General features: G+C 65.8%; 184 protein-coding genes, 2 tRNA genes and 1 riboswitch (1 of these 187 cut by a window edge). Of the genes, 75 read left to right on the top strand and 111 right to left on the bottom strand.

Translation table 11 applies throughout. The features are described from left to right. Both EKM57_RS07235 and EKM57_RS07230 read right to left on the bottom strand, forming a co-directional pair. Positions 1 to 4,093: S-layer family protein (locus EKM57_RS07235; protein ID WP_206185332.1), on the bottom strand; the 4,093-nt coding region annotated here is incomplete at its 3' end. Between the two features lie 168 nt (positions 4,094 to 4,261). Next, positions 4,262 to 4,831, bottom strand: a complete 570-nt coding sequence (locus EKM57_RS07230) for a hypothetical protein (protein WP_129791792.1) — start codon at positions 4,829 to 4,831, stop codon at positions 4,262 to 4,264. A gap of 12 nt (positions 4,832 to 4,843) precedes the next feature. Further along, a riboswitch (cyclic di-GMP riboswitch) is annotated at positions 4,844 to 4,921 on the bottom strand. A gap of 743 nt (positions 4,922 to 5,664) precedes the next feature. Here EKM57_RS07230 and EKM57_RS07225 point away from each other — a divergent pair. After that, a complete protein-coding gene (locus EKM57_RS07225) occupies positions 5,665 to 6,060 on the top strand; it encodes a hypothetical protein (protein WP_129791791.1) in 396 nt (131 codons plus the stop codon). 50 nt (positions 6,061 to 6,110) lie between these two features. On the opposite strand, the gene EKM57_RS21800 is transcribed toward EKM57_RS07225, so the two are convergent. After that, positions 6,111 to 6,287, bottom strand: a complete 177-nt coding sequence (locus EKM57_RS21800) for a hypothetical protein (RefSeq protein WP_165357240.1) — start codon at positions 6,285 to 6,287, stop codon at positions 6,111 to 6,113. A gap of 138 nt (positions 6,288 to 6,425) precedes the next feature. Continuing rightward, entirely contained in the window at positions 6,426 to 7,025 is a 600-nt protein-coding gene (locus EKM57_RS07220) for an ATP-dependent Clp protease proteolytic subunit (protein WP_129791790.1), read from the bottom strand. Positions 7,026 to 7,331: 306 nt separating this feature from the next. On the opposite strand from EKM57_RS07220, the gene EKM57_RS07215 reads away from it, so the two are divergent. Beyond that, positions 7,332 to 7,775 (top strand): response regulator, encoded by a 444-nt coding sequence (locus EKM57_RS07215; RefSeq protein ID WP_165357238.1) that lies wholly within the window; start codon positions 7,332 to 7,334, stop codon positions 7,773 to 7,775. Between the two features lie 74 nt (positions 7,776 to 7,849). On the opposite strand, the gene EKM57_RS07210 is transcribed toward EKM57_RS07215, so the two are convergent. Beyond that, positions 7,850 to 8,731, bottom strand: coding sequence for a LysR family transcriptional regulator (locus tag EKM57_RS07210; protein WP_129791788.1), 882 nt, complete (start codon positions 8,729 to 8,731; stop codon positions 7,850 to 7,852). A gap of 92 nt (positions 8,732 to 8,823) precedes the next feature. Between EKM57_RS07210 and EKM57_RS07205 the strand changes: the two genes are divergently transcribed. The 4 genes from EKM57_RS07205 to EKM57_RS07190 all read left to right on the top strand — a co-directional run bounded on the left by EKM57_RS07205 (position 8,824) and on the right by EKM57_RS07190 (position 14,044). Further along, positions 8,824 to 9,843, top strand: a complete 1,020-nt coding sequence (locus EKM57_RS07205; RefSeq protein ID WP_129791787.1) for an arginase family protein — start codon at positions 8,824 to 8,826, stop codon at positions 9,841 to 9,843. Continuing rightward, a complete protein-coding gene (locus EKM57_RS07200; protein WP_129791786.1) occupies positions 9,840 to 10,772 on the top strand; it encodes a PD40 domain-containing protein in 933 nt (310 codons plus the stop codon). The genes EKM57_RS07205 and EKM57_RS07200 overlap by 4 nt, the downstream gene beginning before the upstream one ends. Before the next feature lie 280 nt (positions 10,773 to 11,052). Further along, positions 11,053 to 12,261: an amidohydrolase family protein gene (locus tag EKM57_RS07195; protein ID WP_206185331.1), complete on the top strand. Its 1,209-nt coding sequence runs from the start codon at positions 11,053 to 11,055 to the stop codon at positions 12,259 to 12,261. A gap of 163 nt (positions 12,262 to 12,424) precedes the next feature. Beyond that, positions 12,425 to 14,044, top strand: a complete 1,620-nt coding sequence (locus tag EKM57_RS07190; RefSeq protein WP_129791784.1) for an ABC-F family ATP-binding cassette domain-containing protein — start codon at positions 12,425 to 12,427, stop codon at positions 14,042 to 14,044. 85 nt (positions 14,045 to 14,129) lie between these two features. On the opposite strand, the gene EKM57_RS07185 is transcribed toward EKM57_RS07190, so the two are convergent. Then, positions 14,130 to 14,600, bottom strand: coding sequence for an OsmC family protein (locus EKM57_RS07185; RefSeq protein ID WP_129791783.1), 471 nt, complete (start codon positions 14,598 to 14,600; stop codon positions 14,130 to 14,132). Between the two features lie 66 nt (positions 14,601 to 14,666). On the opposite strand from EKM57_RS07185, the gene EKM57_RS07180 reads away from it, so the two are divergent. Beyond that, positions 14,667 to 15,317: a GntR family transcriptional regulator gene (locus EKM57_RS07180; RefSeq protein WP_165357234.1), complete on the top strand. Its 651-nt coding sequence runs from the start codon at positions 14,667 to 14,669 to the stop codon at positions 15,315 to 15,317. Here the strand turns inward: EKM57_RS07180 and EKM57_RS07175 are convergent, their stop codons facing one another. The 6 genes from EKM57_RS07175 to EKM57_RS07150 form a co-directional block, all read right to left on the bottom strand. Then, entirely contained in the window at positions 15,318 to 15,767 is a 450-nt protein-coding gene (locus EKM57_RS07175; RefSeq protein ID WP_129791781.1) for a RidA family protein, read from the bottom strand. 12 nt (positions 15,768 to 15,779) lie between these two features. Next, entirely contained in the window at positions 15,780 to 16,274 is a 495-nt protein-coding gene (locus EKM57_RS07170) for a VOC family protein (protein WP_129791780.1), read from the bottom strand. 139 nt (positions 16,275 to 16,413) lie between these two features. Further along, positions 16,414 to 17,802, bottom strand: coding sequence for an NAD(P)/FAD-dependent oxidoreductase (locus tag EKM57_RS07165; protein ID WP_129791779.1), 1,389 nt, complete (start codon positions 17,800 to 17,802; stop codon positions 16,414 to 16,416). Continuing rightward, complete coding sequence (locus tag EKM57_RS07160; protein ID WP_129791778.1) at positions 17,795 to 18,091, bottom strand: 2Fe-2S iron-sulfur cluster-binding protein; 297 nt, start codon at positions 18,089 to 18,091, stop codon at positions 17,795 to 17,797. Before EKM57_RS07160 ends, EKM57_RS07165 begins: the two co-directional genes overlap by 8 nt. A 1-nt stretch (position 18,092) precedes the next feature. Continuing rightward, the gene (locus tag EKM57_RS07155) at positions 18,093 to 19,280 is read right to left on the bottom strand and encodes an FAD-binding oxidoreductase (RefSeq protein ID WP_129791777.1); all 1,188 of its coding nucleotides are present in this window, start codon (positions 19,278 to 19,280) and stop codon (positions 18,093 to 18,095) included. Between the two features lie 3 nt (positions 19,281 to 19,283). Further along, the gene (locus EKM57_RS07150; RefSeq protein ID WP_129791776.1) at positions 19,284 to 20,207 is read right to left on the bottom strand and encodes a dihydrodipicolinate synthase family protein; all 924 of its coding nucleotides are present in this window, start codon (positions 20,205 to 20,207) and stop codon (positions 19,284 to 19,286) included. A 150-nt stretch (positions 20,208 to 20,357) separates the two neighbouring features. On the opposite strand from EKM57_RS07150, the gene EKM57_RS07145 reads away from it, so the two are divergent. Next, positions 20,358 to 21,290 (top strand): LysR family transcriptional regulator, encoded by a 933-nt coding sequence (locus EKM57_RS07145; protein WP_129791775.1) that lies wholly within the window; start codon positions 20,358 to 20,360, stop codon positions 21,288 to 21,290. 5 nt (positions 21,291 to 21,295) lie between these two features. On the opposite strand, the gene EKM57_RS07140 is transcribed toward EKM57_RS07145, so the two are convergent. The 6 genes from EKM57_RS07140 to EKM57_RS07115 all read right to left on the bottom strand — a co-directional run bounded on the left by EKM57_RS07140 (position 21,296) and on the right by EKM57_RS07115 (position 29,373). Beyond that, a complete protein-coding gene (locus EKM57_RS07140; protein WP_129791774.1) occupies positions 21,296 to 22,771 on the bottom strand; it encodes a sodium:solute symporter in 1,476 nt (491 codons plus the stop codon). Next, positions 22,768 to 23,028: a DUF3311 domain-containing protein gene (locus EKM57_RS07135; protein WP_129791773.1), complete on the bottom strand. Its 261-nt coding sequence runs from the start codon at positions 23,026 to 23,028 to the stop codon at positions 22,768 to 22,770. The genes EKM57_RS07140 and EKM57_RS07135 overlap by 4 nt, the downstream gene beginning before the upstream one ends. Positions 23,029 to 23,128: 100 nt before the next feature. After that, positions 23,129 to 24,934, bottom strand: coding sequence for a DUF885 family protein (locus EKM57_RS07130; RefSeq protein ID WP_129791772.1), 1,806 nt, complete (start codon positions 24,932 to 24,934; stop codon positions 23,129 to 23,131). Between the two features lie 59 nt (positions 24,935 to 24,993). Further along, positions 24,994 to 27,279, bottom strand: coding sequence for a TonB-dependent receptor (locus EKM57_RS07125; RefSeq protein WP_129791771.1), 2,286 nt, complete (start codon positions 27,277 to 27,279; stop codon positions 24,994 to 24,996). A 79-nt stretch (positions 27,280 to 27,358) separates the two neighbouring features. Further along, positions 27,359 to 27,883, bottom strand: coding sequence for a hypothetical protein (locus EKM57_RS07120; protein ID WP_243450926.1), 525 nt, complete (start codon positions 27,881 to 27,883; stop codon positions 27,359 to 27,361). A 191-nt stretch (positions 27,884 to 28,074) separates the two neighbouring features. Further along, positions 28,075 to 29,373 (bottom strand): amidohydrolase family protein, encoded by a 1,299-nt coding sequence (locus EKM57_RS07115; RefSeq protein WP_129791770.1) that lies wholly within the window; start codon positions 29,371 to 29,373, stop codon positions 28,075 to 28,077. 482 nt (positions 29,374 to 29,855) lie between these two features. Here EKM57_RS07115 and EKM57_RS07110 point away from each other — a divergent pair, with 482 nt between their 5' ends. Next, positions 29,856 to 31,523, top strand: a complete 1,668-nt coding sequence (locus EKM57_RS07110; RefSeq protein ID WP_243450925.1) for a DUF885 family protein — start codon at positions 29,856 to 29,858, stop codon at positions 31,521 to 31,523. Between the two features lie 44 nt (positions 31,524 to 31,567). Here EKM57_RS07110 and EKM57_RS07105 read toward each other — a convergent pair whose 3' ends face one another. From EKM57_RS07105 to EKM57_RS07085, 5 genes are all read right to left on the bottom strand, one after another. Further along, positions 31,568 to 32,038, bottom strand: a complete 471-nt coding sequence (locus tag EKM57_RS07105) for a nuclear transport factor 2 family protein (protein ID WP_243450924.1) — start codon at positions 32,036 to 32,038, stop codon at positions 31,568 to 31,570. Next, positions 32,035 to 32,517 (bottom strand): heme-binding protein, encoded by a 483-nt coding sequence (locus EKM57_RS07100; protein ID WP_129791768.1) that lies wholly within the window; start codon positions 32,515 to 32,517, stop codon positions 32,035 to 32,037. Before EKM57_RS07100 ends, EKM57_RS07105 begins: the two co-directional genes overlap by 4 nt. Positions 32,518 to 32,530: 13 nt before the next feature. Beyond that, positions 32,531 to 33,397, bottom strand: a complete 867-nt coding sequence (locus EKM57_RS07095) for an SDR family oxidoreductase (RefSeq protein ID WP_206185330.1) — start codon at positions 33,395 to 33,397, stop codon at positions 32,531 to 32,533. 105 nt (positions 33,398 to 33,502) lie between these two features. Continuing rightward, complete coding sequence (locus EKM57_RS07090; RefSeq protein WP_129791767.1) at positions 33,503 to 34,408, bottom strand: AraC family transcriptional regulator; 906 nt, start codon at positions 34,406 to 34,408, stop codon at positions 33,503 to 33,505. 255 nt (positions 34,409 to 34,663) lie between these two features. Beyond that, on the bottom strand, positions 34,664 to 35,179 hold the full coding sequence (locus EKM57_RS07085) for a hypothetical protein (protein WP_129791766.1): 516 nt from the start codon (positions 35,177 to 35,179) through the stop codon (positions 34,664 to 34,666). A 392-nt stretch (positions 35,180 to 35,571) separates the two neighbouring features. Here EKM57_RS07085 and EKM57_RS07080 point away from each other — a divergent pair, with 392 nt between their 5' ends. Then, entirely contained in the window at positions 35,572 to 36,867 is a 1,296-nt protein-coding gene (locus tag EKM57_RS07080) for a site-specific integrase (RefSeq protein WP_243450923.1), read from the top strand. A gap of 641 nt (positions 36,868 to 37,508) precedes the next feature. Beyond that, entirely contained in the window at positions 37,509 to 38,291 is a 783-nt protein-coding gene (locus EKM57_RS07075; protein WP_129791765.1) for a hypothetical protein, read from the top strand. A 1,072-nt stretch (positions 38,292 to 39,363) separates the two neighbouring features. Here the strand turns inward: EKM57_RS07075 and EKM57_RS07070 are convergent. Further along, positions 39,364 to 39,876, bottom strand: a complete 513-nt coding sequence (locus EKM57_RS07070; RefSeq protein WP_129791764.1) for a hypothetical protein — start codon at positions 39,874 to 39,876, stop codon at positions 39,364 to 39,366. A 1,144-nt stretch (positions 39,877 to 41,020) separates the two neighbouring features. On the opposite strand from EKM57_RS07070, the gene EKM57_RS07065 reads away from it, so the two are divergent. After that, positions 41,021 to 41,836: a hypothetical protein gene (locus EKM57_RS07065; RefSeq protein ID WP_129791763.1), complete on the top strand. Its 816-nt coding sequence runs from the start codon at positions 41,021 to 41,023 to the stop codon at positions 41,834 to 41,836. A 252-nt stretch (positions 41,837 to 42,088) separates the two neighbouring features. Here the strand turns inward: EKM57_RS07065 and EKM57_RS07060 are convergent, their stop codons facing one another. Further along, positions 42,089 to 44,182 carry a hypothetical protein gene (locus EKM57_RS07060; RefSeq protein ID WP_129791762.1) on the bottom strand — a complete coding sequence of 698 codons (2,094 nt, stop codon included), beginning with the start codon at positions 44,180 to 44,182 and terminating at the stop codon, positions 42,089 to 42,091. 595 nt (positions 44,183 to 44,777) lie between these two features. Further along, the gene (locus EKM57_RS07055; RefSeq protein WP_206185329.1) at positions 44,778 to 45,458 is read right to left on the bottom strand and encodes a class I SAM-dependent DNA methyltransferase; all 681 of its coding nucleotides are present in this window, start codon (positions 45,456 to 45,458) and stop codon (positions 44,778 to 44,780) included. A 769-nt stretch (positions 45,459 to 46,227) separates the two neighbouring features. On the opposite strand from EKM57_RS07055, the gene EKM57_RS07050 reads away from it, so the two are divergent. Further along, positions 46,228 to 46,599 carry a hypothetical protein gene (locus tag EKM57_RS07050; RefSeq protein WP_129791761.1) on the top strand — a complete coding sequence of 124 codons (372 nt, stop codon included), beginning with the start codon at positions 46,228 to 46,230 and terminating at the stop codon, positions 46,597 to 46,599. Between the two features lie 43 nt (positions 46,600 to 46,642). Here the strand turns inward: EKM57_RS07050 and EKM57_RS22765 are convergent, their stop codons facing one another. The 3 genes from EKM57_RS22765 to EKM57_RS07040 form a co-directional block, all read right to left on the bottom strand. Further along, positions 46,643 to 46,945 (bottom strand): CAP domain-containing protein, encoded by a 303-nt coding sequence (locus EKM57_RS22765; protein WP_371414125.1) that lies wholly within the window; start codon positions 46,943 to 46,945, stop codon positions 46,643 to 46,645. Between the two features lie 428 nt (positions 46,946 to 47,373). Then, a complete protein-coding gene (locus EKM57_RS21795; protein WP_165357232.1) occupies positions 47,374 to 47,544 on the bottom strand; it encodes a hypothetical protein in 171 nt (56 codons plus the stop codon). Positions 47,545 to 47,869: 325 nt separating this feature from the next. Then, a complete protein-coding gene (locus EKM57_RS07040) occupies positions 47,870 to 49,171 on the bottom strand; it encodes a deoxyguanosinetriphosphate triphosphohydrolase family protein (protein ID WP_129791760.1) in 1,302 nt (433 codons plus the stop codon). Positions 49,172 to 49,751: 580 nt separating this feature from the next. Here EKM57_RS07040 and EKM57_RS07035 point away from each other — a divergent pair. Continuing rightward, positions 49,752 to 50,243: a plasmid partitioning protein RepB C-terminal domain-containing protein gene (locus EKM57_RS07035; protein WP_129791759.1), complete on the top strand. Its 492-nt coding sequence runs from the start codon at positions 49,752 to 49,754 to the stop codon at positions 50,241 to 50,243. A gap of 93 nt (positions 50,244 to 50,336) precedes the next feature. Here the strand turns inward: EKM57_RS07035 and EKM57_RS07030 are convergent, their stop codons facing one another. Next, positions 50,337 to 50,939: a hypothetical protein gene (locus EKM57_RS07030; protein WP_129791758.1), complete on the bottom strand. Its 603-nt coding sequence runs from the start codon at positions 50,937 to 50,939 to the stop codon at positions 50,337 to 50,339. Positions 50,940 to 50,946: 7 nt separating this feature from the next. After that, a complete protein-coding gene (gene traA / locus EKM57_RS07025; RefSeq protein WP_129791757.1) occupies positions 50,947 to 53,769 on the bottom strand; it encodes a Ti-type conjugative transfer relaxase TraA in 2,823 nt (940 codons plus the stop codon). A gap of 172 nt (positions 53,770 to 53,941) precedes the next feature. Here traA and EKM57_RS07020 point away from each other — a divergent pair, with 172 nt between their 5' ends. From EKM57_RS07020 to EKM57_RS07010, 3 genes are all read left to right on the top strand, one after another. After that, the gene (locus EKM57_RS07020) at positions 53,942 to 54,265 is read left to right on the top strand and encodes a conjugal transfer protein TraD (RefSeq protein ID WP_129791756.1); all 324 of its coding nucleotides are present in this window, start codon (positions 53,942 to 53,944) and stop codon (positions 54,263 to 54,265) included. 19 nt (positions 54,266 to 54,284) lie between these two features. Beyond that, positions 54,285 to 54,524: a conjugal transfer protein TraD gene (locus tag EKM57_RS07015; protein WP_243450920.1), complete on the top strand. Its 240-nt coding sequence runs from the start codon at positions 54,285 to 54,287 to the stop codon at positions 54,522 to 54,524. A 79-nt stretch (positions 54,525 to 54,603) separates the two neighbouring features. Beyond that, complete coding sequence (locus EKM57_RS07010; protein ID WP_129791755.1) at positions 54,604 to 55,125, top strand: MucR family transcriptional regulator; 522 nt, start codon at positions 54,604 to 54,606, stop codon at positions 55,123 to 55,125. Positions 55,126 to 55,170: 45 nt separating this feature from the next. Here the strand turns inward: EKM57_RS07010 and EKM57_RS07005 are convergent, their stop codons facing one another. From EKM57_RS07005 to EKM57_RS06995, 3 genes are all read right to left on the bottom strand, one after another. Beyond that, on the bottom strand, positions 55,171 to 56,094 hold the full coding sequence (locus tag EKM57_RS07005; protein ID WP_129791754.1) for a HEPN domain-containing protein: 924 nt from the start codon (positions 56,092 to 56,094) through the stop codon (positions 55,171 to 55,173). Between the two features lie 74 nt (positions 56,095 to 56,168). After that, positions 56,169 to 56,402 carry a sigma-70 family RNA polymerase sigma factor gene (locus EKM57_RS07000; RefSeq protein ID WP_129791753.1) on the bottom strand — a complete coding sequence of 78 codons (234 nt, stop codon included), beginning with the start codon at positions 56,400 to 56,402 and terminating at the stop codon, positions 56,169 to 56,171. Then, a complete protein-coding gene (locus EKM57_RS06995) occupies positions 56,399 to 57,295 on the bottom strand; it encodes an ArdC family protein (RefSeq protein WP_129791752.1) in 897 nt (298 codons plus the stop codon). Before EKM57_RS06995 ends, EKM57_RS07000 begins: the two co-directional genes overlap by 4 nt. A gap of 500 nt (positions 57,296 to 57,795) precedes the next feature. On the opposite strand from EKM57_RS06995, the gene EKM57_RS06990 reads away from it, so the two are divergent. After that, positions 57,796 to 58,011, top strand: coding sequence for an AlpA family transcriptional regulator (locus EKM57_RS06990; RefSeq protein WP_129791751.1), 216 nt, complete (start codon positions 57,796 to 57,798; stop codon positions 58,009 to 58,011). Between the two features lie 107 nt (positions 58,012 to 58,118). On the opposite strand, the gene EKM57_RS06985 is transcribed toward EKM57_RS06990, so the two are convergent. The 6 genes from EKM57_RS06985 to EKM57_RS06960 form a co-directional block, all read right to left on the bottom strand. Beyond that, positions 58,119 to 58,658: a toxin-activating lysine-acyltransferase gene (locus EKM57_RS06985; RefSeq protein ID WP_206185328.1), complete on the bottom strand. Its 540-nt coding sequence runs from the start codon at positions 58,656 to 58,658 to the stop codon at positions 58,119 to 58,121. Between the two features lie 14 nt (positions 58,659 to 58,672). After that, positions 58,673 to 71,503: a cadherin domain-containing protein gene (locus EKM57_RS22425; protein WP_165357230.1), complete on the bottom strand. Its 12,831-nt coding sequence runs from the start codon at positions 71,501 to 71,503 to the stop codon at positions 58,673 to 58,675. A gap of 1,099 nt (positions 71,504 to 72,602) precedes the next feature. Further along, positions 72,603 to 74,213 (bottom strand): SEL1-like repeat protein, encoded by a 1,611-nt coding sequence (locus tag EKM57_RS06975; protein ID WP_129791748.1) that lies wholly within the window; start codon positions 74,211 to 74,213, stop codon positions 72,603 to 72,605. A gap of 247 nt (positions 74,214 to 74,460) precedes the next feature. Further along, a complete protein-coding gene (locus tag EKM57_RS06970) occupies positions 74,461 to 75,876 on the bottom strand; it encodes an HlyD family type I secretion periplasmic adaptor subunit (RefSeq protein WP_129791747.1) in 1,416 nt (471 codons plus the stop codon). After that, complete coding sequence (locus tag EKM57_RS06965; protein ID WP_129791746.1) at positions 75,873 to 78,020, bottom strand: type I secretion system permease/ATPase; 2,148 nt, start codon at positions 78,018 to 78,020, stop codon at positions 75,873 to 75,875. Before EKM57_RS06965 ends, EKM57_RS06970 begins: the two co-directional genes overlap by 4 nt. A 612-nt stretch (positions 78,021 to 78,632) precedes the next feature. After that, positions 78,633 to 78,722: transfer RNA gene (locus EKM57_RS06960), tRNA-Ser, on the bottom strand. Positions 78,723 to 78,863: 141 nt separating this feature from the next. Here EKM57_RS06960 and hspQ point away from each other — a divergent pair. From hspQ to EKM57_RS06940, 4 genes are all read left to right on the top strand, one after another. Beyond that, positions 78,864 to 79,247 carry a heat shock protein HspQ gene (gene hspQ, locus EKM57_RS06955; RefSeq protein WP_129791745.1) on the top strand — a complete coding sequence of 128 codons (384 nt, stop codon included), beginning with the start codon at positions 78,864 to 78,866 and terminating at the stop codon, positions 79,245 to 79,247. A gap of 165 nt (positions 79,248 to 79,412) precedes the next feature. Further along, entirely contained in the window at positions 79,413 to 80,012 is a 600-nt protein-coding gene (gene rplU / locus EKM57_RS06950; RefSeq protein ID WP_129791744.1) for a 50S ribosomal protein L21, read from the top strand. A gap of 24 nt (positions 80,013 to 80,036) precedes the next feature. Then, entirely contained in the window at positions 80,037 to 80,309 is a 273-nt protein-coding gene (gene rpmA / locus EKM57_RS06945; protein WP_129791743.1) for a 50S ribosomal protein L27, read from the top strand. Between the two features lie 159 nt (positions 80,310 to 80,468). Continuing rightward, complete coding sequence (locus EKM57_RS06940; RefSeq protein ID WP_129791742.1) at positions 80,469 to 81,050, top strand: GNAT family N-acetyltransferase; 582 nt, start codon at positions 80,469 to 80,471, stop codon at positions 81,048 to 81,050. 140 nt (positions 81,051 to 81,190) lie between these two features. On the opposite strand, the gene EKM57_RS06935 is transcribed toward EKM57_RS06940, so the two are convergent. After that, positions 81,191 to 82,033, bottom strand: coding sequence for a metal-dependent hydrolase (locus tag EKM57_RS06935; protein ID WP_129791741.1), 843 nt, complete (start codon positions 82,031 to 82,033; stop codon positions 81,191 to 81,193). A 46-nt stretch (positions 82,034 to 82,079) separates the two neighbouring features. On the opposite strand from EKM57_RS06935, the gene EKM57_RS06930 reads away from it, so the two are divergent. The 4 genes from EKM57_RS06930 (at position 82,080) to EKM57_RS06915 (ending at position 85,267) form a co-directional block, all read left to right on the top strand. Then, positions 82,080 to 82,676: a TetR/AcrR family transcriptional regulator gene (locus EKM57_RS06930; RefSeq protein WP_129791740.1), complete on the top strand. Its 597-nt coding sequence runs from the start codon at positions 82,080 to 82,082 to the stop codon at positions 82,674 to 82,676. Between the two features lie 55 nt (positions 82,677 to 82,731). Continuing rightward, the gene (locus tag EKM57_RS06925) at positions 82,732 to 83,085 is read left to right on the top strand and encodes a nuclear transport factor 2 family protein (RefSeq protein ID WP_129791739.1); all 354 of its coding nucleotides are present in this window, start codon (positions 82,732 to 82,734) and stop codon (positions 83,083 to 83,085) included. Between the two features lie 206 nt (positions 83,086 to 83,291). Continuing rightward, the gene (gene obgE / locus EKM57_RS06920) at positions 83,292 to 84,323 is read left to right on the top strand and encodes a GTPase ObgE (protein WP_129791738.1); all 1,032 of its coding nucleotides are present in this window, start codon (positions 83,292 to 83,294) and stop codon (positions 84,321 to 84,323) included. Next, positions 84,320 to 85,267, top strand: a complete 948-nt coding sequence (locus tag EKM57_RS06915) for an NAD(P)-dependent oxidoreductase (protein ID WP_129791737.1) — start codon at positions 84,320 to 84,322, stop codon at positions 85,265 to 85,267. The genes obgE and EKM57_RS06915 overlap by 4 nt, the downstream gene beginning before the upstream one ends. Positions 85,268 to 85,341: 74 nt before the next feature. Here the strand turns inward: EKM57_RS06915 and EKM57_RS06910 are convergent, their stop codons facing one another. Next, positions 85,342 to 85,863 carry a Pycsar system effector family protein gene (locus EKM57_RS06910; RefSeq protein ID WP_243450918.1) on the bottom strand — a complete coding sequence of 174 codons (522 nt, stop codon included), beginning with the start codon at positions 85,861 to 85,863 and terminating at the stop codon, positions 85,342 to 85,344. A gap of 123 nt (positions 85,864 to 85,986) precedes the next feature. Here EKM57_RS06910 and EKM57_RS06905 point away from each other — a divergent pair, with 123 nt between their 5' ends. The 3 genes from EKM57_RS06905 (at position 85,987) to EKM57_RS06895 (ending at position 89,852) form a co-directional block, all read left to right on the top strand. After that, entirely contained in the window at positions 85,987 to 86,235 is a 249-nt protein-coding gene (locus EKM57_RS06905; protein ID WP_129791736.1) for an acyl carrier protein, read from the top strand. A gap of 147 nt (positions 86,236 to 86,382) precedes the next feature. Beyond that, positions 86,383 to 87,624, top strand: a complete 1,242-nt coding sequence (locus tag EKM57_RS06900) for an aminotransferase class I/II-fold pyridoxal phosphate-dependent enzyme (RefSeq protein ID WP_129791829.1) — start codon at positions 86,383 to 86,385, stop codon at positions 87,622 to 87,624. A gap of 212 nt (positions 87,625 to 87,836) precedes the next feature. Next, entirely contained in the window at positions 87,837 to 89,852 is a 2,016-nt protein-coding gene (locus EKM57_RS06895) for an ATP-binding protein (protein ID WP_129791735.1), read from the top strand. On the opposite strand, the gene EKM57_RS06890 is transcribed toward EKM57_RS06895, so the two are convergent. The 4 genes from EKM57_RS06890 to EKM57_RS21790 form a co-directional block, all read right to left on the bottom strand. After that, positions 89,809 to 90,696 carry a hypothetical protein gene (locus tag EKM57_RS06890; protein ID WP_129791734.1) on the bottom strand — a complete coding sequence of 296 codons (888 nt, stop codon included), beginning with the start codon at positions 90,694 to 90,696 and terminating at the stop codon, positions 89,809 to 89,811. The genes EKM57_RS06895 and EKM57_RS06890 overlap by 44 nt on opposite strands. A gap of 10 nt (positions 90,697 to 90,706) precedes the next feature. Next, on the bottom strand, positions 90,707 to 91,486 hold the full coding sequence (gene xth, locus EKM57_RS06885) for an exodeoxyribonuclease III (protein ID WP_129791733.1): 780 nt from the start codon (positions 91,484 to 91,486) through the stop codon (positions 90,707 to 90,709). 118 nt (positions 91,487 to 91,604) lie between these two features. Further along, complete coding sequence (erpA, locus tag EKM57_RS06880; RefSeq protein WP_129791732.1) at positions 91,605 to 91,940, bottom strand: iron-sulfur cluster insertion protein ErpA; 336 nt, start codon at positions 91,938 to 91,940, stop codon at positions 91,605 to 91,607. Positions 91,941 to 91,987: 47 nt separating this feature from the next. Next, the gene (locus EKM57_RS21790) at positions 91,988 to 92,137 is read right to left on the bottom strand and encodes a hypothetical protein (protein ID WP_165357228.1); all 150 of its coding nucleotides are present in this window, start codon (positions 92,135 to 92,137) and stop codon (positions 91,988 to 91,990) included. 152 nt (positions 92,138 to 92,289) lie between these two features. Between EKM57_RS21790 and purS the strand changes: the two genes are divergently transcribed. The 5 genes from purS (at position 92,290) to EKM57_RS06855 (ending at position 94,813) form a co-directional block, all read left to right on the top strand. Further along, positions 92,290 to 92,532: a phosphoribosylformylglycinamidine synthase subunit PurS gene (purS, locus tag EKM57_RS06875; RefSeq protein ID WP_129791731.1), complete on the top strand. Its 243-nt coding sequence runs from the start codon at positions 92,290 to 92,292 to the stop codon at positions 92,530 to 92,532. Then, positions 92,529 to 93,203, top strand: coding sequence for a phosphoribosylformylglycinamidine synthase subunit PurQ (purQ, locus tag EKM57_RS06870; RefSeq protein ID WP_129791730.1), 675 nt, complete (start codon positions 92,529 to 92,531; stop codon positions 93,201 to 93,203). The genes purS and purQ overlap by 4 nt, the downstream gene beginning before the upstream one ends. Positions 93,204 to 93,234: 31 nt before the next feature. After that, a complete protein-coding gene (ybaK, locus tag EKM57_RS06865) occupies positions 93,235 to 93,708 on the top strand; it encodes a Cys-tRNA(Pro) deacylase (RefSeq protein WP_129791729.1) in 474 nt (157 codons plus the stop codon). Between the two features lie 135 nt (positions 93,709 to 93,843). Further along, positions 93,844 to 94,236, top strand: coding sequence for an RcnB family protein (locus tag EKM57_RS06860; protein WP_129791728.1), 393 nt, complete (start codon positions 93,844 to 93,846; stop codon positions 94,234 to 94,236). A 220-nt stretch (positions 94,237 to 94,456) separates the two neighbouring features. Next, positions 94,457 to 94,813, top strand: a complete 357-nt coding sequence (locus EKM57_RS06855; protein ID WP_129791727.1) for an iron chaperone — start codon at positions 94,457 to 94,459, stop codon at positions 94,811 to 94,813. A 177-nt stretch (positions 94,814 to 94,990) separates the two neighbouring features. Here EKM57_RS06855 and EKM57_RS06850 read toward each other — a convergent pair whose 3' ends face one another. Both EKM57_RS06850 and EKM57_RS06845 read right to left on the bottom strand, forming a co-directional pair. Beyond that, positions 94,991 to 95,686: a pirin family protein gene (locus EKM57_RS06850; protein ID WP_129791726.1), complete on the bottom strand. Its 696-nt coding sequence runs from the start codon at positions 95,684 to 95,686 to the stop codon at positions 94,991 to 94,993. Between the two features lie 41 nt (positions 95,687 to 95,727). Further along, positions 95,728 to 96,945, bottom strand: coding sequence for a polyhydroxyalkanoate depolymerase (locus EKM57_RS06845; protein WP_129791725.1), 1,218 nt, complete (start codon positions 96,943 to 96,945; stop codon positions 95,728 to 95,730). 146 nt (positions 96,946 to 97,091) lie between these two features. Here EKM57_RS06845 and EKM57_RS06840 point away from each other — a divergent pair, with 146 nt between their 5' ends. The 4 genes from EKM57_RS06840 to EKM57_RS06825 all read left to right on the top strand — a co-directional run bounded on the left by EKM57_RS06840 (position 97,092) and on the right by EKM57_RS06825 (position 100,274). Continuing rightward, a complete protein-coding gene (locus tag EKM57_RS06840) occupies positions 97,092 to 98,867 on the top strand; it encodes an ABC transporter transmembrane domain-containing protein (protein ID WP_129791724.1) in 1,776 nt (591 codons plus the stop codon). 237 nt (positions 98,868 to 99,104) lie between these two features. Further along, positions 99,105 to 99,509: a hypothetical protein gene (locus EKM57_RS06835; RefSeq protein ID WP_129791723.1), complete on the top strand. Its 405-nt coding sequence runs from the start codon at positions 99,105 to 99,107 to the stop codon at positions 99,507 to 99,509. Then, complete coding sequence (locus EKM57_RS06830; RefSeq protein WP_129791722.1) at positions 99,506 to 99,697, top strand: hypothetical protein; 192 nt, start codon at positions 99,506 to 99,508, stop codon at positions 99,695 to 99,697. Before EKM57_RS06835 ends, EKM57_RS06830 begins: the two co-directional genes overlap by 4 nt. Positions 99,698 to 99,788: 91 nt before the next feature. Next, a complete protein-coding gene (locus EKM57_RS06825) occupies positions 99,789 to 100,274 on the top strand; it encodes an acetyltransferase (protein WP_129791721.1) in 486 nt (161 codons plus the stop codon). A gap of 77 nt (positions 100,275 to 100,351) precedes the next feature. On the opposite strand, the gene EKM57_RS06820 is transcribed toward EKM57_RS06825, so the two are convergent. The 10 genes from EKM57_RS06820 to EKM57_RS06775 all read right to left on the bottom strand — a co-directional run bounded on the left by EKM57_RS06820 (position 100,352) and on the right by EKM57_RS06775 (position 110,544). Then, positions 100,352 to 100,741, bottom strand: coding sequence for a GFA family protein (locus EKM57_RS06820; protein WP_129791720.1), 390 nt, complete (start codon positions 100,739 to 100,741; stop codon positions 100,352 to 100,354). Next, complete coding sequence (locus EKM57_RS06815) at positions 100,738 to 101,931, bottom strand: LL-diaminopimelate aminotransferase (protein ID WP_129791719.1); 1,194 nt, start codon at positions 101,929 to 101,931, stop codon at positions 100,738 to 100,740. Before EKM57_RS06815 ends, EKM57_RS06820 begins: the two co-directional genes overlap by 4 nt. Positions 101,932 to 102,030: 99 nt before the next feature. Beyond that, the gene (locus EKM57_RS06810) at positions 102,031 to 103,257 is read right to left on the bottom strand and encodes an NAD(P)/FAD-dependent oxidoreductase (protein ID WP_129791828.1); all 1,227 of its coding nucleotides are present in this window, start codon (positions 103,255 to 103,257) and stop codon (positions 102,031 to 102,033) included. Between the two features lie 84 nt (positions 103,258 to 103,341). After that, a complete protein-coding gene (locus EKM57_RS06805) occupies positions 103,342 to 104,448 on the bottom strand; it encodes an NAD(P)/FAD-dependent oxidoreductase (protein ID WP_129791718.1) in 1,107 nt (368 codons plus the stop codon). A gap of 131 nt (positions 104,449 to 104,579) precedes the next feature. Next, positions 104,580 to 106,130 (bottom strand): DHA2 family efflux MFS transporter permease subunit, encoded by a 1,551-nt coding sequence (locus EKM57_RS06800; RefSeq protein ID WP_129791717.1) that lies wholly within the window; start codon positions 106,128 to 106,130, stop codon positions 104,580 to 104,582. 3 nt (positions 106,131 to 106,133) lie between these two features. Then, positions 106,134 to 107,303 (bottom strand): HlyD family secretion protein, encoded by a 1,170-nt coding sequence (locus EKM57_RS06795; protein WP_129791716.1) that lies wholly within the window; start codon positions 107,301 to 107,303, stop codon positions 106,134 to 106,136. Next, positions 107,300 to 107,740, bottom strand: a complete 441-nt coding sequence (locus EKM57_RS06790) for a MarR family winged helix-turn-helix transcriptional regulator (protein ID WP_206185324.1) — start codon at positions 107,738 to 107,740, stop codon at positions 107,300 to 107,302. Before EKM57_RS06790 ends, EKM57_RS06795 begins: the two co-directional genes overlap by 4 nt. A gap of 298 nt (positions 107,741 to 108,038) precedes the next feature. Then, positions 108,039 to 108,524, bottom strand: a complete 486-nt coding sequence (locus EKM57_RS06785) for a DUF1772 domain-containing protein (RefSeq protein ID WP_129791714.1) — start codon at positions 108,522 to 108,524, stop codon at positions 108,039 to 108,041. Then, complete coding sequence (locus EKM57_RS06780) at positions 108,521 to 109,456, bottom strand: PD40 domain-containing protein (RefSeq protein WP_129791713.1); 936 nt, start codon at positions 109,454 to 109,456, stop codon at positions 108,521 to 108,523. Before EKM57_RS06780 ends, EKM57_RS06785 begins: the two co-directional genes overlap by 4 nt. 5 nt (positions 109,457 to 109,461) lie before the next feature. Beyond that, positions 109,462 to 110,544, bottom strand: coding sequence for a hypothetical protein (locus EKM57_RS06775; RefSeq protein ID WP_206185323.1), 1,083 nt, complete (start codon positions 110,542 to 110,544; stop codon positions 109,462 to 109,464). 128 nt (positions 110,545 to 110,672) lie between these two features. Here EKM57_RS06775 and EKM57_RS06770 point away from each other — a divergent pair, with 128 nt between their 5' ends. Continuing rightward, positions 110,673 to 111,611, top strand: a complete 939-nt coding sequence (locus tag EKM57_RS06770; protein ID WP_129791712.1) for a LysR substrate-binding domain-containing protein — start codon at positions 110,673 to 110,675, stop codon at positions 111,609 to 111,611. 12 nt (positions 111,612 to 111,623) lie between these two features. Here EKM57_RS06770 and EKM57_RS06765 read toward each other — a convergent pair whose 3' ends face one another. Then, on the bottom strand, positions 111,624 to 114,149 hold the full coding sequence (locus EKM57_RS06765) for an ABC transporter permease (protein ID WP_129791711.1): 2,526 nt from the start codon (positions 114,147 to 114,149) through the stop codon (positions 111,624 to 111,626). Further along, positions 114,146 to 114,844, bottom strand: coding sequence for an ABC transporter ATP-binding protein (locus EKM57_RS06760; protein WP_129791710.1), 699 nt, complete (start codon positions 114,842 to 114,844; stop codon positions 114,146 to 114,148). The genes EKM57_RS06765 and EKM57_RS06760 overlap by 4 nt, the downstream gene beginning before the upstream one ends. Before the next feature lie 53 nt (positions 114,845 to 114,897). Here EKM57_RS06760 and EKM57_RS06755 point away from each other — a divergent pair, with 53 nt between their 5' ends. Continuing rightward, on the top strand, positions 114,898 to 115,593 hold the full coding sequence (locus EKM57_RS06755; RefSeq protein ID WP_243450917.1) for an arylesterase: 696 nt from the start codon (positions 114,898 to 114,900) through the stop codon (positions 115,591 to 115,593). Between the two features lie 102 nt (positions 115,594 to 115,695). Continuing rightward, positions 115,696 to 116,739: a YdiY family protein gene (locus EKM57_RS06750; protein ID WP_129791708.1), complete on the top strand. Its 1,044-nt coding sequence runs from the start codon at positions 115,696 to 115,698 to the stop codon at positions 116,737 to 116,739. Positions 116,740 to 116,798: 59 nt separating this feature from the next. Here the strand turns inward: EKM57_RS06750 and EKM57_RS06745 are convergent, their stop codons facing one another. The 6 genes from EKM57_RS06745 to cpdR all read right to left on the bottom strand — a co-directional run bounded on the left by EKM57_RS06745 (position 116,799) and on the right by cpdR (position 123,929). Further along, entirely contained in the window at positions 116,799 to 118,934 is a 2,136-nt protein-coding gene (locus tag EKM57_RS06745) for a prolyl oligopeptidase family serine peptidase (RefSeq protein ID WP_129791707.1), read from the bottom strand. Positions 118,935 to 118,940: 6 nt separating this feature from the next. Continuing rightward, positions 118,941 to 121,589 (bottom strand): TonB-dependent siderophore receptor, encoded by a 2,649-nt coding sequence (locus tag EKM57_RS06740; protein ID WP_129791706.1) that lies wholly within the window; start codon positions 121,587 to 121,589, stop codon positions 118,941 to 118,943. Positions 121,590 to 121,666: 77 nt separating this feature from the next. Then, the gene (locus EKM57_RS06735) at positions 121,667 to 122,641 is read right to left on the bottom strand and encodes a FecR domain-containing protein (protein ID WP_129791705.1); all 975 of its coding nucleotides are present in this window, start codon (positions 122,639 to 122,641) and stop codon (positions 121,667 to 121,669) included. Further along, complete coding sequence (locus tag EKM57_RS06730; protein WP_129791704.1) at positions 122,638 to 123,210, bottom strand: RNA polymerase sigma factor; 573 nt, start codon at positions 123,208 to 123,210, stop codon at positions 122,638 to 122,640. The genes EKM57_RS06735 and EKM57_RS06730 overlap by 4 nt, the downstream gene beginning before the upstream one ends. A gap of 215 nt (positions 123,211 to 123,425) precedes the next feature. Further along, positions 123,426 to 123,500 (bottom strand) — tRNA-Val (locus EKM57_RS06725). 51 nt (positions 123,501 to 123,551) lie between these two features. Beyond that, a complete protein-coding gene (gene cpdR / locus EKM57_RS06720; protein WP_129791703.1) occupies positions 123,552 to 123,929 on the bottom strand; it encodes a cell cycle two-component system response regulator CpdR in 378 nt (125 codons plus the stop codon). Positions 123,930 to 124,059: 130 nt separating this feature from the next. Between cpdR and EKM57_RS06715 the strand changes: the two genes are divergently transcribed. After that, the gene (locus tag EKM57_RS06715; protein ID WP_165357226.1) at positions 124,060 to 124,920 is read left to right on the top strand and encodes an N-formylglutamate amidohydrolase; all 861 of its coding nucleotides are present in this window, start codon (positions 124,060 to 124,062) and stop codon (positions 124,918 to 124,920) included. 251 nt (positions 124,921 to 125,171) lie between these two features. On the opposite strand, the gene EKM57_RS06710 is transcribed toward EKM57_RS06715, so the two are convergent. Both EKM57_RS06710 and EKM57_RS06705 read right to left on the bottom strand, forming a co-directional pair. Then, complete coding sequence (locus EKM57_RS06710; protein WP_129791701.1) at positions 125,172 to 125,957, bottom strand: SapC family protein; 786 nt, start codon at positions 125,955 to 125,957, stop codon at positions 125,172 to 125,174. A gap of 67 nt (positions 125,958 to 126,024) precedes the next feature. Continuing rightward, positions 126,025 to 127,494 carry an FAD-binding oxidoreductase gene (locus EKM57_RS06705; RefSeq protein WP_129791700.1) on the bottom strand — a complete coding sequence of 490 codons (1,470 nt, stop codon included), beginning with the start codon at positions 127,492 to 127,494 and terminating at the stop codon, positions 126,025 to 126,027. A 91-nt stretch (positions 127,495 to 127,585) separates the two neighbouring features. Here EKM57_RS06705 and EKM57_RS06700 point away from each other — a divergent pair, with 91 nt between their 5' ends. The 3 genes from EKM57_RS06700 to EKM57_RS06690 all read left to right on the top strand — a co-directional run bounded on the left by EKM57_RS06700 (position 127,586) and on the right by EKM57_RS06690 (position 130,209). Next, positions 127,586 to 128,029 (top strand): hypothetical protein, encoded by a 444-nt coding sequence (locus tag EKM57_RS06700; protein ID WP_129791699.1) that lies wholly within the window; start codon positions 127,586 to 127,588, stop codon positions 128,027 to 128,029. A gap of 121 nt (positions 128,030 to 128,150) precedes the next feature. After that, the gene (locus EKM57_RS06695) at positions 128,151 to 129,605 is read left to right on the top strand and encodes a DEAD/DEAH box helicase (protein ID WP_129791698.1); all 1,455 of its coding nucleotides are present in this window, start codon (positions 128,151 to 128,153) and stop codon (positions 129,603 to 129,605) included. A gap of 31 nt (positions 129,606 to 129,636) precedes the next feature. Then, positions 129,637 to 130,209: a cysteine hydrolase family protein gene (locus tag EKM57_RS06690; RefSeq protein ID WP_129791697.1), complete on the top strand. Its 573-nt coding sequence runs from the start codon at positions 129,637 to 129,639 to the stop codon at positions 130,207 to 130,209. Between the two features lie 58 nt (positions 130,210 to 130,267). Here EKM57_RS06690 and tgt read toward each other — a convergent pair whose 3' ends face one another. Both tgt and EKM57_RS06680 read right to left on the bottom strand, forming a co-directional pair. Beyond that, complete coding sequence (gene tgt, locus EKM57_RS06685) at positions 130,268 to 131,401, bottom strand: tRNA guanosine(34) transglycosylase Tgt (RefSeq protein ID WP_129791696.1); 1,134 nt, start codon at positions 131,399 to 131,401, stop codon at positions 130,268 to 130,270. A 17-nt stretch (positions 131,402 to 131,418) separates the two neighbouring features. Next, positions 131,419 to 132,324, bottom strand: coding sequence for a helix-turn-helix domain-containing GNAT family N-acetyltransferase (locus EKM57_RS06680; RefSeq protein ID WP_129791695.1), 906 nt, complete (start codon positions 132,322 to 132,324; stop codon positions 131,419 to 131,421). Between the two features lie 150 nt (positions 132,325 to 132,474). Here EKM57_RS06680 and EKM57_RS06675 point away from each other — a divergent pair, with 150 nt between their 5' ends. Then, the gene (locus tag EKM57_RS06675; RefSeq protein WP_129791694.1) at positions 132,475 to 132,756 is read left to right on the top strand and encodes a DUF427 domain-containing protein; all 282 of its coding nucleotides are present in this window, start codon (positions 132,475 to 132,477) and stop codon (positions 132,754 to 132,756) included. Positions 132,757 to 132,760: 4 nt separating this feature from the next. Here EKM57_RS06675 and queA read toward each other — a convergent pair whose 3' ends face one another. From queA to EKM57_RS06640, 7 genes are all read right to left on the bottom strand, one after another. Then, positions 132,761 to 133,798 (bottom strand): tRNA preQ1(34) S-adenosylmethionine ribosyltransferase-isomerase QueA, encoded by a 1,038-nt coding sequence (queA, locus tag EKM57_RS06670; RefSeq protein WP_129791693.1) that lies wholly within the window; start codon positions 133,796 to 133,798, stop codon positions 132,761 to 132,763. Between the two features lie 10 nt (positions 133,799 to 133,808). Continuing rightward, the gene (locus EKM57_RS06665; protein ID WP_371414124.1) at positions 133,809 to 134,567 is read right to left on the bottom strand and encodes a peptidylprolyl isomerase; all 759 of its coding nucleotides are present in this window, start codon (positions 134,565 to 134,567) and stop codon (positions 133,809 to 133,811) included. Positions 134,568 to 134,657: 90 nt separating this feature from the next. After that, complete coding sequence (coaD, locus tag EKM57_RS06660; protein ID WP_129791692.1) at positions 134,658 to 135,173, bottom strand: pantetheine-phosphate adenylyltransferase; 516 nt, start codon at positions 135,171 to 135,173, stop codon at positions 134,658 to 134,660. Positions 135,174 to 135,249: 76 nt separating this feature from the next. After that, positions 135,250 to 136,149 (bottom strand): polyprenyl synthetase family protein, encoded by a 900-nt coding sequence (locus EKM57_RS06655; RefSeq protein ID WP_129791691.1) that lies wholly within the window; start codon positions 136,147 to 136,149, stop codon positions 135,250 to 135,252. Positions 136,150 to 136,153: 4 nt separating this feature from the next. Then, complete coding sequence (locus EKM57_RS06650; RefSeq protein WP_371414123.1) at positions 136,154 to 136,438, bottom strand: exodeoxyribonuclease VII small subunit; 285 nt, start codon at positions 136,436 to 136,438, stop codon at positions 136,154 to 136,156. 18 nt (positions 136,439 to 136,456) lie between these two features. Next, on the bottom strand, positions 136,457 to 137,554 hold the full coding sequence (locus EKM57_RS06645; RefSeq protein WP_243450916.1) for an MBL fold metallo-hydrolase: 1,098 nt from the start codon (positions 137,552 to 137,554) through the stop codon (positions 136,457 to 136,459). Continuing rightward, positions 137,532 to 138,218 carry a DUF1013 domain-containing protein gene (locus tag EKM57_RS06640; RefSeq protein WP_129791824.1) on the bottom strand — a complete coding sequence of 229 codons (687 nt, stop codon included), beginning with the start codon at positions 138,216 to 138,218 and terminating at the stop codon, positions 137,532 to 137,534. The genes EKM57_RS06645 and EKM57_RS06640 overlap by 23 nt, the downstream gene beginning before the upstream one ends. Before the next feature lie 263 nt (positions 138,219 to 138,481). Between EKM57_RS06640 and EKM57_RS06635 the strand changes: the two genes are divergently transcribed. From EKM57_RS06635 to EKM57_RS06625, 3 genes are all read left to right on the top strand, one after another. After that, entirely contained in the window at positions 138,482 to 138,958 is a 477-nt protein-coding gene (locus EKM57_RS06635; protein WP_129791689.1) for a hypothetical protein, read from the top strand. Positions 138,959 to 139,085: 127 nt separating this feature from the next. Then, the gene (locus EKM57_RS06630; RefSeq protein ID WP_129791823.1) at positions 139,086 to 140,231 is read left to right on the top strand and encodes a TIGR03032 family protein; all 1,146 of its coding nucleotides are present in this window, start codon (positions 139,086 to 139,088) and stop codon (positions 140,229 to 140,231) included. A gap of 746 nt (positions 140,232 to 140,977) precedes the next feature. Further along, on the top strand, positions 140,978 to 141,502 hold the full coding sequence (locus EKM57_RS06625; protein ID WP_129791688.1) for a GFA family protein: 525 nt from the start codon (positions 140,978 to 140,980) through the stop codon (positions 141,500 to 141,502). A gap of 40 nt (positions 141,503 to 141,542) precedes the next feature. Here the strand turns inward: EKM57_RS06625 and EKM57_RS06620 are convergent, their stop codons facing one another. The 5 genes from EKM57_RS06620 to EKM57_RS06600 all read right to left on the bottom strand — a co-directional run bounded on the left by EKM57_RS06620 (position 141,543) and on the right by EKM57_RS06600 (position 147,428). Further along, positions 141,543 to 142,676 (bottom strand): M23 family metallopeptidase, encoded by a 1,134-nt coding sequence (locus EKM57_RS06620; protein WP_129791687.1) that lies wholly within the window; start codon positions 142,674 to 142,676, stop codon positions 141,543 to 141,545. 128 nt (positions 142,677 to 142,804) lie between these two features. Next, positions 142,805 to 143,608, bottom strand: a complete 804-nt coding sequence (locus EKM57_RS06615) for a ferritin-like domain-containing protein (protein ID WP_129791686.1) — start codon at positions 143,606 to 143,608, stop codon at positions 142,805 to 142,807. 38 nt (positions 143,609 to 143,646) lie between these two features. Next, on the bottom strand, positions 143,647 to 144,207 hold the full coding sequence (locus EKM57_RS06610; protein WP_129791685.1) for a hypothetical protein: 561 nt from the start codon (positions 144,205 to 144,207) through the stop codon (positions 143,647 to 143,649). A 55-nt stretch (positions 144,208 to 144,262) separates the two neighbouring features. Next, a complete protein-coding gene (locus EKM57_RS06605; protein WP_129791684.1) occupies positions 144,263 to 144,727 on the bottom strand; it encodes a peroxiredoxin in 465 nt (154 codons plus the stop codon). Between the two features lies 1 nt (position 144,728). Continuing rightward, positions 144,729 to 147,428 carry a bifunctional [glutamine synthetase] adenylyltransferase/[glutamine synthetase]-adenylyl-L-tyrosine phosphorylase gene (locus EKM57_RS06600; RefSeq protein WP_129791683.1) on the bottom strand — a complete coding sequence of 900 codons (2,700 nt, stop codon included), beginning with the start codon at positions 147,426 to 147,428 and terminating at the stop codon, positions 144,729 to 144,731. 75 nt (positions 147,429 to 147,503) lie between these two features. Between EKM57_RS06600 and EKM57_RS06595 the strand changes: the two genes are divergently transcribed. Further along, entirely contained in the window at positions 147,504 to 147,683 is a 180-nt protein-coding gene (locus tag EKM57_RS06595; protein WP_129791682.1) for a hypothetical protein, read from the top strand. A 3-nt stretch (positions 147,684 to 147,686) separates the two neighbouring features. On the opposite strand, the gene EKM57_RS06590 is transcribed toward EKM57_RS06595, so the two are convergent. The 3 genes from EKM57_RS06590 to EKM57_RS06585 form a co-directional block, all read right to left on the bottom strand. Then, positions 147,687 to 148,349 carry a sigma-70 family RNA polymerase sigma factor gene (locus EKM57_RS06590; RefSeq protein ID WP_129791681.1) on the bottom strand — a complete coding sequence of 221 codons (663 nt, stop codon included), beginning with the start codon at positions 148,347 to 148,349 and terminating at the stop codon, positions 147,687 to 147,689. Positions 148,350 to 148,431: 82 nt separating this feature from the next. After that, entirely contained in the window at positions 148,432 to 148,569 is a 138-nt protein-coding gene (locus EKM57_RS22150) for a hypothetical protein (protein ID WP_206185322.1), read from the bottom strand. 73 nt (positions 148,570 to 148,642) lie between these two features. Beyond that, complete coding sequence (locus tag EKM57_RS06585; protein ID WP_129791680.1) at positions 148,643 to 149,437, bottom strand: response regulator; 795 nt, start codon at positions 149,435 to 149,437, stop codon at positions 148,643 to 148,645. Positions 149,438 to 149,726: 289 nt separating this feature from the next. Here EKM57_RS06585 and EKM57_RS06580 point away from each other — a divergent pair, with 289 nt between their 5' ends. After that, on the top strand, positions 149,727 to 149,927 hold the full coding sequence (locus EKM57_RS06580) for a NepR family anti-sigma factor (RefSeq protein ID WP_129791679.1): 201 nt from the start codon (positions 149,727 to 149,729) through the stop codon (positions 149,925 to 149,927). Positions 149,928 to 149,965: 38 nt separating this feature from the next. After that, positions 149,966 to 151,540: a sensor histidine kinase gene (locus EKM57_RS06575; RefSeq protein ID WP_129791678.1), complete on the top strand. Its 1,575-nt coding sequence runs from the start codon at positions 149,966 to 149,968 to the stop codon at positions 151,538 to 151,540. Positions 151,541 to 151,543: 3 nt separating this feature from the next. Here the strand turns inward: EKM57_RS06575 and EKM57_RS06570 are convergent, their stop codons facing one another. Next, a complete protein-coding gene (locus EKM57_RS06570) occupies positions 151,544 to 151,732 on the bottom strand; it encodes a hypothetical protein (RefSeq protein WP_129791677.1) in 189 nt (62 codons plus the stop codon). Between the two features lie 358 nt (positions 151,733 to 152,090). Here EKM57_RS06570 and EKM57_RS06565 point away from each other — a divergent pair, with 358 nt between their 5' ends. Then, complete coding sequence (locus EKM57_RS06565; RefSeq protein WP_129791676.1) at positions 152,091 to 152,216, top strand: entericidin A/B family lipoprotein; 126 nt, start codon at positions 152,091 to 152,093, stop codon at positions 152,214 to 152,216. Between the two features lie 86 nt (positions 152,217 to 152,302). On the opposite strand, the gene tatC is transcribed toward EKM57_RS06565, so the two are convergent. From tatC to EKM57_RS06540, 5 genes are all read right to left on the bottom strand, one after another. Further along, positions 152,303 to 153,091: a twin-arginine translocase subunit TatC gene (gene tatC / locus EKM57_RS06560; protein WP_129791675.1), complete on the bottom strand. Its 789-nt coding sequence runs from the start codon at positions 153,089 to 153,091 to the stop codon at positions 152,303 to 152,305. After that, positions 153,088 to 153,495, bottom strand: coding sequence for a Sec-independent protein translocase protein TatB (tatB, locus tag EKM57_RS06555; RefSeq protein WP_129791674.1), 408 nt, complete (start codon positions 153,493 to 153,495; stop codon positions 153,088 to 153,090). The genes tatC and tatB overlap by 4 nt, the downstream gene beginning before the upstream one ends. A gap of 34 nt (positions 153,496 to 153,529) precedes the next feature. Next, positions 153,530 to 153,784 (bottom strand): twin-arginine translocase TatA/TatE family subunit, encoded by a 255-nt coding sequence (locus tag EKM57_RS06550; protein WP_129791673.1) that lies wholly within the window; start codon positions 153,782 to 153,784, stop codon positions 153,530 to 153,532. A 201-nt stretch (positions 153,785 to 153,985) separates the two neighbouring features. Next, positions 153,986 to 154,591 (bottom strand): SMC-Scp complex subunit ScpB, encoded by a 606-nt coding sequence (gene scpB, locus EKM57_RS06545; RefSeq protein ID WP_129791672.1) that lies wholly within the window; start codon positions 154,589 to 154,591, stop codon positions 153,986 to 153,988. Further along, a complete protein-coding gene (locus EKM57_RS06540) occupies positions 154,588 to 155,364 on the bottom strand; it encodes a ScpA family protein (protein WP_129791671.1) in 777 nt (258 codons plus the stop codon). Before EKM57_RS06540 ends, scpB begins: the two co-directional genes overlap by 4 nt. Positions 155,365 to 155,753: 389 nt before the next feature. On the opposite strand from EKM57_RS06540, the gene EKM57_RS06535 reads away from it, so the two are divergent. Beyond that, complete coding sequence (locus EKM57_RS06535) at positions 155,754 to 156,089, top strand: glycine zipper 2TM domain-containing protein (protein ID WP_129791670.1); 336 nt, start codon at positions 155,754 to 155,756, stop codon at positions 156,087 to 156,089. A gap of 118 nt (positions 156,090 to 156,207) precedes the next feature. Next, positions 156,208 to 156,546, top strand: a complete 339-nt coding sequence (locus tag EKM57_RS06530) for a hypothetical protein (RefSeq protein WP_206185320.1) — start codon at positions 156,208 to 156,210, stop codon at positions 156,544 to 156,546. A 49-nt stretch (positions 156,547 to 156,595) separates the two neighbouring features. Here EKM57_RS06530 and EKM57_RS06525 read toward each other — a convergent pair whose 3' ends face one another. The 4 genes from EKM57_RS06525 to EKM57_RS06510 form a co-directional block, all read right to left on the bottom strand. After that, positions 156,596 to 157,027 carry a biopolymer transporter ExbD gene (locus tag EKM57_RS06525; RefSeq protein WP_243450915.1) on the bottom strand — a complete coding sequence of 144 codons (432 nt, stop codon included), beginning with the start codon at positions 157,025 to 157,027 and terminating at the stop codon, positions 156,596 to 156,598. Between the two features lie 74 nt (positions 157,028 to 157,101). Beyond that, the gene (locus EKM57_RS06520) at positions 157,102 to 157,362 is read right to left on the bottom strand and encodes a DUF5985 family protein (protein ID WP_165357223.1); all 261 of its coding nucleotides are present in this window, start codon (positions 157,360 to 157,362) and stop codon (positions 157,102 to 157,104) included. Further along, the gene (locus EKM57_RS06515) at positions 157,359 to 157,631 is read right to left on the bottom strand and encodes a DUF5985 family protein (RefSeq protein ID WP_129791669.1); all 273 of its coding nucleotides are present in this window, start codon (positions 157,629 to 157,631) and stop codon (positions 157,359 to 157,361) included. The genes EKM57_RS06520 and EKM57_RS06515 overlap by 4 nt, the downstream gene beginning before the upstream one ends. A 4-nt stretch (positions 157,632 to 157,635) precedes the next feature. Beyond that, positions 157,636 to 158,007, bottom strand: coding sequence for a hypothetical protein (locus tag EKM57_RS06510; RefSeq protein WP_129791820.1), 372 nt, complete (start codon positions 158,005 to 158,007; stop codon positions 157,636 to 157,638). Positions 158,008 to 158,233: 226 nt separating this feature from the next. Here EKM57_RS06510 and EKM57_RS06505 point away from each other — a divergent pair, with 226 nt between their 5' ends. The 8 genes from EKM57_RS06505 to EKM57_RS06470 all read left to right on the top strand — a co-directional run bounded on the left by EKM57_RS06505 (position 158,234) and on the right by EKM57_RS06470 (position 169,131). Continuing rightward, positions 158,234 to 163,621 carry a HAMP domain-containing protein gene (locus EKM57_RS06505; RefSeq protein WP_129791668.1) on the top strand — a complete coding sequence of 1,796 codons (5,388 nt, stop codon included), beginning with the start codon at positions 158,234 to 158,236 and terminating at the stop codon, positions 163,619 to 163,621. 39 nt (positions 163,622 to 163,660) lie between these two features. After that, positions 163,661 to 165,751 (top strand): response regulator, encoded by a 2,091-nt coding sequence (locus EKM57_RS06500; protein ID WP_206185319.1) that lies wholly within the window; start codon positions 163,661 to 163,663, stop codon positions 165,749 to 165,751. Positions 165,752 to 165,795: 44 nt separating this feature from the next. Beyond that, on the top strand, positions 165,796 to 166,149 hold the full coding sequence (locus tag EKM57_RS06495) for a YbaN family protein (RefSeq protein WP_129791666.1): 354 nt from the start codon (positions 165,796 to 165,798) through the stop codon (positions 166,147 to 166,149). Between the two features lie 65 nt (positions 166,150 to 166,214). After that, positions 166,215 to 166,460 carry a MoaD/ThiS family protein gene (locus EKM57_RS06490; RefSeq protein ID WP_129791665.1) on the top strand — a complete coding sequence of 82 codons (246 nt, stop codon included), beginning with the start codon at positions 166,215 to 166,217 and terminating at the stop codon, positions 166,458 to 166,460. A 1-nt stretch (position 166,461) separates the two neighbouring features. Continuing rightward, positions 166,462 to 166,941 (top strand): molybdenum cofactor biosynthesis protein MoaE, encoded by a 480-nt coding sequence (locus EKM57_RS06485; RefSeq protein WP_129791664.1) that lies wholly within the window; start codon positions 166,462 to 166,464, stop codon positions 166,939 to 166,941. Next, entirely contained in the window at positions 166,929 to 167,465 is a 537-nt protein-coding gene (gene moaB, locus EKM57_RS06480; protein ID WP_129791663.1) for a molybdenum cofactor biosynthesis protein B, read from the top strand. The genes EKM57_RS06485 and moaB overlap by 13 nt, the downstream gene beginning before the upstream one ends. Then, positions 167,462 to 167,947 (top strand): cyclic pyranopterin monophosphate synthase MoaC, encoded by a 486-nt coding sequence (gene moaC, locus EKM57_RS06475; RefSeq protein WP_129791662.1) that lies wholly within the window; start codon positions 167,462 to 167,464, stop codon positions 167,945 to 167,947. The genes moaB and moaC overlap by 4 nt, the downstream gene beginning before the upstream one ends. Next, the gene (locus EKM57_RS06470; RefSeq protein WP_129791661.1) at positions 167,944 to 169,131 is read left to right on the top strand and encodes a molybdopterin molybdotransferase MoeA; all 1,188 of its coding nucleotides are present in this window, start codon (positions 167,944 to 167,946) and stop codon (positions 169,129 to 169,131) included. Before moaC ends, EKM57_RS06470 begins: the two co-directional genes overlap by 4 nt. Here the strand turns inward: EKM57_RS06470 and EKM57_RS06465 are convergent. Beyond that, positions 169,128 to 169,715, bottom strand: a complete 588-nt coding sequence (locus EKM57_RS06465; RefSeq protein WP_129791660.1) for a molybdenum cofactor guanylyltransferase — start codon at positions 169,713 to 169,715, stop codon at positions 169,128 to 169,130. The two genes, EKM57_RS06470 and EKM57_RS06465, sit on opposite strands and share 4 nt — an antisense overlap. 182 nt (positions 169,716 to 169,897) lie before the next feature. Here EKM57_RS06465 and EKM57_RS21785 point away from each other — a divergent pair, with 182 nt between their 5' ends. Beyond that, positions 169,898 to 170,395, top strand: coding sequence for an NUDIX domain-containing protein (locus EKM57_RS21785; RefSeq protein ID WP_206185318.1), 498 nt, complete (start codon positions 169,898 to 169,900; stop codon positions 170,393 to 170,395). Here EKM57_RS21785 and moaA read toward each other — a convergent pair. Continuing rightward, positions 170,382 to 171,395: a GTP 3',8-cyclase MoaA gene (gene moaA / locus EKM57_RS06455; protein ID WP_129791659.1), complete on the bottom strand. Its 1,014-nt coding sequence runs from the start codon at positions 171,393 to 171,395 to the stop codon at positions 170,382 to 170,384. The two genes, EKM57_RS21785 and moaA, sit on opposite strands and share 14 nt — an antisense overlap. Positions 171,396 to 171,583: 188 nt before the next feature. Between moaA and EKM57_RS06450 the strand changes: the two genes are divergently transcribed. After that, complete coding sequence (locus EKM57_RS06450; protein ID WP_129791658.1) at positions 171,584 to 172,189, top strand: hypothetical protein; 606 nt, start codon at positions 171,584 to 171,586, stop codon at positions 172,187 to 172,189. A gap of 645 nt (positions 172,190 to 172,834) precedes the next feature. Further along, entirely contained in the window at positions 172,835 to 173,482 is a 648-nt protein-coding gene (locus EKM57_RS06445) for a response regulator transcription factor (RefSeq protein ID WP_129791657.1), read from the top strand. On the opposite strand, the gene EKM57_RS06440 is transcribed toward EKM57_RS06445, so the two are convergent. Together EKM57_RS06440 and EKM57_RS06435 are read right to left on the bottom strand one after the other, a co-directional pair. Beyond that, positions 173,479 to 174,678: a sensor histidine kinase gene (locus EKM57_RS06440; protein ID WP_129791656.1), complete on the bottom strand. Its 1,200-nt coding sequence runs from the start codon at positions 174,676 to 174,678 to the stop codon at positions 173,479 to 173,481. The genes EKM57_RS06445 and EKM57_RS06440 overlap by 4 nt on opposite strands. Positions 174,679 to 174,926: 248 nt before the next feature. Continuing rightward, entirely contained in the window at positions 174,927 to 176,045 is a 1,119-nt protein-coding gene (locus tag EKM57_RS06435) for an alpha/beta fold hydrolase (RefSeq protein ID WP_129791655.1), read from the bottom strand. A gap of 212 nt (positions 176,046 to 176,257) precedes the next feature. On the opposite strand from EKM57_RS06435, the gene EKM57_RS06430 reads away from it, so the two are divergent. Continuing rightward, the gene (locus EKM57_RS06430; RefSeq protein ID WP_129791654.1) at positions 176,258 to 178,024 is read left to right on the top strand and encodes a DUF885 family protein; all 1,767 of its coding nucleotides are present in this window, start codon (positions 176,258 to 176,260) and stop codon (positions 178,022 to 178,024) included. A 211-nt stretch (positions 178,025 to 178,235) separates the two neighbouring features. Here the strand turns inward: EKM57_RS06430 and EKM57_RS06425 are convergent, their stop codons facing one another. Next, on the bottom strand, positions 178,236 to 178,427 hold the full coding sequence (locus tag EKM57_RS06425; RefSeq protein WP_129791653.1) for a hypothetical protein: 192 nt from the start codon (positions 178,425 to 178,427) through the stop codon (positions 178,236 to 178,238). Between the two features lie 345 nt (positions 178,428 to 178,772). Further along, on the bottom strand, positions 178,773 to 179,312 hold the full coding sequence (gene ppa / locus EKM57_RS06420; RefSeq protein WP_129791652.1) for an inorganic diphosphatase: 540 nt from the start codon (positions 179,310 to 179,312) through the stop codon (positions 178,773 to 178,775). A 315-nt stretch (positions 179,313 to 179,627) separates the two neighbouring features. Here ppa and EKM57_RS06415 point away from each other — a divergent pair, with 315 nt between their 5' ends. Further along, positions 179,628 to 179,900 carry a hypothetical protein gene (locus tag EKM57_RS06415; RefSeq protein WP_129791651.1) on the top strand — a complete coding sequence of 91 codons (273 nt, stop codon included), beginning with the start codon at positions 179,628 to 179,630 and terminating at the stop codon, positions 179,898 to 179,900. Here the strand turns inward: EKM57_RS06415 and EKM57_RS06410 are convergent. Further along, positions 179,867 to 180,655: a ParA family protein gene (locus tag EKM57_RS06410; RefSeq protein WP_129791650.1), complete on the bottom strand. Its 789-nt coding sequence runs from the start codon at positions 180,653 to 180,655 to the stop codon at positions 179,867 to 179,869. The two genes, EKM57_RS06415 and EKM57_RS06410, sit on opposite strands and share 34 nt — an antisense overlap. Before the next feature lie 156 nt (positions 180,656 to 180,811). Next, positions 180,812 to 182,398: a lysine--tRNA ligase gene (locus EKM57_RS06405; protein WP_129791818.1), complete on the bottom strand. Its 1,587-nt coding sequence runs from the start codon at positions 182,396 to 182,398 to the stop codon at positions 180,812 to 180,814. Positions 182,399 to 182,540: 142 nt separating this feature from the next. Between EKM57_RS06405 and EKM57_RS06400 the strand changes: the two genes are divergently transcribed. Both EKM57_RS06400 and EKM57_RS06395 read left to right on the top strand, forming a co-directional pair. Further along, complete coding sequence (locus EKM57_RS06400) at positions 182,541 to 185,249, top strand: ATP-dependent DNA helicase (protein ID WP_129791817.1); 2,709 nt, start codon at positions 182,541 to 182,543, stop codon at positions 185,247 to 185,249. After that, the gene (locus EKM57_RS06395) at positions 185,246 to 185,785 is read left to right on the top strand and encodes a histidine phosphatase family protein (protein WP_129791649.1); all 540 of its coding nucleotides are present in this window, start codon (positions 185,246 to 185,248) and stop codon (positions 185,783 to 185,785) included. Before EKM57_RS06400 ends, EKM57_RS06395 begins: the two co-directional genes overlap by 4 nt. Before the next feature lie 30 nt (positions 185,786 to 185,815). Here the strand turns inward: EKM57_RS06395 and EKM57_RS06390 are convergent, their stop codons facing one another. From EKM57_RS06390 to rpmF, 5 genes are all read right to left on the bottom strand, one after another. Continuing rightward, on the bottom strand, positions 185,816 to 186,226 hold the full coding sequence (locus tag EKM57_RS06390) for a MerR family transcriptional regulator (protein ID WP_129791648.1): 411 nt from the start codon (positions 186,224 to 186,226) through the stop codon (positions 185,816 to 185,818). An 8-nt stretch (positions 186,227 to 186,234) separates the two neighbouring features. Continuing rightward, on the bottom strand, positions 186,235 to 186,558 hold the full coding sequence (locus tag EKM57_RS06385; protein WP_129791647.1) for an integration host factor subunit alpha: 324 nt from the start codon (positions 186,556 to 186,558) through the stop codon (positions 186,235 to 186,237). Between the two features lie 188 nt (positions 186,559 to 186,746). Then, positions 186,747 to 187,709 (bottom strand): beta-ketoacyl-ACP synthase III, encoded by a 963-nt coding sequence (locus tag EKM57_RS06380; protein ID WP_129791646.1) that lies wholly within the window; start codon positions 187,707 to 187,709, stop codon positions 186,747 to 186,749. After that, entirely contained in the window at positions 187,706 to 188,719 is a 1,014-nt protein-coding gene (gene plsX / locus EKM57_RS06375; RefSeq protein WP_129791645.1) for a phosphate acyltransferase PlsX, read from the bottom strand. Before plsX ends, EKM57_RS06380 begins: the two co-directional genes overlap by 4 nt. A gap of 77 nt (positions 188,720 to 188,796) precedes the next feature. Continuing rightward, positions 188,797 to 188,976 carry a 50S ribosomal protein L32 gene (gene rpmF / locus EKM57_RS06370; protein WP_129791644.1) on the bottom strand — a complete coding sequence of 60 codons (180 nt, stop codon included), beginning with the start codon at positions 188,974 to 188,976 and terminating at the stop codon, positions 188,797 to 188,799. Between the two features lie 198 nt (positions 188,977 to 189,174). On the opposite strand from rpmF, the gene EKM57_RS06365 reads away from it, so the two are divergent. Beyond that, a complete protein-coding gene (locus EKM57_RS06365; protein WP_129791643.1) occupies positions 189,175 to 189,621 on the top strand; it encodes an MAPEG family protein in 447 nt (148 codons plus the stop codon). Positions 189,622 to 189,667: 46 nt separating this feature from the next. Here the strand turns inward: EKM57_RS06365 and EKM57_RS06360 are convergent, their stop codons facing one another. After that, complete coding sequence (locus EKM57_RS06360; protein ID WP_129791642.1) at positions 189,668 to 190,333, bottom strand: MBL fold metallo-hydrolase; 666 nt, start codon at positions 190,331 to 190,333, stop codon at positions 189,668 to 189,670. A 172-nt stretch (positions 190,334 to 190,505) separates the two neighbouring features. Between EKM57_RS06360 and EKM57_RS06355 the strand changes: the two genes are divergently transcribed. Continuing rightward, the gene (locus EKM57_RS06355) at positions 190,506 to 191,330 is read left to right on the top strand and encodes a class I SAM-dependent methyltransferase (RefSeq protein ID WP_129791641.1); all 825 of its coding nucleotides are present in this window, start codon (positions 190,506 to 190,508) and stop codon (positions 191,328 to 191,330) included. Positions 191,331 to 191,346: 16 nt separating this feature from the next. On the opposite strand, the gene EKM57_RS06350 is transcribed toward EKM57_RS06355, so the two are convergent. Further along, complete coding sequence (locus tag EKM57_RS06350) at positions 191,347 to 193,302, bottom strand: prolyl oligopeptidase family serine peptidase (RefSeq protein WP_129791640.1); 1,956 nt, start codon at positions 193,300 to 193,302, stop codon at positions 191,347 to 191,349. Positions 193,303 to 193,409: 107 nt separating this feature from the next. On the opposite strand from EKM57_RS06350, the gene EKM57_RS06345 reads away from it, so the two are divergent. Together EKM57_RS06345 and EKM57_RS06340 are read left to right on the top strand one after the other, a co-directional pair. Next, a complete protein-coding gene (locus tag EKM57_RS06345; RefSeq protein WP_371414122.1) occupies positions 193,410 to 194,522 on the top strand; it encodes a DUF47 family protein in 1,113 nt (370 codons plus the stop codon). Then, entirely contained in the window at positions 194,522 to 195,523 is a 1,002-nt protein-coding gene (locus EKM57_RS06340) for an inorganic phosphate transporter (protein WP_129791639.1), read from the top strand. Before EKM57_RS06345 ends, EKM57_RS06340 begins: the two co-directional genes overlap by 1 nt. A 4-nt stretch (positions 195,524 to 195,527) precedes the next feature. Here EKM57_RS06340 and EKM57_RS06335 read toward each other — a convergent pair whose 3' ends face one another. Beyond that, positions 195,528 to 196,904: an L-serine ammonia-lyase gene (locus EKM57_RS06335; RefSeq protein WP_129791638.1), complete on the bottom strand. Its 1,377-nt coding sequence runs from the start codon at positions 196,902 to 196,904 to the stop codon at positions 195,528 to 195,530. Positions 196,905 to 196,958: 54 nt separating this feature from the next. On the opposite strand from EKM57_RS06335, the gene pabB reads away from it, so the two are divergent. Continuing rightward, positions 196,959 to 197,811, top strand: the 5' portion of a protein-coding gene (pabB, locus tag EKM57_RS06330) for an aminodeoxychorismate synthase component I (RefSeq protein WP_129791637.1). It continues 863 nt past the right edge of the window; the window shows 853 of its 1,716 coding nt (coding positions 1-853); it begins with the start codon at positions 196,959 to 196,961; its stop codon lies off the right edge, out of view.

Genomic DNA, 197,811 nt, shown 5'->3' with positions numbered 1-197,811 from the left:
GGGAGCCGTTGATCGCATCGGTCGACGTGGCGGCGATCCGGCCGGCCGCGACGTTCTGGATCTGCCGCTCGGCGCCCGCGGCCCCGACCGAGACGACGCTGGTCGGCGCGTCGCCGGCGAAGGTGTAGGCCGTGCCTCCGAGCGTGGTGCCCGAAGTCGGCGTCGGCGCCGTCGTCACCGAGCCCGAACCCAGGGCGACATCCCCGGCATTGTTCGCTACGGCCGTGTCACCGAAGGCGAGCGCACCGGCGGCCAGCGCACTGCTGTCGTTGCCGAGCGCGACCGAGCCCTGGCCGACCGCCACGTTGCTGTTGCCGATGGCGACCGCGCCGGCCGCCTGGTTCGCCGCAGTGGCGGTGGCCGTGCCGTCGGCATTGGCGATGTTGTCCGCGCCGCCGGTGAAGGCGCCGGTGCCGCTGGCATAGCTCGGATCGCCAATCGCGACTGCGCCGTCGCCATAAGCGGTGTTGCCCGAGCCGATCGAAACCGCCTTGCCGCCGGTGGCGACCGCGTTGGTGCCGAGTGCCACGGCATCGTCGGCGTCGGCCATCGCATTGAGACCGATTGAGGTCGTCCGGCTGGCGGCGACGCCGATGCCAGCGTTCGTGCCGAGCGCGATATTGTCGCTGCCGGACACATTGTTGCCGGCGGAGGCCGCCTGGGTGCCGTCGTAGGTGACGGTGCCGTCGCCGCTGCCCAGCGCGATGTTCCGCGTGCCCGTCACGCCGGCGCCCGCGCCCTTCTGGGTGTTGGTGAGCCCGCCGCCGATGGCGACGTTCTGGGCGCCGCTGACGAATTGGCCCGCTCCGGTGCCCATGGCGACGGAGCTGACATTGGCGATCGTCGAGCCGGAGCCCGAGCCGTTGCCGACCGCCACTGCGCCTTCGGCGGTGGCATTCGCAAATGCGCCCACAGCAGTGGCGCTCTGGCTCACGGCCGATGAGTCGACGCCCATGGCCGTCGCCCATTGCGCGGTCGCCTCGGCAGACGAGCCGATTGCGACGGCGCTGCTACCGGACACGCTCGCCCTGTCGCCCAGGGCGATACCGGAGGCGGCGTCCTGTGCGGTCGCAGCGAGCCCGAAGGCGATGGCGTTGGGAGCATTTGCGACAGTCGTATTGGCCCCGATGGCGATACCACCGGCGGAAGCGGCATCGACCATATCGCCGATAACACTGGAACCGATGGCGATGCTGGCGTCTGCCAGCGCGTGCACCTGATTGCCCAGCGCGGTGGCGTTGACGCCTGCTGCAATGGCATCATAGCCAATGGCCGTGCCTTCGAGGCCGCTCGCATCGGCCATATAGCCAATCGCAACGCTCTGGCGGTGGCTCGCATTGGCGTCCCGCCCTATGGCGATTGCGTTTATTTGCGTCGCCGTGCTCAGGCGCCCAACACTGATGGCGTCGACGGCCGAGGCCGTCACATCGGTGCCGATCGCGATCGCGCTTTCGCCGGTAGCACCCGCTGTCGGAAGTGTACGCGCACCGAGGACGATGGAGTTGATCGCGGTCGCCTCCGCATCGAAGCCGATCGCAATGGCGTTCTGCTGGGCTCCGTTTGCGCTGGTTCCCAGGGCGAGGCCGTCCGTCCCGGCCGACCCTGCGTTGATGCCGACCGCGATCGCCCTGCCGCCCGTCGCGCCGTCGTTGTTGTAGTTGCCGCTTGGGAAGCCCCCGTCGTTGACGCTGAAGTAGTGCGGCGTCGCCCCCGCGATGCTGGTCGCGAGCGTGTCGATCGCCTGGTTCGTCGCGTAGAGCTGCGAGCCGTTGATCGCGTCGGTCGAGGTGCTGCTGATCCGCCCCGCCGCGACATTCTGGACCTGCCGCTCCGATCCCACGTCCCCCACCGACACCACGCTCGTCGGCGCGGCGCCCGCGAAATTGTACGTACTGCCCCGGATGACGGTGCTGGCGGTAGGCGTCGGCGCCGTCGTCACCGAGCCCGAGCCCAGCGCCACGTCGCCGGCATTGTTCGCTACCGACTGTCGACCTAACGCAACAGAGTCCTGAGCGGCCGAAGTGGCACTGCCACCCACTGCAATTGCGCCATCCGCCTGAGATGTGGATGCCAATCCGATGGCGATTGCGGCCCGATCCAATGCCTGGGCGGCGGAACCGAGCGCCACGGAGTCACGGCCGGAGGCCTGTGCACCGCCTCCGAATGCGTCACCAATGGCGATAGCTCCCGCATTTGTCGCTTGGCCGCCGCCGATGGCGATCGCCATCGTATCCAATGTTCCACCGCCGGTGGCCTGCGCACCCGACCCCAACGCCACGTCGCCGCTGCTATTGGCAACCGCCGTATCGCCCAACGCAATCGAGCCCGCACCAAGTGCCTGGCTGGTGCTGCCAAGGGCGACGCTGCCCTGGCCGACGACGATATTCTGGTAGCCAATGCCGACCGCACCCTGAGCGGGCGTGCCGGCGACAGTTACCGCCTGTCCCCCGCCGCCGACCATGTTGGTGTTGCCCATCGCCACCGAACCGTTGCCCGTAGCGGTATTGTCCAGGCCTTGGGCGATAGCGCCGTCGCCGGTCGCGGTATTGGGATCGCCGATCGCCACGGCGCCATTGCCGCTTGCCAGGTTGCCCGCGCCGACGGCCACAGCCCTGCCGCCGGTAGCGGTCGAGCCGGTGCCAATGGCCACGGCGTCTTCGGAGTCGGCCAGTGCGCCCGTACCCGCGGCAATCGCGTTGACAGCGGATGCGGCGGCGTTCCTGCCGAGCGCAACGGCGTTCAAATCGCTCGCCGCGGCGCTGCGGCCAAGCGCCGTCGCGGCGATTCCGGAAGCGTTGGCCGAGATCCCGAGCGCGACTGCGCTGGCCGCAGAGACGTTGGCCGAATTGCCGATCGCGATGGAATTGATGTCGGAAACGGCGCTGTTGTAGCCGATCGCCAGCGACGCATCCCCCGTAACAGTCGCCCCTAGACCGATGGCCACTGAGTTCGCGGCCCCTGCGGTAGCGTCGAAACCGATCGCCGTGGCAGCCTGAAACGAAGCCTCCGAGCTTGTGCCGACAGCCAAGGCGTTGTTGGCGAGGGCCTGAGCACCCACACCATGTGCGAGTGCGTTCTGCCCGTTGGCAACACTCGTGCGCCCGATAGCCATCGAGCTGAACTGCGCGGCCGTCGCGTTCAAGCCGAGGGCCATGCTGCCGTTGGAACCGGTCGCGGTGGCGTTCGTGCCCAAAGCGACATCGTCGGTGCCGCTCGCGATCGCGTTGTAACCGATCGAAGTCGTCGCGTTACTCGTTACGCCAATGCCCGCATTGGTGCCGATCGCGATGTTGTCACTGCCCGATACAAGGGAGCCTGCGGCGGCCTGGAAGCCGTCGCCAAGCGCGACGGCGCCATCGCCAGCCCCCATTGCGACATTCCGCGATCCCGATACGCGAGACCCTGCACCTCTCATGACGTTGGGAATGCCGCCACCGATGGCGGTATTCTGGGCACCGCTTACGTACGATCCGGTCGCGACGCCCAACGCAACGGAACCGGAACTGGCAATCGTCGAACCCACGCCTGCGCCGTGCCCGACCACAACGGTGCTTGCACCGAAGGCGCGCGTGTCATGACCAAGTGCAACGGACGCAATGCCCAATGCCTGGCTGTTGAATCCTATCGCCACTGCCTCGTTGGCATTGGCGACCGCGCTGGAGCCGAGCGCAGTTGCCCCCTCTCCCGTGGCCGAGGCCTGATAGCCCATGCACGATGCGGTGGTGGCGTACCTGTTGTAAGGTGCTGCAGTGCAGTCCACGGTCTGTGCCTGCGCCGGCGACGCGAACGGGATCGACAAGGCGAGCAGCGCGACGCCCGCGTGCAGGCCGACCGTCCGGGCGGTGGGGAGCCAGTCGCGGCCTTCCTCGGCTACGCCGGCACCTGCCACGGCCGCGGCAGCGGCGGATCCGCCGAAGCCCAGCGCGCCAACACCCAGCTCCTCGCGATCGACCCCGAGCTCGCGATGGGCCCGGCGCAGAACCGACATCAGGCGGCGGCGCTCCGACCAGCTCGCCCCTTGCACACCGACGACCCAGTTATCGGCGAAACCCTCGCGGCGAAGCTGCTGCGAAGCGGACCGGACTTCGAACATGACCTATTCCCCTTTTGACCCGCCGCGGCGCCTTCACCCGTCGGCGAACGAACACAGACAAACCCCCGCCGCACGTCGGCGCGCGAGCGCACTCCACCACCAAGACCCGAAATTTGAAGATGGAGGGCCGGGACGACGAGCTTGCGCCCGTCCCCGGCCCTCACCGGCTCACCGGCCGTCCCTGCCTTGAGCCACCGTTACGGCGACGCAGGTTTCGCCCGCGGCGACAAGCAGGGCCTGGCCCCGATTGCCGCCGAGCTCGTAGAGCGGGACGCCGGACAGCATGCCGGCTTGGCTACTGCCGGCCGGCAGCAGAGGGACGACGTCCCGGCACGAACGCTGGAAAGGCGCCACGCGAACCAGCTGCCCCTCGCAGCCCTGGCCGATCGGCGCGGCAAGGACGATGCCCGCCGCCTGACCCCTATGCTCCGGCGTGCTGTAGGTCATCCCGACGAGGCCCTGAATGCCATGCTCGTCGGGCGACGTGCGTTCTGCCCGGGCCTGGACGCCATGCTCCGCACCGAGAGCCACGGTGTTGCCCATCGCCGAGAAGAGTTCGACGCAGCGGCGCGCACCAATCCGTTCGGCCTGGTCCCGAAAAGCGTCGGCGACCGGCGCCGGCGCCTCTGCAGGCTGGGCCGACTGAGCGCCGGCCTGCGTGCTGCCCGCGACGAGCGCAGCGCCCATCGCAACCTTCATGAAACGCGAGAGGCGCGTCCCACCAATGATTGTACCCACCCTAGTTCCCCGTTTGGCAGCCCCGCTATCTTGTCTCCAAGACCGGAAGCTTTGCGCCCTGCCGTCACCGACAGTTTGCCGTTTCACCCCAGGTCGCTTCTTCGGCATTGCACAAGATCGTCATTCCAACCTTGCTGGTCGACTGAGACGAACTTACGCCGCCCTAATCGACCTGCCACGCAACCACCCTCAAGAACAGATCGAGCGACAACCCGATTCTGTTCTAATGAGCCTAGATCAATCAGATATCGGCGCAATATCGGATGAATACGGTAGGTTTGTTCAGTCCGCAGTTACTTATCGAGAGACAGCAATCGATTGCAGCCGACTGGGGTCTGTCCACGACAACTGGCCGTCATCGGATTACCGAGACGGAAATTGTGGGCTTATTTTGCAATCCTGCAGTTTGATCATATACGAGTGGAAATTCGTTAAGAAAGTGTTAACTTCACAAGGGCTTCACATGATTTTACATTTTTCAGAACGGCGGTCGGCCCCAGCGGCCGACCTGGAGCCCGCGTGGAAGATGTTTCAGGCGACAATGTCGAACATGGCTCCCGGCCGAGGCAAGGTTCATCGCCTTCGGAACGGCAGCGGCAACTGCGAGCTTCGGGACCGGCGCGCACGGCAGCTCTCCCCGGCGGGGCAAGCTCCTCGCAGAATGGATTATTACCGTGCGCGGAGCTGCGGAACCCGTTGACAGCATCGGTCGACGTGGACTTCTTCGCGAGGATCTGCACGATTTTTGCGATGCCAAGCGGACATTCCTCAGCCGCAGGCGGCAATGACGAAAAGCAGGCGACGAGCGGCGTTCGCTTAGCTAGGGTGCGGCGATGGTCAGATCCGCAACCGACGTGATGCACGATATCCTGGTTTCCGCCGTCATCGAGTCCATCATGGCTCTCAAGACCGCGTCCAAGGGATTACCGAACACTTTGCTGCGCGACCTCAACGCCATCCATGCGAACACGACTTTCGCGGACCTGCCGAAGGAGTTGCAGACGACGATCGCGGACGCGGTCCGCTCGGCCTTCACGCAGCTGCACAAGGAAGGCTATTCGGTGTCGGGGGTCCGGGCCGAAGCCCCCCGCTCGCCGCCCCCCAGGCATGAGGGCCGACCCCCGCCCCGCGGGCCACGACCGGGCGCGGGGCCGCGCAAGCCGGACCGGAGCGGGACGAAGAAGCCGGGACGGGATGGCCGGGGGCCGAACAAGCCGAGAGGGCGCTAGAGTCCGATTCCGACGGCAGGGGTCGTGAAATCCAACGGCCCCAGGACGCATCATTCCGTCGATGGCAGCGGCAATTCCGGATCGGAGCCGCGCTCCAGACGAAGCGCTTCCTTCTCATAATCTTCGGCGAGGATCAGGAGATTAGCCGCGGTCTGCTGGTCGGTGCTCCCCTCAGCCAGCTGGCGGCACTTCGCGGCCTGCGCCCGGCAATAAGCGGCGTCGGACATGCGGATTCTCCGGTAAACCCCTGAGCGTCGCCTTAACCTCGATCAATGCCAAAGTCATCCCGCCATCGGCGGAGTGAGCGGCGTGCAGGTTCGGGCGAGGGTCCTTGCGGCCGCACGCGAGCCATTCCCGCAGAAGCGTCAGGCGAGGCCGGCCACGAGCCGCCGGTCGACGGCCTCCTGGGCCGTCATGTACCAATTGTGGATCGCGCGCCCGCACAGCTCGTCCACGCCGATGTCGCTCCCTTCGGCGAGGCGGCGGAAATTCTCGTCCTCCAGGGCGAGACCGGTCCTGATCTGTGCGGCCAAGGCCTCGACCTCGGCAAGGCTGGCGCGCATCGGGCCGGAAACCTCGACCGTCTTGTCGAGTTGCCGGCAGTGGATCAGCAGGATGGCGTCCGGGGTCAGCCAGCGCTCGGCGCTGGAAAAGGCGGACATGATCGTGACTCCGGCGGAATAGACGACCGTCTTGCCGACGAAGGACAAGCGCCGACTCCCCATCTGCGAGCGGGCGCGGTCGAGATCGAGCACGATCCGCCGCGCCATTTCCGCATCGCCACCCAAGGTGGTGACTTCCATGGCGACATCGCCGCCGCCGTCGGCAGCCTTCCGGATCTGTTCGATGACAGATCTCGCGGATTGATCGTTCAACTGGCCGACCAGCGAGATGATCGGCGACGCCAGGCACGGAGGCGCTCGCTCGTCGCTGCCACCTGATAATCCGAATTCGCCCTGGGCCATGCCTTCCCCATCGTCGCGGCTTTACCCGGATGAAGAGGCAACCTGTCAGGTGCGGCGGGGCTTCCGTTTCGGCTTTCGGCGAGGCCTATGCCGGAAGGTCTACGACCACGGCTAAGCTGCCCGTCCGATTGATCTGGGCCCGGAATGCTGGAATATCCGGTCTCGACTCGGCCAGTGATACAAGCTTGCTGACCGTATTCGGCCGCGGGTGGGCGCTGCATGTCGTCGAACGCCCTCGCTGATGTGGAGCCGGCAGGCTGCCGGCTACACATATTGGACGTCCCGTCTCACGTGCGGAGGGTGGGAATGCTGAACGTGCTCGTCGTCGAGGACGATCCGAACGTCGCTTCGATTCTCAAGGAGCTGGTGAATCTCCATGACGGCTTCCACGTCGTCGGCCTGGCCGATAATCTTCAATCGGCGTTGACCATCGCCAAGGACGCGAACGTCCAGGTCGCCCTCATCGACATTCACCTCGCCCGCCTCGACTCGGGCTATCAGGTCGCGGCGGAGCTCAAGCCCCGAGGAATAAGCTGCGTCTTCGTCTCCGGATTCGAGCCATCCTTTCCGATCCCCGAACTCGCTGCGGCGCATATCTCCAAACCGTGCACGCCCGAAGCGGTCGGCGCAGCCCTCGCCCTGGCTTCGGCCGATCTGTACCAGCGCGGCGAGCAACCCGGGGCCGGAGCGAGCCTGGCTCAGCCAGTCCTCGCCGGACCCGGAGATCGGGCGGCGCAGGCATCGGAATAGATCCCGATCGGCCCGCCAGTCATGGGTGCGGCCCGGCGCGCTGACGGCCACCGCACCAGCAGGACTGCCCGCCGTCACGCCCGCGATGCCGCACCTCCGCCGTCCCGAACCGCGCCGCAGCGCACCAGCTCGGTCACCACCCAGTCGCAAAATTCCCGAACGGCGGCGGGCGGATCCTCGGCGACGAGGAGATGATGGGCGCCGGGACCCCGGACGACCTGCTCGAACGGCATTGCCAGCCTGCCCTGCGAGACGAGCGGGCCGAACAGCGCCGGCGAAAGCAAAGCGACGCCGGCTCCGTCCAGGGCCGCCGCCGCCGCCAGTTCCTGCGTCGGATATTGCACCGACGCATAACGGGCGGATGCGTGGTCCACGCCCGCGCAAGCAAACCAATCGGGCCACCGCTCGTCCGGAAGCAGCGGAAGGCGGAGCAAGTCCTCCGGGGCTTGGAGGCGTTCGCCGGCCGCAAGCCCGGCGCTCAACATCGGCGCGCCCTCCACGGGCACGCTGGCGAGCGAACGCAGTCCGGGCCAGGGGCCGGCGCCGCTGCGGATAGCGACATCGAACGCGCCATTCTCCTCCAGCTCCGTCGCGACGCTGAGCCGGACCTGCGAACCGCCCGCAGGCCGAAAGGAAGCGAGCCGCGGCGCCAGCCAGCGGGCGGCAAAGGTGGGCGCTGCGGTGACCCTGATGACCGGTTGGTCGCGCACGTCCTCCACCGCCGCGCGAAGCGCCTCGAGCGCGCGCCCGATGCGACCGGCGAACGCCGCTCCGGCCTCGGTGAGCGCGACGCGCGGGCCGTTCCTGCGGAACAGGCGGCAGCCGAGATCCCCCTCCAGGTCGCGGATTCGCAGGCTTACCGCCGTCGGCGTGACCCCCAGTTCAGACGCCGCCTTCGTAAAATTGCCATGGCGTGCGCACGCCTCGAACACGCGCAGAGACTCGAGCGGGGGCATGCGGCGATTCATGGACCATATGAAGCACAGCTTCATGTGGACGTTAAGTTTCCTCGTTTTGGCTTCGCGGCGGGTCCGGGCACCGTCGGGTCATGTCCAACGGCAACCTTCTTCCGCCGCTCGGGCGACGCACCGTTCTCGCGGGGCTTGCCACGCTTTGCGCCGCCAACGGGCGCGGCCACGCCGATCCGCCACGGCTCAGCCTCATCGAGGCCCCCTGCAACCTCGGGCTGCGCCCGCCGCGTCCGCGCCACGAACCCGGAACGTGGCGGGCGCCGGAGACGCTGCGCGAGCAGGGCCTTCACGCCGCGCTGATGCCCGCCAGCACCGTTCGCCTGCCGCGGCCGACCTACCGTTTCGAGGCGCAAGACGGCACGCGCATTCGCAACGGCAACGAGCTGCGGCGCTTCAGCGAGCGGCTCGGGGCGTCGGTACGCGACGCCCTTGACGGAGGCACCTTTCCGCTCGTGATCGGCGGTGATTGCAGCATCCTCCTGGGCTGCCTCCTCGGCGCGCGTGCGGCCGGCACGGTCGGGCTCCTCCACATCGACGGCCACAGCGACTTCTTCCATCCGGAAAACTATGACACGCAGGCGCGCCTCGGCACCGCGGCCGGAATGGATCTCGCGCTGGCGACCGGCCGCGGCGAGCCCCTTCTCGCCTCCTGGGACGGCAGGCCGCTCGTCGAGGACCGGAACGTGGTCCAACTCGGAGAACGGGACGAGCTCGACCCGGATTATGCCTATCGGGACATAGAGGAGACCAAGATTCGCCGAATGCCGATCCGGGAGATGCTTCGCTCCGGAATCGGGACGAGCGTGGAACGGGCGCTCTCGTCCTGCGGGGATCCGGGGCGGCCCCTCTGGCTTCACCTCGATCTCGACGTCCTCGACGCGCGAGTAATGCCGGCGGTGGATTCTCCCGGATCCCCCGGCCTCGACTTCCACCAGCTCGCAACGCTCCTCGCCGGCCTGCTCGCCTCGAAGCGGGTGATCGGGATGAACGTCGGCATCTACGATCCGGACCTCGATCCCGATCGGCGGCATGCGCGGGCGATCGTCGCGTCGCTGACGCAGGGCCTCGCGCCGCTGAGGCAAAGGACGGGAGCATGAAGGCGGCGAACATGGAAAAGCGGCTGGCGGGCATCGCCGCCGCGGCTGCAATGCTGGCGGCGACCGAAGCCGGCGCCGCGGGACGAGCCCCCGAGGCCTGGACCCCGGATGCAATCTCGACTGAAGGGTATGAATCCTCCCCTGCGTTCATGCCAGACGGCCGCGAAATCTATTATGTCGCGGCCGACGCGAACTTCCGCGGCTGGCGAATCATGCGCTCGCGATGCGACCGCGGCGCGTGGTCGGCGCCGGAGGAGGCATCCTTCTCGGCGCCTGCCCCGACGATCGAGGCAGATCCCTTCATCACGTCCGACGGCGGCAGGATCTACTTCGTCTCGGCCCGCCACGATCCCGCGAATGCGGACTTCGACATCTATCGTGCCGAGCGCCGGCAAGACGGCTCATGGTCCGAGCCCGTCCGCCTGCCCGAACCGGTCAATTCGCCCGCGTCGGAGCTGCTGCCACGGGTCGACGGCAGCGGGCGCCTCTATTTCGGATCGGCACGCGCCGGCGGCTTCGGGCAGAGCGACATCTATGTGGCCGACGAAAGGGCTCCGGGCGAATGGAGCGTCGAAAATGTCGGACCGCCGGTAAGCACCGGCGCAAACGAATATGAGGCCGAGATTTCGCAGGACGGCAGCAGACTCGTGGTCGTCGCCGACCGGGGCGACCGTTCCCATCTCTATACGTTCGAGCGCCGGCCCCGCGGCTGGGTCGAGACCGGCCGGGTAGCGGGGCGGCTCGACGTCTTCCAAGTGGGCCCACTTCTCTCCCCGCGAGGCGAGTGGCTGCTCTTCTCGCAGGCCCACGCGGCCAGGTCCGGAGAGATGTTCCTGGTTCCGCTCGTGGACCGGCCCACCGAGCGCTGGCCGCCCGGATGTCGGGAGGATTCCCCGGGCGCCGCCGCTACGAGCGACGAACCGAGCTGAGATTCGCGAAGCTCCTCACCGTCGAAATCGCCAGCGGTGCCCGTCTCGACGGCAGCGCCGGAGCATCCTAGTCTGGCCCAAGCGGCGCAGCGGAAAGCGGTCTTTCGCCTCGCGCAGGCGGGATTGCGGGCTGTCGGACGAGGTCGAGAAGGATGAGGCACGCATGCTCCCGTTCCAGCCCATGTCTGGGGGGGGTGAAGTGACGTTTTCAGGGCGGCATCCGAGATCCATCGTATCGCGGGCATTCGCCGCGCTGCTTTCCTCCCTGGCCGGCGCGCTCTTGTTCGCCACGCCGGCCGCGGCAGCGGGCGAGACGGTGACCGCCTTCGTCGGCTGCCGGATCGTGCCTAGCGCGGCCGGACCGGCGATCGAGGACGGGATCCTGGTGATCCGCGGTGCCCGGATCGAGGCCGTCGGGAGCGCGCGCGAGGTGGAGGTGCCGGCTGCGGCGGACCGGATCGACTGTGCCGGCGGAACGTTGCTGCCCGCCTTCTGGAACAGCCATGTGCATTTCATGGCGCCCGAATGGCGGAACGCCGGACAGCTGCCGGCGGACCGCCTGACCGCGCAGCTCGGCGAGATGCTCACCGGCTACGGTTTCGCGCACGTCGTGGATACCGGATCGGATCTCTCCAACACCCTCGCGCTGAAGCGGCGCATCGCCTCGGGTGAGGTTCCGGGGCCGAGCATCATCAGCGCAGGAAACGCCCATGTCGGCGCCAATGGGACGCCCTATTACATCACCGATGCGAAGCTTCCGGAGCTCCACGGACCCGCCCAGGCCCGCAGCGTCGCCGCCGAGGCGATCCGCGCCGGCGCCGGCGCCGTCAAGCTGATGAGCGTCTCGCTCACCCGGGAGCAGCCGTTTCCGTCGATTCCGGCGGAAACGATCCGGGCGGCGGCCGAAGCGGCGCATGCCGCCGGCGTGCAAGTGCTTGTCCATCCCACCAACCGCCGCGGAGTCGAACTCGCTATCGAGGGCGGAGCCGACATATTGCTGCACACGGCGCCGATCGGCGGGCCCTGGGACACGACCTTCGCGGAACGGATCGTGCGCGCCGGACTTTCGCTGGTCCCGACATTGAAGCTCTGGGCCTATGAATCGGCCAAGGAGAACGACCCCGGAAGAGCGCAGCGTTTCGCAGAAGTTTCCCGGCAGCAGGTGGCGGCATTCCGTCTGGCGGGCGGCCGGATCCTGTTCGGAACGGATGTCGGGTACATGACCGATTTCGACCCGACCGACGAATATGTCGAAATGGCTGCGGCGGGCATGTCGGCGCGCGACATCATCGCGGCGCTGACGGACCATCCCGTACAGATTTTCGGATCGCCCGAGCGGCAGGGGCGACTGGCGGCCGGCCACGATGCGGACGTCGTGCTGCTGGACGGCGATCCGGAGAAGGACGTGAGAGCCTTCAGCGACGTCCGGGCCACCTACCGCGCGGGGCGGCGGATCTACCAGCGCACGTCCGACCTGGACCCATCCTAGTCGGGGGGAACGCCTAGTCGACGTCGCACGCCCTGCTTCCCTCCGGCGCCGTTTCGAGCGATAGGCGCGAGCTCGACGCCACGGATCCGCGGAGGAGAGGCAGGCATGAACCACCAGGGCTGATCACCATCCTTGCCCTCGTGTCTCGAGCGAAAGCCGTTCCATGTCTCCCGCCATCACTGTCGCAAACGTCACCTGGCAGACGCCGGAGGGGCGTCGGATATTCTCAGGCCTCGATCTCAGCCTCGGATATGGCCGAACGGGGCTGGTCGGCCGCAACGGGACCGGCAAGACGACCCTCCTGAGGATGGTCGCGGGAGAGCTCATGCCGGCGAAGGGCTCCATCTCCCGCACCGGCACGGTGGCGATCGTGCGCCAGACGCTTCAGGTCGGCGCTCGGGAAACGGTCGCCGACCTATTCGGGATCGCGACGGCGATGGCCGTGCTTCGCCGAGCGGAGGAAGGAAAGGCGACGCTGGAGGAATATGCGGAAGCAGACTGGATGCTGGAGGAGCGCGTTCGGACCGCCCTGGAAAGCGTCGGCCTCGCTGCCGAAGCCGACACGCCCCTCATCCGTCTTTCGGGTGGCCAGCGCACCCGCGCCGCCCTTGCCGGCGCCCTTTTCCGCGATCCCGACTTCCTCCTGCTCGACGAGCCTACGAACAATCTCGACCAAGACGGGCGCGAAGTCGTCCGCGCGCTTGTGGCGAGCTGGCGCAAGGGCGCCATCGTCGTCAGCCACGACCGCAAGCTGCTCGAGGAAATGGATGCCATCGTGGAGCTGACCGGCATCGGCGCCACCCGCTACGGCGGCAACTATTCCGCCTACCGCGAGCGCAAGGCACTGGAGCTTGCCGCTGCGGAGCGCGAGCTTGCCGAAGCCGACAGGCGGATGGCCGAGGTCCGGCAGAGCGCCCAGGCGAATGCCGAGCGCCAGCAGCGCCGCGATGCCGGCGGTCGCCGAAAGGCCTCGAAGGGCGACATGCCCAAGGTCCTGCTCGGCGCGCGCAAGAACCGCGCGCAAGGCACGAGCGGGAGCCATGCTCGGCTGGCCGAGCGGCAGCGGGCGAATGCCGCGGAAAGCCTGGCGGCGGCGCGCGAACGTGTCGAAATGCTGCAACCCATCGCTCTGTCCCTTCCGCCCACGGGCCTGCCGGTCGGGAAGACCGTCCTCATTCTCGACCATGTGACCGCCGGCCATGGACCGGAGGCCCCCGTGATCGAGGACCTCTCCTTTACCGTGACCGGGCCGGAGCGGATCGCGGTGGCGGGACCGAACGGGTCCGGCAAGACCACGCTTCTCCAGCTGCTGACAGGCGATCTCCGGCCCTGGTCAGGCGACGTACGACTGTTCGTAAAGGCGGTGATGCTCGACCAGAAGGCCGCCGTCCTGGACCCGGTCCTCACCATTCGGGACAACTTCCTGCGAATGAACGCCGGGTCGACGGAGAATGCCTGTCGGGCCGCGCTCGCCCGGTTCGCGTTTCGCGCCGACGCCGCCCTTCAGACCGCGGGCACCCTCAGCGGCGGGCAAATGCTGCGCGCAGCCTTGGCCTGCGTTTTGGGCGGGGAAGAATCGCCCCAGCTTCTGATCCTGGACGAGCCCACCAACCACCTCGATCTCGAATCCGTCCAGGCGATCGAAGCCGGCCTGCAAAGCTATGACGGCGCATTGCTCGTCGCGAGCCACGATGCCGCCTTCCTCGAGGCCTTGAGGCTGGATCGCCGGCTCACGCTTCCGACCGCCAAGCCTGCCTTCCAGGCCGGAGACATTCGAAGCTGATCAGGCGTGACCGGCTATCTGCACGGGCAGATGCCGTGCCGCGCCGGCCGGTTGCGCCGGAAATGTCCGAAGGCGTGGAACTCGATCATTGCGTTTGATGCGCGATGACGGGTTCGTGCCGCACGGGAAAGCTTACGGACCGGGCGATGAAGCAGACGTTCGGCACGCGGTGGTGCAGGCTTTCGGCAAGCTTCAGATCGGAATCCCTCGCCACGACGATCAGGGGACGCAGCGTTGCGCCGAGGAAGCGCCCAGCGCCGCTCGGATCGACCTCGCCATGCCCGATCGGCGAATCCTCGTAGGAGAGGACGGTGATACCCGCCTCTGCCGCAAAGTGGAGATACCATAGCATGTGGCAGGCGGCCAAAGCGGATAGCAGGAGATCCTCCGGGTTCATCTTCGTCGGATCACCCCCGAGCAGCGGATCGTTCGAGCAGTGAATGGCCGGCTTGCCGGGAACGGCGATGTCCCAGGTCCGGTCGTAGGCGCGATAATGCGCGGTCCCCTGCCCCTTGTTGCCCGTCCAGACGATGCGAGAGCCATAGTCGTGTCCCACCTGTGTACCCTTGCTTGAGCCCTAGTTAATGTATACATGTATACATCAAGGCAGGTGAGGCGCAATATGGCGACGCCCTTCGAGACGCTCAGGCACGAAATCCTGTCCGGGCAGATCGGCCCCGGTACGCTGCTGTCGCAAACCGCCCTTGCGGAGCGTTTCGGCGTCAGCCGGATTCCGGTTCGGGACGCGTTGCAGGCGCTCGCCGTCGACGGCCTCGTGACCGTCCTCCCCAACAAGGGCGCACGGGTCATCCAGCTGGACGCTCCCGCCCTCCAGGAGATATTCGACTTGAGGGAGTTGCTCGAATGCGACCTCATCGTCCGCGCGACGCTTCGTGCGCAGCCGTCGGACCATGACGACGTCGAATATGCCCTGCGCAGGTCGAGCCTGGAAGCCGGGCGCCCCGGATGGCAAAAAGGCGACTGGTCCTTCCACCTGGCGATATACAAGATCGCCAATCGAAGGAAGCAAATCGACATCGTTCGCGAGTTGAGGAACCTGTGCGAACTACATGTCCACAGCTATGGGGAACTCAACCGAGACCCGGCGCAGTGGCTGGATCATCATGAGAAAATGTTCGACGCCTTCAGGAGAAGGGATGCGGAGTCGGCGCGGGAGATGCTTTCAGAACATATCCGCGAAGCGGGCCGGCGTCTCCTCTCGGCCATGAAACCGAGCGCAGGGCCCGAACAATCCCATAGCCGGGAAGCTTGATCAGCCGGATTTCCGGGGAGCGGTTTCGTCCCTCAACCCGTCCTTGGCCGGGAGGCTTGCCGTCGCCTCGATCTCGACGAGAAATTCGGGCAGTGCCAGTGCGGCAACGCCAATGAAGGTGTTCGGGGCCGGCACGGCATCGCCGTAGAAGCTGCCGATCGCGCCCAATATCGGCCCAAGCTTGTCGGGCGAATGGTCGACCACGTAGGTGCGCAGACGGACGATGTCCGCCGGCGACCCGCCGACCGCTTCGAGCGCGGCCTGGAGGTTGGCAAGCGCCTGACGCGCCTGCGCGCCGTGATCGCCCTCGCCCACCACACGGCATGCCTTGTCCCAGGCGACCTGGCCGGCGAAGTGGACGGTTCGGCCGTCCGTCTCGACGGCAGCGTGCGAGAAGCCGTAAGCGAGACTGTCATAGAGGGTGTCCGGGTTGATTCTTTCAGCACTCATGTCCGCTCTCCATCAATCGACCAGTTCGAGCTGATGACCGAAGGGGTCCAGCACGTAGAGATTCTTCTTCCCTGCCAGCGGGCCCTCTTCGATCGCGATCACCTCGAGTGTCTTGCAGCCATGCTGCGCCAGCCAGGCCCCGGCCTTCTCGACATCATCGACCTTGAGCGCGAGGTGATGGCCGCCCCGATCGCAATTGCGAGGAAGATCCTGCCTTCGGTTGCCGGGCTTGTCATACTGGACGAGCTGCAGGTTCAGATTGTCGGCAAGCTTGAGCATGACCAGGCTCAGCCGCGCGCCCGCCACACCGACATGCGTCTCCATCCAGTCCCTGCCCGAGGCGTCGCTCGGAAGGTCCGCGGCGTCCAACGGTCCCATCCGAAAGAGCTCCTCGCCTCCGAGCACGTCCCGGTAGAAGGAAAGGGCCTCCTCCAGGTCGGGCACGGTCCACGAGACGTGGTCAACCGCGACGATCCGGGGCCGTGCTTCAATGTCTCCACCCGCCATCAGATATCCTCCGGCAACCGTTCGTGGCGTGGATAGTGGATCGCGAAGGCGGCGATAGGCAAGATTAGCGGCGCCCCCACATCGTTGCGTCTGGCGCAAGGTGTGCCCCCATCGGTCCCAGGCTCGTCGCGCGCCGGATTCATCCGGTGAGGTCGCCGATCGGGACCGGTCGAACCGGGAAGCGCACGGTGAAGCCCGCATCTTCGCACCGGCTAGGGCCATGCATCAGCCTGAGCAGGGAGAACTCGCAATTTCTCCCCTGGCACGGTCCCATTCCGCACCGCGTGAGCAGCTTGACCGCGTTGGCCGATCCGCAGGTCCCCAAGGCCGCCCGGACGCTTCCATAGGTCACGTCCTCGCAGCGGCACAGGATCGTCTGGTCGTCGACTTCGGGATAGCAGCCGGAGGGATCGGCCACCCGATCCAGAAGATCGGCGAAAGCGAGAAGCCGCGCCAGCCGCCTGCGCAACGGCGCGGCTTCCTTTCGAGCCGAGGGTTCGGAAATCCTGCCGAGGCTATGCAGCATGCCCAGGCCTGCGAGGGCGCCCTTTACGCAGGCGGCATCCGCTCCGGCCACGCCGGTCGTCTCTCCCGCAACGAAGATGCCGGCGACATCGGACTCCATCCACTCGTCGTGCCGCGCCGAGAATGCGCGCAGGCGCCCCTGCCGCTCCATCGCCAGGCCCGCCATGCGTGGCAGGTCCGACTGCGGCAGGAAACCGAAGCACAGGCCGACCGCGTCGCACTCAAGATGCTCCTCCGTTCCGTCGGACCGGGCCAAGACGAGGCCGGATACATGCTGCTCGCCCGCCACCCGCACCGGCTTGAGACCGAACGCCACCTTCGTCCCGGCAGCGCCGAGGTCGCGCCACGCGCGTGCCGCCGCAAGGAGTGCGTTCCCTCCAACCAACCCGCCACCGGCGCGCCGCAGGAAGGGCCGGAGCAATGCGGACCTGGGCTGGACGAAGACGACGCGCTCGACCCTGCCGCCCGCCTGCAGGACCTGCCGGGCCACGAGCAGCTGGAGCGGATGCGTTCCCACCAGCACGATCCGCTGCCCCGGGACGAAGCCCTGGCTCTTGACGAAAGCCTGCAGACCTCCCGTGGTGAACAGGCCGGGCAGGGTCCAGCCGGCCAGGGGGAGCGGCATGTCATAGCAGCCCGTCGCCACCAGGAGCCGGCGGGTGCGAATCCCGGTCGCCCCTTCAGGCGTGGCGACGGTCAGCCCGTGGACGCCCGGGGCGGACCCCGGCTCGATCCCCAGGACGGAGCTCCCCCCAAGCCACTCGACATCCGGCGCAGCCTCGAACCTCCCGAGCTGGCGCTTCAGCGGCCGGTAGCTGCGTTCCTCCATCCAGTCCGCCGCGACGAAAGTGGCCGGCGGCTGCCGGAGAATCTGGCCGCCCGGACGCGGCTGTTCGTCGACAACCCCGATCTTCAATCCCGCGCCATGGAGCCGAAGAGCCGCCGCCTGTCCTGCGGGTCCGCCTCCGACGATCAGGACGTCATACGGCGCGCATTCAGCCATCGGACCCGGCCCGTCTCTCGACCACCATCGCGTCGCCGATCGTCACCAGGCAGGCCCGCATCGGCCGCCTGCGCCCGTCCTCCAGGACGAGATCGACCATGCATTCCGAGCAGCTGCCCATGTTGCAGTAAAGGCCGCGGGGCTTCCCTTCCGCGCCGATCCTGAAGACATCGAGACCCGCCGCCAGCAACAGCGTCGCGAGGCTTTCGCCGGGAAATCCGTGCACCAGCCGGCCATCGACGGTGATTGCGACCTCGCCCGGCCGACGAAAGTGGCGGCTGGAACGCATGCTAGCCCATGAAGCTGTTGAGATGGTTGAACCGAGCAGGAGACAGGAAGGCCAGACGATCGTCCGGCCTACCGCCCATCGCGCCGGCGAGGAGGCGTGCCAGGGTCGGCCCCAGCGTGAAGGCGGAGCCGCCCGCCGCGACGAACAGCCCGGGCACCTGGGGAACCGCGCCGGCCAGGGGCAGCTGATCGGCGGTGATCGCCGTCACGCCGGTCCAGCTGCGGATAAGATTGAGCTCTCGCACCAAAGGAACGGTCCGCACCGCCAGCCTCAAATTCTGCACCAGCGAATCGGCGATCACCGTCGCCCGGCGGGAGAGATCGAACCCGCCGCCGGCGGCGCTTGCCAGCCGGGAAGGCCAGCCTCCGCCGATCAGGATGTTTCCCGCGTGCGCACGCTTCATGGAGAGGCGGTGGCCGACGTGCTGGATCAGCTGGGCGATCTCGCGCCCGGTCCGCTCGGTAGCGCTCATCAGCAGCGCCACCGGATAGACGGGAAGATGGACGTTCACCAGAGCCGCCAGATTGCCGGTACAGGCTCCGGCAGCCAGCAGCAGGCTTCCGGCCCGGATCTTCTCCCGCCCTTCCGCCGAATCCAGCTCGACGGTAAAGCCCTTCGCCTCCCGTTCGACCCCGACAAGGCTCGTTCGCGGGCGCAGGATCGCGCCCCGCGCCGCCGCCGCGCGCGCGAAGGCCGGAGTCACGGCACGCGGATCCGCGTGCCCTTCCTCGGGCAGATAGCTTGCGGCGATGACCGTGGTCGAAAGCGAGGGGCAGAGCGCTCGCGCCTCAGCCCCATCGACAATTCGGGCATCGAGCCCGTACCTGGCCTCGAGTGCGGCCTTGCGCTCCAGGAGCAGGAGCTCCTCCGGGGTTTCCGCAACCATCAGCCCTCCGCGCATCGAGACATGAAGATCGCATCCCAGCAACGCCTCCAGCGTTCGCCACTCCTCGATCGCCGACCGGTTGAGCGCGACGATCGCCGCCGCCTGATCCGCCAGCGCGTCGCCGTTCTCCAGGAAGCGACGCTCCATCTGGAAATGCAGCGATCCGGCATTCTGGCCGGAGGCGCCCGAGTTCAATTCTCCCTGCTCGACGAGCAGAACGGACGCGCCGATGGAAGCGAGATGAAAGGCCGTCGCGCAGCCGAGCAGCCCGCCTCCGATGATCAACGCATCGAATCTGTCCACGCCCTACAGGCACCCGAGCGAGCGAAGCGTCTCCTCGATTCGCTCGACATGCTGCGGCGAAACGTCCCGCAGCGGCCGGCGCACGCGGCCTCCAGGAAGCCCGCGAACATTCAGGGCGGCCTTCATGATAGCCGGGCCGGAACCGAAGCGACCGACGAGATCCTCGGTATACCATTCATCCATCAGCACGCGGTCCTTCTTGCCGCAAGCCCGCGCCGCCTCGAAATCGCCCGCCCACAGATGATTGTAGAAATCCGGCTGGACGCGTCCCAGCACCGCACCCGCGCCCATCGTCCCGTCGCCGCCGCACGAGCGAAGCACGGCGAGCCCGTGATCGTCCATCGAATGACCGAAGATGCGAACCCGGTCCGAGAGGGCGAAGAAGGTCTGCATAAAGGCACGCAGATTGCTCGTCGACTGCTTGATCGCAACCACATTCTCGAGCTCAGCCAGCCGCTCGAGGAGACGGACGGACATGTCTATCCCGGTGCCGGGCGGCCAATTGTACACGCAGACCGGCAGCGGTGAGCTCTCGGCGACCTCCGAAAAGAATCCGACGATCTCCTCGTCATTGGGACGACAGTAAGGCGGCGGCGTGACAAGCACGCCGTCGAACCTGTATTCGGCGGCCGCTGTCGCGAAGTCCAGCACCGCGCCGGGGGTATAGGCCGTCGCCCCGGCGATGAGCGGAAGCTTCCCGCCCATCTGGCTTCCCACCGCCTGAAAGAGCTGCTTGCGCTCCGAAGCGGAAAGGCTGGTCCACTCACCCGTCGTCCCGGCTATGATGAGGCCGTGCATGCCTTCGCCGTGAAGCCATTCGAGCAGCCTGCCCAATCCCGAAAGATCCAGTTCCTCGTCCGCCCCGAACGGCGTCGTGATGGCGGGAATGTATCCACGCCAGTCGACCTTCGCCCTTTGCTCACTCAACTATCCGCCCCCCAACTCAACTTGAATAAAGACCACGACATACATCGCAAACCTGTCGCTGGCTTCGGCCTGACGCACAAGGGGCAACGGATCGCCCAAATCATTGCGCTGGATGCAACCCATGCCCTAGAACTGGGCTGGGGAGAAAACATGCCAGAAACCGGAATGCTCTACTTCTTCGAGGCCGCCACTCTGGGTTCGATGCGCCTTGCGAGCGAGAAGGTCGGGGTTGCCGTCTCTTCCATCAGCCGCCAGGTCGCCCAGCTCGAGGCGGAGCTCGGCGTCCAGCTCCTCGAGCGCGGTCGGCGTTCAATCAAGCTTACCGAGGCGGGCCGCGTCACCTACGAATTCTACAAGGAACAGATCGCCAGCAAGGAAGCGCTGCTAACCCGGTTGCGGGACCTTCGCGAGCTCAAGGTCGGAAATGTCGAGATCGCGGTCGGAGAGGGCTTTCTCGGCCGGTCCTTCACGGACCTGATCGATGCGTACCAGACCGCAAATCCCGGGATAACCGTGTCCGTGATGAGCTTCCCGACGGTGGAAATCGAGCGTCTGGTACTCGACGATCAGGCGCATTTCGGGCTGATACTCCATACGTCGACGGAGCCGAAGATCAGGGTTCGCGCCTCGGTGGGACAGCCGCTCCTCGTCGTGTGCGCGCCGGACCATCCGCTGGTCGGCCAGTCCGAGATCCGCCTGGCTGACCTGCAGCGGCATCCCATCGCGCTCCCCCCGGCGGATTTCCGGATCCGCCGGATGCTGGCTGCGGCCGAGAAGCGCGAGCACATCTGGCTGGAGCCGAGGCTGATCAGCAACTCGATCCACGTCCTTCGCGAGCGCGCCAAAGGCGGAGGAATGGTGACCGTGCTCCCACGCATCGCCGTCCTGTCCGAGCTCGAGGAGGGGTCGCTCGTGGGTCTTCACCTGTTCGAACGCGACATGGAAGACGCGACGATCAGTCTCATCCACCGGCTGGGACGGCAACTGGAAGGCGCTCCCGCCCGCATGCTCGCCCTTTTCGAGGCCAAGCTGAAGACGTGGAACGAGGGCGCCGCGAGCGGAAGCGCGCGCGCGGGCGCCTGATCGGATCAGGCGCGTTCCGGCAGCGCGGCCGCATCAGGACCAGCGACATCGCCGCGTCGGCCGGTCAGGGCGATCACCGCGACGGCGACGATCGCGTTCGCCCCCATCGCCACCAGCCCGGGCTCCCATTCGGGAAAGGCGCGCGCGCTCCAGTCGGCCACCGAGGGGACGAGGAGCATGACGTAGCCTGCCGCCAGACCGGCGCCCACGCCGAGAGCATTGGCGCGCTTCCACAGGAATGCGAGGAAGACGCCAGGCGCCAGCATCCCGATGGTGGCGTAAGCGGAAAGACCGATCTCGACGAGGGAGTCGGTGGCTCCGATCGTCAGCCACACGGCGATGGCGGCAAAGCCGAACATGGAAATCCGGGAGACCAGCAACGACTGACGCTCGGTGATCGTCGGCCGCAGCGGCCGCACGACGTTGCGCGTGAAGATGGATGCCGCCGTCAGGAGCAGGACCGAGCCCGGGACCAGCGCCAGGAGGCATGCCGTTCCGGCGAAAAGACCCACCGCCCAGGCCGGATAGCTCTCCGAGACGAACTGGAGGAGCACCGCGTTCATGCCACCGTCTTGCGGGTCGGTCCCCACAAGGAGCGCAGCGAAGCCGAGCAGGATGATGAAGAAGTAGGACAAGGAATAGATTGGCTGCCACAATGCGTTACGGCGGATGGCGGTCCGGCTGCCGGCCGCGTAGCAAAGCTGGAACATCTGGGGAAAGATCCAGGTCCCCAAAGCGACATTCAACGCCGAAGTCATCAGCCAGGTCGTCGACAGCCCAGCCGCGGGCACCAGGCCCGGAAGATGACCGATATCCGGAAACCGATCCTGCGCCATCCGGTAGACGTCGATCATCGACGTGGCGCCCACCCGGTCCGCAACGGTGACCGACAGACCCACGACAATCATCACCATCAGCACATCCTTCACCCCCGCGGCGAATGCCGCCGAGCGCAGGCCGGCGAAGAAGACGAACAGGAGCATCAGCACGGCCGCAAGAATGGCGGCGTAGGTCGTGCCGATCTCGGGACCGAGGGTGAAACGGACGATCAGTCCCAGTGCCGTAATCTGGATCTGCACGTAGACGACGATCGCAGCGATTCCCGCGAGCGCGACGAGCCAGGCGAGCCAGCGTGAGCGATAGTGATGCGCGAAGAAGTCGGCCTGCGTAATGTGGCCGTGTCTGCGGCCCGCCTCCCAGATGCGCGGCATCAGCCAGTAGCCGAGCGTCGCTGCCAGCGAGACCGAGGTGAGGGCGAGGTAGGCGGGCGCGCCATAAGCCCATGCGAAGCCGGAAATCCCGAGCACGGCGAACGTCGTGTAGATCTCGCCTGCATTGAGGAACCAGAAGATCAGGAAGCCGAACCGGCGCCCGCCGACGGCCCACTCGCTGAGCGTGCGTGATCGCAATTGGCTCCGGCCGTAGAGCACGGCGCCCAGGACGGTTCCGAGGAGGATGGCAGCGGTCAGCGCCAGGATCACGGCCGGTCCTCCGCCGATCCGGACGGAAGTCCATCGTCATCACCCTCGATGCGGCGATCGATACGAAAGACCAGCGCGATGCAAAGGGTCGCGACCAGCACCCCGGCCATCTGCCACACCATCGGGAACGGCAGGCCGACGACCCTGACCTGAATCTCATTGGCGAACGGGACGAGGCCTATCTGCCAGATGAAGGGCAAGAGGAGCAGCCAGCGATGGGCATAGCCGCGCTTCCTTTGCTCCGGTTCCTCGCCCAACCTCGCTTCTCCCGTTCGAACAGCCCGCTCTCAATCGGCCGGAGACCCTGTCGTCAGCACCGCGCATCACGCCGGGACGCACGCCCGCCGCAAGCGCGCCTTACGCCCCGCTCCATGCGCCGACGGCTCCCCCCAGCACCTCCATCGGAAGGGGCCCGGAGGTGAGCACGAGATCGTGAAAATCGCGAACATCGAACCGGCTGCCCATCCTCGAGCGGGCGCCTTCCCGCATCTCGACGATCTGGTTGGCGCCGACCATGAAGCTGCAGGCCTGCCCCGGATAGACGCAGTAGCGATCTATCTCCCGCTCGCTCGCCACCCTTGGCTCTCCGGCCCGATCCACCATCCAGCCCACCGCCTGCTCGCGCGTCCAGCGCTCATGGTGGATGCCGGTGTCGACCACGATCCGTGCGGCCCGGAATATCTGCGACTGGAGGAGCCCGATCCGCCCGATCGGATTGTCGTCATAGACCCCGAGTTCGCCGGCCACCTGCTCGGCATAGAGCGCCCACCCTTCCGTATAAGCCGAGAAACGGACCAGCTGCCTGAACAGGGACAGCTCCGCCGCTTCCTTGAGCACGCTGTGCTGGAAATGGTGCCCAGGAATGCTTTCGTGATGGGTCAGCGTAGGCAGGCGCCATAGCGAGAGATCTTCAGGCCGTTTCAGGTTGAGCGAGTAGATGCCCGGCCCCCCCGGTGCTCCGGGATTGTAGAAGGCGCCCGGCGAACTGTCTTCGATCGTCAACGGCATCCGCCGGACGATCACGGGTCGGTCCGGTATCGTTCCGAACGCCTGCGGAAGCCGCCGGCTGACCTCGGCGATATGCGCTCGTGCAGCGGCAATCAGGCGCTCGCGACCCGCATCGTCGCTGCTCACGCGATAGCGGGCGTCCTGATTCAGCGCCTTTATCCGGTCGCTGACGCTTCCCGAGGCCAGGCCCTGCCCGGCGAGGAGAACATCGAGCCGGGAGGCGAGCGATTCGAACTGATCGAGGCCCCGACGATGCAGTTCGCTCGGATCGATCGAAGCCGTGGTGTTGGAGCGCAGAGCCGATCGATAATAGGCCTCGCCTTCCGGAAGCCTCCAGACCCCAGCCGTGTCCACGGCTGCCGGCCGCTGTTCGAGCAGCGCGTCGATCTGCCTCGTGAGCGCCGGTGCAACCGCCGTTCGAAACAGGTCCGTTGCACGTCCGGTGAGATCTCCCAGTCCGCGCGCGGCGGCGCGTTCCGCAGCCGGACGGATCAGCGCACTTTCCGAGGGCGGACCGTCGCGAAGACGAGTGAGCTGGGCGACCGTCTTGGCGTTGATGAACCCCGGCAGCGTCACGCCTCTCGACGCATCGAGACGGATGCGTGCGGTCTCCTGATCGATCGCGGTGCCGAGCGCCTCCAGCCTGGCGAAATAGGCGTTCACATCCGCCGGCGTCTCGAGAGGGTGACGAGATCCGATGAAGTCGGGAAGCCAGTAATAGGCCCCGTTCATCTGGTTCGCCACATAGGGGCTCGGCCGGAGGTTGGAATCCACATAGCCGTAGCGGCCGAGCTGATCGCCGAGCACGTCGTAGACGAAGGCAGCGACGTCGAAGTCGAGCGCGGCGGGAGCCGATAGCCGGGCGCGATCGATCGCGCGAAGGGCGGTGCGAGCCTCCCGGACGGCCGCAAGGTCCCGTTCACGCGCCTGGATCGAGCGGTCGTCGAGTCTCTCCCGGAGAAACTGGCGCGAACCGACATCCAGTCCGAGCCCCGTCGCTTCTTCGGGAGATCGGATCACAAAGAGCTCGGCGTGCCGCTGCAGCAGGTTGCGAAGCCGATCATCCTCGGAGCCTGGCGCTGCGACCGCGGGCCGCGCGGCGACAGCCAGGGCCGCCGCGGTGCCGCTGACGAGAAGGGTTCGACGGGTGATCATCGGCTAGCGCCCCCAACAGATGCATGAGGCGGCATCTCCAGATGCCGCCCCCAGGTCAATCAGAACGAGTAGCCGACCCGAACCCCGAAGTTGCGGTAGGATGGATCCACCTGCACCCCGCTGTAGAATGCCTTCTCGTAGGCATTGGCGAAATATTTCGCGTCGAAGAGATTTTCCACATAGACCGAGACCCGGAAGCGGTCGCTTTCCACGCCGGCGCGCAGATTCACGTTGTGATAAGCGGGGGAGATGAACGGCCAGGTGTCGTAGAGCAGCGCGAGCTGCGACGACAGAACTTCGCCACGATAGTTCCACTCGCCGCGCAGGAAGCCGTCGTAGCGGTCGTTGATCGGCAACGTATAATGGGCCTGCGCGCCCAGCGTCCAGCGCGGAGCATTGACCAGCCGCTTGCCGGAGGCGTCGAGGATGATCCCGTCGACGAAGGCGTTGGGATAATCGTCATATTCGGCCTCGAGGAAGCCGACCTGGGCCGACATTCGCAGGCGGGACGAAATCCGGGCATCGGCGCTGAACTCGACGCCGTAACTGTGCGCGGCGGCGGCGTTGCCGATTCCGTTTACGCCAACGATGTTGCCATTTTCGTCGAGGAACTGGAAGCGGATCGGCTGCTGCACGTCCGTCCAATCCATGTAGAAGACGGTGGCATCGAGCCGCAGGCGTCGGCCGAAAAGATCCAGCTTCAGTCCGGCCTCGTAGTTCCACAGGATCTCGGGATCATATTCGTTCCTGAGATTGATGTTGTTGCTGGCCTGGGTGCCGCCCGACTTGAACCCGCGCGAAGCGGTCGCATAGGCCAGGAGGTCGCCGTGCGGCTTGAAGGTGAGCGTGAAGCGCGGCGAGAAGTCGCTGAATTTGGTTTCGCGATCGTTCACGCCGGTGACGTTCCCATTGGACCGGGTCGTCGAGAAGATGTCGATCGTCTCCTCGGAATAGCGTCCGCCGGCGATGAGACTCCACATGTCGGAGATGTGCCATGTCGCCTGGCCGAAAACGGCCCAATATTCGGTCGAGCTGTCGGAATCGAGGCCAGTCACCTCCGCCCCTTCCGGCAGCCCCTGGGGGCTCTCGGCGCCATGATAGGTCGACTGCGCCGTTCGTCCGGTGTCCCGCCCGGCCATGACGCCGATGCTCCACTCGATCGTCGACGGGCGCGTCGACTGAAGCCGGAGTTCGCCGCTGGTAGACTCGCGGTGGACGTTCAGATCCTCATAGTAGAAATCGTGGCTGCCGCCGTCGACGTCGCCATAGTTGAACACGTCGGAGGAGATGTGCCCGCCCACCGCCGTCAGGGAGACCGAGTCGAATTCATAGACCGCGCGGCTGGTGATGAACTGATATTCGCTTCCGACGCGCTGCGGGCGATTGAAGTTCACCCGGTCGCGATTTTCCGGAAAGAAGCCGACGCCGTCGGGATCGGCGACGTCGCCCTGCGCGCCGCCATAATAAACGGAGCGCCAAGTTCGGGTGATGAACCCGGTGGGCACGCCCACACGCATTCCGGCAACCTCGTCACTGTAGCTGTAGGCGACGTCCCAGGTGAAACGGTCCGACGGGGTCAGGCGAGCCTGGACGCGCCCTGTCACGAACTCCGAATCGTTGCCGCCGCCGACCGGGTTGATGTTCTTGATGTAGCCGTCGGACGACTGATACTGGCCCGAGGCGCGCACGGCGAGCAGGCCGTCCACGACTGGAACGTTCAGGACGCCCATCGCCCGCCAGGTATCGAAGCTGCTATAGCCGACCTCCGCCTCGCCCTCGAATTGATTGACGGGCTTGTTGGTTATGACGTTGATCGCCCCGCCGACGGAATTGCGGCCGAAATAGGTGCCCTGCGGACCGCGCAGGACCTCGATCCGCTCCAGGTCGACGATCTGCGGGTTGCTGGTCCCGGCGACGACGTTGAACTCGTCGATGTAGAAGGCATAGGTCGCCGGCCTGACGTCCGCATAGGGATTGAGCTGATTGCTGATCCCGCGCATCGACAGCTCGCGCCGGTCGCGCGAGCCGTTGTTCTGGAAATTGACGTTGGGGACGAGATCGAACACGTCTTCGATGCTCTGGACATTCTGGTCCTTGAGCGCCTGCTCCCCGACGGCGCTGATCGCGACGGGCACGTCTTGGATCGATTCCGAACGGCGCTGAGCGGTGACGATGATCTCCGCACCCTGATCGTTGGTGCCGGCGGTTGCGCCGGCCGCCCCCTCGTCCGCGGCGCCCTGCTGGGCCCTCGCCGGCACTGCCGCAAGTCCGGACGCAAGCGCGAACAGGGCGATCCCGGCCAACGCCCGAACGTGAACGGATTCATTCCATTTCCTGATGTTCATGCGATTTTCCTCCCCCGCTGTCGTGACGCGGTTGCTGTCTGGATCCTGAAGCCTCGAGGCGGCCGCGTGGGCGACCGCGTCAGTCGTTCCAGCAGGCCGGATCAGTCACGCCGTTTTCCCGATCCAGGTCGCTCCGGACGAGCACGATCGACGACAGCTTCGTGCCCTCCACCGTCGCATGGCCCGCGGCCAGCGAGCAGGCGGTCTTGCCGTCCCGCCGGCTGCGAATGACGTGATAGGTGTAGATCCGGTCGCCGGACTCGAAGGTTTCCTTGAAGGGGACGACGATCTCCACCTCGCCGCCGCCGGCCTGGATCCGCTGAAAATGCGCGGCCCACTGGTCGACGCCCCTGATGACCTCCCGTCCCTCGAGCGTCAGCGTCGCGTCTTCGGTAAACCACCGACGAAAGGCATCGGCGGTATAGGCACCGGGCGTCCGATAAGCCTCGTTCCACCAGCGGAAGAAGTTGGTCAGGAGCTCGCCTTCCGCATCCGCTGCGGTGGCCTTGTCGGCCTGATCCGGCGTCTGGTCGGCGGCGACCGGGTTGGCGCTGCAAGCCGCGAGCGCGAAGGCGCCGAAAATGGCGAACGTCGGTGCTTTCACGATTCCCCCCTATTTTTTGTGTATCCGGTGAAGGAAGTGTCTGCGGTCTCAATCTTTGTTGCAACCGCATTGGTTCGAGCATTTCGTTGCTTTTCATGCAACGGATCGAGAGGAGCGCGCCGGCTTTGGCCAAGCGAAGCCGGGGCCCTGCTCCAGGAGCCGGACCCGGTCGGACCCCGGACGGGCCGAGCCTATTGCGCGGGCAATATGGGCGCGGCGTCGTTGCGCACGACCTCCCCGCCCTTCATCACGAAGCTGATCGACCGAAGCGCGCTTATGTCGCGGGTGGGATCGCCATCGAGGGCGACGATGTCCGCATATTTTCCCGGTGACAGGCTGCCCACCTCTTCGAAGAGGCCCAGCATCCTGGCAGGCTGGATGGTGGCGGCCTGAAGCGCCTGGAGGGGCGTCATCCCCGCCTCCACGTACAGCTCCGCTTCGCGGACGGTGGCCGTGGTTCCCTCGTTCGGCTCGAACGGAAACTGGTCGGTGCCGAGCGCGATCGGAACGCCCAGCCGAATGGCATTTCGAAGCATCGCCCAATGATCCCGGCCGACACTTTCGACACGCTGAAGGTACCAATCCGGGGAGCCGATCTTGCGATAGAATTCGTGCGCGCCGGGCTGGCTGACGACGATGGTGGGGACGAGCCACACATCCTTCTCCGCCATCTGGCGCAGCACCGGCTCCGTCAGATGATAGCCATGCTCGAAACAATCCACGCCGAAGCGCAGCGCCTGCTCGGCAGCCTGCGGCGAGCCGTTGTGGGCCGTGACCTTGACCCCGTTGCGATGCGCCACCTCGATGAGCGTCGAGAGCTCCTCGTCGGTCATGGGCGCGGCCGAGATGCTGCCGTGCGTGTCGGAAATCCCACCGGAGATGGCGATCTTGATCCAGGTCGCGCCGCGCTTGATCTGCTCGCGCGCCGCCCTCGCAAAGCCATAGGGGCCATCGACCTCCCGATAGCCATGGCCTCCCGTCGGAACGATGAGCTCGCCGGCCGTCTCGATCCGGGGTCCGCGGACCTGGCCGCGCTGGATTGCCCGACGCAGGTCGAACTCGTTTCCGTTATATTCGTGAGTCAGCCTGACGGTGGTGATCCCGGACATCAACGTGCGATAGGCGTTGCTGGCCATTCGCAGAGCCCGCGCCGCGTCGGTTTCGTCCTGGAGCTCCGCGCCGGCCGCACCGGGCAGGACGAGGCCGAAATGGACATGCATGTTCATGAGGCCCGGAATGAGCCATTTGCCGCCCATCGGCACGACCTCGGCGCCGGCAGGGATCTCGACCTCCGAGGCTGGGCCGATCCGGCGGATCCGCTCGCCCTCGACCAGGACGACGGCATCGCGAATGACGCTGCCGTCCTCGATCGACACGACGTTGCCCCCGGCAAGGGCCCGGACAGGCAACGGAGCGGCCAAGGCCGGCGAAGCCATGGCCAGGCCTCCAGCGACAAGCCCGGCCGCGATTCGATTCAGAAGTGAGACCATATTCCCTCCCCTCGAATGAGCGCCGCTGCACGCGCAACGCCTTTGTCGATGCCGACCTTGAGGACCGGGCGAGCTACGAGCAATGCGAAGGTTCGGCGCTTCTCGTTGCGATTAACGCAACAAAGTCGCGACGGGCGGGTGCCACAGCCATTGATCGTCTGAATTTATCTTTGGAGGTCAAAGACCTGCGGCGTTCCACCCAAGCGGACTCCGGCCGGGGCGTGAGGTGGAGGCGAATTCCTCCGCCGTTGCAAATCGCCCCCTCAGGCGTGATCCTGCCATGAACGGGCAAAGGAGCGGGCATGGCCGGAAGATCGTCGACGTACATGCGGGTGCAGAATCTTGCGGCCGCTCTCCTCCTGTCGGTCGCAGCACCCGCGAAGTCGCAGCTTCCGTCGTCTGCTCCCGCGGATGGGATCCAGAGGACGGAGGCCTCGGAGCGCCTCCATCGTCTTCTCGAGCGCAGCCGTCAGGCGGAACGCATGCTCGCGCCGATGGACGCGGAAAGGTCCGGAGATGCCGCAGGACTGCCGGCCTTCGTCGACCCCTTGTCGGACGACCATGCCCGCGCGCTGGAAGCCAGCAAGCGAGCCGAGATGGCGGAACTCGCGACGATCGACCGGCTGCAGCTCTCCGCCGTGGACCGGATCGCCTACGACGTCCTTCGCTATCGCACGGAGCAGGTCCTGTCGCTGTTCGAGACAGGCCTGTTCGACGTTCAGCGCCGGGCGGCTTTGAACCCTTCGTTCGGGATGCACGTGGAGATGCCCGACTTCGTCTCGGGCGGCGGCGCACGGTTCGAAAGCGTGGAAGATTATGAGCGTGGGCTCGAGCGCCTGGAGGGATTTGCGGGCTATCTGGAGAACGTGATCGCCCAGCTCCGGCGCGGGGTCGCCGTGGGACAGGTCCAGCCGCGAGTGATCGTCGACAATGTCCTATCCCAGGTCGAGGCGATGCTTGCGATCCCGGTCGAGGACAGCCCCTTCTACGCGGCCATCGCAAACATGCCCGCCACGATCGGCCAGCCGGAGCGCGCGAGGCTGGCAGCGGCCTATCGGCGCATGATCGAGGAGCGCGTCTATCCCGGATACAGGCTCTGGCAATCCTATCTGCAGACGGAATATCTCCCGCTTGCCTCGGCGGCCCCGGGCCGATCGGCGATGAAGGATGGTGCGGCGCTCTACGCGGCCGAGCTCGCGCGCCACACCACCACACGGATGAGCGCCGACGAGATCCACGCTCTGGGGCGTCGCGAGGTGGCCCGGATTCGAGAGCAGATGGAGGAAGTGCGCCAGACTATCGGGTTTGGTGGGAGCCTGCACGAATTCTTCGAGCATGTCCGGACCGATCCGCGCTTCTACCATAAGCAGCCCGAGCAGCTTCTCGAGCATTTCAAGTCCATCGAGGCCCGGATCTGGCCCAACATCCCCAAGCTCTTTCCCGCCGCACCGCGGGCCCCCTTCGAAGTGCGGCCACTTCCTGCATTGGGGGACCAGCGGGGCACCGGCTATTATCGCCCGGGACCGCCGGACGCTTCGGGCCCGGGCATCCTGTTCTTCAACATGTCGATGCTCGACACGAGGCCCATCCCCACCCTGGAGACGCTGACCCTTCACGAGGGGATTCCGGGGCACCATTTCCAACTTTCCCTCGCCCAGGAGCAGGAAGATCTGCCGGACGTGCTGCGCTTCGGCCGGGCGACCGCCTATACGGAAGGCTGGGGTCTCTACGCCGAAACGCTCGGCCGGGAGCTCGGCCTTTTCGAGGATCCCTATCAATGGTTCGGCCATCTCGACATGGCGATGCTGAGGGCCGTCCGACTGGTCGTCGACACGGGGCTGCACGCGCATGGGTGGAGTCGCGACGCCGCCATCCGCTTCATGCTCGAGAATACCTCGATGGCGGAACGCGACGTCGTGGTCGAGATCGACCGCTATATCGCCTATCCGGGCCAGGCCACGTCGTACAAGATCGGAGAGCTCAAGCTGCAGGAACTGCGCCAGAGAGCGGCGACCAGGCTTGGCGGCAGGTTCGACATCAGGGAATTTCACGACCAGGTGCTGAACACCGGCGTCCTGCCGCTCGACGTGCTCGAGGCAAAGATCGACCACTGGCTGGAGGAGCGAGCCTCGCAAGTCCGACAACCCTGATCATCCAGCACTGCCGAGCCGTCTCCTGCCATTGTCGTCGCCACCTACGGTTCAGGAGCGCCCGCCTGGACCGGCTGCACCCGCCTCCACAAGTCGTCGAAGGCGATGCTGTCGAAGAAGGCGTAAGCCCTGACGATCTGTCCGCGCTCCATCTCCAGGATCCAGGCGTAGGTGTTGGCATAGGGGCGGTCGTCCCTCGCCATGCCGACCGCATCGAAGAAGGCGATCACGGTGTCGCCTTCGGCGTAAAGCTTGCGGACCGAAGGAACGAGGCGGGATTTCATCCGCGCGTTGAACGGCCGGATGATCTCCCGGATGAACGCCTCCCGCGTCGGGTACGTCCTGGCCGCAAGCGAGTTGCCTGTGATCGTCCAGCTCGCATCCGGAGCGAGCAGGTCGTAGGGGCTGCCGGTGCCCGTCCGCCAAGCCTCGAAGCCCTGCGCGACGACCATGCGGTTCCGTTCCTCCTCGGCCGGTCCCGCGCCGGCGGCGGCGCCAGGGGCCGTCGCGATCATGACTGTCCCGACGAGAGCGCGGAGCGCTCGTGCCCGGCATGCGGCGCGGCCCATTGTCTTCCTCCCTCGTCCCGGATCAGCCGGGCCGCTTCGGCCGCCGCGGCCGCGACCTGGAAGTCCTGGATCACGCTGCCGCCCGACACGCCGACGGCGCCGATCAACCTGCCTTCAAAGTCGCGCAGCGGAATGCCGCCGGCGAAGACGACGAGTCCGCCATTGGTCGCGTCGAGGCCGGGAGAGGTCCCGCCCGGCTTGCAGAATTCGCCCACGGCTTCCGTGTTCATCCCGAAGAGCGCGGCGGTGCGCGCCTTCCGGAGGGCGATGTCCACCGAACCGAGCAGCGCGCCGTCCATCCTCAGGAACGCCTTCAGGTTCGCCCCCGCGTCGAGAATGGCGACGTTCATCGGCACGCCGATGATACGGGCTTCGTCCGATGCCGCCGCGAGCGCGGCATCGCTGATGCTTTGCGGCAGCTCCATCGCGATTCCTCCGTCAGACCGAGCGAGTCGGCTCCATCTCGGGCACGATATCGGCGACGAGCCCGTCCGGCGCCTCGATGCGATTTTCCCAAGCCTGGAGCTGATGGGCCTTCAGCATGTCCTCGATCGCCCTGGGCATCACGTTGCGGAACTTGCCCGTGTCGGCCGGGACGATCTCGATCATCCGATCGATCATCTCCTGGGGGTCCATCCGGCCTTCGGGCGTCGCGAAGAAGTCGTCGAAGCCCTTTCGCAGGTCCTCTCGCCTGGTGAAGTTCCGGCCGTCGTCGAGCCAGCGGAAGGCATTGTCGGCCATGGTCTCGTTATAGCCGGTGAAATAGGCGCCCGGATTGATCGTCTGGACGAGAATATCGTACGGGCGCAGCTCCTGCTGCAGCGCCTCGGCGATGGCTTCCAGCGCATGCTTGGTGGAAACGTAGGTTCCCCAGTTGGCCGGCGTGAACAGCCCGCCCATCGAGGAGGTGAAGACGACTTTTCCCCTGCGTCCCTGCGACACCCATTTCTGCACCACCTTCTGCGTCAGCACGAGCGGCAGGAAGACGTTGATCTCGTAATTGCGGCGCACGAGGTCGATCGGGATCTCCCACACGGGCCCGCTCTCGCCCTGCCCCGCATTGTTCCACAGCACGTCGAAGTCCCATTTCGCCGCCCGCTCGATGTCATAGGGATCGGTGAGGTCGAGCCGCTCGACCCGCAGATTGTCCAGCCCCAGCTTCGCAGCCTTCTGCCTGAGCGGCATGACCTGCGGCGAGACCTGCACGGTGGCGATCACCGCGTGGCCGTTCTGCGCCATGCCGATCGCCGCGCCTTCGCCGAAGCCGGAACCGGCGCCCGTCACCAGAATAGTCTTTTGCACCATTGCCTACCCTCCGATTGCCGGGGGAATTTTACGGCACGGGTCGCCAGTCGATCCATGGACCTACGTGCCCCGGATTGGACTTCCGTGCTGATTCGACAGCTGCGCTTACAGGCGGCTCGACCGCCGCCAGGCGCCCGGCTGCTGGCCCGTCGCCCGCACGAAGACGCGCGCCAGATGGCTGGCGTCGGCGAAGCCGCACGCGACGGCAATCTGATCCAGGGGGAGCTGCGTGTTCAAGAGCATGATCTTCGCCCGTTCCACCCGCTGGAGGCTCAACCAGCGAAGCGGAGAAACGCCCGTGGACGCCTTGAACGCGCGGGCGAAATGGCTGCGCGACAGCCGGCATTCGGCCGCCAGCGTTTCCAGACCGATGCGCCCGTCAAGCTGGGACAGCATCATCTCCTTGGCACGCCGCTCCTGCCACCCGGCAAGGCCGCCCCGCGCCGCAGATGCGGGCAAGGCATCGGTGCCGTGCAGTGCGGTGAGGCGGGAAAGGAGCGCAAGGGCGACATGGTCGGCCCACAGCCGGCTTGCGGCCCGGGGCTGCTCGATCGCCGGCAACAACGCCTCGCCAAGATGGCGAATGGCCTCGTCGTCATGCACCGCGCCCAGAGGCGTCAGCAACTGCCCGGTAGCCGGCATTCCATGCTCGGCCTGAAAGCGCTGAAGCGCCGCGCGCGAGGCGTAGATCGACACGCAATCCACCGCGCTCGGCACGAGTGACGCGTGCTCGGTACCGAGGTCCAGCAACAGGAACTGCCCCCGCCGAATCGCCGGCAGCGACATGGCGCGCCCGTCCGCCCAGTAAGGCTGGGCGGGCAGATCCAGGCGCTGCAGGCAGACCATGTAAGCGTCGGCGCGATCGAACTGCGTCGGATGTCCTCCGTCGCTCCATTCCCACTGCACGCGCGATACGACGAAATCGGTCGCCTCGAAGGCAGAAACGGTCAAGGTCGGCGGCCTTTCGACCCCGACGAACTTGTCGAACCGGTGCCGAAAACGATGATCCATCGCGCACCACCGCCACCTATCGGTCGATGCGGAGATTAGCAGATAATTATGTCAGCGAAACAACGACGCGCCCGGTTGGGAACTCCTGTCGGAACCGGGCCCGTCCGAGGCGCAGGCGAGCCAGGCTGACAGGCTTTGCGGGAAGTCAGGAAAATGGCGGAGAGGGTATCTCACGCCCTCACAGCGGCCGCAAAACCGGTGGCAGGCTTTGGAAACAATCCTCCATCGACTGATGGCCGCCTTCCTGACGTGCCCTCAGCCCACCCGATCGCAGTCGAGATAATCCCCCATCTGCCATTGTCCTTCGGTGCGCGCCACTTCCCATGTCTTCTTCAAGCGGCCGCCCGTCACTGTGTAGGTGAAGCGGTTCGGTGCGAACGGATCGGTGAGCAGGTGCCGGTGGACCAAAGTCAGCGAACTTTCCGTCCATGTCTCGGCGACATAGGCCGCCGCGCTCGGCTCGGCCGCGCGGGCGGACCCGGTCAGCGCAAGTGAGACGATGTGTCCGCTTTCCCGATCGAAGCCCCAATGCGATTCCTGGCGGTAGCTGTGCGGCGGTCGATCGACGTGAGTGAATCGAAGTCCAAGCCCACCGAAAACAGGCTCAAAGCTCAGATCCGCCTCGATCGGGCGCCCGTCCGCAAATTCGCCACGACACCGCCACTGGCCTTGGACAGCGGTTAACAGCGCTCGCGCCTCCGCCTGTCGGGGATGCGGGGGGAGTGTTGTCGACTGGAGGGCGAGCGCAAGCAACGGCAGGACGATTGACATAATATCACATTCAAATCGGCGACGACAGACCGCTTGCTAAGTGTTCGCGTCAGAGTTGACCAGTCCAAACAGGCCGCACCAGGACTCGTGCATAAGTTCGCTATCAGCTCTGCCGTCGCGCACAATTCCGCCAAAGATGCCGGCAAACATCACCTTTGGACATCTGCTTGGCCACGAGCTGCTACGAGAACTCAAAAAAAGAACAAAGGGGAGGCCTCGAACTCGGCTTTGGATAATCAGTGTTTGACCGATAGAAATGGCGGAGAGGGAGTCCTTTTCGGGCCATTTCCAGGACAGCCCAGGACGTCTTCTTCTTTTGTGATATCAATATCTTAATTAGAATTCGCAGTTCCACGATTGGCCATGATATCCATTGCAATCTCAAAACTTATGTGGGACAAGAAGTGGGTCAGGAAAAAGTCTCCGCCATAATGCCCAAGAGAGCAAAGGAACTGTCGGCGCTGACCGTAGCGCGATTGAAGAATGAGGGTCGGCACGCGGTGGGCGGAGTGCCCGGCCTTCACCTTCGTATTGCGGGCGACAGCCGCGCGTGGATCTTGCGCATCAAGATCGGTGCGCGGCGACGAGATATCGGATTGGGGCCATACCCGGAGGTATCACTTGCCGAAGCCCGGGAAGACGCCCGTGTGCACCGGAAGAAGGTCCGCGACGGTAAAGACCCATTGGACGAGAAGCGCCAAATACGCGCATCTCTACGGGAAGAAAGAGCGAGAGCAATAACATTCAAAGAGTGCGCCAAAGCCTATATCGAAGCCCACAAAGCCGGCTGGCGCAACGAGAAGCACGTCAAGCAATGGGGCGCGAGCCTCGAGACCTACGCCTATCCAAAGATCGGCGCATTGCCTGTCGGCGCGATTGACACCGGTTCAGTTCTGGACGTGCTTCGCCCGATCTGGGCCCACAAGACCGAAACCGCTAGCCGACTGCGTGGACGAGTGGAAAACATCCTCGATTGGGCGAAGGTCAGCGGATATCGCGACGGGGAGAACCCCGCCCGGTGGCGGGGTCATCTGGACAAGCTGCTCCCTGCCCGCAGCAAGGTGCAAAAGGTCGAGCATCACGCGGCTCTGCCTTATGCCGAGATCGGCCACTTCATGGCCGAGCTACGCGACCGCGAAGGCACATCGGCTCGCGCCCTCGAGTTTGCGATCCTGACAGCCGCGCGGTCGAGTGAGGTACGAGGAGCGACCTGGGCGGAGATCGATCTAGTGAACAGGATTTGGATCATTCCGGCTGACCGGATGAAGGCAGGCAAGGAACATCGCGTACCGCTCTCCCCGGCCGCGGTTGCCTTACTTAAGGCCGCCTCGCGCATCGAAGGTGTGGACTATGTGTTTCCCGCCGCCAGGGGTGGCATGCTCTCCGATATGGCGCTCACGTCGGTTCTAAAGCGGATGGGCCGAGCAGGCCTAACGCAGCACGGCTTCCGTTCAACTTTTCGCGACTGGGCCGGCGAGACGACGGCCTATCCGCGTGAGGTAATCGAACATGCCCTGGCACACCAGCTTAAGGACAAGGCCGAAGCCGCTTACCAGCGTGGCGACCTCCTGGCGAAGCGTTCTCGACTGATGACGGATTGGGCAAGGTTCTGCACCATCGTCCAGAACGCTAGCTCAAACGTTGTGGCTATCAAGCGCAAGCGCGGCGGAAACCTCGCGAGCACGTAGATATCTGCGGCGCACGGCCGGGAGCTGCGCGTCCACCGGGTCTGTCCGTACTGGTGAGCGCGGGCTTGCCGCGACCGCGTCTGGCACGACTCGATTGCTTGCTGCCGCTGTCGATCCACGGCGAACGAAAGTAGTCGTCAAGGACGAAGACTATGCCGGTACGTACTTTCGGAAAGTCGAATTCCCAGCAGGGATCGTATTCAACGACGAGGCCCTGCAAGGTGTAGAATCCTTCGATTTCGACGCGGGCGGCTGGTATTGGTCGAAGGACCTGATCGAGCTGGCGCGATCACGCGGCATACGTGGGCTCTACGCACAATCGGTAGCCTCCTCGACGGTACGAGAAGTCGCAAGGCTCTGATTTCAGCAGATCCTCTGTGGATTGGGGGGGTAAATGGCAGATAGTGGTCAGATCAGAGTCACGGTTCGTGGAAGCGCGAGCCGGCCGCCGAGGTCCGCGGGCAGGGTCCCGTTCAGCGCCGTCAGGCTGAGCAACCATGCTCAGAAATCCGACATCATCCCCCAGGAGTTATTCAACGGACGGTACCGGGATCTGTTCGCACCCAAAGGCGCAAGATCATCCAGTGTCTGCTGTCGCCACTCTCAAAGCCGGTTGCCGAGGCGGGGAAGGAGGAGTGCTGATGTTGGGAGGACGCCCCCTTGCGGCTACCATCAATTCGCCCAGCGCGGCCTTTCGAAGTGAAACTGAACTCAGGGTGCTGAACATGGTGACCGATATGTCGGAACTCACGATTGCCGAGATGATCAAGCAGGTACCCAAAGGGCAGATAGGGACCTTCGAACCCAGCGCGCGCAATGAAGGAGAAGAGCGATACTTCCGGGTGTGGCAGAGCTGGGATTATCAGCCTGGGCGCTTGGAGTGGCCGAACAAACCCTCGCGCGAGGGCTCGCCGCGAAAGGGTGGTCGGACGTCGGCGCGTAGACCGTTGACAGGGCTTCCCACACCTGAGGTCAGGTTCAAGGGGCCGTCAAAAGACGTCGTGGACTTTTATAACCCGGCCCACGACCTGTTCTTCATTTCCAATGGGCTTTTCCGGCTTATCGACGAGATCGATCCCGGCTCGCTGGACCATGCTGAATTCCACGTTCGGGCAAGAGATGCTGAGTTGCTGTTCCATGCAGTAATGCCGCGGCGCGTTTTGGAAGCGGTCGATCCCCGGCGGACGAGAGTCGTCATCAACGACGAAGACTACGGGGGCACTTACTTCCGCGCTGTCCAGTTTCCTGATGGGGTAGTGTTCAGCAACGAGGTTCTGAACGACGTGGCTTCATTTGCTGACGTCGACTTGGCCGGGTGGTACTGGTCGAAGGAACTCATCGAACGCGCGCAATCGAGCGGGATGAGGGGGCTCTACGCCCAGTCCGTGGCATCCTCATCCGGCCGAGAAATCGCAAGGCTCTGACTTTCAGCAACGGTCGTGGGTCGAGGGGCTACGCCCACCTTATCGCCAAACTGCCTCTTCGTTCCCATGCAGCCCATGTCTCGGATTCCGCCCATGTCGTCGCTCTCGAACACGGTGCGATCCTCCTGGTCAGCCGTCTTCATCTCCCGAGCCGACCTGGGTTGTAGACTCATAAACTGGGAAGGTCCGCAATGGGTGGAAAGCGGACGTTGTCCCACTCGTCTCGCGTGGTTATCTGTTGCTTGATGCGAGCCCTCCTATGCATTCTTCCGATCGCCCTCGTCGCGTGCGGAACGCAGGCACCTCAGGGCAATTCGGCGGAAGCACGAAGTTCAGAACTTGAAATCAGCGCACGCCAGACACCCTCCTACGGCGCGGCGACCCAGATGACTGGTGTTTGGTCCACTTCCTTTGAACATTCTGGTTTCGTGGCCTGCAGCGGCTGGGCGGGCTGCAACTTGGACGCGAACGGATGCTGGTTCGAGCCGACGGAGGGGTTTTCACAACAGTTTCATGCAGTCGTTCCACCTGATTCAATCATGCGGGAACGTCCGCACGATGGATCGTTTCTGATCCGGTTCAGAGGCCAGATTGCCCGCAATGGTCCGTTTGGGCATCTCGATCAGTACCATTGTCAGGTGCGTGGGATCGAGTTGCTCTCCGCCGAACGCCTTCGCCCACCTCAATCGTATCCTTAGCCTCCAGCACTTGAGCCTCGTTATTTGTCGGCGGAGCGCTGGGGAAGGGAACTCGCCTAAAGCCGTTCCGGATTAGGGCCTCGCGAGCGGCTTCAAGCCGCATCGAAAGTCGAGCGCCAAAGACAGAGATGGCTCTCATTTGCTGAGCCGAGTAGGTGGGGGAAGCCGCTTGGGCCGTCGTGCTGGCGTCGAGCGCGCAGGAGGTAGCCGGCACCGCCACCAAAACCAGCAACGCACAGCCCCATAGGCGATGGATCGAACGCATCGACATCGTTTACACCCGCCGGGTTAACTTTCGCCTCCACCCTGACCATGCATTCCGATTTGTCACCCCGGCTGCGGGCTTAGCGTCCGCGATGAGTGGAAACCGACATTCAGCCAACATAGAGGAATGCGGCGAGCCGAGAACGAGGGACGACAAGGATCATCCCCTCCTTGTTCCTCGTGAGCGCATAGAAGCTGCCGGGCGCCCGCAGAGCCAGTTCGATCTCCCTTGCGCGAAAGTCACCCCCGTCCCCTTCGCAGCCGCCTATCGCCCGCACGGCGTGGATATGGTTGAGCCTTGCGTCAGGAAGGGGTGTTTCCATCCACTCGGAATAAGGATTCCTCGGATTCTCATTGCGAGGAGGCTCTATGTCTCTGAAGAATCCCGCTCCCTGCTGCATCAGCGTATCCGCCGTTGCTGGGTCGAGACGATAAACTACAGTGGCACAGCCCTCCATGAAGACGCCGGTTGAGCTTGACGCGATAACTTCGGTGACCTCGACCTTTTCCGGAAGCTCGCCCCGCACATCGCTACAGGCGCCCAGCAGGAAGCTGCATGTAAGCAGCCCAACGGTGAAGGTGGCGCGGAGGAAACGAAGCTGAGGAAGGAGGGGGGAATGCATTATCACCTGTTACGGCACATCCGTTGACCTTCTCTAAAAGGGAATGCCAGCAAGGGGTGGGGAGCGGACAGACGGATAGCGATCGAGATGAGCGTCTGCTTTCGCGGACATCGCACCTGTCGTCCGCTCCCGGCCACGACAGTACGGCGGTAGCGGGAATCGAATTCCTACGGTAATGGATTGATTACCCTAGAGAAACTCAGTGGCGCTCATTCCTGTCCATCAGCGATACCATCAGGATCAAGATGAGGATGGGTTCGACTCTCACGCCGGGAATCGATTTATGGCTGCGGACTGATTCGCGAATCAGCCCCACCCCATTCAAGCTCGTCCCATAGCCGCTCCGGGGCTCCCTTCATGCGGAGGATCGAAGCGATATTTCCGACTGGGACTGGCCGTAGCGGACCGGCAGCTCACGGTGTCGAAGGGTGCGATAGCTGACGTCCAGCGGTTCGGTTGCTGGACATCCGCGTCCGGCCCCGTTTCGGACATTCACGAGTTGGCAACGCAGCCGCGACAAAGATCCGAACCGCATGATGAGACGGCTGCTCTTCTCCGTTGCCGCGATGTTTGCCTTATCGCCGGGGTCAGCCGTTGCCGAAACTCCTGTCCCTGCACGTTTCGGGGACTGGGAGGTATATTGCTTCTCAGGGTTTCCGGGCAACCGCCAGCCCGTCTGCAACATCGACCGCATTGTCCAACGTCCAGACGCATACGGCAACGAGACCATCTTATATATCAAGGTTTCGAGCCCATTCGACGAACACTTGACCGTGTACACCGATGGCCGGAACCGTGCGACTTGCGAGACCCTAAGTCTCCGCGAGTCTGTCCGTCGTGGCTACAGCCCACACAATACCGCCCCTAGCGAGCCTGTACTTACCGGGTTGCACGCTCGCATTGCTACGGTGCTGCGTTCTCACGTCCCGATGTTCGGTGTTTGTACGGCAATGGGACGGTACGAGTCCGACTTCCCAACCGATTTCGTCAACCAATCGGCATCCGATCTCCGTCACGCGCTCGAACATGTCGACCAAGTTTTTACCAGGCACCGACACCTAGTGAACCCTGTCGCGGGCGCGGGAGGGCGCCGACTAGGCCACTCAGCTGATTAATGTTCGTTTCCCACCCTTTCGAGGCGTCCGTGTCGATCGTCGGCCGTGGCTTCACCGAATGCCGGGTGGGGTGGAAAGCGGATCAAGGTTGGTGCAGGATGCCGGCACCGCAGCCTGGAGCGGACAAGGTGAAAATAATCCTTGCAGTCTTGCTGGTTGTCCTGGGCCTTTTCGGGGCTGCCGAGGCGCAGGCATGCCGTATCGCTCCGCGACCCGACGCGCTGCGCAGCCTCGATGCCGACGCGATCGCCCTCGTGTTGATCACCGATCTCCAGGTCGACGGCGCGACCTGGCGGGCGACCGGGGCCTATCGGGGCACTCTCATGGGTCATGTGCCCCAGCGCGAGTTCAGCTTCGACAACCGACCGGCCTTTGCCGGCGAGTTGGTCGTCAGCTGCAATCAGTCCTGGCCGCCGAAGCTGGGCCGCTACGGGGTCGTGTATCTGCGGCGCACCGCCGACGGGCTGCGCGTCCACCGGGTCTATCCCTACTGGTGGGCGCGGGCCAGCCACGATCCGCGTCTGGCGCCGCTCGATCGCTTGCCGCCGCTGGGCGCCGCGCGCGATGCTACGTCGAAGGAAACGCGCCTGCTGGACCTCACGGAGCCGCGAATCGAGTTGCCGGCAGGGGTCTCGGAGCTGTCCCGCTACACCCGCGTCTATGCGCGTGCCTCCCCGACCATCGTCACGGGCATGCTGTTGCAGTCGCGAACGCCGCGGCGCCTGATCGTCGATAGCACCGAAGAGCTACCGACCGAGGAAACCTGTGGCTGCAAGCTCATCCATGTGAGAGTCCACTTGGACGACCTTTGGGCCGCTGGCCAGTTGCCGCCGTTCAACCCGTAATCCGCAGGCCCTGCCCCTCAAGTATTCACAATGGGTCGAAGGCAGGCATAAGCGGACAGGCAGCTCCCGGCCACCCATCGGAGAAGCGGCCATTCGGCTCCCGAGACAGTGCGGCCATTCATTGAGTGATCTACCTTTCTAGATGGCACCACTGCCTCACACTTTTAACCGGGAAGGGCGGCGCCCCTCGGGTTGGGGGCGCCGCCCCCTTTTCCCGCCATTCGATGAGGAAAAGGCGGCGATTGCCGAGCATCAGGATTGTATTGAGAACCTTGGGTCTCGCTCGATCGCCGCGCGCGCCTGCATGCGCCAGGCATCATCGCTTTTCAATTCATGGCCGAGGCCCCTGATCCAGTTTCCCACGTCCGCATCCGGAAGGTCGAGGCGGGATTGCAGGATATCGGCCTCTCCCATCACCAGCCTTGCGAAGCTTTCGGCGTCAACGATCCGCGGCGCGTCATCGATCAGCCCGAACATGTTCCATTTCGCGCCGTAACCGCCCCATAACAGGTTCATCACGACGAATGCGCCGAAAGCGACATCGCTGTCGGTCCCCCGCCCCGCGCGACGCACATGGTCGGCATGGAGCTTGCGCCCCAGATGGCATTCATGCTCGCCGTCCCGTTTCAGCATAAAGGCGCGCCACACGTCATATGCGCCGCCGTCGAGCCGGATCAGCGCCTCCAGAGCCGGTGCGAGCGCCGGGATGCCCTGGTCGGGGTCCAGCCAAGGCTGATCGCTCTCGCCGCCCTTGATGTTGTCGAGATAAATGAGGATCGCCCGGCGCAACGCCGGCACCGCCTCCTTGACGTCGTCGTCAGCCAGCGCGGCGAAGAAGTCGGCCTCGCTCTGCCGCTTCTTCGGACCGACGAACAGGATCCGCAGCTTGTCGCCCCATATCAGAGGCTCGACTCCCGCCGCGAAGATGTCCGCGAGCAACTCAAGCGCGGCGACGCGATCCGCCGGGTCGTTCGAAGCCAGCGGAACCTTGACGAAGGTGCGCTCGCGAAGGGCCTTGTCGACCAGCTTGTCCGAAGCGGGAGGATCGAACGCGTCCTCGTCTTCCGGAATGAGAACCGCGTCGCGAGCAGTCGCCATACGCGACGGATCGAAACGAACGTAACCTCGCAAATCCTCGCCGAACCGCAGCTTGCCGTCGGGAAGGAAAATCAGCTTCGGGAAATACAGTCTTTGCCTGATGCCGAACCCACCATCCCGAATCTCAGTCCAGCGCGCGAAAGCGATCAATGCGGAGACATTCCCTTCGAGATCGACCCGCCGAAGCGTCTGGTCGCGAAACACGACCCAGAACGCTTCTTCCCCAGGCTCCCAAACGACATCCCAGACATGACCGTGAAATGTGCGGACGGGAACCATGTCGGCCTGGGGCAGGTTCGCGCCACCGGCGGCATCGACAAAGGTCTTCCATGCGCGAAGGTCGGCCGTCGAAGGCCGCCTTGCGGCGGTCGGCCCGCAACATATCTCGCGAGGCTCCAGCATGCGGGCTGTCGGGCACAGTGCCACCACGAGGTCGGGCGCGATCCGCCACAGCTCGAGCACGATCCCGTACCGCTCGACCCCGTCGGGCCTCAAGTCGGCATGGTCGGCCGGCACACGGGCCTTACCGGGCCGAAGCACTTGCATGCCAACGGCGAGGGGAAGGCTATCATAGCATGTGCGGATCGCATGACGCCCGGACGGGCTGATCCAGCGCACGACATCGAGATAGTCGAACGAATTGGCGGAACAGGGAATGATCCGGGCGCTCCAGTCGCACGTATCGATACGATAGAATCCCTGTTCATGCCCCAGGGTCCGAAATTCCTGGGCCGAGTCGTCGAACGCCTTGATCTCGTCCCGGTAGCTGAAGATCAGGTGATGGCCGGTTTCGACCGGCTCGCCCTTTTCGAAGGGCACGAAGGGGCGCGGCCGGCGTGCGTTTTCCGGCTCCTCCTCGCGAAGCTCGGAGAGGTGCCAATCCTCTCCCTCATGGGGTATCAGATATCTGAAGCTGTGGAGCCGCGCGAGCGGCGCGACCGACCATATCTCCAGACGATATTTCTTGTGGATCGCCAGCTTTCGTCCCCGGTCGAACACAAACAGGCCGGCGAAGCGGATGTCGCTCTTACCACGGGCGCGAATCGCGCCGCTCAAACAGCTGACGATCACCAGCGAGCCATAAGCACCCAGCGCGAAGACCTCATCCTCGCCGACCGTGCCGAAGCACTCGATATTTTCCTTCGCGAACGGAAGGACCACCTTTTCGGAACCCGGTGCCTGTGCCCGGATCACCAGGGCGCCCGCGTCGCCCCTTGATCCGCCCCGCTTCTCGACAAACCAGGCCATGCATTCCTCACCGGATGAATTGGGGACCTCCTAGACAAGCACAGGTTTCGGAGGGATTATCAGGAAGGACTACATTCGGCGTTGATCCGTCGGTTCGGGATTTCGGAACCGGTTGCGATCAGCATGGCGCAATGTCCGAAACGTTTCTCAACGGGCTGCGACCACAGCAGTATATAGGTCGACCCTTCGTCCGAGGCTGAGCGCCAGAAATGCGGCTGATGCTAACTCGGTGAATAAACGAGCGCTATCAGGCCCGTAACTGAACCGATCGAACGACAGCCAAGGGCGCATAGCCGCCGCCTAGCGAAGGCTCTTCGGTTGCGCGGGAGGGATTCGAAATTTAGGTATAGGCTCTTGTTACTACTATTGATTATGCCGCGTCCGCCTATGTCTTCCCCACATTTTCCCCCACACCTCGCGTGAGATTTTTTGAGACTCGCTGCCCTGGCGTGGCCGAGTCGCTCACGTCCGCATTGCGCCATTTTCGGCCGTGCAGCAGAACGGCTGGCGACACCAGAAGCTGCCGCAGGTTGAGGTTCCCGGCCGGGATCGCGTCCGGGCTCAGCTGGCTTGAGTGATGCTTCGGGGGAAGCTCTCACGCACCCGACCGCAGTGCTCCCAAAACAGAGCGCAGGCTTTCTAGGCCCGCCTCGAGGTTCTCGATGATCTCTTCCGCGAGTACGTCGGGCTCCGGCAGATTGTCGAGGTCGGTGAGGCTCTTGTCCTTCAGCCAGAAAAGATCGAGGCTCGCCTTGTCCCGGTCGAGCAATTCCTGGCGGCCGTAGCGCCGCCATCGCCCCTCCGGATTCTCCTCGCTCCAGGTCTCCTTGCGGGCGTGCCGGTTCGCCGGATTGTAGCAGGCGACGAACTCGGCGAGGTCGTCGTAGCGCAGCGGCTTCTTCTTCAGCGTATGGTGCACGTTGGTGCGATAATCGTAATACCAGACGTCGCGCGTCTGCGGATCGGGCGAGGCCACGCGATTGTCGAAGAAGATCACGTTCGCCTTCACGCCCTGGGCGTAGAAAATCCCGGTCGGCAGGCGCAGGATGGTGTGAAGCTCGGTCATCGCCAGGAGCTTGCGCCGGATTGCCTCGCCTGCGCCGCCCTCGAACAGCACATTGTCGGGCACGACGACCGCGGCTCGGCCGGTGGTCTTCAGCATCGTCCGGATGTGCTGGACGAAGTTCAGCTGCTTGTTCGAGGTCGTCGCCCAGAAATCCTGGCGGTTGTAGGTGAGATCGCCCTCGGCCTCGCCTTCGTCGGTGGTGAAGGTCAAGCGCTAGGTCCACGGGTTTGACGGTGCACAGCTAAGACTTGGGGCACGCAGGCTCGGGAGGCAAGCTCGTAACCGCCTGAACCGCGGCCTCAGCCCCATGAAACTGCCGTGGAACGGGAGGCGGAACCAGTACCAGTACGCAGTACTGTACCAGTACCGTCTACAGTCCCAGAGAGCGAGGAGGGGATCAACTATGGCCCCCACGCCCGTCTCGTGAAGCGGCTCATCCAAGTCGAAAGCGAGGGGAACGACTACGCGATCGGCGACCGTGACCTCATCGACAAGGCCTACCCCACGGCACCTTTCGCTGCACAGTTGCCTCTGTGACCGACGGCGATACCTTTCGCTGCCGGGAACAAGGAGCCGACGGGCGACAGATCCGGGTGCGGCTCTCTGGCGTGAACGCGAGGGAGCGGAACGGCTTGTGCAATCGAGGCGCTCCGTGTCCGCCTGCCACCGCACAGACGGCGACGGCCGAACTCCAGGAGTTGGCTTCGAGGCAGACGCTCGTATGTGAAGAGAACGGCAGGACATACAATCGCGTCGCAGCCTTCTGCCGGCGGGATTTCGACGATCTAGACTTATCCTGCGCCATGCTGGCGAGCGGCACGGTGGCGCGCTGGGACCGTTTTTGGGGGGATCACTCCTGTCCCTAGCAGACTACGACCCATCCTCTTCGCGCAGAGTGAGTTCTGGCGCTACGAATCGGGCTTGCAATCTTCTCTATATTCCTAAACTCTGCTTCAGGATTCATGGGAAGGAGATGTCGGTGGGCTTCCTTGGCATGCTACTAGCGGTGGTCGGATCATGCGATGATGATTTCGGAGATTACTCCCCTCAGCATCGAGTAGATTCTGCGACTGCCTTCGTTAGCGCACTTAATAGGCGCGAATTGGAAGCAATCGGACCCTTGATAGATTCAGATGCGGTTTATGTGAGCTCAGACGGCAATCGGAACTTGGCGGACACTCTTAATGAGTTAGATGCATCTAATTCTGACAGTCAATATGAAGTGCTGGGCAACCTTGTCACCGAGGAAACAGTGACGTTGTCTGTCCGTGACCGATCGGATGGAGATCAACAAGTTCTAATATTTGACTTTGGAGGGAAATGTATTTTTGAGTACAACGAGCTTGATTGAATACGAGCGTCGAGTCAATCAACTGCCTTTAGTGCTCAGGGTGCTACCAGGCACCGAACATTTGCACGACGAAGGGCCCTGAGACGGCGATGCCCGTGCTCACGAACTTCTCCTCGACGATGTTCGCGCGGTGCGTCGGTGACGCCTCCCATGCCGCTACCATCTCCTGAACCGTGTCGAAGTGCCGGGCGAAGTTCTCGCCGACCTTGGGGAGGACCGGATAGCCTTCATTCCGGATCCAGGTGACGGGACCTTTGTCCTGGCTGATGTGGGCGAAGTAGCCCTTCTCGATTATGTCGGTGAGCTTGGCTTCGGCCGCGGCATCGAGCCTGGCATCGCGCCTCAGGATCGGGAGGCCGGCATCGAAGCGGACCTTGTTGATCGCGTTGCCGGCGACAGCACCCGGCCGTTCTGGTTCCTCGACCTGTTCTGCGGATGTGGGAGCTTGCTACGAAGGTTGATTGGTTGCACGGATAGGAGCGGCTGGTACCTCCGCAACGGGGACTTGCGGGGCCGCTGGCTGCGGCGGCTCCGTTAGCGGTTCGAATGTGTAGTAAGCCGCGCCCATGGTGAACAGGATCGCCGCCGTGGCGGCGATCATCATCGGCAGTTCGTCTTTTGGCGTCATATGTCAGCAGTCGTTATCTCCTTCATCAAGGCGGCAGGGGCATTGCTGGTCGCGCATGTCGCCCCGGCCGTCATCCATCGGCACCACACCGCTGCCGTCGCAGAGATCGAGCGGGCACGGCTGGCTCATGCTCTCGAGCGGGTTTGTCATACGCTCGCAGATTGCTTTTTGAGGACCTCCCGAACACGCGCCTTCCCTGCCTGGTGCGCCTCCTCCGCACCGGCAAGCAGCTCCTCCTTCGCCCGGTTCACCTTCGCGATCTCCTCCGGGCTGTAGAGGGTGAGGGCGTTCACGATGCTGCGGACCGTGCCGACCACCTCCTTCTCGGCGGCCTCGTATTTGGCGATGCTCTCAGACAGTTCGGCGCGCGTGAACGTGAGATAGAAGAAGTCCAGACCGGTCGGGAAATCGGGGTGATAGAAGACGTAGTAGAGCTTCCTGAGCCGCTTAGATCACCTCTGGCCTGTCCATCATCGATACCATCACGCATAAATTGAGGATGGGGTAGATTCTTCCACCCGGAGTCTATGCACAGGGACAGCAGGCCGCGAATCGCCCATACCAAATGGACACTCCTCTCCCGCCAGCACGGCATCGGAAAGATCGGTTCTAGACGGCAGTAGGAGATACGATGCCAGAGGTTCACCGAACAATTGGATCCAGTACCGAACCTGCCGCCGTCCCGTAGAGGCGAGCGAAGAGCGCCGTGGCTTGGACTTCCGACAGACTGGAGATGCAATCAGCCGCGAAGCGGGCGCGCTCGCCTTCTGCATAGTCCCAAAGGTAGTGCAGACGAGTTGGTAGAAATGGTGGAACACCTAGGTTCTTCTCGACGCCATCAGCGATAGCTTTGAACAACTTCGCGATTATTCGCCTCTGACCATGCTGTTGCGCGAGCAAGGTTGGGCTTGAGATGATGTACTTACGAGTGATCTGCTTCAGTATCAGGACTTCAGCCTCTTCCTCGGCGCCTCTTATTATGGGAGAATCATCGAAATTTCCGCTCAGCCTAGTCGCCTGAACGTACCGGCTGATAAGAGTTGACGTCAGAGACCGAAGGGCAATTCGATGATATCTTGACCCATCATATAGTTCAGTTGTAAGAATATCCCACGCAGCAAAATATTCTCGTAGATTTGTCCATGCGACTCTCAGCCTTTCATAGGCGTCCGCAGGCTTATCATACCACTTGTTTTCAGTTCTTCTAATGAGATCCTCACCGCCATCCTCTGAGAATATTTCTCGCCACGGGATAACACCGGCGCGATGAAAGTCCTCAAGATCGTGAACTGAGTATGCGATATCGTCTGCCCAATCCATCAGCGCAGCTTCTGCTGTCTGCTTCTCGTGTGAGTGGTACTTGCGCGCGAACTCGAAACTGAGCTGCTCGCTCCCGTAGGCAGCCCATTTTTTTGACTTGCCCGGCTCGGTGGGGTTCCTCAACCATGGGTATTTGAGCACGGCGGCCATTGTGGCCCGCGTGAGATCGAGCCCAGGATACTCATCGTATCGCACGCCAATTTTCGTGATGATTCGGAACGACTGAGCATTGCCCTCAAAGCCCTCGTCTACCCCGTGATTCCGCACGAGCTCGTCCAAGGTATACTCGCCGATATGGCCGAACGGCGGATGCCCGAGATCGTGGGCCAAACAGGCCGCTTCCACAACTTCGGCGTCGATGCCCCATGTGTTTGCGAGAGCCTCCTGCGCGGTGGCGCAATGCTGCGCCAGACGGCGGCCAAGCTGGGCGACTTTTAAGGTGTGCTGCTGACGGGTATGAAAATAGTCCGCTTCACCTGCTCGGACGATCTGGGTTACCCCAGAGAGCCGGTGAAAGGCCGATGAATAAAGAATCCTGTCGCGGTCTCGCTCGAACTCTCTACGCTGGTCAGCGGCGCCGACGTTATGTTCGCGCTCCGCCCGCGCTGCTAGATTCCAAGCCAAACAGCCCCCTGAATATGTCCTTCCTCAGCCGTCAGGCGGCTGCGGTCGTGCGCCTCTCAGCCAGCTGGAGACGAAGGCCTGAACCAAGCTGAATTTTTCCCCGATCCAGGCACCGCTGGATAGCGCGCTGCGAGTCACGGCTGTTGTAGCCGGCCTCCATCAGACCCTCTACGAGAGCGCGAGCTGTCGGTCGATCCATTCTGCTCAACACTGCGCAGACCGCGCCATCAGAGGGGATTTCATGTTGGCTCATCGCAACACCCCATTTGGTTACTGACCTAAAATCCTCAGCAGCGAAGCGCCGCCGTTCTCCGCTTTGCATAGCGGAGATTATATGAACGTGCGGTATAGACGGCGGTTCAACGGTTCGGACGGAAGCGAATATCCCTTCCTTGGCTCAATCGCTTCGATTGCTTCATGAATCAATATGATTGCTGCGTCAAGATTCGCGTTGGTTGGAGCCCATCGGATGCGCCAAGATTCGCGTTGGTTGGAGCCCATCGGATGCGTTGAGATTCCCGTGGGGCCGGCTATCGGAGTCATGTGACGTAGTGAGCCGCGGCCGCGCGCCGTCCTTGCATTGGCGGAGCGCCACGTCCCCATCCGAAACCCTCGACGCCTGCTCGAGGGCATATGCCCGGAGGTGGCGGAGCTGCTCCGAGACAAGCATGTCGCGATCAACACTTTCCGCGAGCTGCGTCGGCTTCGCCCGGAGCGTCAGGTTGAAGCGGCTCAGCTAATGGTGGCGATGAACCGGTATACCATTGGCTATGCAAGGTCGCTGGTGGCGCCGACACCTGAAGATCTCCTGACGAGGCCAAAGAAGTCTAAGGCGCAAAAAGGGCTGAGTGCAGAGCAGATCGCGTTGATGGAGGAGGAGTCCGCTAAGCTCCAACGGCATTTCAAACTCATCGAAAAGGATTACGGAGCGGACCATCTCGATCTGGTCCTTGCCCCCGGCTACGTGGCGAGACTCCTGGCGAATGCCCGGGTCGTCGGCTACCTAGCTCAGTGTCACCCGGAGATCTTGGCCGAGTTCCAGAAGGCTCGAGAGATACAAAAGGCGGCGTGAAGATTCCAGTCATAGGAACCATGGGCCCTGCGAAAATCGACGGTATAGACCTGATTGGCCCGTCCCGCGCTAGTGAATGACGGCTTCCAGGTCTCAGCGATCTCCCTTCCGCCCGTCATGGACGCCGTACCGCCCGTCTGCTTTTTCTGCCGCCTCAATCATCCTTTGTGTCGCGGCTGCGAGTTCCACGCCCATCATCCTCGCCGCCATCCACTCGGGCGCATGCCAACTCTCCGGCAGCGATCGGACAACGGCGCCCGGCAGGATCGACCATAGCAATATCCCTGCGAGCACTCCGCCGACCGCGATCCACCGCTCCCGGCGAACCCGCCCCTCCACTGCCTGCCCCCGCTCAATCATCCCGTCGATCCGGCCGAGGGAGTTGGCCAGGGCATCACGCGCCTCTCCGAAAATCCGCCGGTCCTCCACCTGCGCAGCCTGAGCGGCGGCACTGATCTCCTTCGCGAACTCCACCGGAGACAGCGACAGTGCTCTGCTCGCCTCGATCTGACTAAGCCGAGCGTCGATAGCGGCAAGAGCTTGCGCCATGCTCCCCAGTGTGAGGCTGTAGTCCGGCGTCTTCTCCCGAGCCGCGGTGAGCCCCTCCACCGCCCTGTGCAGCAAGCTGATCTCGCCTCGCAGACGCTCGAACGCTTCGGCGGGGTCGGTGTCGGAGAAGTCGTCTTTGGCCATCATCGGGAGCCTACATCCCTATCCCGAGCGAACGCGAGCGGCTGAGCCATTCCTGGAGGTCATGGGACAGTGAACCGCCCCCGGAGGCTCCGATCCCGAGTTCTTTGCGCCGGTTTCGGACCAGCGACTCGAGCTGCGGATCCCGCTGGAGGCTCCGGCTCATCTCCGCCAACTCCTCCTTCACGCTATACGCACGATCATAGTCGCCGGAGCGCCCCAGCCGATCCATGCGGCGCGCTCGCGCCTTCCATTGGGTCACAAACCTCTCGGCTCTGTCTGCTGTGTCGATCCTGAGCTTGCGCTCCATCGCCATTGCCCGAATGGCTCTCGCCGGCTGCCCACGGGCAGCCTCGTCGATCAGAGACAGATCCTTGTTCATCGCCGTCCGCAGGTCATGCGCGCCCTGCGGCTGGAGGGCCTCGAGTTCATCGCGCGCCCTGGCGAGCGCGAGCTGCTGATGCGGCAAAGGTTGGTAGCCCTGCCGACGCATGTGGACGACGTCCTGGACGGCACGCCCGTAGCGCTCGACCGCCCGCCCAAGCGGATCGGGTAGCGCCCGTTCAATGCTGGGCGACGCCCGCAGCTTGAGACCCGCGAACGCACTGCGCTGCTTCGATGCAGGCTCAGGCGCCCTATCCGGTTCGGGCGCATAGTCCGAAGCCATATCCTTGCCGCGCTCGCGCCTGAGCGTGCAGACGAGGCGGGAGCGGTCGGCGAAGTCGTCCTCCCCGTAATGCAGGTCCACTCGCCGACGGTGGCGGGACAAAGCGACATAGGCCGCATGCCGGTCGAGCCCTGGCGTCGCCAGCACGTGGACCCTGTCCACCGTCATGCCCTGCGCCTTGTGGATCGTCGCAGCGTAGCCGTGATCCAGGTCGGCATAGTCCTTGTGATCGAACATGACGGAGCGGCCGTCGTCGAGCAGAACCTGCATCTGCATCGCATCGACCCTGCGCACGGAACCGAGCGAGCCATTCTTCACGCCCAGACTTCGCTCATTGCGCAGGAACATGATCCGATCGCCGGAGGCGAACGCGCGCTCGCCGCGGCTGACCTTCAGCCCCACCTCTTCGCCCAACTCGCCGGCGCCCCGCATGGTGACGCGCGCCGCCTCGTTGAGCGCCCGCACATCCTCGTTGGTGTGGGCGAGGATAATGCGGCTGTCGCCCGGGGCCATCTCTCGGTCGCGCTCCCACTTTTCGATCAGCCGCTCGCGTGCCTCATCCCGTGTGGCGGCGGCGTGGACATGCCCAGCCTCATGATAGGCGGTTAGCGCTTTGGCCGTCCGGCCGGTCGCCAGCTGGCGCGTCGCATCGCGCTGCCATTCTTCTTCCTGCCGGCGGATCGCAGTGATCTCGACCGCTCCGTGGCGCTCCGCAATCGATCGGAACGCGGCGCCCGCTTCGATCGCCTGCAGCTGCTCGACATCGCCGACGAGCACGACCTTAGACTGGCGCTTGCGGGCTTCGGCGATCACCCGCTCCATCTGGCGCGTGCCGATCATCCCGGCCTCGTCGATCACGAGTACGTGGCGATTGGTCAGAAGTTCGCTTCCTTGCGCCCATTGATGTTCGAGACTCGCCAGCGTGCGCGACGCGATCCCTGAGCCGTGCTCGAGATTCTCGGCCGCGATGCCGGACAGGGCCGCGCCCTGGACGTGATAGCCGGCCTGCTCCCACGCCTCCCGGGCAACACCAAGCATCGCGCTCTTGCCGCTTCCGGCATAGCCGATGACGTTGCTGAGCCCTCGCCCGTTCGTGACATGCTCAAATGCGCCGCGCTGATCGGACGAGAGCGTCATGCCCCGAGCCTCGGCGCGCGCGAGTGCGCGTTGCCGATCGCGCTCAGCGACGCCATGGCGTTGCCCGGCTTCGAGCCGAACCGTCGCCTGCTCGAGCCGCTTCTCGGCCTCGATCATGGTGCGGCTGGTGAAGCGGTCATTCCCGCGCCCGTCCCGACCGAGTCTGACCAGCTCGGGCGAGCCGCGAACGGCGGCCATCACCTTATCGAACTGCTCCTTCCCGTCGCTGTGGCGATGCACGAACATGGCGAGGTCGCGGGTGGTGAAAGTCGCCTGTCCATGCGTGATCGCATCCAGCGCCACGGCGGGATTGGCGAGGATGCGCTCGCCGTTCCGGCGGGCGATCTCCAGATGCTCGTCGAGCCGCTCGCTCTCCAGCCCCTGCCCCACCACGCGGGAAGCGGCGGGTCCGATCTTGTTCTGCGGCTCGAGGTCTATCCCTTGCGCTTCCAATGACCGGTGATCGATCCGCGCGTCGATATCGAGCTCGGCGAGGCGCTGGTTGACGTGCGCGGCCCAGGCTTCGCGCCAGTGCTGAAGAAGCGCCGTCCGGTTCCAGTCGCGAACCTTCGCGCCGAACCCGTCCTCCCCCACCTCACGCATCGACAGCATCACGTGGGCGTGCGGCCTGGGTTGGCCGTCGGCTCCGACATCCCAATGCACATTGAGGTCGGCGACCATGCCGAGTCCGACGAACTCGCGTGTCACGAAGTCACGGGCAAGCGCTACCCCCATTTCTGGGACTAGCTCGCGCGGAATCGCGAACTCGATCTCGCGCGCGAGCTGTGCGTCGATTCGCTTCTCCGCCGCCTCGACGGCGTTCCAGAGCCGCTCGCGGTCCCGAAGATGCTCGGAAGCCCCCTCCGGCAGCATCACCTCGGAATAGATGACGCCGGCCTTGTTCGAGAAGTCGTGGTGCCGGTCCAGGCGCTGGTCGTGCAGGCGCGACGCCGAACGGTACGCGGCAGCGGCCAGCGCGCTGGATCCATTGGCGCGGGAGATGACTTTCGCGGAAAAGTGGTAGATCGCCATGAGCGACATACCACTTACACTTCAGAAGCGACGTCGGCACGACGTATAAGCGCGCCCTCGAAAATATTCATCTTTCTCGGGACGCGCTCGTCCCAGCAGGTTCCACGATATTTACGCTAATCGACACAGGCGATAACTGGAATGCCCTCATCGCACAACTGAGGGCCATTCCATGCGTAAACCTCGTGACTATAATTCGGAGCTGAAGGCGCTCCAGGACAAAGCGGTGCAGCTTACGGCACGCAAGGTCCAGCAGCTTGGCGAGCTGGTGATCGCGACCGGCGCTGACGCGCTGCCGGTCGAATTGCTCGCTGGCGCACTGCTCACCGCGACCGACACGTCCGACTTGGTGACAAAGGAGGAATGGCGCACTCGTGGCGCTGCCTTCTTTCAGAAGTCGCGCCGCAGCGCTGGGCAAGGCGATCGCCGCCAATCGGCAGGCACTTCGACGAACCGCAGCGGCGCGGGCACGGCTTCAGAACAAGCGAGCACGTGATGACAAAAGAGAATGGGTCGTGAAGCGTCGCGAGCGAACGCGACGGCTCATCGAGCTCGGCGGACTCGTCGTCAAAGCCGGCCTGGTCGAGCTCACGCAAGATGATCGCGCAGCGATCTACGGTGCGCTGGTTGCGATTGCGGCGACGCTCAGAAGCGAAAAGGGTGAGCATGCGCTAATGATGTGGCGCCGGCGTGGAAAGCGCGCATTCGATCAAGCAAAGGTTGAGCAATCGCGCGTGCGGAATACCACAGGTTAGACAGCTCCAAGTTTTGCGCTATGCCACTCCGGCTGAGTCCCCAGCGTAAAGCCCCTTCCCCACAAAGATTGGAGTTTCGATGGCCGAGCAACAACAGCCACAACAAGAATTGAACGCGGTCGAACTCGCCACCGAGCTGACCATCGCCTGGCTGGGAAATCAGAACAACCGGGTGCAGGCCGACGAAGTGCCGCAGTTTCTGAAAACCATGCACGCAACGGTGACGGCGCTGGCGAACGGATCTTCTGGAGACGGTGCGGCGAGCAGCGCGTCCGAGCCCGCGCAGCAGTTCACGCCGGCAGTGTCGGTGCGCAAATCGCTTGCCTCGAAGGATCACATCATCTCGATGATCGATGGCAAGCCGTACAAGACGCTGCGCCGTCATCTTTCCACCCATGGCCTGACGCCCGAGCAGTATCGCGAGCGCTACAATCTCAAGTCCGATTATCCGATGGTTGCTGCAAGTTATTCCGAAGTGCGGCGCAATATGGCCAAGAAGATCGGCCTGGGACAGATGGGCCGTAATGCCAAGGCGGAAGCTGCCGTGGCGGCGCCAGCAAAGCCCGCCCGCGCGCCGCGCCGGCGGGCCGCCAAGTCCTGATCATGTGAGCGCCGCGCGACTTGGGTCGCGCGGCGCGAACGTCGTTCAGGCAGCGACCTTCGCCTCGAGCTGGGCAATGCGCTCCGAACAGATCGCGTGCACAACGCGTCCCAGCTCCTCGACCTGCTCCCCGAGCCAGGTCAGCTCTTCTGCGGTGATACGGTAGTGCTTCGAGTAGCGCGCCTTCACGTAAGCGTCCTTCAACTTCTCGAACATCGCGCGATCGCGTCGCGTATCCGACGGCCAGACGTAGACAAGCCGCCGGTCGATCCGTTCGGCCTGGGTGCGCAGGAAAGCCAGGTTATGCACATGCGGCGTATAGAAGGTGCAGACCAAAAGGACGCAGTGGTAGAGGCTTTCCGTCGCTTGGTGCATCAGGAAAGCGGCATCCTTTAGATAGCCACGGTTCACAGCTTCCTGCGCAAGTTCAAACTTGCGCAGCCCGCTCGGCATCCACTCCTCGAAATACTCCTTCGCCATCGCCAGCGCCTGGGCGGGCGACTTTGGCTTGGGCTCATGCAACTCGCTGTCGTCGCTCTGGTAGAGGGCGATCCCCTCCTTGGCGACGTCCATGAAGAAGTAGCGGCCATGGGCGAGGCCGTCATTCACCTCCTGGAGGGTGTGGACGATGAAGTTGACCGGCGTGCGCAGCGTCTTGGTGATGCTGAGCTCCCGGATCAGCCGCTCCTCGGCCTTCGCCCAATATTCCACCCGGTCGGTGAGGCGCTTGTCGTTGACGATGATCAACAGGTCATAATCCGACTGATAGCCCTTGGCGGTGTGCGGCTCGTCGACCCAGGTGCCCCGCGCATAGGACCCGTAAAGAATGATCTTGAGGATGCGCCCCTTCTTCTTCCACTCCTGCGTGGCGAGCGAAGTCGCCTCTCCGAACTCCTCGAACAGGATCTGCACCACGCGCTCGAGCTCGCGCTGCTTGGCCGGCGGGAGATGATCAAGATCGGTGCGCATGTCCGTTCATTCCTAGCCATGACAAGCGTCCAAGCACAGCCTCGCCGGACCCATGCCCTGCGAGGCCGAAATGCTCAGCGCCAGAATCGCCACCAGGGCCGCTCCCATCGCTCCATGCGCCTGATTAGCGCATGGAGAGCGTCGGCGAGGTGCCGCTCGACGGATTCGGGTGAGATACCCAGCCGCTCGGCTATCTCGGCATAGGACAATCCCTCGGCCGCGCTCATCATGAACACATTGCGGGTGCGCTCGTCCAGCATGGCCAAGGCGCGCTCGAGCCGGCGCAGGTCTATCGTCTCCCGGCTCATGACCGCGCCTCCTCGTCGATAAAGCCGAGCAGATAGTCGGCCGCCTTGCTCGCCAGGCTCGCGGCGCGGAAGATCGCCCGCTCATCCTCCTTCAGCACCTTGAGCCAAGCGCCGATATAGTCGGTGTGGCGCACGGTCGGGTGGATGGAGAGCGAGGCACAGACGAACGCGCACGCCAATTCCGCGACCAGCTCCTCGCGGGCATAAGGCGAGGTCCCGAAGCTCCCCGACATGTCGCGTGCCAGCCGGCTGGGATGGCCAGTCCAATGGCCGAGCTCGTGAAGGGCGGTGCGATACCAGTTGATCGGCTCGAAATAGGCTTCGGGCGGCGGCACCTGGATGAAATCGCCGAGCCGCGCATAGAAAGCGGAGTCGCCACCGATCCGCAAATCGGCGCCCGTGGCCGCAATCAGCGCGTCGGCATCGGGAATGGCCTCGCGCTCGCCGCGGGGCGCCGGAACCTTCGTCAGCTTCTCCGGCAGACCCTCGCACTGGTCGACGTTGAACACGGTGAAGCGCTTGAGGAAAGCGATCTGCCGCGCCTCCCGTTCCTCAGAGTTGGCCCGCTCCTCCTCGTCCTTGGGCGTGAACCGGTCGGCATAGCAGACGCTCGTTCCCTTCTCGCCCTTGCGGACGCTGCCGCCAGCAGTCTGCGCCTGCCGGTAGGTGAGCCAGCGATGGGAGGAATAGCCGCCCTCGATCCCGGCTGCCCACAAGATCAACACGTTGATCCCCGAATAGCCCCGCCCCGTCACCGCATTGCGCGGCATCGAGCATCCGCATCGGACGCTGTCCCAGGGCTGCACCCAAGGGACCCCGCCCGCCTCCAGCTCGGCGATGATCCGTGCCGTAATCTGGGAATAGAGGCTCTGACGTTCTTTGCGCTGCTGCATGGTCCTTCTCCCTTCAAACCACCGCACCCGGCGCCGGAATGGCGGGGTGGGCGGCAGGAGCGGACCGGCAAGGCCGGCGGCATAAGGCGGGCGGCACCCGAAGGGCCGCAGCGAAGTGGAGGACCCCGGCGCAGCCGGGGTTGCGGCCCGCCGCCGCGGGCCAAAAGGGAAGCGACGCGCACCCCGCCCTTCCCACGTGCCGGAGGCACGATGCCGCCGCGCCAAATCAGCGCGGCGACCGCTTGCCGGAGCTTGAGCTCCGACCCCGCGTCAGCCGATCGTCACCCCGGATGGGCCGAGACGCCCAAAGGCGGCTCGGCGGAGCGAGGCGGCGTAGAGCGCGGTCGCGCCGCAGGCGCGAGACGCCAGGGGCCTGCGACCTTTGCTTATCTGACGCACGAAGGCGCAGCTGGCGGCACCCTGATCGGCCGCCCCTTGCGGCCATGAAAGCCACGCCCAAGGCTGATCCCGCAATTCACCACCCTTTGCCGGAGCGTGCCGTGTCGACCGAAGCACCCGACCGCATCCTCAGGATCCATACCGTGCTGGAGCGCACCGGGCTCAGCCGATCGACGCTCTACCGGAAGATCCAGCAAGGGACGTTTCCAAGGCAGATCGCCATCAGCACCCGCTGCGCAGGTTGGCGCGAATCAGCGGTCGCGGATTGGATGCGAAATCCCATGTTCTACGGTGTCGACGATCATGCGCCGAAGTGATGCCATTGCGCCAAGGCGGGCGCAGTGCGGCACATCACGCTTCCGCAGAGCTGAACGTCCGGCGAGGCGCGACACAACGCCGGCGTTCGACTCCGGCAGGGCAGCCTTCAGGTAGGCCCAGCTCCGCCGGCCGCCGCTTCGATCGCCTCGCGCAGCTTCTCGCCCGCATCGGCTTCGACCGTCCGGACGGCGCGCTCGCCCGTGCTCGGATCGGTGTGATGGAACTTGAAAGCCTGCCCCTTCAACGGACCCGATATCAGGTCGGCCAGCATGATCTCGCGCTGCTTGTTCGCGGCATCGGCGAACGGGGCAATGAGATCGACGAGCCAGATCGTGTCGCCTGATTGCCATTCTTCAAGCGTGAGCCGGTTCTCCGGCTCGATCATGCCGCGATCGAGCTTCGCTTCGGCCTCAGGTCCGCATTTCGCCCACAGCGCCAGGCCCACCGGCTTGTCGCCATCGCGGAAGATGTAGAATTGCCTGTGGATCAGGGCGGGCATGACCAGCCATTCCAGATCACCGATCTGCAGCGCCTTGTGCAGCGGCGACTGGGTGAGAAGCCAGGTGATCTCGCCCAGCAGGTGGCTGATCGTCACCGGAGACGCGGAAGGGCTGCCCGGGCCGCCCGAGCCGTTCGATTGTTCCAAGATGCTTCAAATCCTCAGCTGGCGAAAAATTCGTAACGCGTCGGCATGCCGGCCCGGTCCCTCGACTCCGCCTCGCCCGACCGCGACCCGAAGCCTGCCATCTGCTGCACGGCATAAGCAAGGCGGTTCTCGTACCGGTCGAGCAGCTCGTCCGCCTCCGCCGCCTCGCCTAGACCCGCCAGCGCCGCGGAAGACGACATGTCGCTCTGCCCTGGCGTGTCGGAAAGAGGGGTCGCATCGGCATTCAGGAACTCGAACGCTTCGATCATCTCAGGACGGAGCGCGAAGCCCGTGGCGCTTGGGTCGAGCGCCGCGCGCAGGGCCCGCAACCGGTCGTCCAGATCGATTGCGCTTTCGGCCGCCGGCGCAAGCGGCGCGGGCGCCGCCTTGTAGGCGAAGGCGACGTCGCCCACGGTCCCGCCACTACCGTCGGTGCGGGTAAAGCTGGTCGTGTTGACGACGACATTGCGGCCGCGCTTCCAGGTGCGGTCGACAGGCGTCGCGCGAAGGCCGATCGACTCGATCTTCGCCTGCTCCAGACTCTTCAGCTCGTCGGCGCTGGACCGGCCATCACCATTAAGGTCCTGCCACACCTGCAACTTGCCGAACTGCTCGTCCTCGGCGTCGACCAGGCCGTTGCGGTTGGTGTCGAAGGCGGTCAGGCCCTCCAGGCTGGTCCTGGCACCGGCCAGGTCGGCGAGGAAGGAGATCTCCCCGGCCCCGTCGATGAGGCCATTGCCGTTGCGGTCGAGCACGAGCAGGCCGTCCTGCTTCTTCACCCACCCGGTGTCGTCGGCGACGCCGTCGGCATTCAAGTCGAACGCGGCCTTGGTCTTCTTGCGCCGCTTGAGCTCGAGCCCGTCGCCGTCGAGGTCGAGGACCAGGGCCGACCCGAAGCCCATCGACCCGTCGCGGAACTCGAGGGCGGCGGAGTTGGCGATCTCGCCGACACCCGCATCGGTAAGGCCCCTTGCCCGCGAGTAGTTCAGGAAGATCGCGCCGCGGCTGGTCTCGATCGCATAATGCTTGCGCTTGCCGGAGAACAAGGAGGTCTCGGGCACGATCGCACTCGTTCCCGTGACGTCCGTCTCGCCGCCTTCCGAGCCGAAATAGGCCAGGCCGACGTCGCCGACGATGCCGGTCGTTCCATCGCCGCGCAGGAAGCTCGACAGGTTGTAGATGACGTTCTTGCCCGGGACGGTCGGGTTTCCAGTCGGGTCACCTTCCAGGTTGAGCGACACGATGCCGATTTCGGCCAGCCGCTTGAGCTCGCCGTCGTCGCTGACGCCATCATGGTTGGCGTCGGCCCAGACGCGGAAGTCGCCGAACTTGCTGTCGGCCGCCGACAGCTTGCCGTCTTTGTTCGTATCGAACGCCACCAGGCCTTCGAGGTCCGTGCGGGCACCAGGCAGATCGTCGACGTAGGAGATCTCGGAAATACCTTCGATCTTGCCGTCACCATTTCGGTCGAGCGCGAGCAGGCCGTCATTGCCGCCGACCCAGCCGGTACGGTCCGTCTTACCGTCGCCGTCCATGTCGAACATGACCGGGTTCTCGGCGAGTTCGGTCGTCGTGACGCCGTCGCCGTCCAGATCGAGGATGATCGGCGGCGCGATATCCGGCGTGGACGGCTCATAGCTCAGCATCACGTCGCCCAACTGCCGCCGCGTGCCGTCGGCAAGGATATATTCGCCGGTGGCGTAGATGATGTTATCCGCTACGTTGCTCATGTCCGCGCCCGTCGGAGTCAGCATGAGGTTCACAAACGCGATTCCGGCTTGCGAGAGCGTGCGCAGCTCGTCGGTCTGGCTCACGCCATCCTGACTCAAATCCTGCCAGACACGGAAGGTGCCATAGGCATCGTCATCGGCGTCGATGAAGCCATCCTGATCAGTATCGAAGGCGCGCAACCCTTCGAGATCGGACACGGCGCCTTCCACATCGTCGATGAAGGTCAGCTCGTCAGAGTGGGTGATGAGGCCGTCGCCGTCACGATCCAGCGCCAAGAACGCGTCGTCTGCGGCGGCCCAACCGGTGCGATCCAGCACGCCGTCTCCATCCATGTCGAAATGGATTTCGCTGTCGATGCGCGAGACGAGCTCGAGACCATCACCGTCGAGATCTAGTACGATGGGCGCAAAGTGCTTGTCTCCGTTGTAAGTCACGATGAAGCTGGTCGTCCGCGAAGTCCCGGCGGCATCGGTCACCCGGACCTCGATCGATTCCCTATACTGCCATGAGCCGCCTCTGGTGATATTCGTGTAGACACTAGCATATTGGCCGTTCGCCACGACCCGGTAGTCGTTCACGCTGCCTCCGGATGTGTGATCCAGGTGAGTGACACTGAGGATCTGATAACTGATCACGTCACCAGCATCGGGATCACGGTGCTGGATCATTCCGACGAGCGAATTGGCAAGTGCAGCGCCCGGATATACGTTACCGGAAGCGGTCGGGTTCGGCGCTTCATTCACGTTGGTGAGATTGATCGTGATCGTGCTCTCGGCCGACAGCCCGGAGCCGGATTGATCCGTGACTCGGACCCGCAGGTTGAACGTCCGGTGCGCGGAATCCTCGTAATTTAGAGTCCTCACCGCCGAAATATTGCCCGCATTGTCGATCGACCAAAATCCGTCCGGATCGCCGCCGACGATGCTGAACCGATGCCCGTTGACAGGCTTGCCGTCCACATCGTTCCATGCGAGCGGGACCAGCTTCGCCGTTGGGTTTGCTGGCTGCTCGCTGCGCGAGAAGGTCTGATTGGCCATGGTTGGCGCTTCATTGACGTTGCGGATGGCGATCGAAAGCTGGGCCGCGATTTGATGATACCCGGGCTGGTTTGATCCGGCCGTGTTCGCATTGTCGCGGGCGAGCACAGTATATGTCCGGCTCGCCGATCCAGCCTCGAAATTGAGCCCACTATTCGTGGTGATGACGCCTGTCAGTCTGTTGATCTTGTATCGTCCGTCAGCAGAGACCTGACTTCGTTCACTGCCATTGTCGAACATATAGGCCTGGCGACCAAAATTAACCGAGCCGATGTCCTGATCGCCTGCCGTTACGCTCCCTACAACTGTTCCAACTGCAACATTCTCGTTGACGCCAAGGGGATTTATGGTCTGCCAGCTGTTCGGTTCATTTACGTCACCGATCGAAATGGTAACCTGCGTCGAGACCTGATTGTACCCTGTCTGCCCCTTGTTGTCGCGCACAACCACTGTATAGGTCTTCGTCGGGCTCGCAGCCTCACGATTGAGTCCGGAATTCGTCCGGATGACCCCTGTAACAGGGTCAATCTTGTAGCGGCCGTCTGCAGACGTAGCGCTTCGCGCGGTGCCATTGTCGAAATAATAGCGCTGCTGACCGTAAGCGGAAGTGGAGTGGTCCAAGTCTGCTGCTGCGACCGTTCCTACCACCGTTCCTATAGAGACATTCTCATTGACGCCGAAGCTGTAGCTCCCGGGAACGCTGTTCGCCTCATTCAGGTTGTTGATTCCGATGGTGACCTGGGTCGAGACCTGATTGTAGCCATCGTAATTGAGTCCGGACGTGTTCGCATTGTCACGTGCAAGAACGGTATAGGTCCTGGTTGGGCCAGTCACCTCATGATTCGACGCAGCATTCGTGGTGATGACGCCCGTCAGCTTGTTGATCTTGTATCGGCCGTCCGCAGAGATCAAGCTACGCTCCGAGCCATTATCAAACATATAGGCCTGCCGCCCAAAGTTCACCGAACCGCTGTCGTGATCTCCAGCGGTGATCGTTCCAATGACGGTCCCGACAGCGACATTCTCGTTGACGTTGAAGCCGTAGGTACCCGGGAGCCAGTTATCCTCGTTAACGTCGTTCACCGGCACACTGAAGGTGACGCTCTTGGACTTGCCGAATGAGTCCGTCACAAGAACGGTAATGGGGTGCGACGAGGCCAACTCGTGATCGAGAAGTCCCCCATCGGCAGCTACGAGCCTGCCTGTCGTCGCGTGTAGCCAGAATCTGCCGCCCGCGTTGTTCGTTAGCGTGTACTGCAGGCCGCCGGTCCCATCGGGATCGATCCCCGTGACGGTGCCCACGACCGTTTCATTGGCAACATTCTCGTTGACTGAGCCGGACAGAGTGGCGCCGGTGGGTGGCGCATTGACGATGACCGGGGCCGATCTGGAGGCCGAGATCGCCGTCTGTCCGCCTTCGCTCGCGCGCGCGGTTGCCGTCAGGGTGAGATCCTGATGCCATCCAGCCGGCAGATACAGCTTGAGGTTGGCCAATTGGTTGGCCGATACCTTCCAAGTTCTCCAGCTGCCTCCTCCGTCAGGGGTTCCCGCACTGAGCGTGGCGACACTTGGTATGCCGGAGATCCAGACCTGCTGGGTCTCGCCGTCAGGGTCGGGGAAGTTCACGTTGATCGAGATGGCAAGTCCGCCCGGCACGCCCGAAGTACCGCCCGCGACGGAGAAGTGCGCTATCGTTGGGGTATCAGGGACTGGATTCACGGTCACGGTGAACTCCGTCGGTGTCGAAGACCCGCCCGCGTCCGTTGCTAGAAGCTGGATCCGCGCTGTGCCAGCCGCGTTCGAACGCGGCGTGATCGTCACCGTCCGATTACCGTTGCCGTCATCGGGTCCTATGGAGACGTTGTCGTCTGCATCTATGACCGAGCTGCCGGAGAGGATCACCTTGCTGATCTGGATTCCGGCGGCCGGCGTAACGTCATCTCCTACATTGAGCGTGAGCGTGAGCGTGCCATCCTCGTTCATCACCTGGTTTGCGATCGAGGATATTTCCGGCCTCAGGTTGGGGTGCCAGTAAGCGTCCCAAGCCGCATGGTAGGTCGGGTCGGCCATTAAATCGCTTAGCTCGGTCAGATTGTCCGGCTTAGACTGGGCGCACATCAGCGCCACCAGCCCGTCCGTGTCGATGGTTTTGGTGTAGCGTTGCTCCGCGATGATATAGTCGAGCTTGTAGTTGGCTCGCGTGTCAGCGTCGGCGAGAACATACCAGTCCTTGATCAGCACGCTTGACGACGTGCCGATCAAGCTGATCTTCATGTCATTCTCGATCTTCTCGAACCAGAGCTCCCGGTCCTGGATGGGATCCTGTCCGTCCACCGCGCTAAGGCCGAGGACGTCCACATCCTCGCCGAATGGATCGTAGTTGAAGATCACGTCGGCGCCCGACTCCCGGTTCATGATATAGGTGTCGCTGTCGACGCCGCCGTTCAGTATGTCGTCGCCCGCACCACCATGCAGGGTGTCGTCGCCGGAATCGGCGTAAAGCTCGTCGTTGCCGTCGCCGCCGAGCAATGTGTCATGGCCTTCGCCGCCATGCAGAATATCATTACCGGCACCACCCGCCAGCGAGTCGGAGCCGTCGCTACCGACTAGCGCGTCGTTGCCATCACCGCCGGCAAGGGAATCATTGCCCTCCCGACCCTCGACAAGGTCGTCGCCGTTACCGCCCTCGATCTGATTGGCCGAATCGTCGCCCCGCAGAATGTCGGCGCCAGCCGAGCCGACCAGCCCTTCAATGTCGTAATAGGCGTCCCCGGCGGCGGCGCCAGTATTCTCGGATGGGTTCGCCAAATCGGCAGTGACGCCGCCGGCGTCAGCCATGCCTTCAGTCAACCACGCGTAGCTGGCTCGGTCGATCCCAGAACCTCCGATCAACTCGTCCGCACCGGCGCCGCCAGCGAGATCGTCGTCCCCATTGCCACCGTCGAGAAGATCGTCGCCGTCACCGCCGAGAAGTACGTCCTTTGCGCCGACGTCATTCGAGCCGCCATGCAGGCTGTCGCTTCCGGCGCCGCCGACCAACAGATCGTTCCCGTCCTCGCCGTAGAGGTCGTCGTCACCTTCGCCGCCAATGACGCGATCGTCACCCCAACCGCCCTCGAGATGGTCATGGCCAGCGCCGCCGTCGAGCACGTCGGACCCGCCATATCCGTAGAGCAGGTCCTCATTCTGCTGCCCCACTAGCACGTCATCGGTGGCAGTGTTGTCGGCGTCGCCCTGGAGAACATCCACCCGATCGTCGAGGACGATTGTCACTTCGTCCGTGACGGAGAATCGGTTCCTGAGGTCGGTGGCCACGATCGAGACCGAAACGGCGCCGCCGTCCTCGAAATCTACCGCCGCGTTGCGGCTGAGGAACAGAGTGTTACCCACGATGTAGAAGCGCTGGTCGTTGACCACCTCGAAGGCGTAGGTGCTGTGCAGATAGCCCCAGATATCCGGATCCGTGACACTGACGTCGCCCAGTTCGATCGGAGGCAGGTCCGTGTTGCGCAGCACGCGGTCCTGCTCGAGGATGCTCGTCACGATCGGGGCCCAGTCGAGGCTGATCGGCCGTTCATTAGTGTCCTCGATCCGGATCTGAACCGTCGCCGACCCTGGCGACGCAAGCTCGCCGTCAAACGCCTGGACGCTCGCGGTCAGGACAGCTTCACGGTAGCCGTCGCCATCGGAATCCTCCAGGGCAATGTCAGAACCTGGCGTATGATGCGCCTGATAGAGGGTTTCGTAGTTGGGCTGATAGTCGTCGGCAAAGCGGATCTCGTTGCCGACGATCTTGAACCGGTTGCCCGGATTGCCAACGAGCCGAAGCTCGGGCGTGGTTCCGTCGGGGTCGGACAGGGAGAAGCGCGCGATCCAGGTATTGGCTAGCGAAGGCGTCCCTGCGAAGTCGGACGTTCCCTCGAACCCGACATCGGCGTAATATTCCGACACGATGCCTCGGGCCTCGAGCAGCACCGGCGTGTGCGGCGCCTCGTTCACGTTCTCGACATAGACGGTGTAGGTGTGGTCGCGGTAATGAAAGCCGTTGACAACATCGCTCGCGCGAACCGTGACCTGGTGCGACCTGTCGACGCTATAGTCGAGGTCGTCAGGATCATCGACGAACAAGACGCCATCGTCGGTGACGCCGAACCGACCGTCGGCACCGTCAACGAGGCTCCACCAGACGAATTGCCCCTCAGGATCGACGGCGGTCAACCGCCCCACTACCGTTTGGGATACGGTGGGGCTCCCCAGCGCGAATTCAACAACGCTAAGCGGACCACCGCCCTCGATGCCGAAGCTGCCTGGGGCATCGTTGGTGCCGCGTACTTGGATTTTGACCGGGACCTCAGCCGAATGCCCGTCGGCATCTCGAACGATAAGCTTGAAGCTGTCGGATCCGTCGAATTGGGCAGCCGGCGTATAGGTGAAGGTGCCTGTGGCAGTATCGAGGCCGCTGATCGTGCCATGAGCGGGTTGCACACTGATCGAATATTCGACGATATTTCGATCATGATCGATCACGCCGAGGTCGGAGACGATCAGCGGTGTGTCTTCGTCGGTGGTTAATGAGATAGTGGCGGCTTTCGGCGCCGCAGTTCCGCCTTCGTGCCAGTAGGTCGAGAGCATGTCGCGGATCGCAGACGGCATTTCCGTCGGCGTGACCGCCGCCGAGGCCGCGGTCATGGCGTCGATCAGGGCACGCACGTCCGGGTGGTCGATGAATATGGCATGGGTGCCGGTCTTGATCGAACGCATCAGGGTTCGGCCCGACCCGGTGGCGAAGAAATCGCGGACTGTGATGACCGAGCTGCCCCCGATTACGGCGATCCGCAGATCCTGATCCGAATTGACCTTGGTCATCCAGACCTGCTGCAAGTCGACCGAAGGATCAAACATAATGTCGTTGGCGCCGGCCGCATCGATTACCAGGTCCTCTCCCGTGCGCGCGCCGAAACTGTAGGCGTCGTTGCCGACGCCTCCCTCGAGCCGATCGTTGCCGACGTCGCCGGTCAACTGGTCGTCGCCGTCTCCGGCCTTCAGCGTGTCGGTGCCGGCACCGCCCATCAAAACGTCATTGCCGGCCCCACCCTCGAGATCGTCGTTGCCCGAACCACCGACGAGCGTGTCGTTGCCGCCGTCACCCTTCAGCACGTCATTGCCCACGCCGCCATCGAGTAGGTCTTTGCCGACGCCGCCCCACATCTGGTCTAGGCCGTCACCGCCTGAGAGATTGTCATCGCCGTCGCCGGCCTGAAGGATATCGTCGCCCCCATCGCCTGCGAGTACGTCGTCTCCGCCAAGCCCGGTGAGATTATCATTGCCGCCGAGGCCGATCAGCCTGTTGCCTTCATCGTTGCCGATGATGCTGTCGGCGCCAGTGAGGGTTCCCACGATGTTCTCGATGCCCATCATGGCGCTGAAAATGCCGTCGTGCTGGGCCATCTGATAGCCGTCATCGGTAGGGCGAAGATCTACGGTGACCGCGGTGAAGCGGACGAAGCGAACGGTGTCGCCGGCGGCACCATTCGCACCGCCATCGATGATGTTGAGGCCCAAGCCAGCCTCGATCACGTCGTCTCCGTCTTCGCCATACGACCCGCTCATTCCCGCGGCGCCCACGATGACATCGTCCCCGGCGCCGCCCAGGACCGCGGCCACTCCTTCAGCACTAGCGCGCGCAATCAGGAAGTCGTTGCCGGCAGTCCCGTACAGCTCGCCACCTTCCGGCCCGATCTTCAGCCCCTTGAGCGAAACGGCGAGTCCGTCATTGAGCTGGAGCCATTCTACGGCGCTGTTTGCGCTGGACTGGCCCTTGATCCGGACGGAATTGTGTTCGTTGTTCGCGTAGCGGATAATTAGATCCGGGCCTTCCCAAACAAAGCTGAGATCGGTGAGCGAGATGCCTGGGCCCAGCTCCAGCGTGTCCTCGCCCCCGTCGGCCGCGTCGAAGCGCTGACGCACGACGCGGTGGGTGATGTTGCCGCCTTCGCTCGGAACGCGCCTGATCCCCTCTGCCCAACCATCCTGGATGTACCCGGATGGCATCGGAATCGGCGGCGAGCTGCCGCTTACCGAATAGAGATGATCATACACGTCGTCCCCGGCGCTATCGGTGATGTGCAGGCGCCAATAGACTCCGCCGCTTGGTTGTGGCTCGCTGGTGGCCGTCCAGCTTACGATGTATGTTGAATTCAGCTTGCCGTCCGCGCTCACCGCTTCCTCGAGCACAAACGGCCGGTCGTCGATTGTGTCGGCAAAGTCCAGAGCGTTCCAGACATAGGTGTCGTCGCCGGCCCCGCCGAACAGATTGTCGTTGCCCGCCCCGCCAGCGATAACATTATCGCCGTCATCTCCGCCTAGCGCATGGTCGTTGTGAGACGAGCCGGTGAGATTCTCAATGCTGTGGAATGTGTCGCCGGCCGCGTCGCCGGAATTGAATTCAGACGACGAGAGATAGACCCCCACGGTCCCGCCGGCCGAGGCGTAGGAGGCCGTGTCGCTCCCGTCGCCGCCGACGAGGATGTCGGCGCCCGCGCCACCCTCGAGCACATCATTGCCGGCGCCGCCGTAGAGGACATCCGTGCCGGAGCCGCCGCTCAGAATGTCGCTGCCGGCATTGCCGTTTAGAACATCGTCGCTGCCGGCACCGGTGATAGTATCGTCGCCGCCATTGCCGGTGATCCATTCGGCGGCGCTAGTTCCTTCAAGTGTGTCACTGTCATTGGTGCCTCCGACGAGCTGAGTGGCCTCAACATCGATCATACCGACGGCGGAAAAGACAAATTTCTCGATGGGGCGATTGTCGTGACGATACCAGTCGGCGAGCACAATCCTGTCTGACAGCGTCTCGAAATTGGTCGTGTTGGCATTCTCACTAGAAATGCCCACCACCAGATCCCAGCCGTACTGAGTCAGCATCACGTCTTGGATGTTGATGCCCCAGCCGAATTCCAGAGTGTCACCCATCTCGAAGGTCTGGGTTGCGTCCTGACCCAGAGGATCATCCTCAAGGCGAACGAGACGTCTGAGCTGCTGTGTAGAGACATCGAACTGGACTCTGCCAACCCAGTTGGTGCCGTCGAAGACGATATCCGCTACCCCGTCGACGATTCTGACGACTCTGTTGTCCTCATCGCGATCGAAGTCGTTCCTGTAGACCAACGCGCCGAATTTGGGGTCCGCCGGGTTAAGCTCGCGAGCCATGACGACCTGCCACTCCCCGGCAAAGTCATCAAGGAGGGTGTCGGTGCCGTCACCGCGATTGAAGCGGAAAATGTCGTCCCCGGCGCCTCCCACGACGAGGTCTCTTCCGAGTCCGCCAGCGACCACGTCACGGCCGTGACCCCCGTCCAGCTCGTCATTGCCGGCGTCGCCCGACATCGTGTCGTCACCCCAGCCGCCCAGCACATGATCGTCGTCATCACCGCCGACCAGCAGGTCGGCGTCGCCGTCGCCGGACACCCAGTCCTTGCCAGTGCCGCCGATGCCGACATCGTCCCCGCCGAGCAGTGACATCCAGTCGTCGCCGGGGCCCCCGACCGCGAAGTCGCGCCCTTGCGTGCCGATGATTGTGTCGTTGCCGTTGCTGCCGGCGATGAAGGTCTGGAAATCGCCGATACGGATCTCCTGGCCGTCTGCGAAGACCAGCCATTCGACGCGCTTGTAGCTGTTGTACCAGTCCTTCATCAGCAGGCGGTCGCCCGACCAGACCTCCTGCCCGTCGACGATGGTCGTCAGCTCGAGGATGAGGTCGTTGTCGGTCGTTCCGGCCAGTTGGCCGCCGCGAACCAGGCGGATGTCGTTGAGGGTGATACCCTGTCCGAGCACCAGCTTATCCTCGCCCGCATTGACCGGCGTGGAAGCACCGGATTGGGGCGGCGGCGCCGAGGCGCCGAAGCGCTCGCCGAGCCAGTCGCGGGCGATCGTCCCGGCGGCGATGCCGGCCAGGCGCGCGCGAAGCGGATCGGAAGCGCCGCCCGAGCCGCCGGCGCTCACCTCAGCTTCATCCTCTGCGAGATCATCGCCGTCGCCACGGCGGAAGAGGTACTGGTCGTTCCCGGCGCCGCCCCACATGTCGTCACCGTTGCCGGCGCCGCCCGCCAAGATGTCGTCCCCCGCGGCTCCGATCAAAGTGTCCTGGCCGCCGCCGCCCTCGAGCCAGTCGGAGCCCTCGCGGCCATGGACCTGGTCGTTGCCGGCACCGCCATCTAGATAATTGCCGTCGCCGCCGAGGCCGCCGGCCTGCGAACCGGCGTGGAGGATGTCGTTGTCATCTCCACCGAGCAGCCAATCGTCGAGGCGGCCGCCGTAGAGTGAGTCGTTGCCGGCGCCGCCGAAAACGTTGTCGCCACGGTCGGAGGCGTGCACGGTGTCGTCGCCAGCGCCGGCGTCGATAGTGGCGGCGACGTCGATGTCGCGCGCCTGGGAATTGTGCGCAGCACCGTCAATAGTTAGTCCGGCATTGGTGGAGCCGGAGGTGGCGAGGAGTTGAGTGCCGGAGAGGCGAATAATGTTACTGCCGGAAGTACCTTCGATGGTCGCCTGGCCGGCAATGTCGATCGAGTCGCCAAGGATGAAATCGCCCACGCCGATCGCCCGGCTAATCTTTTCGCCGAAGGGATCATGGTCGAAGGCGAGCGCTACGTTGGCGGCGTTGGTCTGTGCCTCTCTCAGGAGCAGGCTGAACCCGCCGTACCAATCGCTCTCATGCCGCCGCGTCAGGCCGAGCTCGACTGCGCGGGAGAAGGTGATCGCCCATTCGGCAGTAAAGACGCTGTCCGGCTCAGCTGCAATCAGCGCATTGATTGTCGTGGAGCTGGCGAGATAGGTTTCGTAGCGCTGCGCAGTGGCGATATTGCCGAGGACGATGCTCGTGTCGAAATCGATCGGATCAAATCCGCCCAGGGCGAACGTGTTATAGATCGCACGCTTCACGTAGATGTCGCCGCCGGCGATCTTGAAATCAGAATCGGTCAATCCCTGATAAATGCCGTATCCGATCAGCCGCTCCGCGCCGTCCTCGCCCGAGAAGCGGATCGTTATTTCGTCTTTGTCCCGGGTCGAAAAAGGCCGGTAAACATAGTCCTTCTTCCGCATGCCGTAATTGCCCGACTGCACGGCGCCGGGTTCCATGAGGCGGCCGCCGGTGGCGGCAATGATGCCGTTGAAAGTCTGGGCGACGGCCGAGGCCATGCTTTGCGCGGCATCCTTGGAGCCACCCTTACGCGAATAAGCGTTTGCGACCGTGAACTCGCCTGTCGCCGAATCCCACGCTACGTCGGCGCCCGATCGCGGCGTGCCTCCGAACACTGAACCGATCAGACCGCCGACGATGTTGCCAATGAAGGCTGCCGCCGCTGCCGCGATGAGTCCTGGGGGACCAAAGGCTACGCTCACGGCCAGAACGGCAAGAGTCGACCCAACAGCAGATCCAATCTGGCCTCCGATCGTGTCGAAGGAAATCACTTCATTCGCCAGCTTGTTGCCCAGGAAAGAACCGATCGCTGTGCCGATCGACGCAGGGCTGAGGCCCTGGAACGCGGACGAGCCCGCCGCGATGTTGCTTAGCACTGTGTTGATGACCGTTCCGGCGGCCGTGTTCACGAGTTCGCCCGCGAAGCCGTCCATCCCAAGGGCATTAACCAACTGCGCCGTCAAGTACGAAGAGACCGCACCGATCCCTGCTGCCTTGAGGTTATTCAGGAATTCTGGTCCGAAGGTGGCGAATGCATCTTTTGAAGCTGCGTCGATCGACTGATCGCCAACCAAGCCATCGAGAGCGTCGCCGAGGTTATCTCCGATCGTTTGTAGCGCCGCCGATGTGACGATCCCGGCCAGTTCATTGCCATCGGCGAGGAGATAACCAAGCTGCTGGCCGAGTATCGAACCGGCGTCGGAGAACTCAACTCGGACCGGATTGTTGTTGAGTTTGATGTTGGTACTGACCGGCTCATTGTTCGAGTAGATTGTCTCGACCGTTAAGCCGGGTCCATTGCGGCTCCATCCGTCAGAAGCTCGCGACCTTACGACCGTCGGCGCGCCGTTCACTTCTGCCACGTCCAATTCGACCACGCGATCCTGTCGGTCGTAAACCGCGCTGGTACCTGGAACTATCACGCTTCCGACGCGAAAAAGGTTCCGTGGCAAAGTGGCGCCGGTTACCGGATCGATTTGGGGCAGGGGCGTCGGGCCAGGCCTGATCGTCAGAGTCGTCAATTCGTTGATTGTTTGGGCCGCAACTTCCGGGCCAAACAGGGTGATATAATTAGGTATCCCCTCAGCGAACGGGTCATCCCCCGGATTAGGCAAAGCGGGCGAGGTTCCAGGACGCGGCCGCGCGCCTTGAGGTAATGTACTGAATATTTGGGCAACGTTGGCGTTTATATCCGAGGACGTATTGGCGGCATACGCCTTCAGGTAGTCCTCGTTCGAGACAACATGGATTGCATAGGGACCGGATCCAATCACATCTCCAACTGCAGGAGGATTACGTCCGCTCCATAGCCCGGGATGCCTGTCGAGATATGCCTGAACGCCTCCCTCACCAAGAACGACCGTCCCTCGAGCTATATTGAGCCCAGGATAAGGAGAGTCTACGGCAATATTTCTTCCAAGTTGTAGATCTATAGCTCTCATCCACGACGAGACCGGATCTAACATTGTATCAATAGGATCTGTAAAATAGTCCCCGAACGGAGCATCCCATCTATGAGCTCCAAACATAGGGTGGAGGATTATCTCCTCTGGAAGAACCCTGGCTACTTCACCGTAATTGATCTGTCCATTCGACGATACATTGCTGACGTTGAACACGACGCCAAGCTGGAAATCGACTGTAGGGTCATCAGCAAATGCTCCGTTCGCATTCGCCGGATACGCGGAAAGTGCCTGCCTAGACCGAAAGATGCCTTGAGAGTATTGGCTCAAGGACGAATAGTAGGAGCTATTTAGATCAGAAAATCTGATTTCAGCCCCTTCGGTCGAGAGAGTTGGATTGGAAAGAAGCTCGCGATAACGCGATGACCCACTCAGGCTAGAATTCAACGCAGCCGCTAACTGAATAATGTCTATGCCATACGTGCTTATTTCGGCGGACGAAATTCGAATGGGGATCAGATCTACGCCACGGAGTACCACATTGCCGCTGGGATCCGAGTAATCGGGGGTATAATTACTGGGCATTCCGTACTCCATGATCCGCGATGATTGATTTCAATTCTTCAGTCTTACATACGCCCACGTTATCTCCGCCGCTCCTTCGGAGTAGCGCATGAAACTCTGCATTGGCTTCTATCGACCCGTTTTCGTACGCAAGACGGGCAAAAGAAACGGCACACCCAGTCTCACCCTCCGCCTCTAGCAGTCTCATGATAACGTAGAACACGTAGCCATTCGGATTGCCCTCCAAGACTCTGGAAGAGGATATGATATCTTCTAGACTATGGTCGGCTATGCGCCCTCGCACATGATTAAGGAAACCTAGTAGGTTACCTAAATAGAACCATTCCGTTCGGAGAGCCGGAGCTGGCCATGCGAATTCACTTGTGCGATAGCAATCCAGATCCGGGGGAGCAGAAATCGAGAAGTTACGGTTCAGATCATCGATGCCCTGCATCATTGCCGTAGCGTCAATTGCGACGAAGCAGCGACCGTCTAAGAGTGAACGTGGGAAGTAGTAGGCGGCGAATGGGTTTGCCGCTTCACCCGATGGAATAGGAACCTCACGCATTTCTGGGCGGGCGCCAGCCAGTATTTGGGCGACCTCAGGCTGCGCACATTGAGCACTTGCGCCGCGAATCCTATTCAAGAGCTTCATGGTGTCATCAAAGGCGCTATAGAGCCCACGAGTATATGCTAGACGGCCGAGATAGATAGCGCAGCCCGCCTCCTGTTTCGCCATGGCAAGTGCCATTATGCTGTAAATGGCAAACTTGTCTTGTTCGACGCGAAGCAGTCCAGATGACTGCAGTATGCTGGACAGCGAGTGGGAAGTCAGATCTAAATCATTCTCGGCAAGGAAATTGCGAAGATTCAGAAGATAAAACCACGCGCTCCTGCCCTCCGGTGCCGGCCACTGCGGCGGCTCGATCGGGTAGCAGTCGAGATCCGGCGGATCCTCATCTCCTCCGGCCTCGGCAAGCACGCTCAAATCAGAGAGTGACCGCAACCCGGCAAGCTGACCGCATTGCCCGTCCACCAGCCGACTGGGAAAGAAATCTCCGACCGTAAATGCCGCACTGGCTCTCGGGTGAGATCGGAGCACCGGAGCTGTCGAACTCGATCCTTCGTCGGCGTTCGCGAGCGCGGCAAGGCGCGCTTGCGCCTCTGGTAGTCCGCGCCACGCAGATTCGTTGCGAACAGGGAGCACGCGGCCCCTTCCATGTTGTCCAACAGGAGGTGAGTAGACATAAAGCGGTTCACCGCTGTCGCTCGCCGCCGCCCGATACAACTGCTCCGCCCGATCGTGGTTGATCGGAACCCCGAGGCCTTCCTCGTATCGAATGCCCAACTCGAGTTGCGCATGCTTGTCGCCGGCGTGCGCCCTGAGAGCCAGGTCCTGAAGTTCGGGATCGACGGTGCCGGCATTCAGGAGGATACCGGCATAGGAACTAGCCGCACATGCACCGAGGAAAAGCGGGATACACAGCAAGAGCAGCGCCGCGGTCGCCGCGCTCACTTTCGAATGCCAGGCGCTTGCTCCCCCCACCTGATCTTTCTCTTGGCCGAACCGAGCGATTCGGTATCGGTGGTTAGTTTCATGGTATCCTGCCTTGGTGGCCATGTTCAGGTCAAGGCGGAATAATGAGCACTTTCGTTCCTGTCACGCGCACCGTCGGTTACAGTAGAAACTGCTACTGTCCAGGCCAATGACTTCCTAACCATTGTCAGTGAGCCGGAATGCCACGTGTTCCCAAAGTCTTATGACACCCTTCCTGTATCGGCAGTGCCCTGGCATGGTTGCGCCGTCGACAACACCGATCAGACTCGTTGCTTCGACATCGATCGCGGCGAGCACGACCCTCTTCAGGTTACCGCTCCCTCCCGGCCTCACTCACCGTCTCCGAGATCGGCGACACCAGATATTGAATGATCCTTCTGCGCCCCGTCCGCACCTCCGCCTGGACAGCCATTCCCGGTCCAATTGACTGCCGCCTCTCCCCAAGCATGATGTAGTCCCGGCTCAGCTGCACCCGGGCGCTATACACCAGGCCGAGTTGCTCATCCTGGATGGCATCGCGGCTGATCGACTCGACCGTGCCGTCGATCCAGCCATAGTCAGTGAACGGGAACGCCTCGAACTTGACCCGCACCGCCTGGCCCTCCCGAACGAAGCCGATGTCCTTGTTGAGTACCTGCGCTTCGACCTCCACTTCGCTTCCCGACGGCACCACCACCATCAGAGGCTGGGCCGGCTGGACGACGCCCCCGATCGTGTGGACGGCAAGCTGCTGGACGACGCCGTCGACCGGCGCGCGCAGCTGCTGGAGCTGGCGGCGGCGGGCGGAACGGCGAAGATCGTCCTCGCGAAGGCCGGATTCGGTCTCAGCGGTGGAGAGCTCGGTCGCCGCCTCCTCGGTAAAGGTCTGGCGCAGCACTGCCATATCGGCGTCGATATTGGCGATGGCGGCGCGAGCCCGCTCGGCCGTGCTCTCCTGAACCTCGATGTTCTGGATGTGCTCGATACGAAGCTGCTCATATTCGAGCAGCCGCAGGCGCGGAAAATGGCCGCGCTCGACCAGACCTCGCCGCGCCTCCAGCTGCTGATCGACCAAAGGCAAAGTGTCGCGAAGCTTGCGGATCTCGGCCTCGGCGCCGCGAAGCTCTGCGACACGCTGGGCGCGTCCCTGGATCAAGGCGGCGCGCTGCGCCTCATATTCGCCGACCTTGCTGCGAATGAGCGCATTCTGGGTCTCGGCGATTGCGGGCGGCGTGCCGGGCGGCGCCCGGAAGACCGCCGGCCGTCCCTGCAGGTGAGCAAGAAGCGCGTCGTTGCGTGCCTCGGCGATTCGGGCGGCGAGCAGCCCCTGCGCCGCCTGACTCTCGTCGGCGGTGGCCGTGGTTGGGTCTAGCTCGATCAGCAACTCGCCGCGACGGACACGCTGGCCGTTGCGGACATGGATGGCGCGAACGACGGCGACCTCGAGCGGCTGAATCAGTTTGACGTTCGCCATCGGCAGCGTGCGCCCAGTGGCGGTGGCAACGACGTCGACCCGGCCCACGATCGACCAGATCAGAGCGATCGCGAACAGGGCACAGAGCAGAAGCATGAGGATGCGCAGACCCGGGCTGGCCGGCTTCTCGATGATCTCCAGGGCGGCGGGGAGAAACTCATGCTCGCTGCGAGGCTTGCGCGTGCGGTCGGTCTCGTTCTGCCGGTGCCAGGCTTCGCGAAGCACGGCGAGGTGGCGGCCGAGCGTCGGAAATCGCTGAATCAGCACGCTCACGCTACCATTCCCATCTGGCGAGCATAAAGATCGGCGTAACGACCGCCCTTCTTCAATAGGGTTTCGTGGTCGCCCTGCTCGGTCACTTCTCCCTGCTCGATCGTGATGATCCGGTGGCACTGGCGGACAGCTGAAAGTCGGTGGGCGATGATGATGACCGTTCGGCCGTGAGCGATCATCCGCAGGTTCTTCTGGATCACCTCCTCGCTTTCGGCGTCGAGCGCCGAGGTCGCCTCGTCGAGGATCAGGATCCGGGGATCGCCGATCAGCGCCCGGGCGATCGCGATACGTTGGCGCTGACCACCGGAAAGGTTGGCGCCGCGCTCCTCGATTTCGGTGTCGTAGCCGTGCGGTAGCTGGACGATGAACTCATGCGCGCCGGCAAGCTCGGACGCGGCGAGCACGGCCTCCATCGGCCGGGTCGGGTCGGCGAGCGCGATATTCTCGCGCACGCTCCGGTTGAACAGGATATTCTCCTGAAGGACGACGCCGATCTGGCGTCTGAGCCAGGGTGGATCGACCAAGGCCACGTCGACACCGTCGATCAGGACCCGGCCTTGCTCCGGGACATAGAGTCGCTGGATGAGCTTGGTCAGGGTCGACTTGCCGGATCCCGAGGGCCCGACAATGCCGAGCATCTCGCCGCCAGATATTTCGAGGCTGACTCCCCGCAACGCCTCGGACGCGTCGGGACGATAGCGGAAGCGGACCTTATCAAACTCGATCCGGCCGCGGATCGGCGGAAGGCTCGCGCGATTGGGATTATGCTCGGGCTCGGCAGGCGCGTTGAGCACGTCGCCCAGGCGATCGACCGAGATCCGCACTTGCTGGAAATCCTGCCACAGCTGCGACAGGCGCAGGATCGGCGAGGCGACGCGGCCGGCAAGCATGTTGAAGGCGACAAGCGACCCGACGGATAGGTCCCCGGCAATCACCGCTCTCGCACCGAAATAGAGGATCGCTACGGTCGTCAGCTTGGACACGAGCTGGATGAGGTGATTACCCCAGTTGGCAAGCTTGGTGACGGCAAAGCCAGTCTGGATATAGCCGGCGAACTGCTTCTCCCACTTGTCGCGCATCTGCGGCTCGACTGCCATCGCCTTGAGGGTACCGATTCCGGTCACCGACTCGACGAGGAAAGCCTGATTCTCGGCCCCGCGGCGGAACTTCTCGTCCAAGCGCGCGCGCAATGGCGGAGTGATGAAGACGGAGATGATAACGTAGACCGGGATCGACCCGAGCACGATAAAGGTGAGCAGCCTGCTGTACGTGAACATCACCGCAAAGAAGACGATGGTGAAGAAAAGGTCGATGACCACCGTCACGGCATTCGAGGTGAGGAACTCGCGAATTCGCTCGAGCTCGCGCACGCGCGCGACGCTGTCGCCGACACGGCGGCTCTCGAAATAGGAAAGCGGCAGCGCGACCAGATGCTTGAAGATGTTGGCGCTCAGCTCGGCATCGACACGGTTGGTCGTGTGGGCGAAGAGCCAGGTCCGCAGCCCCGACAGTGCAGTCTCCCAGATAAGGACGACCGCTAAGCCGATCGCTATGACGTCCAGGGTACCCAGCGTCTGGTGGACCAGCACCTTGTCGATCACCAGCTGGAAGAAGATCGGCGTGACCAGCGCCATCAACTGAATGAAGAAGGAAGCGATCAGCACGTCGCGGAGTGCACGGCGATATTTGACCAATGCCGGAATGAACCAGCTGATGTCGAAGGGACGCGAATCGCCGGCGATGCGCTCGCGTGACGTCATCAGCAGGAGCCGGCCCGAGAAACGCTCGCGTAGCTCTTCGGCGCTCCAGACCTCCGGCCGATCTCGATCGCCATGCTGGACCAGAACGCGTGGATCGTCGCTCTCGTCCTCGACCTTCAGGATCACGGCCGCGTCGCCGCCGGTCAGCTCGGCGATGGCCGGCAGCGGAAGCTTGTGCACCTGTTCGGGTTCGGCGCGGCGTATCCTGGCGATAAGCCCGAGCCGGTTGGCGACGCGCGACAAGTCCTCCAGCGAGAAGGGTTCCTCGCCCTTGCCGCGGTCGTGCACGATCTGGCGCGGATCGGCGGGCGTGCCGAGAAAGCGGGCAAGCAGGACGAAGCAGGAGAGTGCCGGATCAAACCCGGACTCGACTTCGCGCGTCACTTCCACTTCCCCCACCTCATTGTCGCACTTCACAAATCGGCGTCACCGGGCAAAGCCGGTACTGTGAGCGCCGAATCAGGAAGTCCCCCGCGACTTCTGCCTCAAGTCGGGAGATAGCCTGAACGGCCGCTTGAACAAGTAAAATATCGTACTAACTCTCGTTCTATAGACGAGAGGATCGGCGGCGGCATGCGATTGCTTGCGTCGTTCTACTTCCGGAAGCTGCCAGCCCGCGAATGAGCAATCGCTGACACTCTTATGGTGCGCTAGTCCGTCAACCGTCGGATTGATCGTCGGCGACCGTGGCTGAACGATTGAGACCGGCCCCAATCCGTTCCAGCATATGAGGGATCAAGATGTGGGGCGGCAACCGAGTCGAACCATCGGACCCGTCGAGATCTGCGCAGCCATACATCGGAGTGTCGGTGCCGAGGCCGATCTGAGGCAGATGCGAACCAACGGAGGACGCCAGGCCGAACCCCATGTGAACATCACCAGACGCGCTATTCTGGCGAGACAAATCCAATCGATGATTTTTTGTGGGATTTTAGGTGGGTCAGATTCGCATGTCGGGAAAAATTTCTTGCGTAATCAGTGATTTAGCTAGAGAAATGGCGGAGAGGGAGGGATTCGAACCCTCGGTACCCGTAAGGGCACAACGGTTTTCGAGACCGCCCCGTTCGACCGCTCCGGCACCTCTCCGCTGCGTGGCAGGCCCCCGAGGGCGGGGGCCGGTCGATGCGCCGCGCGCTCTAACCGATGGACCCGACCTTGCCAAGCCGCGTTGGTCGGCCATGGCGCGTCGGTTGTCCTGATGCGCACGAGGGCCTACATATGGGTAGGATGAACGAGCCCCGCAACTTGACCCAAGGCAGCGATGCCGGCGCGCCCCAGGCGCCGCCGGTGGCGCATGCCCGTTTTTCGATCGGCGACGTGGTGCGCCATCGCCTGTTCGATTTCCGGGGCGTCGTCTTTGACATCGATCCCGTTTTCGCCAACAGCGAGGAATGGTACCAGGCGATTCCCGAGGAGATAAGGCCGGCCAAGGACCAGCCTTACTACCACCTTCTCGCCGAGAACCAGGAGTCGAGCTACATCGCTTATGTCAGTCAGCAGAACCTGCTGCCCGACGAGCTTGGCGAACCCATCGACCATCCTGCCATTCCCGGCCTGTTCGAGGGCTTTACCGACGGACGCTATCGGCTGCGGCCCGAGCGGCGGCACTGACAGGCGGCCGCTCCTCTACGGGGCAAGCCGCGGCGGGCCGGAGGATCCCAACTCCCATTCCTCCGCAGGCTTGGTTGACAGAAGCCGCCTCCCTATGTAGCAGCCGGCGTTCCGCGCGGCCGAAGGGCGAGCGCGGTCAAGCTTAGCAAGGTGTTGGAAATAGCCATGTTCGCAATCGTGCGCACTGGCGGCAAGCAGTATCGCGTCGCCGCCGGAGACAAGATCGTCGTCGAGAAGCTCGCCGGAGAGGCGGGCGACACCATCACGCTGGGCGACGTCCTGCTCGCCGGCGAAGGCGGCGATCTGAAGAAGACCGACGGCCTGACCGTATCGGCCGAGATCATCGCGCAGGCGAAGGCCGACAAGGTGACCGTCTTCAAGAAGAAGCGGCGCCACAATTATCGCCGCAAGCGCGGCCATCGCCAGCAGCACACGATCCTGCGGATCGTCGCGATCGGCGACGAGAAGGCCGCGCCGAAGAAGGCTGCCGCGAAGCCTGCGCCCGAGAAAGCTGCCGACGAGAAGCCCGCGGCCAAGAAGGCCGCGCCCAAGCCTTCCGAAGGGCCGGCCAAGATCGAGGGTGCCGAGAGCGAGATGACCGACACGCCGGCAACGAAGAAGCCGGCCGCCGAGACCAAGGCCGCCGAGGCGAAAGCCGAAGCTCCGGCCAAGCAGGAAGGCGAAGCGGGCGAGCAGACCGATACGCCGGCCACGCCGAAGAAGAAGGCTTCGACAAAGAAGCCAGCCGCTGATAAAAACGCGTAAAGAGATTCGAGGTAGAGTTTCGTCATGGCACATAAGAAAGCAGGCGGTTCGTCCCGCAACGGCCGCGACTCACAGAGCAAGCGCCTCGGCGTGAAGAAGTTCGGTGGCGAGAACGTCATTCCGGGCAACATCATCGTGCGCCAGCGCGGCACCAAATATTATCCGGGCACCGGCGTAGGCATGGGCAAGGACCACACCCTCTTTGCGCTTGCCGAAGGCCGCGTCGCATTTCGCGACGGCAAGCTCGGCCGCAAATTCGTGTGCGTGGACATGCAAGCGATGAGCGCAGCCGAATAGGGACAGTCGATGACGGGCTGTCCCCCCAAGGGGCGGCCCAAGTCCGAAAGGACATGCGAGGGAGAGGGGCCGCCCCCTCTCCCTTTTTCATTCTCCCCCGCAACACTGTCGCCGGACCGTCACTCAGGGACTGTATCGGCGCGTCCAGGAGGGAATGAGATGTTTGCGAGGACTGAAAGACTGTTGCTGAGACCCGGCTGGAGGGAGGACGCGCAGGCGCTGTACGAGGCGATCCGCGATCCCGGCATCATCCGCAATCTCGCCAGCGCGCCCTGGCCCTACGGCCTGTCCGACGCCGAGGCGTTCCTGGCCAGCGAGCGCGGGCCGCACGAGCCGTGCTGCCTGATCTTTCTGCGCACGCTGGGTGCGCCGAAGCTGATCGGCGGGACCGGTTTCGGCCGGATGCCCGACGGGCGCCACGAACTCGGCTATTGGATTGCGCGGCCCTATTGGGGCCTGGGATTCGCCACGGAGGCCGGACGCGCGATGATCGACATCGCCCGTGGGCTCAGGCTGAAGACGATCGAGGCGAGCCATTTCGTCGACAACCCGGCCTCGGGCAGGGTGCTGCGCAAGCTCGGCTTCAAGCCGACCGGCGCGATCGTCGAGCGCTACAGCGCCGGCCGCGCCGCCCGCGCGCCGAGCCGGTCGTTCGAGCTGAACCTGGGCGGCGAGTCCGCGGCCGCCTGCGACATGCGCGAGGCCGAAGCCCCCGAGAAAGCCTGCGCCATGGCGGCGTGAGCGTCCCTCCCGACATGGTCGGGAGGCAGACGATCCATAAGGTGGGGGAGGCGTACGTCCTCATCGGCCCCTCGGGCCGAGAAGGCGCCGCCACCACCCCGCATGGCCCCCTCCCCTCGCAAAGCGATGGGGCGGAACCGTCAGGCGTAGGCCCCGGTCGTCAGTTTCTGCTCCGCGGCGGCGATGAGGTGGCGGTCGTCCTGTTTCCAGGGGTGGAAGCCGGGCAGGAAGAAGGCCACCCACGCGCCGAGGATCTTGCGAAGCATCCCCGGCCGAATCCAGGCGAACCAGAGCATGCGCGACCAGGCACGCGGGCCGGTGATTCCGTCCTGGCGGAGCAGCTCGAGCGTCCCGAGGCTGCGGTCGACGACGAAGTTGCGGGTCACGAAGAGCATGACCTTCGCCTTCACCTTCCAGCGCTTGCCGCGGGGCCAGCCGCGCGTCGCGTGCAGCCAGGTGTCGTAGGCGACGCCCTTATGCTCGATCTCCTCGATCGCGTGCCAGCGCCACAGGGCCGCGCTCTCGGCGTCGGCGCGTTCGAGGTGCCGGGAATCCTTCAGAAGTTCGTGCGCCAGGATGGCGGTGAAATGCTCCAGGCACATGGTCGCGGCGAGGTTGACGATCGGTGGGCGGGCACGGGTGATCGACAGCCGCCACTCGACGCGCGCTTCGAGCGAGGAGAGGTCGTAGCCCGCCTCAAGCGCGCGCTTGTTGAACTGGATATGCTCGCGGCTATGCATCACTTCCTGAGTGACGAACGCCTTGATCTCGGCGGCCAGGCGCGGCGGCGCGCCGTCGCGGAACTGGCGGACGCTTTCGACGAAAAAGGCCTCGCCCTTGGGAAAGGTGGCCGACAGCGCATTGTAGAATGCGGTGCCGATGGGGTCGCCGCCCATCCACCAGCGCTGCCCGGCGAGGCCGCGGCCGAAGCGGCGGTCGCGCGGGGTGATGGTCAAGTCTGCGGGTGTACCGGATCGCGCCATGCTGTATCTCCGTGCCTCCCGCCGTTCCTATGAAGTACTTACATCGATGTCAATAAGCCGCGAACGCCTCAGCCCGGAACAAAGCCGGGCGACCGCGCTGGAGGCCGCGCGCCGGCTTCTCATCGACGAGGGTCCGCAGGCGGTGACGCTGAAGGCGGTCGCCGGCCGCATCGGCAAGACCCATGCGAACCTGCTGCACCATTTCGGATCGGCGGCGGGCCTTCAGGCGGCGCTGGCCGGGCTGATCAGCGACCGCGTATGCGCCGGCATTGCCGAGGCGGTGCAGCGCAGCCGCCAGGGCGAGGCCGATCCGATCGAGATCGTCGACCGGACGTTCGACGCCTTTGGCAAGGAAGGGGCCGGGGCGCTAGCCGCCTGGATGATCCTGTCCGGCAATCGCGACGCGCTCAATCCGATCCTCGAATCGATCCACCAGCTCGTCGACCGGCTCGGCCAGGGTCACGAGGACCGACCGGTGCACGAGATCACCCTCTGGCTGGTGCTAGCGGCCGTCGGCGACTCCCTGCTCGGGGAGGCGATGGCCGACGCGCTCGGCCTGCCGCGCGGCAAGGCACGGGAGACCGCGCGGCGCCAGCTCATCGCGGCCAGCCAGGCGCGGGACGCCGCGGAAGGGCAAGGCTGAACGACCGCGCCCGGCGGTGCGTTCACAGGAAGGACGCAACGATCGGAGCACGAGAATGAGCGATGAAAGAGACGATCTGCAGGCGGTGGAGCGCGCCTTCTGGTTCGGCGACGCCGAACATTATCGTGCGTGCCTGACCCCCGGCTGCCTGATGGTCTTTCCGGGCATGGGCATCGTCGGCCGCAAGCAGCTCATCGCCGGGATCGAGGCCGGTCCGCGCTGGTCGGCCGTGTCTTTCCAGGACTGGCGACGCGACGATCCGCAGGAGGGGGTCGCGATCGTCGCCTATCGCGCGACCGCGACCCGCGCCGGGATGGACGCACCGTATCGCGCGCTGTGCGGCAGCGTTCATGTGCGCGACGGCGGCCGGTGGCGCCTCGCCTTCCACCAGCAGTCGATAGAAGGCTGATGCCGGTGGTTTGGCGGAATGCGCGCAACGGGAGTCCAAAGCGCCCGGGCGGGAACGGCCGTGAAGAAACGCGATGGGCAAGAGCCACGGGAGGCGCGCTGCAGGCGCCTGGCGGCCGACGCTCGACGCGGCCCTGCGCCACAAGCCGCCGGTCGCCTGCGGCGCTCGCCATTGCCGGTCAGGGCTGCGGGCCCTAGATCGCGGCCATGCATTTCCTCGACCAAGCCAAGATCTTCATCCGCTCGGGCGCAGGCGGACCCGGCGCGGTCAGCTTTCGCCGCGAGAAATTCATCGAATATGGCGGCCCCGACGGCGGCGACGGCGGCAAAGGGGGCGATATCGTCTTCGAAGCGGTCGACGGTTTGAACACGCTGATCGACTTCCGCTACACCCAGCATTTCAAGGCACCGCGCGGCACGGGCGGCGCCGGCCGCAACCAGACGGGGGCCGGCGGCGACGACCTGGTGATCAAGGTCCCGGTCGGCACCCAGATCTTGTCCGAGGACAAGGAGCATGTCCTCGCCGACTTCACCGAGGTCGGGCAGAAGGTCGTGCTGCTCAAGGGCGGCGACGGCGGACGAGGCAATGCCAGCTACAAGAGCTCCACCAACCGGGCGCCGCGACAGCACGGGACCGGCTGGCCGGGCGAGGAGATGTGGGTCTGGCTGCGCCTCAAGCTGATCGCCGACGTCGGGCTGGTCGGCCTTCCCAATGCCGGCAAGTCGACATTCGTCAACGCCGTGTCGAACGCCAAGGCGAAAGTCGGCGACTATCCCTTCACCACCCTGCATCCCAAGCTGGGCGTCGTCCGCCACAAGGGCCGCGACTTCGTCGTCGCCGACATTCCCGGCCTGATCGAGGGCGCCGCCGAGGGCGCCGGGGTCGGTGACCGGTTCCTCGGCCATGTCGAGCGCACCGGCGTGCTGCTCCACCTGGTCGACGCCAACAACGAGGATGTGGCGACCGCCTGGAGAACGGTCCGCGACGAGCTCGAAGCCTATGGCGCCGGCCTTGCCGACAAGCCCGAGCTGGTCGCCTTGAGCAAGTCCGACACGATCGACGCCGAGCTCGCGGAGGCTTTGGCCGCCGAACTCCGGGCGGCAGGAAGCGGCCCGGTCCTCCCCGTCTCCGGCGCGACCGGAGAAGGCGTCGACGCGGTGCTCGACGCCTTGATCGAGCGGATCAACCGGCCGGCGGAGCAAGGTGCGGACGAGGCCGGAGGCTGGTCGCCCTTATGAGCAAGGATTCCAGCGGGAGGCGCGGCGACAGAATCCGCACTCTCGCGATCACGGGCGGTACCGGCTTCGTCGGCGGCCACCTGATGCGCGCGGCGCGGGCCCAAGGCTATGATCTTCGCGCCCTCACCCGCGGCTGGCGGCCGCCCGAGGAAGGCGTCGACTGGGTGGATGGGGCGCTCGACCGGCCGGAGAGCCTGGCCAAGTTGTGCGAGCGGTCGGACGCGGTCGTTCACGTCGCGGGCCTGATCAACGGATCTGGCCGGGAGGCGTTCGAGGCGGTGAACGTCACCGGGACGGCGCACATGATCGACGCCGCGCGCGCCGGCGGAATCCGCCGCTTCGTGCTGATTTCGTCGCTGGCGGCGCGCGAACCGAATCTTTCCGAATATGGCCGGTCCAAGGCGCGGGCGGAGCGGCTGGTCGCCGCCTCCGGGCTCGACTGGACCATCATCCGTCCGCCGGCGGTCTACGGGCCCGGCGACCGCGAGACGTTCGAGCTCTTCAAGATGGCCTCCCGGGGACTCGTCGCCCTGCCGCCGCGCGGCCGCTTCTCGGTCATCCATGTCGAGGACCTATGCCGCCTGGTGCTGGCCGTGATCGGCGAGCCCGAAACCTATGCCGAGACCTACGAGCCGGACGATGGTCAAGGCGAAGGGTGGGAGCACCGCCATTTCGCCCGCACGCTGGGCCGGGTGCTCGGCAAGCGCACGGCCACGCTGGCCATGCCACGATTCCTGATGCACGGCGCTTCGCGGGTCGAACGGCTGGTGCGCCGCGGCAACGCCAAGCTGACCGCGGACCGGGTGCGCTATTTTTGCCATCCCGACTGGGTCGTGACCGCCCGCAACCGTCCGCCCGAGGCGTTGTGGACCCCCCGGATCCGCACGGCCACGGGCCTCAAGGAGACGGCCGACTGGTATCGGGAGCAAGGCTGGCTGCGCTGATGCGGTCGCTGGAGCGCTAGCTCGGCCGCCGCTCGAAGCGAGCGGTCCTGTCGTTCACGGGCCGAGCAAGACGCTCAGGTCAGATAGAGAATGATATAAGCGAGGCAGCTCGCCACCAGGCCGGCGAGCAGGATACGGTAAGCGTATCCCAGGAAGCGGTATTTCTTGTTCTGAAGCACCCGGCCCGCCTGGTGGATGTCCCGCGCCATGGTGCGATAGACGCTGTCGTCGCTCCGCAGCTGGGCCATCAGCCGCTCGACGAATTCGTCCTCGTCGAGGCGACTGAAAACGCCGAAGAAGAGGAGGTTCGCATGGTCGGACGGCTGGCGGCTACGCGTCGCCGGAAGGACGGCGAGCACCGCGAAGATCGCCGAGAAGAAGGCGGCCCCGCCCAGGATGAGAAGAGGCAATGGTGCGGTCGAGCCGCGCGCCTGGCCGATCGCGATGGTGAAGATCACGAAGGTCGCGCCCATCACGATATTGGCCTTGGCATCCGCCATCGCCGAGAGTTGGAGCTGCGCGAGCTGGGTCGTGCGCATCAGGTGCACGGCGTTCATCGGGTAGCGCGGTTCGTCCGCCTGAATCTCTTCCGCCACCAGTCCGCCCCGTCTGAAAACCTGCCTTCGTCATGGCACGGTCGCGGCGCGCTTGCCAAGCATCCGCCCTGTTCTGGCCCAATTCGCTTGGCAGAGGGGGCAGGCAGACCCTAAAGCGCCGCAATGACCGACCGGACACAGACCTTCGCCAAAGTCGCCGAGCTGATCGAGCCCTTCAACAAGAAGGGCGTCGAGCTGACCGACTCCACCACTTTCGCCGGCGATCTCGAATGGGACAGTCTGGTGGTGATGGACTTCGTCGCCTCGGTCGAAGACGAGTTCGACATATTGATCACGATGAACATGCAGGCCGAGATCGAGACGGTCGGCCAGCTCGTCGATGCCGTCGACAAGCTGAAGACCGAAGATTGATGGAGTTTCCTTCCCCGGAAACGGGGAGGAGTCAGGAATGAGCGGGCCTCCACCGGCAGCGGCCGGTGTCGAGAACCCGTCCCCTGCCCCTCCCTCGTACGGGAAGGGGGGAAAGGCAGAGAAATGACCGAAGCGCTGAACAATGCGATGGATCCGGCGGACGAGGAGCGTCCGCCGACCGTGCCGGGACGCGATCTCTTCTCGAAGTTCGACGCGCTGATCGCCGAGCGGCAGGCGCTGCTCGACACCGGCGTACGCGATCCGTTCGGCCTGGTCATGGAGCGAGTGCTGTCGCCGACCCGCGCGATCATCCGCGGCAGGGAGACGATCCTGCTGGGCACCTACAATTATATGGGCATGACCTTCGACCCCGACGTGATCGCGGCGGGCAAGAAAGCGCTCGACGACTACGGATCGGGCACCACCGGGAGCCGGGTGCTCAACGGCACCTATCAGGGCCATCGCGAATGCGAGGAGGCGCTGAAGGAATTTTACGGCACCCGGCATGCCATGGTCTTTTCGACCGGATACCAGGCCAATCTCGGTCTAATGTCGACCATCGCCGGCAAGGAGGATTTCATCATCCTCGACGCCGACAGCCATGCCAGCATCTATGACGGCTGCTTCCTCGGCGACGCCCAGATCGTCCGCTTCCGGCACAACAGCGTCGACGACCTGGCGCGGCGGCTCGGGCGCCTTCCGGCCGATGCCGGCAAGCTGGTGGTGCTCGAGGGCGTCTATTCCATGCTCGGCGACATCGCTCCGCTGAAGGAAATGGTGGCCGTCGCCAAGCGCCATGGCGCGATGGTCGTGGTGGACGAAGCCCATGGCATGGGCTTCTTCGGCGAGCATGGCCGCGGCGTGTTCGAGGAAGCCGGCGTCGAGGACCAGGTCGATTTCGTCGTCGGCACCTTCTCAAAGTCGGTCGGCACGGTCGGCGGCTTCGTCGTTTCCAACCATCCGAAGTTCGAGGTGCTGCGGCTGGTCTGCCGTCCCTACGTCTTCACCGCATCGCTGCCACCGTCGGTCGTGGCGACCGCGGCGACGTCGATCCGCAAGCTGATGCATGCGGGCGAGAAGCGCGCCCATCTGTGGAAGAACAGCAAGCGGCTCCATCTGGGGCTGCGCGAGCTCGGATTCGACCTCGCCACGCCGGAGGCACAGTCGGCGATCATCGCGGTGCTGCTGCCCGACCAGCAGACCACGGTGCTGATGTGGCAGGCCCTGCTCGAGGCGGGCCTGTACGTGAACATGGCTCGTCCGCCGGCGACGCCGACCGGCATCTTCCTGCTGCGCTGCTCGCTATGCGCCGAGCATAGCGACGAGGACGTGGGCCGAATCATCGACATGTTCGCCACCGCCGGCCGTGCGACGGGGGTGATCGCCTAGTCTTCATCGGGCAAAGAGAGGCGTCTGGCGAAAGCCATCGTCCGTGAGCACCGCCAGGTCCGGTTCGCACCGGCTTCGGCTCGCCATGGCCACGGTTGCGGGGACCCCCGTCACCCGCTGCGCCCGATAGGGTTCGAGCGGCCGGGCAGACGCATCCGGAGCCTTGCGCTCTGCGCCTTCCCTTGGTGCGCCGCATCCTCTAGGTTGACGCCATGGCGGAAGAGCCGATCGCAGCCGCTGGCGAGGAGGGCGGCCCGCCCCCATGGCGCGCCTTATGGGTAAGCGCCGCCGCGCTGCTTGCGACGCTGGCGCTGATCGGGCTCATCTTCATGATCACCTGGTCGAACCGGGCCCGCGACGAGGCGCTGGGCTGGGAAAGGCGCACCTATGAGGTGATGCTGCTCACCCGGACGATCGACGCGACCATTGCGCGTTCCGAGGCGGCGCTGGGGCGGTATGTTCTGGACGAGGACCAGAATACCGGCACCGCTTACTATAACGACTGGCGGACCGCCGGATGGCATATCAGCCAGCTGCAGCGGCGGCTGCGCGACGATCCGGAGCAGGTCCGTCGCGTGGCCGATCTTCTTACCCTGTTCGAGCGGCGCAACCTCGAGATCAGCCCCGCCGCAAGCGCGGCCGAACGGCGCGAAGGATCGGGCGGCCTCAATATCCTCTATCAGGCGGCGCAGTCGGCGACCCTGCCGGCATTGCGTGCGCAGCTCGAGGCCATCGCCCGCGCCGAGCGCGACAATCTGGCGCGGCGCGCCCGCGCGACCCAGATCTTCGTCGCCCGCACCGATGCCTTCACCGAATGGCTGGGCTGGCTCGCCATATTGATCGGAATCGGCGCGATCGGACTGGCCGTGCTCGCCTATCGCGCCTTCGTCGAGGGGCGGAAGGCGCGGCGCGAAGCCGACAGCGAGGCCTGGCGTGCGCTGGAGCTGGAGCGCGCCGTCCAGGAGCGCACGCGCGAGCTCAGCGACGCCAACGAACGGCTGAAGGCCGAGGCGACCGAACGCGCCTCCGCCGAGGCGCAGCTGCGCCAGGTCCAGAAGATGGAGGCGGTCGGTCAGCTGACCGGCGGCATCGCCCACGATTTCAACAACATGCTGGCCGTCGTCGTCGGCGGCCTGGACCTCGCCCGCCGCCGGCTCCACGGCCCGCGCCGCGAGGTCGAGTTCCACCTCGACAATGCGATGGAGGGGGCGACCCGCGCCGCCGCCTTGACCCGGCGCCTCCTCGCCTTCGCACGGGCCGAGCCCTTGCTGCCCGAGGCGATGATCCCCTCCGAGCGGGTCGAGAGCATGCTGGACCTGGTCGACCGTGCGCTCGGCGAGCGGATCACCATACACACGCGCTTCCCCGAGACGCCCTGGCATGTCTGGGCCGACTCGACTCAGCTCGAGAACGCCCTGCTCAACCTCGCCGTCAACGCCCGCGACGCGATGCACGGCAGCGGCGAGCTGATGATCGACGTGGACAATGTCGTCCTGGCGGACGAGGAGATCGACGACCTTCCCGCCGGCGACTATGTCAAGATCGCCGTCGCCGACACCGGATCGGGCATTCCGCCGGAGCATCTCGAGCGGGTGTTCGAACCCTTCTTCACCACCAAGCCGATGGGCAAGGGAACCGGCCTTGGACTGACCCAGATTTTCGGCTTCGCGCGCCAGTCGGGCGGCCACGCCAGGATCGCGTCCACGCTCGGCGAGGGAACCACGGTCACGCTCTACCTGCCCCGCTACATCGTCGCCGAGCCGGCCAAGCCGGCCCAGGCGGCCGCGGCGCCGGTGGCCGAGACACGCACCGTCCATCCCGGCGCGGTGATCCTGGTGGTGGAGGACGACCCGCGGGTCAGCCGCTCGACCATGGGCGCGCTCGAGGAACTGGGCTACCGCCCGCTCGCCGTCCCGGGCGGCCGGGAAGCGCTCGAAACGCTCGAAACGCATCCGGAGATCGATCTCGTCGTCACGGACGTGATGATGCCCGAAATGACCGGCACCGAGCTTGCCGCGGCGCTGCGCCGCCTGCATCCGCACGTGCCGATCGTGTTCGTCACCGGCTATGTCGGCGAAGCGGGCGAGGCGGAGGAACTGGTCGGTGGCGAGCTGCTGCGCAAGCCCTTCACCGTCGCCGCCCTTGCCCGCGCCGTGGAATCGGCCCTGGGCGCGCAGGGGCGGGTCAGCGGATCGCACCTCGCCTCAACAGGCGAGGCAGCAGAATGAGGGCGCCGAGGAACGGCCAGCGGCGCTGCCACGGCTTCACCTCGATATCCGTTCCGGCGTGGCGGTTGATCTTCCAGGCGAGATAGTCGATCCCACCGGCGAAGGTCGTGCTCGCCTTCGCAAGCCGCACGAGGGTGAGCGCCTTCCCCTTTCGCCGACGCCCTCTCCAGGCCCGGGCCACCGACTGCGGCGAGCTGGCCGGCAGCGGCGGCCCGGCCATCACGGCCGCGCCGATACGGGCATAGTAATCGCGATCCGCATCGACGATCGACCCCGACCGCTCCCGTCGCTCCGCCCGAAGTTCGGCGCCGTAAGTGAGCGCGAAGCCGGCGCGGAACACCGCCAGCGGGTCGTCGCGATCCTCGGCCATGGTGGGACGCGTAAGCGCGAACAGGGTCGGCGCCGCCGCGGCGATCGCGGCCACGGTGCGTGCCCGCGCCCCCTCGTCCCTGGCCCAGACCAGCCGCGACGGCTGGGCGAAACGCGCCCAGACCGAGACGCTGCGTGCTTTCAGGCCGCATTCGCGCTCGAGATCCGCCTCGCTCAGCACCGCATATTTGGCGACCAGGCCCTGATGCTCGAACGGGAAGACGTTGGGCGGGATCAGCCGGTTGGCGAAAGCGAGCCAGCCGCGACCATAGGCCTCGCGATAATCGGAGACGATGAGGTAGAAGTCGAGCATCAGTCCGCCAAGCTCCCGCTGGCGCAGGCAGGAGCCGTAGAACAGGACGGCTCGCGACGCCTCGCCATATCGGGCAGCGATCGCCGCCGCCATGTCCGCGACACGCGGATCGACGGGCCGCGACAGCTCGGCTTCGACGACTTTCCGGATGTCAGGCGCCATGAAGGCGACCTCAGTCCTCGATCCCGACCCAGGTCGGCGCGTGGTCGCTCGCTTTCTCGCGGCCGCGATACTCCTTGTCGACGCCGGCATCGAGCAGGCGATCGGCCGCCAGAGGCGAAAGCAGGAGATGATCGATCCGGAATCCGGCGTCGCGCTGCCAGCAGCCGGCCGTATAGTCCCAGAAGGTGTAGACGGCGCCATCGGGATAGCGGGCGCGGATCGCGTCGGTGAAGCCGAGGTTCAGGATGCGGCGATAGGCGGCGCGACTCTCGGGCTGCATCAGCGCGTCGCTGGCCATGGCCCGCGCCGAGAAGACGTCGTCCGGATCGTCGGTCGGGATCACGTTCCAGTCGCCGGCCAGCACGACCGGCCGTTCCTCGGCGAGCAGCGCCTGCGCATGGACGCGCAAGCGATCCATCCAGGCGAGCTTGTAAGCAAATTTCTCGGTGCCGACCGGATTGCCGTTGGGCAGGTAGATCGAGGCAATGACGACTCCGTCCACCTCCGCTTCGATGTAACGGCTGTGCGTGTCGTCGGGATCGCCCGGAAGGCCGATGCGGCGAACCTGCGCCGGCCGCCCAGGCGTGAGGATGGCGACGCCGTTGAAGCCCTTCTGGCCGTGCCATACGCCGTCATAGCCGGCGGAGCGTATATCCTCGATCGGGAAAGCTTCGTCGGCGCATTTCACCTCCTGAAGGCAGAGTATGTCGGGCTTCTGCTCCTCGATATATTCGATCAGGCGGGGGAGCCGGGCGCGGATCCCGTTGAGATTGTAGCTGACGATCTTCATGGGCCTGGCTTAGCCTCTCCCGTCATGGCCGCGAAAGCCGGAATCCTGCCTTCTTGCATATAGCCGCCCCCAAGGCCGATCTTCCCTTTCGTGGCGCTGACGAAAGAGGTGCAGGGCCCTAGACGGAAAAGCTGGTGCCGCAGCCGCAGCCCGAGGCGGCGTTGGGATTGGTGACCTGGAAGGCGGCGCCGCCGAGGCTTTCGACGAAGTCCACGGTCGAGCCGCGCACCAGATCGAGCGAGATCGGGTCGACGACGAGGGTTACTCCGTCCCGCGCTACCGACACATCGTCCTCGGCGAGATCCTCGGCGAGCCCGAAACGATATTGAAAGCCGGCGCAGCCGCCGCCTTCGACGGAAAGCCGCAGGATCGGCGGTTTGCCCTGGCGCGCGGCAATAGCCGCGACGCGGGAGGCGGCGCTGGGCGAAAGGGCGATGTCGTCCGTATCGGTCATGGCCCTGAGATAGGGTTCCGAGGCCGCACAGACCAGAGGGAAGGCGATCAGCCCCTGGTGCGGTAGCCGCAGACGATCCCGAACAGGAAGGCCATGAACAGGCCGAGCTGGATCTGGCCCCGCGGATCCGACCAGCCGAGGAGTTCGTGCCCGAAGGCGAACAAGGCGATGAACATGCTCAAGGCCAGGCCCATCATGGCAGTTCGACTCCCGCTATCGCGACCCTGGATCGAGCCGAAGACTCACACAAAAGGGTAAAGCGGCCGTGAACGCTTGTGCGGCCGGACGTCGGGCGCCATATGGCGGCGAGGCGGGCTTGGCCCCTTATTTGCGGAGCGACGGACGGCCGATGAAGACTCGTGTCTATGTCACGCTGAAGAATGGCGTGCTCGATCCCCAGGGCAAGGCGATTCACCATGCGCTGGAGGGCCTCGGCTTCGGCGGCGTCCGGGACGTGCGCGCCGGCAAGCTCATCGAGCTCGACCTCGAACCGGACGTCACCGAGGATGCGGTCGAGGAGATGTGCCGAAAGCTGCTCGCCAACACCGTCATCGAGAATTACCGGATCGAGAAAGCGGAGCGCGCGGCATGAAGAGTGCGGTGATCGTCTTTCCCGGGTCCAATTGCGACCGGGACATGGCGGAGGCGCTGAAGCTGGTCACCGGCCGCGCGCCTGAGATGGTCTGGCACCGCGAGACCAGTCTTCCCGACGGCATCGACCTCGTGACAATTCCGGGCGGCTTCTCCTATGGCGACTATCTGCGCTCCGGGTCGATGGCGGCGCAGTCGCCGGTGATGCGCGCGGTGCGCGAAGCGGCCGACCGCGGCGTTCCCGTGCTCGGCGTGTGCAACGGCTTTCAGGTGCTGACCGAGGCGCGTCTCCTGCCCGGAGCGCTGATGCGCAACGCGGGCATCGCGTTCGTCTGCCGCGACGTCGCCCTGCGCGTCGAAAACAGCCAGTCGGTCTTCACCTCCGGCTATGATTCGGGCGAGGAGGTCGTCATTCCGGTCGCCCATCATGACGGCAATTATCAAGCCGATGCGGAGACGCTCGACCGGCTGGAAGGGGAAGGCCGGGTGGCCTTCCGCTATCTCGGCCAATGCAACGGCTCGGCGCGCGACATTGCCGGTATCCTCAATCCGGCCGGCAACGTGCTGGGCATGATGCCGCATCCCGAGCGGGCGGTGGAGTCCGCGCACGGCCGCACCGACGGTCGGCGGCTGTTCGAGGGGCTGCTGGAGGCGGTGAGCCAGCCGGCCTGACGGACGGCCGCTCTCGACCGGCGGCCCGGCGATGGCGAAAGCGACGCGCGCGACGCGAATGCTGGAGGCGGCGGGTATCGCCTTCACCGTCCATGCATACGACTATGATCCCGGCGCCGAGCGGGTCGGGATCCAGGCCGCCGAGGCGCTGGGCCAGCCGCCGGAGCGCCTGCTGAAGACGCTGATGGCGCTGGTCGACGGCAGGCCGGTCTGCGCAATCGTTCCGTCCGACCGCGAAGTCTCGATGAAGAAGCTCGCCGCCGCGTTCGGCGGCAAGAATGCGCAGATGATGAAACCCGCCGAAGCGGAGCGCGTCACCGGCTACAAGGTCGGCGGGATCAGCCCGTTCGGACAGGCGCGCCCGATCCCCGCCGCCATCGAGGCGCAGGCGCTCGTCCACGACCAGGTCTATATCAACGGCGGACAGCGCGGGCTCCAGGTCCGGCTCAATCCCGAGGATGCGCGGCGCCTGCTGGAGGCCAAAGCGGCGACATTGATCGCCTGACGTGGAGCCGACCGTGGCGGCGGCGGGACGAACGCAGCTTTCGCGACAATTTACCGCTCCGGCCGACACTCTTTCCGGACAAAGGGGACCCATCTTCTTCTCGACGCCCCATGCCGGGGCGAATGGAGATGACAGATGAAGAAGCTCGTTTCAGCCGCCCTGGCCGCGTCGCTGCTGGCGACGCCGCTGATCGCCGCCCCGGCCTCGGCCGCGCCCCGCCATGACGATCGCGGGCGCGCCGAGCAGCGGTACGACGATCGCGGACGCGGCGACCAGCGCTCCGACTATCGCAATAACGGTCAGCACCGCTCGGCGCAGGCCTATCGGCCGGGGCAGGTCCGCCACTGGCAGCGCGGCGAGCGGTTCGACAGCCGCTATTCCCGCAACTACCGCCAGATCCGCGACCCGCGCGCCTATCGGCTCTACGATGCGCCGCGCGGCTATAGCTGGGTCCAGTCGGACAATGACGCGGTCCTGGTCGCGATCGCCAGCGGCCTGATCGGCGCCGTCGTCGGCAACGCCTTCTGACGCGATGCGGCCCCGGCGGAAGAGCCGCCGGGGCCGCTTCCGTCGCAATTCCACCGGGCGTAGCGGAACAGGCCCGGGACTCCCGTTGGATCAGACCCGCGCCGGCTTGCGAATCCCTGCGATGGGTCCCGGGCCTAGGCGCGCCGAGACACAGAGCGGCATCAAGAGCTTCAGCCCCCCGTTTGTTGCCTTTGGACATGCTCAAAGGCATATTGTCGGCATGACGAAGAATGATGACCATGACGCCTATATAGCTGCCGCGCCGGAGCAGTTTCGCGCCATGTTGGGTCAACTGCGTGCACAGCTATCGCGGGCACTACCGGACGCCGAGGAAGTCGTGAAGTACGATATGCCCGGATTTCAGATCGAAGATACGATCATCGCGGGCTATGCGGCCTTCAGTAAACAATGCGGTCTATATGTCGATCCAGGCGCAATTGCTGCCCATGCAGACGAGATCGATTCCTTGAACCTCAAGCGAACCAAGACGGGAGTTACGTTCTCCGTGAGCAAGCCTATCACCGATGAACTCGTTGAGAAATTGGCAATCAGCTCGCGCAGAAAAAAGGGTTACTAGGGACCGTTTTCGGCAACCAAGATCGGTTTACAACCCGTGCGGGCTCGGAGCGGGTCGTTGGAACTTGAAGCGTTCGGCCGAAGCGGACATTCGCTAATCATGTTCGGATGCGGTTTGGGCTCATCGCCGCCATTCGATGCTATCGGTTTTAATGGATCCCGACCCTAGGTCATCGCCTCAGGCCAGGTCGAACAGGAGCAGCTCGCAATCCGTCTCGGCCTCGAGGACGAGGCCGGGCTCGTCCTCGACGGCCGCACCATCCCCCTCCCGCATCTCGGTACCGTTGAGCGCCAGGATTCCGCGCACGGCCTGAACCCAGCAGCCGCGCCCAGGCCGGATCGAATGATCGACGCGATACCCATCCTCGATCCTCGCGAGCGAGACCGTCACGTCCTGGTGGACGCGCAGGGAGCCCGCCCGGCCATCGGGAGTCGCGACCTCCACCAGCCGGTTGGAGGGCAGGTCCGCGAAGCTCTTCTGCTGATAGCCCGAGGGCAGGCCGCGGGAATCGGGAATGATCCATATCTGGAGAAAGTGGGCGCGAAGATGCGCGTCGGCATTCATCTCGCTATGAGCGACGCCCGTCCCCGCGGACATGAGCTGGACGTCGCCGCGCCGCAGATTCGCGACGTTGCCGAGGCTGTCCCTGTGCTCGATCGCGCCTTCGAGCACATAAGTCAGGATCTCCATGTCGGCATGCTCATGCTCGGGAAAGCCGGCGCCGGGCGTGACCCTGTCCTCGTTGATCACCCGAAGGGCGCGAAAGCCCATATTCGCTGGATCGACATAGTCGGCGAACGAGAAGCTGTGATAGCTGTCCACCCAGGCACCGGCGTGGCGACCGCGTGCTCCCCTGTCACGAAAGCGGATCATTCGCCTGGCCCATCATCCTGCCGCCGGGATCGGCCGCAGCCTCAGTCATGCCGCGCGATCCAGTCCTCGACGACCGGGGCGATGCGGTTGCGCCACTTACTGCCATGGAAGATGCCGTAATGACCGGCGCCCTCGGCGAGATGATAGCGCTTCATCCGCTTCGAAATGCCGGTCGAGATGTCGAGCGCGGCCTTGGTCTGACCGACTCCCGAAATGTCGTCCCGCTCGCCCTCGATCGCCAGCAGGGCCACATCCCTGATCGCCGCCGGATCGACCGGCCGGCCGCGATGGGTGAGCTCGCCCTTCGGCAGAAGGTGGCGCTGGAAGACGACGTCCACCGTCTGCAGGTAGAATTCGGCGGTCATGTCGCAGACCGAACGATATTCGTCGTAAAAGTCCTTGGTCGCCTCGGCGCTGTCGTCGTCGCCCTCGATGAGATGCTTGAACATCTCCCAATGGCTGACGAGGTGATTGCCAAGGTTCATCGTCATGAACCCGGCGAGCTGCAGGAAGCCCGGATAGACCGACCGGCCGGCCCCGGGATAGAGATAGGGGACGGTGGCGATCACGTTGCGCTCGAACCAAGCGTAGGGCCGCTGCGTCGCCAGCGTGTTCACCGCGGTCGGCGCCTTGCGGGTGTCGATCGGCCCGCCCATCAGCGTCAAGGTCTTCGGCCGGCACCGATGCTTGTCGGCGCTCATCAGCGCCGCAGCGGCGTAAGCGGGCACCGAGGGCTGGCAGACGGCGAGCATGTGGGCGCCGGGCCCGATATGCTCCAGGAAGGCGATCAGATAGTCGATATAGTCGTCGAGGTCGAAGCGGCCCTCGTCGAGCGGCACCATCTTGGCGTCGCGCCAGTCGGTGATGAAGACGTCGTGGCCCGGCAGCAGCCGTTCGACCGTGCCCCGGAGCAGAGTGGCGAAATGACCCGACATCGGCGCGACGATGAGCAGCTTCGGCCCGCCGGTCACGCCTTCGCGGCGGAAATGCTTGAGCTGGCCGAAGGGCTTGCGGAGCACGATCTCCTCGTGAACCGCGACCTCGCGGCCCTCGACGAGGGTGGTCTCGAGGCCGAAATCGGGCTTGCCGCGCGGCGCGGCGGCATGGGCGAAGACGTCGAGCGCCGATGCGACGATCGGCCCCATCTGCGAATAGGAAAAGGGATTGACCGGATTCTGCATCCAGCCGGCGCCGATATTGGCGAGCGTGCTTGCGCCGGCGAGCAGCGAGCGCTGCATTTCATATGCGTCGTAAAGCATCGAACCTCCACCCCCGGTTCAACCCATATGGCGGCGCCGGGGGCAATAATCCATACCGGGTTAACCGACCGGTCGGCCAACGGTTGCGTAACGACCGGCAGCCGTCGCCATTGAGCGGGGCGGGCGGCGCTGCTACCCCCACCGCCATGGCCTCCGCCCGACCCGAACCGGCGCCGCTCAAGAAGATCGGCGATCTCAAGATGATCTGGCGGCGCGCCCTGCGCTACAAGGGCAAGATCGCCGCGGCGGCGGCGGCGCTGCTGGTCGCGGCGGCCGCGACGCTGGCCATTCCCGACGGCTTCCGCCGGGTGATCGACCAGGGCTTCGGCGCCCAGGGCGGATCGGTGGCGCCGATCTTCAACTACCTGCTCTTCATCGTCGGAATCCTGGCCGTGGCGACCGCGCTGCGCTTCTATTTCGTGTCGATGCTGGGCGAGCGGGTCGTCGCCGACATCCGGGCCGACGTGCACGAGAACATGCTGCGCCTGGAGCCGCGATTCTTCGAGGAGAACCGCCCTTCCGAGATCGCGTCGCGCATCACCACGGACACGGCGGTGATCGAAACGGTGGTCGGATCGACCGTCTCGGTGGCGCTGCGCAACCTCGTCATGGCCATCGGCGGTATCATCTACCTGTTCGCGCTCGCGCCGATGCTCACGCTCGGCCTCCTGGTCGGGATCCCGCTGGTGATCGTGCCGATCATCCTGCTCGGTCGCCGGGTGCGGAATCTCTCGCGCAGCAGCCAGGACCGCATCGCCGACGTCGGCACGATCGTCGCCGAGACCCTCGGGGCGATGCGCATCGTCCAGGCTTTCTCCCAGGAGCAGCGCGAGAGCAGCCGCTTTCGCTCGGCCGTCGAGGCTGCCTTCGGGACCGCGCGACGGCGGATCGTGGTGCGTGCGCTGATGACCATGATCGTCATCTCGCTGATCTTCGGCGGGATCACGATGATGATGTGGCAGGCGACGGTCGACGTCGCGCAGGGCCGCATCAGTGGCGGCACGATCGCCGCCTTCGTCATGACCGGGGCCCTGGTCGCCGGCGCGCTCGGCGCGCTCACCGAAGTCTATGGCGAGTTGCTGCGCGGCGCCGGCGCTGCCGGACGGCTGGCCGAGCTTCTCGCCGAAGTGCCGGAAATCCGCGCGCCGGCCGATCCGACGGCGCTGCCCGAACCCGCCCGCGGCGAGCTCGAATATGACCAGGTGACGTTCCGCTATCCCACCCGGCCCGACGTCAGCGCCCTTCACGAATTCTCGCTGAAGGTCCGCGCCGGCGAGACGGTGGCGGTGGTCGGGCCCTCGGGGGCCGGCAAGTCCACCCTGTTCCAGCTTGCCCTGCGCTTCTACGATCCCCAAATCGGTGCGGTTCGGCTCGATGGAATCGACCTGCGCGAGGCGGATCCCGCGGCGGTGCGCGGTCGCATCGCCTTCGTTCCGCAGGAGACGGTGATCTTCGCCGCGTCGGCGCGCGACAACCTCCGGTACGGCATGTGGGAGGCGGACGACGAGCGGCTGTGGGCGGCAGCCGAAGCCGCCAATGCGGCCGAGTTCCTGCGCAAGCTGCCCGATGGCCTGGACACCTATCTCGGCGAAGGCGGCGCCCGGCTGTCGGGCGGGCAACGCCAGCGCATCGCGATCGCCCGGGCGCTCCTCCGCGACGCGCCCCTGCTGCTGCTGGACGAGGCGACTTCCTCGCTCGACGCCGAATCCGAGCGGCTGGTCCAGGCATCGCTCGAACGACTGTTCGAGGGGCGCACGACCATCGTCATCGCCCACCGGCTCGCCACCGTCCGTGCTGCCGACCGCATCATCGTGATGGAGCAGGGCCGCATCGTCGAGGAAGGCACCCATGACAGCCTGAGCCGCCGCGGCGGCCTCTATGCCAAGCTGGCACGGCTGCAGTTCGAGGGGCTCGCGGCCTGACGCTTGGCGGCCGGGGGCAAGCGCATCGGCGTTACAGCGCGCGCTGCGGCCAGGGCTCCGTTCGCGCCAATGCGCCAAGCCGCTTACCGGCGGATCGGGAGTCCGGAAGCCTGTTCGACCTGGAAATCCCTTTGGGCCGCTTGCCATCGGGCCACCGGCGCCGCCAGCCATTTGTTAAGCCAAGCCGTATAGGCACGTCGCAGGCGCCGCGGGCGCGAAGCGGCGAAGGGTAGGCCGATGAGCGATTTCCAACAGGTCGGACGCGAGCTGCAGAGCCTGGAACGGGTGCATGCCGAGCTTGCAGGCATCGCGGTGCGTACCGACGAGCGTCGCCGGCACGACCTGATCGAGCTGCGCCGTCGCTTCTCCGAGCAACTTGCCGAAGTCGGGCGCCTTGCGGAGCCGATCTTCGAATCCCGACAGGATCCTTCGCTGGCGCAGGCCTATCGCAGCCATTTCTCGAGCCTCCGCTCGGCCGCGGCGGCGCATCAGGCGCAATGGCCGGCAGTGCGCATCGACGAAGCGTCGGAGCTCTATCGCCGTTCGGCCGTCGCCGTCACCGAGGCGCATCGCGGATTCGTCGCCTGGATGCGCGAGACTCTCTCCCGGCTCGAGAAGGAAGGCTGGAGCGGGGCGCCGTGACTGCCGTCTCCTACCCCTGCTACTGGCTGAAGAAGCACCTCTCCGGCGGCTGGTACTGGATCTATTGGGACCGCGACGGCCGGACGATCGCCCGCAGCAGCGAGGCGTTCGAACGGTATGACGCGTGCCGCAGCAGCGTCGACATCATGAAGGGATCGGCCAAGAGCCCGGTCTATTATTCGCCCTAGGATCCAGGGCCGGGGGCCCCGACCGGCCGACGGGGCGTCGGAGCGGGCCGCCAGAGGGTGCGGACAAGTTCGGCACCTGGTAATCGGGGCCATGTTCAAGTTTCGCCCGTCGACCGAGCACGACACCGCACACGTCATGAGCATATGGCGCAAGGCCGTCGATGCGACCCATCACTTTCTTGACGAGGCGGACCGGCAAGCCATCGAGGACGAGCTTTCCTCCTTCGTTCCGAACGTGCGATTGACCCTGGCTGTCGATCCCTCAGATCGACCGCTCGGCTTCATGTTCCTGAACGAAGGGCGTCTGGAAGCGCTCTTTGTCGATCCAGACCACCACGGAAGGGGAATCGGCAGGGCGCTTGTTAAGGAAGCGCTTGCCCGACATCCGGATCTTGCAACCGATGTGAACGAGCAGAACTTGCAAGCGGTCGGTTTCTATGAGCGGATCGGCTTCGAACGAACGGGGCGATCCGCCATTGACGGGCAAGGGCGGCCTTATCCTCTCATTCACCTGCGGTTTCGGCGTTCCGTGCAGCCGGCGACTGAGCGGAGCTCGGCAGGCCCGGATCCCCTCTGACCTGATATCGTGCTTCAATCGCCAGGTGACCTGCAGACGTCTGATCCGTCACGTTCCGCTAGCGCGGACCGCGAGGCTCACTCCTGCTCCGGTGCGAGTTGCCCGAGCCAGGGGCAGCGACGCTCTCCATAGACTTCGACCGCCGGCGCGGGAAATTCCGGATCCGAAAAGGCGCCGACCGGGACGGAGACCATCCCGGGCCGTCGCTCGATTTCGTAGAAGACGGTGACTCCGCAGGACGGGCAGAAGTGCGTGCGGGCCCAGAAACCATCCTCCGACCCGCGCTCGAAGGTAGCATATTCGCCTTCGGACCGGACCTGGGCCGCCGGCCATGTCGCGTTCCAGGAGAAGGCGCTACCGGTACGGCGTTTGCAGTCGAGGCAATGACAGACGGAGATTCTGACCGGATCTCCCTCGACGTGGAGGGTGAGGGCGCCGCAGCCGCAGCTCGCCTCGCGCGCGCTCACGGCTGGTTCGACCGCGACTGCGAGAGCAGCGCCTTCACGCCCCGCGCCGCCTGCCGGATACGCTGCTCATTCTCGACCAGAGCGATGCGGACATAGCCCTCTCCTTCTTCGCCGAAGCCGACGCCGGGGCTTACCGCGACTCCGCCTTCCGAAAGTAAACGCTTGGCGAACTCCATGGAGCCCAAGGCGCGGAACGGCTCGGGAATGGGCGCCCAGGCGAACATGCTTGCCTGGGGCGGCGGGATTTCCCAGCCGGCGCGGCCGAAACATTCGACCAGGCAGTCGCGGCGCGAGCGATACAGGCGGCGGTTGGCTTCGATGATGTCCTGCGGTCCGTTCAACGCGGCGACCGCAGCCGCCTGGATCGGGGTGAAGGCGCCGTAATCGAGATAGGATTTCACGCGCGACAGCGCGGCGATCAGCTCCGGATTGCCGACGGCGAAGCCCATGCGCCAGCCGGCCATCGAATAGGTCTTGGACATGGACGTGAACTCGACCGCGACCTCCTTCGCATCCGGCACCTGCAGGATCGAGGGCGTGGGCTCGTCGCCGAAATAGATCTCGGCATAAGCGAGATCGCTGATCACCCACAAACCATGTTCACGGGCGTAGGCGACGACCTGGCGATAGAAATCGAGATCGGCGACGTAGGCGGTCGGATTTGACGGATAGCCGATCACCAGCACCGTCGGCTTAGGCACGGTGAAGCGCACCGCCCGATCGAGGCTGTCGAAGAAATCCGGTCCCGGCGCGGCCGGTATCGAGCGGATCGACGCGCCGGCGATGATGAAGCCGAAGGCATGGATCGGATAGGAAGGGTTGGGCGCCAGAACGACGTCGCCCGGCGCGGTGATGGCCTGGGCAAGATTGGCCAGACCCTCCTTCGAACCCAGGGTGACGACCACCTCCAGGTCCGGATCGAGTTCGACGCCGAAACGGCGTTCATAATAAGCCGCCTGGGCCCGGCGAAGGCCCGGTATGCCCTTCGAGGCCGAATAGCGGTGCGCGCGCGGGTTACGGGCGACCTCGGCCAGCTTCTCGATGACATGGGCAGGCGGAGCACCGTCGGGATTGCCCATGCCGAGATCGATGATGTCCTCGCCCCGCGCTCGGGCCGCTGCCTTCATCGCATTCACCTCGGCGAAGACGTAGGGCGGCAGGCGTCGGATGCGGTAGAACTCGTCGGTCAAGGAATGGACTTTCCGGCTGATCGTTGCGGCGCAGCAGCCTGTCGCACGGCCCGCGGCAGCGCAAGTGCGTATCCGTGGTCCCGCGTCCGGCCGATGAAATTATCCGGGTAGCAGCGCCTTCAGCGGAGTCGAGACATCGGCCAGCAGGACCGGATCGATCCGGGCGCCCGCCACGACGAGGCCACGGCCCTGGACATAATCGCGCACCGCATTGACGCAGTCGAGCGCGATCACCCGCCCCTCGCGCAGATAGACGAGCGAGAAGTTGCGCCCGCCCGGATCGCCGCGCGTGACCACGTCGTCATGGCCCACCGACAGGCCCACCGTCTGGAGCTTGAGGTCATACTGGTTCGACCAGAACCAGGGCACCGCCGAATAAGGCTGGTCCGACCCGAGGATCGCGCGCGCGGCGGTCGTCGCCTGGTCGCTCGCATTCTGGACCGATTCCAGCCGGATACGGGCATCCCGCGCAAAGACATTCTCGTGCGCGGCGCAGTCGCCGACGGCGAAGACGTCCACAAGCGAGGTACGGCAATAGGCGTCCACGTCGATGCCATTGGCGCCGGAAGCCCCAGCGGCAAGCAGCGGCTCGACCGCCGGCACGATGCCGATCCCGACGATGACGATGTCGGCGGGCAGCTCGCTGCCGTCGGCGAGCCGGACGGCGCGCACCCTCCCCTCCCCAGCCAGGCAATCGACCGTGGCGCCGAGACGCAGCTCCACCCCGTGGGCGCGATGTTCGGCTTCATAGAAGCGCGACAAGGGCTCGCCGGCGACCCGCGCCAGTACCCGGTCGAGCGCCTCGACCACGGTGACCCGGCGGCCGGTCTTGGACAATATGGCCGCCGCCTCGAGGCCGATATAGCCGCCGCCGACCACGACGATGCGCGACGCTTCGGCCAGCTCCGAGCGAAGCATATCGACATCAGCGCGGCTACGGATCGCATGGACCCCCGCCAGGTCTCCGCCGGAACAGGCCAGGCGCCGGGGTCGGCCTCCGGCCGCCCAGACGAGCTTGCCGTAGCCAAGCGACGCGCCTGCATCGTCGGTCACGGTCCTCGCCGCCGGATCGACCGCCACGATCCGCCGCCTGGTGAGAATCTCCACCCCGCGCTCCGCCCAGAAGCCGGGCGGCCGGATCAGGATGCGTTCGAAAGCCTTGTCCCCGGCCAGATAGTCCTTCGACAAAGGCGGCCGCTCATAGGGATATTCCGCCTCGTCGGTGACAAGGGCGATGGAGCCTTCAAATCCGCTTTGGCGCAAGGCGATCGCGCATTGCGCGCCACCATGGCCGCCGCCGACGATCAGCACGTCAAATCGCTGCAACTGCGTCTCCGCGTCCATGCTTCGAACCCTCCGACTGTCAGTTCGTCCGACGTCTGACAAGCCCTCGCGCCCGCGGCTGCGGCGTCACCGGACCATCCGTTCGACCCGCGCGGCGATGGCGAGCGCGGCGGTGAGGCCGGGAGATTCGATCCCGAACAGCCCCACCAGCCCCGCGAGGCCGTGCTCGGCAGGACCGGAAATGACGAAGTCCGACGGCGGGCCTCCCGGCCCGGACAGCTTCGGGCGGATGCCGGCATAGCCGGGCTCGAGCCGACCGGGATCGAGGTCCGCCCAGATCCGGCGCGCAGCAGCCGCGAAGCGCTCGCGACGGGCCGGATCGACGCGATAATCGACCGAATCGACCCATTCGACGTCGGGCCCGAACCGCGCCTTGCCCGCCAGATCGAGGGTGAGATGGGTGCCGAGGCCGCCCGGCTCCGGCACCGGATAGATCAGGTGACGGAACGGCGTCCGGCCGGAATAGGTGAAATAGACGCCGCGGGCGAGGAACAGGGGCGGCACGTGAGCGGGATCGAGCGCGTCTATCCTCGCCGCCAGCGCCTGCGCGGCCAAGCCGGCGCTGTTGACCAGAACCGGCGCCTCGACCGCCGGAGCTCCTGCCTCGTCGCCCTCGAGATGGACCTGCCACAGATCCCCGCGCCGGCCGATCCGCCCCACCGCCGCCCGACAAACCAATGTGGCGCGATGGGCCTCGGCCTCGCCGAGCAGCGCGAGCATGAAGGCATGGGAATCGACGATGCCGGTCATCGGCGAGAAGAGCGCTTCGGTGGCGTCGAGCACGGGCTCCAGCCGCTTCGTCTCGGCCGCCGACAGGCGGCGCAGCGGCCCGGCGCCGGCCCGGCAAGCACAGGCTTCTATGGCGTCGAGCGCCGGCGCGTGGGCGGCATCATGCGCGAAGATCAGCTTGCCCAGGCGGCGGTGCGGAACGCCGCGCGACCGGCAAAAGGCGTAGAGAAGATCACGCCCCTCGACGCACAGCGCCGCCTTGAGCGAACCGGGCGGATAATAGAGACCGGCGTGGATCACCTCGCTGCTGCGGCTGCTGGTCCAGGAACCGAAGCGCGTCTCCCGATCGAGGATCAGCACCTCGCGCCCGGCCAAAGCCAGCGCGCGCGCGATGGCGAGGCCGACCACTCCGGCGCCGACGACGATGGCGTCCACCCGCTCCATGGCCGGTCCATAACCGAAGCGGCGGCCGGCATTGACGAAAAATCGGATCCACGTCCCGAACGGACAATCGGATCAACGGGCAGCGCGGACCGTCGACCATCGGCGCCGGGACCTGATCCAGGCGGCGTCGGTCACCCGGCCGCCGAAGGCTCCGGAGGCGCTTCGGCCGAGCCCGGCTCGGGATCCGGACGAGGGCGGTAGCGACGGAGAAGCAGCAGCAGGGGCATGGCGGCCAGGCTGAGCAGCATCATCAGGTGGAAATCGTCGATATAGGCGATCATCAGCGCCTGGCGGTTGATCTCGGCGTCGACCATGGCGAGCGCGGTATCGGCCAGGGGCGAGACCTGGGCCAGCGCCGGGCTCACCGGCGGCAGCGCGTCCCGCGTGATGTGCGCCGCCATGTCGGCATGGCTCACCTGGACGTTGCGGGCGAGGAAGGCCGACACGACCGAGATTCCGATCGACCCGCCGATGCTGCGCGACAGGTTGAACAGGCTGGCGCCGGTAGTCCTGTAGCGCGCGTCCATGGTCGCGAAGGCAATGGTGTTCAGCGGCACGAAGATGAGGCCCAAAGCGAGGCCCTGAACGAGCCCGCTGACGATGATCGGCCGGCTGTCCATCTCCAACGAGAAGCCGGACATCATGTGCAGCGACCAGGCCATCAGCGCCATGCCGATGAAGACGACCAGCCGGGCGTCGACCCTGCCGACGAGCCGGCTGGCGATCACCATCGATGCAAGCGTGCCGATGCCGCGCGGCATGGTCAGGATCCCCGACTGAAGGACCGAATGGCCGTACAGCCCCTGGAGCAAAGGCGGCAGCAGCGCGAGGCCCGCGAGCAGCATCATCCCCGTGACCACCATGAAGGCCAGGCCGACGCTGAAGTTGCGGTCCCTGAACATCTGCGGTTCGAACAGCGGCCGTGACGAGGTCAGCATATGGATGACGAACATCCACGCGGCCGAGACCGCCACCCCGGCCTCGATCCAGATCTCCCAGCTTTCGAACCAGTCGACCTGCTCGCCACGGTCCAGCATCATCTGGAGCGCACCGAGCGCCAGCGCCAGAAGCGCGAAGCCGAAGAGGTCGAATCGCCGCTTCTGCCTGGGCGCCGCCGGGAGGAAACGCAGCATCAGCAGCAAGGCCACGATTCCGACCGGCAGATTGACGAGGAAGACCCAACGCCAATTGAAGCTGTCGGTCAACCAGCCGCCGAGAACCGGCCCCAGGATGGGCCCGATCATCACGCCCGCGCCGAACACCGCCATGGCGCGGGCATGCTTCTCGCGCGGGTTGATGTCGAGCATCGTCGCCTGGGCGAGCGGCACGATGAAGGCGCCGGCGACGCCCTGGGCCACGCGGAAGAGCACCATCTCGGCCAGGTTCTGCGCCATCGCGCAGAGCACCGAAGCGATGGTGAAGCCGACGACGGAGAAGATGAACAGCCGGCGCCGACCGAGCCGGTCGGCGAGCCAGCCGGTGATGGGGATGGCGATCGCGGTGGCGACGATATAGCTGGTCAGCACCCAATTGACGGTATCGCGCGTCGCGCCGAGGCTGGTCTGCATGTGCGGCAGCGCGATGTTGGCGATCGTGGTATCGAGCACCTGCATCAGCATCGCCAGGATCAGGGCGGTCGTGACCAGCGCCTTTTCGACGCCGTGGAGCTTGTGGCCCTCCATGGATCAGGGCCGGGCGGCGACCTGAGCGTCAGGGCGCTGGCCGGTATCGACGGTAACCTCGGCCGACAGACCGGCGATGAGCGGCCGGCCGGGGTCGGCGTCGACGGCGATCCGCACCGGCACGCGCTGGGTCACCTTCACCCAATTGCCGCTGGCATTCTGAGCAGGGATCAAGGCGAATTGCGAGCCGGTCCCGGCGCCGATACTGGCGACATGACCGCGGAGCCGAACGCCGGGATAGGCGTCGAGCTCGACCTCGGCAGGTTGGCCGACGAACATGTCGGCGAGATCGGTCTCCTTGTAATTCGCCTCGACATAGGTGGTATCGCGCCGGACGATCGTGACCACCGGCACGCCGGAGACGATTGCGGCGCCGAGCTGCAGCCGGTCGGTCTGGCTGACATAGCCGTCGGAGGGGGCGCGAACTTCGGTGCGCTGAAGATCGAGCAGGGCCTGGTCGCGCGCGACCCGCGCCGCGCGGACCGCGGGCTCATTGCCGGTCCCGCCGCCCCTCAGCGCCGACCGAGCGGTCGCCGCCTCGGCTCGGGCGTTGGCGAGCCGCTCGCGCGCCTCCTGAACGTCGTGGACCGCCTGGTCGTAGCGGGCCCGGGTCGTGAAGCCGCGGCCGAGCAGCGTCTCGTAACGGGCGAGCTCGCGCTCGGTATATTCGAGATTCGCCTCGGCGCCCTCTATGTCGGCGACGGTGCCCCGCGATCGGGTGGCGAGCTGATTCACCTGGACCTCGGCGGCGGCGACCTGTGCCTCCGCCTGGGCAAGGGCGATGCGGTAGGGACGCGGATCGATCCGGAAAAGCAGGTCGCCGGCGCGCACGAACTGGTTCTCGCGGACGAAGACCTCGGCAACGACTCCGTTCACTTCGGGCGCGACCGAGACCATGTCCTGCTGAACATAAGCATTGTCGGTCGAGACGTAGCGGCCCGACGTCAGCCAAAACCATCCGCCCACCAGGAGCAGCAGGAGCGGCACGGAGAGCATCAGCAGCGTCCGCCAACGCCGGACCCGCGGCAAGGGCTCGGCGGAGCGCGGCTGCGGCGCCGGCGGATCGGCCGAAGGCGAGCTCGCCGACGTGGCGGTTCGTGGGGCGCCTTCACCGCGGCCCGCATCGGGGACGCGCTCCGGTGCCGAGCGCGACAGGGTGTCGCTCTCGCTCATGCCACCGTCTCCAGCGGCCTCGCCGCCCGTTCGACGTTGCGGCGGACCTGGTCGAGGACACGCCGGGCCACGCTTCGGTCCGCCTCGGCTATTCCGTCGAGCAGCTCGGCGTTGAAATCGCGGCCTATCCTCTCGAGCTCCTCGATCACCGGAGCCGCCTGTGCGGTCAGATGGATCCGCCAGGCGCGGCGATCATCGGCATCCTTGCGCCGCTCCACCAGCCCCGTCTCCTCGAGGCGATCGACCATGCGGCACAAGGTGATCGGCTCGACGTCGAGCGCTTCGGCCAGGTCCACCTGACGGGCGCCGTCGGAAAGGTTCAGGCGAGCAAGCACGCGCCACTGGGCGCCTGTCGTGCCGAGAGCGGCAAAGCGGCGGTTGGCCTCGCGACGCACCAGGCGCGCCGTCTCGGCGACTTCGAATCCGAAACTGTCCATAGCGGCGCGCATATAATAAGCATGCTTATTATGATCAAGTAAGGCGCGTCTGGCGCGCTGCCGAAGCCCACGGCCGGCTCAGCACTCGTGGTAGAGGCGCCCATGCCGGAGGCCGAAGCGCCGGCTGACGAGCTGCCCCTGCCCGCGGGGAAAGCGAGCGGCGGCCGGCGGCCCACACCGAATCCCACGAGAAACAGCCAGCGCCGGAGCAAGGAGAGGGTCGAGACCTCCTCCCGTGGGCGTCCATGTGAGCGTCACACGAACGGCCGGGCGAAGGTTGCAGACCGGCAAGCGGGCTTCAGAAGTCGAGCAAAGACGCCACGAAAAGGATGGACGAGGCGGTGCAGGCCGCTGTGCGTACGTGGTTCCAGGCGGTCCAGACCTTCAGGTAGCGCGTCCAGACCGCCGCCGCCTCGGGGCTCGCGGGATCGACCCCGTCGAGCGCATTGTTGAGCGGCACGTTGAAGAACATGGTCACGCCGAACATGCCAAGGACATAGATGAGGCCACCCCCCAGCATTGCGGCGGCGGCGGCGGCGCCCCAATCCGCCAGCGCCCAGCCGGCGAGCACGAGGGCGGCCAGCGTCGTGCCCAAGAAGAGCGGCATGAAGGCGGACTTGAGGATCACGCGATTGATCGACTGCATCGTCGCGGCGCCTTTTTCCGGACCCAGCCGGCCCAGCGCCGTCATGATGAAGACCGAAAAGGCGAAATAGAGGCCCGCCATCATCGCGCAGCCGATCGCCGAGGCCCACAGCAGGATGGAGAGGATGAGATCGCTCATTCGGAATCTCCGGAGGCCGTGGCGGACGCCGGCCGGGCCGCGTCGGAGGCGCGACGATCCAGGCGATAGACGATGCGGTACAGGTCCATCGATCCAGCTTTGCGCCTCCGCCCGGACAAGGCTAGCCGATCGAGCCGGGACCAGTCCAGCATCGGCCCGTAGGTATCGCCTTCGGGGCTGTTGACGCTCATCGGCAGGCGGGACCCCGCATCATAAGCCTCGTCGCCGGCCGCGGCGAAGAAGAGGTCGACCCGGTTCGACCTCAGATCGGGCGCCCGCGCGAAGACGATCGAGGTGCCATCGGCCAAATAGGTGGCATCGAACTCGTCGGCCGCGGTGTTGACGTCGCCCGGCAGTGGCGCCGCCGGTCCGAACCGTTCCCCCTCCCGCCGGGATGCATAAAGGTCGTGACCGCCCGAACCGCCGGAACGATCGCTCGAGAAGATCAGGCGCGACCCGTCCCGCGAGAGCATCGGCGCCCATTCATCGGCGGGCCCGTTCACGCCCTCAAGATGTTCCGCCGGGCCGAACCCACCCGAGGTCACGGCGACGCGGTAAAGATCGTCGCCGCCCAGGCCGCCGGGGCGATCAGAGGCGAAATAGACAAAGCGTCCGTCCGCCGAGAAGGCCGGATCGAAATCCCGATCGGACGAATTGAAAGTGACGGGGTGGGCCGCCGACCAGCCCCGATCCGTCCGGCGCGACATCCAGATGTCGTAGCCGCCGGGCCCGCCGGGACGGTCGCGACTGAACCACAAGGCGGTAGCACCGTCGGGGCTGATCGTGAGCCGGACCTCCGAGAAGCCGGTCGAGGCGACGCCCGGTGCGAACGGAACTGCGCTGCCGACGAACTCGAGCGACGCGGCGGAGGGCGGCGCGATGCCGACCATGGCGAGCGAAGCGAGCCAAGCCAGGGGAAAGCGCCGCGCCATTCGGATCAGGACTGCCTTGCAAAATCACTCACCCAGTTGACCTCCCAGCTGGCGCCGCCGTCGGCGGAATAGGCCTGCTCCCAGCGGATGGAGTCCGGGGCGAGCCGCAGCCACCGCACCCGCACCTTCACGGCGCGGCCCTCATGCAGGTCGTCGCCCAGCAAGGTCCCGCCATTCCGGTCCAGAGTTCCCTGCAGCGGCGGAGCGAGGGTCGCCGCGGTGCGCCCGTCGAGCCACCAACTCGACCACAAGCCGGCCGCCGGGTCGAAGGCGCGCACGCTCGCGCCGCGATAGGTGCCGGACGGGAGCTCCAACACGTTGTCGCCGACATTGCCGAAGCCGCCCAGGACCGGCCAGTTGTGAAGCGTGCCGCCGAATTCCTCCCATTGGGTGCTGCCGGCGAGCCGTTGCTTGAGGCGGCGGTGCCTGACGGTCCAGCGCCCGACGAGGAAATCCCAGTGCCGCGGCGCGTCGGGCGAGGGCGGTAGCGGAACCTGCTCCGGTGTCGTTCGGGTGAAGAAGTTTCGCCAGTTGATTTCCCAGGTCGCGCCGCCGTCGGGCGAGAAGGCCTGCTCCCAGTGCGGCCTCGGCCCGTTTATGTCGAACCAGCGGAAGCGAACGATGATCGGACGCCCTTCGAACGTGTCCGCTCCGACGAACGTGCCGCTGTCGCCCTCGAAGCCGCCGACCACGGGCGGATCCATGCGGCCCGCATTGCGGCCGTCGAGCCACCAGATCGACCAGCGCCGCGCAACCGGATCGAACGCGCGCAGGCCCAGCCCCCGGTAGAGGCCGTTCGGCAGGTGAAGCATATTGTCGTCGATCGTGCCGAAACCGCCCATAAGCTTCCACAGCACGCTCTTGCCGGGAAATTCGTCCCAAGCATCGCTACCGGCGAGGCGCTGCCGGAGGCGGCGGTGCCAGACGTCCCAGCTGCCTTCGAGCCAATCCCAATCATGTGCATGAGCGGCGGCGTCACCGCCGCTCCCAAGCTGCGCCGCGGCCATTCCCGGCAGGCCGAAGGCCGATGCGCCGCCCGCCGCCGCAAGTCCGAAAACGAACTGCCGACGCGCGATGCCGCGACTCATCGATTCTGCCCTCTCAAGTTCGTACCGCTTCATGCCCTATTCCCCTCAACACTGGATCGGACACGAAATGGCAGGGGCGTGCGCGGATTCGCCATGCCAAGATCCCGCGCAGAGGCTAAAGCCAACTTATGGTCGACACGCTTCGATTCCCCTCGCTGACCTCGATCCGCGCCTTCGAGGCAGCCGCGCGGCTCGGCAGCTTTGCCGAGGCGGGACGCGAGCTCGGGACGTCGTCGGCCTCGGTGAGCTATCATGTCCGGCAGCTTGAGGCGCAGATCGGGGCGCGCCTGTTCCACCGGCACCCGCATCGCGTGGAGCTGACCGACGCCGGACAATTGGTTGCCGGCGAGGCGACCAGCGCCTTCGCGGCGCTGCGCGCCAGCTTTGTGAAGGCGGCCGAAGCCGAAGAAGGTCTGCTGTCGCTGACCACGCTGCCGACGTTCGGCGCAGCCTGGCTGAGCCCGAAGCTCGGCCGGTTTCGCACCCTGCATTCGCAGGTGCGGGTTCAGCTCGAGCTCTCTGAGGCCGCCGAGGACCTGACGAGCGGACGATATGACGCCGCGATCCGTAACGGCCACGGCCACTGGCCGGGCCTGCGGACGGCCGAGCTGCTCCCCAGCCTGTTCATGCCGTTGTGCACGCCTGCGCTCAGGGCGGTAGCGGCCGGAGTCGACGACCCGCACCGCTCGCTCGACGTGCCGCTGCTCGGCCGGCCCGACTGGTGGACTCTATGGTATCGCGCGCAAGGTCATTCCGAGACGCCGCCGCCGGAGCGTTTCGGCACCAGCCTTTCCACGGAGCAGATGGACGTGGCTGCCGCTCTGTCCGGCCATGGCGTCGCCATCGCCTCACCGATCCTGTTCGCGAGCGAGATCGAGGCGGGCCGCCTGGTTCCGGCGCACGACTTCGTCGCGGGCGACGGACGCACCTTCTGGTTCGTCTATCCGGTTGCGCGGCGCAGCAGCCGCAAAGTCGTGCTGTTTCGCGAATGGCTGTGCGACGAGGCGGCGCGCGTCCGCGAGACGTCGCGCGCCTTCATCCGCCGTGCCGTGATCGTTCGTCCCTGAGCGAAGCCTTCCTCACAATTCCCTGAGCGCACGGGCTGGTCGGATCGAAAGCAAGGGCAGCGAGCCGACCAGGCCGACACCGAGCGTGAGCAGGGCGCCTGCGCCCAATGTGGCGAGGACGACCACCCAATCGGGCTGCCAACCGAACTCGAAGATGCGAACGATCACGTACCAGGCGCCAGCAAGGCCGAGGGCGAGCGAGACTGTGGCAAGGAGGAAGGCGAGGAGGGCATATTCCAGCGCCTGCGCGGCGAGTATCTCCCAGCGCGTGGCGCCGAGCGTTTTCAGAATGACGCTGTCGTAGCTGCGCGCCTGGCGAGCGGCGGCGATCGCGCCGATCAGAACGGCGATGCCGGCGAGGATGGCGACCGAAGCGGACAGCAGGATCGCCGTCGACATCTGGTCAAGGATGGCACCGACCTGGGCGATCACCTCGCCGACCGCGATAATCGAGACGGACGGGAAGGCGGCGAGCAAGGCGCGGGCGACGGCGCCTTCGCGCGCCGCGCCATCGAGGCCGATCGTGGCGGCGAGATTGTGCGGCGCACCGTCGAGCGCCGAAGGCGAGAAGACGAGGATGTAGTTGAACCCCATCGTGTCCCAATGGATCTCGCGCAGCGAGGCGATCCGCGCCTCGATCTCGCGGCCCAGCACGCTGACGGTGAGCCTGTCGCCAATACCCAGGCCCATCACCTCGGCCGCCTCGCGGTCGATCGAGACCAAAGGCGGCCCCCGATAGTCCTCGGTCCACCAACTGCCTTCGACCAGTTCGCTGCCTTCCGGCGGCGTGGGGCTGTAGGTGACCCCGCGTTCGCCGCGCAGGAACCAGGCGCCCTCCGGAAGCTCGTCCAGCTCTGCGACGCGCTGGCCGCCGAAGGCCGTGATCGTGCCGCGCAGGGTCGGCACGATGTTGAGCTCGGCAGCCGGCGCCTCGCGGCGGACCAGCGTTTCGAACTCGGCGCGCCGATCCGAGGGTATGTCGAGGACGAACTGGCTCGGCGCGCGCTCCGGAACCGTGCGGTCGATCTCGGCGGCGAGGCTGGTCTGGATGGCCGCGAGGGTGACGAACAATGTCAATGCGAGACCGAGCGCCACGACCAGAGCGACGGTCTGCGCGCCGGGCCGATAGAGGCCGGTAATGGCGAGCCTGAGCAAGGGGCGGCGGGGCCGCGGAAGGCGGCGGGCGGTGCGTTGGATAGCCCAGCCGATGCCGATGAGGACGAGCAGAACGGCGGCGGCGGCGGCGAGAACGGCGGCGGCGAAAGCCGGGTCGCGCGCGGTCGCGACGGCCAGGGAGAAGACCGCGACCGCGGCCGCGGCGGCCGGCAGCCAGGTGCGCCGATCGAGGCGGCGGCCCTCGCCGACGGCTTCGCGGAACAAGGCGGCGACCGGCAGGAGACGAGCCCGGCCGAGCGGCGGGAGCACGAAGATGAAGGCGACGAGGATCCCGTAAGCGGCGCTGAGGACGAGCGGGAGCGGATGGATGGCGAAGCCGGGCCGTACCGGCAACGCGTCGCCCGCCAAGGCGATCGCCGCCGGCGGCAGCAGGGCACCGAAGAGAAGCCCGGCCGCGACCGCCGCCAGCGTCACCAGGCCGATCTGCAGCAGATAGGCCCGGCCGATATCGCCCGAAGTCGCGCCGAGCGCCTTGAGAGTGGCGATGCCCTCGCGCTTCAGGCGCAGGTAGGAGGAGACGCCGTTGCTGACGCCGATGCCGGCAATGATGAGGGCCGCGAGACCGATAAGACTGAGGAACTGACCCATCCGTTCGAAGAACCGGCTGGCGCCGGGCGCCGCCCGGTCGCGATCCTTGAACTCCCAGCTCGACGCGGGGAAGCGTTCGCGCAGGGCATCGACGACCGTTTCGGGCGCCACTCCGGCGGGAAGACGAAGGCGATATTTGGCAACGAAGAGGCTGCCGGGCTGGACGAGGCCGGTGCGGCGCAGGCCTTCCAGCGAGACGATCGCGACGGGCCCCAAGGTGAAACCCTCGCCGACCCTGTCGGGCTCGTCGCCGATGATGGCGGCGATCCGGAAATCGGCATTGCCATAACGCACCAGATCGCCGGTGCGCAGCGACAGCCGCTCGGCGAGCGCCGGCGCGGCGAGGAGCTCGTCCGGCGCCAGTGCCGGCGCAGCCGCGCCGCCGGCAATTGTGAGGCTGCCGTAGAGCGGATAGAGTTCGTCGACCGCCTTGAGCTCGGTGAGGATCGCCTCCGGTCCCACTCCGGCGGGCAGCGGCCGGCGTGCCATCGCCCGCATCCTGATCGTCTCGCTCAAGACGCCGGCGGCGCGAAGGGCGGCTTTCTCCTCGTCACTCGCCTCGCGCTGGGTCATCGCAACCTCGACGTCCCCGCCGAGAATGACCCGCCCCCGGTCGGCCAGCTCCGCGGTGATCGCCGACGTGAGGCTGCCGATCGCGGCCAGGGTGGCGACCCCGAGGAAGAGACAGATGAAGAGAAGCCTCAGGCCCCGGAAGCTGCGGTGCAGGTCGCGACGGGCGACCCGCCAGGCGAAGCGCCAGCCAGGCGCGCTCATGCCGCGCTGTCCGCGGCGATCCGCCCGTCGAGCATCTCGAGCACCCGGCCGCAACGGGCGGCGAGCGCGGGATCATGGGTGATGATGATGAGAGTGGCGGCGGCCGCGGCCTGGCGCGCGAACAGGAGGTCGATGATCGCGGCCCCGGTCGTTCCGTCCAGGTTACCGGTGGGCTCGTCGGCGAAGATGATCTCCGGCCCGGGCGCGACGGCGCGGGCGATGGCGACACGCTGCTGCTCGCCGCCGGAAAGCTGGGCGGGATAGTGGCCGAGGCGATGGCCGAGGCCGACCGCCTCCAGCTCCGCGGCGGCGCGGTCGAACGGATCGTCAAGCCCCGCAAGCTCCAGCGGGACGGCGACATTTTCGAGCGCGGTCATCGTCGGGAGCAGGTGGAAGGACTGGAGGACGATGCCGATCCGGCCGCGGCGCGCCCGCGCCAGCGCATCCTCGTCGAGCGGACCGTAATCCACGCCGGCGACCTGGACCTCGCCGCCGCTGGCGCGCTCCAGGCCCGAAAGGATCGCCATGAGCGAGGATTTGCCGGATCCGGACGGGCCCAATATGGCCAGGCTGGCGCCGCGCTTTATGTCGAGGTCGATTCCGTTGAGGACGCTCGTCCGCGCCTCGCCGGAGCCCAGCGACAGCGTGACATTGCGCGCGCGGATGACGATATCGAAGCCGGTTTCGGCGCGCATTAACGGGATCCCCCTCGATGATGAACTTTCGGCGATATGTGGCTCTCTTGCTCATGGTTCAATTGGCGGCCGGCTGTTCCGGCGAATCCGCGGTCGGCGAGAGCGCCCAGAACAGTGCGCAAGCTGCCCCGGCAACGGTCGCCCAGCCGCAGGAGGAAAGGAAGCTGGTGCTTGCCTTCGGCGACAGCCTCTATGCCGGGTACCGGCTCGGCCAGGACGAAAGCTTCCCCGCCGTGCTCGAGCGGGCGCTTGCGGCGCGAGGCATCGCCGCCCAGGTCGCCAATGCCGGAGTCTCCGGCGACACCACGGCGAGCGGGGCCCAGCGGCTCGCCTTCGCGCTGGACGGGCTCGACCGCCGCCCCGATCTCGCCATCGTCGGACTCGGCGGCAACGACGTCCTTCGCGGGCTCGACCCCGACGAGACGCGACGCAACCTGGAAGCGATCCTGGCAGAGCTGCAGCGGCGCGAGATCCCTGTTCTGCTCACCGGCATGCTGGCACCGCGCAACATGGGCGAGGAATATGTCGCCCGGTTCGACGCCATCTTTCCCGAGCTGGCCCGAGCCTATGATGCCGAGGTCTATCCCTTCTTCCTCGAGGATGTGATCACCCGCCCGGGGCTGATGCTCGACGACGGCATCCATCCGAATGCGGAAGGGATCGAGGCGATCGTCGAGCGGGTCGCGCCGATGGTGGCGGAGCAGCTGGAGGATCCCGCCGGACAGACTCCGGCCGGCCGGGGCAGGTGACCGTCCGCCGCGCACGACTGGACATCGTGCGCCGGATCGTAGATCGGGACACGGGACGGTCGGGGGCGGCCGGCGCGACCATGAACCATCGCCGAGGAAGCCATGGCCACGAACCTGCTGGCGAGCCTGCTCGCCGCCGCCTTGATCGCCGGCGAGGCGCCCACCGCAGCCGAGCCGGGTGCAGTGGAGCCGACCGCGCCGGAAGCTGCGGCGCTCGATGCGCCCGGGAGCCTCATCATCGAGGTCCCACCGCCGGCGATCTTCCTGGGCGCAGCGCCGCCGGCGCCACCGGCGCTCCCGCCGGCCATCGCGCGGCTGATCCGCGCCGCCATGGCCTCCGGCGACGAGGCGGCCGTCACCAGCATCGTGCGCCATGCGCGGCAGACCTTTCCGTCGGCACAGCAGGAGATTGCGGCGCTTCGCAGCGAGTTCGACCGCGCGCTCGCCGACCGGCGCAGCGCCGCGGCACAGGCCGCGCATGAACGGCTCGCCTCCCCGCGGGTCTTCGACAATTGGAAGGGAAATGTCGAGCTCGGGGCATCGCGCACGACCGGTAATGTCGAGAGCTTCGGCTTCTACGGCGCGATCGAGGCGGAGCGCCGCGGCGTGTCGCTGGATCATTCGATCAGCGCCCGCGCCGATTTCCAGGAAACGAACGGCGTGCAGTCGGCGGAGCGCATCACCGCCTCGTGGCGGCCGCGCTACCGGATCGACGACGACCTCAACGTCTACGGCCTCGCCCAATATGAGCACGATCCGCTGATTGCCCTCAGCAGCCGCTACACGGTCGGCGGGGGCGTCGGCTATTCGGTGGTCGACAAAGCGGACATGAAGCTGCGGCTGGACGGCGGCCCGGCCATCCGCCGAACGCGCACCACGGCCGGCGAGGTGTTCACCGCGGTGGGCGGCCGCGCTTCATTGGACTTCGACTGGAAGATCACGCCCACGCTCGAGCTGAAGCAGGACGGATCGTTCATCATGGACGGGGGCAATGAAAGCGGCCGATCGGTGACCGCGATCGAGACGCGCTTGTTCGGCCCGGTCCGCGCGCGGCTCTCCTACGAGCTCCGCTACGAGCATAATTCGGCGATCGGCACGGAATCGTTCAACACCAGCGGCCGAACGACGATCGTCGTCGGCCTTTGACGATCCGAGCGGCCGGCCGGATCCGCCGGGTCCGCCGAATACCGGCTATCTGATCCGCCTCACCGGTGTCCGGAGCGGGAAGCCAACGCGCGCCAGCGGCCATATTGGTCCGCCTTGGCAGGATCCGTATCCTCGCGGCCGCGCATCCAGAATTCCAGCCAGTCGGAGTTCCGGTTCGCCGCCTCGCGCCTGAGAGTGGGTAGAGCGATATTGTGCCCCGTCTGCGGATAGACGATGAACTCGCTTGGCATGCCGAAACGCTCGGCCGCCTTGGGAAAGCCCAACATGTAGAGCGCGGCGGTATAGGCGCCGCCTTCGAACAAGGCCGCGGTCGTGACACCCCTCAGATGGAGGTCCGGCGATTCTGCCAGATAGCGGCCCGGATCGTCATAAAGGCTGGAGCCGATCACCACGTCATGGATCTCGCGATTCGCGTTCCCGCTCATCAGCTCGTACATGACGACGCTGTTGGCGACGCCTTCCGCGAAGCTGGCCGCGCGGAACCTTCTCGCCCGGGCCATCACCATCGGCCCCAGCAAGGCGCCGTGGCTGTGCCCGGTGATCGCGAGGCGCTCCGGGTCCGCAACACCGGTCACGACCAGATGCTCGACGCCGGCGATGATGTCGCCGACAGCCTCGTTGCCCGCGGCCGCGGCAATCTCCCGCCCGTAGCTGTGGGTGCCGCGATAGTTGGGGAAGAAGACGGCATAGCCGCGCCCGGCATAGACCTCGAACGGATAGGGCCAGTGGTCGAAATAAGGCGCGAACGCATCCGGATAGGGGAAAGCGGGTCCCCCATGGACGTGAGTGACGAGCGGCCAAGGACCCTCTCCCACGGCCGGCGTGAGCAGCCATCCGGCGATCTCGACGCCGTCGGCGGCGGTCCAGCGGACTTCGCGCGCCCCGTAGTCCACCGCCCGGGCGACATCCGCATTGAGGCGAGTGACCGCGCGGGGCGCAAAGCCCTCGCCAGCGACGTAGACTTCCGGCGGGCGCGTCAGGCTCTCATGAACGAAAGCGACGCGGCGGAAGTCACCGCTGAAACTGAAGCCTGAACTGCTCCCCTCAAGCCCTGCCACGAACGCCGACCGACTGAGACCCTCCGGACGGAGCCGAAACAGCGAATGAACGCCCCCAACCGTGTTCGCGACCAGTATGTCGGATGCCGAACGGGGCAGGAATCGAAGGTCCGACGGATAGAATTCGCCCGGATGCCAGACCGCGGTTTCGGAGCCCGAGACATCAACCAGAGCCCAGTCGGGATACGAGCCGCTGACCCACGGATCACTTTCGCGCACCCGGCGGACGAGCAGCCGATCCTCGCCGGGAATCCATTCGCCGCCGGAGTAAGTGAGGCCGGGCTTGTCGGCGCGAGGCGCCTTGGCCGTAAGCAGCGTCACGAACATGCGCCGCGACACATCGAACAGGCCGAGGCTGGTCCGGTCGTCGCCCAACTGGGTTGAAGGCATTTCGCTGCCGACGAAGGTCAACGAGAGACGGCGCGAATCCGACGACCAAGAGAAAGCGCCGCCGGGAGTGCCGGGGACGGGCACGAGAAAGGGATTGCCGCCCCCAGGCGCTACCCACAATTGCGGTGGCGGCGGCCGGACCAGCGCGTTCCAATGAGGGTTGAGGAAGTCGTGCGAGCTCGTCGTGGCGGGATCGACGAGGATTCCCGACGTGCCGTTGCGGAAGCGATCATAGAGTGCCTCATGCGGCTCGGCCATGGCGCGCGTGACGAACGCCAGGGTCCGGCCGTCGGGCGCGAAGGCGAAGCTGGTGATCGGATCTTCGCTCGTACGCTCGAGACGGATCGTTCCGTCGCCGCGGTCGTAGGAATGAAGTTTCGTCCGCCCCCCGTTCGCTCGAAGGAAGGCCAACCGCGTCGAACCGGGAACCCAGGCGATCCGCCGCGCGCCCGCGAGGGCAGGAACCTCGACCGGGACCGAGCCGTCGTCCAACCGCAGCAGGTGCACCCGCCGCCCTCCGCCGGCTTCCGGCGGCGCCAGGCTCTCCGTGATGAAAGCGAGCCATTGGCCGTCGGGCGCGAGCGCGATTTCGGCCACCCGCTTCAGCCGAAAATAATGGTCGACGCCGAACGGCCCCCCTTCCCCCCCTTGCGCATGCGCTCGCCCCGGGATCAGAGAAAAGCAGACCAGCGCCGCCAGCCAAAGGAGAAGGAGCGAAAGGCGCATCGCGGTCTACCAGCGCTGGGTCAGGCGCAGGGAGAAGTAGCGGCCGAACGGACTGGCATTTGCGGAATCGTAGAGCAGTCCCTGCAGGCTGTTCCGGAAGAGCGGCGGATCTTCGTCGAGCAGATTCTGGACAGCAAGCGCGGCGCTCAGGCCTTTCAGGAATCCGGTCGGAGAGAGACGCGATCCATCGAGCCGCAGGGTGAGATCGACCGTGGTCCAGGAATCCATTCGCGACGGCGGGGTCGAGAAGGGATTGGCATAATCTTCGACATGGTTGACGAAGAAGGTGGCGCCGAACGCGCCACGGGTCCAACCGGCCCGCAGGCGCGCGCGCGTGTCGACCGGCTTGCCGACCTCGTTGAGCAGGCTGAAGGCGGGGCTGGTCGGCGTGACGCGACGCTCATGCTCGAATGTGTGGGTGAGATTGAGGCCGAGGTCGATTTCGCCCCAGCCGGTCGGAAAGACGGCGTCGACGCCGAAATCGAGGCCCCGCACCGTCTCCACGGCGATGTTGCTGGTGCGATTGTCGAACAGGACGAGGTCGGGAAAGACGTCGAGTATGTTCTGGGCGGCGGGGTCGAAGGGAATGCCGGTATCGTTGCTGATGAATCCGTCGGCGTCCCGGCCGAGGAAGTCGGCCGCCTGGGCGGCGGATGGCATGGGCGTCACGAGGCCCGGAAAGCGGTCGGCCCGAACCAGCACGAGCTCGCGGTCGGCATTGACGCTGGGCTGCTCGATTCGCCCATCATATTCGACTTCGAAATAGGAGAAGGACAGGCGCAGTCCCGGCAGGAAGACGGGCTCATAGTCGAAACCGGCCGTCCAGGTTTCGGCCTCCTCCGGCTCGAGCCCCGGATTCTCGCCGTCGATGAACAGAACCGGCACCGAGGGACCGCCGGCAGGATCTTCAACGAGTTCGAGGAAGGCGTCGACCGAGCCTTCGAGTTCGATCAGGGCCGGCGCCCGGAACGCCGTCGAATAGGTGCCGCGAAAGGCGAGGCCGCGGACCGGCTCCCAGATCATCCCAATCTGAGGATTGGAGGTGCCGCCGACATCGCTGTAATCGTCGTAACGCGCAGCCAGCGACAGCTCGAGCCGGTGGAGCCCCTCGGGCCCGCCCTCGGCAAAGGGCACCAGCAGCTCGGCAAAGGCCGATTTGACGTTGCGGCTGAGATCGCTGTCGCGAACGCCGTCGATGACGCTCTCAAACCCCTCCCGGCGCCATTCGGCTCCGATGGCCAGGCGCGGCGTGATCCCGGCCACCGTGAAGAGCGGACCGTCCGCGATCGAGGACGCGGTCACCAGCGACGATCGCGCCTTTTCGACGCTGTCATCGGAGATCGAGACGACCCCAAGATCGATGAACAAGGCGGTGCGGGCGGTGTTCGCCACCTGGCTCAATGCACCGGAAAGCCTCAGCGTCCAATCAGACCCGAGATCCGCGCGGGCGCCGCCGGAAAATCCGAGATGCTCGGTCGGATTGACGATGTCGGTGAAACTGTTCTCGGCAGCACCTTCGAAGAAACGCAGCGAAAAATCCTCGAAGCGGCGGTGCGTGTAGAGCGTCTCGGCATGTACCTCGATCGAACCGGTCAGGTCGTAGCGGCCGGCGAGGTAGGCGGAATGGCGGCTCGAGTCGGCCTGGGCGTTCAGGGTCAATTGGGTGAGGCCGATCTCGGGGTTGGGTTCGAGCGAGAGCAAGCCGACATCGGCGAGGTCGAGCGGCCAGGAACGCGCGAAATCATAGGCTGCGACGAAGCCTCCGCGGTCGCCTTCCATGCCGACCAGCTGGCTGAGCTGAAGCCGCTCGCCCCCGCCCTCCTGCGCAAGACCGAAATAGGCCTGGCTCTCGGCTCCGTCGAAGCTGCGCCGGGTGACCAGGTTGACCACGCCGGCCACGGCGTCCGCTCCATAAATGGCGGACCGACCGCCGGTCACGATTTCGACGCGTTCAATTACCGACAGCGGGATGGCCGAGATGTCGACGACGCGTCCGCCGATGCTGCCCGCGCGCCGCGTGCCGTTGACGAGGGTGAGGGTCGACTGCGCGCCGAGGCCGCGCAGGTCGATCGCGGTCACCCGCGAATTATTGAGCCCGCGAAGCAGTGATCCGCCTTCATTGGCGAAGCGGCCCTCGGGCGTCACTTCGTCGAAATTCTGGGGCAGGGATTCGAACAGCTCCTCGACGGTCGAATAGCCCGTCTTCTCGATGTCACGGCGAGTGATGGTCTGGGTCGGCGACGCCGTGTCGCGGACGCCCCTGATGTGGGATCCGGTGACGACGATCTCGGCGGCCGCATCGTCCGGCCCTCCGGCCACGCCTGCAGACGTCGCGACCGGTGCGGCGCGGACGATCGCCACCGCCCCGGACGAGTCCATGCGAGCGACGAAACCGGTGCCGGCCAGCAAAGCTTCGAGCGCCGCTTGTGCGCCCAGCGGGCCCCGGGCGCCGGGACTGCGGGCTCCGTGTATCTCCTCAACGCGGTAGATGATCTGTCGACCGGACTGGCGGGCCCAGGCATCGAGCGCCTGCTGAAGGCTCCCGGGCGATATGTCGAACGCGCCTGATTGGGCAAAAGCCGGCACAGGCAGAGCGACGGCCAATGAGGTGAAGCAAGTTCCGCTCGCCAGAGCCGCGGCCAAACGCCTGATCATTCGAATACCCCCCGATCTCGCAATACCGGAATTTCACAAGGGGTAGACAGACGGGCTTCGGAAACCCGTAACGCCGCTCAGCTCGAGATCAGAATGCTGCCGTCCTGCTCCTTCAGCCTGAGGCCGTAGGCGTCACGGAGCAACCGGGCGAAGGCGCGCGCATTGCCCGCGTGGAAGGATCCGCCGATCCGGATCTCGGCCGCGGCCGGATCGGCGACGATCAGTTGAACGCGGTTGTACCGGTTGAACTCGGCAACTGCATCGGCAAGCGTCGACTGGCTGAAGATGAGCATTCCACGCCGCCAGCCAAGAGCATCGTGCACCCGCTCCGCCGAGTTCCCGGTCAGCAATGTGGAGGTTCCCTGGGCGATGGCGAGATCGCCGCCGACCAGCGTCGCCGACCGGCCCGGCGCGGGGTCCGCATCCTCGTCGACCCGGACTCGCCCCTCGAGCACCGCGACGCTGACGCGGTCGCCTTCGCGGCGAACCGAGAAGCGGGTACCGAGCACGGTCACCGTCCTCGGACCCGCGTGGACGACGAACGGCAGGCCCGGAGCCCGAGCGACCTCGAAAAAGGCCTCGCCGCGTTCCAGCCAGATCTCACGTCGTTCGCGGCCGATCGCGTAGCGCAGGTCGGTGTCGGTGTTCAGCTCGACGCGGCTGCCGTCAGCAAGCGCCAGGCGCCGCTGACCACCGACGGGAGTCACCGCCTGGCGAACCGCGGCGTCGGGTTGCGCCGAGCCGGTGGAAGACCCGGCCTGGACGAGGAGAACAACTCCAAGCGCGAGAGCGGCGATCAACGAAGCGGCCAGAGCGAGAATTGGGCGGGAAGACCAATTGGGACCGACGGCAGGGCGGACCCCACCACCAAGGGCCGAGATCCGATCCGCCTGACGCCAACCATGTTCGAGCCGCCAATAGGCAGCCTTGTGCGCCATCGATCGATCGAGCCATTCCTGGAGTTCCGCCTGGTCGGCACCCGTCCAGGCCGGGTCCTCTTGCCTGACCAGCCAGGCCGCCGCCGTCTCCTCGATCCGATCACGAGCGCTCACGGCCGCACCGCCTTTCGCCCGCAAGCACCACCGTCGTGGCGGCGCACCCTCCCCGCGCCACCGAGCATGAAATCGACCAGAGCGCGCATCCCCAGCGTCATCTGCTTCTCGACGGTGTCGGTCCCGATCCCCATGCGCTGAGCGACCTCGCGGGTCGACAGACCCTCCACCTTGCGCAGGCGGACCACCTCGCGGCAACGCGGCGGAAGCGCCTCCAAGCCACGCTGGACACGTCTGAGTTCATCGCGAGCGTCGAGCACGCGCTCGGTCGAGAGGCGGTCGAATCCGTCGTCCAGCCGCTCCAGATCCGCGACGAGGTCGATCGACACGATCTGAGCCCGCTTCGCCCGATTGATGAGATGATTGCGGGCGATGGTGTAGAGATAGGCCCGGGTATGCTGCGGCAAGCCCGATCGAGCCCCCATGAGCGCGCGCTCGTAAATTTCCTGCCTGAGGTCGGCGAGATCGGCCTCCACCCGCCAGTTGCGATGGATGAAAGCGGTCAGGACACGCTCGAGGGGGAGCACCTCGCCGCAGAACCATCTGTTGAGCGCGAAATCGTCGACCATGCCGCAGCGGTCGCCTCCTCCATCGGGTCAGCCGTTCGCCATAGGACAAGCGGCCGGGCATTTCCCGTAACAGGAATCGTCTCCGACCTTCTCGACGACCGTGCCGGATCGACACGCCGATCGCAGAGGCCCGATCGACTCCTGTCGATCTCGGGCGAAAGCCGCCAGCCCGCGCCTTCGCGCCGAGCAGCCGATCGCGGCCTAAAAGGAGAAAATGGTGGGCGTGGCAAGGATTGAACTTGCGACCCCTGCGATGTCAACACAGTGCTCTACCACTGAGCTACACGCCCACGAGGCGGCCCATGTAGCGAGCGTCCCCGACCGGCGCAACCCGCCGCCGGCTACAATCTTCCGTGCTGGTCCTCGGACTGGAACATCCGTTCGACCTCGGCCACCAGATCCTTCAGATGGAAGGGTTTGGAGAGCACCTTGGCGTCCGGGGTCTTGCGCCCGGCCTTCAGCGCCACCGCAGCGAATCCCGTGATGAACATGACCCGTATATCGGGAGCGATTTCGGCCGCCTTCTGGGCGAGTTCGATCCCGTCCATTTCCGGCATGACGATGTCCGTGAGGAGGAGATCGAACGGCTCGCTCTCGAGCAAAGGCAAGGCTGCCGTGCCGCGATCCACCGGCGTCACCGCATAGCCGACCCGCTCGAGCGCGCGGGTCAGGTAGACGCGCATCGATTCGTCGTCTTCGGCCAGGAGGATCCTCAGCATCCGTGCTCCATAATGCGCCCTCGCGGCGGCGCCCACGGATGCGCTTATGCGCGAAGCGCTTAATATTTTCCAGCCGAACCGCGCGCCGAGATTGCGCGCGCCCCGACCCGGCCCTACCTCTGACATAGCGATGAGCGAGGATTCGCCTCCATCTTCCTTCTTCAGAATCGGCCCCGAACGGCCGGTCTCCCCGGTCATCCTTTCCGTTCCCCATGCCGGCCGGCACTATTCGCCGGAGCTGGTCAAGGCGGCCCGAGTCCCGCTCGGCGTGCTCCAGACGCTGGAGGACCGTCTGGTCGACCGGCTCGTCTGGCGCGCCACCGCCGCCGGCGCCACGGCCTTCATCGCCCGGACACCGCGTGCCGAAATCGACCTGAATCGGGACGAACGGGAAATCGACCCCAATATGGTGACACCCACCCTGCCGCCGGGGAGCATCCTCGCGTCGGTACGCAGCCGGGGCGGGATCGGCCTGATCCCGTCCAGAATCTCCGGTGTCGGCCCGATCTGGCGCGAACGGGTGCCACGCCAGGAACTGAGCCGGCGGATCGAGCGGATTCACCGCCCTTACCACCAGGCGCTCGAACGGGCGCTCGAGGAGAGCCGGGACCGGTTCGGTGCGGCGGTCCTGCTCGACTGCCATTCGATGCCGCCGCGTGGAGGCGGCGACAGTCCCGTCGTATTCGGGGACCGCTACGGCACGAGCTCGGACCCGGGCCTGGTCCAGGCGGCGATGAACGCGGCCCGATCGCTGGGATACCGCACGGCGTGCAACGCCCCTTATGCGGGTGGATATGTCTGCGCACGCCACGGGCGGCCGGACCGCTCGATCCACGCGATCCAGCTCGAGATCGATCGATCGGCCTATCTGGACGCGGAGCTTCGGTCGCCAGGCCCCGGTTTCGCCGGCGCCTGCGCGCTGATCGCGGCGGTGACGAGCGCGCTCGAGGCGCGGCTGCTCGGCGGTGAGCCGGCGCTCGCCGCGGAGTGAAGCGGCGCCCTTCCGGCCAAGGTCCAAAAAGAAAAGACCACCTCGCGTTACCGCGAGGTGGCCAAGTTCAGGGAGGAGCGCCCGCCTTCAGGGAAGGGGGCGCATCGCGCCGCCGCAAAGGGGGGAAATACGACGACGCATCAGGGATGTAGGAACCGCTTCGAGGGTTTCAAGCGGCCCTTGCAATTCCCACGCATTGCGGGCGCGCGAAGGAATCGCGCGCCCGAAAAATGCGACCGGGTCGAGGTGGGTCAGGCTTCGGCGGTGAGCGGCTCGGCGTTCGGCTGCGGCACCTTGCCCTGCGCCATCTGGCGGGCGAAGATGTCGCGAACCAGCGACAGCGAGAAGAGATGCGCGACGATCAGCGGCATGATGCCGTTCTGGTTGATCTTGCGCAGCTGATCGCCGTTCAGGTCGCGGAACTTCTGCTCGTCGACCATCCGGAAGCCGCGATAGATGAACGGCTTGTCGCTGTCGTTCGGCTGGATCGAGACCTCGCCGTCGATCAGCAGGTCGAGCCCCTGGAGCTCCTTGACGAAAGCCGCCGTGCGCTGGCCGGCGACTTCGAAGTCCTCGCAGAACTTGAGGACGTTGTTGAGGTGCTCGCTCGGCTTCTCTGCCTCAAACAAGGGCGCGCCGTAATCGAATTCGCCGATCAGATCGCTGGTCGGATCGAAGCAGAGCGAAAGCTCCTGCGCATTCTGGTCCAGGCGGGCCAGCACATAGGGGTAGCGACGGACATAGGCCGGCACGTAGAAGGGCTGGAGCGCCTTTCCCTCCTCGTCGAGGAACACGTTGACCCCTTCGTTAAGGCCGGTCAGCGCGAGCGGAACGACGCTCTCGCCGGTCGAGAAGACGATCGGCATGAAGCGCTGGGCATGAACGAACTCGTCGATCGTCAGGGGAATGGCGTGCGCCGTCGCAAAGTAAGGCGCCTTGTCGCTCTGGCGGGCGCGATAGCCGCTGTGATGCGTGCTCGAGAGCGGCTGAAGGTTCTTGTAGAAGAGCGGCAGGTTGGGCGGCGGCTGAGTCGCCATGAGGCAGTCTCCATGAAGGATCGGACCCCCGGCCGGCGCTGGCGGACCGGGGTTTCAAGGCTTCGGTCTATGGGCGGCGAGCCCTTTCTGCAAGCCCGTCGTGAGGATCCTCGACCGGCGGAACCAGCTTTCCGGGGTTCATTATCCCCGCCGGATCGAGCGCCTGCTTGATGGCCCGGATCGCCGCGATACGAGTGGCGCCGCCGAGCCGGGCGAATTCCGCAAGCTTCATCTGGCCGATGCCATGTTCTGCCGAAATGGACCCGCCCGCGGCGGTCACCAGGTCGTGCACCAAGGCGGTCACCGCCTCGCCTTCGCCTTCCAGCCAGGCGGGGCCCGAGCTCCGCGGGGCGCGCACGTTGAAATGGATGTTGCCGTCGCCGAGGTGGCCGAAGGCATTGACCCGGACACCCGGAAACCGCGCCTCGACCGCCTCGGCCGCCTCGACCAGGAAGGCCGGCATGTCGGCCACCGGCACCGAAATGTCGTGCTTGGCCGCGATGCCGTCCTTCTTCTCCGCCTCCGAGATTGAATCGCGCAGGCGCCACATCGCCTCGGCCTGGGCATCGCTGGCGGCGATCGTCGCATCCGTGACGAGGCCGATCTCGAGCGCCGATCCGAGTGCGGAATAGAGGGCCTTTTCCGGGCTCGCGACCGCCATCGGCACGGCCGCCTCGATGAGCGCGTTCCACGGATGCCGTCCCGCCAGGGGCGCGCGCGTGCCGGGGACATGTTCGAGCACGAGGTCGAGCGCGCTGGCCGGAACCAGCTCGAATCCCTCGATCGAATCGCCCACCACGGTTTCGAGGTGGCGAAGCAGCTTCAGCGCCGCCTGCGGCGTCTCCACGCCCGCCCAGGCCACCGCCCGCTCCCCGACGGCCGGAACCAGCCTCAGGCTCGCCGCGGTGACGATTCCGAGCGTGCCTTCCGCGCCGATCAGCAGCTGCGTAAGATCGTAGCCGCGATTGTCCTTCTTGAGCGGCGAGAGGCCCTCGAACAGACTTCCGTCGGGCAGCACGGCCTCGACGCCCTGGACGAGCCGGCGCATCGTGCCGAAGCGCAGGACCTGGGTGCCGCCGGCATTGGTGGAGACGAGCCCTCCCACGGTAGCCGAGCCACGAGCGCCGAGAGTGAGCGGAAATCTGCGGCCAGCGGCCAGCGCCGCCTCGTGAAGATGGGCAAGGATCACGCCCGCCTCGCATGTCGCGAGCCCGGCGGCCGGATCGAGCGAGCGGATCCGGTTCATCCGGCGCAGCGAAAGGAGAAGGGCCTCGCCGGACCCGTCGGGCGTGGCGCCACCGACCATCGAAGTGTTGCCGCCCTGCGGAACGAGCGGAACGGCTTCAGCCGCGCACAGTCCGACGATCGCGGCTACGTCCTCGCGCGTCGACGGCGATAGCAAGGCGGCCGCCTTGCCGTGGAAACGGCCGCGCCAGTCGGTCAGCCAAGGCTCGACCGCCGTCGCCTCGCGGGCGAAGCCCTTGGGGCCGAGCAAGGCGGCGAGCCGTTCGAGCAGCGCACTGGACGGAGAGGGCATGCGGCGGCAGATAGACGGGCGGGACACGGGGGGCAATTAATCGCATGTTCAAGCGCAGGGATGAATCCCCGCACGCCATGGACCGCAACACATGATTCTGGCCGGCACGACCGTGCTGCTGCTCGCGCTGATCGGCGCCGGAGGGCAGACGGCGCCGCCCTCGCCTCGCGCGGAGGACGTCAGGATACGTCATCAGCAGATCATCATCCGCGTGACGCGCGAGCGGCGCACGGCCGCCGCCGGCGGCGCGCCGACGAACTGGCGCGAACGGCGTGGGCCGCGGTGCCTCACCGCCCGGCAGGTCACCGGCGCGACGTCGTTGCGCCCGAACAGCGTCGACCTGATCCTTCGCGACAACAGTCGGGTCCGGGCGGTGCTGCAGCGCCGTTGTCCCGCCCTGGACTATTATCGCGGCTTCTATATCAACGCGACCCAGGACGGACGCATCTGCGCCGATCGGGATTCGATCCGATCGCGTGCCGGGGGCGAATGCCAGATCGACGATTTCAAGGCGCTCACGCCGGAGCAGCCATAGCCGAGTCCGGCGTCCCGCTCCGGCTCAAGGGCGCCGCGTACCTTGACAAGGCGAGCCGCTTGGCACAACGGGCGTCAGCGACGCGGCTTGATCGAGAGACAGCCCAACCCCCGGATTCTACATGAGCTTTGCCGACCTCGGCCTTTCCGACGAACTGCTCCGCGCCGTAAGCGAGGCAGGCTATAGCGACCCGACGCCGATCCAGCGGCAGGCGATCCCGCCGGTGCTGATGGGCCGCGACATCATCGGCATCGCTCAGACCGGCACCGGGAAGACCGCCGGATTCGTGCTTCCGATGATCGACATATTGTCGCAGGGACGCAGCCGCGCGCGCATGCCGCGGTCGCTCATCCTGGAGCCGACGCGCGAGCTCGCCGCCCAAGTCGCCGAGAATTTCGAGAAATATGGCAAGCACCACAAGCTGTCGATGGCGCTGCTGATCGGCGGCGTCAGCATGGGCGACCAGGTGAAGGCGCTGCAGAAGGGAGTCGACGTGCTGATCGCGACGCCCGGGCGGCTGATGGACCTGTTCGACCGCGGCAACATCCTCCTCACCGGCTGCAACCTGCTCGTCATCGACGAGGCGGACCGGATGCTCGACATGGGCTTCATCCCCGACATCGAGCAGATCTGCACCAAACTGCCGGCGAACCGGCAGACCCTGCTCTTCTCGGCGACCATGCCGCCGCCGATCAAGAAATTGGCCGACCGGTTCCTCACCAGCCCGAAGACGATCGAAGTGGCGCGGCCGGCGACCGCCGCCTCGTCGATCGAGCAGCGGATGATGCGGGTCGATTCGCGCAAGAAGAAGGACGCCCTGGTACGCCTGCTGCGCGCCGAGGAGGTGAGAAACGCCATCATCTTCTGCAACCGGAAGACGACCGTCCGCGACCTCGCGACGAGCCTCAAGCGGCACGGCTTCGCCGCCGGACAGATACAGGGCGACATGGAGCAGGCCGACCGGATCCGCGAGCTCGACCGATTCAAGAATGACGAGGTTTCGATCCTCGTCGCCTCCGACGTCGCCGCCCGCGGCCTCGACATCAAGGGCGTCAGCCACGTCTTCAACTTCGACGTGCCCTGGCATCCGGACGACTATGTCCACCGAATCGGCCGCACCGGCCGCGCCGGGCGCACCGGGATCGCCATCACCCTCGTCGCACGCGACGATGCCGAGGCGATCGACAACATCCAGAAGCTGATCGGCACGAAGATTGCCGAGATCGGCGGCGAGGCGGAATCGCCGCCGGAAGCGGAAGCGGCGACTGCCGAACCAAAGACGGGCGAGCGGCGGCGAGCCGCCGAGCGGCCGGCCCGGCGATCCCGGACCAAGACTTCGGAGCGCGACGCTCAGTCGGACGAGCCGAAAGCGACACCAAAAGCGCCCCCGCAGCGCGACCGCGAAGAGCCCGCAGCAAGAGCGCCCTCCCCGCGCGCTCCCCAGGAACGCGCGGAGAATTCGAGGCCCGCCGGCGGGCAGCCCTCGAGGCGCGGCCGCGACTCGCAGCCCGAGCCTGCTGACGAGGGCTGGAACGGCCCGGTGCCGAGCTTCCTCGGCCAGGGTTTCGGGGGCTGAGGCCTACCGGCATGACGGCGGCCGACCCGAAATGAGCGTCACGACCGACCTTTCCCGCACCGTGCTGCTGCCGATCGACGTTCAGCAGGGTTTTGACGACCCAAGCTGGCCGCCCCGCTGGAACGACGAGATGGAGGCCAATGGTCGCGCGCTGCTGGCGCGCTGGCGGGCCGCTGGAGCGCCGATCATCCACGTCCGGCATGATTCGGTGCAGCCGGGCTCATCGCTTGCCGCGGACCATTGGGGCAACGCCTTTCGCTCCGGCTTCGAACCGCAGGATGGCGAGCCGGTGGTCGCCAAGTCCGTGAATTCCGCCTTCATCGGCACCGACCTCGACCTGCGGCTGAGACGGCTCGGCGCCGAGACGGTCGTGGCATTCGGCATTTCCACGGACATGTGCGTGTCGACGACCATCCGCACCGGGGCCAACATGGGATGGCGCATGGTGCTGGTCGCCGACGCCTGCGACTGCTTCGACCTTCCCGACGGCCGCGGCGGCACGATTTCCGCCCGCGCGATCCATGACGCGCACGTCGCGACGTTGGCGATGGAATTCTGCGCGGTCACGTCCACCGCGGAAGCGACCGGACGCGCGGCCGCCTAGAACCGGGCCTCGGTTCCTCGAAGATGAAGCTGCGCCCGCCTTCCGCGGGACGCCATAGCTATTCCCGGCGATAGCGTGCCCGGAAGTCGGCGGCGAAGTTCGCCAATCGTCCCTCCCCGATCGCCGCCCGCAGGTCCGCCATCAGCTGCTGGTAGAAGTTGAGGTTGTGCTCCGTCATCAGCATCGCCCCCAATATCTCCTCCGAGCGCACGAGGTGGTGGATGTAGGCGCGCGACCAGGTGCCGCAGACCGGACAGGCGCAGCCCGGATCGAGTGGGTCCCTGTCCTCGGCGAAACGGGCATTCTTGATGTTGATCGGCCCGTCGCGGGTGAAGGCCTGGCCAGTGCGTCCCGAACGGGTCGGAAGGACGCAGTCGAACATGTCGATGCCGCGCTCGACCGCGCCGACAATGTCGTCCGGCTTGCCGACTCCCATCAAGTAGCGGGGGCGGTTCTCGGGGAGCATCGGGACCGCGAAATCGAGGACCCTGAACATCTCGGACTGCCCCTCCCCGACGGCAAGGCCGCCGACCGCATAGCCGTCGAACCCGATCCCGGTCAGCGCCTCGGCGGAGGCCCGGCGCAAATCCTCCTCCATCGAGCCCTGCTGGATCCCGAACAGGGCGGCACGTGAGGCATGCTCGCCGCCGGCGTCGAACGCATCGCGCGACCTCCTGGCCCAGCGCATGGAGCGTTCCATCGACCGCTCCGCCGTGTCGCGCTCGGCCGGAAAGGGCGTGCATTCGTCGAACGCCATCACGATGTCGGTCCCGAGCAGGCGCTGCACCTCCATCGACCGTTCGGGCGTCAGCATGTGGGTGGAGCCGTCGAGGTGGCTCTGGAAGCGCACGCCCTCCTCGGTCACCTTGCGAAGATCGGCCAGGCTCATCACCTGATAGCCGCCGCTGTCGGTCAATATCGGCCGTTTCCAGCCCATGAAGTCGTGCAGTCCGCCGAGCCGCGCGATCCGCTCCGCGCCCGGCCGGAGCATCAGATGATAGGTATTGCCGAGGATGATGTCCGCACCGGAGGCGCGTACGTCGGCCGGCTTCATCGCCTTGACGGTGGCCGCCGTCCCGACCGGCATGAAGGCGGGGGTCCGGATCTCACCACAGATCATGGCGATCGCCCCCGTCCGGGCACGGCCGTCGCGGGCGGCGATCGAAAAGGAGAAACGCGAGGAAGCGGGCATCCGGGGCCCTTACCGGCTCACCGGGTCAGTGCAAGCTCCCACGTTTCGCCCTGTTCGGGCCTTCCGAATTCATCGTGGATCTCCGTGGCGACGATCCTGAATCCCGCGGCAGCGTAGATTCGCCGCGCGCTCTCCAGGACGGTGTGGGTCCACAGGCTGATCCGCTCGTAACCGGCGCCGCGCGCGAATGCGACGCATTCGTCGACCAGCGCCGCGCCGATGCCCAGGCCGCGAGCCCAGGGCTCGACATAGAGCAAGCGAAGCTGCCCGACGCCGCCGCCGGCATCGACGATCAGCACCGATCCGGCCATCATGCCGGCCCGTTCGGCGACCCAGCATTGCTCGCGCCCCGGCTTGAAGTCCCTGAGGAAAGCCGTGGTGACCTCGGCCTGGAGGATCTCCATCGGCCGACCCCAGCCATAGCTCTCGTAGAGAATCGACTGCCGCGCCGCGATCATCGCCAGATCGCCGGCCCGGAAGGTTCGGATCGCCCACGACGCCGAACCGCCGCCGAGAAGGGCGCGGGCCGCGCCGAGCGCCTCCACCAGCATCTCCCGGTCGGCCGCCCGGAGCGGCTCGAGCCGTTCGGCCAGCTGGCGCCGGATGACCGTGTCGAGCGCTTCGAACCTGGCTCGGCCTTCGGACGTGATGAGTATCGGCCGCTGGCGCGCATCCTTGCCTCGCTCGCGGCTGATCCACCCTTTGGCGTGGAAGCGCCGGAGGATCCGGCTGACATAGCCGGCGTCCAGGCCGAGATCGGCCTGCAGCTCGGAGGCGATCGGCGAGACGCGCGTGGCGATCTCATAGAGCAGCCGCGCCTCGGCCAGGGACAGGTCGCTGCCGAGATAGTGAGCATCCAGCGCGCCGACGAACCGCGTGTAGAAGCGATTGAAGTCGCGCAGGGCGGCAACGGCCTCGTCCATGATCGAGAAATACCGTTAACACTTGACTTAGTCAACTATCTCCCCGTGCACGGTGGCGCTACATCTCGTAAAAGCTCTTGGTTTCCGGATCGCCGGGCATGGCCCCCCTGGCTCGGAAATGCTCTATCACCGTCTATCGGGAGGTGCCTTATGATACGCGCTCGCTGGAACGGCGCCGTGCTCGCCGAAAGCAACGATACGGTCGTCGTCGAAGGCAATCATTATTTCCCCGCGGACTCGGTGGACACGGCCCGGCTCAAGCCGAGCGACACCACCACCGTCTGCCCCTGGAAAGGGATCGCCCATTATTTCCACGTCGTGGTCGACGATGCGGAGAATCGGGACGCGGCCTGGTATTATCCGGCCCCCAAGCCCGAGGCCGCCGAGATCCGCGATCGAATCGCCTTCTGGAAGGGCGTCGAGGTAGGCTGAAGCCTCAGCCGGCGCGTTGCGGCAGCAGCAGGCTGGCATCGCCGTAGGAATAGAAGCGGTAGCCCTGCGCAATGGCGTAAGCGTAGGCGCGGCGCATCGTCTCCAGACCCATCAGGGCCGACACCAGCATGAACAGGGTCGAGCGCGGCAAATGGAAGTTGGTCACCAGCCCGTCCACGGCGCGGAAGCGATATCCGGGGGTGATGAAGATCCCCGTATCGCCCTCGAACGGATGGATGATGCCGGCTTCGTCCGCCGCCGTTTCGATCAACCGGAGCGAAGTGGTCCCAACGGCGATCAGGCGGCCGCCCCCCTCGCGAACCCGGTTGAGGCGCTCCGCGGTGGCAGCGGGAATCCGGCCCCATTCGCTGTGCATGACATGGTCAGCCGTATCCTCGGCCTTGACCGGGAGGAAGGTGCCGGCCCCGACGTGCAGGGTAAGGGTTTCCTGGCCAATGCCGGCCCCTTCCAGCGCCGCCATCAGCCGGGGCGTGAAATGGAGCGCCGCAGTCGGGGCCGCCACCGCACCCGGTTCGCGCGCGAACATGGTCTGATAGTCTTCGCGGTCGCGCGCATCGGCTTCGCGCCGTCCGGCGATGTAGGGCGGCAGAGGCATACGACCTGCGCGCTCGAGCAATTGCTCGACGGGATCCTCGCCTTCGAAGCGGAGCAGGACCGACCCGTCTTCGCCCCGCCCGCCGGCAATGGCGGCAACGCCCTCGCCGAAGTCGATCCGGTCGCCGGCGTGCAGCCGGCGCGCATTGCGGACGAAGGCCCGCCATTCGCGCGGCCCCTCCCGTTTGTGAAGGGTCGCCCCGATTCTCGCCTCGCCACGACGGCCTTCGAGCTGGGCCGGGATGACGCTGGTGTCGTTGAACACCAGGAGGTCGCCCGGCCGGAGCAGGCCGGGCAAATCGGAAACGGTTCGATCGGAGACCACTTCCCCGTCGACCAGAAGGAGGCGCGCGGCGTCGCGGGGAGAAACGGGCCTCAGCGCGATCCGGCCGGGGGGAAGCTCGAAGTCGAAGCGGTCGACCCGCACCTCGCCGGTCCTAGCGCGGCGGGCGCGCCTGAGGGCTTCGCGCGGGCTCGAGCTCGCGCGGCGGCGGCGCAGCGGCAGGCACCTCCGGACCGGCCGGCGTGCCGGGCTGAAGCAGAAGCCCCAGATCAGCGGCCGACGCGGGCGCATTTTGCGAGGCGGCGGCACGAAGCTCCTCGGCCGAGAGCGCAGGCACATTGTCCGACCCGATCGACGCGCGGACGATGCGCGTCGGGTTGAGCGGCGGTTCGCCGCGCTCGATCAAATCGACGAAGTTCATGCCGGAGATGACCCGGCCAACGACCGTATAGTCGCTGTCCATCGTCAACCGCGGCACGAACATGATGTAGAACTGGCTGTTGGCGCTGTTTAGATCCTGCGCGCGCGCCATGCCGACCGCGCCGCGAACGTGCGGCAGGCCGCGAATTTCGGCGGCGAGATCGGGAAGATCGGATCCACCCGTGCCGGTCGCGGTCGGGTCGCCGCCCTGCGCCATGAAGCCTTCCACGACTCGATGAAAGACGAGGCCGTTATAGAATCCCTGCCGAGTGAGCGTCTTGATCCGTTCGACATGGTTGGGCGCGACGTCGGGGCGGAGCTGGATCGACACGCGGCCGCCGGTCGTGAGGTCGAGGTTCCAGACATTTTCCGGCTCCACCGCAGGGGGCGGCGGCACGGCAGGCTGGGCCTGTGACTCCACAGCGGGCTGGGCGGCGAGCAGGCCGGCCATGAACAGTCCGGACAAGCCGCCGAGAAAAGTTAACAGACGCACGACTTTTACCCCGATCTCCGCTGAAGCTCCTCCTTTAGGAGGCGGCGCCCCTCGCCTCAAGCGCCGATCTGAAGGCGCGCCAGTCAGGGATCAGACGGTCTGGCCCCCCGTACCGCGGCGGCCGATCCGGTCGACCCGATCCCTGATCTCGACCGCGACAGCGGGTGTGACGAAGCGGGAGACGTCGCCCCCATAAATGGCGATCTCCTTGACGAGCCGCGACGCGATCGGCTGGAGCGACACGTCGGCCATCAGGAACACGGTTTCGATATCGGCATTGAGCTGCTGGTTCATGCCGGCCATCTGATACTCATATTCGAAGTCGGCGACCGCGCGCAGGCCGCGAACGATCATCGATGCGCCTTCCCGCTCGGCGAAGTCCATCAGCAGAGAATCGAACGAGACGATCCTGATGTCTCCGGGCAGTTCCGCCGTCTCGCGCCGAACCATCTCGAGGCGCTCTTCGACCGTGAACATCGGCGTCTTGGAGGGATTGGTCGTCACGCCGATCACGAGACGGTCGACCAGATGCGCGGCGCGCCGGATGATATCCATATGGCCAAGCGTGATCGGATCGAACGTGCCCGGATAGACGCCAGTCCTCATTTAGATACCCCCTGCCATCCGCTCGGCGCGCCGCGCCTGCGGTCCTGCCCGAGCGTGCGACGGGCTATCTCGATAATCAATGATCGCGCTCGACCGCGAAGCGGGCGACTGCCCGAAGCAGTCCGGCCTGCTCACCGAAGCTGTCGAGATGGTCGATCGCCTGTTCAACCAGCGCCTCGGCCTGGCGGCGGGCGCGTTCCGGGCCAAGCAGGGAGACGAACGTCTCCTTGCCGGCCCCCTGGTCCTTGCCGACCCTCTTGCCGGCCTTTTCCTCGCACCCCTCATGGTCGATCAGATCATCCGCGATCTGGAAAGCGAGGCCGAGATCTCGCGCATAGCCACGCAGCCGGTTCCGGCCATCCGGCGGGGCACGGCCCATGATCGCGGCGGCCTCGAGGCACCAGCCGATCAGAGCCCCGGTCTTCAACTGCTGCAGCCGCGTCACCGCAGCGAGATCGAGCTTCATTCCTCCGGCGGTGAGATCCATCATCTGTCCGCCGGCCATTCCGGAGGGTCCGGAGGCTCGGGCCAACTCGAGCGTCAGCTCGGTTCGGACGAAGGGATCCTCATGGGTGGCTTCGTCGGCCAGAACCTCGAAGGCGAGCGCATGGAGCGAATCGCCCGCCAATATGGCGGTGGCTTCGTCGAAGGCGCGGTGGACGGTCGCCTTGCCGCGGCGCAGGTCGTCATCGTCCATGCACGGCAGGTCGTCGTGAATCAGCGAATAGACATGGATGCACTCGACCGCGAGCGCCGCGCGCACGGCCCTTTCGCGGTCGACGCCGAACAGGTCACAGCCGGCGAGCACGAGCAGCGGCCTGATCCTCTTGCCGCCGCCGATCGCCGCATAACGCATTGCCTCGTAGAGACGGCTGCGCGAATCGCCGGGAACCGGCAGGAGGCGGTCGAATGCGCGATCTATCTCGTTGCCGACTTCGGCAATCCTGCCGCCGAGCGTGGCCGAAGCCGGGTCCACGTCGTCAATCGCCGCCGAAGGGTGCGGTACCCGACGGCGCGCCGTCGCGCCCGAACTGGATCTGCTCGATCCTAGCCTGCGCCGCCTGAAGCCGGGCCTCACATTGCTGCCTGAGACGGTCCCCTTCGCCATAGAGGGCGATCGCCTCGTCGAGCGACGCTTCGCCGCTCTCGAGCTTGCGCACGATCTCCTCCAGGCGCTTCAGCGCCGCTTCGAAGGAGAGATTCTCGACGTCCTGCGGTTCGTCCCCCATGAAGCCTGCATTGGTCCCGCCGCGGCCCAGGGTCAAGCCGACTGGGGCCTAAACCTAGGCCTGGGAATAGAAATGGGTTCCGTCGCGCACATCGCGCACGGCACGGCCCTCGACCTCCAGCCGGCGAAGATGCGCCATCGCCTCGCCGGTGGCCAAGCCGAGCATGCGGTCGTCGATCCGGCGACCGAACAGCACGCCGAAGCAGTCGACCGCCCGGCGCGGCTCGGCCAGATGCGCGTGGAGGGCGTCCAGCTGACGGCGATGTCCGCCGTCGAGCGCATCAAGACGCGCATGGAGGCCGGTGAACGGCTCGCCATGGGATGGCAGCACGAGCAGATCTCCGGGCAGCTCGCGCAGCCTGGCGATCGAGTCGAGCCATTCCCCGAGCGGATCGGCTTCAGGCTCGCTGAGACTCAACGAGACGTTGGAGGTGATCCGTGGCAGGACCTGGTCGCCGGCAATCATCAGACCGCCGGCTTCGTCGACCAGACAGGCATGTTCGGGCGAATGACCGCTGCCGATCACGATCCGCCATTCCCGGCGGCCGATCCGGATGCGCTCGCCGTCCTGCAATCGAACATAGCTGACCGGGATCTCGCTCACCGCCGAGGCGAAGCGGCCCCAGCCCTTCGCAACCTCCGCGGCGATCCGGACCTCGTCCCAGCCGGCCGCGCGCCAGTAGGCTATCGCTTCGGGCGGAGGGGCGTCGCGGCGGTCCGCCGTGAGCATGCGCGCGAACAGCCACTCCCCGCGGCTCATCCACAAGCGGACGCCGAATCGTTCGGCCAACCAGCCGGCCAGACCGACATGGTCGGGATGGAAATGGGTGACCAGGATCCGGCTTGCCGGGCGCCCGGCCAGCGGGCCGCCGAGCAGCGCCTCCCACGCGTCGCGTGCCGGAGCGCTATCGAGACCGCTATCGACGATCGCCACCTCGCCGCCATCGTCGTCGAGCATCCACAGGTTGATGTGGCCGAGGGAACCGGGAACCGGCGAGCGGGTCCAGCCGACTCCGTCGGCCAGGGGAAGCAGCTGTCCCGGCTCCGGACCGGATCGGCCGAGCGGATAGGTCAGGCCGCGATGCGTGTAGGCAAGGGCCAGCGACTCGTCCGGCGAGTCCGGCGCGTCCTCAGCTTCTGAACGGGTCGACAAGATCCGGACCGGCTTCGCCCTCGGCGCCGACTCCGTCGGCATCCTCGGCGGCGTGGGCAGCCTCCGCCTCGCGAGCAGCCGCGTCGCGCTCGGCCCGCAGTTCCTCGAGCAGCGCTTCACGATCGCGGACAAAGCCGGAATCATTCTGGATGATGTCGGTACCCGCCGCTTTTGCGGCCTTGGCCACGGCGGCATCGAGCTCGCGTTGCGAGGTGAGGCCGAGCGTCACCGGATCCTTGGGCTGAATGTTCGCGATGTTCCAGTGGGTCCGCTCGCGGATCGCCTGGATGGTCGTGCGGGTGGTGCCGATCAACTTGCCGATCTGACCGTCTGAGAGCTCGGGATGATTGCGGATCAGCCAGGCGACGCCGTCCGGCTTGTCCTGGCGCTTCGAAACCGGCGTGTAGCGCGGCCCCTTCGTGCGGACCGCCTTTTCGGGCTCGCGGAGCATCTTCAGCCGGTAGTTCGGGTCTGCCTGCCCGCGCTCGATCTCATCCATCGTCAGCTCGCCCGAGCGCAGCGGATCGCGTCCGGTGAGCTTCGTCGCCGCCATGTCGTCGGCGATCGCCTGGACTTCGAGGATGTGCAACCCGCAGAACTCGGCGATCTGTTGGAAGGTGAGCGAGGTATTGTCGACAAGCCAGCTGGCCGTCGCATGGGGCATGAGCGGCTGGGCCACCTTCGAATCTCCATAAACGATAAGGGCCGCCCCTCACGGAGCGGCCGGTGCCTTCGCGGATGTAGGCCGCGCCGAGGTCGGACGCAAGCCAAAGCTGTCCCGCAAGAGCCTGATCGGCTTGGGACAAATGGCTGCAGCGCTTCAGATCCGTGCCTGGCCCGCACTTCATAACGAAGACGATCATGCTTCCGCCGACCGTTGCCAGCACGCCCCAGCCGACTTATTCAATGGAAGGGGAGGAATGCTCCATGTTTCTGATCGCACTCGCGCTTCTAGCCGCCGAGCCGCCGGTTCCGCCGATGAGGGTGGAAGTCGTCCGCGATGCGATCACCGACGAGGTGAAGGCCTTCGCCACACTGAGCGAGGGCGGCAACCGGCTCGTCGTCAGCTGCGCGCCGGAGCGGCATGAAGGTCCGCAGATCAGCTTCCATTCGCGGCACTGGCTTGCCCGCGGCAACATGCTGACCGGGGAGCGGCCGGTCACCTATCGTTTCGACTCGCTCCCGCCGCAGCGGTCCATGTGGGACGTCGAGGACCGCCGAGGCAAGCTGTCCGGACAACGCCGCGTCGCTTCCTTCCTCGGCCACATGATGAGCGCTGAGCGGCTGGTGATCCGCGCCCGCGACATCGAGGACCGCCGCGTCGACATGACCTTTCACCTCGAAAACGTCCGGCCTGCGATCGAGCAGGCGCTGGCGGCGTGCGCGGCGGGCGGCGAGGCCTAGCCGGTCGCCGGCCACTTCACCTCCAGCGGGCCAGCCTGCTAGCCATTCCCGAATTGCCGTATGTCTCGAGAGTCCGGGCTGTCGCCCCGCTTGAAGGGGCCTGAGGCCAGACCGGCGGGGGAGGATGATGACCAAACAGGCGGAACCGGGCGCCGAGCCGCCGATCGCCGTGAAGGAAGCGGCGGCCGCGCCGCAGCCTGTCGCCCCGTCCGCCGACCAGACGAAGATCAGCGTGTCGCAGGGCTTCGGCGCGTGGCTGTCGCGGTCTCGCTGCAGCCTTGCCTTCACCTCCTACCAGACCGGACAGCTCTTCCTGGCCGGGCGGCTGCCGGACGGCCGCGTCTCCTTCCACCAGCAGAACTATATGCGCGCAATGGGCCTGCATGCGACGGCTCAGCGCCTTTTTCTGGGCTCGTTGTTCCAGATCTGGCGGCTGGAAAACGTGCTGGCACCGCACGAGCGGGCCAACAGGGACTTCGACCGGCTCTACGTTCCGCGCAACGCCCAGACCACCGGCGACATCGACATTCATGAAATCGCACCCGACCGGAGCGGCCGCGTCATCTTCGTCAACACCAAATATAGCTGCCTCGCAACGCCGAGCATCATCCACGGCTTCAAACCACTCTGGACGCCGCCCTTCATCTCGCGGCTCGCGGCAGAGGACCGCTGCCATCTCAACGGCCTTGCGATGGAACAGGGCGCGCCCGCTTATGTGACGGCCGTCGGCCGTTCCGACGTGATCCATGGCTGGCGGGAGCAGCGCCATGAGGGTGGCGTGCTGATCGACGTGCGCACCGACCGGATCCTCACGGACCAGCTGTCGATGCCGCACAGCCCGCGCGTCGGTCCCGGCGGCGTTTGGCTGCTCGATTCCGGCCGAGGCATGCTGGTACGGGTCGATCCGCAAAATGGTGCCAGGGAAGAGGTCGCCTTCTGCCCCGGCTTCCTGCGCGGCCTCGCGCTGCATGAAGGTCATGCCATCGTCACCGTGTCGATGCCGCGCGAGGGCGCCTTTTCGGGACTGGCGCTGCAGGACGAACTCGCCCGACGCGGCGCAGAGCCGTGGTGCGGCGTGTGCATCATCGATCTGACGACCGGCGGCCTGGTCGAATGGATCCGGCTTTCGGGTGCGATCAAGGAGTTGTTCGACGTCGCGGTGATTCCCGGGATCGTCTGTCCGATGGCGCTCGGAGCCGGCTCCCCGGACATACGCAGCCTGATCTCCTTCGATCAGGAATTCGGTCCACTGCAGCCATCCAATCCGGCCTGACATGAGCGTGCGACGGTGAGCCGCCGGATCGGCCGATTGCCGACCCGGACTTTTATACCCGTTATTCATCTTATCCACAGGCCCTGGACCCCGAATTTCGCTTGGAGCGACTCGGAAGGTGGAGTCATGATGTGCGTTCGCATTCGATTGGCCCTTCCGGAAACGGAAAGTACAGCCGAGTGCGGTCACCGCGGAAGCGGCGATCATTCGCAAGAGTGAACGCTCGCCATGCGTTGGCAGGGCGGCATGAAGAAGAAGTGCGAGGCGCAAGCCGAACCCACTTTCTTCCGACGTCCAGCAGAACCCGATCCTTCGGGCGAGGGAACTGCAGTGGGAACGTCGATGCAGCGATGCAGGAACGTACCCGCAGGCCGGGAATCCAGCGAAGTCGCGAGATTTCGTAGACATCCGGTCAGGGAACCGAACGACGCCGAAAGGTAGCGTTAGGAACCCGAGGAACCGGCCGGGGCCGAAAGGCTCCGGCCGGAACCCTATCAGGGACAGGCCCTTCCCGCTCGGGTGAAGCCTTCCCGACGAAATCGGGGCTGGCGGCGACGCCAGCCCCGCTTTCGTTGGTTTACATTCCCCCGGCTGCGGCGAGCGAACCGGCAGCGCGACTGTCGGGAGCAGGCGAAACGGTGTGCGCCTGCCCTTGATCGGCCAGCCAGGGCCCGGCATCTCAGTGGTTGCGGGATCGGCCAATTCTCTCCTGCGTGCTGCCACGGCGATTCCGCAGGAGGACAGCCATGACCGAAGATGCCGGTTATCCGGGCCGCTGTGCCTGCGGCGAGGTGCGTTACCGCATGACGAGCGCGCCGATGTTCGTCCATGCCTGCCATTGCACCGAATGCCAGCGCCTGAGCGGCAGCGCGTTCGCGCTCAACGCGCTCATCGAGGCGGACCGAATCGAAACGCTGGCCGGAGAGCCGGAATCCGTCCCGGTGACCGGGACCAGCGGCAAGCTGCAGACGATCCATCGCTGCCCATGCTGCAAGGTGGCGCTTTGGAGCACCTATCCGAGCGCCGGCCCGAAGGTCCGCTTCGTCCGAGTCGGCACGTTGGACGAGCCGGGGCGGATCCCACCGGACGTCCATATCTTTACCTCGACGATGCTGCCCTGGATGGTCCTGCCCGAAGACGTACCGTCCGTCCCGGAATTCTATTCAGCGAAGGCGATGTGGCCGGCCGAAGCCCAGGAAAGGTGGCGGCGACTGAAGGAAGGTCAGACCGCCGGGAGTCCGAACGAGGCCAAGGCGGCCTGGCGATCATGAGGAGATAGACGCCCTGGCCTTGCGGCCGGGCGCCCAGGGCTCAGCGCGCCCCGCTGGTCGGCCCGCCGACGGCGACGGAGGGATTGCGCTCCACGCGCTCCTGCAGCGCGACGAGAACGTCGTTCGACTGCATGAAGGGTATCGGGTTGACCGCACGGCCGTCGATCCGGACTTCGTAATGAAGATGGCTGCCGGTCGAGCGACCGGTCGAGCCCATCAGCCCGATCAGGTCGCCACGGCGAACGCGCTGGCCGGCTCGGGCGACGAGCCGAGAAAGGTGCCCGTAGCGGGTCTGGATACCCTGGCCGTGATTGATCTCGACGAGATTGCCGTATCCGCCGCTATTCCATTCGGAGCGGGCAACGATGCCGTCGGCGGTCGCATAGATGGGCGTGCCGACCGGGCCGGCAAGATCGACGCCGCCGTGCATCGCGGCCCGGCCGCGGAACGGGTCGGAACGAACGCCGAAGCCGCTGGTGAAGTTGGATGAAGTCCGCAGGGGCCGCGCCGACGGGATGGCTGTCACGCCCTGCTCGAGCTGCTCGAGCTTGCGCCAGCTGACGAAGAGCTCACGAAAGCGCGGATCGGCATTGTCGGCATCGACGGCCTCGAACGGGCCGCCGACGGCGCCGGCCGAGTGGAAGCGCGAAGGATTGACGCCGAGCCGGCGCAGCGCCTGAGCGGCGGCCTGATAGCGTTCGACAGCCGCATTCTGCGCACGCTCGGCCAGCGCCTGCTGCATGCCGTCGATCTGCGCATAGGATTGCGACAACGGATTGTGCGGGAACTGCTCCTGCCTGGGAAGCAGGGCCGCAAGCTCGTCGGCTTTCGCCTCGCCGGAAAGGACCTGGGCGAGGAACGCCTGCCGACGCTCCAGCAGCGCGGCATGGTTGCGTGTCTGGGTGCGCATCGTCTCGACATCGGCTTCCATCCGGGCCAGCCGCGCCTGCATATGGGCGACGTCGCCGTTCATCAGAGCGATGGCCTGAAAGGTCGCGAAAGCGGACCAGGCGAAAAGGACGAGCGCCACGAAGGCCGCGGCCATCTGAACCCGCGGCGCGATCGTGAAGCGGCGCAAGCTCTTGCCGTCGTGAAGGAATATATCGCGTGGCTTGAAGATATTGGGGAACCTGGCGAACAGGCCTGCGTTAGTTCCCTGAATAATATCCGTCATCATTTTCCCCGGTCGACTCGTCAGAGTCGGCACGGCCACGCACGGCGACCGCAAACTCAAAAAATCTGGGCTTTCGCCCCGCTCAAGACGCCGGAAGGTGCCCACCCCGTGCGTGTGGCCGGAGATTGTTAAGCAAATCCAACCGGGGCAAGCCCCTCGTAGAAATCGCGGGATAGACCGGCTTGGTCGCGCGCTGAACCGTTGAACGGCGGCTTCAGACTGCCGCGAAAGTGAGTCCGAATCAGTCGTTGCCAATGCGAAACGGCCTCGAATTCCTGCGCTTCGCAGCCGAAACGGAACCAGTGCGTGCCTGCCGCGACATGCCTGATCTCGTCGGAATAGATCCGTCGCAGGATGGCCGCCGACCGGCCATCGCCCGCTTTGTCCAGCGCCGCCACGGTCGCAGGCGTGACGTCGAGCCCCCGTGCTTCCAAGACCATCGGAACGACCGCCAACCGCGCCAGCGGGTCGGCCGATGTCGCTTCGGCCGCTTCCCATAGACCGTCGTGCGCCGGCAAGGCGCCGTAGCCGGAGCCGAGCGTCCTCAGTCGCCGATCGAGCAGGGCGAAATGCATCGCCTCGTCCGCGCCGACCGAAACCCAGTCATCGACAAACGCCCTGGGGAATCCCTCCCCGAAGCGGCCGATCAGGTCGAAAGCCAAGTCGATGGCCACGAACTCGATATGAGCCAGAGCATGGAGCAGAGCGATGCGGCTCCGCTCGGACCCGGCCTTTCCCCTTTTCGGCATGCACGACGGCGGCAACAGCTCCGGACGCGCCGGACGGCCCGGGCGATCCGGCATGGCGAGGCCGAAAGCGTGTCCCAGCGCCCCCGACTTCCAGGCGCGGGCGGCGTCGCGCGCTGCCTTCACCTTGGCGCGCGGCTCGGCGGCGAGCAGCACTCCGCGACAGGCATCGGCAATGGATCGCACGCATGCTCCTTCCGCGCCCCGATCACGGACGGGGCAGATCAGTAGCGATAGACATCCTCGGAACGAAATTCGTCCTGCGAGCGAGGATCCTCCGGCGCCGGCCTCTCTTCGGCAAGCGGAGCGCCGAAGACGCCTTCCTCATAGCCCAGCGGAAAATACGCGTAAGGCTCGATGTTTCGCTCCGGCGGTTCCTCCCGGCCGGCATATAGGTCAGGCCGTTCGGAGATCTGGCGGACGCTCTCGGCCTCGTCCTCCCTCGGCCCGGCGGGCACTTCGGCGGATACTTCGTCCTCGCCGAAATAAGGGACGGCCGCCGAATAGACCTCCGCTTCCGGGCCGTCCCAGACGTCGCAATCGCCGCAAACGGCGGCGCGCGCTGCATAGCCCTGGTCCCAGCCATAAGGTTGAGGCGCGGCCGGCCGCGGCACCAGCCGGGCCGGTTCGTCGATCGCTGCGCCCCGATCGCGCGGATGGAGCGCCGGACCCTGGAAGTGGACCGGATCGATCATCGCGACCGCACTCTCGCCGAGATGGATGCCGGTGGCCACTCCGACCAGCAGGGAGGCGCACAGGGCAGCCAAGGTGAAAGGGCTCGTCATGCCCCTGAAAACGAGATGTCGAAGCCGCCGTTCCTTCTCCGCACCGACCTTTCGGTCAGGGGAGCTCTCGGGCCGCTGCCAAAACCGCCTCGGCATGTCCGGGCACCTTCACCTTGCGCCAAATCCGGAAGATCGTTCCGTCGCGGCCGACGAGGAAAGTCGCCCGCTCGATACCCATATATTTCCGGCCATACATGCTCTTCTCGGTCCAAGTGCCGAACGCCTCGCAGGCGGATCCGTCCACATCGCTCGCCAGCCGAACCTTCAGATCATATTTTCCGGCAAAGCGGGCGTGACTGGCAGGACTATCCTTGGAGACTCCCAGGATCCATGTGCCCACTTTCTCGAACTCGTCGGCAAGGGCGGTGAAATCCTGCGCCTCGCGCGTGCAGCCCGACGTGTCGTCCTTGGGATAGAAGTAGATCACCAGCTTGTTGCCGCGGAAGTCGGCCGGATTGACCGTCTCCCCATCCATTCCGACAAGCTTCACGTCCGGCACCCGATCGCCTTCGTTCAGCATCTTACCCTCCGGCCTTCGCGACGACGGCACGCCACAATGCGCTTACGCTCTGCCGCGCCTGAGCGTGCGCCGCAAGCAGTTCATCCCAATCCTCAAGCCTGCAGGCAGCGGCGACCAGCGGCCGGGTAGGAACGGGCGGTTCGGCCGAGCTCGGCGAGACGAGGCGAAACATGACGAGCATGCGGGTGAGCAGCTTCAGAGCCCGATCGATGCCGACCGGGACCAGGCCGGCCTCTTCCAGTTCGGCCAATGCGACGTCCAGGCGCGGGTCCAGACCGATCCGGTGCCCCAGCTGCAGCGCCTGCACGGCGAATTCGAGGTCGATCAGACCGCCCTCGCCGTGCTTGATGTCGAAGGGTCCGGTCGGTGCCTTGTGAGCGGCGATCTCGGCCCGCATGCGAACCACGTCGGCGGTCACCCTGGCGGGGTCCCGATCCTGGCGCAGCGTCTCGTCGATGACGTGCTGGAGCGCCGCCCGACCTTCGGCGGGTCCATAGATCGGACGCGCGCGAAGCAGCGCCATATGCTCCCAGGTCCAGGCCTGTTCGCGCTGATAGCGCTCGAATGTCTCGACGCTGACCGCGAGCAGCCCGTCGGTCCCGTTCGGGCGCAGGCGCGTGTCGACCTCGTAGAGCGGCCCTGCGGCGGTAGGAACTGACAGAGCCGCGGTTACCCTGGGGGCGAGGCGATTGAAGAAATCGGTGGCGCGAAGCTTCTTCGGTCCGCTCGATTCGGCCTCGTGGGTGCCGCTGAACAAGTAGATCAGGTCGAGGTCGGAAGCATGGGTCAGTGCCCCACCCCCGAGCCGGCCGAGTCCGAGGATGAGCAGATCCGATCCCGCCACGCGGCCGTGACTCTGCTCGAATTCGGCCACCGTCGCCGCTGTGAGCACCTCGATCGCCGCCTCGGCTACCCGGGCATAGCCGTCCGCCACGTCGATCGGGTCGCTGCGGCCGGCGACGAGCTGCACGCCGAGGGCGAAGCGACGCTCGTTCACCCGGCGCCGGACGCGATCGAGCAGAAGCTGGTAATCGTCTCCGGCTCGGTCGGACCGGGCAAACTCCCGGGCCAGAGCCTCCACGCTCCCGGCCGGTTCGAAGGCGCTCGCGTCGATCAGCCCATCGAGCAGCTCGGGCCGCCGGCCGAGCTGATCGGCAAGAGCCGGCGCATGGCTGAGGATGGTCGCGACATGCTCGGCAAGTCCCGGCCGCGCCTCCAGCAAGCGATAGAAGTTCACCCCGCTGGGCAGCCGCTCGATAAGGTCCTCGAACCGGTTGATCGCCCGCATCGGATCGGGTGCATGGGCGAAGGCGTCGATCAACGTGGGAAGCATCGCCTCGAACGCTTCCCGCGCCGCGGACGTGCGCAGCGAGCGTATCCGGCCCGAGCGCCACGACTCGATACGCGCCCGAATCGCGGCAACCTCGGGAAAACCGGCTTGCGTCAGGCTCGCGGCCAGGGCCTCGGCATCCGTGGGCAGCCGGCGGTCTTCGCCGCCGCCCAGTGTCCCATAGATCACTGCCACGCGTGCGGCATGCGGCTCGACCAAGTCGAGCAGGGCTGCGCCGTCCGAAAGTCCGTGCAGCCGCGCGACGTTGTCGAGCGCCTCGTCGTCGCGCGGCAGGCTGTGCGTCTGGCGGTCGTCGATCATCTGCAGCCGGTGCTCGACGGTTCGGAAAAGCCGGTAGGCGTCGCCAAGCGCGGAGCGATCGGTCGCCTCGATCCGGCCGGCCCGCTCCAGCGCGACCAGCGCGTCGAGCGTCGCCGGCACCCGAAGGTCCGGCTCGCGCCCGCCATGGATGAGCTGATGAGCCTGGACGAAGAACTCGATCTCGCGAATGCCGCCGCGACCGCGCTTCAAGTCGTAGCCCGGGCCGAACTTCTGGCCCTGGGCATAATGATCGCGGATCTGGCGGGTGATCGACTGGATCTCGCCGACCGTCCCGAAGTCGAGCGAACGACGCCAGACGAAGGGATGCAGCGCCTCCAGGAAGTAGCGGCCGAGGCGCGGGTCACCCGCCGCGATGCGGGCACGGACGAAGGCCGCCCGCTCCCAAGGCAAAGCGGCCGCTTCGTAATAGCTGATCGCCGCGTCGACGGGCAGCGCTATCGGCGTGACCTCCGGCGAAGGCCGCAGCCTGAGATCGACGCGGAAGGCATAGCCGTCCTGCGTTCTCTTCTGGAGCAGCTCGACCATCCTTTGCGCGACCCGAAGCGCCGCCTGATCCGGCTCCTCACGAGGTCGACGGGGAAGCACGGCCGGGTCGTAGAGCAGGACGAGATCCACATCGGACGAATAGTTGAGCTCGCGTCCGCCGAGCTTCCCAAGGGCGATCACCGCGAATCCGGCGGCGGATTCGTCACCACTTCGCTCGGCCGCGGCGCGTGAAAGCGCCCGCCCCAGCAGCCGGTCGGCAAGGTCGGACAATTCCGCCGTGACACGCTCGAGCGGAAAGATACCGGCCAGATCGGCGATCGCAAGCGCGAGAGCATGAGCGCTGCGCTCGCGGCGAATCGCCACCATCGGATCATCCGACGCACCGAGAGCACGCGCCGCCGCAAGCGTCGACTCGATGTCCCCGGCCGAGAGATTCGAGACGATTTCTGGAAACTGCTCGATCAGCAGGCGCAGGAAAGGCGAATGGCCCCGCGCCCGCTCCAGGGCTGCACCCAGACTCGAGCTGAGGACTGTTTCATTCATGTCACATAAACGGTCCTGCTTCGTTCACCCGGCGCAACATTTGCAACCGTCGCCAATAGTGTACGTTAATGCCTCGTGGAAAAGCAGAATTCGAGCAGAGAAGCCTTGTCGCACTGGTCCGCCCGCCGTTTCGTGAAGGTGGCTCCGCCCACCGTCCATGCCGGCGTCGGCGATGCCCTTCGGCACGCCTTTCTCATGGATTCGGAAACGCGGTCGCTCAGGAAATTCGAAGACCTGCTCGATCAGCTGAAGTGAAGCTCATGGCTCGCCGCGCGCTTCCGGGTCGCGGTCCCGACTGAGTTCGTCCACCTCGCTCATGATGCTCTGGAGAGCCGACGCTTCCCCGGTCACATGCTCCCGGCGCGACGGCAGCTTGCCCTCGGTCATCAGCGCCTCCAGCGCGACGCGACCGCGGGCGACACGGCTCTTGATCGTACCGACCGCGCAGCCGCAAATCTCCGCCGCTTCCTCATAAGCGAAGCCGCCGGCCCCGACCAGGATCAGCGCCTCGCGTTGAGGCTGCGGCAGATGGAGAAGTGCCCTTTGCATGTCCGAAAGCTCAATATGGCGGTCCTGGCTCGCCGGGGCCGCCAGCAGCTTCGAGGCCGTTATCTCGTCCCATTCGCCCTTGAACCGAGCGCGGCGCATTTGGGAGAGGAAGAGGTTCCTCAGGATGATGAAGGTCCAGGCGCGCATGTTGGTGCCCGCCTGGAAGCGCTTGCGCGCCGCCCATGCCTTGAGCAGGGTCTCCTGAACCAAGTCGTCGGCGAGGTCTCTGCTGCCCGAGAGCGAACGCCCGAAGGCGCGCAGGTGCGGAATGACCTGGGCGAGCTGATCCTTAAACTCGGGATCCGACAGCGGAACGGTTTCCGCCCCGTCGCCTCGGCCCTTTTCGTGCACTGCAGGCCTGCCGCCCACCATCAACCAAGCCCCTCCGATACACGACGCGACGACGGCTGCAATGCGATGCCGGAGGGCATCGTTGCGCCGTTCAAGATAGGTTTCAACGCCAGATAAACAACAGGATAAGGAAGGCGACGACGACAAGGCCGATACCCCACACGAGCACGTAACGAGTCATGTGGGGAGTCGTACCCGCCCGGGCTTCGGTCGTAGTGATATGCTCGGGATCTTCGTCCATTCTCGCCGCCGCTGTCCCTTCGGTTCCATTCGTTTCAGTTGAGGAACGCGCGCCCTGCACGCCGGTTCCGCATTCAGGCGGGAACCGTGGCCGTGTCGAAGAACAATGCCTGGGCGATCTGCGCCTTGACGGTCGAGCGCTGGAACGGCTTGGTGATGAGGAAGGTGGGCTCCGGACGCTCTCCGGTGAGCAGGCGCTCGGGGAAGGCGGTGATGAAGATCACCGGGACTTTGAACTGCTGCAATATGTCCTTGACTGCGTCGATGCCCGAGCTGTCGTCGGCCAGCTGGATATCGGCGAGGACCAGGCTCGGCCTGCGGGCCATCGCCTGCTGGACGGCCTCATCGCGGGTGACTGCCACGCCGGTGACGGTATGACCGAGGTCCCGCACGATGGTCTCGATGTCCATGGCGATGATCGGCTCGTCTTCGATGATCAGCACCTCGGCCCGGGTCTGCCGCTCGATTTCGGTCAGCGCCTCGGCAACCAGGTTCTCCACCTCGTCCGGCGCGGCGCCGATAAGGAAGCCGGCGTCTTCGGGCGTGAAGCCCTCCATGGCCGTGAGCAGGAGCGCCTGGCGCGACAGCGGCGTGATCCGGGAAAGCCGCGCCTGGGCGATGCCTTCCGAATCGTTCATGTCCCGGTGGCCGGGCTGCTCCTCGATGTTGGCCGAGGACCAGATGGCGTGAAAGGTCCGGTAGAGGCCGAGCCGCGGATCGACGTCCCGCGGAAACGCCTCCGGCGCCGCGACGATGGCCTCAAGCGTCGCTCGAACGAAATTATCGCCATGGGTCTGACTGCCTGTCAGGGCCCGCGCATAGCGGCGTAGAAAGGGAAGATGCGGCTTCAGTTCGTCACCGAGCGACATTCCAGAGACTCCTTTTGCGGTTCCTTCGAGCTATTGAGTACGAGACGCCCCAATGCAAGCCCGATAGACGAGGATGAACGTGTCCGGAAACGGCGCAAAAAGAGCCCCGCCCCCGTCCTCGCATGAGGGTGGAACCATCGGGGGACTTTTTTGTTTCAATCGGGACGCGGGGCCATTATGCGGGTCCGCCATAACCGATGACTGTCGGCGGGACAGCGCACGAGGGCTGATCTTGCAACTGGACCAAGGCTGCGGGCGCGGCGCTGCGGGCCGTGAGGGGTATGAGATCTTGAGCTTTCAAGACGAACGGGAAGGCCGTCGCCGGCGCAAACCCCAATCCGAGAGCGAGCCGCCCATCACGACATCTCACCGCACAACAAAGAAGCGGGCCGACGGCGAAGTCGGCGACGCTCTCCGCTCCGCCTACGAGCGGATGGTCGAGGAGGACATACCCCCGGAAATGCTCGATCTGCTCGGCAAGCTCGGCTAGGGCCGCGGCCCTTGACTCTATCCGGCAATGACGAGGGATTGAGCGACGAGCGAACGGGCTGGCTGAGCACGCGCTGGAGCGGGCTCGCAAGCGGCCCGAAGATGTTGCTCATCTTGAGCCTCGCTCTTCTCCCGCTGGGCATCATCGCCATTATCTCCTCGGTCTACAGCGCTCGCGAGAACAGCGCTCAGCGCGCCGAGCAGACACTGGCGAGACTGAACGACAAGGCCGAGCGACTAGACGAGCTGCTGGAGCGAAGCATCGGGACGATGCGGGCCGCGAGCGCAGCCGTGGCCGCCGCGCCCGCCGACAGCCCCATTTGCGAACGACTTCTGATCCGGCTGGCGAGCCTCCAGCTGGCACCGGGCCGCTATGCGCTGCACGGGCCGAACGGCCGGCTTCGCTGCGCCACGGAGGGCTTCACGCCGCCGACACCCGCAGGTCCCGACCAGAGCGGACAGAGCTTCGAGATCTCCCGCGACGGCCAGACGCTTCACCTGGCCTTGTTCAACGAGAATGGCACGGTCGAAGCCATCGCCGAATTCAGCCGCGATTCGCTGGGGACCCTCTCCTACATCCCGGGCACGCGTGCCGACTTCAACCTGGAACTCACCGGCGGGGGGCGCAGGATGCTCCTGCGCGAGGACTATAGGCCAGTTCCCTTCGTTCGAACGGTGAGCGACGCCGCACCGATTGCGGATGGGCGGCTCATGCTCCGGATAACGCTCGGCGCCGTGCCGATCCGGCCCATCGACGTGCTCGTGATCCTCCTGCCGGTGATGATGTGGATCGCCGCCGGCCTGATCGGGTGGTGGATCGTGAACTGGCAGCTTCTTCGGCCGCTGGCGACGATCCAGCGCGTCGTCTCCTCCTACCGCCCGGGGGAGCGCCCGCTGGAGCTTCCAGCGCTGAAGTCGCCTGCCCGCGAGATCGGCGAATTGGGCGCGGCGTTCGACGAAGTTACCCGAACCGTTGCTCGGCATGAGGCGGAACTCGAAGAAGCGGTAGAGCGGCAGACCCGGCTGGTGCGCGAGGTCCACCACCGGGTGAAGAACAATCTTCAGGTGGTGGCATCGCTGCTCAACCTACACTCGCGCGGCAGCTCGAGCGAGGAGGCCGCAGCCGCTTATGCGTCGATCCAGCGCCGCGTCGACGCGCTCGCGGTCGTTCACCGCAATCATTATGCGGAGCTCGAGGAAAATCGCGGCGTCGCGCTGAAACCGCTCATTTCCGAGCTCGCCGCGAACCTGCGCGCCACCGCGCCGGCCGGCGCGTCCGGAATGCAGATCCGGCTCGCCATAGGGCCCTATTACGTCACGCAGGACGTGGCCGTGTCCGTCGCCTTCCTGGTCACCGAGATCACCGAATTCGGCATGCTGAGCGGCGCCGCTTTGGTGTCGATCATGCTGGAGGGCGGCGCCCCGGGAAGTGCCCGACTGTCGATCGAGGTGGACAGCCTCGCCGGCGACGGCCACCGCGACCCGGGCTTGTCGGACCGCTTCGAGCGGATCATCACGGGGCTGGCCCGCCAGCTTCGGTCGGCGCTCGACCGCGCTCCCGAGAGCGGCCGCTATTCGGTGGTGATCGCCGTCGTGGAGCGCGGCGAAGACTAGGGCCTAGCGGCTTCGGTCGTCAGGGTTCGGCTCGTCGGGACTATATTCCGGACGGCCCTTCGATTCCTTCCGCGCCTGCGCGAGATCGGCAGCATCCTGGCCCTTGTCGCTCGCGACGTCCACATTCCTCATCTCGTCCTGATCGACACCCTCCATGTCCGAGTGCGGGGGCGTCTTGGGCGGCTTCGACATCCAGAGTCTCCTTCCCTGCACCAACCGGCCGCGGGAGCGCGCGGTTGCACGATCGGCGGGTCCGGAAAAAAATTTGGCGACGCGCGGAACCGCTCGCGGGCTATCTCGTTTTGGGGTTCGGATAGTGACCTTTTGCCCCCCCGCTCTCGCTATCCAGAACATGGGTCCGGATGCGCTTACCTCCCCCCCCCCGGTAGCGCTTCCGGGCCCAACTTCTATCCGACATCCGCCGTCTAGATCCGCCGCTGGTCATCGGCGCGTGCGGGCACTTGCCGGCCACGGAACAATCGCCATGCGGCGGGCTTTTTACCCGCGTCCAGCCCGCCTGATAGTGGCCGGGCTGCCAAGGAGAGCCGTCATGGTGAAGAAGCTTCTAATGATCGTCGCGGTATCGAGCGGCCTGGTGCTTTCAGCCTGCAACACCGTTCGCGGCGCCGGCGAGGACGTCGAATCGGTGGCCAACGAGGTCGACGAAGAGATCTGATCCGCTGAAGCGCGCAACAAGTTCGAGGCGCCGCCTTCGGGCGGCGCCCTTTTTATACCGGCCCGCCAGCGAAAGCGGGCCTCCGGCTAGACGGGCGGCCTCGCTGCCTCTCGTGCGCGCCGGCGTTCGGTGAACCAGATCGCGACGAGCGAGACTTCGTAGAGCAGCACCAGCGGGATGGCGAGCAGAAGCTGCGAGATGACGTCCGGCGGGGTGAGGACGGCGGCGATGACGAAGGCGACGACAATCGCATAGCGCCGTCCGCTCTTGAGCTGGTTGCGGGTGACCAGACCGGCCCGTTCGAGCAGCATGAGCAGCACCGGAAGCAGAAAGGCGACTCCGAATCCGAAGATGAAGCGCGTGACGAAGCTCAGATAGTTACCAACCCCCGGGAGAGCGTCCTGCTGGACACCCGCAATATTGCCCTCGAAGCCCAGCAGGAAATGGAGCGCGACCGGCATCGCTACGTAATAAGCGAGCGCGGCCCCAAGCAGGAAAAGAAAGGGAGTCAGGAGGAGGAAGGGAAGGAAAGCCCGCTTCTCCTTCGAATAGAGCCCGGGGGCCACGAACTGCCACAGCTGGTTGGCGACGAACGGGAAGGAGAGCATCAGCGCCGCGAAGAACGCGACCTTGATCTCCACGAAGAACGCCTCGAACACGGCGGTGTAGATCAGCCGATCCTGCCCCGCCGCAAGCAGCGGCTGGACCAGGAAGCCGAAAATGGGCCGCGCGAAATAGAGGCAGACGGCGAACGAAGCCGCAACCGCGGCGAAGCTCCACAACAGCCGCCGTCGCAGCTCGATCAGATGGTCGAGCAACGGCGCCTTGGATGCGTCGACATCCTCAACCGGCTCGGCCGGATCGCGCTCGCTCATGGCCGCTCCTCGGGAGGGGGAGTCGGCCGGGCCCCGGGCGGCGTCGGGGATGCCCCGCCCGACAGGGCCTCCGGGCCCGGAGGCGTGGGCGGCACCGGCTGGGTCGGTCCGTAGGTTTCGGGAGCAGGCTTGCCCCAGCCGCTGTCGCCGCTCTCCGCGGCGGGCATCTGCGGATGCTCGCGCATGATGCGCTCATTGTCGGCCCGCCACTTCTTCTCCATCTCCTCGAGTTCCGCCTCGCGCATCATCGCATCGAAGCCGGAACGGAAGTGGCGCGCCATGCCACGCGCCCGGCCGACGAAATTGCCGATCGTACGCATTGCGCGCGGAAGATCCTTGGGCCCGATCACCACCAGGGCGATCACCGCGATGATCAACAGCTCGCCGGAATCGATGCCAAACATCCTGGCCGCGCGGAACTAAGAGGCCGAGCCGGGACTAGTGACGGTCGGCTTCGGAGGCGGAGCCCCGCTCGGCGGCCGGTGCCTCCGGCCGCGGGACCGGCCCGGGCTCGACCGCGCGCTCGTCCGGGAGCCGGCGCGGCGCCGGCTCGTCGTCCTCGCTCATGCCCTTCTTGAAGCTCTTTAGGCCCTTGGCGACATCGCCCATCATGTCGGAGAATCGTCCCTTGCCGAACAGAAGCAAGATGACGAGGCCGACGATGAGCCAATGCCAGAGGCTGAAACCACCCATGTGAATTCTCCCGATGTCGAAGCGAATCTAGGGTCCGGACTCGCAATCGGCAATGGCCGTGATCGGCCGGAAAGGCCGTCGGCAAGGAGCGCAGCGCCGGCGCGTAGCCGGATGTTACACGCAAGCAGGCGACGCCGTCCAGCGGCCTTCTCCGGCCGACCCACAAGGCGCTGGCGGACTTGCCGATCGCGAGTCCGTACCCTAGGCGTCCTCGCCGTCTGTTTCCAGTTCCGCCTCGTCCTCGCCTTCGAGTCCGAGGCGTTCGAGCGCCGTATCGACCGGGTCCAGCAGGCCCGCTGCCTTGAGATCATCGATCCCGGGAAGATCTCGCCGGCTCTTCAGGCCGAAGTGAGACAGGAATTCCTGTGTGGTCGCGAACGTGAGAGGACGGCCCGGAACCTCGCGCCGGCCGGCCGGCCGGACCCATCCCGCCTCCATCAGCACGTCGAGCGTGCCCTTGGAAATCTGCACGCCGCGAATCGCCTCTATCTCGGCGCGGCTTACCGGCTCGTGATAGGCGATGATGGCCAGCGTCTCGACCGCCGCCCGGGACAGCTTGCGGCTTTCCTCACGCTCACGCCGCAGGATGTGGGCAAGATCGGCTGCCGTCTGGAAATGCCAGCGCCGTCCCCTTTCGACCAGCTCGATGCCGCGTCCGGCATAATGGGCCTCGAGCTCGGCGAGAGCCGCCTTCACGTCCACGCTTGTTCCGACATAAGCGGCAATGTCGTCGACGCTGAGCGGTTCTTCGGCGGCAAACAGGGTGGCCTCGACGGCGCGCACCGGATCGGAAAGCTCCCTCATCAGGCAGCCCTTACGTACAGCGGAGAGAAGGTGTCGGCCTGGTCTAGCTCTACCTTCCCGAGCCGTGCCAGCTCGAGCATGGCGAGGAAGCTCGACGCGAGCGCCGACCGACGGAATTCCGGGTCCTGAGTCTCAGGGAGGAAGCTTTCGAGCGCCGTCCACTCCATCCGCAGTCCAAGCATCCGCTCCACCCGATGGATCGCCTCGTCCAGCGTCATAACGGGGCGACGGGCGACGATGTGAACCGTCGGCTCGCTGCGCGCCCGCACGATGCCATAGGCGGAGATCAGGTCGTAAAGGTCCGTGGTCCAGGCGGCGCGGCGCACGACCTTCAGCCCCTCCGGCTTGCCGCGGGTGAAAACGTCACGGCCCAGTCGATCCCCGCCGACCAGCCTTGCCCCCGCCTCGCGCATCGCCTGGAGTCGCTGCAGCCTGAGCTGAAGGCGCAGTGCGAGTTCCTCCGGGCCGGGCTCGACCTCGGGATCCTTGGGCAGCAGCAGGCAGGATTTGAGATAAGCCAGCCAGGCCGCCATCACGAGATAATCGGCCGCGATCTCGAGCCGGAGCTTCTTCGCATCGGCGATGAAGGCGAGATATTGCTCGACCAAGGCAAGGATGGAGATTTTCGACAGGTCGACCTTCTGCGCCCGCGCCAGGGTGAGGAGGAGGTCGAGCGGTCCCTCCCAGCCGTCCAGGTCGAGCGTCAGCCGCTCGCCCTCGCGCGCGGGCGGCGCATGATCGCCACTCGTTTCGAAGGGTTCGTCGGAAGGATCCACGCGCCGGAGACTAAGGACAGCGGGCGCCGATGTCGAAGAGGAATCCCCACTTTTCCACAGATGTATGCGCCCAGGCTGAAATCCTCGCGCCGCAGTCCGGCACCTGCCGCTGGCCCAATCGGGGAGGGATGTTTGCGCGCGGCAATAAGGATGCGCCTTCGCGTTCCGAGCCGGCCAGAGGCAGGGCGACGATCCGCCCGTTGCCGATCGAAGGGGTTCGGCCCGCAATGGAGCGGATCTGACTCCGGGGGCACCGGGCGCGGCGAACCGACCCGTCCGAGCGACGGGAAGCCGGTGCCGGTGTCAGGCGGCGGCTGCCGCCGGCTCCGGGGAGCGCTAGGATCGTTCCGGATAACCATCCAGTGCCGCTTGTTCAGGAGTATGTGTCGATGAAAACCTTCGCTTGCGCCGCCGCCGCGCTCGCACTTTGCCTTCCAATCGCGCCCGCGTTGGCCGATCCGCCGCCATGGGCACCGGCCCACGGCCGCCGAGCCAAGGATCGTGCGCTCGGCGCGCGCGATGTCGTTTGGCGCGGGGAGGACGGGCGTTACCACTGCCGCCGCAGCGACGGAACAACGGGCCTGATCGTCGGCGCCGCGGTAGGCGCATTGCTGGGCCGCGAACTGGATGGCGGACGCGAGCGCACCCTCGGCACAGTGCTGGGCGGCGCCGCCGGCGCGCTAGCCGGCCGGGAGATCGAGCGGGGCGGCATTCGCTGCCGATGATCGATCGGCCTCGGAGACGCAGGAAGGTAAACGGAAGGTGAACGCAACGTAGCTTTGGGTTCATGCAACGAGGCGTAGCTTATGTCCGTTGTTCACCCGTGTAGAGGGAGTCGAAGCCATGCGTATCCTCATCACCGCCGCCGTTGCCGCGGCTGGCCTGCTCGCCATTCCTGCCCTTCCAGGCAGCAGCGCCAGCGCCCAATGGCGCGGCGGCTATTATGACCGGGGCGACTATCGCGAATATCGACGCGACGTTCGCAGAGCCCAGCGCGACTGCCGTCGCGACCTGCGGCGCGCCGACAGTCGCCGTGAATATCGTCGCGAATTGCGCGATTGTCGCCGCGACCTGCGCGAAGCGCGTCGCGAGTTCCGCCGCGACCTGCGCGACGACCGACGCTGGTACGGCCGATACGACAATCGTTATTGGGACGGACGGCGCTGGCGCGATCGCTGGTAACAAGGGCTGAGAGGCCGGCCCCGCCTCGGCGGGGACCGGCCGCTCAGCTTCAATCCATCATCCGCGCGAAGCGTTCGTTGCCGACCAACCCCATCCGGTCGATGCCGGCGCGGGCGATCTCAGCCAGGATGGCGTCCACCCGCGCATATCGAGTCTCCGCATCCGCAGCGACATGAAGCTCGGGCATCGTCGGGTCGGCCGCCATCGCGCCGAGACGTTGCGCGAGCTGGCCGTCGCTTATCGCCAGGCCGTTCCAAGAAAGATTGCCGCCCGCGTCTATGTCGAGGCGATGAACCGGGCGATCGGTGCCGGGCCCCGGCGGGGGAGCATCGAGCGGCACCTTATGGGTGGCGATCGGGACCGAGACAATGAACATGACCAGCAACACCAACATCAGGTCGATCAGCGGAGTCGTGTTCATTGCGGGGGCGGGATCCGGTCCCGCCGAGGAGAAGGGATGGATACGAAGATCTCGTCGCATATAGCACCTCCCGCTAATGTTATATCATGACGCGAAGAGGATGAACAGAGCAACAAACGTTCCGATCGGGACCGCTATCCCTTGCGGTTCTTTCGCCAGATCGAGACGAGGATGAGCAGGAAAGCAGCGAGGCGGAGCAGGTAGAGCCAGCTGCGCTCCTCCACCGGGATGTCGGTGAAGGTCAGCAGGCATTGGGTGAGGCCGAGAAGCCAGAAGGCGAGCGCGAACGCGACGAACAGGCCTTCATGCGTCCGCTTCCAGAAGCGCAGGAAGAACAAGCCCGACACGATGAAGCCCATCGTGATCGCCCCCGAGAGGAAGTCGAACAACGTCATTCCTCCAGGTCCCAGATGAAGCCGAACAGAAGGACGCCGACCGCGCCCAGCGACAACAAGGTCCGCACGAGCCGGAAGTCGACCGTCCTGATGACCAGGAGGTCCAGGATGACCACGAAACTGTTCCCCGCCAGCAGCAGGAAGCACAAGGCGCTCCACAAGAGAACCCGGGCACCGGTGCGCCAGTAATTGCGCGCCAGCAGAACCGCGCAGGCGCCGCCCGTCAGAAAGCAGAGGAGATAGACCAGAGCGGGGAACCAGTCCGTCACCGCCTCAATCCTTTCTGAGCTTGAAGGAATCGGCGAAGGCGGTGATGCCCGGATTGGCAGCGGCCACGATCATTCGCCGCACGGCATCGGGGCTCGTCCCGTAAAGCGCCTCGGCGCGCTCCGCCAACTCGTCGAGATCCTCGCTGGCGGGAGAATAGCGCGCGGAGCCGTCCGACTCGATCAGGACCAAGCCAGCCGCGATCAGTGCCTCGACGCTCTGGGTGACCACCAGATCGCTCCCCCTGAGCCCGGTCACCATCTCGTCGTGGGTAAGGCTGCGGTCCCGATGCTGCCTCAGGAAGCAGAGCAGTTCCAGAGCCCACACCGACCTGAAGGTGGCGCGGATGAAGCTGGCGACTTCCTGCTTCGACGGCATCCCGACGCGTTCGATCCCTTCCCTGGTGCTGCCCAGGCCTTGTCGTTCCACCCGTTCCGCAGCGCCTTCTAGTCCGCTGACACGGGGGTGCAACCCCAAGCCCGCGCAAGATCGTAAACCAACTTTTTCTTAGGCATGGCGGCCGCCTTCTTGCTAAGGAAGCCGAACCGGGCGGGGGCTTGGCATTCGACTTTCGGGCGGGGGGAACCGCGCGAAGGAGTGCTGCGTGAACGATGTTTCGGCTCGCGATTTTCTCGACCGGCGCCAATTGGTAAGCGCGCTCCGCAGCTTCCGGCGCGGCGACTTCTCGGTACGGCTTCCCGAGGACCTTTCCGGAACCGATGGCGAGATTGCCCGTCTGTTCAACGAGGTCGTCAGCCTCGAAGAAAATATGACCGACGAGTTCGAGCGGCTTTCCGTCGTCGTCGGCAAGGAAGGCAAGATCAGCCAGCGCGGCCGCGTCCGCGGTGCCACCGGCGGCTGGGAAACGAAGCTGCGCGCGCTCAACGACCTGATCGAGGACATGGTCCAGCCGACCGCCGAAGTGGCCCGCGTGATCGGCGCGGTCGCCAAGGGCGACCTCTCCCAGTCGATGACCGTCGAGATTGACGGGCGGCCGCTCCGGGGAGAATTCCTCAGGATCGGCAAGATCGTCAATACGATGGTCGAGCAGCTCGCTTCGTTCGCCTCGGAGGTGACCCGCGTCGCCCGCGAGGTCGGGACGGAAGGCAAGCTCGGCGGCCAGGCGAACGTGAGGGGCGTCGCCGGCACCTGGAAGGATCTTACCGACAACGTCAACGCGATGGCGACCAATCTCACCGGGCAGGTCCGCAACATCGCCGAGGTGACGACCGCGGTGGCCTCGGGCGACCTGTCCAAGAAGATCACCGTCGAGGTGAAGGGGGAGATTCTCGAACTCAAGAACACGATCAACGTGATGGTCGACCAGCTCAATTCCTTTGCGTCGGAAGTCACCCGTGTCGCCCGCGAGGTCGGCACCGAGGGCAAGCTCGGCGGCCAGGCCCGGGTCGAAGGCGTCGCCGGCACGTGGAAGGACCTTACCGACAACGTCAACCTGATGGCCGAGAACCTGACCGGGCAGGTCCGCAACATCGCCGAGGTGACCACCGCGGTGGCCTCGGGCGACCTTTCGAAGAAGATCACGGTCGACGTGAAGGGCGAGATCCTCGAGCTCAAGAACACGATCAACGTGATGGTCGACCAGCTCAACGCCTTCGCTTCCGAGGTGACCCGCGTCGCTCGCGAGGTCGGCACCGAAGGCAAGCTCGGCGGACAGGCGCAGGTGCCCGGGGTCGGCGGCACCTGGAAGGATCTCACCGACAACGTCAACCTCATGGCGGACAACCTGACCGGGCAGGTCCGCAACATCGCCGAAGTGACCACCGCCGTCGCGCGCGGCGACCTTTCGAAGAAGATCACGGTCGACGTGAAGGGCGAGATCCTCGAGCTCAAGAACACGATCAACGTGATGGTCGACCAGCTCAACGCCTTCGCCTCCGAGGTGACCCGCGTCGCCCGCGAGGTCGGCACCGAGGGCAAGCTCGGCGGACAGGCCCAGGTCGAAGGCGTCGGCGGCACCTGGAAGGACCTCACCGACAACGTCAACCTGATGGCGGCCAACCTTACCGGGCAGGTCCGCAACATCGCCGAAGTGACGACGGCCGTCGCGCGCGGCGACCTTTCGAAGAAGATCACGGTCGACGTGAAGGGCGAGATCCTCGAACTCAAGAACACGATCAACGTGATGGTGGATCAGCTCAACGCCTTCGCCTCCGAGGTGACCCGCGTGGCCCGCGAGGTCGGGTCGGAAGGCAAGCTCGGCGGACAGGCCCAGGTCGAGGGCGTCGGCGGCACCTGGAAAGACCTCACCGACAACGTCAACCTGATGGCGGGCAATCTGACCGGGCAGGTCCGCAACATCGCCGAGGTGACCACCGCCGTCGCGCGCGGCGACCTTTCGAAGAAGATCACGGTCGACGTGAAGGGCGAGATCCTCGAGCTGAAGAACACCATCAACGTGATGGTGGACCAGCTCAATTCGTTCGCGTCGGAGGTCACCCGCGTCGCCCGCGAGGTCGGGTCGGAAGGCAAGCTCGGCGGACAGGCCCAGGTCGAAGGCGTCGGCGGCACCTGGAAGGACCTCACCGACAACGTCAACGCGATGGCTGCCAACCTGACCGGGCAGGTCCGCAACATCGCCGAGGTGACGACGGCAGTCGCACTTGGCGATCTTTCCAAGAAGATCACCGTCGACGTGAAAGGCGAGATCCTCGAGCTCAAGCAGACCATCAACACGATGGTCGACCAGCTCAACTCGTTCGCTTCGGAAGTCACCCGTGTCGCCCGCGAGGTCGGCACCGAGGGCAAGCTCGGCGGCCAGGCGCAGGTGCGCGGCGTCGCCGGCACGTGGAAGGACCTTACCGACAACGTCAACCTGATGGCCGAGAACCTGACTGGGCAGGTCCGCAACATCGCCGAAGTGACGACCGCGGTCGCGCGCGGCGACCTTTCGAAGAAGATCACCGTCGACGTGAAGGGCGAGATCCTCGAGCTCAAGAACACGATCAACGTGATGGTCGACCAGCTCAACGCCTTCGCTTCCGAGGTGACCCGCGTCGCCCGCGAGGTCGGTACCGAAGGCAAGCTCGGCGGCCAGGCGCAGGTGCCCGGGGTCGGCGGCACCTGGAAAGACCTCACCGAGAACGTCAATCTGATGGCGACCAACCTGACCAACCAGGTGCGCGGCATTGCCGACGTCGTCACTGCGGTGGCGCAGGGCAACCTCAAGCGCAAGCTGACGGTCGATGCGAAGGGCGAGATCGCCGCCCTCGCGGAAACGATCAACTTCATGATCGAGACGCTGTCGACCTTCGGCGATCAGGTCACAAACATGGCGCGCGAGGTCGGGATCGAGGGCCGGCTGGGCGGCCAGGCGCGCGTTCCCGGCGCCGCCGGCCTGTGGCGCGACCTTACCGACAACGTCAACCAGCTCGCCGCCAACCTGACCAATCAGGTGCGCTCGATCGCCGACGTGGCCACAGCGGTGACCAAGGGGGATCTCACCCGTTCGATCGCGGTCGAGGCGTCGGGCGAGATGGCCGCCCTCAAGGACACGATCAACGAGATGATCCGCAACCTCAAGGAGCAGACCTTGAAGAATGCGGAGCAGGACTGGTTGAAGACCAACCTCGCCCGCTTCTCGCGCATGCTGCAGGGCGAGCGCGACCTGGCCACCGTCTCCAACCTGATCATGTCCGAGCTGGCGCCGCTGGTGAACGCTCAATATGGAGTCTTCTACGTCACCAAGCGCGACGAGGAGGAGACCAAGCTCGAGCTGGTCGCCAGCTACGGGGCGGAGAGTCATGGGACGCTGAAGCGCGAGTTCGGCCTGCGCGAAGGCCTGGTCGGCCAAGCGGCCGCCGACAAGAGGCCGATCCTGCTCGAGAACGTGCCGGGCGACTTCATCCGCATCGGTTCCGGCCTCGGCCATGCCGCGCCGGCCAACATCAATATCCTCCCGGCCTTGTTCGAGGACGACGTGAAGGCGGTGATCGAGCTCGCCTCGTTCAGCGAGTTCAACGAAACCCACCAGAGCTTCCTCAACCAGCTGATGGAATCGGTCGGCATCGTGCTCAATACGATCGCCGCGACGATGCGGACCGAAGGGCTGTTGAAGCAGTCCCAGCTCCTGACCCAGGAGCTGCAGGCGCGCCAGACCGAACTCACCACCAAGCAGGAAGAGCTTCACGCCACGAACGAGGAACTGCAGGAGAAAGCCCAGCTCCTCGAAAACGAGAAGAAGCAGGTCGAGGCGAAAAATCTCGAGATCGAGATGGCCAGGCGCGCGATCGAGGAGAAGGCCGAGCAGCTCGCCTTGACGTCGAAATACAAGTCGGAATTCCTGGCCAATATGAGCCACGAACTGCGCACGCCGCTCAATTCGCTGCTCATCCTCTCCAAGCTGCTCGCCGACAATCCGCAGGGCAACCTGAACGAGAAGCAGACCGAATTCGCCCGCACCATCCATTCCGCCGGATCGGACCTGCTCAACCTGATCAACGACATACTCGACCTGTCCAAGATCGAATCGGGCACGATCTCGATCGAGATCGGCGACATGCCGATGAGCAGCCTCAAGCAGCACATGGAGCGGACCTTCCGGCAGCTAGCTTCCGACAAGGGGCTCGAGCTGCGAATCGACTTTGCCGACAATCTGCCCGCCGCGATCCGAACCGACGAGAAGCGGCTGCAGCAGATCGTGCTCAACCTCCTTTCCAACGCCTTCAAGTTCACCGCCGAGGGCAGCGTTACCTTGGCAGCTCGCTGCGCCGAAGCGGGATGGAGCGGCAATCATCCGGTCCTCCGCAACTTCGACCAGGCGATCGAGATCGCCGTCACCGATACCGGGATCGGCATTCCCGAGGACAAGCAAAAGCTGATCTTCGAGGCTTTCCAGCAGGCCGACGCCACGACCAGCCGCAAATATGGGGGCACCGGTCTGGGCCTGTCGATCAGCCGCGAGATTGCGCGGCTGCTCGGCGGCGAGCTGCAGGTGAAATCCAAGCCGGGCGAGGGCTCCACCTTCACCCTGTTCATTCCGCTCGAGACCGTGGCGATCGCGGCGCCCCCCGTGCCCGGATCGACCGCGCGCTACGAGAATAGCGGTGCCACCGTGCCGTCGGCCCTGCCGGCGACGATCGAGGTCAACGACGATCGCGACAACCTGGACACCGACCCCTTCGTGCTGATCGTCGAGGATGATGTGACTTTCGCCTCGATCCTGCTCGATCTCGCCCACGAAGCCGGCCTCAAGGGCGTCATTTCGACGGCCGGGGCCGGCACGCTGGCAATGGCGCGCAAGCTCCGGCCCGACGGGATTACCCTCGATCTCGGCCTGGACGACATCAACGGCTTCGTGCTGCTCGACCTGCTCAAGCACGATCCGGACACGCGCGACATTCCGATTCACGTCATTTCGGGCGCGGACGAGCTGGACTCGGTCACGGCGATGGGTGCGTTCGGCGTGACCGGCAAACCGGCCAACGATCGCGACCTGGCCCAGATATTCGAGGCGATCCGCCGGGAGGCCGGCACCGGCAAGAAACGCCGCCGTGCAAGGCCGCAGGGGGACCCCGCACAGCAGCACGCGCACAAACTTCCCGAGCTTGCCGGCGCCAGGATCCTGATCGTCGACGACGATATCAGGAACATCTACTCACTCACCAGCGTATTGGAGAGCTACGAGGTGGAGGTGCTGCATGCCGAGCGAGGTCAGGACGGGATCCTCATTCTCGAACAGACCCCCGGTATCGACGTCGCCCTCATCGATATCATGATGCCCGAGATGGACGGTTACGAGACCATCCAGCAGGTCAGGCAGCGCCAGGCGCTGGCCCGCGTGCCGCTGATCGCGGTCACCGCCAAGGCGATGAAGGGGGACCGGCAGAAGTGCCTCGCCGCGGGTGCCTCCGACTATATTGCCAAGCCGGTCGACATCGACCTGCTGCTCGCCTTGCTGCGGGTCTGGGTCGGGAAGACCCGAAGCGAGACGGCGGCGCCCGTCACGCCACCGACGCCGACGGCGGCCCGATAAGCGATGAACGGCGCCAGGCCGGTGCGCGGTCGGTCCGCCATGGAAAAGCAAGCCGGGAGCGGCGCCGCGTCAGGTGCGCGGCCCGGCGAGCGCGCCCGCGTGCTTGTCGTCGACGACGACGATCGCAACCTGCTGGCGATCCGGACGGTGATCGAGGACCTGGCGGACGTCGAAGTCGCCTCATCTGGCGAGGAAGCGCTGCGCCACCTTCTCAAGGGCGAGTTCGCGGTCATCCTGCTCGACGTCTACATGCCCGGGCTCGACGGTTACGAGACAGCCCAGCTCATCCGCCAGCGCGACCAGACCAAGAGGATCCCGATCGTGTTCCTGTCGGCGGTCAACAAGGAAAAGGAGCATCTGATCCGCGGCTATTCGATGGGCGCGGTCGATTACGTGTTCAAGCCGGTCGAGCCGATCGTGCTCCGCTCCAAGGTGGCGGTATTCGTCGACCTGTACACGATGACCCGCGAAATCCAGCGCAAGGCCGAGCAGGAGCAACGCCTTCTCGACGAGAATCTCCGCGCCAATACCGAACGGCTGCGCGTCGAGAAGGAGCTGCGGCTGGCCGAGCAGCGGCAGGCGGCGATCATCAAGTCGCTTCCAATCATCCTCTACCTCGAACCGGAAAGCGTCAGCCCGCGCGTTCCCCAGTTCGTGGGCGGCAATTTCGCCGCGGTGACCGGTTTCCCGTTCGAGGCGGTCGAGGAGCAGCCAACCCTGTGGACCGAGCGGCTCCATCCGGACGACCGGGAGCGGGCACTGAAGGCGATCGAGGATCGGCAGCAGACCGGCGTCATGGCGATCGAGTATCGCTGGCTGTGCGCCGACGGCCAATACAAGCATTTCCTCGATCAGGCAGTGCTGCTGAGGGATTCGGACGGCAAGCCGGCCCAATATGCCGGTACCCTGCTCGACGTCACCGATCGCAAGGACCTGGAGCGCGAGCTGCTTCACGCGCGCAAGATGGATGCCATCGGCAAGCTGACCGGCGGCATCGCCCACGACTTCAACAATCTGCTCGCCGCCGTGCTCGGAGGGATCGGACTGATCGAGCGGCGCCTCCCGCTCGCCGACGACCAGAAGAAGATCCTGGCCATGACCCGGCGCGCGGCCGAGCAGGGATCCGAGCTGGTCGGCCGCCTTCTCGCCTTCGCGCGCCGCCAGCAGCTGCAGCCGGCGGACGTCGACATCGCGAAGCTGTCCGGCAGCGTCACCGATCTCCTCGCCCACACGCTCGGCGGCCTCGTCCAGCTCGAGTGGCGGTCGCAGGAAGAGGTCTGGTGCGCTTATGCCGACAGCACGCAGCTCGAGCTCGCCCTGATGAACCTCATCATCAATGCGCGTGACGCGATGCCCGAGGGCGGCACCATCACCGTGGAGGCACGCAACGACCAGGCGCGTTCCGACAACAGGCTCGGCCTTCCCGTCGGCGATTATGTCGTCATCGCGGTGAAGGACGACGGCAGCGGCATCCCCGCCGAGATATTGGAACAGGTGACGGAGCCCTTCTTCACGACCAAGGGCGTCGGCGAAGGAACCGGCCTCGGGCTGTCGATGGTCTATGGCTTCGCTCGTCAGTCGGACGGCGCCATCGACATCACGTCCCGGCTCGGCGAGGGCACGGTGGTCGAGATCTGGCTGCCGCGCGCGCCGAAAAGGCCGCGCCGCAGCGCACAGCCGGCCGAGAGGCCCGAGAGCTCCTCCGAGCCGGTTCGATCGCTCCGTGTGCTCCTCGTCGACGACCATGAGGCGGTCAGGGAGACCACGGCGGGGATGCTGTGCGACCTCGGCCACGAGGTCGAATCGATGGCCGACGGCGCCGCCATGCTGCGCCGGCTCAAGGAGGCGCCCGCCGGCTTCGACCTCGTCGTGACAGACTATGCCATGCCGCTCATGTCCGGAGTCGAGCTGCTGAAGGAGGCGCGGCGGGTCCGCACCGACCTTCCGGCAATCATCATCAGCGGCTATGCGGACAGCCGTTCGATCGTCCACGGGCCGAAGGAGGCGGTGATACTCACCAAGCCCTTCACGCTCGACCAGATGCGAACGGCGATCGCCGCGGTGGTTCCGGACGCCCTGGCACCGCACGACCCGGTCGCCTCGCCGCCGCTGGCCGGAACCGGCCGATAGCGGCGCACAGGCGGCGGGGCCTCCGCCCCAGCGACCGACACACGATGATTCGGATCGGCTATCTGCTCCTTGGCTCGCTCTCGCTGCTGCTGGGCGGGATCGGCATCGTCTTGCCGCTGCTGCCGACCGTTCCCTTCATGCTGCTTGCCGCCTTTTTCTTCGCGCGCAGCCATCCCCGCTTCGAGCGCTGGCTGGTGGAGCATCCCCGCTTCGGCCCGCACATCCAGGCGTGGCGCAGTCGCGGCGCCATCAGCCGCAGGGGCAAGACTTCCGCCTTCGCCGCTCTTGCGGCGAGCGCACTCCTCGGATTGTTCCTCCTGGACTTCCCGTGGTCGCTGCTGCCGCTCATCGCCTGCACCGCCAGCGGGACGTGGATTGCCACCCGACCAGATGCGTAGTGGGCGCCGGAGATTGACGAAGGGTGATTCTAGGCGAAGAGGGTAGGGAAAGGCGGCTCGCGGCAATGAAAATCCTCTTCTTCGGCAGACTGAGTGAGCGGCTCGGCCGCGAAATGGAGATCGACCTTCCGGCCGATGTTCGCAACGTCGCCGACCTTAGGCGTCTCCTGGCCGGCCTGCGACCGGAGGCCCAGAGCGACTTCCTCGGTCCGTCGCTGCGCGCCTGCGTCGGCGACTCGATCGTCGGCGACGACGCACCGGTGAGCGGAGCAAGCGAGATCGCCTTCTTCCCGCCGCTGTCGGGAGGTTGAAATGAAGGTCCAAGTCCGCCTGGCCGCCGAGCCCTTCGCTCCCGACCTCGAGCTGGCCGATTTCGTCGGGTGCCTGGCTACCGAGGGCGCAGTGGTGAGCTTCGTCGGCCTCGTTCGCCCCCATTCCAAGGACGGGACGCCGCTCACCAGCCTGTTTCTCGACCACCACCCGCGTCTGACCGAGCGATCGCTCGGCGAGATCGGCGCCGCCGCTGCGACGGAATTCGACGTGTCCGCAATCCGGATCGTCCACCGGTGCGGCAAGATGCAGCCAGGGGATCCGATCGTCTTTGCCGCGGCCGCCGCGACGCACCGCCGGCCGGCGTTCGAGGCGGCCGACTATCTGATGGACCGGCTGAAGACGGACGCCCTTTTCTGGAAGCGCGAGGAGGATGACACCGGTTCGCGCTGGATCGAGCCGACCGGCGCCGACCATGCCGACCGGGCCCGCTGGGAGCGAGCTTCGACATGCCCGGAATAGACGAAAGCCTGACCTTTCATCCGCTCGCAATCGCGGTCCTGACCATATCCGACAGTCGCACGGCGGAAACCGACACGTCGGGCATGCTGCTCGCGGAGAGGCTCGTGGGCGCCGGCCATCGTCTCGCCGGACGCGCCCTCGTCCCGGACGATGTCGAGGCCATCCGGCGGCAGGTCATGGGCTGGGTCGCCGACACGGGGGTGGACGTCATCGTCAGCACCGGCGGCACCGGCTTCGCGCCGCGCGACGTGACTCCCGAGGCGGTGAAACCCCTGTTCCGGCGCGAAATGGATGGGTTCGCCGCCGTCTTCCATCAGGCGAGCCTCGGCACGGTTGGCGTGTCAACGCTGCAGTCGCGCGCCTTTGCCGGTCAGATCGAGGACACGTTCATCTTCTGCCTGCCCGGATCGACCGGCGCCTGCCGGGACGCGTGGGACCTGGTCCTCGCGCTCGAGTTGGACAGCCGGTTCAGGCCCTGCTCGCTCGCCGGGCAGATACCGCGCCTGCGGGACCTGTGCGCATGAGTCGGCTCAGCCATATCGACGATGAAGGGCGGGCCCGCATGGTGGACGTTTCGGACAAGCCGCCGACCCTGCGGACCGCCACCGCCGCGGGCTGGCTGCGCTGCCAGTCCGAGACGATCGCTCAGGTCCGCGCCGGAACGACGCCGAAGGGATCGGTGATCCATACCGCGGAGCTGGCCGGCGTAATGGCGGCCAAGCGCACCGCCGACCTCATCCCGCTCTGCCACCCCCTGCCCCTCACCAAGGCCATTGTGACGATCGCCGCCGACGAGACCCTGCCGGGCTTCCGTATCGAGTCCGAGGTGCGCACCCGCGGCGTTACCGGCGTGGAGATGGAAGCGCTCACCGCCGTCTCGGTCGCCTGCCTGACCCTGTTCGACATGCTGAAAGCCGTCGATCGGACGATGGTGATCGGCGGCATCGAGGTCGTCGCGAAAAGGGGCGGCCGCTCCGGTGACTGGCACCGGCCGGACTCCGGATGATCGGATTCGACGAAGCGCTCGCTCTGGTAGCGGACGCGGCAGCCCCATTGGGCCGCGAGCGGGTCGCTATCGCCCAGGCGCACGGACGCGTTCTGGCGGCGCCGGTCGCAGCGCAGATTGCCGCCCCGCCCTGGGACGCCTCCGCAATGGACGGCTATGCGATCCGCGACGCCGATCTCGCCGACCTGCCGGTTCAGCTCGCCATCATCGGGGAATCGTTTCCCGGGTCGGGTTTTCAGGGGAGCCTGGAGGCCGGTTCGTGCGTGCGCCTCTTCACCGGGGCGCCCGTGCCTGCCGGCGCCGACCGGGTCGTCATCCAGGAAGCGGTGAAGCGCGAAGGGCCGTTCGCGACCTTCGCCGAGCCACCCGGCCCCGCTCGCCACATCCGTCGGCGCGGGTCCGACTTCGAAAGCGGCGACCATCTGCTCGACGCCGGGCGGCGACTCGATTCGCGCGCGCTGGTGGCGGCGGCTGGCGCGGATACCGCCGAAGTCGAGGTCTGGCGCCGGCCGAGGCTGGCCGTGCTCTCCACCGGCGACGAACTGGTCGATCCCGGGCGCGCGCGCGACGTGGAGGGTTCGATCCCCGACAGCGTCTCGCTCGGGATCGTCGCACTGGCCGAGTCCTATGGGGCGGAGCCGGTCCGGCGGCGCAGGCTCGGCGACGTGCTTCCGGAGATGGAAACGGCCGCAGCGGAAGCGATCGCGGCGGCCGATCTGGTGGTGGTCACCGGAGGCGCTTCCGTCGGCGAGAAGGACCATGCCAGACGAATGTTCGAGCCGGCCGGACTCGACCTCATCTTCTCGAAGGTGGCGATCAAGCCGGGCAAGCCGGTGTGGTTCGGGCGCGCCGGTGGCCGGCTCGTCTTGGGCCTGCCGGGCAATCCCACCTCGGCGCTGGTAACCGCCCGTCTGCTGCTCGCCCCCTTGCTCGCGGGCCTGTCGGGCCGCGACGCCAGCACGGCGCTTCGGTGGCGACGTTCGACCCTGGCCGAAGGGCTGGCCCCGTGTGGAAGCCGAGAGACTTTCGTCCGGGCGGTCGCGGACGATGGTGCGGCGCGGCCGCTGTCGAACCAGGATTCGAGCGCGCAGCGGACGCTCGCCGCCGCCGATCTGCTCATCCGGCGTCGCCCCGGCTCGCCGGCGGCCGAACCGGGCGAAACCGTCGAGGTGATCGACTTCTAACCGGCAAGGATCGCCTCGGCGCGGCGCAGGTCCGCCTCGCTGTTGACGTTGAAGAACGGATCGAACGGCACGACGGGCCATTCGACGACGACATGTCCCGCCGCGTCGGCGAAGCCGATCAGCGAGCGGCGGCCCGAGGCCTGCCAGTCGGGCAGCGCGTCGAGCGCCTCGACACGCCACAAGGCACAGCTCGGGTGGAGCCGCCCGGCGCTGGCGGCGACCGCCACCTTCGCGCCGCCGATCGACTGGGCGAGTCGCTCCAGCAGGTCGGCGGGCAGGAAAGGCGTGTCGCAGGGAATGGCGAGGAGTGCGTCGCGACGGGACAGGCGGGCCTGGCGCAGACCCGCCGCCAGTCCGCCGAGCGGTCCGGACAGTCCGGGATCGTCCCGCACGAGCTCCGCGTCGATGCCTTGCACCTGCTCCGGCTCACGCACGGCGACGAGCACCTGATCGGACCAGCGCCGGGCGAGGGACAAGGCGCGGGCGACCAGCGTGTCGGCGCCCAGGCGACGCAGCGGCTTGCCGCCTCCGATGCGGCTCCCCTCACCGCCCGCGAGGACGAGGACGGCAATGCCCGAAATCATGCGACGCTGCGGAACGGCACGGCGCCCGCTCGATCGGCGCCGCCCGCTACCGGAAATGTCGAACCGAAACGCAAGCCTCTCCTCCCCAAACACCGGTCATCGGGCAACTCGGCCCCTATACCCGTTCACACAGTCGAGCGACGGACATTGCAGGCACGGCCGGAATTGGCCACAGCGGGCGGGTGATCGACGCCGCCATCCGAAGGCCGCTCCGGTGGGCAGCCACGGGGCTCTACAGCTTGTGCCAGGCCTATTGGTATCTCCGTCGGCCGCGGACGCAGGGCGTCCACGCCGTGGCGATTACCCCAAAGGGGCATCTGGTACTCGTCAGACTCAGATATGCGCCCGGTTGGCGTCTTCCCGGGGGCGGTCGCAGCAAAGCGGAGACCCCGCGCGAAGCGGTGCTGCGGGAGCTGAGAGAAGAGATCGGCATGCGCTCCCACGGCGCGGTCGAGCTGGTGAGCGAGGAACCGGAATTTTCCGATTTCAGAAGCGATTTTACCTCCCTCTTCATCGTTCGCGACGTCGAGTACCGGCCCCGGTGGACGCTGGAAATCGAGGCGATCACCGAAGCGTCGCCCCACCGGCTGCCGGACGATCTTTCCGAACGTACACGCAAGTGGATCTTGGCGGTGCGGCCATTGCTGGTCGGCCCGGGCGAGGTACTCAGCCCCCCGTGACACTCATGTGCCGGCCAACGGCCGGCGGCGCAGCGGCGGCGATTCGAAAGTCGTGCCCTTTCGGCTTGCCGGCCAGCAGGCGATCGAGCGCCTCGTCGACCGCCCGGCGTCCGCCCGCGCGCAGGAGATCACGCAGCTCGACCTTCTGGTCATGCCCGAGACAGCCATAGACGGTGCCCGTCGCCGCGACCCGAATCCGGTTGCAGCCGTCGCAGAAATTGCCGGTGAGCGGCGTGATGAGGCCGAGCCGGGTGTCTGTTCCCCCCACCTCCCAATAACGGGCCGGCCCCCCAGTGCGGCGCAGTGACGGGGTGAGCGCGTAGACCGCCTCGAGCCGGCGACGGACGTCGTCGAGCGGCAGATAATGGCAGGTGCGGTCCTCCTCGACCTCGCCGAGCGGCATGGTCTCGATGAGGGTGAGATCGTGTCCGCGTTCGACGCACCAGTCGAGCATCGGCTCGATCTCGTCCTGGTTCAGTCCCTTGAGCGCGACCATGTTGATCTTCACGGCAAGGCCGGCGGCCGAGGCGGCGGCGATGCCACCCAGCACCTGATCGAGGTCGCCGCGCCGGGTGATGTAGCGGAAGCGGTCGGGCCGGAGGCTGTCGAGGCTGACGTTCACCCGCCGGACGCCGGCCTCGAACAGGTCCGTGGCGAAGCGGGCGAGCTGAGTCCCGTTGGTGGTCAAGGTGAGCTCGTCCAGGCCGGCGCCGATCCGCTCGCCGAGCCGGGCGATCAGATCGGCAATGCCGCGCCTGACCAGCGGCTCGCCTCCGGTCAGGCGGATACGCCGAATGCCTCGATCGATGAAGATATCGGCAAGCGCGACGATCTCCTCGAAAGCGAGGATCCCGGCGCGCGGCAGAAAGTGCATATGCTCGGCCATGCAATAACGGCATCGCAGGTCGCAGCGGTCGGTGACCGAAAGGCGTACATAAGTGATCCGCCGGCCGAAGGAATCGACCAGCCCGGGATCCGGAGGTGCGGGCGCGGCGGTCATGCGCAATAGCTAGGCCTTCGAGGGGGCGCGAACAAGCGGAGGGCGGGCCGGGACATCGGCTCGGGCCTCCCGCGGCGCAATGCACTACTTTGGACGCGAGAGATGGGCTAGGCCGAACATCGAAAGGCATGGGCGGCGAGACGCCGACGCCGCGCCCTTCGGAACGGCAAATCGGAGAGAGTCCACGCATGCGTCTCATCCTTGTTTCCCTGCTCCTGCTGGCCGCCTGCGGTCGCTCCTATACCGACGATGAAGCGGGCACAGGCCCGGACCTCTCGCCGCCCGGCGCCCTCAACGGCGCGGCGCCGCCGGAACCTGAAAATGCGGCCGAGCTTCCTCCGCTCGATCCCCCCGGGCCCGGCGAGCCGGGCGGTCTTCCGGACGATCGGACTCCGCTCTCCGAGGCGCCATTCACCGAGGAGAGCGCCCAAGGCGCCGCAAACGTCGTCCAAACCTATTACGCCCTGATCGAAAGCGGGCGCCATCGCGAGGCCTGGCGTCTCTGGTCCGACGGCGGCGAGGCGAGCGGGATGAACGCGGAGGCTTTCGCAGCGAGCTTTGGCGGCTATCGCGAATATCATGCGAATATCGGCGGCCCCGGAGAGATGGAGGGCGCAGCCGGTTCCGCCTATGTCGAAATACCGGTCCAGATATATGGCCGCCTCCGCAACGGCGAGCCATTCAACAGGCGCGGCAGCGTGCGGCTGAGGCGGTGCAACGACGTACCTGGCTGCACCGAGGAACAGCGGAAATGGCGAATCGTCGACAGCGACGTGCGACCGCGACCGGAATGAGCCCGACTTCGGCATAGAAGCGTCACCCCTTCCGGCCCGATCCTACCGATCGACCACGCCGGCCCGAAGACGCCGCGCGAAAGGCATCGCTGCCGAGAGGACTTCGCCTCAGGGTTAATCCGAATTGCACGCCGAGCGGGCGTCGGGCGTGCTGTGCGGCAGAGGATATACGGGCTATAAGTGCGCGTTGGCCCTCGTCCTGCGCGGCGCGCCTCGCGAAATGAAGAGAGGCGCCGCCGGAATGCGCGGCGGCAGGACGGTGGAGCGGCTCGCCCCCGGATCTACGGGAATATCCCGATGGCGGAGGGCCTGACCGAATGTTCTGCTCGGCAATAACGGCGCCACCCCCGAGCTCCTCCCCCCACCCTGGGCTCCGGCGCCAAAATGGCGCGGCAGAAGCGGATGCATGAAGCTCCCCTTCTGTCGCGCTCTCTTTCACGCGGAGCGTGCAAAAGCAGCTTTGCTCTCGGGGCGGCCGTGCGTCCGGCACGCACCATGCGCCGCGGCCTACCTGCGGAAATCAACAGGGTCACCGAAAGGAATTGTTAACCAATGGGGCGGACATTCGGTGGAGCGCGGCAGCCGGGGCACGTCGCCCAACGGCCGTTCCGACATTCCGGACATGAGCCGGAGGCAGAAGCGACGATGGCGGGACCGATCAAGCGGATCCTCATTGCCGACGACCACGATGCCATCAGGCGCGGTGTCCGTACCTTGCTGGAGAGTCGGGCTGACTTGCGGGTGGTCGCCGAGGCGTCCAGCGGCGGGCAGGCCCTGAACGCGGCGCGCGAGACGACGCCCGACATCGCGATCGTCGACTATTCCCTGCCGTTGCTCAACGGCCGCGAGCTGACCGTCGCGCTGCGGCGCGAGCTGCCGCGAACGGAGATCCTGATCTACACGATGTACGACCAGGAAAGCCTGATCCTGGACGTATTGCGCGCTGGTGCGCGCGGCTTCATCCTGAAGTCGGAGACCGAAGACCATCTGCTCGCGGCCGTCAGCGCTCTCTCGGTTCATAGGCCCTATTTCTCGGCGGCGGTGCCCGACTCACTGCTGGAGCAGTTCCTGAGCACGAGGCCGCGCAGCGGGTCGGGCGCCCTGACCCGGCGCGAGCGCGAGATCGTTCAGCTGATCGCGGAGGGGAAGATCAATCGCGAAATCGCGGAACTGCTCGACATCAGCATCAAGACGGTGGAGACCCATCGGGCCACGGCGATGCACAAGCTGAACCTGCGCACGACCGCGGACCTCGTCCGCTACGCGGTGAGGAACCACATCGTCGAAGCCTAAACCGGCGAGCCGGGAAGGGCCCCTCGCTCCAGCAATGGTCGCCCCAGGGGAATGCTCGCGACCAGACAGGTGCCCGAGGAAACCCGTCGGATCGAAAAGCGCCCCGATAGCTCCTCGATGCGCGAACGCATGCCGGCAATCCCCACGCCGAGCGGCGCGGAGGACCGATGGGAGTCCGGGGGAAGTCCGATCCCGTCATCCTCGACGATCAGGTGCAGGCAATGGCGACGGGCGACGAGCCGTATGCCGACACGGGTGGCATGGGCATGGCGCTGGACATTCGCCAGTGCTTCCTGCGCCAGCCGGTACAGGGTGGCCTCGAAGACCGGCTCCCAACTTTGCGCCGACCCGTCGAACCAGAAACCGATCCCTAGCCCGGTCCGCCGGGAAAAGCCCCGGGCCATCGCGTCGAGCGCTCGCACCAGGCCTTCCTCGTCGAGCGACGGCGGGTGGAGAAGGTAGGAGATGGCGCGCACCTCATGATTGATCCGATCGATCGTGTCCCGGACTTCCGCGACGATGGCTGCGGTTTCGTCGTCCGAATGAAGATCCTTCAGTCGCAGCATGGAAAGCTGAAGCGCGACCAGCAGTTGCGCCGTCGCATCGTGGAGCTCGCGCCCGATGCGGCGCCTCTCCTCCTCCTGCACCCGGATCAGTGATCGCTCGAGCCGTCGATACTGTCGAGTCAGCGCCATCAGCTTCGTGACATCGTAGCGGGTCACGGTGGCGAACCTTGCGCCGCCGGATTCGAAGCAGCTTATATTGACCTTGAAGTCGCCGCCCGATTTTCCGTCCTTGAAATAGACATGTTCGAAGAACCTGCGCTCTCCGCCGGAGATTTCCCGAAGTGCCTGCCGGAGAAGGATTGCGTCTCCGTTTCCCCGCTCTGCCATCATTTCGCAGCCCTGCAGGTAATTCTGCCCGGTCTCGAGACCCGGAATTCCCGCGGCGGCGGCCGATTCCGCCCAGGCCCGATTGACGGCGAGAACATTCCAAGAGTCGTCGAGCAGTGCGATCTGCTCGGGAAGTCCGTCGATAATCTCCCGAAGAGCAGCAGCACTCGGCGCTGCCGGCGATGGACTAAGCGGGAATGGAATCGTTAGCCTGTACGCCGGCGAGAAGGAACGTGGCGCGGCCGGATCGTCCTCCTGCTCGGCCTGCTCGTGCGGCCGACTTTCCGATCCGGCATCTGTCATTGGCGTCTCCCGCTGTGGGGAATATCCAGCAACGAAGAAAGGCCCCCAAATTAAAGAAAAATCCGGATAAATCAATTACGGCTATTACTATACACAAGACATGATGATGCCTTCTCGTAACTGCTCTCACCAGGAAGTCGGGTTCTCGTACAAGGCCTCGACGCGATATCATCGGGTCGAAGCGGCACCGCGCCAGTCGCCGGCAATGCGCGTCCTGCTGCGTTCGTTACGCAACTTGCACGATCCGGTCAGTCCGATCGGGGCGCCGCCGGCGAGTGACTCGCGAGCGGGCGGACGTGGTCGAGCAAAGCAGCCAATACACGGCCGGGCTCCTCGATCATCGGGAGGTGGGCCGAATGCTCGAACCAGAAAGTACGCTTGGCGGGCGCCTGAAGCCGCTCCATCCAGCGCGCCGCAATCGGCGAGGGCGTCATGTAATCGTGGCGCCCGAGCAGCATGACGACCGGCACGTCGAGCCGCTCGACATCGTCGAAGCTGACGTCGGCGAGGCGGGGCCAGAGGTTGGTCACGGTGAACAGGCTTCCATCGTTCCAGGCGCGGCGATCGGCGGCGTCATATTCCGGCGAAAGACGCGGCGCCCGCAGATAGAAATTGGCGTCGGCCCGGCCAGCGGCGATCGCTCCGTAACGGATCGCCGGGGCGCGCCAGCCGTCAGCCTGGGCGATCGTGAACGGCCCGGAATCCGGATAGGGGGCAAGCCCCTCGATCGTCCGGACGACTTCGTCATCGCCGCGCTGGCGCGCCTGCGCCAGCGTCCAGGCCATGCCGACCTGCTCATTCTCGCGAATGTCGATGATCTGACCCATGCCGACATAAGCGTGAAGCAGATCGGGGCGGTGCACCGCAACGGACAGACCGACCAGCGAACCCCAGCTGTGGCCGAGCAGAAAGACCTTGCGCTTGCCGTACCGGGCGCGGAGCTGCTCGATGAGCTCGATCGCATCGTCGCGATAGCGTTCGAGCGTCAACGTGGGAGCGAGTGTCGCGGGGTCATTGAGCGGATAGGAGCGGCCTGCGCCCCTTTGGTCCCACTGGACGACCGTGAAGAAGTCCTCCCACGGCCGCTGGAAAGCCCAGGCGATCGGCATCTCGACGGCGCCGGGGCCGCCATGAACGAAGAGCAGGAGGGGATTGGCGCGATCGGCGCCGCGCACATTGACCACCTGCCGCGCTCCGCCGAGGACGACCTCGAAAGTCTCCTGGACCCCGTTGGGCGTGACGATCCGGTGAATGTCAGCGACGACCTCGCGACCGGGCCCATAGACATCCTGGCCGGCGGGTGCCTGGGCCCAGCCGGACCCGGCGCAAGCGAGAAGCGATAAGGTAGCGGCGATCGAACGGAACATGGGAAGCTGCCTGTACTGGTCGGTCGGCGACGCCCTAGCGGCGCGGGCGCGCGAGGCCAACCGGGCGCGGGGATCCGAAAGGCGGCAGGTCGGCACGTCGCACCGAGGAATGTTTACCCCTCGGCCCCGCGCCATTGACGCTGCCGGTATACGATTTATCGTTCGCCTCGCGGCAATCGATCCGCGATCCAGCCCCCTTCGAAGGAGCACCGATGAAACGCGCCACCCTCGCCGCCGCTTTGATGGCCTGCCTCGCGCCGGCCGCCGCCTCGGCCATTCAGTCGCCGACCGGGGGGCAACAGCAGGCCCTCCAAGGCGAGAGCGGATCGGCGGACGAGCGGCTGCGCCGCCTCTACGAAGCCGAATGGCAATGGCGGCAGGCCGAGTTCGGCCGGACCGAAGGGCACGGCGCCGGCGCGGCCGCCGACCATCTGCCGCGGGTGAATGCGGAGGCGCAGCAGGCGCGGCTGGCCTATTGGGAACGCGCTCTGGCGGAGCTCGACGCCATAAAGACCGAGGAACTGTCGCCAGAGGAAAGGATCAATGCCGCGGTGTTCCGCGCCTCGATCGAGGGACTGGCGGACGATGTGCGATACCGCACCTACGAAGCGCCATTCACGTCCGACAGCTTCTTCTGGGCCGGGCTGGCGCCTCGCGGCAGCTTCACCAATGCCGAGGAATATGGTCGCTACATCGGTCGATTGCGCGACATCCCGCGCTATTTCGGCGAGCATATGACGAACATGCGCGCCGGGCTCGCGCGCGGCTTCTCGGTGCCGCGGGCGACCCTTGCCGGCCGCGACGCGACGATGGAGCCGTTCATCGCGGCGGACGAGACGAATCCGCTCTATGCACCGTTTCGAACCATGCCGGCCAGCATCCCGGCCGAAGAGCAGGCGCGGCTTCGCGCCCAAGGCATGGCGGCGATTCGGGAGGCGGCGGCGCCGGCCTATCAGCGGCTGCTGACCATGTTCCGTGAGGAGTATCTGCCACAGGCGCGCACGAGCCTGGCCGCAACCGAGATGCCGGACGGCGACGCTTATTACCAGGCAATGATCCGCCAATATACGACGCTCGACATCACGCCGCGCGAGATCCACGATATCGGCCTTCGCGAGGTGGCGCGGATCCGCGCAGAGATGGAGCAGACGCGGGAGCGCGCCGGATTCGACGGCACCCTGGCCGAATTCATCCAGTTCCTGCGCACCGACCCGCAATTCTACGCGAAGACGCCGCGCGAACTGCTCGCCGCCGCCGCCTATGTGGTCAAGAAAGCGGACGGCCAGCTCGGCGAGACGATCGGCACGCTGCCGCGCTACCGCCACGGCATAGTGCCGGTGCCTGCGGAGATCGCGCCAATCTATACCAGCGGCCGCGGCGGCCTGGAGAACTGCCTGTTCAACACGTACGACCTGCCGCAGCGCCCGCTCTACACGCTGCCGGCGCTCGCGGTGCACGAATGCACGCCAGGCCACAGCTTCCAGGCGGCGCTGGCGCTGGAAGGACCCGATCGCCCCGAATTTCGTCAACAGACCTATTTCTCGGGCTATGGCGAAGGCTGGGGCCTCTATGTCGAGTGGCTGGGCACGCAGATGGGAATCTACGAGACGCCCTACGAGGATTTCGGCCGGCTCTCCTATGAAATGTGGCGTGCGGCGCGGCTGGTGATCGACACCGGAATCCACGCTTATGGGTGGAGCCGCGAACAGGCGATCGACTATCTCAGCGAGAATACGGCTTTGTCGCAGCTCGAGATCGTCAACGAGATCGACCGATACATTTCCTGGCCGGGACAGGCGGTCGCCTACAAGCTTGGCGAGCTGCAGATCCGGCGCCTGCGCGCCGAGGCGGAGCAAAGGCTCGGCGAGAAGTTCGACCAACGGCGTTTCCACGACGCCATCCTGGAGCTCGGATCGGTGCCGTTGCCGGTCTTGGAAGAACGGATAAGGCGCTTCATCAGCGAGGAAAGCGAAAGCTGAGTGGAGCCATTCGGGGCCGGGATCGCGCCCCCGAGCCATTCGGCCACAAGCAATCCCAGCCCCTGGACCGGCCGCCAAGAACGTGGAGCAAGGGAGCGGGCGAGTCCAGTTCCGGTATCGCCACGCGCTCGATCGGCCAAACGCGGAGTGCGCCTAGAAGTGCTGCAAGAAGCCTAGTAGCCGCTCCAACGGAGGCGGCCGCTGATCACGGCTAATGGGTGGTGCCGAGGGGTGTCGGCTCGTCGGTTACGCTGACGTGCCCAAGTTCGGCAAGGCGGCGCATGTGCAGGGCCGAAAGGCGCAGATGCGCGTCGGCCGCAGCCGGGCTTACCGCCCGATAGGCCAGGTCCAGCTCAGCACGGACCCGTTCTCGATGATGCTCGTGATCGTCCATCCTGAACATGTTGCCGTCCTCCTTCCCGATCGAGAAACGATAGCTGCACTCTAACTGCATTTCATTGCGCGCGCTTGACCGGGGCATGACGAAAAGGTCGTCCCGCGCGGGATTCGCGACCGGCCGCCGCCGCCAGCCGACGAACCGTGGCCAGGGCCGCCCGCCACGTCAGCGATTGTAGCGAGTCGCCCAGGCGATGAGTCGGGCGAAGAACTGCCAGTCGCCGCGCGACTGTGCGGGGTTGGACGCCGAGTGCATGGCCGCCTCCTGCATAAGGTCAGCCTGCAGCTTGTGCGTGCGCGATTGCAAAAGTGTGACAATCGGTGGCGCCCGCATGACCCGCCAGACGGGCGATCAGGCGGCGGCGGCGGCGCGCGCCCTCTCGATAGCCTCGAGAACGATTCGGCGCGCCACGTCGGCCCCGTCCCAATGACCGACCCGGACCCACTTCTCGGTCTCCAGATCCTTGTAGTGGGTGAAGAAATGCTCGATCTGCCGCATCACGATCTCGGGCAGGTCCTTCCCCTCACCCACATTGGAGTAATAAGGAAAAGTCGTGTCGACGGGCACGGTCAGCAGTTTCTCGTCGCCGCCGGCCTCGTCCTCGAGGAAGAGGACGGCGATCGGCCGAGCCCGCACCACCGAGCCGGGAATGAAGGGCGAACGAGCGACGACAAGCGCATCGAGGGGATCACCATCGGGCGACAGGGTGTGCGGGATGAAGCCGTAATTGGCCGGATAGCGCATCGGCGTGTGAAGGATGCGATCGACGAAGAGCGCGCCTGACTTCTTGTCGAACTCATATTTCACGGGCTCGCCGCCGACCGGGACCTCGATGACGACGTTGAGGCTTTCCGGCGGATTGTCGCCGATGGGGATGAGTTCGATGTTCATGGATGGAGCGCCATTCCTGCAGATGAAGTGAAGCGGCCGGCGAACGGGCGTTGCGCCCGCCGCACGAAGCCGCGCGGCTCCTCTGGCATGCGCGTCCGGCCGTCAATGGGTATTCGTCGGAATGGGCGCGCAATCGAGCCCGGTCGAGCCGTCCGGAGATGCCGATGCGTGAGCCCGGTCCGAAGCAACGTCCGATCCCGAGCAGGGTGGCCGGCTGACCCGCCGCGGCCGCGGGACGAGAACAGGCGCTGCACCTGCCCCTCGCGACTCGCTTTAACCTCGGTTATGGTCGCCGCGGGCTTGGGGAGACTCGCGATGGTCGACGAACATTCGGACGAAGTGGTGCGCTCGGTTCGGAAGCTGGCTTTCGCGATGGATCAACTGGACCCCTTCCCTGCCGCCGTCATCGCGGAGCCCACCTTGCGCCGCCTGGTCGATGCCGGACTTGCGGAAGCGGGGCGCAGCTGCCGGCCCGCCGTCGGCGCGGTCGGCTATCGCCTCACCGATCGCGGCTGGAGGATCGCCCGCGACAACTGGACGCGACCGACCGGCCCCTATTTGAGCGGCGAGGGCATCGGCCCGGCCTGAGGAGCGGCACGCGCCGCCCGGTCGGCGTCTTCCGCGAGCCGCTTCTCGATTCGAGCCCAGAGTTCGGCGACCGCCTTCGCGCCCGGCGAGCGACGGGCCACCTCCCCCACCGGCCGACGGGTCGCGCTCATCTGCTCGAACAGGCTGGCCATCGGCACGATCGGCCAGGCGGGATTCGCTTCGAGCGCAGCGGCATGGATGCGCCTACGTCGGTCGGCCATATTGTAGACGGGCAGAATGGCGCCTCGGCCCAGCCGCTTGCGATCGAGATGCCCCACGACATCGTCCAGGGCGCGTCGCGACAGCGGCGACGGAATGACCGGTACGAGGACGACGTCGGCGGCGCGAAGGATCTGCTCGCTCGTTTCGGTGAGACCCGGGGGACAGTCCAGCACCACGCGGTCGAACTCGGCTCCGAGCAACGCGAGCAGTTTCTCGAGCCTCTTCTTTTTGCCGAGGTCGAAAAAGAACCGGTCGAGCTCGCGGAGCGACGCGTCGGCCGGCAGCACCGACAGCCGTTCGATCCCGGTCCGGCGCACCAGCTTGGAGGGCGCAATATCGCGCGAGAACACGGCACGGGCTTCCCGTCCGCGCGGCTGTTCACAGCCGAGCAGGAATCCGGCGGCCGCCTGGGGATCGAGGTCCCACAAGAGGGTCCGCCGCGACGAGAGGGTCGCCGATGCCCAGGCGAGATTGACCGCAAGCGTGGTTTTGCCGACACCCCCCTTGAGGCTATAGACGGCGACCGTCTTCATCGGCGTGTCTCCCCGACGGCCGTTTGCGGCCACCGGGCTCGACATTATTGCGCTGCCGTTTCAGCAATGTGACGCGGGGCAGCGCCGGCCGAGTTCGCGCGCTGCATGCGCCATCGAGTGCTCGCAGGATGGGGAGCGCAGGGAGCAGCCCTGCGATCAGGCCCCTTCCGTCGTCCGACCTTCAAGCGCCTCGGCGATCAGCTTTCGGGTATTGGCGATGCCGTAGAGGGCGATGAAACTGCCCATGCGCGGGCCCTGAGCCGTGCCGAGCAGGGTTTCGTAGAGCGCCTTGAACCAGTCGCGCAGGGACACGAACGGATGCGCCTTGCCGACCTCGTAGACCTCGGTCTGAATGGTTTCGGAGTCCGAATCCTCCTGAAGAGCCGAAAGCCGGGCATCGAGTTCGCGAAGCGCTTCGGCCTCCATTTCGGTGGGCGGCCTGCGACGAAGGGAGTCGGCGATGAAATCCCGGAAATAGGCCAAGGCATGGTCGAGCAGGGCGTCGAGCTCGGGATGGCTCTCGGGAGAAGCCTCAGGGCAGTAGCGCCTGACGAAGCCCCAGAGCAGGGCCTTGTCGTCGGTCGAGGCGACCGCGACGAGGTTGAGCAGCAGCGCGAAGCTGATCGGCATCCGCGCCGGCGGCACCTGGCCGGCATGGACGTGGTGAACCGGGTTGCCGAGCTTCTTGTCGATCGGCTGGTCCGTATATTGCCCAAGGAACTGGTAATATTCGTCGACCGCCTTTGGGATGACCGCGAAGGAGAGCTGCTTGGCCTTCTTCGGATCCCGATAGATGTAGAAAGCAAGGCTCTCCTCGGGCGCATAAGTCAGCCACTCGTCGATGGTGACGCCATTGCCCCGAGTCTTCGAGATCTTCTCGCCATTTTCGTCGAGGAACATTTCGTAATTGAAGCCCTCGGGCGCCCTCGCGCCGAGGATGCGTGCGATCTTGGAGCTCTGGACGACCGAGTCGATCAGGTCCTTGCCCGACATCTCGTAATCGACGCCGAGCGCGACCCAGCGCATGGCCCAGTCGACCTTCCACTGCAGCTTGGCGCCGCCCGACAGGATCGACTGCTCGATCCGCTCGCCCTCGTTCTCGAAAGCGATCAGGCCCGCCTCGGGATCGATCACCTCGACCGGAACCTGGAGGACGCGGCCGTTCGTCGGGCTGATCGGCAGGACCGGCGAATAGGTGTTGCGCCTCTCCTCGCGCAGGGTCGGAAGCATCACGCCCATGATGGCATCATATTGGCGCAAAACCGCCTTCAGCGCCTCGTCGAACCGGCCCGAGCGGTAGCAGTCACTGGAGGCGAGGAACTCATATTCGAAGCCGAACCGGTCGAGAAACTGACGCAGCAGGCCGTTATTGTGAGCGGCATAGCTCTCATGCCCGCAACCGAACGGATCCGGCACCCTCGACAGCGGCTGATCGAGATGCTCATGCATCATGTCCTGGTGCGGCACGCCCGGCGGCACCTTGCGCATGCCGTCCATGTCGTCCGAGAAGGCGATGAGGCGACTGGGCCAGTCCACCATCTCGGACAAAGCATGCTTGACCATCAGCGTTCGCGCGACCTCCTGGAAGGTACCGAGGTGCGGCAGGCCCGACGGGCCGTAACCGGTCTCGAACAGGACCGCGCGGCCTCCCGGGCCCTCCGGATAGCGCTTCAGCAGCTTGCGCGCCTCCTCGTATGGCCATGCCTTGGAGACTCTCGCCGCTTCGCGAAGCTCATTGGTCATTGTCGGTTCGCTCACGGCCATATCCTCGTTACCGCCATCGCCAAGGACCAACTCCTCCGCCCGCCTCCGCCTGCGGCCAAGCCCTCTCGGTTCGGGGGGAGGAATGGTTGCCCTTTCGTTCCGCCCGGTCCATGTCGGCGGAATGTCGGCTTCTTTGCCCTATCCCGCGCTGCACGCAACCCATGCCGGCATCTGGATCGCGCATGGCGACGGTCGCGTCGAGGCGGCGGGGCGGGGCGAGGCGATCGCGCGGGCGGCCGAGACGCCGATGATCATGCTGAACTCGCCGCTGATCGGCAACCGCCTGGGTTATCCCGACCTCAACGGGCTCGATCTGCTCGAGCTGTTCGCCTTCGTCCATCCGGCCCGCTTCACCGTGCCGACTCCCAAGGGCCTGGCCGATGCGCTGGCCCTGGCCCCGCCGGAGACGAATGAAGATGCCGCCGTCTTTCTGCGCAAGGCCGCCGCCGCTTTGCTCGGCACGATCGAAGGCGACTGGCCGGAGCGGGAAGGCGCCTGGGCGGCGGCGCAGGCTTTGCACCGGCTGCGCTGGCCCTGGGCGGGTGCGGTGGCGAAGCAGCTCCAACGTCCGGCGCGCGACGAGCGCTGGCTGTTCAGCCGGCTTGCCGAATGGGAGGAAAAGGCGCCGCGGCCGCAACCTCGCCCGATCTCGATCGACAAAGCGGCGGCGGTCGCGCGGCTGGAGGCGTTGACCGGCCATGGCGCGGAAGCACGAGAGGGCCAGCGCGATTATGCCGCCGCAGCGGCAAGCGTCTTCGCGCCCCGCCGCGCCGAGGGCCAACCGCACATGCTGTTGGCCGAAGCGGGGACGGGAATCGGCAAGACCCTGGGATATCTCGCCCCGGCGTCGTTGTGGGCGAACGAGGCGGACGGGCCGGTGTGGGTGTCGACCTTTACCAAGGCGCTCCAGCGGCAACTCGACCGGGAAGGGGCGCGGCTGTTCGCCGACCCGGCCGAACGGCGGCGCCGGATCGTGATCCGCAAGGGCCGCGAAAACTACCTATGCCTGCTCAATCTGGAAGATGCGCTCCAGGGCGGCTTCGCCGGTCGCGCCGCGGTACTGGCGCAGCTCGTGGCGCGCTGGGCGGCCTACACGAAGGATGGGGACATGGTCGGCGGCGACCTCCCGGGCTGGCTCACCACCCTGTTCCGCCGTGCCGGCGCGACGGCGCTCACCGATCGACGTGGCGAATGCGTCTATGCCGGCTGCCCCCATTATCGCCGCTGCTTCATCGAACGGGCTGCGCGGGCAAGCCAGGATGCCGACCTGGTGATCGCCAACCATGCCCTCGTCATGGTCAATGCCGCGCGGGGAAGGGAAACGGGCCAGGCGCCCACTCGGATCGTATTCGACGAGGGTCATCACCTTTTCGACGCGGCCGATTCGACCTTTGCCGCGGCGCTGACCGGGCAGGAAGCCATCGAGATGCGGCGCTGGATCATCGGCCCCGAAGGAAAGGCGCGCGGGCGGCGGCGCGGGCTCGCCGCTCGATTGATGGACGTCGCTTCTTATGACGAAGCGGGCGCCGCCGCATTGCAGGCGGCGGTGCAGCATGCTGCGGAACTGCCCGGCGACAGCTGGCTGCAGCGGATCGCCGAGGGTATCCCGATGGGGCCGGTCGAGAAGCTGCTCGCGGCGGTACGCGGTACCGCTTATGCCCGCGCCACCGCGCAGGACGCCGGCTACGGGCTCGAAACCGAGCTGGCCGAGCCCGATGCCGCCCTTGTCGAGGCGGCAGCGCCGGCCGTCGAGGCGCTCGAGCGGCTGCTTCGGCCCCTGGTCGCGCTCGGCAAGAGGCTGGAAGCCGTCGTCGAGGAAGCGCCCGACTGGCTCGATGCGCAGGCCCGTGCACGGGTCGAAGGCGCCATTGGCGGCCTGAGCTGGCGCACCCAGACCCTGTCGTCATGGATCTCGCTCGCGGCCCGAATCGGCGGCCCCGCCGACCCGGATTTCGTCGATTGGCTGGCCGTCGATCGGGTCGAGGGCCGGGAGTACGACGTCGGCCTGCACCGCCACTGGCTCGATCCGACCCGCCCGCTGGCCGAGGCGGTGCTCAAGCCCGCCCACGGGGTGCTGGTGACTTCGGCGACCTTGCGTGGGGGCGGCGAGGATTGGTCCCATGCCGAGGCGCGCACCGGCGCCTGCCATCTCGGCGGCTCGGCTGCGCGATTCGAGGCGGCGAGCCCGTTCGATTATGCCGGCGACAGCGAGGTTCTCATCGTCACCGACGTGAAGAAGGGCGACACGGCGGCGCTCGCCGGCGCCTATGCGCGGCTGATCGAGGCCGCGGGCGGCGGCACGCTCGGCCTGTTCACTGCAATCCAGCGGCTGCGCGCCGTCCATGCCCGCATCGCCGACCGGCTCGCCCGCGCCGGCCTGCCGCTCTATGCCCAGCATGTCGATCCGATCGACACCGGAACCTTGGTCGACATCTTCCGGGACGACCCGCGCGCCTCCCTGCTCGGCACGGACGCGCTGCGCGACGGCGTCGACGTGCCCGGAGACTCACTGCGGCTGGTGGTGATGGAAGGCGTACCCTGGCCGAGGCCGACCGTACTTCATGCCGCGCGGCGGGCAGCCAGCGGCGGGACGGCCTATGACGACCGCGTGGTGCGGGCGCGGCTCGCCCAGGCGTTCGGACGGCTGATCCGGCGTCAGGGCGATCGCGGCTTGTTCGTCCTGCTGTCCGCGGCGACCCCTTCGCGGCTCCTCAGCGCCTTCCCCGTCGGCGTGCGCGTGTCGCGCGTTCATCTCGCCGACGCCATCAGTCGGGTAGAATCGCGCCTGATGCCCGCCGAATCACCGGCGCGGCGGTTGGAGCAGGCATGAAGACCCTGACGTTGCTGAGACACGCCAAGTCGGGCTGGGACGATCCGGCCCTGCGCGATTTCGACCGGCCCCTGAACAAGCGCGGGCGGCGCGCAGCCCGTACGATCGGGCGCGAGATGCGAGCCCGAGGCCTCGCCTTCGACGCCATTGTCGCCTCGCCCGCGGCGCGCGTGGTGGAGACTCTCGCCGACGTCGCCCATGGCTATGGCGGCCCGATCGATCCGGAATTCGATCCACGCGTCTATCTGGCGAGCGCGGCGACTTTGCTCGAGCTGGTGCGCGAGGCGAACGACTCGGCCGACCGGCTGCTGCTTGTCGGCCACAATCCGGGGCTGGAGATGCTGGCGCTGCTGCTGACCGAGGCGGAGCCCAGCAACGGGCTGCGCCGCGACCTCGCGGAGAAATATCCGACCGCGACCCTGGCCGAAATCGCGCTGCCGGTGGACCATTGGAACGAGGTCGAGGCCGGGTCCGGGCGGCTGAGCCGCTTCATCCGGCCGCGCGACGTCGATCCCGAGCTCGGTCCGGAGGAATGAGGTCGATCCTCCGCCTGACCCTTCCGACGGTCAGACTGCCGTTTCGGCAAGCGCGTCGACGAGCGTGCGGCGGATCGCGCGCAGGGCATCCTCCGGAAAAGGGAGGCGCTTGGTGTCCGGCATCGCCGCGGCCGGGACGGGCGCCTCGTCCGCAGCCGGCGCGGGCGCCGGCGGATCGGCAGCCCCGGCTTCGCCCCTGGCGAGGAGCTGCTGCACCCCACGAATCGTATAGCCGTCCTCGTTCAGCAGCTTGTGGATGCGCCGGGCCAGCGCGACATCGGCCGGCCGGTAGTAACGGCGGTTTCCGGCTCGCTGTAGCGGGCGCAGCTGCGGGAAACGGGTCTCCCAATAGCGCAATATGTGCTGGGGAATGCCGAGATCTTCGGCAAGCTCTCCGATCGTCCGGAAGGCCTGTTCGCTCTTGCCGCTCGGTCGCGCCATGGTCGGCCTCAGCCGCCGCGGGCGATCCGCTCGCGCATGATCTGGCTGGCGCGGAAGGTGAGCACCCGCCGCGGCGCGATCGGCACTTCGACACCGGTCTTCGGATTGCGACCGATCCGCTCGCCCTTGTCGCGCAGGATGAAGCTGCCGAAGCCTGAGATCTTGACGTTCTCGCCGTCTGCGAGCGCGCCGCACATATGGGAGAGGATGCCCTCAACGATGTCGGCGGAGTCGGCGCGCGACAGTCCGATCTCGCGATGCACGATGTCGGCGAGGTCCGCACGCGTCAACGTGCCGACCGCCGGCTTCCTGATCGTCCCTGCATCCGCCATGAAGGAAATCCTCCCGCTCTCGCCCAAAGACCCTAATCCAGGTTGGCCGCCAGCGCAACGTGACATTGCAACATGCCGCCGGCTATTGCGACCGGAATGCCGCCCGCCCGACCGGTACCGACAGGATCCGCCCGGATCAACCGGGGGCAAACCGCACCTACCCCGGATGTCTGTCCCAGGTCCGGACTCTAGAAGCGGACCACCGCGGCCCCCCAGGTGAAGCCGCCACCCATCGCTTCGAGCACGACGAGGTTGCCCTTGCCGATCCGTCCATCCCGAACCGCGACGTCCAGCGCGAGGGGCACCGAGGCGGCCGAGGTGTTGGCATGCTGGTCGACGGTGACGACCACGCGCGAAGGGTCAAGGCCGAGCTTCTTCGCAGTGGCATCGAGAATGCGCTTGTTGGCCTGGTGCGGCACCACCCAGTCCACTTCCTCCGGACGGTGGCCCGCCGCTTCGAGCACCTCGTTGAGCACGGCGGCAAGATTGACGACGGCGTGCCGGAACACTTCCTTGCCCCTCATCCTCAATTTGCCGACGGTGCCTGTGGTCGAGACGCCGCCGTCGACATAGAGCAGATCATTGTGGCGGCCGTCGGCGTGAAGGCGAGTGGCGAGGATTCCTTCATCCTCGGTTTCGCGCGCTTCGAGCACGATCGCGCCGGCGCCGTCACCGAAAAGGACGCAGGTCGCCCGATCCTCCCAGTCCAGGATGCGGCTGAACGTCTCCGAGCCGATCACCAATGCGCGATCGGCCATGCCGCCCTTGATCATATTGTCGGCGATCGACAGGGCATAGAGAAAGCCGGTGCAGACCGCCTGGACGTCGAAGGCGATGCAGTCGTTGATCCCCAACGCCGTCTGGACGCGGGTGGCGCTGGCCGGAAAGGTCTGGTCCGGAGTTGCGGTGGCAAGCACGATGAGCCCGATCGTCGAAGCCGGAATGCCCGCGGCGTCGAGTGCCTTTCGCGCCGCCTCCGTGGCGAGGGTCGCGGTCGTCTCGCCGTCACCGGCGATATGACGCGCCTCGATGCCGGTGCGTTCGACGATCCATTCGTGACTGGTGTCGACCCGCTCGGCCAGTTCGGCGTTGGTGATCCGCCGCGGCGGCAAGGCCGCGCCGGTGCCGACGATGACCGCGCGGCGGCTCATTGTGCCGCGGCTCTCGCGCTGCGATCGGCCACGCTGGCGAGATCGTGGCTGATCTTGCGGGTCAGATCCTCGCGCGCCATCCGCGCGGCAACCCAGACCGCATTGGCGACGCCCTTCTGATCGGCGCTGCCGTGGCTCTTCACGACCAGGCCATTGAGGCCGAGGAAGACAGCCCCATTATGGTTGTTGGGGTCGAGATGGTGGCGAAGCAGCTCGGTGGCCGGCCTCGAAATCAGGAAGCCGATCTTCGAACGCACCGAGCTGGTGAAGGCGCGCTTCAGAAGGTCGGTGACGAACCGGGCCGTGCCTTCCACCGACTTCAGCGCGATGTTGCCCGAAAAGCCGTCGGTGACGACGACGTCGGCGCCCCCGCGGGAAATCTTGTCAGCCTCGATGAAGCCGTCGAAGCGCATCCCCAGATCGGTCGAGGCGCGTAGAATCGCCGCCGCCTCCTTCAATTCGTCGGTGCCTTTCAGCTCCTCGGTACCGATGTTGAGAAGCTGGACCCGCGGCCGTTCGAGGTCGAGCACGACCCGGGCGTAAGCGGCGCCCATCACGGAGAATTGAACGAGATTCTGGACGTCGCACTCGGTGTTCGCGCCGAGATCGAGCATCACGAGATCGTTGGCGCCGAGCGTCGGCAGCAAGGCGGCGAGCGCGGGCCGGTCGATGCCGGGCATGGTCCGCAGCGCCAGCTTCGCCATCGCCATCAGCGCGCCGGTATTGCCGCCGGAGACCGCCGCCTGTGCTTCGCCAGCCTTCACGGCCGCGATCGCTCGGCCCATCGAGCTGGTCTTCGCGCGGCGGATCGCCTGGCTCGGCTTCTCCGTTCCAGCGATGACGTCGTTGCAATGGACGATCTGGCAGGCGGCAGAGAGTCCCTCATGCTCGTCGACCTGCTCGCGGATGGCGGCCTGATCGCCGAACAGCAGAAATCTGAGGTCGTGGCGGCGCGCCAGGGCCCGGGCAGCGCCGGCGACCATCGCCGGCGGACCTGAATCGCCACCCATCGCGTCAATTGCGATCCGTGGCCCGCTACCCTCCACCGATGCCGTCTCCCGTATCAGCCTGATCGGCTGGGGCCGTCCTACGCCTCGGTCTTCAGGATTTCACGCCCTTTATAGTGGCCGCAGGCGGCGCACACATTGTGCGGCAGGCGAAGCTCGCCACAATTGGGGCACTCCTGATACTGGGTCGGCTTAAGCGCGTCGTGGCTGCGCCGCATGTTGCGCTTGGACGGCGAGGTCTTTCTTTTGGGGACGGCCATTGTGGCACCTGTTCCTGGATCAAATCGGGTTGCGTGATGTGGCGAGCGCGGGGCCGTGGGTCAACGGCAGGGGCCCCGGCCGCTGGCCTCGCGGCCGTGTCGCTCTCGCGTGAAGGGTGCCGCCTATAGCGATTCCGGGCGGAGTTGCAAGCGTGGCCGAGGCGTGCGACGGCGGGCGCTGGGGAAAGGGAAGCCATCATGATCCTGCCGATCACACTCACCATCGCCGGCGCCGCCGCGATCCTCCACGTCTGGCTGAGCCTTCGCGTCAGCCGGCTGCGCCGGCCGCTCAAGATCGGAGTCGGCGACGGCGGCAACGAAGTGCTCATGCGACGGATACGCGCCCACGGCAATTTCGCCGAGAACGTGCCGATCATGCTGGTCCTGCTCGGCTTCATCGAGCTGGCGACGGGCGGCAATCTCTGGCTGTGGGGTGCGGCGATCCTGTTCATCCTCGCGCGGATCGCCCATGCCTTCGGAATGGACCGTCCCGGCGCAAACGCGCTCCGGGTCGGCGGCGTCACGATCAGCTGGGCCGTGCTGCTGGGGCTCGGCGCCTACGCGATCGTGCTGGCCTATCAGAGCCCGTCGATTCGCGGCGGCATGGAACTGTCGCCCGGACGCCAGGCAGCGGTCGAGAGCTGAGAAGCCGGGGCTGCCGCCCGATCCTCGTGTCGATCCGCGCGCGCGCCTAGCCTTTCCCCAGAATTCGATCCGCGACGAAGGGATTGGTCCGGCGCTCCTGGCCGAAGCTGCTCATCGGGCCGTGCCCGGGGATGAAGGCCGTGTCGTCGCCCAGCGGCCAGAGGCGCCGAGTAATGGCGTCGATCAGGTCCTGGTGATTGCCCATCGGAAAATCGGTGCGCCCGATCGAGCCCTGGAACAGGACGTCGCCGACGATGGCCAGCTTCGACGGCGGATGGTGGAAAACGACATGGCCCGGCGTGTGGCCGGGGCAGTGATAGACGTCGAAGACAAGGTCTCCGACCCTCACCTGGTCGCCATTGTCCAGCCAGCGCTCCGGCTCGAAGGTCTTGCCGTTTATGCCATAGGCCCTTCCGTCATCCTCGAGCCGTGAGATCCAGAAGCGATCGGCCTCGTGCGGGCCCTCGATCGGCACGCCGAGCTCCTCGGCCAGAACCTTGGCCGACCCGCAATGATCGATATGGCCGTGGGTGAGGAGCAGCTTCTCGACCGTGACCCCATGCTGCGCCGCCGCCGCCTTGAGCCGATCGAGGTCGCCGCCCGGATCGGTGAAGGCGCCCTTCATCGTCGCGGTGCACCAGACCAGGCAGCAATTCTGCTGCAGCGGGGTCACCGGGATGATCGCGACCTTGAGGGGCGGGTTCGTCGACATGGCGGGGAGATGGCGGGCGACGCAGCAATGTGCAAGCCGGGTGTCTGGTTGCGCGACCGTTCGCCCACGCCGTGACGGCGGCACGACCGCATCGGATCGGGGCAGTCTGACGGATCCGAGGCCAGGAACGGAAAGTCTCGCAGTCCCGGTCGCTTCTGCTACGCTCTCGACGATGACACGCACCATCGCGCGGCTCGGGGGTCTGGTCAGCCTGGTCGGGCTTGCCGCCTGCACGTTCCAAGGAGGGGGGCTGGCGCCGTTCACGCCGACGCCGACGGCCCCCGCCGAGACGGATCTGGAGGTCCCCTACGTCACGACACCGCGGCCCGTGGTGGCGGCGATGCTCGACATGGCCGCGGTCGGACCCGACGACTATCTGATCGACCTGGGGTCGGGCGACGGACGGATCGCGATCATGGCGGCGCAGCGCGGCGCGCGCGCGCTCGGCGTCGACCTTGACCCGCAGCGCGTCTCCCAGGCGGCGGCGGCGGCCGCGTTCGCGCAGGTCCAGGACCGGGCGCGGTTCCGACGACAGGACCTGTTCGCCACGCCCTTGCTGGACGCCGACGTGGTGACGCTCTACCTCCTTCCCGAAGTGAACCTGCGGCTGCGCCCGCGCCTGCTGACCGAGCTTCGGCCCGGCGCGCGGGTGGTCAGCCACAATTTCACGATGGGCGACTGGCGGCCCGACGAATCGCGCGAGCTGGGATCCTCGCGCATCCATCTGTGGATCGTGCCGGCGCCCGCCGAGGGACGCTGGGCGATGGAAGGCGTCGCAACCGGCCTCTTGCGGCTCGAGCAGAGGTTTCAGGAACTGTCCGGAAGCCTTGAAGGCCGGCCGCTGCGCGACGTCACGCTGCGGGGGCGGCAGTTGACTTTCACCGTCGACTTGCCCGGAGAAACCAGGACTTTCCGCGCCATCGTCGGCGACGCGGAGATGGTGCCGGATCCGGACGCCGGGGAAGCGGCGGCCTGGCGGGCGCGGCGCGTCGGCTAGCGACAGCGCCCGGACGCTACCGCCCTGCCCCGCTTTCCGGCTCGCCGGCGAGGAGGGTTCGCTGCCAGAACATCAGGCTGGTCCAGAACTGATAGTCCTGATTCTCCTTCTTGTCGAAGCCATGGCCCTCGTTCCGGCCGATCAGATGCCAGGCGTCGGCGCCGTTCGCGCGGACCGCTTCGATCATCTGCTCCGCCTCCGATGCGGGCACGCGCGGATCGTTGGCGCCGGTCACCACCATGGTCGGGATGGCAAGATCCCGCGCCCGGGTGAGCGGCGAGATCTCGATCAGCCGCGCACGTTGGGCCGGGTCGCGCTCGTCGCCATATTCGACGCGCCTCAGGTCGCGGCGATAGTCCTGGGTGTTCTCGAGGAAGGTGACGAAATTGGAGATGGCGACGACGCAGTTCGCACCACGCAGACGGTTTCCATAATGGATAGCGGAGGCGTAGCACATATAGCCTCCATAGGAGCCGCCGGTGACGGCGATGCGATCCGGATCCAGCCTGGGATCGGCCGCCAGACGATCCAGGAAAACACCGATGTCGCGCACCGAATTCTCGCGAAGGTCGGGGCCGTTGTCGAGGCTGACGAATCGCTTGCCGTAGCCGGACGAGCCCCGAACGTTCGGGTAGAAGAGCGCGATGCCGAGCTCGTTCACCAGATAATTGTTGCGGCCGAGGAAGCCGGGGCGCGCCTGCGACTCCGGGCCGCCATGAATGCTGACGATGAGCGGTCGCCGCCCCTGAAAACGGGCCGGATCCGGACGGTAGAGGAAGCCCGAGATCCTCTCCCCGTCGAAGCTCTCTATTTCGACGAGCTCGGGCTCGGCATTGGCTTCGGGATCGAGCCCGCCCGTCTCGCTGCGCGTCCAGCGGGTGACGGCGAGGGTGCGCGGATCGACCGAATAAGCGTCGGCCGGAGTCGATGCCGAGGTGAGGGTGAAGCCGACATCGCCCCATGGGGCCACCTCGACGCCGCCAATCACTCCAGCCGGAAGCGATTCGACCGTACGCGACACGCCGGTGCGGGGGTCGAGCAGCTTCAGCCGGCTCACTCCCGCTTCGTTGGTCACGTAGGCGATGAAGCTGCCGTCGCGGGCGATGTCGAAGGCACCGACATCCCAGCGTTCATCGGACGCGACCGGGCGGAAGGCGCCGGTGGCCGGATCGATCGTGCCGAGCCGCCTGAATTCGGAGCCCTCGTCCGACGTCACCCAAAGCGTCCCGTCGGGCGCGAAGGCGGCATCGCCATGAGCGATCTCGCGCGCCGGTTCGCCGATCGGAGTCATGCGCCCGCTGTCGAGCTCCAGCAGATAGAGATCGGAGTTGGTGATCTGTCGGTAGTCGATGACCACCGCGCGCCGCCCGTCGGGCGAGAAATCGGCAATGCCCCAGCCGCCGCCTTCGACCTGGGCGACCATTCGGTCCGTCGAAGGGTCGCGCGGATCGATGATGTAGAGATCGGAGTCCCTCCCGTTCCGGCGGGTCGAGCTGTAACCAACCAAGCGGCCGTCGTGGCTCCAGGCGCCGAATTCGTTGCGGCTGCGGCCGTCGGTGAGCAGGTCGAGGCGGCCGTCGCGAAGCGTGTAGAGCTGGTAGAACTCGTCGCCGCCGACATCCTTCGAAACGACCAGCACGTCGCCTGCGGGAGACCAGCTTCCGGCAACCGGTTCTTCCTCGAAGCTGATCTGCTCGCGATAGCCGAGCGGCGCGGCGACCCTGTGGATCTGCTGGGTATTGGCAAAGCGCGTCGTGACGAGCATCGAGCGGTCGCGCGCGTTCCAGCCGGAGAAGCCGGCGGTGCGAAATTCCATATAGGCGCGAGTCTGCGCCGCGAGCTCGGGCGGAACCGGCGGGATGCCGTCCGCGATCAAGGCCGGCGGCCTGGGAACTCCCTCCGACGCCTCGGGTTGCGCCAGCGCGGCTGCGGCGGGCAGCAGGATCGACAGGACCAGCAGCTTGCGATGCATGTGAATTCCCCTATTTCCCGGCATGGATCGAGGACTTATCGGTTGAAGGCTCATCCGGCAACGCGCCGGCAACCCAGGGGCCAAGCCCTCGATCGGCGGAGCGGCGGTTGATCACCCAGTTCGGCGCACTCCCCTGGCGGATGGACCCTGAAAAGGGCCTGCAGATCCTGCTCATCACTTCGCGCGACACCGGACGGTGGGTGATCCCGCGCGGCAATCCCATGTCGCGGCTCAAGGGGCATGAGACGGCCGCCCGGGAAGCGCATGAGGAAGCTGGCCTTGACGGAACCATCCTGCCGACGCCGATCGGCCGCTACCGTTACGAGAAGCGCCGGGGCGACAATTCTGTGCCGGCCGAGGTGACCGTCTATCCACTCAACGTCACGCGCCAGCATCACAGCTGGCCCGAGCGGCACGAGCGGACCTCCCGCTGGTTCGAGCCTGCCCGGGCCGCCTTTGCCGTGGACGAGCCCGAGCTCAAGGCGCTGATCCTCGATTTCTCCGAGAATTACGCCGCCTATGCGGACCGGACCAAGGCCGTTATGGGCAGCGATCGGCTTTCCTGGGGGGCAGTGATGGTCAACATCATCCGGGCGATCATGCCCAGGGAAGACCGCTTCTTCGACATGTTCGAACGGCATGCCGACATATTGGTCGCGGGTGCCGACGCGATGGCGGCAATGCTTGCGGGGGAGCATGGCATCGCCGAATCGTGCCGCCGTATCGAGGAACATGAGAACGCCGCCGACGACGTCACCCGCGACGTGCTGGTGGCGGTGCGGCGATCGTTCATCACGCCGTTCGACCGCAGTGCGATCACGGCGCTCACCTCGGCGATGGACGATGCCATGGACGAGATGTGGCAGACGGCCAAGGCGATCACGCTGTACGAAGTCATGCAGTTCGAACCGCAGCTCGTCGAGATGAGCGGCCACGCCGCCGAAGCGTCGCGGCTGGTGCGAGAGGCGGTGGGCTTGCTCCGCAAGGTGGGGCGCAATGGCCAGCGCCTGCACGCCATCACCGAACAGATCGTCCACCTCGAGGGCAGGGCCGACGCGCTGCACGAAAAGGGACTGAAGGCGCTGTTCCAGACCCATCGCGCGGATCGGGCAATGGACTTCATCGTCGGCCGCGAAATCTACAGCCATGTCGAGCGCGTCCTGGACCGGCTCGAGGACGTTGCCGACGAAATCCAGGGTATCGTGATCGACCACGCCTGATGGAGCCCACCCTCGCTTTCCCGCTGCTGGTGGCGCTTATCGCTGTCGCCTTGTTCTTCGACTTCCTGAACGGGCTTCACGACGCTGCCAATTCGATCGCCACGGTGGTGTCGACGCGGGTGCTTAGCCCGCAGGTCGCGGTGCTCTGGGCCGCCTTCTTCAACTTCATCGCCTTCCTGTTCTTCGGCCTCCATGTGGCCGAAACCATCGGGCGCGGCATCGTCGACCCGCTGGTCATCGATCCGGCGGTCGTGTTCGGCGCCCTGATGGGCGCTATCGCCTGGAACATCATCACCTGGCTGCTCGGCATACCGTCGAGCAGCAGCCACGCCCTGATCGGCGGCCTGCTCGGCGCCGGCATCACCAAGGGCGGGCTCGACGTCATCCAATCATCCGGAGTGATCCAGACGACAGCGGCCATATTCCTGGCGCCGACCATCGGCCTCGTCGTGGCACTGCTGCTCGTGGCTCTGACCTCATGGCTGTTCAAGCCGGTCAGTGCCTCGCTCTCGGATCGTGTGTTCCGGCGAATGCAATTGCTTTCGGCCGCCGCCTATTCGCTGGGACATGGCGGAAACGACGCACAGAAGACGATGGGCATCATCGCCGTCCTGCTCTTCTCGCAGGGCATGCTCGGCAGCGAGTTCCACGTGCCCTTCTGGGTGGTGATCTCGGCGCAGGCGGCAATGGGTCTCGGTACGCTGATGGGCGGCTGGCGGATCGTCCATACGATGGGCTCGAAGATCACCCGCCTGACGCCGCACCAGGGGTTCTGCGCGGAGACCGGCGGCGCGATCATGCTGTTCTCGGCGACCTGGATGGGGATTCCTGTGTCGACCACCCACACGATCACCGGCTCCATCATGGGCGTCGGCGCGGCGCGGCGCATGTCGGCGGTGCGCTGGGGCGTCGCCGGCAACATCCTCATCGCCTGGATCATCACTCTGCCCGCGGCGGGGCTGATGGCCGCTGCCTTTTACGGGCTCACACGGCTGTTCTGACGGCTCAGCATTCGACGACGTTGACGGCGAGGCCGCCGAGACTGGTCTCCTTGTAGCGCTCGCTCATGTCGAGACCGGTCCGGCGCATCGTCTCGATCACCTGGTCGAGGCTGACCCGGTGCGATCCATCGCCCACCAAAGCGAGGCGCGAGGCCTCGATCGCCTTGATCGCGCCGACCGCATTGCGCTCGATGCAGGGCACCTGGACGAGCCCGCCGACCGGATCGCAGGTGAGCCCGAGATTATGCTCCATGCCGATCTCCGCTGCATTCTCGACCTGCGCCGGCGTGCCGCCGAGCGCCGCGGTGAGGCCGCCCGCGGCCATCGAGCAGGCGACGCCGACCTCGCCCTGGCAGCCAACCTCGGCACCGGAGATGGAGGCATTCTCCTTGAATAGCGACCCGATCGCTGCCGCGGTGAGCAGGAAGGTGCGCACCCCCTCCTCCGTCGCGCGCGGCGTGAAGCGCTGATAGTAACGCAGCACCGCCGGAACGATGCCCGCAGCGCCATTGGTCGGTGCGGTGACGACGCGGCCGCCGGCGGCATTCTCCTCGTTGACGGCGAGTGCCCACAGATTGACCCAATCTATCACCGTCAGGGGATCCGAAAGCGCCCGCTCCGCCCGCTCCGTGAGCAAGCGGTGGAGCGCCGGCGCGCGGCGCTTCACCGCCAGCCCGCCCGGCAGAATTCCGCTCGCCGCCATGCCCCGGTCGATGCAATCCGACATGGCCGAGACGATCGCGTCGAGTCGCCGATCTATCTCCTCGTCGGACAGAGCGGCGCGCTCGTTCGCGCGCGTGATCTCGGCGATGCTGATCCCTTCCTTCTGGGCAAGGGCAAGCAGCTCGGCGGCGGACGCATAGGGGTAAGGCGTGTCCCACGCGCCCTCAGGCGGCGAGTTGCGGACAACTGCCGCTTCGTCGACGACCGCCCCGCCGCCGACGGAATAATAGACCGCGCTTTCCTGCGCCCCGTCCGTCATGGTCGCGGTGAAGCGCATGCCGTTGCTATGGTGCGGCAGGCGCTCGCGCTGGTTGAACCTGAGATCGCGCGCCTCTTGGAAGCCGATCGTCCGCTCGCCACCCAGGTCCAGCCGCTCGTCGGCGCGGATTCGCGCCACCATTTGATCGGCCGCATCGGGATCGATCCGGTCGGGCCGCTGCCCGGCCAGGCCAAGCAGGATCGCCCGATCGGTGGCATGACCCTTTCCCGTCAGAGCGAGCGATCCGTAGAGGTCCACCTCGACGCGATCGACCGCCCGGAGCCGGTCCCGAGCCTGCAGCCCCTCGACAAAGCGGCACGCGGCCGTCATCGGTCCCATCGTGTGCGAACTTGACGGCCCGACGCCGATCTTGAACAGATCGAAAGTGCTGCAAACCAATGGGCTTCTCCCGGGGCCCCTGCCCCCTCGCCGACATGGAGGGGAGGTCGGCCGATGACAAGCGCGGCCGCGCCCTTCGTGCTGCTCGACGATGCTCGCCGTCCGGACGGCGCCTTGCTCTACAGCGAGCTGACCGAGACGATCGAAACGCGCGATCCCGATGAGGTCCGCGCCTGCCTCGGCCGTCTGCGTGGGCGCAAGGCGGCAGGGTTCCTCGCCTACGAAGCGGGCCATGCGCTGGAGCCCAAACTCGCCCCGCTCGCCGTGTCACCCGCCGAGGACGATCCGCCCCTGCTCTGGTTGGGCCTGTTCGAACGGGTCGAGGCGATCGATGCCGCCGCCTTCCTGCCCGATCCGGCGGGAGGCTGGACGGGCCGGCCACGCCCGCTCGTCACCGAGTCGGCCTATCGCCAAGCGATCGCGGCAGTGCTGGAGCATATTGCCGCCGGCGACATCTATCAGGCCAATTTCACCTTCCAGGCGGACGTGCGGACCGCCGGGGCGCCGGCGGCCATCTATGCCTCGCTGCGTGCACGGGCGCGCGCGGGCCACGGCGCGATGATCTTCACCGGCACGCACTGGATCCTCAGCCTCTCGCCCGAGCTCTTCTTCACGCTCGAAGGCGGGGCGGTGACGACGCGACCGATGAAGGGCACGGCGCCGCCCGATTCCAACCCCGAGGCACTGCGCACGGACCCGAAGCAGCGTGCCGAGAATCTGATGATCGTCGACCTGCTGCGCAACGACCTATCGCGCGTCGCCAGGCCCAACAGCGTGCGCGTGCCGGAGCTGTTCACGGTCGAGACCTACCCGACCGTGCTGCAGATGACCTCGACCGTCACCGCCACGCTCGAGGAGGGGCTGGGGCCGGTGGACCTCGTCGAGGCGATCTACCCCTGCGGATCGA

Origin of the sequence: Sphingosinicella sp. CPCC 101087, assembly GCF_004151485.1 — a bacterium.
Lineage (GTDB): Bacteria > Pseudomonadota > Alphaproteobacteria > Sphingomonadales > Sphingomonadaceae > Allosphingosinicella.
Note: the sequence above shows the minus strand (reverse complement) of the source record. Positions and strands in the feature narration are given on the sequence as shown.

What these genes read in the sequence shown, in the direction of transcription:
- EKM57_RS06770 (WP_129791712.1), top strand. Translation starts at nt 110,673, where the DNA reads ATGGTCGACACGCTTCGATTCCCCTCGCTGACCTCGATCCGCGCCTTC.
- moaB (WP_129791663.1), top strand. Translation starts at nt 166,929, where the DNA reads ATGCCCGGAATAGACGAAAGCCTGACCTTTCATCCGCTCGCAATCGCG.
- EKM57_RS06680 (WP_129791695.1), bottom strand. Translation starts at nt 132,324, where the DNA reads ATGGACGAGGCCGTTGCCGCCCTGCGCGACTTCAATCGCTTCTACACG.
- EKM57_RS07005 (WP_129791754.1), bottom strand. Translation starts at nt 56,094, where the DNA reads ATGCGCACCGATCTTGATCATCTCCCGCCGGCCAAGCAGCGCGAGCTC.
- EKM57_RS06740 (WP_129791706.1), bottom strand. Translation starts at nt 121,589, where the DNA reads ATGATCAGGCGTTTGGCCGCGGCTCTGGCGAGCGGAACTTGCTTCACC.
- EKM57_RS06510 (WP_129791820.1), bottom strand. Translation starts at nt 158,007, where the DNA reads ATGCCGTCGAAGCAGGAAGTCGCCAGCTTCATCCGCGCCACCTTCAGG.
- EKM57_RS06940 (WP_129791742.1), top strand. Translation starts at nt 80,469, where the DNA reads ATGTTTGCGAGGACTGAAAGACTGTTGCTGAGACCCGGCTGGAGGGAG.
- EKM57_RS06905 (WP_129791736.1), top strand. Translation starts at nt 85,987, where the DNA reads ATGACCGACCGGACACAGACCTTCGCCAAAGTCGCCGAGCTGATCGAG.
- EKM57_RS06395 (WP_129791649.1), top strand. Translation starts at nt 185,246, where the DNA reads ATGAAGACCCTGACGTTGCTGAGACACGCCAAGTCGGGCTGGGACGAT.
- EKM57_RS06715 (WP_165357226.1), top strand. Translation starts at nt 124,060, where the DNA reads ATGAGCGAGGATTCGCCTCCATCTTCCTTCTTCAGAATCGGCCCCGAA.
- EKM57_RS06690 (WP_129791697.1), top strand. Translation starts at nt 129,637, where the DNA reads ATGAGCGTCACGACCGACCTTTCCCGCACCGTGCTGCTGCCGATCGAC.
- EKM57_RS06405 (WP_129791818.1), bottom strand. Translation starts at nt 182,398, where the DNA reads ATGACCAATGAGCTTCGCGAAGCGGCGAGAGTCTCCAAGGCATGGCCA.
- EKM57_RS07000 (WP_129791753.1), bottom strand. Translation starts at nt 56,402, where the DNA reads ATGAGCCGGGAGACGATAGACCTGCGCCGGCTCGAGCGCGCCTTGGCC.
- EKM57_RS21790 (WP_165357228.1), bottom strand. Translation starts at nt 92,137, where the DNA reads ATGATGGGCCTGGCCTTGAGCATGTTCATCGCCTTGTTCGCCTTCGGG.
- EKM57_RS06620 (WP_129791687.1), bottom strand. Translation starts at nt 142,676, where the DNA reads ATGACGGATATTATTCAGGGAACTAACGCAGGCCTGTTCGCCAGGTTC.
- hspQ (WP_129791745.1), top strand. Translation starts at nt 78,864, where the DNA reads ATGAACGAGCCCCGCAACTTGACCCAAGGCAGCGATGCCGGCGCGCCC.
- EKM57_RS06695 (WP_129791698.1), top strand. Translation starts at nt 128,151, where the DNA reads ATGAGCTTTGCCGACCTCGGCCTTTCCGACGAACTGCTCCGCGCCGTA.
- EKM57_RS06755 (WP_243450917.1), top strand. Translation starts at nt 114,898, where the DNA reads ATGGTTCAATTGGCGGCCGGCTGTTCCGGCGAATCCGCGGTCGGCGAG.
- EKM57_RS06805 (WP_129791718.1), bottom strand. Translation starts at nt 104,448, where the DNA reads ATGGAGCGGGTGGACGCCATCGTCGTCGGCGCCGGAGTGGTCGGCCTC.
- tgt (WP_129791696.1), bottom strand. Translation starts at nt 131,401, where the DNA reads ATGCCCGCTTCCTCGCGTTTCTCCTTTTCGATCGCCGCCCGCGACGGC.
- EKM57_RS07125 (WP_129791771.1), bottom strand. Translation starts at nt 27,279, where the DNA reads ATGAACATCAGGAAATGGAATGAATCCGTTCACGTTCGGGCGTTGGCC.
- EKM57_RS06975 (WP_129791748.1), bottom strand. Translation starts at nt 74,213, where the DNA reads ATGGCCACCAAGGCAGGATACCATGAAACTAACCACCGATACCGAATC.
- EKM57_RS06630 (WP_129791823.1), top strand. Translation starts at nt 139,086, where the DNA reads ATGACCAAACAGGCGGAACCGGGCGCCGAGCCGCCGATCGCCGTGAAG.
- EKM57_RS06600 (WP_129791683.1), bottom strand. Translation starts at nt 147,428, where the DNA reads ATGAATGAAACAGTCCTCAGCTCGAGTCTGGGTGCAGCCCTGGAGCGG.
- EKM57_RS06340 (WP_129791639.1), top strand. Translation starts at nt 194,522, where the DNA reads ATGGAGCCCACCCTCGCTTTCCCGCTGCTGGTGGCGCTTATCGCTGTC.
- EKM57_RS06625 (WP_129791688.1), top strand. Translation starts at nt 140,978, where the DNA reads ATGACCGAAGATGCCGGTTATCCGGGCCGCTGTGCCTGCGGCGAGGTG.
- EKM57_RS06705 (WP_129791700.1), bottom strand. Translation starts at nt 127,494, where the DNA reads ATGCCCTCTCCGTCCAGTGCGCTGCTCGAACGGCTCGCCGCCTTGCTC.
- EKM57_RS07215 (WP_165357238.1), top strand. Translation starts at nt 7,332, where the DNA reads ATGCTGAACGTGCTCGTCGTCGAGGACGATCCGAACGTCGCTTCGATT.
- EKM57_RS06635 (WP_129791689.1), top strand. Translation starts at nt 138,482, where the DNA reads ATGTTTCTGATCGCACTCGCGCTTCTAGCCGCCGAGCCGCCGGTTCCG.
- EKM57_RS07100 (WP_129791768.1), bottom strand. Translation starts at nt 32,517, where the DNA reads ATGGAGCTGCCGCAAAGCATCAGCGATGCCGCGCTCGCGGCGGCATCG.
- EKM57_RS06605 (WP_129791684.1), bottom strand. Translation starts at nt 144,727, where the DNA reads ATGCTGAACGAAGGCGATCGGGTGCCGGACGTGAAGCTTGTCGGAATG.
- EKM57_RS06675 (WP_129791694.1), top strand. Translation starts at nt 132,475, where the DNA reads ATGATACGCGCTCGCTGGAACGGCGCCGTGCTCGCCGAAAGCAACGAT.
- EKM57_RS06930 (WP_129791740.1), top strand. Translation starts at nt 82,080, where the DNA reads ATGTCAATAAGCCGCGAACGCCTCAGCCCGGAACAAAGCCGGGCGACC.
- EKM57_RS06355 (WP_129791641.1), top strand. Translation starts at nt 190,506, where the DNA reads ATGACACGCACCATCGCGCGGCTCGGGGGTCTGGTCAGCCTGGTCGGG.
- EKM57_RS06730 (WP_129791704.1), bottom strand. Translation starts at nt 123,210, where the DNA reads ATGGTCGACGATTTCGCGCTCAACAGATGGTTCTGCGGCGAGGTGCTC.
- EKM57_RS06795 (WP_129791716.1), bottom strand. Translation starts at nt 107,303, where the DNA reads ATGAGCGAGAGCGACACCCTGTCGCGCTCGGCACCGGAGCGCGTCCCC.
- EKM57_RS07105 (WP_243450924.1), bottom strand. Translation starts at nt 32,038, where the DNA reads ATGATCGCGACGGCCCCTGGCGCCGCCGCCGGCGCGGGACCGGCCGAG.
- EKM57_RS06700 (WP_129791699.1), top strand. Translation starts at nt 127,586, where the DNA reads ATGATTCTGGCCGGCACGACCGTGCTGCTGCTCGCGCTGATCGGCGCC.
- EKM57_RS07020 (WP_129791756.1), top strand. Translation starts at nt 53,942, where the DNA reads ATGCGTAAACCTCGTGACTATAATTCGGAGCTGAAGGCGCTCCAGGAC.
- EKM57_RS07075 (WP_129791765.1), top strand. Translation starts at nt 37,509, where the DNA reads ATGTTGGGAGGACGCCCCCTTGCGGCTACCATCAATTCGCCCAGCGCG.
- EKM57_RS06495 (WP_129791666.1), top strand. Translation starts at nt 165,796, where the DNA reads ATGATTCGGATCGGCTATCTGCTCCTTGGCTCGCTCTCGCTGCTGCTG.
- EKM57_RS06935 (WP_129791741.1), bottom strand. Translation starts at nt 82,033, where the DNA reads ATGGCGCGATCCGGTACACCCGCAGACTTGACCATCACCCCGCGCGAC.
- EKM57_RS06585 (WP_129791680.1), bottom strand. Translation starts at nt 149,437, where the DNA reads ATGTCGCTCGGTGACGAACTGAAGCCGCATCTTCCCTTTCTACGCCGC.
- EKM57_RS06855 (WP_129791727.1), top strand. Translation starts at nt 94,457, where the DNA reads ATGACGAAGAATGATGACCATGACGCCTATATAGCTGCCGCGCCGGAG.
- EKM57_RS22150 (WP_206185322.1), bottom strand. Translation starts at nt 148,569, where the DNA reads ATGGACGAAGATCCCGAGCATATCACTACGACCGAAGCCCGGGCGGGT.
- EKM57_RS06800 (WP_129791717.1), bottom strand. Translation starts at nt 106,130, where the DNA reads ATGGAGGGCCACAAGCTCCACGGCGTCGAAAAGGCGCTGGTCACGACC.
- EKM57_RS06710 (WP_129791701.1), bottom strand. Translation starts at nt 125,957, where the DNA reads ATGGCGACTCAGCCGCCGCCCAACCTGCCGCTCTTCTACAAGAACCTT.
- EKM57_RS07180 (WP_165357234.1), top strand. Translation starts at nt 14,667, where the DNA reads ATGGCGACGCCCTTCGAGACGCTCAGGCACGAAATCCTGTCCGGGCAG.
- EKM57_RS06415 (WP_129791651.1), top strand. Translation starts at nt 179,628, where the DNA reads ATGGTCGACGAACATTCGGACGAAGTGGTGCGCTCGGTTCGGAAGCTG.
- EKM57_RS06430 (WP_129791654.1), top strand. Translation starts at nt 176,258, where the DNA reads ATGAAACGCGCCACCCTCGCCGCCGCTTTGATGGCCTGCCTCGCGCCG.
- EKM57_RS06850 (WP_129791726.1), bottom strand. Translation starts at nt 95,686, where the DNA reads ATGATCCGCTTTCGTGACAGGGGAGCACGCGGTCGCCACGCCGGTGCC.
- EKM57_RS06445 (WP_129791657.1), top strand. Translation starts at nt 172,835, where the DNA reads ATGGCGGGACCGATCAAGCGGATCCTCATTGCCGACGACCACGATGCC.
- EKM57_RS06425 (WP_129791653.1), bottom strand. Translation starts at nt 178,427, where the DNA reads ATGTTCAGGATGGACGATCACGAGCATCATCGAGAACGGGTCCGTGCT.
- EKM57_RS07210 (WP_129791788.1), bottom strand. Translation starts at nt 8,731, where the DNA reads ATGCCCCCGCTCGAGTCTCTGCGCGTGTTCGAGGCGTGCGCACGCCAT.
- EKM57_RS06465 (WP_129791660.1), bottom strand. Translation starts at nt 169,715, where the DNA reads ATGATTTCGGGCATTGCCGTCCTCGTCCTCGCGGGCGGTGAGGGGAGC.
- EKM57_RS07165 (WP_129791779.1), bottom strand. Translation starts at nt 17,802, where the DNA reads ATGGCTGAATGCGCGCCGTATGACGTCCTGATCGTCGGAGGCGGACCC.
- EKM57_RS06860 (WP_129791728.1), top strand. Translation starts at nt 93,844, where the DNA reads ATGAAGAAGCTCGTTTCAGCCGCCCTGGCCGCGTCGCTGCTGGCGACG.
- purQ (WP_129791730.1), top strand. Translation starts at nt 92,529, where the DNA reads ATGAAGAGTGCGGTGATCGTCTTTCCCGGGTCCAATTGCGACCGGGAC.
- EKM57_RS06765 (WP_129791711.1), bottom strand. Translation starts at nt 114,149, where the DNA reads ATGAGCGCGCCTGGCTGGCGCTTCGCCTGGCGGGTCGCCCGTCGCGAC.
- EKM57_RS07130 (WP_129791772.1), bottom strand. Translation starts at nt 24,934, where the DNA reads ATGATCACCCGTCGAACCCTTCTCGTCAGCGGCACCGCGGCGGCCCTG.
- moaC (WP_129791662.1), top strand. Translation starts at nt 167,462, where the DNA reads ATGAGTCGGCTCAGCCATATCGACGATGAAGGGCGGGCCCGCATGGTG.
- EKM57_RS06590 (WP_129791681.1), bottom strand. Translation starts at nt 148,349, where the DNA reads ATGGTGGGCGGCAGGCCTGCAGTGCACGAAAAGGGCCGAGGCGACGGG.
- EKM57_RS06400 (WP_129791817.1), top strand. Translation starts at nt 182,541, where the DNA reads ATGTCGGCTTCTTTGCCCTATCCCGCGCTGCACGCAACCCATGCCGGC.
- cpdR (WP_129791703.1), bottom strand. Translation starts at nt 123,929, where the DNA reads ATGCTGAGGATCCTCCTGGCCGAAGACGACGAATCGATGCGCGTCTAC.
- EKM57_RS07085 (WP_129791766.1), bottom strand. Translation starts at nt 35,179, where the DNA reads ATGTCAATCGTCCTGCCGTTGCTTGCGCTCGCCCTCCAGTCGACAACA.
- EKM57_RS06380 (WP_129791646.1), bottom strand. Translation starts at nt 187,709, where the DNA reads ATGAGCCGCCGCGCGGTCATCGTCGGCACCGGCGCGGCCTTGCCGCCG.
- EKM57_RS07225 (WP_129791791.1), top strand. Translation starts at nt 5,665, where the DNA reads ATGGTCAGATCCGCAACCGACGTGATGCACGATATCCTGGTTTCCGCC.
- EKM57_RS07205 (WP_129791787.1), top strand. Translation starts at nt 8,824, where the DNA reads ATGTCCAACGGCAACCTTCTTCCGCCGCTCGGGCGACGCACCGTTCTC.
- EKM57_RS06450 (WP_129791658.1), top strand. Translation starts at nt 171,584, where the DNA reads ATGCGTCTCATCCTTGTTTCCCTGCTCCTGCTGGCCGCCTGCGGTCGC.
- EKM57_RS06410 (WP_129791650.1), bottom strand. Translation starts at nt 180,655, where the DNA reads ATGAAGACGGTCGCCGTCTATAGCCTCAAGGGGGGTGTCGGCAAAACC.
- EKM57_RS07220 (WP_129791790.1), bottom strand. Translation starts at nt 7,025, where the DNA reads ATGGCCCAGGGCGAATTCGGATTATCAGGTGGCAGCGACGAGCGAGCG.
- obgE (WP_129791738.1), top strand. Translation starts at nt 83,292, where the DNA reads ATGCATTTCCTCGACCAAGCCAAGATCTTCATCCGCTCGGGCGCAGGC.
- EKM57_RS06485 (WP_129791664.1), top strand. Translation starts at nt 166,462, where the DNA reads ATGAAGGTCCAAGTCCGCCTGGCCGCCGAGCCCTTCGCTCCCGACCTC.
- EKM57_RS07170 (WP_129791780.1), bottom strand. Translation starts at nt 16,274, where the DNA reads ATGGCGGGTGGAGACATTGAAGCACGGCCCCGGATCGTCGCGGTTGAC.
- EKM57_RS06530 (WP_206185320.1), top strand. Translation starts at nt 156,208, where the DNA reads ATGCGTATCCTCATCACCGCCGCCGTTGCCGCGGCTGGCCTGCTCGCC.
- EKM57_RS07090 (WP_129791767.1), bottom strand. Translation starts at nt 34,408, where the DNA reads ATGGATCATCGTTTTCGGCACCGGTTCGACAAGTTCGTCGGGGTCGAA.
- moaA (WP_129791659.1), bottom strand. Translation starts at nt 171,395, where the DNA reads ATGACCGCCGCGCCCGCACCTCCGGATCCCGGGCTGGTCGATTCCTTC.
- EKM57_RS06900 (WP_129791829.1), top strand. Translation starts at nt 86,383, where the DNA reads ATGGATCCGGCGGACGAGGAGCGTCCGCCGACCGTGCCGGGACGCGAT.
- EKM57_RS06535 (WP_129791670.1), top strand. Translation starts at nt 155,754, where the DNA reads ATGAAAACCTTCGCTTGCGCCGCCGCCGCGCTCGCACTTTGCCTTCCA.
- EKM57_RS07010 (WP_129791755.1), top strand. Translation starts at nt 54,604, where the DNA reads ATGGCCGAGCAACAACAGCCACAACAAGAATTGAACGCGGTCGAACTC.
- EKM57_RS06570 (WP_129791677.1), bottom strand. Translation starts at nt 151,732, where the DNA reads ATGTCGAAGCCGCCCAAGACGCCCCCGCACTCGGACATGGAGGGTGTC.
- EKM57_RS06360 (WP_129791642.1), bottom strand. Translation starts at nt 190,333, where the DNA reads ATGTCGACGAACCCGCCCCTCAAGGTCGCGATCATCCCGGTGACCCCG.
- EKM57_RS07160 (WP_129791778.1), bottom strand. Translation starts at nt 18,091, where the DNA reads ATGCGTTCCAGCCGCCACTTTCGTCGGCCGGGCGAGGTCGCAATCACC.
- EKM57_RS07115 (WP_129791770.1), bottom strand. Translation starts at nt 29,373, where the DNA reads ATGGTCTCACTTCTGAATCGAATCGCGGCCGGGCTTGTCGCTGGAGGC.
- EKM57_RS06840 (WP_129791724.1), top strand. Translation starts at nt 97,092, where the DNA reads ATGGCCTCCGCCCGACCCGAACCGGCGCCGCTCAAGAAGATCGGCGAT.
- EKM57_RS06835 (WP_129791723.1), top strand. Translation starts at nt 99,105, where the DNA reads ATGAGCGATTTCCAACAGGTCGGACGCGAGCTGCAGAGCCTGGAACGG.
- rpmF (WP_129791644.1), bottom strand. Translation starts at nt 188,976, where the DNA reads ATGGCCGTCCCCAAAAGAAAGACCTCGCCGTCCAAGCGCAACATGCGG.
- rpmA (WP_129791743.1), top strand. Translation starts at nt 80,037, where the DNA reads ATGGCACATAAGAAAGCAGGCGGTTCGTCCCGCAACGGCCGCGACTCA.
- EKM57_RS06760 (WP_129791710.1), bottom strand. Translation starts at nt 114,844, where the DNA reads ATGCGCGCCGAAACCGGCTTCGATATCGTCATCCGCGCGCGCAATGTC.
- EKM57_RS06825 (WP_129791721.1), top strand. Translation starts at nt 99,789, where the DNA reads ATGTTCAAGTTTCGCCCGTCGACCGAGCACGACACCGCACACGTCATG.
- EKM57_RS07145 (WP_129791775.1), top strand. Translation starts at nt 20,358, where the DNA reads ATGCCAGAAACCGGAATGCTCTACTTCTTCGAGGCCGCCACTCTGGGT.
- EKM57_RS06640 (WP_129791824.1), bottom strand. Translation starts at nt 138,218, where the DNA reads ATGCCCCATGCGACGGCCAGCTGGCTTGTCGACAATACCTCGCTCACC.
- EKM57_RS06845 (WP_129791725.1), bottom strand. Translation starts at nt 96,945, where the DNA reads ATGCTTTACGACGCATATGAAATGCAGCGCTCGCTGCTCGCCGGCGCA.
- EKM57_RS06470 (WP_129791661.1), top strand. Translation starts at nt 167,944, where the DNA reads ATGATCGGATTCGACGAAGCGCTCGCTCTGGTAGCGGACGCGGCAGCC.
- EKM57_RS06775 (WP_206185323.1), bottom strand. Translation starts at nt 110,544, where the DNA reads ATGAGTCGCGGCATCGCGCGTCGGCAGTTCGTTTTCGGACTTGCGGCG.
- EKM57_RS06915 (WP_129791737.1), top strand. Translation starts at nt 84,320, where the DNA reads ATGAGCAAGGATTCCAGCGGGAGGCGCGGCGACAGAATCCGCACTCTC.
- EKM57_RS06895 (WP_129791735.1), top strand. Translation starts at nt 87,837, where the DNA reads ATGGCGGAAGAGCCGATCGCAGCCGCTGGCGAGGAGGGCGGCCCGCCC.
- EKM57_RS06520 (WP_165357223.1), bottom strand. Translation starts at nt 157,362, where the DNA reads ATGACGTTGTTCGACTTCCTCTCGGGGGCGATCACGATGGGCTTCATC.
- EKM57_RS06995 (WP_129791752.1), bottom strand. Translation starts at nt 57,295, where the DNA reads ATGCAGCAGCGCAAAGAACGTCAGAGCCTCTATTCCCAGATTACGGCA.
- EKM57_RS06365 (WP_129791643.1), top strand. Translation starts at nt 189,175, where the DNA reads ATGATCCTGCCGATCACACTCACCATCGCCGGCGCCGCCGCGATCCTC.
- EKM57_RS07110 (WP_243450925.1), top strand. Translation starts at nt 29,856, where the DNA reads ATGCTCGCGCCGATGGACGCGGAAAGGTCCGGAGATGCCGCAGGACTG.
- EKM57_RS06925 (WP_129791739.1), top strand. Translation starts at nt 82,732, where the DNA reads ATGAGCGATGAAAGAGACGATCTGCAGGCGGTGGAGCGCGCCTTCTGG.
- EKM57_RS07190 (WP_129791784.1), top strand. Translation starts at nt 12,425, where the DNA reads ATGTCTCCCGCCATCACTGTCGCAAACGTCACCTGGCAGACGCCGGAG.
- EKM57_RS06610 (WP_129791685.1), bottom strand. Translation starts at nt 144,207, where the DNA reads ATGACGAGCCCTTTCACCTTGGCTGCCCTGTGCGCCTCCCTGCTGGTC.
- EKM57_RS07095 (WP_206185330.1), bottom strand. Translation starts at nt 33,397, where the DNA reads ATGGTGCAAAAGACTATTCTGGTGACGGGCGCCGGTTCCGGCTTCGGC.
- rplU (WP_129791744.1), top strand. Translation starts at nt 79,413, where the DNA reads ATGTTCGCAATCGTGCGCACTGGCGGCAAGCAGTATCGCGTCGCCGCC.
- ppa (WP_129791652.1), bottom strand. Translation starts at nt 179,312, where the DNA reads ATGAACATCGAACTCATCCCCATCGGCGACAATCCGCCGGAAAGCCTC.
- EKM57_RS06490 (WP_129791665.1), top strand. Translation starts at nt 166,215, where the DNA reads ATGAAAATCCTCTTCTTCGGCAGACTGAGTGAGCGGCTCGGCCGCGAA.
- EKM57_RS21800 (WP_165357240.1), bottom strand. Translation starts at nt 6,287, where the DNA reads ATGTCCGACGCCGCTTATTGCCGGGCGCAGGCCGCGAAGTGCCGCCAG.
- ybaK (WP_129791729.1), top strand. Translation starts at nt 93,235, where the DNA reads ATGGCGAAAGCGACGCGCGCGACGCGAATGCTGGAGGCGGCGGGTATC.
- EKM57_RS07060 (WP_129791762.1), bottom strand. Translation starts at nt 44,182, where the DNA reads ATGGCCTGGTTTGTCGAGAAGCGGGGCGGATCAAGGGGCGACGCGGGC.
- EKM57_RS06890 (WP_129791734.1), bottom strand. Translation starts at nt 90,696, where the DNA reads ATGGCGCCTGACATCCGGAAAGTCGTCGAAGCCGAGCTGTCGCGGCCC.
- EKM57_RS06565 (WP_129791676.1), top strand. Translation starts at nt 152,091, where the DNA reads ATGGTGAAGAAGCTTCTAATGATCGTCGCGGTATCGAGCGGCCTGGTG.
- EKM57_RS06350 (WP_129791640.1), bottom strand. Translation starts at nt 193,302, where the DNA reads ATGCATCGCAAGCTGCTGGTCCTGTCGATCCTGCTGCCCGCCGCAGCC.
- EKM57_RS07070 (WP_129791764.1), bottom strand. Translation starts at nt 39,876, where the DNA reads ATGCATTCCCCCCTCCTTCCTCAGCTTCGTTTCCTCCGCGCCACCTTC.
- EKM57_RS06440 (WP_129791656.1), bottom strand. Translation starts at nt 174,678, where the DNA reads ATGACAGATGCCGGATCGGAAAGTCGGCCGCACGAGCAGGCCGAGCAG.
- EKM57_RS06435 (WP_129791655.1), bottom strand. Translation starts at nt 176,045, where the DNA reads ATGTTCCGTTCGATCGCCGCTACCTTATCGCTTCTCGCTTGCGCCGGG.
- EKM57_RS06790 (WP_206185324.1), bottom strand. Translation starts at nt 107,740, where the DNA reads ATGGACAGTTTCGGATTCGAAGTCGCCGAGACGGCGCGCCTGGTGCGT.
- traA (WP_129791757.1), bottom strand. Translation starts at nt 53,769, where the DNA reads ATGGCGATCTACCACTTTTCCGCGAAAGTCATCTCCCGCGCCAATGGA.
- EKM57_RS06550 (WP_129791673.1), bottom strand. Translation starts at nt 153,784, where the DNA reads ATGGGTGGTTTCAGCCTCTGGCATTGGCTCATCGTCGGCCTCGTCATC.
- EKM57_RS07175 (WP_129791781.1), bottom strand. Translation starts at nt 15,767, where the DNA reads ATGAGTGCTGAAAGAATCAACCCGGACACCCTCTATGACAGTCTCGCT.
- xth (WP_129791733.1), bottom strand. Translation starts at nt 91,486, where the DNA reads ATGAAGATCGTCAGCTACAATCTCAACGGGATCCGCGCCCGGCTCCCC.
- EKM57_RS07200 (WP_129791786.1), top strand. Translation starts at nt 9,840, where the DNA reads ATGAAGGCGGCGAACATGGAAAAGCGGCTGGCGGGCATCGCCGCCGCG.
- tatC (WP_129791675.1), bottom strand. Translation starts at nt 153,091, where the DNA reads ATGAGCGAGCGCGATCCGGCCGAGCCGGTTGAGGATGTCGACGCATCC.
- tatB (WP_129791674.1), bottom strand. Translation starts at nt 153,495, where the DNA reads ATGTTTGGCATCGATTCCGGCGAGCTGTTGATCATCGCGGTGATCGCC.
- EKM57_RS06500 (WP_206185319.1), top strand. Translation starts at nt 163,661, where the DNA reads ATGGAAAAGCAAGCCGGGAGCGGCGCCGCGTCAGGTGCGCGGCCCGGC.
- plsX (WP_129791645.1), bottom strand. Translation starts at nt 188,719, where the DNA reads ATGGGTGGCGATTCAGGTCCGCCGGCGATGGTCGCCGGCGCTGCCCGG.
- EKM57_RS06525 (WP_243450915.1), bottom strand. Translation starts at nt 157,027, where the DNA reads ATGCGACGAGATCTTCGTATCCATCCCTTCTCCTCGGCGGGACCGGAT.
- erpA (WP_129791732.1), bottom strand. Translation starts at nt 91,940, where the DNA reads ATGACCGATACGGACGACATCGCCCTTTCGCCCAGCGCCGCCTCCCGC.
- EKM57_RS06785 (WP_129791714.1), bottom strand. Translation starts at nt 108,524, where the DNA reads ATGAGCGATCTCATCCTCTCCATCCTGCTGTGGGCCTCGGCGATCGGC.
- EKM57_RS06750 (WP_129791708.1), top strand. Translation starts at nt 115,696, where the DNA reads ATGGCCACGAACCTGCTGGCGAGCCTGCTCGCCGCCGCCTTGATCGCC.
- EKM57_RS06390 (WP_129791648.1), bottom strand. Translation starts at nt 186,226, where the DNA reads ATGGCGCGACCGAGCGGCAAGAGCGAACAGGCCTTCCGGACGATCGGA.
- EKM57_RS06745 (WP_129791707.1), bottom strand. Translation starts at nt 118,934, where the DNA reads ATGCGCCTTTCGCTCCTTCTCCTTTGGCTGGCGGCGCTGGTCTGCTTT.
- EKM57_RS06385 (WP_129791647.1), bottom strand. Translation starts at nt 186,558, where the DNA reads ATGGCGGATGCAGGGACGATCAGGAAGCCGGCGGTCGGCACGTTGACG.
- EKM57_RS07030 (WP_129791758.1), bottom strand. Translation starts at nt 50,939, where the DNA reads ATGATGGCCAAAGACGACTTCTCCGACACCGACCCCGCCGAAGCGTTC.
- coaD (WP_129791692.1), bottom strand. Translation starts at nt 135,173, where the DNA reads ATGAGGACTGGCGTCTATCCGGGCACGTTCGATCCGATCACGCTTGGC.
- EKM57_RS06780 (WP_129791713.1), bottom strand. Translation starts at nt 109,456, where the DNA reads ATGGCGCGGCGCTTTCCCCTGGCTTGGCTCGCTTCGCTCGCCATGGTC.
- purS (WP_129791731.1), top strand. Translation starts at nt 92,290, where the DNA reads ATGAAGACTCGTGTCTATGTCACGCTGAAGAATGGCGTGCTCGATCCC.